This is a genomic window from Klebsiella sp. CN_Kp106 (assembly GCF_040064575.1).
GTDB lineage: Bacteria > Pseudomonadota > Gammaproteobacteria > Enterobacterales > Enterobacteriaceae > Klebsiella > Klebsiella michiganensis.
Map to the genome: position 1 here is coordinate 1 of NZ_JBEAIG010000014.1, position 230,686 is coordinate 230,686.

The 230,686-nt window shown below is 55.4% G+C and carries 214 protein-coding genes and 3 tRNA genes (1 of these 217 cut by a window edge); 109 read left to right on the plus strand and 108 right to left on the minus strand.

Going from position 1 to position 230,686, the window contains the following annotated elements; genetic code table 11:
- Positions 1–148: 148 nt before the first annotated feature.
- Both iolB and ABLU96_RS07555 read right to left on the minus strand, forming a co-directional pair.
- Positions 149–958 carry a 5-deoxy-glucuronate isomerase gene (gene iolB, locus ABLU96_RS07550; RefSeq protein ID WP_025107465.1) on the minus strand — a complete coding sequence of 270 codons (810 nt, stop codon included), beginning with the start codon at positions 956–958 and terminating at the stop codon, positions 149–151.
- A gap of 18 nt (positions 959–976) precedes the next feature.
- Complete coding sequence (locus ABLU96_RS07555) at positions 977–2,482, minus strand: CoA-acylating methylmalonate-semialdehyde dehydrogenase (protein ID WP_014837226.1); 1,506 nt, start codon at positions 2,480–2,482, stop codon at positions 977–979.
- A 361-nt stretch (positions 2,483–2,843) separates the two neighbouring features.
- Between ABLU96_RS07555 and ABLU96_RS07560 the strand changes: the two genes are divergently transcribed.
- Together ABLU96_RS07560 and ABLU96_RS07565 are read left to right on the plus strand one after the other, a co-directional pair.
- Positions 2,844–3,665: a TIM barrel protein gene (locus ABLU96_RS07560; RefSeq protein ID WP_032747679.1), complete on the plus strand. Its 822-nt coding sequence runs from the start codon at positions 2,844–2,846 to the stop codon at positions 3,663–3,665.
- An 86-nt stretch (positions 3,666–3,751) separates the two neighbouring features.
- A complete protein-coding gene (locus ABLU96_RS07565; RefSeq protein ID WP_014227677.1) occupies positions 3,752–5,254 on the plus strand; it encodes a helicase HerA-like C-terminal domain-containing protein in 1,503 nt (500 codons plus the stop codon).
- A gap of 41 nt (positions 5,255–5,295) precedes the next feature.
- Here the strand turns inward: ABLU96_RS07565 and lptG are convergent, their stop codons facing one another.
- Entirely contained in the window at positions 5,296–6,378 is a 1,083-nt protein-coding gene (gene lptG / locus ABLU96_RS07570; RefSeq protein WP_014227676.1) for an LPS export ABC transporter permease LptG, read from the minus strand.
- Positions 6,378–7,475, minus strand: coding sequence for an LPS export ABC transporter permease LptF (gene lptF / locus ABLU96_RS07575; protein ID WP_004098132.1), 1,098 nt, complete (start codon positions 7,473–7,475; stop codon positions 6,378–6,380). The genes lptG and lptF overlap by 1 nt, the downstream gene beginning before the upstream one ends.
- A gap of 393 nt (positions 7,476–7,868) precedes the next feature.
- On the opposite strand from lptF, the gene pepA reads away from it, so the two are divergent.
- The 5 genes from pepA to ABLU96_RS07600 all read left to right on the plus strand — a co-directional run bounded on the left by pepA (position 7,869) and on the right by ABLU96_RS07600 (position 14,602).
- Entirely contained in the window at positions 7,869–9,380 is a 1,512-nt protein-coding gene (pepA, locus tag ABLU96_RS07580; protein ID WP_064405948.1) for a leucyl aminopeptidase, read from the plus strand.
- A gap of 122 nt (positions 9,381–9,502) precedes the next feature.
- Positions 9,503–9,946 carry a DNA polymerase III subunit chi gene (gene holC / locus ABLU96_RS07585; protein WP_004098129.1) on the plus strand — a complete coding sequence of 148 codons (444 nt, stop codon included), beginning with the start codon at positions 9,503–9,505 and terminating at the stop codon, positions 9,944–9,946.
- Entirely contained in the window at positions 9,946–12,801 is a 2,856-nt protein-coding gene (locus ABLU96_RS07590; RefSeq protein ID WP_004098127.1) for a valine--tRNA ligase, read from the plus strand. The genes holC and ABLU96_RS07590 overlap by 1 nt, the downstream gene beginning before the upstream one ends.
- A 122-nt stretch (positions 12,802–12,923) precedes the next feature.
- Positions 12,924–13,427 (plus strand): GNAT family N-acetyltransferase, encoded by a 504-nt coding sequence (locus ABLU96_RS07595; RefSeq protein WP_004098126.1) that lies wholly within the window; start codon positions 12,924–12,926, stop codon positions 13,425–13,427.
- A gap of 152 nt (positions 13,428–13,579) precedes the next feature.
- A complete protein-coding gene (locus ABLU96_RS07600) occupies positions 13,580–14,602 on the plus strand; it encodes an alpha/beta hydrolase (RefSeq protein WP_064405950.1) in 1,023 nt (340 codons plus the stop codon).
- A 40-nt stretch (positions 14,603–14,642) separates the two neighbouring features.
- Here the strand turns inward: ABLU96_RS07600 and miaE are convergent, their stop codons facing one another.
- Both miaE and rraB read right to left on the minus strand, forming a co-directional pair.
- Complete coding sequence (gene miaE / locus ABLU96_RS07605) at positions 14,643–15,401, minus strand: tRNA isopentenyl-2-thiomethyl-A-37 hydroxylase MiaE (protein WP_014227673.1); 759 nt, start codon at positions 15,399–15,401, stop codon at positions 14,643–14,645.
- Between the two features lie 52 nt (positions 15,402–15,453).
- Positions 15,454–15,879, minus strand: a complete 426-nt coding sequence (gene rraB / locus ABLU96_RS07610) for a ribonuclease E inhibitor RraB (protein WP_004098122.1) — start codon at positions 15,877–15,879, stop codon at positions 15,454–15,456.
- A gap of 164 nt (positions 15,880–16,043) precedes the next feature.
- Between rraB and argF the strand changes: the two genes are divergently transcribed.
- Positions 16,044–17,048, plus strand: coding sequence for an ornithine carbamoyltransferase (gene argF, locus ABLU96_RS07615; RefSeq protein ID WP_014227672.1), 1,005 nt, complete (start codon positions 16,044–16,046; stop codon positions 17,046–17,048).
- 111 nt (positions 17,049–17,159) lie between these two features.
- Here the strand turns inward: argF and ABLU96_RS07620 are convergent, their stop codons facing one another.
- On the minus strand, positions 17,160–17,612 hold the full coding sequence (locus ABLU96_RS07620; RefSeq protein WP_014227671.1) for a YhcH/YjgK/YiaL family protein: 453 nt from the start codon (positions 17,610–17,612) through the stop codon (positions 17,160–17,162).
- Between the two features lie 192 nt (positions 17,613–17,804).
- Here ABLU96_RS07620 and ABLU96_RS07625 point away from each other — a divergent pair, with 192 nt between their 5' ends.
- The 5 genes from ABLU96_RS07625 (at position 17,805) to ridA (ending at position 21,631) form a co-directional block, all read left to right on the plus strand.
- Entirely contained in the window at positions 17,805–17,909 is a 105-nt protein-coding gene (locus ABLU96_RS07625; RefSeq protein WP_072351778.1) for a pyrBI operon leader peptide, read from the plus strand.
- Positions 17,910–17,945: 36 nt separating this feature from the next.
- Positions 17,946–18,881 (plus strand): aspartate carbamoyltransferase, encoded by a 936-nt coding sequence (gene pyrB / locus ABLU96_RS07630; RefSeq protein WP_014227670.1) that lies wholly within the window; start codon positions 17,946–17,948, stop codon positions 18,879–18,881.
- Positions 18,882–18,892: 11 nt separating this feature from the next.
- Positions 18,893–19,354 carry an aspartate carbamoyltransferase regulatory subunit gene (gene pyrI / locus ABLU96_RS07635; protein ID WP_004098115.1) on the plus strand — a complete coding sequence of 154 codons (462 nt, stop codon included), beginning with the start codon at positions 18,893–18,895 and terminating at the stop codon, positions 19,352–19,354.
- A 260-nt stretch (positions 19,355–19,614) separates the two neighbouring features.
- The gene (gbpA, locus tag ABLU96_RS07640) at positions 19,615–21,090 is read left to right on the plus strand and encodes an N-acetylglucosamine-binding protein GbpA (RefSeq protein WP_064405951.1); all 1,476 of its coding nucleotides are present in this window, start codon (positions 19,615–19,617) and stop codon (positions 21,088–21,090) included.
- A 154-nt stretch (positions 21,091–21,244) separates the two neighbouring features.
- Positions 21,245–21,631, plus strand: a complete 387-nt coding sequence (ridA, locus tag ABLU96_RS07645) for a 2-iminobutanoate/2-iminopropanoate deaminase (protein ID WP_009652347.1) — start codon at positions 21,245–21,247, stop codon at positions 21,629–21,631.
- Between the two features lie 67 nt (positions 21,632–21,698).
- On the opposite strand, the gene mgtA is transcribed toward ridA, so the two are convergent.
- Positions 21,699–24,407 (minus strand): magnesium-translocating P-type ATPase, encoded by a 2,709-nt coding sequence (gene mgtA / locus ABLU96_RS07650; RefSeq protein ID WP_046878192.1) that lies wholly within the window; start codon positions 24,405–24,407, stop codon positions 21,699–21,701.
- A 378-nt stretch (positions 24,408–24,785) separates the two neighbouring features.
- Between mgtA and treR the strand changes: the two genes are divergently transcribed.
- From treR to treC, 3 genes are all read left to right on the plus strand, one after another.
- On the plus strand, positions 24,786–25,733 hold the full coding sequence (gene treR / locus ABLU96_RS07655) for a trehalose operon repressor TreR (RefSeq protein ID WP_014227667.1): 948 nt from the start codon (positions 24,786–24,788) through the stop codon (positions 25,731–25,733).
- Positions 25,734–25,861: 128 nt separating this feature from the next.
- Entirely contained in the window at positions 25,862–27,280 is a 1,419-nt protein-coding gene (gene treB / locus ABLU96_RS07660; RefSeq protein WP_014227666.1) for a PTS trehalose transporter subunit IIBC, read from the plus strand.
- 54 nt (positions 27,281–27,334) lie between these two features.
- Complete coding sequence (gene treC / locus ABLU96_RS07665; RefSeq protein ID WP_046878191.1) at positions 27,335–28,990, plus strand: alpha,alpha-phosphotrehalase; 1,656 nt, start codon at positions 27,335–27,337, stop codon at positions 28,988–28,990.
- A 123-nt stretch (positions 28,991–29,113) separates the two neighbouring features.
- On the opposite strand, the gene celB is transcribed toward treC, so the two are convergent.
- From celB to ABLU96_RS07680, 3 genes are all read right to left on the minus strand, one after another.
- The gene (gene celB / locus ABLU96_RS07670) at positions 29,114–30,469 is read right to left on the minus strand and encodes a PTS cellobiose transporter subunit IIC (protein ID WP_046878190.1); all 1,356 of its coding nucleotides are present in this window, start codon (positions 30,467–30,469) and stop codon (positions 29,114–29,116) included.
- 26 nt (positions 30,470–30,495) lie between these two features.
- Entirely contained in the window at positions 30,496–31,803 is a 1,308-nt protein-coding gene (locus tag ABLU96_RS07675; RefSeq protein WP_046878189.1) for a 6-phospho-beta-glucosidase, read from the minus strand.
- Positions 31,804–31,882: 79 nt separating this feature from the next.
- Entirely contained in the window at positions 31,883–32,191 is a 309-nt protein-coding gene (locus ABLU96_RS07680) for a PTS sugar transporter subunit IIB (RefSeq protein WP_014227662.1), read from the minus strand.
- A gap of 260 nt (positions 32,192–32,451) precedes the next feature.
- On the opposite strand from ABLU96_RS07680, the gene ABLU96_RS07685 reads away from it, so the two are divergent.
- The 3 genes from ABLU96_RS07685 to nrdG all read left to right on the plus strand — a co-directional run bounded on the left by ABLU96_RS07685 (position 32,452) and on the right by nrdG (position 36,490).
- A complete protein-coding gene (locus ABLU96_RS07685; RefSeq protein ID WP_064377815.1) occupies positions 32,452–33,195 on the plus strand; it encodes a MurR/RpiR family transcriptional regulator in 744 nt (247 codons plus the stop codon).
- Positions 33,196–33,565: 370 nt separating this feature from the next.
- Complete coding sequence (gene nrdD, locus ABLU96_RS07690; RefSeq protein WP_032695170.1) at positions 33,566–35,704, plus strand: anaerobic ribonucleoside-triphosphate reductase; 2,139 nt, start codon at positions 33,566–33,568, stop codon at positions 35,702–35,704.
- Positions 35,705–36,025: 321 nt separating this feature from the next.
- Positions 36,026–36,490, plus strand: coding sequence for an anaerobic ribonucleoside-triphosphate reductase-activating protein (nrdG, locus tag ABLU96_RS07695; RefSeq protein ID WP_032718943.1), 465 nt, complete (start codon positions 36,026–36,028; stop codon positions 36,488–36,490).
- 17 nt (positions 36,491–36,507) lie between these two features.
- Here nrdG and tssI read toward each other — a convergent pair whose 3' ends face one another.
- Together tssI and ABLU96_RS07705 are read right to left on the minus strand one after the other, a co-directional pair.
- Positions 36,508–38,340 carry a type VI secretion system tip protein TssI/VgrG gene (tssI, locus tag ABLU96_RS07700; RefSeq protein WP_064405993.1) on the minus strand — a complete coding sequence of 611 codons (1,833 nt, stop codon included), beginning with the start codon at positions 38,338–38,340 and terminating at the stop codon, positions 36,508–36,510.
- Between the two features lie 190 nt (positions 38,341–38,530).
- Positions 38,531–39,016: an Hcp family type VI secretion system effector gene (locus ABLU96_RS07705; protein ID WP_064405953.1), complete on the minus strand. Its 486-nt coding sequence runs from the start codon at positions 39,014–39,016 to the stop codon at positions 38,531–38,533.
- A 577-nt stretch (positions 39,017–39,593) separates the two neighbouring features.
- Between ABLU96_RS07705 and ABLU96_RS07710 the strand changes: the two genes are divergently transcribed.
- A complete protein-coding gene (locus ABLU96_RS07710; protein WP_064405955.1) occupies positions 39,594–39,986 on the plus strand; it encodes a DUF4280 domain-containing protein in 393 nt (130 codons plus the stop codon).
- Between the two features lie 55 nt (positions 39,987–40,041).
- On the opposite strand, the gene ABLU96_RS07715 is transcribed toward ABLU96_RS07710, so the two are convergent.
- The 12 genes from ABLU96_RS07715 to pmbA all read right to left on the minus strand — a co-directional run bounded on the left by ABLU96_RS07715 (position 40,042) and on the right by pmbA (position 50,766).
- Positions 40,042–41,952, minus strand: a complete 1,911-nt coding sequence (locus tag ABLU96_RS07715) for a PRD domain-containing protein (protein WP_064405957.1) — start codon at positions 41,950–41,952, stop codon at positions 40,042–40,044.
- A 22-nt stretch (positions 41,953–41,974) separates the two neighbouring features.
- Positions 41,975–43,126 carry a lactonase family protein gene (locus ABLU96_RS07720; RefSeq protein ID WP_064405958.1) on the minus strand — a complete coding sequence of 384 codons (1,152 nt, stop codon included), beginning with the start codon at positions 43,124–43,126 and terminating at the stop codon, positions 41,975–41,977.
- Between the two features lie 88 nt (positions 43,127–43,214).
- Positions 43,215–43,955: a KDGP aldolase family protein gene (locus ABLU96_RS07725; RefSeq protein WP_064405961.1), complete on the minus strand. Its 741-nt coding sequence runs from the start codon at positions 43,953–43,955 to the stop codon at positions 43,215–43,217.
- Entirely contained in the window at positions 43,952–45,070 is a 1,119-nt protein-coding gene (locus tag ABLU96_RS07730; protein ID WP_014227652.1) for a DgaE family pyridoxal phosphate-dependent ammonia lyase, read from the minus strand. The genes ABLU96_RS07725 and ABLU96_RS07730 overlap by 4 nt, the downstream gene beginning before the upstream one ends.
- On the minus strand, positions 45,054–46,187 hold the full coding sequence (locus ABLU96_RS07735; protein ID WP_064405963.1) for an amidohydrolase/deacetylase family metallohydrolase: 1,134 nt from the start codon (positions 46,185–46,187) through the stop codon (positions 45,054–45,056). Before ABLU96_RS07735 ends, ABLU96_RS07730 begins: the two co-directional genes overlap by 17 nt.
- A 42-nt stretch (positions 46,188–46,229) precedes the next feature.
- A complete protein-coding gene (locus ABLU96_RS07740) occupies positions 46,230–46,874 on the minus strand; it encodes a DUF4310 family protein (RefSeq protein WP_004098076.1) in 645 nt (214 codons plus the stop codon).
- A gap of 12 nt (positions 46,875–46,886) precedes the next feature.
- Positions 46,887–47,663 (minus strand): DUF4311 domain-containing protein, encoded by a 777-nt coding sequence (locus tag ABLU96_RS07745; RefSeq protein ID WP_004098075.1) that lies wholly within the window; start codon positions 47,661–47,663, stop codon positions 46,887–46,889.
- 21 nt (positions 47,664–47,684) lie between these two features.
- Entirely contained in the window at positions 47,685–47,984 is a 300-nt protein-coding gene (locus ABLU96_RS07750; protein ID WP_004098073.1) for a DUF4312 family protein, read from the minus strand.
- Positions 47,985–47,986: 2 nt separating this feature from the next.
- Positions 47,987–48,349 (minus strand): SFCGS family glycine-rich protein, encoded by a 363-nt coding sequence (locus ABLU96_RS07755; RefSeq protein ID WP_004098072.1) that lies wholly within the window; start codon positions 48,347–48,349, stop codon positions 47,987–47,989.
- Positions 48,350–48,360: 11 nt separating this feature from the next.
- The gene (locus tag ABLU96_RS07760; protein ID WP_004098070.1) at positions 48,361–48,699 is read right to left on the minus strand and encodes a PRD domain-containing protein; all 339 of its coding nucleotides are present in this window, start codon (positions 48,697–48,699) and stop codon (positions 48,361–48,363) included.
- Positions 48,700–48,990: 291 nt separating this feature from the next.
- A complete protein-coding gene (gene cybC, locus ABLU96_RS07765) occupies positions 48,991–49,377 on the minus strand; it encodes a cytochrome b562 (protein WP_032695164.1) in 387 nt (128 codons plus the stop codon).
- A gap of 36 nt (positions 49,378–49,413) precedes the next feature.
- Positions 49,414–50,766 carry a metalloprotease PmbA gene (gene pmbA, locus ABLU96_RS07770; RefSeq protein WP_004098067.1) on the minus strand — a complete coding sequence of 451 codons (1,353 nt, stop codon included), beginning with the start codon at positions 50,764–50,766 and terminating at the stop codon, positions 49,414–49,416.
- A gap of 94 nt (positions 50,767–50,860) precedes the next feature.
- Between pmbA and yjgA the strand changes: the two genes are divergently transcribed.
- From yjgA to ABLU96_RS07790, 4 genes are all read left to right on the plus strand, one after another.
- On the plus strand, positions 50,861–51,412 hold the full coding sequence (gene yjgA / locus ABLU96_RS07775) for a ribosome biogenesis factor YjgA (protein ID WP_004098062.1): 552 nt from the start codon (positions 50,861–50,863) through the stop codon (positions 51,410–51,412).
- A gap of 637 nt (positions 51,413–52,049) precedes the next feature.
- Positions 52,050–53,561, plus strand: coding sequence for a CoA-acylating methylmalonate-semialdehyde dehydrogenase (locus ABLU96_RS07780; RefSeq protein ID WP_004098061.1), 1,512 nt, complete (start codon positions 52,050–52,052; stop codon positions 53,559–53,561).
- Positions 53,562–53,755: 194 nt separating this feature from the next.
- Positions 53,756–54,898: an iron-containing alcohol dehydrogenase gene (locus ABLU96_RS07785; protein WP_049079506.1), complete on the plus strand. Its 1,143-nt coding sequence runs from the start codon at positions 53,756–53,758 to the stop codon at positions 54,896–54,898.
- 326 nt (positions 54,899–55,224) lie between these two features.
- A complete protein-coding gene (locus ABLU96_RS07790; protein WP_064405969.1) occupies positions 55,225–56,433 on the plus strand; it encodes an aldose 1-epimerase family protein in 1,209 nt (402 codons plus the stop codon).
- A 170-nt stretch (positions 56,434–56,603) separates the two neighbouring features.
- Here ABLU96_RS07790 and ABLU96_RS07795 read toward each other — a convergent pair whose 3' ends face one another.
- Together ABLU96_RS07795 and mpl are read right to left on the minus strand one after the other, a co-directional pair.
- Positions 56,604–57,149 carry a GNAT family N-acetyltransferase gene (locus tag ABLU96_RS07795; protein WP_064405972.1) on the minus strand — a complete coding sequence of 182 codons (546 nt, stop codon included), beginning with the start codon at positions 57,147–57,149 and terminating at the stop codon, positions 56,604–56,606.
- Positions 57,150–57,213: 64 nt separating this feature from the next.
- On the minus strand, positions 57,214–58,587 hold the full coding sequence (gene mpl, locus ABLU96_RS07800; protein WP_004098056.1) for a UDP-N-acetylmuramate:L-alanyl-gamma-D-glutamyl-meso-diaminopimelate ligase: 1,374 nt from the start codon (positions 58,585–58,587) through the stop codon (positions 57,214–57,216).
- Positions 58,588–58,762: 175 nt separating this feature from the next.
- On the opposite strand from mpl, the gene fbp reads away from it, so the two are divergent.
- Positions 58,763–59,761: a class 1 fructose-bisphosphatase gene (gene fbp / locus ABLU96_RS07805; RefSeq protein ID WP_004098053.1), complete on the plus strand. Its 999-nt coding sequence runs from the start codon at positions 58,763–58,765 to the stop codon at positions 59,759–59,761.
- A gap of 44 nt (positions 59,762–59,805) precedes the next feature.
- Here the strand turns inward: fbp and yjfF are convergent, their stop codons facing one another.
- From yjfF to ytfQ, 4 genes are all read right to left on the minus strand, one after another.
- Entirely contained in the window at positions 59,806–60,792 is a 987-nt protein-coding gene (yjfF, locus tag ABLU96_RS07810; protein WP_064405974.1) for a galactofuranose ABC transporter, permease protein YjfF, read from the minus strand.
- The gene (ytfT, locus tag ABLU96_RS07815; protein WP_014227645.1) at positions 60,779–61,804 is read right to left on the minus strand and encodes a galactofuranose ABC transporter, ATP-binding protein YtfT; all 1,026 of its coding nucleotides are present in this window, start codon (positions 61,802–61,804) and stop codon (positions 60,779–60,781) included. Before ytfT ends, yjfF begins: the two co-directional genes overlap by 14 nt.
- Positions 61,805–61,814: 10 nt before the next feature.
- Positions 61,815–63,317: a galactofuranose ABC transporter, ATP-binding protein YtfR gene (gene ytfR / locus ABLU96_RS07820; RefSeq protein WP_348862425.1), complete on the minus strand. Its 1,503-nt coding sequence runs from the start codon at positions 63,315–63,317 to the stop codon at positions 61,815–61,817.
- A gap of 110 nt (positions 63,318–63,427) precedes the next feature.
- Positions 63,428–64,384 carry a galactofuranose ABC transporter, galactofuranose-binding protein YtfQ gene (gene ytfQ, locus ABLU96_RS07825; protein ID WP_004098043.1) on the minus strand — a complete coding sequence of 319 codons (957 nt, stop codon included), beginning with the start codon at positions 64,382–64,384 and terminating at the stop codon, positions 63,428–63,430.
- A 403-nt stretch (positions 64,385–64,787) separates the two neighbouring features.
- Here ytfQ and ppa point away from each other — a divergent pair, with 403 nt between their 5' ends.
- Positions 64,788–65,315, plus strand: a complete 528-nt coding sequence (ppa, locus tag ABLU96_RS07830; RefSeq protein WP_004098041.1) for an inorganic diphosphatase — start codon at positions 64,788–64,790, stop codon at positions 65,313–65,315.
- A gap of 150 nt (positions 65,316–65,465) precedes the next feature.
- Here the strand turns inward: ppa and ABLU96_RS07835 are convergent, their stop codons facing one another.
- From ABLU96_RS07835 to tamA, 3 genes are read right to left on the minus strand one after another with little or no spacing between them, the layout of a single operon-like run.
- On the minus strand, positions 65,466–65,810 hold the full coding sequence (locus ABLU96_RS07835; protein ID WP_004098039.1) for a gamma-glutamylcyclotransferase: 345 nt from the start codon (positions 65,808–65,810) through the stop codon (positions 65,466–65,468).
- A gap of 2 nt (positions 65,811–65,812) precedes the next feature.
- On the minus strand, positions 65,813–69,589 hold the full coding sequence (gene tamB / locus ABLU96_RS07840) for an autotransporter assembly complex protein TamB (RefSeq protein ID WP_014227643.1): 3,777 nt from the start codon (positions 69,587–69,589) through the stop codon (positions 65,813–65,815).
- Positions 69,586–71,319, minus strand: coding sequence for an autotransporter assembly complex protein TamA (tamA, locus tag ABLU96_RS07845; protein WP_014227642.1), 1,734 nt, complete (start codon positions 71,317–71,319; stop codon positions 69,586–69,588). Before tamA ends, tamB begins: the two co-directional genes overlap by 4 nt.
- 209 nt (positions 71,320–71,528) lie before the next feature.
- Here tamA and msrA point away from each other — a divergent pair, with 209 nt between their 5' ends.
- From msrA to araC, 5 genes are all read left to right on the plus strand, one after another.
- Positions 71,529–72,167, plus strand: a complete 639-nt coding sequence (msrA, locus tag ABLU96_RS07850) for a peptide-methionine (S)-S-oxide reductase MsrA (RefSeq protein WP_014227641.1) — start codon at positions 71,529–71,531, stop codon at positions 72,165–72,167.
- A gap of 184 nt (positions 72,168–72,351) precedes the next feature.
- Positions 72,352–73,695, plus strand: coding sequence for a hemolysin family protein (locus tag ABLU96_RS07855; RefSeq protein WP_025107621.1), 1,344 nt, complete (start codon positions 72,352–72,354; stop codon positions 73,693–73,695).
- A 196-nt stretch (positions 73,696–73,891) separates the two neighbouring features.
- Positions 73,892–75,124 (plus strand): oligosaccharide MFS transporter, encoded by a 1,233-nt coding sequence (locus tag ABLU96_RS07860; RefSeq protein ID WP_014837204.1) that lies wholly within the window; start codon positions 73,892–73,894, stop codon positions 75,122–75,124.
- Between the two features lie 18 nt (positions 75,125–75,142).
- On the plus strand, positions 75,143–77,152 hold the full coding sequence (locus tag ABLU96_RS07865; RefSeq protein WP_064405979.1) for a beta-galactosidase: 2,010 nt from the start codon (positions 75,143–75,145) through the stop codon (positions 77,150–77,152).
- A gap of 30 nt (positions 77,153–77,182) precedes the next feature.
- Positions 77,183–78,055, plus strand: a complete 873-nt coding sequence (araC, locus tag ABLU96_RS07870; protein WP_004098024.1) for an arabinose operon transcriptional regulator AraC — start codon at positions 77,183–77,185, stop codon at positions 78,053–78,055.
- Between the two features lie 67 nt (positions 78,056–78,122).
- Here the strand turns inward: araC and ABLU96_RS07875 are convergent, their stop codons facing one another.
- Positions 78,123–78,329 (minus strand): DUF1107 domain-containing protein, encoded by a 207-nt coding sequence (locus ABLU96_RS07875; protein WP_004098023.1) that lies wholly within the window; start codon positions 78,327–78,329, stop codon positions 78,123–78,125.
- A gap of 322 nt (positions 78,330–78,651) precedes the next feature.
- On the opposite strand from ABLU96_RS07875, the gene ABLU96_RS07880 reads away from it, so the two are divergent.
- Positions 78,652–79,209 carry a YtfJ family protein gene (locus ABLU96_RS07880; protein WP_025107624.1) on the plus strand — a complete coding sequence of 186 codons (558 nt, stop codon included), beginning with the start codon at positions 78,652–78,654 and terminating at the stop codon, positions 79,207–79,209.
- Here the strand turns inward: ABLU96_RS07880 and cysQ are convergent.
- Complete coding sequence (gene cysQ / locus ABLU96_RS07885; protein ID WP_004098019.1) at positions 79,199–79,942, minus strand: 3'(2'),5'-bisphosphate nucleotidase CysQ; 744 nt, start codon at positions 79,940–79,942, stop codon at positions 79,199–79,201. The genes ABLU96_RS07880 and cysQ overlap by 11 nt on opposite strands.
- A gap of 191 nt (positions 79,943–80,133) precedes the next feature.
- Here cysQ and ABLU96_RS07890 point away from each other — a divergent pair, with 191 nt between their 5' ends.
- The gene (locus ABLU96_RS07890) at positions 80,134–82,077 is read left to right on the plus strand and encodes a bifunctional 2',3'-cyclic-nucleotide 2'-phosphodiesterase/3'-nucleotidase (protein ID WP_049069025.1); all 1,944 of its coding nucleotides are present in this window, start codon (positions 80,134–80,136) and stop codon (positions 82,075–82,077) included.
- Positions 82,078–82,129: 52 nt separating this feature from the next.
- On the opposite strand, the gene ABLU96_RS07895 is transcribed toward ABLU96_RS07890, so the two are convergent.
- Positions 82,130–82,507, minus strand: coding sequence for a helix-turn-helix domain-containing protein (locus tag ABLU96_RS07895; protein ID WP_004098015.1), 378 nt, complete (start codon positions 82,505–82,507; stop codon positions 82,130–82,132).
- A gap of 90 nt (positions 82,508–82,597) precedes the next feature.
- On the opposite strand from ABLU96_RS07895, the gene ABLU96_RS07900 reads away from it, so the two are divergent.
- From ABLU96_RS07900 to ytfE, 4 genes are all read left to right on the plus strand, one after another.
- Positions 82,598–83,446 (plus strand): SDR family oxidoreductase, encoded by an 849-nt coding sequence (locus tag ABLU96_RS07900; RefSeq protein WP_014837199.1) that lies wholly within the window; start codon positions 82,598–82,600, stop codon positions 83,444–83,446.
- Between the two features lie 80 nt (positions 83,447–83,526).
- Complete coding sequence (locus ABLU96_RS07905) at positions 83,527–84,351, plus strand: AraC family transcriptional regulator (RefSeq protein ID WP_046876860.1); 825 nt, start codon at positions 83,527–83,529, stop codon at positions 84,349–84,351.
- A gap of 75 nt (positions 84,352–84,426) precedes the next feature.
- Positions 84,427–85,398, plus strand: a complete 972-nt coding sequence (locus ABLU96_RS07910) for a DMT family transporter (protein ID WP_064405995.1) — start codon at positions 84,427–84,429, stop codon at positions 85,396–85,398.
- Positions 85,399–85,480: 82 nt separating this feature from the next.
- Positions 85,481–86,143, plus strand: coding sequence for an iron-sulfur cluster repair protein YtfE (gene ytfE, locus ABLU96_RS07915; protein WP_014227630.1), 663 nt, complete (start codon positions 85,481–85,483; stop codon positions 86,141–86,143).
- Between the two features lie 114 nt (positions 86,144–86,257).
- Here ytfE and cycA read toward each other — a convergent pair whose 3' ends face one another.
- Positions 86,258–87,661, minus strand: a complete 1,404-nt coding sequence (cycA, locus tag ABLU96_RS07920; RefSeq protein ID WP_004128150.1) for a D-serine/D-alanine/glycine transporter — start codon at positions 87,659–87,661, stop codon at positions 86,258–86,260.
- A 306-nt stretch (positions 87,662–87,967) separates the two neighbouring features.
- Positions 87,968–88,588: an FKBP-type peptidyl-prolyl cis-trans isomerase gene (gene fklB / locus ABLU96_RS07925; protein WP_004871077.1), complete on the minus strand. Its 621-nt coding sequence runs from the start codon at positions 88,586–88,588 to the stop codon at positions 87,968–87,970.
- 268 nt (positions 88,589–88,856) lie between these two features.
- Between fklB and ABLU96_RS07930 the strand changes: the two genes are divergently transcribed.
- Positions 88,857–89,495, plus strand: coding sequence for a LysM-like peptidoglycan-binding domain-containing protein (locus tag ABLU96_RS07930; protein ID WP_348862429.1), 639 nt, complete (start codon positions 88,857–88,859; stop codon positions 89,493–89,495).
- 19 nt (positions 89,496–89,514) lie between these two features.
- Here the strand turns inward: ABLU96_RS07930 and ABLU96_RS07935 are convergent, their stop codons facing one another.
- The 5 genes from ABLU96_RS07935 to rpsF form a co-directional block, all read right to left on the minus strand.
- Positions 89,515–90,465, minus strand: a complete 951-nt coding sequence (locus tag ABLU96_RS07935; protein ID WP_009652306.1) for a DMT family transporter — start codon at positions 90,463–90,465, stop codon at positions 89,515–89,517.
- Between the two features lie 146 nt (positions 90,466–90,611).
- A complete protein-coding gene (rplI, locus tag ABLU96_RS07940; protein WP_004098003.1) occupies positions 90,612–91,061 on the minus strand; it encodes a 50S ribosomal protein L9 in 450 nt (149 codons plus the stop codon).
- 41 nt (positions 91,062–91,102) lie between these two features.
- Positions 91,103–91,330 carry a 30S ribosomal protein S18 gene (gene rpsR, locus ABLU96_RS07945; RefSeq protein WP_000135199.1) on the minus strand — a complete coding sequence of 76 codons (228 nt, stop codon included), beginning with the start codon at positions 91,328–91,330 and terminating at the stop codon, positions 91,103–91,105.
- A gap of 4 nt (positions 91,331–91,334) precedes the next feature.
- Positions 91,335–91,649 carry a primosomal replication protein N gene (gene priB, locus ABLU96_RS07950; protein ID WP_004098002.1) on the minus strand — a complete coding sequence of 105 codons (315 nt, stop codon included), beginning with the start codon at positions 91,647–91,649 and terminating at the stop codon, positions 91,335–91,337.
- Positions 91,650–91,654: 5 nt separating this feature from the next.
- Complete coding sequence (gene rpsF, locus ABLU96_RS07955; protein ID WP_004098001.1) at positions 91,655–92,050, minus strand: 30S ribosomal protein S6; 396 nt, start codon at positions 92,048–92,050, stop codon at positions 91,655–91,657.
- Positions 92,051–92,386: 336 nt separating this feature from the next.
- Between rpsF and ABLU96_RS07960 the strand changes: the two genes are divergently transcribed.
- Together ABLU96_RS07960 and ABLU96_RS07965 are read left to right on the plus strand one after the other, a co-directional pair.
- Positions 92,387–92,662, plus strand: coding sequence for a DUF1471 domain-containing protein (locus tag ABLU96_RS07960; protein ID WP_004098000.1), 276 nt, complete (start codon positions 92,387–92,389; stop codon positions 92,660–92,662).
- Between the two features lie 180 nt (positions 92,663–92,842).
- Positions 92,843–94,036, plus strand: a complete 1,194-nt coding sequence (locus ABLU96_RS07965; protein ID WP_047724774.1) for an MFS transporter — start codon at positions 92,843–92,845, stop codon at positions 94,034–94,036.
- Between the two features lie 62 nt (positions 94,037–94,098).
- On the opposite strand, the gene ABLU96_RS07970 is transcribed toward ABLU96_RS07965, so the two are convergent.
- From ABLU96_RS07970 to ulaA, 6 genes are read right to left on the minus strand one after another with little or no spacing between them, the layout of a single operon-like run.
- Positions 94,099–94,785: an L-ribulose-5-phosphate 4-epimerase gene (locus tag ABLU96_RS07970; RefSeq protein WP_064358226.1), complete on the minus strand. Its 687-nt coding sequence runs from the start codon at positions 94,783–94,785 to the stop codon at positions 94,099–94,101.
- Positions 94,785–95,639 carry an L-ribulose-5-phosphate 3-epimerase gene (locus tag ABLU96_RS07975; protein ID WP_032697160.1) on the minus strand — a complete coding sequence of 285 codons (855 nt, stop codon included), beginning with the start codon at positions 95,637–95,639 and terminating at the stop codon, positions 94,785–94,787. The genes ABLU96_RS07970 and ABLU96_RS07975 overlap by 1 nt, the downstream gene beginning before the upstream one ends.
- A gap of 9 nt (positions 95,640–95,648) precedes the next feature.
- Positions 95,649–96,299 (minus strand): 3-keto-L-gulonate-6-phosphate decarboxylase UlaD, encoded by a 651-nt coding sequence (locus ABLU96_RS07980; RefSeq protein ID WP_064358227.1) that lies wholly within the window; start codon positions 96,297–96,299, stop codon positions 95,649–95,651.
- A gap of 13 nt (positions 96,300–96,312) precedes the next feature.
- Positions 96,313–96,780 (minus strand): PTS ascorbate transporter subunit IIA, encoded by a 468-nt coding sequence (gene ulaC / locus ABLU96_RS07985; RefSeq protein WP_004097995.1) that lies wholly within the window; start codon positions 96,778–96,780, stop codon positions 96,313–96,315.
- A gap of 9 nt (positions 96,781–96,789) precedes the next feature.
- A complete protein-coding gene (gene ulaB, locus ABLU96_RS07990; protein WP_004109091.1) occupies positions 96,790–97,095 on the minus strand; it encodes a PTS ascorbate transporter subunit IIB in 306 nt (101 codons plus the stop codon).
- 12 nt (positions 97,096–97,107) lie between these two features.
- Complete coding sequence (gene ulaA / locus ABLU96_RS07995) at positions 97,108–98,508, minus strand: PTS ascorbate transporter subunit IIC (RefSeq protein ID WP_064358228.1); 1,401 nt, start codon at positions 98,506–98,508, stop codon at positions 97,108–97,110.
- 364 nt (positions 98,509–98,872) lie between these two features.
- Between ulaA and ulaG the strand changes: the two genes are divergently transcribed.
- Together ulaG and ulaR are read left to right on the plus strand one after the other, a co-directional pair.
- On the plus strand, positions 98,873–99,937 hold the full coding sequence (ulaG, locus tag ABLU96_RS08000; protein ID WP_064405984.1) for an L-ascorbate 6-phosphate lactonase: 1,065 nt from the start codon (positions 98,873–98,875) through the stop codon (positions 99,935–99,937).
- 106 nt (positions 99,938–100,043) lie between these two features.
- Positions 100,044–100,799, plus strand: a complete 756-nt coding sequence (gene ulaR / locus ABLU96_RS08005) for an HTH-type transcriptional regulator UlaR (RefSeq protein ID WP_064405986.1) — start codon at positions 100,044–100,046, stop codon at positions 100,797–100,799.
- On the opposite strand, the gene yjfP is transcribed toward ulaR, so the two are convergent.
- Complete coding sequence (gene yjfP, locus ABLU96_RS08010; RefSeq protein ID WP_004097989.1) at positions 100,796–101,512, minus strand: esterase; 717 nt, start codon at positions 101,510–101,512, stop codon at positions 100,796–100,798. The two genes, ulaR and yjfP, sit on opposite strands and share 4 nt — an antisense overlap.
- A gap of 197 nt (positions 101,513–101,709) precedes the next feature.
- Between yjfP and bsmA the strand changes: the two genes are divergently transcribed.
- The gene (bsmA, locus tag ABLU96_RS08015) at positions 101,710–102,018 is read left to right on the plus strand and encodes a biofilm peroxide resistance protein BsmA (protein WP_004097988.1); all 309 of its coding nucleotides are present in this window, start codon (positions 101,710–101,712) and stop codon (positions 102,016–102,018) included.
- A 137-nt stretch (positions 102,019–102,155) separates the two neighbouring features.
- A complete protein-coding gene (gene yjfN, locus ABLU96_RS08020; RefSeq protein WP_014227626.1) occupies positions 102,156–102,431 on the plus strand; it encodes a DUF1471 family protease activator YjfN in 276 nt (91 codons plus the stop codon).
- Here yjfN and ABLU96_RS08025 read toward each other — a convergent pair.
- Positions 102,422–104,059 carry an isovaleryl-CoA dehydrogenase gene (locus ABLU96_RS08025; protein WP_064405988.1) on the minus strand — a complete coding sequence of 546 codons (1,638 nt, stop codon included), beginning with the start codon at positions 104,057–104,059 and terminating at the stop codon, positions 102,422–102,424. The genes yjfN and ABLU96_RS08025 overlap by 10 nt on opposite strands.
- Positions 104,060–104,164: 105 nt before the next feature.
- Between ABLU96_RS08025 and ABLU96_RS08030 the strand changes: the two genes are divergently transcribed.
- Entirely contained in the window at positions 104,165–104,518 is a 354-nt protein-coding gene (locus ABLU96_RS08030; protein ID WP_064405989.1) for a hypothetical protein, read from the plus strand.
- A gap of 45 nt (positions 104,519–104,563) precedes the next feature.
- Here ABLU96_RS08030 and rlmB read toward each other — a convergent pair whose 3' ends face one another.
- From rlmB to nnr, 14 genes are all read right to left on the minus strand, one after another.
- Positions 104,564–105,295 (minus strand): 23S rRNA (guanosine(2251)-2'-O)-methyltransferase RlmB, encoded by a 732-nt coding sequence (gene rlmB / locus ABLU96_RS08035; RefSeq protein WP_004109129.1) that lies wholly within the window; start codon positions 105,293–105,295, stop codon positions 104,564–104,566.
- A gap of 86 nt (positions 105,296–105,381) precedes the next feature.
- Positions 105,382–107,832, minus strand: a complete 2,451-nt coding sequence (gene rnr, locus ABLU96_RS08040; protein ID WP_004097981.1) for a ribonuclease R — start codon at positions 107,830–107,832, stop codon at positions 105,382–105,384.
- A 37-nt stretch (positions 107,833–107,869) separates the two neighbouring features.
- Positions 107,870–108,295: a nitric oxide-sensing transcriptional repressor NsrR gene (nsrR, locus tag ABLU96_RS08045; RefSeq protein WP_004097980.1), complete on the minus strand. Its 426-nt coding sequence runs from the start codon at positions 108,293–108,295 to the stop codon at positions 107,870–107,872.
- 149 nt (positions 108,296–108,444) lie between these two features.
- Complete coding sequence (locus ABLU96_RS08050) at positions 108,445–109,743, minus strand: adenylosuccinate synthase (RefSeq protein ID WP_004097979.1); 1,299 nt, start codon at positions 109,741–109,743, stop codon at positions 108,445–108,447.
- A 102-nt stretch (positions 109,744–109,845) separates the two neighbouring features.
- Positions 109,846–110,043 (minus strand): DUF2065 domain-containing protein, encoded by a 198-nt coding sequence (locus ABLU96_RS08055; RefSeq protein WP_004097978.1) that lies wholly within the window; start codon positions 110,041–110,043, stop codon positions 109,846–109,848.
- A gap of 197 nt (positions 110,044–110,240) precedes the next feature.
- Entirely contained in the window at positions 110,241–111,245 is a 1,005-nt protein-coding gene (hflC, locus tag ABLU96_RS08060; RefSeq protein WP_032747622.1) for a protease modulator HflC, read from the minus strand.
- Positions 111,246–111,247: 2 nt separating this feature from the next.
- Positions 111,248–112,504: an FtsH protease activity modulator HflK gene (gene hflK / locus ABLU96_RS08065; protein WP_004097974.1), complete on the minus strand. Its 1,257-nt coding sequence runs from the start codon at positions 112,502–112,504 to the stop codon at positions 111,248–111,250.
- 65 nt (positions 112,505–112,569) lie between these two features.
- Positions 112,570–113,850: a ribosome rescue GTPase HflX gene (hflX, locus tag ABLU96_RS08070; RefSeq protein WP_004097973.1), complete on the minus strand. Its 1,281-nt coding sequence runs from the start codon at positions 113,848–113,850 to the stop codon at positions 112,570–112,572.
- Positions 113,851–113,925: 75 nt separating this feature from the next.
- Positions 113,926–114,234: an RNA chaperone Hfq gene (hfq, locus tag ABLU96_RS08075; RefSeq protein ID WP_004097968.1), complete on the minus strand. Its 309-nt coding sequence runs from the start codon at positions 114,232–114,234 to the stop codon at positions 113,926–113,928.
- A gap of 92 nt (positions 114,235–114,326) precedes the next feature.
- The gene (gene miaA, locus ABLU96_RS08080) at positions 114,327–115,277 is read right to left on the minus strand and encodes a tRNA (adenosine(37)-N6)-dimethylallyltransferase MiaA (RefSeq protein ID WP_032695150.1); all 951 of its coding nucleotides are present in this window, start codon (positions 115,275–115,277) and stop codon (positions 114,327–114,329) included.
- A complete protein-coding gene (gene mutL, locus ABLU96_RS08085) occupies positions 115,270–117,159 on the minus strand; it encodes a DNA mismatch repair endonuclease MutL (RefSeq protein ID WP_049103790.1) in 1,890 nt (629 codons plus the stop codon). Before mutL ends, miaA begins: the two co-directional genes overlap by 8 nt.
- 10 nt (positions 117,160–117,169) lie before the next feature.
- Entirely contained in the window at positions 117,170–118,501 is a 1,332-nt protein-coding gene (gene amiB / locus ABLU96_RS08090; protein WP_014837183.1) for an N-acetylmuramoyl-L-alanine amidase AmiB, read from the minus strand.
- A gap of 16 nt (positions 118,502–118,517) precedes the next feature.
- Positions 118,518–118,979: a tRNA (adenosine(37)-N6)-threonylcarbamoyltransferase complex ATPase subunit type 1 TsaE gene (gene tsaE / locus ABLU96_RS08095; RefSeq protein WP_014227619.1), complete on the minus strand. Its 462-nt coding sequence runs from the start codon at positions 118,977–118,979 to the stop codon at positions 118,518–118,520.
- Positions 118,972–120,483 carry a bifunctional ADP-dependent NAD(P)H-hydrate dehydratase/NAD(P)H-hydrate epimerase gene (nnr, locus tag ABLU96_RS08100; protein ID WP_163520876.1) on the minus strand — a complete coding sequence of 504 codons (1,512 nt, stop codon included), beginning with the start codon at positions 120,481–120,483 and terminating at the stop codon, positions 118,972–118,974. Before nnr ends, tsaE begins: the two co-directional genes overlap by 8 nt.
- Positions 120,484–120,496: 13 nt before the next feature.
- Here nnr and queG point away from each other — a divergent pair, with 13 nt between their 5' ends.
- Positions 120,497–121,636, plus strand: a complete 1,140-nt coding sequence (gene queG / locus ABLU96_RS08105; RefSeq protein ID WP_014227617.1) for a tRNA epoxyqueuosine(34) reductase QueG — start codon at positions 120,497–120,499, stop codon at positions 121,634–121,636.
- Between the two features lie 269 nt (positions 121,637–121,905).
- Here the strand turns inward: queG and ABLU96_RS08110 are convergent.
- Positions 121,906–121,981, minus strand: a tRNA-Gly gene (locus ABLU96_RS08110).
- 24 nt (positions 121,982–122,005) lie between these two features.
- Positions 122,006–122,081: transfer RNA gene (locus ABLU96_RS08115), tRNA-Gly, on the minus strand.
- 286 nt (positions 122,082–122,367) lie between these two features.
- On the opposite strand from ABLU96_RS08115, the gene ABLU96_RS08120 reads away from it, so the two are divergent.
- Positions 122,368–123,099: an arginine ABC transporter substrate-binding protein gene (locus ABLU96_RS08120; protein WP_025107636.1), complete on the plus strand. Its 732-nt coding sequence runs from the start codon at positions 122,368–122,370 to the stop codon at positions 123,097–123,099.
- Positions 123,100–123,139: 40 nt separating this feature from the next.
- Here ABLU96_RS08120 and orn read toward each other — a convergent pair whose 3' ends face one another.
- Complete coding sequence (gene orn / locus ABLU96_RS08125; protein ID WP_004128059.1) at positions 123,140–123,685, minus strand: oligoribonuclease; 546 nt, start codon at positions 123,683–123,685, stop codon at positions 123,140–123,142.
- Positions 123,686–123,779: 94 nt separating this feature from the next.
- Between orn and rsgA the strand changes: the two genes are divergently transcribed.
- From rsgA to mscM, 3 genes are all read left to right on the plus strand, one after another.
- On the plus strand, positions 123,780–124,841 hold the full coding sequence (gene rsgA / locus ABLU96_RS08130) for a small ribosomal subunit biogenesis GTPase RsgA (protein ID WP_004097952.1): 1,062 nt from the start codon (positions 123,780–123,782) through the stop codon (positions 124,839–124,841).
- Between the two features lie 94 nt (positions 124,842–124,935).
- Positions 124,936–125,898 carry an archaetidylserine decarboxylase gene (gene asd / locus ABLU96_RS08135; protein WP_032747612.1) on the plus strand — a complete coding sequence of 321 codons (963 nt, stop codon included), beginning with the start codon at positions 124,936–124,938 and terminating at the stop codon, positions 125,896–125,898.
- 21 nt (positions 125,899–125,919) lie between these two features.
- The gene (gene mscM, locus ABLU96_RS08140; RefSeq protein WP_064405833.1) at positions 125,920–129,246 is read left to right on the plus strand and encodes a miniconductance mechanosensitive channel MscM; all 3,327 of its coding nucleotides are present in this window, start codon (positions 125,920–125,922) and stop codon (positions 129,244–129,246) included.
- A 36-nt stretch (positions 129,247–129,282) separates the two neighbouring features.
- On the opposite strand, the gene yjeM is transcribed toward mscM, so the two are convergent.
- Together yjeM and epmA are read right to left on the minus strand one after the other, a co-directional pair.
- On the minus strand, positions 129,283–130,785 hold the full coding sequence (gene yjeM, locus ABLU96_RS08145) for a glutamate/gamma-aminobutyrate family transporter YjeM (RefSeq protein ID WP_064358232.1): 1,503 nt from the start codon (positions 130,783–130,785) through the stop codon (positions 129,283–129,285).
- Positions 130,786–130,936: 151 nt separating this feature from the next.
- Positions 130,937–131,914 carry an elongation factor P--(R)-beta-lysine ligase gene (epmA, locus tag ABLU96_RS08150; RefSeq protein WP_025107640.1) on the minus strand — a complete coding sequence of 326 codons (978 nt, stop codon included), beginning with the start codon at positions 131,912–131,914 and terminating at the stop codon, positions 130,937–130,939.
- 275 nt (positions 131,915–132,189) lie between these two features.
- Between epmA and frdA the strand changes: the two genes are divergently transcribed.
- The 5 genes from frdA (at position 132,190) to ABLU96_RS08175 (ending at position 136,154) form a co-directional block, all read left to right on the plus strand.
- A complete protein-coding gene (frdA, locus tag ABLU96_RS08155; RefSeq protein WP_025107641.1) occupies positions 132,190–133,980 on the plus strand; it encodes a fumarate reductase (quinol) flavoprotein subunit in 1,791 nt (596 codons plus the stop codon).
- Complete coding sequence (locus ABLU96_RS08160; protein ID WP_004097940.1) at positions 133,973–134,707, plus strand: succinate dehydrogenase/fumarate reductase iron-sulfur subunit; 735 nt, start codon at positions 133,973–133,975, stop codon at positions 134,705–134,707. The genes frdA and ABLU96_RS08160 overlap by 8 nt, the downstream gene beginning before the upstream one ends.
- Before the next feature lie 10 nt (positions 134,708–134,717).
- Positions 134,718–135,113 (plus strand): fumarate reductase subunit FrdC, encoded by a 396-nt coding sequence (frdC, locus tag ABLU96_RS08165; protein WP_004117355.1) that lies wholly within the window; start codon positions 134,718–134,720, stop codon positions 135,111–135,113.
- 10 nt (positions 135,114–135,123) lie between these two features.
- Positions 135,124–135,483 (plus strand): fumarate reductase subunit FrdD, encoded by a 360-nt coding sequence (gene frdD / locus ABLU96_RS08170; protein ID WP_004097938.1) that lies wholly within the window; start codon positions 135,124–135,126, stop codon positions 135,481–135,483.
- A 140-nt stretch (positions 135,484–135,623) separates the two neighbouring features.
- Positions 135,624–136,154 (plus strand): lipocalin family protein, encoded by a 531-nt coding sequence (locus tag ABLU96_RS08175; protein WP_064405835.1) that lies wholly within the window; start codon positions 135,624–135,626, stop codon positions 136,152–136,154.
- Here the strand turns inward: ABLU96_RS08175 and sugE are convergent.
- The 4 genes from sugE to efp all read right to left on the minus strand — a co-directional run bounded on the left by sugE (position 136,151) and on the right by efp (position 137,685).
- Positions 136,151–136,468 carry a quaternary ammonium compound efflux SMR transporter SugE gene (gene sugE / locus ABLU96_RS08180; RefSeq protein WP_014227609.1) on the minus strand — a complete coding sequence of 106 codons (318 nt, stop codon included), beginning with the start codon at positions 136,466–136,468 and terminating at the stop codon, positions 136,151–136,153. The two genes, ABLU96_RS08175 and sugE, sit on opposite strands and share 4 nt — an antisense overlap.
- A gap of 140 nt (positions 136,469–136,608) precedes the next feature.
- The gene (ecnB, locus tag ABLU96_RS08185; RefSeq protein ID WP_004097935.1) at positions 136,609–136,755 is read right to left on the minus strand and encodes a lipoprotein toxin entericidin B; all 147 of its coding nucleotides are present in this window, start codon (positions 136,753–136,755) and stop codon (positions 136,609–136,611) included.
- 162 nt (positions 136,756–136,917) lie between these two features.
- Positions 136,918–137,049 (minus strand): entericidin A/B family lipoprotein, encoded by a 132-nt coding sequence (locus tag ABLU96_RS08190; protein WP_064405867.1) that lies wholly within the window; start codon positions 137,047–137,049, stop codon positions 136,918–136,920.
- A 69-nt stretch (positions 137,050–137,118) separates the two neighbouring features.
- Positions 137,119–137,685: an elongation factor P gene (efp, locus tag ABLU96_RS08195; protein ID WP_004097931.1), complete on the minus strand. Its 567-nt coding sequence runs from the start codon at positions 137,683–137,685 to the stop codon at positions 137,119–137,121.
- Positions 137,686–137,727: 42 nt separating this feature from the next.
- Here efp and epmB point away from each other — a divergent pair, with 42 nt between their 5' ends.
- The gene (gene epmB / locus ABLU96_RS08200; protein ID WP_032695144.1) at positions 137,728–138,756 is read left to right on the plus strand and encodes an EF-P beta-lysylation protein EpmB; all 1,029 of its coding nucleotides are present in this window, start codon (positions 137,728–137,730) and stop codon (positions 138,754–138,756) included.
- 161 nt (positions 138,757–138,917) lie between these two features.
- Here epmB and ABLU96_RS08205 read toward each other — a convergent pair whose 3' ends face one another.
- Complete coding sequence (locus ABLU96_RS08205; RefSeq protein WP_004097927.1) at positions 138,918–139,484, minus strand: winged helix-turn-helix domain-containing protein; 567 nt, start codon at positions 139,482–139,484, stop codon at positions 138,918–138,920.
- Between the two features lie 481 nt (positions 139,485–139,965).
- Here ABLU96_RS08205 and ABLU96_RS08210 point away from each other — a divergent pair, with 481 nt between their 5' ends.
- From ABLU96_RS08210 to yjeJ, 8 genes are all read left to right on the plus strand, one after another.
- Positions 139,966–140,526, plus strand: coding sequence for a type 1 fimbrial protein (locus ABLU96_RS08210; protein WP_025107645.1), 561 nt, complete (start codon positions 139,966–139,968; stop codon positions 140,524–140,526).
- A 57-nt stretch (positions 140,527–140,583) separates the two neighbouring features.
- Positions 140,584–141,276 carry a molecular chaperone gene (locus ABLU96_RS08215; RefSeq protein WP_025107646.1) on the plus strand — a complete coding sequence of 231 codons (693 nt, stop codon included), beginning with the start codon at positions 140,584–140,586 and terminating at the stop codon, positions 141,274–141,276.
- A 50-nt stretch (positions 141,277–141,326) separates the two neighbouring features.
- The gene (locus ABLU96_RS08220) at positions 141,327–143,861 is read left to right on the plus strand and encodes a fimbria/pilus outer membrane usher protein (protein ID WP_064405869.1); all 2,535 of its coding nucleotides are present in this window, start codon (positions 141,327–141,329) and stop codon (positions 143,859–143,861) included.
- A gap of 4 nt (positions 143,862–143,865) precedes the next feature.
- The gene (locus ABLU96_RS08225) at positions 143,866–144,879 is read left to right on the plus strand and encodes a fimbrial protein (RefSeq protein WP_064405837.1); all 1,014 of its coding nucleotides are present in this window, start codon (positions 143,866–143,868) and stop codon (positions 144,877–144,879) included.
- 448 nt (positions 144,880–145,327) lie between these two features.
- On the plus strand, positions 145,328–145,690 hold the full coding sequence (locus tag ABLU96_RS08230) for a hypothetical protein (protein WP_004097919.1): 363 nt from the start codon (positions 145,328–145,330) through the stop codon (positions 145,688–145,690).
- A gap of 80 nt (positions 145,691–145,770) precedes the next feature.
- On the plus strand, positions 145,771–147,057 hold the full coding sequence (locus tag ABLU96_RS08235; RefSeq protein ID WP_064405839.1) for an HlyD family secretion protein: 1,287 nt from the start codon (positions 145,771–145,773) through the stop codon (positions 147,055–147,057).
- Positions 147,050–149,173 carry a peptidase domain-containing ABC transporter gene (locus ABLU96_RS08240; RefSeq protein WP_004097913.1) on the plus strand — a complete coding sequence of 708 codons (2,124 nt, stop codon included), beginning with the start codon at positions 147,050–147,052 and terminating at the stop codon, positions 149,171–149,173. The genes ABLU96_RS08235 and ABLU96_RS08240 overlap by 8 nt, the downstream gene beginning before the upstream one ends.
- A 22-nt stretch (positions 149,174–149,195) precedes the next feature.
- Positions 149,196–150,062, plus strand: coding sequence for a YjeJ family protein (yjeJ, locus tag ABLU96_RS08245; RefSeq protein WP_025107651.1), 867 nt, complete (start codon positions 149,196–149,198; stop codon positions 150,060–150,062).
- Positions 150,063–150,109: 47 nt separating this feature from the next.
- On the opposite strand, the gene ABLU96_RS08250 is transcribed toward yjeJ, so the two are convergent.
- The 3 genes from ABLU96_RS08250 to ABLU96_RS08260 all read right to left on the minus strand — a co-directional run bounded on the left by ABLU96_RS08250 (position 150,110) and on the right by ABLU96_RS08260 (position 152,580).
- On the minus strand, positions 150,110–150,463 hold the full coding sequence (locus tag ABLU96_RS08250) for a DUF4156 domain-containing protein (protein ID WP_004097909.1): 354 nt from the start codon (positions 150,461–150,463) through the stop codon (positions 150,110–150,112).
- A gap of 133 nt (positions 150,464–150,596) precedes the next feature.
- Positions 150,597–152,243, minus strand: coding sequence for a chaperonin GroEL (gene groL, locus ABLU96_RS08255; RefSeq protein ID WP_004097907.1), 1,647 nt, complete (start codon positions 152,241–152,243; stop codon positions 150,597–150,599).
- 43 nt (positions 152,244–152,286) lie between these two features.
- Positions 152,287–152,580, minus strand: coding sequence for a co-chaperone GroES (locus ABLU96_RS08260; protein WP_003855929.1), 294 nt, complete (start codon positions 152,578–152,580; stop codon positions 152,287–152,289).
- A gap of 234 nt (positions 152,581–152,814) precedes the next feature.
- Between ABLU96_RS08260 and yjeH the strand changes: the two genes are divergently transcribed.
- Positions 152,815–154,074 (plus strand): L-methionine/branched-chain amino acid transporter, encoded by a 1,260-nt coding sequence (gene yjeH / locus ABLU96_RS08265; RefSeq protein ID WP_014227596.1) that lies wholly within the window; start codon positions 152,815–152,817, stop codon positions 154,072–154,074.
- Positions 154,075–154,093: 19 nt separating this feature from the next.
- On the opposite strand, the gene ABLU96_RS08270 is transcribed toward yjeH, so the two are convergent.
- A complete protein-coding gene (locus ABLU96_RS08270; RefSeq protein WP_004097899.1) occupies positions 154,094–154,570 on the minus strand; it encodes an FxsA family protein in 477 nt (158 codons plus the stop codon).
- A 338-nt stretch (positions 154,571–154,908) separates the two neighbouring features.
- Between ABLU96_RS08270 and aspA the strand changes: the two genes are divergently transcribed.
- The 7 genes from aspA to ABLU96_RS08305 all read left to right on the plus strand — a co-directional run bounded on the left by aspA (position 154,909) and on the right by ABLU96_RS08305 (position 162,886).
- Positions 154,909–156,345 (plus strand): aspartate ammonia-lyase, encoded by a 1,437-nt coding sequence (gene aspA / locus ABLU96_RS08275; protein ID WP_004097898.1) that lies wholly within the window; start codon positions 154,909–154,911, stop codon positions 156,343–156,345.
- Positions 156,346–156,463: 118 nt separating this feature from the next.
- Positions 156,464–157,765: an anaerobic C4-dicarboxylate transporter gene (locus tag ABLU96_RS08280; RefSeq protein ID WP_014227594.1), complete on the plus strand. Its 1,302-nt coding sequence runs from the start codon at positions 156,464–156,466 to the stop codon at positions 157,763–157,765.
- 94 nt (positions 157,766–157,859) lie between these two features.
- Entirely contained in the window at positions 157,860–158,183 is a 324-nt protein-coding gene (gene cutA / locus ABLU96_RS08285; protein WP_004097896.1) for a divalent cation tolerance protein CutA, read from the plus strand.
- Complete coding sequence (locus ABLU96_RS08290; RefSeq protein ID WP_025107654.1) at positions 158,159–159,928, plus strand: protein-disulfide reductase DsbD; 1,770 nt, start codon at positions 158,159–158,161, stop codon at positions 159,926–159,928. Before cutA ends, ABLU96_RS08290 begins: the two co-directional genes overlap by 25 nt.
- A gap of 20 nt (positions 159,929–159,948) precedes the next feature.
- On the plus strand, positions 159,949–160,539 hold the full coding sequence (locus tag ABLU96_RS08295) for a transcriptional regulator (RefSeq protein ID WP_004097892.1): 591 nt from the start codon (positions 159,949–159,951) through the stop codon (positions 160,537–160,539).
- Between the two features lie 68 nt (positions 160,540–160,607).
- Entirely contained in the window at positions 160,608–162,695 is a 2,088-nt protein-coding gene (locus ABLU96_RS08300; protein WP_049082947.1) for a DUF1176 domain-containing protein, read from the plus strand.
- 115 nt (positions 162,696–162,810) lie between these two features.
- Positions 162,811–162,886 (plus strand) — tRNA-Phe (locus ABLU96_RS08305).
- Positions 162,887–163,245: 359 nt separating this feature from the next.
- On the opposite strand, the gene ABLU96_RS08310 is transcribed toward ABLU96_RS08305, so the two are convergent.
- Positions 163,246–165,468, minus strand: coding sequence for a glycosyltransferase (locus ABLU96_RS08310; protein WP_049083637.1), 2,223 nt, complete (start codon positions 165,466–165,468; stop codon positions 163,246–163,248).
- Positions 165,469–165,567: 99 nt separating this feature from the next.
- Here ABLU96_RS08310 and ABLU96_RS08315 point away from each other — a divergent pair, with 99 nt between their 5' ends.
- Entirely contained in the window at positions 165,568–166,377 is an 810-nt protein-coding gene (locus ABLU96_RS08315; protein WP_004097886.1) for a polysaccharide pyruvyl transferase family protein, read from the plus strand.
- Between the two features lie 35 nt (positions 166,378–166,412).
- On the opposite strand, the gene ABLU96_RS08320 is transcribed toward ABLU96_RS08315, so the two are convergent.
- Positions 166,413–167,048, minus strand: a complete 636-nt coding sequence (locus ABLU96_RS08320; RefSeq protein ID WP_223852518.1) for a hypothetical protein — start codon at positions 167,046–167,048, stop codon at positions 166,413–166,415.
- 255 nt (positions 167,049–167,303) lie between these two features.
- Positions 167,304–167,891: an NAD(P)H-dependent oxidoreductase gene (locus ABLU96_RS08325; protein ID WP_048262036.1), complete on the minus strand. Its 588-nt coding sequence runs from the start codon at positions 167,889–167,891 to the stop codon at positions 167,304–167,306.
- Positions 167,892–168,006: 115 nt separating this feature from the next.
- Between ABLU96_RS08325 and ABLU96_RS08330 the strand changes: the two genes are divergently transcribed.
- A complete protein-coding gene (locus ABLU96_RS08330; RefSeq protein WP_025107665.1) occupies positions 168,007–168,603 on the plus strand; it encodes a TetR/AcrR family transcriptional regulator in 597 nt (198 codons plus the stop codon).
- A gap of 33 nt (positions 168,604–168,636) precedes the next feature.
- Here ABLU96_RS08330 and ABLU96_RS08335 read toward each other — a convergent pair whose 3' ends face one another.
- A complete protein-coding gene (locus tag ABLU96_RS08335) occupies positions 168,637–169,419 on the minus strand; it encodes a DsbA family protein (RefSeq protein WP_025107666.1) in 783 nt (260 codons plus the stop codon).
- Between the two features lie 223 nt (positions 169,420–169,642).
- On the opposite strand from ABLU96_RS08335, the gene ABLU96_RS08340 reads away from it, so the two are divergent.
- From ABLU96_RS08340 to cbpM, 3 genes are all read left to right on the plus strand, one after another.
- Complete coding sequence (locus tag ABLU96_RS08340; RefSeq protein ID WP_004097877.1) at positions 169,643–170,323, plus strand: TerC family protein; 681 nt, start codon at positions 169,643–169,645, stop codon at positions 170,321–170,323.
- 150 nt (positions 170,324–170,473) lie between these two features.
- The gene (gene cbpA, locus ABLU96_RS08345) at positions 170,474–171,394 is read left to right on the plus strand and encodes a curved DNA-binding protein (protein ID WP_014227587.1); all 921 of its coding nucleotides are present in this window, start codon (positions 170,474–170,476) and stop codon (positions 171,392–171,394) included.
- On the plus strand, positions 171,394–171,699 hold the full coding sequence (cbpM, locus tag ABLU96_RS08350; protein ID WP_004097873.1) for a chaperone modulator CbpM: 306 nt from the start codon (positions 171,394–171,396) through the stop codon (positions 171,697–171,699). Before cbpA ends, cbpM begins: the two co-directional genes overlap by 1 nt.
- A 135-nt stretch (positions 171,700–171,834) precedes the next feature.
- Here the strand turns inward: cbpM and proP are convergent, their stop codons facing one another.
- Entirely contained in the window at positions 171,835–173,337 is a 1,503-nt protein-coding gene (gene proP, locus ABLU96_RS08355) for a glycine betaine/L-proline transporter ProP (protein WP_048262038.1), read from the minus strand.
- A 540-nt stretch (positions 173,338–173,877) separates the two neighbouring features.
- Here proP and ABLU96_RS08360 point away from each other — a divergent pair.
- The 12 genes from ABLU96_RS08360 (at position 173,878) to phnP (ending at position 182,772) form a co-directional block, all read left to right on the plus strand.
- Entirely contained in the window at positions 173,878–174,213 is a 336-nt protein-coding gene (locus ABLU96_RS08360) for a zinc ribbon domain-containing protein YjdM (RefSeq protein ID WP_004097870.1), read from the plus strand.
- Between the two features lie 136 nt (positions 174,214–174,349).
- Positions 174,350–174,784 (plus strand): VOC family metalloprotein YjdN, encoded by a 435-nt coding sequence (yjdN, locus tag ABLU96_RS08365; RefSeq protein ID WP_348862439.1) that lies wholly within the window; start codon positions 174,350–174,352, stop codon positions 174,782–174,784.
- 217 nt (positions 174,785–175,001) lie between these two features.
- Complete coding sequence (gene phnF, locus ABLU96_RS08370) at positions 175,002–175,724, plus strand: phosphonate metabolism transcriptional regulator PhnF (protein WP_049080185.1); 723 nt, start codon at positions 175,002–175,004, stop codon at positions 175,722–175,724.
- Positions 175,725–176,177 (plus strand): phosphonate C-P lyase system protein PhnG, encoded by a 453-nt coding sequence (gene phnG / locus ABLU96_RS08375; RefSeq protein WP_004097867.1) that lies wholly within the window; start codon positions 175,725–175,727, stop codon positions 176,175–176,177. It begins immediately after the preceding gene.
- Positions 176,174–176,758: a phosphonate C-P lyase system protein PhnH gene (phnH, locus tag ABLU96_RS08380; RefSeq protein WP_004097865.1), complete on the plus strand. Its 585-nt coding sequence runs from the start codon at positions 176,174–176,176 to the stop codon at positions 176,756–176,758. Before phnG ends, phnH begins: the two co-directional genes overlap by 4 nt.
- On the plus strand, positions 176,758–177,822 hold the full coding sequence (locus tag ABLU96_RS08385) for a carbon-phosphorus lyase complex subunit PhnI (RefSeq protein WP_064375655.1): 1,065 nt from the start codon (positions 176,758–176,760) through the stop codon (positions 177,820–177,822). The genes phnH and ABLU96_RS08385 overlap by 1 nt, the downstream gene beginning before the upstream one ends.
- The gene (locus ABLU96_RS08390) at positions 177,815–178,663 is read left to right on the plus strand and encodes an alpha-D-ribose 1-methylphosphonate 5-phosphate C-P-lyase PhnJ (RefSeq protein ID WP_025107671.1); all 849 of its coding nucleotides are present in this window, start codon (positions 177,815–177,817) and stop codon (positions 178,661–178,663) included. The genes ABLU96_RS08385 and ABLU96_RS08390 overlap by 8 nt, the downstream gene beginning before the upstream one ends.
- Complete coding sequence (gene phnK / locus ABLU96_RS08395) at positions 178,660–179,418, plus strand: phosphonate C-P lyase system protein PhnK (RefSeq protein ID WP_064405843.1); 759 nt, start codon at positions 178,660–178,662, stop codon at positions 179,416–179,418. Before ABLU96_RS08390 ends, phnK begins: the two co-directional genes overlap by 4 nt.
- A gap of 197 nt (positions 179,419–179,615) precedes the next feature.
- Complete coding sequence (phnL, locus tag ABLU96_RS08400) at positions 179,616–180,302, plus strand: phosphonate C-P lyase system protein PhnL (RefSeq protein WP_048262047.1); 687 nt, start codon at positions 179,616–179,618, stop codon at positions 180,300–180,302.
- Positions 180,299–181,435 (plus strand): alpha-D-ribose 1-methylphosphonate 5-triphosphate diphosphatase, encoded by a 1,137-nt coding sequence (gene phnM, locus ABLU96_RS08405; protein ID WP_048262049.1) that lies wholly within the window; start codon positions 180,299–180,301, stop codon positions 181,433–181,435. The genes phnL and phnM overlap by 4 nt, the downstream gene beginning before the upstream one ends.
- Positions 181,435–181,998, plus strand: a complete 564-nt coding sequence (gene phnN, locus ABLU96_RS08410; RefSeq protein ID WP_004097857.1) for a ribose 1,5-bisphosphokinase — start codon at positions 181,435–181,437, stop codon at positions 181,996–181,998. Before phnM ends, phnN begins: the two co-directional genes overlap by 1 nt.
- A 15-nt stretch (positions 181,999–182,013) precedes the next feature.
- Positions 182,014–182,772, plus strand: a complete 759-nt coding sequence (gene phnP, locus ABLU96_RS08415; RefSeq protein WP_064405848.1) for a phosphonate metabolism protein PhnP — start codon at positions 182,014–182,016, stop codon at positions 182,770–182,772.
- A 33-nt stretch (positions 182,773–182,805) separates the two neighbouring features.
- On the opposite strand, the gene yjdP is transcribed toward phnP, so the two are convergent.
- Positions 182,806–183,138: a DDRRRQL repeat protein YjdP gene (gene yjdP, locus ABLU96_RS08420; protein WP_348862441.1), complete on the minus strand. Its 333-nt coding sequence runs from the start codon at positions 183,136–183,138 to the stop codon at positions 182,806–182,808.
- A 69-nt stretch (positions 183,139–183,207) separates the two neighbouring features.
- Entirely contained in the window at positions 183,208–183,657 is a 450-nt protein-coding gene (gene rpiB / locus ABLU96_RS08425; RefSeq protein ID WP_004097854.1) for a bifunctional allose-6-phosphate isomerase/ribose-5-phosphate isomerase RpiB, read from the minus strand.
- Positions 183,658–184,021: 364 nt separating this feature from the next.
- Between rpiB and alsR the strand changes: the two genes are divergently transcribed.
- The 8 genes from alsR to ABLU96_RS08465 all read left to right on the plus strand — a co-directional run bounded on the left by alsR (position 184,022) and on the right by ABLU96_RS08465 (position 193,354).
- Positions 184,022–184,909, plus strand: coding sequence for a D-allose utilization transcriptional regulator AlsR (gene alsR, locus ABLU96_RS08430; RefSeq protein WP_004097852.1), 888 nt, complete (start codon positions 184,022–184,024; stop codon positions 184,907–184,909).
- Positions 184,910–184,968: 59 nt separating this feature from the next.
- Positions 184,969–185,904, plus strand: coding sequence for a D-allose transporter substrate-binding protein (alsB, locus tag ABLU96_RS08435; protein WP_047724826.1), 936 nt, complete (start codon positions 184,969–184,971; stop codon positions 185,902–185,904).
- A 65-nt stretch (positions 185,905–185,969) separates the two neighbouring features.
- Entirely contained in the window at positions 185,970–187,502 is a 1,533-nt protein-coding gene (gene alsA / locus ABLU96_RS08440; RefSeq protein ID WP_025107678.1) for a D-allose ABC transporter ATP-binding protein AlsA, read from the plus strand.
- Positions 187,481–188,461 carry a D-allose ABC transporter permease gene (gene alsC / locus ABLU96_RS08445; protein WP_014837152.1) on the plus strand — a complete coding sequence of 327 codons (981 nt, stop codon included), beginning with the start codon at positions 187,481–187,483 and terminating at the stop codon, positions 188,459–188,461. The genes alsA and alsC overlap by 22 nt, the downstream gene beginning before the upstream one ends.
- Positions 188,462–188,471: 10 nt before the next feature.
- Positions 188,472–189,167 carry a D-allulose 6-phosphate 3-epimerase gene (gene alsE, locus ABLU96_RS08450; RefSeq protein ID WP_032695089.1) on the plus strand — a complete coding sequence of 232 codons (696 nt, stop codon included), beginning with the start codon at positions 188,472–188,474 and terminating at the stop codon, positions 189,165–189,167.
- Positions 189,151–190,062 carry an allose kinase gene (alsK, locus tag ABLU96_RS08455; RefSeq protein ID WP_064405851.1) on the plus strand — a complete coding sequence of 304 codons (912 nt, stop codon included), beginning with the start codon at positions 189,151–189,153 and terminating at the stop codon, positions 190,060–190,062. The genes alsE and alsK overlap by 17 nt, the downstream gene beginning before the upstream one ends.
- Before the next feature lie 256 nt (positions 190,063–190,318).
- The gene (gene fdhF, locus ABLU96_RS08460) at positions 190,319–192,466 is read left to right on the plus strand and encodes a formate dehydrogenase subunit alpha (protein ID WP_077598876.1); all 2,148 of its coding nucleotides are present in this window, start codon (positions 190,319–190,321) and stop codon (positions 192,464–192,466) included.
- Between the two features lie 204 nt (positions 192,467–192,670).
- Entirely contained in the window at positions 192,671–193,354 is a 684-nt protein-coding gene (locus tag ABLU96_RS08465) for a tetratricopeptide repeat protein (protein ID WP_014837150.1), read from the plus strand.
- A gap of 36 nt (positions 193,355–193,390) precedes the next feature.
- Here ABLU96_RS08465 and gltP read toward each other — a convergent pair whose 3' ends face one another.
- The gene (gene gltP, locus ABLU96_RS08470; RefSeq protein ID WP_004109428.1) at positions 193,391–194,704 is read right to left on the minus strand and encodes a glutamate/aspartate:proton symporter GltP; all 1,314 of its coding nucleotides are present in this window, start codon (positions 194,702–194,704) and stop codon (positions 193,391–193,393) included.
- Between the two features lie 411 nt (positions 194,705–195,115).
- Between gltP and acs the strand changes: the two genes are divergently transcribed.
- From acs to actP, 3 genes are all read left to right on the plus strand, one after another.
- Positions 195,116–197,074 carry an acetate--CoA ligase gene (acs, locus tag ABLU96_RS08475; RefSeq protein ID WP_064375653.1) on the plus strand — a complete coding sequence of 653 codons (1,959 nt, stop codon included), beginning with the start codon at positions 195,116–195,118 and terminating at the stop codon, positions 197,072–197,074.
- Between the two features lie 180 nt (positions 197,075–197,254).
- On the plus strand, positions 197,255–197,569 hold the full coding sequence (locus ABLU96_RS08480) for a DUF485 domain-containing protein (protein ID WP_348862444.1): 315 nt from the start codon (positions 197,255–197,257) through the stop codon (positions 197,567–197,569).
- Complete coding sequence (actP, locus tag ABLU96_RS08485) at positions 197,566–199,215, plus strand: cation/acetate symporter ActP (RefSeq protein ID WP_025107684.1); 1,650 nt, start codon at positions 197,566–197,568, stop codon at positions 199,213–199,215. The genes ABLU96_RS08480 and actP overlap by 4 nt, the downstream gene beginning before the upstream one ends.
- A 38-nt stretch (positions 199,216–199,253) precedes the next feature.
- Here the strand turns inward: actP and ABLU96_RS08490 are convergent, their stop codons facing one another.
- The 7 genes from ABLU96_RS08490 to ABLU96_RS08520 form a co-directional block, all read right to left on the minus strand.
- The gene (locus tag ABLU96_RS08490; RefSeq protein ID WP_025107685.1) at positions 199,254–200,357 is read right to left on the minus strand and encodes a type 1 fimbrial protein; all 1,104 of its coding nucleotides are present in this window, start codon (positions 200,355–200,357) and stop codon (positions 199,254–199,256) included.
- Between the two features lie 23 nt (positions 200,358–200,380).
- Positions 200,381–200,995, minus strand: coding sequence for a fimbrial protein (locus tag ABLU96_RS08495; protein ID WP_077254480.1), 615 nt, complete (start codon positions 200,993–200,995; stop codon positions 200,381–200,383).
- On the minus strand, positions 200,992–203,580 hold the full coding sequence (locus ABLU96_RS08500; RefSeq protein ID WP_064405853.1) for a fimbria/pilus outer membrane usher protein: 2,589 nt from the start codon (positions 203,578–203,580) through the stop codon (positions 200,992–200,994). Before ABLU96_RS08500 ends, ABLU96_RS08495 begins: the two co-directional genes overlap by 4 nt.
- Positions 203,534–204,220 carry a fimbrial assembly chaperone gene (locus ABLU96_RS08505; RefSeq protein WP_049083118.1) on the minus strand — a complete coding sequence of 229 codons (687 nt, stop codon included), beginning with the start codon at positions 204,218–204,220 and terminating at the stop codon, positions 203,534–203,536. The genes ABLU96_RS08500 and ABLU96_RS08505 overlap by 47 nt, the downstream gene beginning before the upstream one ends.
- A 61-nt stretch (positions 204,221–204,281) precedes the next feature.
- A complete protein-coding gene (locus ABLU96_RS08510) occupies positions 204,282–204,821 on the minus strand; it encodes a fimbrial protein (protein WP_032747511.1) in 540 nt (179 codons plus the stop codon).
- Between the two features lie 597 nt (positions 204,822–205,418).
- Positions 205,419–206,108, minus strand: a complete 690-nt coding sequence (locus ABLU96_RS08515; protein ID WP_025107690.1) for an LrgB family protein — start codon at positions 206,106–206,108, stop codon at positions 205,419–205,421.
- A complete protein-coding gene (locus ABLU96_RS08520) occupies positions 206,101–206,511 on the minus strand; it encodes a CidA/LrgA family protein (RefSeq protein ID WP_004097823.1) in 411 nt (136 codons plus the stop codon). Before ABLU96_RS08520 ends, ABLU96_RS08515 begins: the two co-directional genes overlap by 8 nt.
- 103 nt (positions 206,512–206,614) lie before the next feature.
- Here ABLU96_RS08520 and ABLU96_RS08525 point away from each other — a divergent pair, with 103 nt between their 5' ends.
- Positions 206,615–207,496, plus strand: a complete 882-nt coding sequence (locus ABLU96_RS08525; protein WP_025107691.1) for a LysR family transcriptional regulator — start codon at positions 206,615–206,617, stop codon at positions 207,494–207,496.
- Between the two features lie 48 nt (positions 207,497–207,544).
- Here ABLU96_RS08525 and ABLU96_RS08530 read toward each other — a convergent pair whose 3' ends face one another.
- The 4 genes from ABLU96_RS08530 to soxR form a co-directional block, all read right to left on the minus strand.
- Positions 207,545–209,191, minus strand: coding sequence for a Na+/H+ antiporter (locus ABLU96_RS08530; protein WP_004109468.1), 1,647 nt, complete (start codon positions 209,189–209,191; stop codon positions 207,545–207,547).
- A gap of 147 nt (positions 209,192–209,338) precedes the next feature.
- Positions 209,339–210,688 carry an NCS2 family permease gene (locus ABLU96_RS08535; RefSeq protein WP_004097818.1) on the minus strand — a complete coding sequence of 450 codons (1,350 nt, stop codon included), beginning with the start codon at positions 210,686–210,688 and terminating at the stop codon, positions 209,339–209,341.
- 389 nt (positions 210,689–211,077) lie between these two features.
- Positions 211,078–211,746, minus strand: a complete 669-nt coding sequence (locus tag ABLU96_RS08540; RefSeq protein WP_064405855.1) for a glutathione S-transferase — start codon at positions 211,744–211,746, stop codon at positions 211,078–211,080.
- Between the two features lie 257 nt (positions 211,747–212,003).
- A complete protein-coding gene (gene soxR, locus ABLU96_RS08545) occupies positions 212,004–212,462 on the minus strand; it encodes a redox-sensitive transcriptional activator SoxR (protein WP_004097815.1) in 459 nt (152 codons plus the stop codon).
- 84 nt (positions 212,463–212,546) lie between these two features.
- On the opposite strand from soxR, the gene soxS reads away from it, so the two are divergent.
- The gene (soxS, locus tag ABLU96_RS08550; protein ID WP_004097813.1) at positions 212,547–212,876 is read left to right on the plus strand and encodes a superoxide response transcriptional regulator SoxS; all 330 of its coding nucleotides are present in this window, start codon (positions 212,547–212,549) and stop codon (positions 212,874–212,876) included.
- On the opposite strand, the gene ABLU96_RS08555 is transcribed toward soxS, so the two are convergent.
- Positions 212,861–214,465 carry an EAL domain-containing protein gene (locus ABLU96_RS08555; protein ID WP_025107694.1) on the minus strand — a complete coding sequence of 535 codons (1,605 nt, stop codon included), beginning with the start codon at positions 214,463–214,465 and terminating at the stop codon, positions 212,861–212,863. The two genes, soxS and ABLU96_RS08555, sit on opposite strands and share 16 nt — an antisense overlap.
- 543 nt (positions 214,466–215,008) lie before the next feature.
- Here ABLU96_RS08555 and ABLU96_RS08560 point away from each other — a divergent pair.
- The gene (locus ABLU96_RS08560) at positions 215,009–215,290 is read left to right on the plus strand and encodes a YjcB family protein (RefSeq protein ID WP_004097808.1); all 282 of its coding nucleotides are present in this window, start codon (positions 215,009–215,011) and stop codon (positions 215,288–215,290) included.
- A 156-nt stretch (positions 215,291–215,446) separates the two neighbouring features.
- Here the strand turns inward: ABLU96_RS08560 and iraM are convergent, their stop codons facing one another.
- A complete protein-coding gene (gene iraM, locus ABLU96_RS08565; protein ID WP_004097807.1) occupies positions 215,447–215,836 on the minus strand; it encodes an anti-adapter protein IraM in 390 nt (129 codons plus the stop codon).
- A gap of 319 nt (positions 215,837–216,155) precedes the next feature.
- Positions 216,156–218,579, minus strand: a complete 2,424-nt coding sequence (gene bamA / locus ABLU96_RS08570) for an outer membrane protein assembly factor BamA (RefSeq protein ID WP_025107695.1) — start codon at positions 218,577–218,579, stop codon at positions 216,156–216,158.
- A 445-nt stretch (positions 218,580–219,024) separates the two neighbouring features.
- On the opposite strand from bamA, the gene ABLU96_RS08575 reads away from it, so the two are divergent.
- On the plus strand, positions 219,025–219,375 hold the full coding sequence (locus ABLU96_RS08575) for an AraC family transcriptional regulator (RefSeq protein WP_014227551.1): 351 nt from the start codon (positions 219,025–219,027) through the stop codon (positions 219,373–219,375).
- A 269-nt stretch (positions 219,376–219,644) separates the two neighbouring features.
- On the opposite strand, the gene ABLU96_RS08580 is transcribed toward ABLU96_RS08575, so the two are convergent.
- The gene (locus ABLU96_RS08580; protein ID WP_348862448.1) at positions 219,645–221,906 is read right to left on the minus strand and encodes a TonB-dependent siderophore receptor; all 2,262 of its coding nucleotides are present in this window, start codon (positions 221,904–221,906) and stop codon (positions 219,645–219,647) included.
- A gap of 595 nt (positions 221,907–222,501) precedes the next feature.
- Here ABLU96_RS08580 and ABLU96_RS08585 point away from each other — a divergent pair.
- Positions 222,502–224,052, plus strand: coding sequence for a lytic transglycosylase F (locus ABLU96_RS08585; protein WP_064405860.1), 1,551 nt, complete (start codon positions 222,502–222,504; stop codon positions 224,050–224,052).
- 86 nt (positions 224,053–224,138) lie between these two features.
- On the opposite strand, the gene ssb1 is transcribed toward ABLU96_RS08585, so the two are convergent.
- Complete coding sequence (gene ssb1, locus ABLU96_RS08590; RefSeq protein ID WP_004097799.1) at positions 224,139–224,666, minus strand: single-stranded DNA-binding protein SSB1; 528 nt, start codon at positions 224,664–224,666, stop codon at positions 224,139–224,141.
- Positions 224,667–224,912: 246 nt separating this feature from the next.
- Here ssb1 and uvrA point away from each other — a divergent pair, with 246 nt between their 5' ends.
- The 3 genes from uvrA (at position 224,913) to ABLU96_RS08605 (ending at position 228,601) form a co-directional block, all read left to right on the plus strand.
- Positions 224,913–227,738 (plus strand): excinuclease ABC subunit UvrA, encoded by a 2,826-nt coding sequence (gene uvrA, locus ABLU96_RS08595; RefSeq protein ID WP_004097797.1) that lies wholly within the window; start codon positions 224,913–224,915, stop codon positions 227,736–227,738.
- A gap of 132 nt (positions 227,739–227,870) precedes the next feature.
- Positions 227,871–228,281, plus strand: a complete 411-nt coding sequence (locus tag ABLU96_RS08600) for a hypothetical protein (RefSeq protein ID WP_025107699.1) — start codon at positions 227,871–227,873, stop codon at positions 228,279–228,281.
- 2 nt (positions 228,282–228,283) lie between these two features.
- Positions 228,284–228,601 carry a hypothetical protein gene (locus tag ABLU96_RS08605; RefSeq protein ID WP_004097794.1) on the plus strand — a complete coding sequence of 106 codons (318 nt, stop codon included), beginning with the start codon at positions 228,284–228,286 and terminating at the stop codon, positions 228,599–228,601.
- 2 nt (positions 228,602–228,603) lie between these two features.
- Here the strand turns inward: ABLU96_RS08605 and ABLU96_RS08610 are convergent, their stop codons facing one another.
- On the minus strand, positions 228,604–228,957 hold the full coding sequence (locus tag ABLU96_RS08610) for an MmcQ/YjbR family DNA-binding protein (RefSeq protein ID WP_004097793.1): 354 nt from the start codon (positions 228,955–228,957) through the stop codon (positions 228,604–228,606).
- A 2-nt stretch (positions 228,958–228,959) separates the two neighbouring features.
- Positions 228,960–229,376 (minus strand): secondary thiamine-phosphate synthase enzyme YjbQ, encoded by a 417-nt coding sequence (locus tag ABLU96_RS08615; RefSeq protein WP_004097792.1) that lies wholly within the window; start codon positions 229,374–229,376, stop codon positions 228,960–228,962.
- Between ABLU96_RS08615 and ABLU96_RS08620 the strand changes: the two genes are divergently transcribed.
- Positions 229,368–229,505, plus strand: coding sequence for a hypothetical protein (locus tag ABLU96_RS08620; RefSeq protein ID WP_157214916.1), 138 nt, complete (start codon positions 229,368–229,370; stop codon positions 229,503–229,505). The two genes, ABLU96_RS08615 and ABLU96_RS08620, sit on opposite strands and share 9 nt — an antisense overlap.
- A 13-nt stretch (positions 229,506–229,518) precedes the next feature.
- On the opposite strand, the gene aphA is transcribed toward ABLU96_RS08620, so the two are convergent.
- On the minus strand, positions 229,519–230,232 hold the full coding sequence (gene aphA / locus ABLU96_RS08625) for an acid phosphatase AphA (protein ID WP_004097791.1): 714 nt from the start codon (positions 230,230–230,232) through the stop codon (positions 229,519–229,521).
- 194 nt (positions 230,233–230,426) lie between these two features.
- Positions 230,427–230,686: the end of an aromatic amino acid transaminase gene (gene tyrB, locus ABLU96_RS08630; protein ID WP_025107700.1), read on the minus strand. It continues 934 nt past the right edge of the window; 260 of the gene's 1,194 nt are visible here — the last part of the coding sequence; its start codon lies off the right edge, out of view; the stop codon is at positions 230,427–230,429.

A 230,686-nucleotide genomic window follows, 5' to 3' on the forward strand; every position in this document is an offset into this window, starting at 1 on the left:
TTGTCCGCAGACGACGGTAAACCCGTAGCCCGGCTAAGCGCAGCGCGAGCCGGGGATATGGCAGAATTGCGACGACGATCTTATTCGGGTAACAGGATCAAAAAGGCCGGCTAGCATGGCTAACCGGCCTTTTTATCCTCAACCGATGCTAATCGTGGCGAGGATAATCTGGGCTATTGATCCACGCGTGATCCTCTTCCCAGGTAAACATCCATTTGCGATCCGGGCCGGCCATCACGTTCAGATAGTAGCTGTCATATCCGGCAATCGCCGCCACCGGATGGTAGCCGCGCGGCACCATGACCACATCGTGGTTGTAGGGGGCCATGCAGGCATCAAGGCTGCGGTCATCGGTATAGACGCGCTGGAAGGCAAAACCCTGCGGCGGATCGAAACGGTGATAGTAGGTCTCTTCCAGCTGGGTTTCCTGGCCCGGCAGCGCCGTATCATGCTTGTGCGACGGCCATGAGCTGGTCGCCCCTTCCTCGGTGTAAACCTCCACCACCAGCAGGCAGTCCGCCTGCGCGCTATCCGGCAGAATATTGTGCACCAGCCGCTGGTTACGCCCTTTACCGCGATGCTCTACGCCCACGTCCTGCGGGGAGATAACCCGTGCAGGGAAGGTTCCTTTACCCGGGGCGCTGCATACGGCCAGCTCGAGGTCAGAATCTGCCGTCACTTCGACTTTATCCTGCGGCGGCACGTAGACTGACCAGGGCGGCGTCCGCTCAAACGGCGACATACGCTGGCCGAGGTTCGGGAAATCCGCCTGCGTGGTTTTTACCGAAGCCAGGCCGGCAACCAGCACCAGGCACAGTTCGCGATCGCCGCTTTCCAGGGTGACGGTTTGCCCTTTCTTTAACATCCAGACATCAAAACCAATGTACTTCCACCCCGCGCTCTGCGGGGTGATGTGCTGAATCTGCCCTTCTTTTTTTGCTTTAGCCAGTAAAGACATGGCGCTCTCCTTCGCCGATTAGCCTAACGTCGGCATACTGAATTCAGATACGGTTTGCTGACCCTGCGGCCAGCGGACGGTGGCGGTTTTCATACGCGTATAGAAGCGCACGCCGTCCGGGCCATGGACGTTCAGTGCGCCGAATACGGAGCGTTTCCAGCCGCCAAAGCTATGGAAGGCCATTGGAACGGGTACCGGTACGTTGACCCCAACCATTCCGGCCTGGACATCATGGACAAATTCACGCGCGGTGTGGCCGTTGCTGGTAAAGACGGCGCTACCGTTGCCGAACTCATGGCTGTTCACCAGCTCCAGCGCGCTGTGGTAATCCGCCACGCGAACAATCCCCAGCACCGGGCCAAAAATCTCTTCGCGCCAGATAGTCATCTCCGGCGTGACGTTGTCGAACAGCGTTCCGCCGACGTAGTATCCCTCTTCAAACCCGGGCACCTGCGGCTTGCGTCCGTCAACCACCAGCGTCGCCCCCTCGCTAACCCCTTTATCAATATATCCCAGCACTTTTTTCTGATGGGTATCGGAGACGACCGGCCCCATTTCGTTCTCTTCTTTTCCGCGCATACAGCCCGGCCCAACCTTCAGGGATTCCACCAGCGGCTTCAGGCGCGCAATCAGTTTATCCGCCGTTTCATCACCCACGGCAACCACCACCGGCAGCGCCATGCAGCGCTCGCCCGCCGAGCCGAACGCGCCGCCCATAATGGCATTCACGGTGGCATCAAGATCGGCATCCGGCATCACAATCGCGTGGTTTTTCGCCGCGCCAAACGCCTGTACTCGCTTGCCATAAGCGCTGGCGGTTTTATAAATATGCTCCGCCACGCCGGAAGATCCGACAAAGCTTACCGCCGCGATCCGCGGGTCCCGGTATAGCTGCTCGGCATCTTCGTTGCTGCAGTGCACGACGTTAAAGACGCCATCCGGCAGACCCGCTTGTTTCAGCAATTCCGCCAGACGCACCGCGGCAGTAGGCGCCAGCGCTGGCGGCTTCAGGACAAAGCTGTTGCCGCAGGCCAGCGCCAGCGGGAACATCCACATCGGTACCATCGCCGGGAAGTTGAACGGCGTAATGCCCGCTACCACGCCCAGCGGCTGCATCAGAGAATAGCTATCAACGCCGGTGCCGACATCCGATGAGAACTCCCCTTTGATCAGGTGCGGAATACCGCAGGCAAACTCAACGACTTCCATGCCGCGCGTCAGCTCCCCCATCGCGTCGGAAAACACTTTACCGTGTTCGCTGACGATAATCCCCGCCAGCTCTTCAGCGTGCTGTTCCAGTAACATTTTAAAATTGAACATCACGCGGGCGCGGCGCAGCGGCGTGGTGCGCGACCAGCTTTCAAAAGCATCACGCGCCACCTGAATGGCGTCAGAGACTTCCTGCGCGGTCGATAACGTGACTTCGCGGACCACTTTGCCCGTCGCGGGGTCGAAAACCGGCATTGTTTTGCTGCTGCCGCTGGTAACGGTTTTCCCGCCAATAAAGTTTCCTGTGATAGTCATGCTCTCGCCTCATCTGTATGGGGTATCGGGGGCCAACGCAGTACGGCCCATTACTGGATCTGCTGTACTGTAACCGTAGTAAAATGAAATTAATATTTCAATATTGATGACTAGTGAAATTCTATTTTGGTGATGATGGTCGCAATTTCGTGTAAGAAATTGCCGGCTTGCGGACTAAAGCACGATAAAAAGAGTTGAGATTTAGCGCCACCTGCAACCCGTGCTCTTTAAAACGCAGCAGAAAAATATTTTGCGAGTCGGCTCAAAAAATCACCATTTCATACATTGCTAATTTTGGAATAAATGTTTTGACTATGAGGCATTCGAACGAATCCGATCCCTACATTTCTGGAGAGTCAAAATGGCTATTGCATCGCAACGTTTCTGCATCAACCGCAAGATCGCCCCGTCACTCAGCATTGAGGCCTTTTTCCGGCTGGTGAACAGCCTGGGGCTGAACAAAGTCGAGCTACGTAACGACCTCCCCAGCGGAAAAGTAACCGACGACCTGAGCCACCAGCAGGTGCGGGAGCTGGCTGACCGCTACCATATTGAGATCCTCACTATCAATGCGGTCTACCCCTTCAACTGCCGCACCGCAGAGGTTCGTAGCCTGACGGAGTCATTGCTGAAAGAAGCCAAAGCCGTTGGTGCCAAATCGCTGGTGCTGTGCCCGCTGAACGATGGTACCGAGGTTCCGGCGAGCGAAACCCTTAACGCCCTGCGTGACCTGGCGCCGCTATTCGCCTTCTACGGTATTCAGGGGCTGGTGGAGCCGCTCGGTTTCCCGCAGAGCTCGCTCCGCTCCTCGGCGCAGGCGCAAACGCTGATCCACGACGCGCGGGTGCCGTTTAAGCTGCTGATAGATACCTTCCATCATCATCTTTATCCGCAGGCGGAGCAGGAGTTTAACCAGGTGGATATCGGCGAAATCGGTCTGGTCCATCTTTCCGGCGTAGAGGATACCCGCCCGCGCGAAGCCCTTACCGACAATGAGCGCATCATGCTGACCGCAAAAGACCAGCTGCAAAGCTGCGAGCAGGTCAAAAACCTGGAGGCGCGCGGCTATCAGGGCGTGTATGCGTTCGAACCCTTCGCGCCGGAATTGGCAAACTGGAGCGAAGACGATATCCGCCGCGAAATCGAACAGAGCATCGCGTTAATTCAGCGCCACTGCGCCTGACGTGAATAAGCGAAGGTGCGCGTGATTTCCCTCCTTTTGCTATCAGGTTGCCTATACTCGCAGCAGGATAAATGGAGAAATCGCTCATGAGCTCACCTCTGCTGATTGCACGCACGCTGGATAAACAGCTGCATTTACTGCCCGCTATGGCCAACCGCCACGGCTTGATTACCGGCGCCACGGGGACCGGTAAAACCGTCACTCTGCAAAAGCTGGCGGAGTCTTTCTCGGAAATCGGCGTTCCGGTATTTATGGCCGATGTGAAAGGCGACCTCACCGGTATCGCCGAGTCGGGCCAAAGTTCGGAAAAGCTGCAGGCGCGTCTGGAAAAAATCGGCGCAACGGACTGGCAGCCGCACGCCAATCCGGTGGTGTTATGGGATATTTTTGGCGAAAAAGGCCACCCGGTTCGCGCCACGGTTTCCGATCTCGGGCCGCTGCTGCTGGCTCGCCTGCTTAACCTCAATGAGGTTCAGTCCGGGGTGCTGAATATCATCTTCCGTATCGCCGACGATCGCGGGCTGCTGCTGCTCGACTTTAAAGACCTGCGCGCCATAACCCAATACATTGGCGACAACGCCAAAGCGTTTCAGAACCAGTACGGCAACATCAGCAGCGCCTCCGTTGGGGCGATTCAGCGCGGATTATTAACCCTGGAGCAGCAGGGCGCGGAGCACTTTTTCGGCGAACCTATGCTCGATATCCAGGACTGGATGCGCGTCGACGCTGAGGGTAAAGGGGTGATTAATATCCTGAGCGCCGAAAAGCTTTACCAGATGCCGAAGCTGTACGCCGCCAGCCTGCTGTGGATGCTCTCCGAGCTTTACGAACGCCTGCCGGAGGCCGGTGACCAGGAGAAGCCAAAGCTGGTCTTTTTCTTTGATGAAGCGCATCTGCTGTTTAACGATGCGCCGCAGGTGCTGCTGGATAAAATCGAGCAGGTCATCCGCCTGATTCGTTCTAAAGCCGTCGGGGTCTATTTTGTTTCACAAAACCCGGCGGACATTCCCGATGCGGTTCTCGGTCAGTTGGGTAATCGCGTGCAGCACGCCCTGCGCGCCTTCACGCCGAAAGACCAAAAAGCGGTAAAAACCGCCGCGCAGACCATGCGCGCGAATCCCGCGTTCAGTACCGAACAGGCGATCCAGGAGCTGGGCACTGGCGAGGCGCTGATCTCCTTTCTTGATGAGAAAGGCAGCCCTTCGATAGTGGAACGCGCGATGGTTATCGCCCCCTGCTCTCGTATGGGGCCGGTCACCGATGACGAACGTAACGGGCTGCTTAACCACTCGGCGCTGTACGGAAAATATGAAGAAGAGATCGACCGTGAATCGGCCTTTGAAATGCTGCAACAGGGCGTTCAGAGCACAACGGAGCAGCAGCAATCACCGCCCGCAAAAGGCCAGCAAAACGGCGATGACGACGGTCTGCTCGGCGGGCTCAAAGACATTCTGTTCGGCACCACCGGGCCGCGCGGCGGCAAACGCGACGGCATTGTGCAAACGGCGGCCAGGAGCGCGGTGCGTCAGGTCACCAACCAGATAGTCAGGGGAATGCTGGGAAGCTTACTTGGCGGGCGGAAACGCTAAAAAAAGCCCCCTTTCTGAATTCAGGAAGGGGGCGCGTGACGTCAGGTTTTACGCATCATCAGCCAGAGGCTCAGCAAGAAGAAGCTGGCGCTCGGCAACAGCGCGCCGATAATCGGCGGAATGCCGTACACCAGGGTGAGCGGGCCGAAAATCTGGTCCAGCACGTAGAAGATAAAGCCGAAGCTGATCCCGGTCACCACTCTGACGCCCATCGGTACGCTACGCAGCGGGCCGAAGATAAACGACAGCGCCATCAGCATCATCACCGCCACCGACAGCGGCTGGAAGATTTTGCTCCACATATTGAGCTGATAGCGGCCCGGATCCTGACCGCTGGACTTCAGATAGGTAACATAGTTGTGCAGGCCGCTGATGGACAGCGCGTCCGGGTCCAGCGCCACCACGCCGAGCTTGTCCGGCGTCAGGTTGGTCTTCCAGGTCCCGCTGACCGTCTGCGTTCCGGTGACCTGTTTCGGGTCAGTCAGGTTGGATTCATCCACCTGCGACAGTCGCCAGAGCTTATTCTCGGTGTCGAACTTTGCCGAAGCGGCATAGCGAACGGACTGCAAGCGGCGCTGGTCGTTAAAGGCGTAAATACTCACCCCACCCAGCTCATCGTTGCCTTTTACCCGCTCGATATACACAAAGTTATGGCCGTCTTTCGCCCATAGCCCCTGCTGAGTGGAAAGCAGCGAACCGCCGTACATCTGCTGAGCACGATAGTTACGCGCCATCTGCTCGCCCTGCGGGGCAACCCACTCGCCCATCGCCATGGTCAGCAGCACCAGCGGAATCGCGGTTTTCATCACCGACAGCGCCACCTGCAGACGGGTAAAGCCGGAAGCCTGCATCACCACCAGTTCGCTGCGCTGCGCCAGCATCCCCAGCCCCAGCAGCGCGCCGAGCAGCGCCGCCATCGGGAAGAAGATTTGGATATCTTTCGGCACGCTGAGAATCGTGTAGATTCCGGCCCCCAGCGCATCATAGTTACCCTGCCCGGCCTTTTTCAACTGGTCGACAAACTTGATGATGCCCGAGAGGGAAACCAGCATGAACAGGGTCATCATGATGGTATTGAAAATCGTCTTACCGATATAACGGTCAAGTACCCCAAACGCCTGCATCACGCCGCTCCTTTGTTAAAACGGGCACGGAAGCGGCGCATCGGCACCGTATCCCACAGGTTCAACAGCACGGCCAACGCGAAATAGAGCAGGTTTACCGCCCACATCCAGACCATCGGATCCATTTTGCCTTTACCGCCGCTCGATTTAATCGACGTTTGCAGCAGGAAGAACACCAGATAGAGCAGCATCGCCGGCAGCATCGACAGCACGCGGCCCTGGCGCGGGTTCACCACGCTGAGCGGCACCACCATCAGGGCCATGATGAACACCGTTGCCACCAGCGTGAAGCGCCAGTGCAGCTCCGCCCGGGCGCGATCGGTATCGGTATGCCACAGGGTGCGCATATCCATCTGCTCGGTATCGTTCGGGTCGGAGGCCACCGCCTGATGGCCGACTATCGCCTGATAGTTTTTGAAGTCGGTAATGCGGAAGTCGCGCAGCATCGCGGTGCCTTCAAAGCGGGTGCCCTGATTCATGGTCACCACCTGCGAGCCGTCTTTACGCAGCGAGAGCTCGCCGGTATCCGCGACCACCACCGACGGGCGCGCGTTGCCTCGCGGCCGCAGCTGAGCAAGGAAAACGTCGCTGAAGCGGTTGCCGTTGACGTTCTCAATAAACAGCACCGCGCTGCCGTCGCTGGCCTGCTGGAACTGGCCCTGAGCCAGCGCCGCCATGCCGGGGTTCGCTTTCGCTTCCGCCAGCACTTCATCCTGGTGACGAGAAGACCAGGGGCCGGCCCACATCACGTTGACCGCCGCGACGACGCCCGTAAAGAGCGCCAGGATCATGGCGGCTTTCACCAGCACGGCTTTACTCAGGCCGCAGGCGTGCATCACCGTAATTTCGCTTTCGGTATACAGTTTGCCCAGCGTCATCAGCAGCCCGAGGAATAAACTCAGGGGCAGAATAAGCTGCGCCATTTCAGGTACGCCCAGCCCTAACAGCGAGAGCACCAGATTTGTCGGGATATCGCCATCAACAGCGGCGCCGAGGATCCTGACCAGTTTCTGACAAAAGAAAATGAGCAGCAGGATGAATAGGATCGCCAACTGGCTTTTCAGCGTCTCACGAACCAGATATCTTATGATTATCACTATAAATACGCCCGTAAAAACCCGTTTTATTGCAGGAAAATTGCTTGTTTCATGGCTTAAACGTCATTTATTCTCTTTGGTCGTCGAAAACATCGCTAAGATTAAATGACTCGCTGGTTCTGCGTATCAGGATCTTTTCTGACGAACCAAGGCCGTAATAACGTTAAGATTAACACGAAGTCACCACAACAGCGGACATGAGTTACGAAAGCTTTCAATTTCTATACTCTATGGATTTCGAGTTGCAGGCAGGCGGCAAGACTGTGAAGCCCCGGAGCTTACATCAGGTAAGTGACAGGGGTGAGCAGGCGCAGCCAACGCATCTGCAACTTGAAAGACGACGAGTATATCTGTAGCCACCACTGTTGTCTTTAAGATTCAGGAGCATAGTGCATGGAGTTCAGTGTAAAAAGCGGTAGCCCGGAGAAGCAGCGGAGCGCCTGTATCGTGGTCGGCGTCTTTGAACCACGTCGCCTCTCCCCCATCGCCGAACAGCTTGATAAAATTAGCGACGGTTATATCAGCGCCCTGCTGCGTCGCGGCGAGCTGGAAGGCAAACCTGGCCAGACTTTATTGCTGCACCATGTGCCGAACATTCTGTCAGAGCGCATTCTGCTTATTGGCTGCGGCAAAGAGCGCGAGCTGGATGAACGTCAGTACAAGCAGGTCATTCAGAAAACAATCAATACGCTGAATGATACCGGCTCAATGGAAGCCGTCTGCTTCCTGACCGAGCTGCACGTCAAAGGCCGCAATAACTACTGGAAAGTGCGTCAGGCGGTCGAGACCGCCAAAGAGACGCTATACAGCTTTGACCAGTTGAAAACCAACAAAAGCGAGCCGCGTCGCCCGCTGCGTAAAATGGTCTTCAACGTCCCAACTCGTCGCGAGCTGACCAGCGGCGAACGCGCTATTCAGCACGGTCTGGCGATTGCTGCCGGCATCAAAGCGGCGAAAGATCTCGGCAATATGCCGCCAAACATCTGTAACGCCGCCTATCTGGCCTCTCAGGCGCGCCAGCTGGCCGATACCTACAGTAAGAACGTCATTACCCGCGTTATCGGCGAACAGCAGATGAAAGAGCTGGGAATGAACTCTTATCTGGCGGTCGGCAACGGTTCGCAAAATGAATCGCTGATGTCGGTTATCGAATATAAAGGCAACCCGGCGGAAGACGCGCGCCCTATCGTGCTGGTGGGTAAAGGTCTGACCTTTGACTCCGGCGGCATCTCCATCAAGCCTTCCGATGGCATGGACGAGATGAAATACGACATGTGCGGCGCGGCGGCGGTGTACGGCGTGATGCGTATGGTTGCCGAACTTCAGCTACCGCTGAACGTTGTCGGCGTGCTGGCCGGATGTGAAAACATGCCGGGCGGCCGCGCCTATCGTCCAGGCGACGTGTTGACCACGATGTCCGGGCAAACGGTGGAAGTGCTGAATACCGATGCCGAAGGGCGTCTGGTGCTGTGCGATGTGCTGACCTACGTTGAGCGCTTCGAGCCGGAAACCGTTATCGACGTGGCCACGCTGACCGGCGCCTGCGTGATTGCGCTGGGCCATCACATCACCGGTCTGATGTCGAACCACAACCCGCTGGCCCACGAGCTGATCGGCGCGTCCGAACTGGCGGGCGATCGCGCATGGCGTCTGCCGCTCGGCGACGAGTTCCAGGAGCAGCTGGAGTCTAACTTTGCGGATATGGCCAATATCGGCGGCCGTCCCGGCGGGGCGATTACCGCGGGCTGCTTCCTGGCGCGCTTTACCCGTAAGTACAACTGGGCGCACCTGGATATCGCCGGTACCGCGTGGCGTTCCGGGAAAGCCAAAGGCGCGACCGGTCGTCCGGTGGCGATGCTGTCGCAGTTCCTGCTTAATCGCGCCGGATTTACCGGCGAAGAGTAATTGCCGTCTGATGCCCGGCGGCGTTACGCTTGCCGGGCCAACGAAAAGATGCCGTTTATAGGCCGGGTCAGCGTAGCGCCGCCCGGCTTAAGCATTTAAAGTCACCACAAGAAGCCCCATATATGAAAAACGCAACGTTCTATCTTCTGGACAATGATACGCAACAAGACGGCCTGAGCGCCGTTGAACAACTGGTGTGTGACATTGCCGCAGAACGTTGGCGCAGCGGCAAGCGGGTACTCATCGCCTGTGAAGATGAGCAGCAGGCCATTCGTCTGGACGAAGCGCTCTGGGCTCGACCCGCGGAAAGTTTCGTTCCGCATAATCTGGCGGGAGAAGGTCCGCGCGGCGGCGCGCCGGTGGAGATTGCCTGGCCGCAAAAGCGCAACAGCAGCCCGCGGGATATTCTGATTAGCCTGCGGCTAAACTTTGCAGATTTTGCCACCGCTTTCACAGAAGTGATAGACTTCGTCCCTTATGAAGATTCTTTGAAACAACTGGCGCGCGAACGCTATAAAGCGTACCGCATGGCTGGTTTCAACCTGAACACGGCAACCTGGAAATAATGGAAAAGACATACAACCCCCAAGATATCGAACAGCCGCTTTACGAGCACTGGGAAAAGCAGGGCTATTTCAAACCCAATGGCGACGAAAGCCAGGAAAGTTTCTGCATCATGATCCCGCCGCCGAACGTCACCGGCAGTTTGCATATGGGTCATGCCTTCCAGCAAACCATCATGGATACCATGATTCGCTACCAGCGCATGCAGGGTAAAAACACCCTGTGGCAGGCCGGTACCGACCACGCGGGTATCGCTACCCAGATGGTGGTTGAGCGTAAGATTGCCGCCGAAGAAGGTAAAACCCGCCACGACTACGGTCGCGACGCCTTTATCGATAAAATCTGGCAGTGGAAAGCGGAATCCGGCGGCACCATTACCCGTCAGATGCGCCGCCTGGGCAACTCCGTGGACTGGGAGCGCGAGCGCTTCACCATGGACGAAGGCCTGTCCAACGCCGTAAAAGAAGTCTTTGTCCGCCTGTACAAAGAAGATCTGATCTACCGCGGTAAGCGCCTGGTCAACTGGGACCCGAAACTGCGCACCGCCATCTCCGATCTGGAAGTGGAAAACCGCGAGTCTAAAGGCTCGATGTGGCATATCCGCTATCCGCTGGCCGACGGCGCGAAAACCGCTGACGGTAAAGATTATCTGGTCGTCGCCACCACCCGTCCGGAGACGGTGCTGGGCGATACCGGCGTGGCCGTTAACCCGGAAGATCCGCGCTATAAAGACCTTATCGGCAAATTCGTGATCCTGCCGCTGGTTGACCGCCGCATTCCGATTGTGGGCGATGAACACGCCGATATGGAAAAGGGCACCGGCTGCGTGAAGATCACCCCGGCGCACGACTTTAACGACTATGAAGTGGGCAAGCGTCATGCGCTGCCGATGATCAACATCCTGACCTTTGACGGCGACATCCGCGAAACCGCGGAAGTTTACGACACCAAAGGCAACGAGTCCGATGTTTACTCAAACGCCATCCCGGCGGAGTTCCAGAAGCTGGAGCGCTTTGCCGCGCGTAAAGCGGTGGTTGCCGCTATCGACGCCCTGGGCCTGCTGGACGAGATTAAACCGCACGATCTGACCGTTCCGTACGGCGACCGCGGCGGCGTGGTAATTGAGCCGATGCTGACCGACCAGTGGTACGTCCGCGCCGACGTGCTGGCTAAACCGGCGGTTGAAGCGGTGGAGAACGGCGACATCCAGTTCGTGCCGAAGCAGTACGAAAACATGTACTTCTCCTGGATGCGCGATATTCAGGACTGGTGTATCTCCCGCCAGCTGTGGTGGGGTCACCGCATCCCGGCATGGTACGACAACGACGGCAACGTCTACGTTGGCCGCACCGAAGACGAAGTGCGTCAGGAAAATAACCTGGGCGCCGACGTGGCGCTGCGCCAGGACGAAGACGTTCTCGATACCTGGTTCTCCTCCGCGCTGTGGACCTTCTCCACCCTCGGCTGGCCGGAAAACACCGATGCCCTGCGTCAGTTCCACCCGACCAGCGTGATGGTTTCCGGCTTCGACATCATCTTCTTCTGGATTGCCCGCATGATCATGATGACCATGCACTTCATCAAAGATGAAAACGGCAAGCCGCAGGTGCCGTTTAAAACCGTCTATATGACCGGTTTGATCCGCGATGACGAAGGCCAGAAGATGTCCAAATCGAAGGGCAACGTTATCGACCCGCTGGATATGGTCGACGGCATTTCCCTGCCGGAGCTGCTGGAAAAACGCACCGGTAACATGATGCAGCCGCAGCTGGCGGAAAAAATCGCCAAACGCACCGAGAAGCAGTTCCCGAACGGCATTGAGCCGCACGGTACCGACGCCCTGCGCTTTACCCTGGCGGCGCTGGCCTCTACCGGCCGCGATATCAACTGGGATATGAAGCGTCTGGAAGGTTACCGTAACTTCTGCAACAAGCTGTGGAACGCCAGCCGCTTTGTGCTGATGAATACCGAAGATCAGGATTGCGGCTTTAACGGCGGCGAAATGACCCTGTCGCTGGCGGACCGCTGGATCCTGGCGGAATTCAACCAGACCATCAAAGCCTACCGCGAGGCGCTGGACGGCTTCCGCTTCGATATTGCCGCAGGCATTCTGTACGAGTTCACCTGGAACCAGTTCTGCGACTGGTATCTGGAGCTGACCAAGCCGGTAATGAACGGCGGTTCCGAGTCTGAGCTGCGCGGCACCCGTCACACGCTGGTGACCGTTCTGGAAGGTCTGCTGCGCCTGGCGCACCCGATTATTCCGTTCATCACCGAGACCATCTGGCAGCGCGTGAAGGTCATTTGCGGTATCACTGCCGATACCATCATGCTGCAGCCGTTCCCGCAGTACGATGCGTCTCAGGTTGACGAAGCGGCGCTGGCCGATACCGAATGGCTGAAGCAGGCGATCGTCGCCGTGCGTAACATCCGTGCGGAAATGAACATCGCCCCAGGTAAGCCGCTGGAGCTGCTGCTGCGCGGCTGCAGCGAAGCCGCGATTCGTCGCGTGAACGACAACCGCAGCTTCCTGCTGAATCTGGCGCGTCTGGAGAGCATCACCGTGCTGCCTGCCGATGATAAAGGTCCGGTTTCCGTGACCAAAATTATCGACGGCGCCGAGCTGCTGATCCCGATGGCTGGCCTCATCAATAAAGAAGATGAGCTGGCGCGCCTCGCTAAAGAGGTGACCAAAATCGAAGGCGAGATTGGCCGCATCGAAAGCAAACTCTCCAACGAAGGCTTTGTGGCGCGCGCGCCGGAAGCGGTGATCGCCAAAGAGCGTGAGAAGCTGGAAGGTTACGCGGAAGCAAAAGCGAAGCTGATTGAGCAGCAGGCGATTATCGCCGCGCTGTAATTCACTCGCCCCTTATCCATTCGGATAAGGGGCGTTTTCTGTGAAAGATCCTCGCTTGCACTCTCCCCTCCCGCAGTGTTATTAACAACATTATCCGTCATTATTTTGCAATGAGTCTTCACATGAATACGAGCGCAACCCTACCGCTAACCCTGCGCCGCATCACGGCTAATGATAATCCAGCGATTGCCGCTGTTATCCGCCAGGTCTCCGCTGAATATGGTCTGACCGCCGACAAAGGCTATACGGTAGCCGATCCGAATCTGGATGAACTCTATGAGCTTTATAGCCAGCCGGGTTCCGCCTATTGGGTCGTTGAGCAGAATGGTGAAGTGGTGGGCGGCGGCGGCGTGGCACCGCTCTCCTGCAGCGAGCCCGATATCTGCGAACTACAAAAAATGTATTTTATGACCTCCGCGCGCGGCCAGGGGCTGGCGAAAAAGCTGGCGCTGATGGCCCTTGATTACGCCCGCGAACAGGGATTCAAACGCTGCTATCTGGAAACCACCGCCTTCCTGAAAGAAGCTGTCGGTTTATATGAGCACCTCGGCTTCGAGCATATTGCTGAGCCGCTGGGCTGCACCGGCCACGTTGACTGCGAAGTCAGGATGTTGAAAGTGCTGTAGCGCCCGCAAAACGGCGACGTTGATTAATCGAAAAAATGCATGGTTTTCATGCAAAAAGAGCGTTATTCACCGCCCGTTTTCGCTAATACACTCTTCGAGCATTGGATCTTTTCGCCTGCCGTCGCGGCAGGCTTTGCTCAGGATAGAACACCATGAAAAAACTCCCCCTCCTGCTCACCGGCGGCCTGCTGCTTGCCGGCATGGCTTCCTGCGTTAACGCCGGCGAACTTGCTGGCAATACCGAAGGCGCTCAGGTCATTCGCGTGGAAAAAACCCGGGGCCGTATCGATGCGCTCAACGATATCGTTTATAGCCAGGTAAAAAGCACCGTCGCCGTTCGTCAGCTGCATATGTCTTTACTGGTACCGCGTAACGGCGATCTGAAACCGGCAATCATCTATTTCCCCGGCGGCGGTTTCACCAGCGCGACCTGGAATAAGTTTATCGAGATGCGTATGGCGCTGGCGGCGGCGGGATTCGTCGTCGCGGCGGCGGAATACCGTACGGTTCCCGACACCTTCCCAGCCCCGGTTATCGATGGTAAAGCCGCCGTACGCTATCTGCGCGAACATGCCGCGGAATACGGTATAGACCCGTCGCGTATTGGCGTGCTGGGGGATTCCGCAGGCGGCTATATGGCGCAGATGCTGGCGCTCACCAACGGCGACAAAACGTTCGATCGTGGCGATAACCTGGCGCAATCCTCGGACGTGCAGGCCGCCGCCACGCTGTACGGTATTTCGAACCTGTTGAATATCGGCGAAGGTTTTCCGCAGGCGATTCAAAAGGTGCACCAGTCGCCGGCGGTCACTGAAGCGCTGCTGGTACACGGTAGCGCCTTTCGCGACTGGCCGGGAGCGACGATTGACAGCGATCCGCAAAAAGCCCTGGCGGCCAGCCCGATGGGCCATATCAGCGGTAAAAAGCCGCCGTTTTTAATTATGCACGGCAGCGCCGACACCCTGGTTTCACCGGTACAAAGTCAACAGCTCTATCGCGCGCTGAAAAAGGAGGGCAACCCGGCCGATTACGTGTTGCTCGCGGGCGCGGAGCACGGCGATGACAGCTGGTATCAGAAGCCGGTTATTGAACGGGTGGTGAACTGGTTTAAAGCGACCCTCGGCGCGCCCAAAGCCGCCGCGACGGCAGAGAAAGACAAAAACGCCAATCTGTAATGGATCGTCAGGCCGCTGCGGTGAAGCGGCGGCCTGACGTTCAGGCGGGCACGCCGCTGTGAAAACGAAACTCCGCTTCAGGCGCGTTAATAAGCGCCGCTTCCGCTTCGCCAAGCTGGCGCACGCGTTCGCTGATATCGTCCTGGGCGATTCTCTGCGCCAGGTCCAGATAGTCCTGATAGTGGCGCGCTTCGGAACGCAGCAGCGACAGATAAAACTTCTGCAGATCGTCATCCAGCCATGGCGCCAGCGCGGCAAAACGCTCGCAGGAGCGGGCTTCAATATAGGCTCCGCAGATGAGTTTATCGATCAGCATGACCGGTTCGTGAGAACGCACTTCCCGGCGCAGCCCGCGGGCATAGTTGCTGGCGGTGATTTTGACGTACGGGATTTCGCGGGAAAGCATGATTTCCCTCACCTGCCAGAAGTGATGCAGCTCCTCTTTGATCAGCAGAATCATGCTGTCGAGTAGCTGACGTCCCCAGGGATCGTCGGTCTGCGGCATGGCGCTTTTATTTATCTGCTTATGCAGCGCGACGAAATCCGGCTCCGGGCCCCAGCGGTAGGTGAAGTCCTCATACGGCTTCAGGCAGGCCAGCAGCTCATCCGCGTCCGCTTTATCCGCGACGTATCGACGCACCAGCAGCATAGCGTTTTGCGCCGCTTTCAGCTCGCACACCATATGGTCGGTCAACAGCAGCGGGAGGTTTTCCGGTTTACGGGCTTCATCAATCCACGCCTGAGGAGTTGGGCAATGCAGAAAGCTTAAAATCGGGGCGAGTATTTGCGGGTAATCCATTAAAATTCCTTGCTATACGGCGGCATATCGCACCGCCGTATACCTCTGCTACTTAGTGGCGAACGCCGTCGTCGTCTTCATCAACCAGATCTTCGTCGTCGTCACCTTCTTCGTCTTCCCCGTTCGGATCTTCGTAGTAGGTGCCCCAGCCGTCGTACTCGACGTCGTATTTTTCCGCCAGGGTCATCAGCTGCTCAACCTGGGCGTCAATCAGCTCGGCATTCAACGCGGATTCGCTGAGAATATCGCAGCAAATCACGGTATCGCCCTCTTCGACTTCCAGCTCTTCCGGCTCAGTCACTTCGTAGCCCAGCTTGAAGGCCTCGACCGCCACTTTCTCCAGCGTTTCGAAATCATCGGCAGAGAGATGATGCTCAATGGTGTACAGCGCGTCAGGATCGCTGCCGTCTTCGAGCAGCTCTTCAATAATCAGGCGCGTTTCTTCACGCTGTTCTTCCAGTAATTCCGGGTTTGCCATGGCTCGTTCCTCATAATGTGTCGCGGATGCTTCTATTGTCACATACCGCCGTGATTGCCTCCACCTTCTGAGCGAAAGATTTATGACACGGGGTTGCAAATGAATATTCATACATATAAAGTGAATTTTAATTCAACAAATGGCTTGAGCCATGTGAGGGAACCATGTCCGCGTTTTATCAGAAGCATTTTTTAAAGTTGCTCGATTTTACCCCCGCCGAAATCACCGCTCTGCTTGAGCTGGCGGCCAGGCTTAAAGCTGATAAGAAAAACAATATTGAAATTCAGCATCTCACCGGCAAAAACATCGCGCTCATCTTCGAAAAAGACTCTACCCGCACCCGATGCTCTTTCGAAGTTGCCGCATTTGACCAGGGCGCTCGCGTCACCTGGCTCGGCCCCAGCGGCAGCCAGATTGGCCATAAAGAGTCGATTAAAGACACCGCCCGCGTGCTGGGGCGCATGTACGACGGTATTCAATATCGCGGCCACGGCCAGGAAGTGGTTGAAACCCTGGCCGAGTATGCCGGCGTTCCGGTATGGAACGGCCTGACCAACGAATTCCACCCCACCCAGCTGCTGGCGGACTTACTGACCATGCAGGAGCATCTGCCGGGCAAAGCCTTTAATCAGATGACCCTGGTCTACGCCGGCGACGCGCGGAATAATATGGGCAACTCCATGCTCGAAGCCGCCGCGTTGACCGGGCTGGATCTGCGTCTGGTCGCGCCAACCGCCTGCTGGCCGGAAGAGAAGCTGGTCGAGCAGTGCCGGGCGCTGGCGCAGAAAAACGGCGGCAATATTACGCTGACCGAAGATATTGCGGCGGGCGTGAAGGGCGCGGACTTTATCTATACCGACGTCTGGGTATCAATGGGCGAAGCCAAAGAGAAGTGGGCGGAGCGTATCGCGCTGCTGCGCGGGTATCAGGTAAATAGCGAGATGATGGCGCTGACCGGCAATCCGCAGGTGAAATTCCTCCACTGCCTGCCCGCGTTCCACGACGACCAGACCACGCTCGGCAAACAGATGGCGGCGGAGTACGGCCTGCACGGTGGTATGGAAGTGACCGACGAGGTATTTGAATCCGCGGCGAGCATCGTTTTCGACCAGGCGGAAAACCGCATGCATACCATCAAAGCGGTGATGGTGGCGACGCTGGGTAAGTAAGCGTTCTCGCGATATTCCCCCGGATTGCGCTGCGCTTATCCGGGCTACCCGCCCCCAAACCGCGCGGATCTGTAGCCCGGGCAAGGCGCCAGCCGCAGCCCGGGGTATTTTTTACGCCATCAGCATCTTCACTACCGCTTTGCGCACCTTCGCCGGCGTGCCCACGGCGCACAGCGGCTTATGCACTTCACCGGGATAGAACACCACAAAGTCGCCTTCGCTGAGGATGACGGTTTTTTCCTGCGCACCCTCCGCCAGGAAAGCGATGTCTTTCTCCGCCAGCCAGTCGATATCCGGCGCGCCGGCAGGGAGAACGCTAAAGGTCATTCCTTCCTGGCCTTTCAGTACAATCTGGATGTCCAGGTAGCGGGCGTGATACTCGGCGCGGCGGTCGGCCATCGGCTCGGTGGTATCTTCGGAAATGAGATAGAACAGGTTGTTGCCGTCAATATCATGTTTACCCAGCGGCGTCGCGTCGGTGACATGCGCTTTAACATGTTCGATAGCCTCACGCAGAGACGCCGGCAACCCGCTTTGCAGATGGTGAATATTTCCAACGATCATAATAGCCCTCAAATATAAAACAGCTTTTCATTTCGCGTTTATACCCCCCATCCGACTGCCATACCACCTCTTTTTGCGGGTTTTTTGCGTTAACGCATGATTCCCCAGGCAAACGTTTACCTGTTTGTGGATTAATCGCTTGATCCGAAATATGAGCTGCGTATAATGCCACCCGTTTTGCCGGGAGGAATTATGGTTCAGTGTGTACGACATCGCGTCTTACCGCGTCTGAAAACAGACGCTGGCCTGCCGTTTTTTCTTTCCGTTGCATCCGTATTCGTAAAGCCCCTTATTTAAGGGGCTTTTTTTTTGCCCAGGCGTCAGGAGATAAACATGGCTAACCCGCTATATCAAAAACATATCATTTCCATAAACGATCTCAGCCGCGAAGACCTTGAACTGGTACTGGCAACCGCAGCAAAACTCAAAGCCAATCCGCAGCCGGAGCTGCTCAAGCATAAAGTGATCGCCAGCTGCTTTTTTGAAGCGTCGACCCGCACCCGCCTGTCGTTTGAGACCTCCATGCACCGCCTGGGCGCCAGCGTGGTCGGTTTCTCAGACAGCAGCAACACCTCGCTGGGCAAAAAAGGCGAAACCCTGGCCGATACCATCTCGGTCATCAGCACCTATGTCGATGCCATCGTCATGCGCCACCCGCAGGAGGGCGCGGCGCGTCTGGCGACCGAGTTCTCCGGCGGTATTCCGGTACTCAACGCCGGCGACGGCGCGAACCAGCATCCGACGCAGACCCTGCTGGATCTGTTCACCATTCAGGAGACCCAGGGCCGTCTGGAAAATCTTAACGTGGCGATGGTGGGTGACCTGAAATATGGCCGCACCGTTCACTCCCTGACCCAGGCGCTGGCGAAATTTAACGGCAACCGCTTCTACTTTATCGCCCCGGACGCGCTGGCCATGCCGCAGTACATCCTCGACATGCTCGATGAAAAAGGCATTGCCTGGAGCCTGCATAGCGCCATTGAAGAGGTGATGGAAGAGGTGGACATTCTGTATATGACCCGCGTGCAGAAAGAGCGTCTCGATCCGTCGGAATATGCCAACGTGAAGGCGCAGTTCGTCCTGCGCGCCGCCGACCTGGAAGGCGCACGCGCGAATATGAAGGTGCTGCATCCGCTGCCGCGCATTGATGAAATCACCACCGACGTCGATAAAACGCCGCACGCCTGGTACTTCCAGCAGGCGGGCAACGGCATCTTCGCGCGCCAGGCGTTACTGGCGCTGGTACTGAATAGCGATCTGGCACTGTAAGGGGAAAAGAGATGACACACGACAATAAATTACAGGTAGAAGCCATCAAACGTGGCACCGTTATCGACCATATCCCGGCGCAGGTCGGCTTTAAGCTGCTGACCCTGTTCAAACTGACCGAAACGGATCAGCGCATCACCATCGGCCTGAACCTGCCGTCAGGTGAAATGGGCCGCAAAGATTTGATCAAAATTGAGAACACCTTCCTGACCGACGAGCAGGTCAACCAGCTCTCCCTGTACGCGCCGCAGGCCACGGTAAACCGCATTGATGAGTATGAAGTCGTCGGTAAATCCCGACCGAATCTGCCGGACCGTATTAACAACGTGCTGGTATGCCCGAACAGCAACTGTATTAGCCACGCCGAGCCGGTATCCTCCAGCTTTGCGGTGAAGAAACGCGAAAACGATATCGCGCTGAAGTGCAAATATTGTGAAAAAGAATTTTCACATCATGTCGTGCTGGCAAATTAAATTCGCCAGCTTTTATCCGGAGCAGCCCGATAAACGGGACTGCTCCTGAACGATAATTTAAATCATCCGCACGGCCGTCAACTCACTGACCTCGGGTCAGATAATCAACATTCATCAATTTCTCATCAACTCGTCTCATGATTAAAAATAACAAACAATGAGATTAATCATTAAATATCACTGCTATTGAACCTGAATTTTTCCCTTCATACACTCCAGTGCGTTTTCTATTTTTTTAATCAATGTTCACAGGATGAATTATGAAAGTGAAAAAAATATCGTTATATACAGCAACATTATTATTTACCTCCTCAGCATTGGCTCACGGCTATGTGGAATCGCCGCCAAGTCGGGCGTACCAATGTCATTTAGGGAAAAACACCGACTGCGGTTCGGTGCAGTGGGAACCGCAAAGCGTCGAGCAAGCGAGCGGTTTTCCTGAAGGGGCAATGCCGCCTGATGGTAAACTGGCCAGCGCGGGTAAAAGCAACTTCTCGCAGCTGGATAGCCAGAGCCCGACTCGCTGGGCGAAAACCACGATAAAGAGCGGTAAAAATAATTTCGTCTGGCACCATTCTGCGCCGCATAGAACGACTAACTGGCGTTATTACATTACCAAACAGAACTGGGATCAAAATAAGCCGCTGACGCGCAGCGATTTTGAAAGTAAGCCATTTTGTCAAATCGACGGTAATGGCGCGACGCCGGCTGTACAGGTCACGCACTCCTGTAATGTACCCGATCGCACCGGCTATCAGGTTATTTATGCCGTCTGGGAAATTGCCGATACGGCAAATAGTTTTTATCAGGCCATTGACGTTGATTTCGGCGGCGCCAGCGATGAAACGGAGAATGAATCCCTCTGGACAACGCAGCTCGCAGGCCAGCTTAGCGGAAAAGATCTGCATGCGGGAGATAAAGTCATTGCCCATTTCTTTAACGCGAGCGGTGAAGTTCATTCGCTGCAAACGGAATTGACCATCGCCAGCGAAGCGCAAGGAAAAAGCAGCCAGTGGTCTTACGATCTGGCTGAAACTATTAATACCGCGCATCAGGGCAAGCTGCGCGCCGGGGTAAAAGGGAGTGATGGCAACATTACCCCCCTCCACGGCGTTAACCAGGTGTATGTGCCAAAAGACAGCACCGTTCAAAGCGTTACGCTGACCTACGCCGAGTCGCAGTCAGACGATATCGTGGAAGAATCCCTGAGCGTCGCCAACGTTAACGCAACCAAAATCGCCAACGGGAAAGCGACGGTGACGTTCAACGCCACGGCCAGGGGCAAAATGCATCTCACCGCCACCGTCAACGACCATGCGGGCACGCAGAAAGGGAGCATTCAGCAGACGATAGATAATCGCTCCCTGACGGTATCTATTCCGCTGACCAACGTTCAGGCAGGCCATCATATGCTGCGCTACTCTGCCAGCAATGCGCAGGGCGCCACCCTCAGCCAGGGGGTCATTGACCTGATGCTGGAAGAGAGTACGGTTCAGCCGGATCCGACCCCGACGCCTGCGCCTGCGCCTGCGGGAAACTACGACTATACCTTCCCGGATAACCTGAAAAGCTATAAGGCGGGAACGAAAGTCATGCAGCCTAAAAACGGCAAAGTGTACCAATGTCGCCCGTTCCCCTACAGCGGCTACTGCGTGCAGTGGAGCCAGTACGCCACTCAGTTCGAACCGGGTACAGGTTCTGACTGGGCCATGGCATGGACGGAAGTCACCCACTAACTTCATCCTTCAGGCTCACGCCTTATGCGGATAGCGCGCTGCGTTATCCGCTTTTCTCCTTCGCAAAATGCGGCCTGCTTAATGATAAAGCAGCCAGCACTCTTTATAATGACCCACGCCAGTCAGATTACATTCACATATTTCAGGAGAACTCATGTCTAAAACTATCGCGACGGAAAATGCGCCAGCAGCCATCGGCCCGTACGTTCAGGGCGTTGATCTGGGTAACATGATCATCACTTCCGGCCAGATCCCGGTAGACCCGAAAACCGGTAGCGTGCCGGAAGACGTCGCCGCGCAGGCGCGTCAGTCTCTGGAGAACGTGAAAGCTATCGTCGAAGCCGCGGGCCTGAAAGTGGGCGATATCGTTAAAACCACCGTTTTCGTCAAAGACCTCAACGATTTCGCCACCGTTAACGCCACCTATGAAGCCTTCTTCACCGAGCACAACGCCACCTTCCCGGCGCGCTCCTGCGTGGAAGTGGCGCGTCTGCCGAAAGACGTAAAAATTGAGATCGAAGCGATCGCCATTCGTCGCTAATCGTAGACAGTATGAACAAAGGCAGCCCGTGGCTGCCTTTGTTGTTTCTGCACGTAAAGCGCCTCGCTCACTGCCAGCCGTAGCGGCGGCTGTAGAAGCCTTTGACCATCTGGGTTAGCGTCATATAGCCCGCAAGGATCGCAATCAGCCATGGGAAATAGCTGAGCGGCAGCGCCTGAAGCTGCAGGTAGCCCGCCAGCGGCGAGAACGGCAGCGCAATCCCCACCACCATCACCAGCAGCGTCATCACGATCAGCGGCCAGGCCGCGCGGCTCTGGATAAACGGGATCCGCCGCGTACGGATCATATGCACAATCAGCGTCTGCGACAGCAGGCCAACCACGAACCAGCCGGACTGGAACAGGGTCTGATGTTCCGGCGTGTTGGCGTGGAACACCCACCACATCAGGCAGAACGTCAGAATATCGAATATGGAACTAATTGGCCCAAAGAAGACCATAAAGCGGCCGAGATCCGCCGGGTTCCAGCGCTGCGGTTTACGGATCTGCTCATCGTCCACGTTATCAAACGGAATGGCGACCTGGGAGACATCGTACAGCAGGTTCTGGATCAGCAGATGCAGCGGCAGCATCGGCAGGAACGGCAGGAAGGCGCTGGCGACCAGCACGCTGAAGACGTTACCGAAGTTGGAGCTGGCGGTCATTTTGATGTACTTGAGCATATTGGCGAAGGTCCGGCGGCCTTCAATAACCCCCTCTTCCAGCACCATCAGGCTCTTCTCCAGCAGGATGATATCCGCCGCCTCGCGGGCGATATCCACCGCGCCGTCGACGGAAATACCGATATCCGCCGCGCGCAGCGCCGGAGCGTCGTTAATGCCGTCGCCCATAAAACCCACCACGTGTCCTTCGCGTTTCAGCAGGGTCACGATACGCTCTTTGTGCAGCGGCGCCAGGCGAGCAAACAGGGTGGTACGTTTTGCCAGCTCGGCCAGTTCATCATCGCTCAGCGCTTCAACCTGGCTACCGATCACCACGTCACCCGCGTCCAGCCCGACTTCATGACAGACTTTCGCCGCCACCAGCTCGCTGTCGCCGGTCAGGATTTTGACCGTAATACCGCTGGCCTTCAGCGCTTTCAGCGCCGGGGCTGTGGTCTCTTTAGGCGGATCGAGGAAGGCGATATAGCCTTCGAGGATCAGGTCTGACTCATCCGCGCGCTGGTAGTCGCCTTCGCGGGCGGGCAGGTACTTCGTCGCCACCGCCACCACGCGCAGTCCCTGACGGTTGAGGGTGTCGGTTACGCGACGGATGCGCCGCAGCATGGTGTCGTCCAGCGGTACGATGTCGCCGTTATAGCGCACCTGGGTCGAGACGTTGAGGATCTCCTGCAGCGCCCCCTTGCAGATTAGCTGATGGACGTTGTCCTGCTCCTGCACCACCACCGACATGCGGCGACGCTCAAAATCGAACGGGATCTCATCGACTTTCTGCCAGCGTTCCGCCAGCCCGCGCGCTGGCTCCAGCTCGACGCCCTCCAGCACCGCGGTATCGAGCAGATTCTTCAGCCCGGTCTGATAGTGGCTGTTCAGCCAGGCCGTATGCAGCACGCGTTCGCTCACCTTGCCGGAGACATCGGTGTGGTTCTCCAGCACGATTTTATCCTGCGTCAGGGTGCCGGTTTTATCGGTGCACAGGATGTCCATCGCGCCAAAGTTCTGTATCGCGTCCAGGTGCTTGACGATCACTTTCTGTTTCGACAGCTTCACCGCCCCGCGCGCCAGGGTCGAGGTGACGATCATCGGCAGCATTTCCGGGGTCAGGCCCACCGCGACGGAGAGCGCGAACAGCGCCGCCTCCCACCAGTCGCCTTTGGTGTAGCCGTTAATCAGCAGCACGATCGGGGTCATCACCAGCATAAAGCGGATCAGCAGCATGCTGACCCGGCTGATGCCTTTCTGAAAGGCGTTCGGCTCGCTTTCCTGCTCGCTGACGCGGCCAGCCAGCTGGCCAAACCAGGTGCCGCCGCCGGTAGCGAAAACAATCGCCTGCGCCGAACCGCTGACCACGTTGGTGCCCATAAAGCACAGGGTGTCGCACTCCAGCGGGTTTGCCTGCAGCGGGTCGCGGGTGCGGGCCACTTTTTCGACCGGCAGCGATTCACCGGTCAGCGAGGCCTGAGCGACAAACAGGTCGCGCGCCTGAATGACGCGCAGGTCTGCCGGGATCATGTCTCCCGCCGATAGCTTGACGATATCCCCCGGCACCAGCTGGTCGATGGGCAGCTCGCACCAGCGGCTCTCGCCCTGCTCGTTCACCACCCGCAGGACCGTCGCGGTGTTGCTGACCATCGCCTTCAGGGCGTCCGCCGCTTTAGTTGAACGCGCTTCCTGAATAAAGTTCAGCAGCGTGGAGATCCCCACCATCAGGGCGATAACCGCGGCGGCAAACAGATCTTCCGTTGAGTAGGAGACGATACCCAGAACGGTCAGCAGCAGGTTGAAGGGGTTGCGATAGCAGCTCCAAAGATGCACCCACCACGGCGACGGCTTCTGCGCCGGGATCTGATTTTCGCCATACTGCGCGATTTTCTGCGCCACTTCGCCCGCATTTAGCCCTTCCGGATGGCTGGCGAAGGCGCGCCAGATTTCATTCTCATCCATTGCCGCCACGTCCAGGCACTGCTTGCCGAGGGAGTCCGGGATCGGCGCGCTCGCCAGATTGCGGGCATCGGGTAGCGGATCGCGTTGTACTAAACGACGCGGTAAATGACGACCAAGCTGGGCAAACAGCTGGCGGGTAAAATTTTTAAACATAAACAGTCCCTCCGCGCTCGCGCGAGCGAACGCAGGCTACCGACAGGCACGAGTCAACCTTACCTGTCAGGCATGTTATTTTTATGGCAGGGACGTCAAAGACATCGCTGCTTTACGCTTCCGGTAAAGCAGCGCTACGCAGATTTACCGGAAAAAAAGGGGGCTCCATCGAGGATGAGGAGTGGGATCGGGGTCCATAAAATCTCCGGTAAATGAATACAAACGGCGCGAATTATACCGTCGCCGATAATCTATTTGTGGCTATTATGGCGATAATACCCCCGGGCAACTAAACCAGACGTAAACCAGACTTTGCTCATTGTGGTTTCGTTGAGTAGCATTAGGCTCACTTTAAGCGGACCACAACGAGAACTCTGCATGCAAAACCGGCTGACCATCAAAGATATCGCACGCTTAAGCGGCGTCGGGAAATCGACGGTATCGCGCGTGCTTAACAACGAAAGCGGCGTCAGCGAACGCACGCGTGAGCGCGTTGAAGCGGTGATGCAGCAGCACGGGTTTTCGCCCTCACGTTCCGCCAGGGCGATGCGCGGCCAGAGCGATAAAGTGGTGGCAATCATCGTTACCCGTCTGGATTCGCTGTCGGAAAACCTCGCCGTACAGACCATGCTTCCCGCCTTTTACGCTCAGGGCTACGATCCGATTATGATGGAGAGCCAGTTTTCCCCGGCGCTGGTCGAGGAGCATCTCGGCATGCTCGCCCGGCGCAATATCGACGGCGTGGTGCTGTTTGGTTTCACCGGCATCCATGAAGAGATGCTCACCCCGTGGCGAGAGACGCTGGTGCTGCTGGCCCGCGACGCACCGGGCATCGCCTCCGTCTGCTATGACGATGAAGGTTCGATCAGGATGCTGATGCAGCGCCTGTACGATCGCGGGCATCGCCACATCAGTTTCCTCGGCGTGCCGCACAGCGACATCACCACCGGGCAGCGCCGCCACCAGGCCTACCTCGATTTCTGCCAGAAAAAACACCTCACGCCCCTCGCCGCGCTGCCGGGCCTGGGCATGAAGCAGGGCTACGAAAACGTTGCCGGCGTGCTGTCGGCTGAAACCAGCGCGCTGGTCTGCGCCACCGATACCCTCGCGCTGGGAGCCAGCAAATATCTCCAGCAGCAGGGAATCGATCGTCTCCAGCTCGCCAGCGTCGGCAGCACGCCGCTGATGAAGTTTCTCCACCCGGAGATCCTGACGGTCGATCCCGGCTACGCCGAGTCCGGACGCCAGGCGGCGCAGCAGCTGATCGAGCAGATCGCCGGAAACCGTGAACCCCGTCAAATCGTGATTCCCGCCGTACTGAATTAAGCCTGTCTTAACGATTTATGTGATCTTCGCTGGGTTTCGGGAACGTTCCCATTTTGCAATTCAAACGGAGCGAGTAGGATCCAATGCAAGTTAAATGCAACCTCTCCCCTCGGTCATGAGGCCTCATCATGAGTAAAGTGAATCAGCAGGACATCGATAAACTTATCGAACTGGTGGGCGGGCGCGACAATATCGCCACCGTCAGCCACTGTATTACCCGTCTGCGCTTTGTGCTGAATAATCCAGCCATTGCCAAACCGAAAGAAATTGAACAGCTCCGCATGGTGAAGGGCTGCTTTACCAACGCCGGGCAGTTCCAGGTGGTGATCGGTACCGAGGTTGGCGACTACTATAAAGCGCTGCTGGCGACCACCGGCCAGGCCAGCGCCGATAAAGAACAAGCCAAGAAAGCCGCGCGGCAGAATATGAAGTGGCATGAACAGCTCATTTCACACTTCGCGGAGATCTTCTTCCCGCTGCTGCCTGCGCTGATCAGCGGCGGCCTGATCTTAGGCTTCCGCAACGTGATCGGCGATCTGCCGATGAGCAACGGCCAGACGCTGGCGCAGATGCACCCGTCGCTGAAAACCCTTTATGACTTCCTGTGGCTGATTGGCGAGGCGATCTTCTTCTACCTGCCGGTGGGTATCTGCTGGTCCGCGGTAAAGAAAATGGGCGGCACGCCAATCCTCGGCATCGTGCTGGGCGTTACGTTAGTTTCTCCGCAGCTGATGAATGCCTACCTGCTGGGCCAGCAGGTGCCGGAAGTATGGAACTTCGGCCTGTTCACCATTGAGAAAGTCGGCTACCAGGCGCAGGTGATCCCGGCCTTGATGGCGGGGCTGGCGCTCGGCTTTATCGAAACGCGGCTGAAACGCATCGTGCCTGACTACCTCTATCTGGTGATCGTGCCGGTCTGTTCGCTGATCCTGGCGGTCTTTCTCGCCCACGCTTTTATCGGCCCGGTTGGCCGCATGATTGGCGACGGCGTGGCCTGGGCCGTGCGTCATCTGTTAACCGGCAGCTTCGCGCCGATTGGCGCCGCGCTATTCGGCTTCCTGTACGCGCCGCTGGTGATTACCGGTGTCCATCAGACCACGCTCGCCATCGATATGCAGATGATTCAAAGCATGGGCGGTACGCCGGTCTGGCCGCTGATCGCGCTGTCCAACATCGCCCAGGCATCGGCGGTGGTGGGAATCATCATCGCCAGCCGCAAGCAGAACGAACGCGAAATCTCCGTTCCGGCGGCCATTTCCGCCTACCTCGGCGTGACGGAACCAGCCATGTACGGCATCAACCTGAAATACCGCTTCCCGATGCTCTGCGCGATGGTCGGCTCCGGTCTTGCCGGGCTGCTGTGCGGACTGAACGGCGTGATGGCCAACGGCATCGGCGTCGGCGGCCTGCCGGGTATCCTCTCCATTCAACCAACCTACTGGCAGGTTTACGCGCTGGCGATGGCTATCGCCGTGGTCGTGCCGATTGTCCTGACAACGGTTGTTTACCAGCGCAAATTCCGCCAGGGCACCTTACAGATTGTCTGACGTCTTATTTTCGGGGCGCGCTGTCGCCCCCCTTTTTTGTAGCAGGAACGCAATATGAATACCCTTCCCCTCTGGTGGCAAAACGGCGTTATTTATCAAATCTATCCAAAGAGTTTCCAGGACACCACCGGGACCGGCACCGGCGATTTGCGCGGCGTGACCTCCCGCCTCGACTATCTGCAAAAACTCGGCGTTGACGCTATCTGGCTGACGCCGTTTTACGTCTCGCCGCAGGTGGATAACGGCTACGATGTGGCCAACTATACCGCTATCGATCCCGCCTACGGCACGCTCGACGATTTCGACGAGCTGGTGGCCCAGGCGAAGGCGCGAGGAATTCGTATCGTGCTGGATATGGTGCTGAACCACACGTCGACCGAGCACGCCTGGTTCCGCGAAGCGCTCAACAAAGAGAGCCCGTATCGTCAGTTCTATATCTGGCGCGACGGCGAACCGACCACGCCGCCGAACAACTGGCAATCTAAGTTTGGCGGCAACGCCTGGCAGTGGCACGCCGAAAGCGAGCAGTACTATCTGCATCTGTACGCCGTCGAGCAGGCGGATCTGAACTGGGAAAATCCGGCGGTGCGCGCGGAGCTGAAAAAAGTCTGCGAATTCTGGGCCGATCGCGGCGTCGATGGCCTGCGCCTCGACGTGATCAATGTTATCTCCAAAGACCAGACCTTCCCGTCCGATACCGCGGGCGACGGCCGCCGCTTCTATACCGATGGTCCGCGAGCGCACGAATTTTTGCAGGAGATGAGCCGCGATGTCTTTACCCCGCGCAACCTGATGACGGTGGGCGAAATGTCCTCCACCACGCTTGAGCATTGCCAGAAGTACGCGGCGCTCGACGGCAGCGAGCTATCGATGACCTTTAACTTCCACCATCTGAAGGTGGACTATCCCGGCGGCGAGAAGTGGACGCTGGCGCGCCCGGATTTTGTAGCCTTGAAATCGCTGTTCAGGCACTGGCAGCAGGGGATGCACAATCGCGCGTGGAACGCGCTGTTCTGGTGTAATCACGACCAGCCGCGCATCGTCTCCCGCTTCGGCGACGAGGGGGAGTACCGCGTCCCGGCGGCGAAAATGCTGGCGATGGTGCTGCACGGCATGCAGGGCACGCCCTATATCTATCAGGGCGAAGAGATTGGCATGACCAACCCGCACTTTACGCGCATCACCGATTATCGCGACGTTGAAAGCCACAACATGTTTATCGAACGCGCGGCGCAGGGCCGGGATGCGGATGAACTGTTGGCGATTCTGGCCAGCAAATCGCGCGATAACAGCCGCACGCCCATGCAGTGGAACAGCGGTGAGGGCGGCGGATTCACCGCCGGCGAGCCGTGGATTGCGCTGTGCGATAACTATCGCGAGATTAACGCCGAGGCGGCGCTGGCGGACCCGGAATCGGTGTTTTATGCCTATCAGCGGCTGATTACGCTGCGCAAGAGCACGCCGGTGCTGACCTGGGGCGACTATCAGGATCTGCTGCCGGAACATCCGTCGCTGTGGTGCTATCGCCGTCAGTGGCAGGGGCAAACCCTGGTGGTCGTGGCGAACCTGAGCCGCGAGTTCCAGCGCTGGCAGCCGGAAGCGATGAGCGGCGACTGGCGGATGCTGATGAGCAACTACGCGGAAGCGGCGAACCGCCCTGCCGATATGACCCTGCGTCCGTTTGAAGCGGTATGGTGGCTGCAGGAGTAACCCCTACCCGACTTGCGCTGAGAGTCCCGGGTCGCGCTGCGCTTACCCGGGCTACAGGTTCACCCTCTTCTGCGAGCCGGTAGCCCGGACAGGCGCGTCACGCGCCGCCTCCGGGAATATGCTTTAAATACGATCGGCCGCAGACAGCGTCGCGCTGGCTTCCGGCTGCGCGGACGCCTGCTCTTCTTTCGCCTTCAGGCGATCCCATACCCGGAAGAAGGGATAATAGATCACCAGCGAGATCGCCAGGTTCACCACCTGCAGCACCGCGCCGGAAATATGCCCTCCCGTCGCCAGATAGCCGCTCATAAAAATAGGCGTGGTAAACGGCAGCGCAATCCCCGCCGGCTTCATCACCAGCCCGGTGGCCATCGCAGTATACGAGACAATCACCAGCAGGACCGGCGTCAAAATAAACGGCAGGAAGAAGTACGGGTTCATCACCAGCGGAATGCCGAATACCATCGGCTCGCTGATATTGAACAGCGCTCCCGGCGCGGCAATTTTCCCCAGCTGTTTCATCTGCTGGCTACGGCTGCGCAGCAGCATAAAAATCACCAGCCCCAGCAGCGCTCCGGTACCGCCGGGCGCAATCCACAGGTCATAAAACTGCTGGGTGATGATATGCGGGATCGGCAGCCCATTCTGAAACGCTTCCAGGTTTTCCGACATATTCGACAGCCAGACCGGGCGAATAAACACCAGCACAATGGTGTCGCCGTGCAGCCCCAGGGTCCACAGGATACCAATCAGGATCACCGAGATAATCATCCCCGGCAGCGAACCGCCGACGTGCGACATGGGAATACCGATAAGGGTGGTAATCATGCTATTGATATCGCCGAACGGCGAAGCTTCAACGATCAGGCGCAGCGCCAGCACCACGGCCAGCACGCAGAAGCCGGGGATCAGGGCGAGAAAAGATTTCGCCACCGCGGGCGGTACGCCCTCCGGCATGCGGATCACCAGATTACGGCTGGCCACCAGGCGGTAGATCTCCGTGGAAAGCAGCGAAATCACAATCGCCACAAACAGCCCCTGGCTGCCAATCATCCCCACCGGCAGCACGCCTTTGACAAGCTGCGCCGCCGAACCGTCTGCCGGCGTAAAGAGCGTCACCTGGGGGATCGTCATCACAAACGCCACCAGCGACATCGCCCCGGCGCTGAGCGGGTCCAGGGTGCGATATTTTTCCGCCAGGCGGTAGGCAATGCCGAACGCGGAGAGCAGCGCCATGATGTCATAGGTCGCTTTGACCGGGTACAGCATCTTATCGCGCCAGGCATCGCCAAACACGCTGGTCATCATCTCACCGTAGCCGGGAATCGGCAGGTAGGCGAATATCAGGAAAAACGAGCCAATCAGCATAAACGGCATATTGAGAATAATGCCGTCGCGTACCGACAGGACATGCTTCTGACCGCCGATTTTCAGCGCGGCGGGCATGACAGAGCGTTCAATAAATGAAGTACGAGACATAGTGGTATCCCCGAAGGCGGAAAAGTTTAGTTAAACTGCGTTAACCAGGGGCGGTTGATGGTTAACACCTCATCAAGCAGCGCCCGGGCATCGGTCACATTCCCGACCAGCGGGTTACTCACCAGCGCCAGCAGCGCGCTATCCCGGCAGCCGTGGACCGCGGCCTCAATCGTCAAGCGCTCGAAGGCTTTCACCTGTTGCGTCAGCCCGTTCATGATCGGCGGCAGCGCGCCAAAGGCCAGCGGTCGTGCGCCCTGCGCGTCAATAATGCTGTTAATTTCCACCACCGCATCATCATCGAAGCCGTGAATCGCGCCGTTGTTGCGGGTGTTGACGACCATCTCTTTGCCAAGATTGTTGTAGATGGCGTTAATCAGCTCCACCGCCACTTCGGAATAGTACGCCCCGCCGCGGAAGCTCAGCTGTTCGGGCTTTTCATCCAGCTCGGGCCGGGCATAGATATCAAACAGCTCCTGTTCCACCTTCATCACCTGTTCCGCGCGGGTGCCTTTGGTTTTGGCCGACTCAATCTCTTCCGCCAGCATCGCCGGCGTCAGCCAGAAATAGCGATGATAGGGACAGGGGATGGCCTTCAGGGCCCGCAGAAACTCCGCCGGCCACGGCAGCGATTGAATATTGTTCATCGAGAGCGATTGACCGTCACACAGCATGTCGATGACCTTACTGGTCACCTCTTCCCGCCCCTGCATCACCTTGTGTACCCAGACCATATGATTCAGCCCGGCGAAGCTCAGCCGGACCTCCTCTTCTTTTGCGTCCAGCATTCCGGCAATCATGTGCTGCATATTGATGGGCACGTTGCACAGGCCGATGATTTTCGCGCTGCTGTAGCGGCTCACCGCCTCCGTCACGATCCCTGCCGGATTGGTAAAATTAAGGATAAAGGCGTCGGGCGCCAGCGCTTCCACCTTGCGGGCAACCTGTAAAATCACCGGAATAGTGCGCAGCGCTTTGGCAAAGCCGCCGACGCCGGTGGTTTCCTGACCCAGCAGATGGTACTTCAGCCCCAACCGCTCATCCGCCGCCCGCGCCGCCAGCTGCCCAACCCGCAGCTGGGTCAGCACGAATTGAGCGCCGCGAATGGCCTCATCGAGGCCGAAATGCACGCTGACCTTCACCTGTTCGAGGCCATGGCGCTTTAGCATACGCTGGGTCAGCGCGGCGATAATCGCCACTTTCTCGCGCCCGGCTTCGACATCCACCAGCGCCAGTTCCGTGACCGGAATCTGCTGATGGCGAAGGATAATGCCTTCGACAAGTTCCGGCGTATAACTGCTGCCGCCGCCGATGACGGCAATTTTCAATGTTTGCATAGTGGCCTCATTTTTGGCGTACAGATCCCCGCGCAAGGCCGCAGCGGCGTTGCGAAATGAACGCGTTGATGGGTAAGGGTTAGGAGTTCAGCAGAGCGAGCGCTTTATCGAGGACGGCGGCCCCGCGCATCATGCCGTAATCCGCCATATCGATCACCGCCACGGCTTTCCCGTGCGGTGCAGCAAGCTCCGTCAATCGGGCCGCTTCATACTTCACCTGAGGCCCCAGTAAGATCACGTCGGCATTGGGCAACTCGCGCTCAAACTCGGCGACGGGTACGGCGTAAATCTCCAGCCCCAGCGCGCGCTGCTGCGCCTCGGCCTTCATTTTGTTAACCAGCATGCTGGTGGACATTCCGGCAGCGCAGCACAGGACGATACGTGGCATAATTCCTCCCAATGGATTTGGCGTAAGCGAGCGCTAAACAGACACCATCGACTATAAGACGAGGTGCCGGTATGGGTGAAGGCTATATGAAAATTTTTTTCACGTACGTGATCGGAGCGTTATTTTTCACCTCTTTACTCCGGCATAAAAGCGAAAGCGGCAATAATCTCAGGCATTGTGCGTGATTGCGTGGTATAAAAAGCCCTCATTATTTGAAAAATATTTTCAATCAGGCGGTGGCGGAGAAAGAGGCTGAAAGCATGGATATCGTAGGACAGTTACAGGAAGGCATGACTCGCTTTAGCGCTCAGGAATCAAGAGTCGCGGCATTTATTCTGCAGAATTTAAGTTTTACCGCCAGCGCTTCGATTGATGAACTGGCGGTGCGCGCTGGCGTGAGCGCAGCCACAATTACCCGCTTTGCCCGCTCCGTCGGCTGCGAGGATATTCGTGATTTGCGAAAGCAGCTGGCGCAGGCTTGCGAACGTCGTACCAGCTGGCTTAACGAGGAGAGCGCCGCGCTGCCCGCCGCGTGGCGCGACAAATTAAGCCTGATTAGCACATATCTTGAGCAGCAGCTGGTGAGCACGCCCGAATCAACGCTGCAAAAGCTGCGCACGCGCCTGCAAAATGCCCGCGCCGTACACTGTTTCGCCCTCGGCGCACAGGACATCGCGCTGGCGACGCTGCTTCAGCACCAGCTGCTCTCCATCGGGATCGTGATGAATCTCTGCCAGGACAGCGCCCTGATGCGGATGATCGCCAGTACCCTCAGCGACGATCATCTCCTGCTGGTGCTGGCAACCGGCGAGGCCGACGCGATTTTGCAGGGCGCGACTCTGCTGGCCCGGGTACAGGAAGCGACAATTTTCGCCCTCACCCCCGCCAACCACGCGTTGAGCAATATGGCCTCCGCGCTGTTGCCCCTGCCTGAGAATGCGCAGGCCGCGCGTTACGCCCTGCTGCTGCTGGTTGACCTGCTTAACGACGCGCTGCTCGCCTGACGTTATCCCTTTCGGGCCTGAATTTCCTGCGTTCAGGCCCCATTTTTGCTTATTTTATAAGCGGATAAATTTACATTAAGCGCAAGCGCCCATCATTCCTGCTCTCCTCTTTTTACTTTGTTCTGCATCAATAAAATTGCAAACATCTTTGATGCAAAGCACTACATATAGAACTTAAAATGCGTCCCGGCCCCACATATTGTATTAATAGTCTATTATGTCACCACACCCATCGTACTCAGGCGGTGATGGGATGTGGATAAAAAGGGCCGGGATCGGAGGGAAACGGCGGCAGCTACAGCGCCCCGGGACTTCGGTTGACCTTCCGCCTCTGTGGATAACCTGTTCTGTAAAAAATTATGGAGTGATCATGACACCGCATGTGATGAAACGCGATGGCTGTAAAGTGCCGTTCAAGTCAGAGCGCATTAATGAAGCAATTCTACGTGCAGCTAAAGCAGCGGGAGTCGATGACGCAGACTATTGCGCCACCGTCGCAGAAGTCGTTAGCCAGCAAATGCAGGGCCGCGCCCAGGTGGATATCAGCGAGATCCAGACCGCCGTTGAGAACCAGCTGATGTCCGGTCCCTACAAGCAGCTGGCGCGCGCCTACATTGAATATCGCCACGACCGCGATAGCCAACGTGAAAAGCGCGGTCGTCTGAACCAGGAAATTCGCGGCCTGGTTGAGCAGACCAACTCGGCGTTACTCAACGAGAACGCCAACAAAGACAGCAAAGTCATCCCTACCCAGCGCGATCTGCTGGCGGGCATCGTCGCCAAGCACTACGCGCGCCAGCACCTGCTGCCGCATGACGTGGTCATGGCCCACGAGCGCGGCGTGATCCACTATCACGATCTCGACTACTCCCCGTTCTTCCCGATGTTCAACTGTATGCTGATCGATCTTAAAGGCATGCTGACCCAGGGTTTTAAAATGGGCAACGCCGAGATTGAGCCGCCGAAGTCTATCTCTACCGCTACCGCGGTGACGGCGCAGATTATCGCTCAGGTCGCCAGCCATATTTATGGCGGTACGACCATCAACCGCATCGATGAAGTACTGGCGCCGTTTGTTACCGAAAGCTTCAATAAGCACCGTAAAATTGCCGAAGAGTGGCACATTCCCGACGCCGAAGGCTACGCCCGTTCCCGCACCGAGAAAGAGTGCTACGACGCCTTCCAGTCGCTGGAATATGAAGTGAACACCCTGCATACCGCCAACGGTCAAACGCCGTTTGTGACCTTCGGTTTCGGCCTCGGCACCAGTTGGGAATCGCGTCTGATTCAGCAGTCCATTCTGCGCAACCGCATTGCGGGACTCGGTAAAAACCGTAAAACGGCGGTATTCCCGAAGCTGGTCTTCGCCATTCGCGACGGCCTGAACCACAAGTTTGGCGATGCGAACTACGATATTAAGCAGCTGGCGCTGGAGTGCGCGAGCAAGCGCATGTATCCGGATATCCTCAACTACGATCAGGTCGTGAAGGTGACCGGCTCGTTCAAAACCCCGATGGGCTGCCGCAGCTTCCTCGGCGTGTGGGAAAACGAGGACGGCGAACAGGTGCACGATGGCCGCAACAACCTCGGCGTTATCAGCCTCAACCTGCCGCGCATCGCGCTGGAAGCCCGTGGCGACGAGACTGAGTTCTGGAAACTTCTCGACGAACGCCTGCAGCTGGCGCGTAAAGCGCTGATGACCCGAATCGCCCGTCTGGAAGGGGTGAAGGCTCGCGTGGCGCCGATTCTGTATATGGAAGGCGCCTGCGGCGTGCGTCTGAAAGCGGACGACGACGTCTCTGAGATTTTCAAAAACGGCCGCGCGTCGATTTCGCTGGGCTATATCGGCATTCATGAAACCATCAACGCGCTGTTCGGCAACAAGCATATGTACGATAGCGAAGCGCTGCGTGAGAAAGGCGTCGCCATCGTTCAGCGCCTGCGCGAAGCGGTAGACCAGTGGAAAGACGAGACGGGCTACGGCTTTAGCCTGTACAGCACGCCGAGCGAAAACCTCTGCGACCGCTTCTGCCGTCTGGATACCGCTGAGTTCGGCGTGATCGAAGGCGTAACCGATAAAGGGTATTACACCAACAGCTTCCACCTTGACGTAGAGAAGAAGGTGAACCCGTACGATAAAATCGATTTTGAAGCGCCTTATCCGCCGCTGGCTAACGGGGGCTTTATTTGCTACGGCGAGTACCCGAATATTCAGCACAACCTGAGAGCGCTGGAAGACGTGTGGGATTACAGCTATCAGCACGTGCCCTATTACGGAACCAATACGCCGATCGACGAATGCTACGAGTGCGGCTTTACCGGTGAGTTCGAATGCACCAGCAAAGGCTTCACCTGCCCGAAATGCGGCAACCATGATGCCTCCCGCGTGTCGGTAACCCGCCGCGTGTGCGGCTATCTCGGGAGCCCGGACGCCCGTCCGTTCAACGCCGGCAAGCAGGAAGAAGTGAAGCGTCGCGTGAAGCATCTGGGCAACGGGCAGATCGGTTAATTCCGGGTGGTTTAGCCCCTCCCCCTAATCCTCTGCCCTGCCGGGATAGGGGACCGGCCGGCCACTCGAGCCGTTCCCGGATCGCGGCGCAAAGCGCCTTATCCGGGCTACAACCGCGTATGCGGCTCTTCGTAGCCCGGCCGAGCGCAGCGACGCCGGGAGCCGTTCCCTTTACAAATGCAAAGCCCCTCCGTTTTCGCAAAGCAATTCGCGTCAGAGCAAGGCGGCAAACGAGGGAATCCCCGGGAGCGTACATTAAGTACGTGACTGGGGTGAGCGAGCGCAGCCAACGCGGCTATGGCGTTAATTGAGAAGCGAAAAATGAATTACCATCAGTACTACCCGGTAGATATCGTTAACGGTCCGGGCACTCGCTGCACCCTGTTCGTTTCCGGCTGCGTTCACGAGTGCCCCGGCTGCTATAACAAGAGCACCTGGCGGCTAAACTCCGGCATGCCGTTCACCGCCGAGATAGCCGACCGCATTATTGCTGACCTCAACGATACCCGCGTTAAGCGCCAGGGGATCACGCTTTCCGGCGGCGACCCGCTGCACCCGCAGAACGTCCCGGAGATCCTTAAGCTGGTGCAGCGCGTTCGCGCCGAGTGCCCCGGCAAAGATATCTGGGTGTGGACCGGCTACAAGCTGGACGAACTTAACGCCGCGCAGATGCAGGTGGTGGATCTCATCAACGTGCTGGTTGATGGCAAATTTGTGCAGGACTTAAAAGACCCGGCGCTGATCTGGCGCGGCAGCAGCAACCAGGTTGTACATCATTTGCGTTAATACCAGCATGGCGTTCATCAGTTAATTTTCACCAGACCACCTTTAATCACCAGCATCCCGCCGCCGTCAACGGTCTGGGTGGCACTGGCTTTGCTGGTCAGAGTAGCCTTAGCTTCCTGGCTAATGGTTGCCGCTTTCTGGGTCAGTGAGGATTTGGCTTCACTGGCGATGCAGGCGGCATCCAGCTTCATGCTGCCTGACGCGCTGGCGTTAAGACCCGCCCCACTCTTTATGTCCAGGGTTTTGCCGCTCTCCAGGGTGAGCGTGCCGCTGACCTTAATCGTCAGATTACCGTCAACATTGAGCGTGTAGTTGCCTTTTACCTTATGCGTCTCATTACCGTCGATGGCGTGTTCCTGATCGCCCTTCACCGTTACGCTGCGTTTCTCTTTCACCTCCAGCATGTCGCTGCCCTTGTCAATTTTCACCGTGCGACTGCCCTTTTTCAGGGTGACGGTTTCGTTGCCCTCTTCGATGGTGCGGGTGCGATCGTTTTTGACGCTGTGAATTTCATCGTGGCTAATCGTGGTGTGACTGTCGTTCAGTATGTTGAGCTGGAAGTCCTTTTGCGCCTGCATCGCCAGCAGCTCGGCATCTTTTTTGTCGTCGAAGCGCAGTTCGTTGAAGCCTTTTTCGCTGCGGGTTTTAATACCGGACTGGGTTTGATTCGCCGGTAGCGCATACGGCAGGGCATTCGCGCCGTTGTACACACAGCCGGTAATGAGCGGCTTATCCGGGTCTCCGTCGATAAAGCTCACCACCACTTCCTGGCCGATACGCGGGATAAACTGCGCGCCAAAACCATTGCCGCTCCAGGCGGTAGCGACCCGAAGCCAGCAGGAGCTGGTCTCATCGTTTTTGCCTTCCCGATCCCACGGAAACTGCACCTTTACCCGTCCGAGCTTGTCGGTCCAGTTTTCTTCTCCGTTTTTGCCAACCACCGTTGCGGTTTGCGTATGCATAAACGGCTTTGGCGTGGCGTACTGTGGTTGATACGGCGTGGCTTTCGGGATAGCGGTAAAGCGGTTGCGATAGCGTTCACCGTCATATTCATGGCTGACGGCGGTGATGAGCCAGTCGATATTTAATGCTTTGTCGTCATGTTCGGCGAGGGTAAACCAGTACCCTGCCATCAGCGCTGCGCAGTCGCTTTCGGCGATCAGCTGTTTCGGCTGCTCAGATTTATCATTGCCGGGATGTGACCCCTGCGCGATGGCCTGTAAACGCAGCTCTACCTGGCGAATCATCCCGGTTTCCCGGGCGCCGCTTGATGTTGCCTGATACTTCACCTTTTTGCCGCCAGAAATGGCCGGGAAGGCGCTATTATCATCCGCCAGCACCAGCGTGTGCTTGCCTTCTTTATGGGTGAAGAACCAGAAGATCCCCTCCTGCTCCAGCAGCCGTGAGACAAAATTGAAGTCGCTTTCGTTATATTGCAGGCAGTATTCGCGTTTTTGGGGTTGGGTTTTGAGCTGGAATGTGTAGTCGCTAAATCCGGCATCCTTAAACACTTTCGCGACGATTTCCTGCGCGCTGAGGTTCTGGAAAACGCGGTTGTTGTTGGCGAGCGTCAGCCACCACAGCCACGGGCGCAGCACAAACTGATAGCGGACAGCGTTGCCGTTTGCCGGAAGCAGGCGCGCTTCGGCGATCAGCCCGTCGTAGTCAGCGCTGTTTATGGCGGCGGTAAGGTGGGCCGCCAGCGCGGTATTAAGGGTTAATGGCGCAGAGGCGGTAGCGGCGATGGTCGCGGTGGTCAGGCCGTTAAGTTGCGATTCGGTGCGCGCGGTCGCGGCGGTGAGGCCGGTTAAGGTTGGAGCGGTGAGTTTTATTATGGTGGTTTCGGGCATAGGAAACTCCTTTTCAGCAGCAGCGCTAACGCCGGTCAGCCTGATGATAAACATCATCACCATCGCACCGACCTACGGCGATCGCAGGAACGATAACCTCCTCATCCCCGACCTGATACCCGGCGCTACGTAGCTTGATTTTATAGCGGTATAATTTACCGGAAAGGCAGGCGGTGCGAAGCTTCCACCCTCAGCTACCTTTTTTATTCGTCGCCATATCCCAAACGGAAGAGACGTTGCATTCTTTCTGACTATCCGATTTCTGAGCGGTGATTTCCCATTTAATTTTGGTAAAGTTCAGCGACATCGTTTCGACCGGCTTGCCGCCGGAACCGCCGCTAACGCTCAGATGTGAGATAACGACATTCGTCAGGGTATATATGATGAATGGCAGCATTTTACCGTTATCATTACGGCACAACGTCAGCACAGCTTCTTTAATCATTTTCCCGCTACAGCAGTACTCATTGAGCTTTGGCGTCGCGAGATCGACAAACTTGGTCAACGATATTTCACCGACATACGCCCGCCCTGAGGTGCGTTCATTATTATTGACATCGTTGGTGACCGGCATCGCCACGTTATGGCTGAAGGTCATGATCTCAAGCTGTTTTTCAAATCCTTTGGCCTGACTTTCACCTTCGATATTGTCGAGCTTTAAAAAAAGCGCTTCCATGGTTTACTCCTTATCAATCAGACGGTAACCGGTAGCGGCAATTCCGCCATCAGCCGAATCGCACCGTTTTTTTTCACATTCCCGTTATTTTTACGCACATTGAACTAATACAATGACTTTAATGCTAAGCGTCTTCGCCTATATTCACCCTTTCTTATTACGAGAATATTCGTAGCGCTACTTATGTCGCCATACTATTCAAATGGTATTTTTCACGGCAACTATAAGAAATATAAAAGACACAACCACAAATAAATATCAATCAAATTATTCGTTGCCAATCACCGAGTGAAAATTGATAAAAATCAAATTAAAACAATTAATTAATCAAAATCAATTAGATGTAAAGCAACCAATAAAAAATATACATCGATGAAAACCGCTCGCTGATATTAACGCTTTAACAGGTTAAGTTATAAATAGTGATGTGAATCAAAAAACGCATCTACTTTATTTATTACTTTGGTTATGTAGTATCTGTTCAAACTAATAAACGGGCACTTAATGTTATAAAGGCGCATCAGTTTATTCCGCGAGTCATCGTCCGCCGACTATGGCGGCAACTGGGGGTATAACCATGAGCTGTCCCGGAGTTTGTACCGGCGCATTATTGCAGTGTTCATTTGGCATCGCGCCTGGCACGCTGAACATACTGCCCGCCAACCGTACCATCGTCAGTAACATGCCGATGGCGAATATTATGGATAACAAACCGTTTGTGAACATTATGCCGTTCGGGATGTGCAGCAGTATTACCAATCCGACGGTTGCCGCCGCCACCGCCGCGGCGCTCGGTGTGCTGACGCCGATGCCCTGTATTCCGACAACGCCCGCCCCATGGATGCCCGGTTCGCCAACGGTGCTGGTAGGAAATATGCCCGCCCTCACCGCCCAGTCGAAGTTAATCTGCATATGGGGCGGGGTAATTCAAATTAGTTTTCCGGGACAGGTGACGACGGTCGTGGCATGATTTTGTGAACGGTGACAGATGCATAAAACGTGGCGAAGGGCCGTACGGTAAAAAATCAAAACCGGCTAACGCACTCCATGGCCACCGTTTTAAACTCAGCAAAACTGCGGGTGGCGGCAAGGCGGGCCATTGCCCGTTCGCGCAGGAAGGTGACGAAAATATCGTAGATCGCCATCGCCTCTTCATACTCGCTTTTGCTGATGGCGAGCAGGAAGATGATATGCGCGGTTTCATCGCCCCAGGCGATACCGTGCGGGGCGATGACCGTATAGACCACGGTCTTTTTCGCCAGCAGGCCGAGGGCGTGAGGCAGCGCGATCCCGTCGCCGAGCATGGTGCTGACGATAGCCTCACGCTCCACCACCGACCCATGAAACTCCGCTCCGACAAACCCCTCCTGCTGCAGCTGCTGGCACAGCGTGGCAAACAGCGCCTGCTGATCCATCGGGGTATCTATCACCTGGAAGTGGGCCTCATCAAAATACTTATTCAGCATCCAGGGACGCGTGCGGTCCACCAGCACCAGCTTGCCGATTTGGTCGAGCTGGTAGTCGGTAGGAAACGGCGCAATGGTGACCACCGGCTTCTCTTTCTCGCTGATACGCACGGTGGAAATGACAAAATCTTCCGCGATCTCTCCCCGCTGTTCATATTCGCGTTGCGAAAGGGTGGCGGCAATTTCCAGCTGCGGATACTTACGCTGCAGGATGGCTTCAATCATCCGCACCATCGCGTTGCTGGTATCGCAGACCAGCAGCACCTGCGGCTGACGCTGATAGCCGATATTGTAATGGCGCTCCAGCCCGACGCCGATATGCAGCACCAGAAAGCCGATCTCGTTTTCGCTGATGGCGTAGGGAGTATATTTCCCCCAGCTCGATACCGCCGCCAGGGTCATGTCCCACGCCATGGGGTAATGCTGTTTGATATTTTCCAGAAGCGGGTTGGGGATCATTATCTGGTAGCGCACGCGGGTGATCATGGTCTTAATATGGGTCAGTAAATCCGCATGCAGCTGGGCATCGTCCAGCAGATTGTAGTTATATTGCTGATTGATATAGCGCAGGATGTAGTTCACCAGCGCTTCATCGTCGTCGGCGCTGATGGTGCCCGGATCGACGTCCTGCACCTGGCGGGCGGCAAGGTGGACGCACAGCCACTCCTCTTCCGCCGGAGCAAGCAGTTTGCCCGCCAGCTGCTGCATCGTGTTTGCCAGCTCGCGTGCGGCGTCGCGTACGTTTTGCCCCACATCCTCGGCGCTAAAATCCGCCAGCGGATACCCTTCGCTCACGCGGCGCACGGCAACCGCGCCGTACAGGCAGATAAAGCGCTCCCCCGCGTCCGTCAGCCGCACGTGATGGCGGGTTAACGTCTCCTGCAGCACGCCGGCCAGCAGCGTCGGTACGCTGGCGTCAAACGCCTCTTCGCCAATAAGCGGGTTCAGCGGCCCCGGCTGGCTCAGCTCCCACAGCAGATCGGTCAGGCAGGCGCGAATGGAGACCTCGCTGCCGAACAGCTTCATGCCGTGGCGCGGCCGGGTCTCAAGGGTGAGCTGATAACGCTGAAAACGCTCGCGTACGTCAACCATATCGCCCTGTAAGGTGGCGCGGCTGACGAACCACGTATCGGCCAGATCCTCCAGCTTGATAGAAAACGCGGAAGTTAAAAAGCGCACCAGCAAAAAGTGGATGCGATCCGCCGCAGTTCGCGGGATATGCTGCGCTTTCGGCGCGCTCTCTTCCAGCGTCTGATAGCGCGTCGGATCGTGAATCACCAGCTGATAGCCGCTGCCGCGGGTGAGGATAAACTGCGCGCCGTAGTGCAGCAGCAGCGCGTTCAGCGCGGTGATGTCCGCGCGTACCGTGCGAGTAGAAACCGACAGCCGCTGCGCCAGCTCCTCCTGCGGCAGCGTTTCGTTTTGCAACAGAGTAAACAGCTGCGCTAAACGTTGATGGGGAAATCGCATGTCAGTTCCTTTTTCTTACGGCTCAGGGTTGAGCGGATATCACCATCTGCGACGGGCTGCCAACCGGGGTGTAGTCCGGAGAGAACGTCAGCCTGCCATCCTTCGGCGCGACGCGAAAGCGGGTGATGTTGTCGCTACGCTGGTTCATGACGTACAGCCACTGCCCCTGACTGTCCAGCGTCAGCGTGCGCGGATAGTCGCCGCGGGTCCAGATATCGTCCTGGTGGCTCAGGCTGCCGTCAGCCAGCACCGTAAAGTGGGCGATACTGTTATGCAGTCGGTTGGCGACGTACAGCTGCTTGCCGTCGCGGCTCAGGACCAGGCCGGCGGCAAAGCTGGTGCCCTTATACTCTGCAGGCAGCGCCGAGACCGTTTTCCCCTCGCGCAGCAGGCCGCTTTGCTTATCGAGATGATAAAAAGTGAGCGTCGACGCCTCTTCGTTAATCAACCATAGTCCGTCGCCCTGCGGCGTAAACACAAAGTGGCGCGGTCCGGCGCCGGGAGATGAGGCCGCGATAAACGGCGGATCGTTCGGCGTCAGCTTCCCTGTGGCGCTATCCAGCCGGTACTGATAGATCCGGTCCAGGCCGAGATCGGTGGAGTAAACGAATTTACCGCTGGGATCGGCGGCGATCATATGGGCGTGGGGGCCGTTATGATCGCTGATGGCAAAACTGCCTTCGACGGCTGCCGCCGGACGTTCCGCGCCCGCAGGCCCTTGATCCTGACGCACATCCACCGCATCGCCCAGGTTACCATCTTCTTTCACCGGCAGCACGGCGATACTGCCGCTGACGTAGTTTGCCACCAGCAGATGACGTCCATCGGGGGTCAGGGAGAGATAAACCGGCCCGGCGCCGCCGGAAGCGACCTGATTCAGCTCGCTCAGTTCACCGTTGCTGCCGATGCGCCACGCCTGCACCACTCCCTTTTCCACTTCGCTGGCGCCGTACAGGGTTTTGCCATCCGCCGAGACGGTAAGCTGGGCCAGGTCAGGCAGCGTCCCGACCAGCGTTTTATCGCGCAGCGCCCCGGTCTGGCTATCGACGGTAAAGCGATACAGCCCTTCGCCATTGGGGTTGTAGGTGCCGACCCAGGCGTACTGGGTTTGCGCAGCGGCGCCGGCGGCGAGCAGAGAGAGTGAAGCAACAAGCAGGTGACGAGCGGTTGGCATGGTGACTCCTTGATGGTTCGGTGGCGGTTTCCCTTCGCCCTAACCCTCTCCCCGTTGGGGAGAGGGCCGGGGTGAGGGACAATCGGCGCTATTTTACTAACTGTTTGGTGATCGAAAGCAGCTGACGCACGTCCGCCGGGCGGGTGTGACCGCTGGCTTTATCAATAATCGAACTGTAGATATGCGGGATAATTTTACTCACCCCTGCGTCCAGCGCGATCTGCAGGATCTCGCCGTAGTTTTCCAGATCGATCCCGCCGGTGGGCTCCAGCCAGAAATCATGATGGGCGCAGGCCTCGGCCACCGCAATAAACTCGTCGCGATGCTTCAGCCCGCCCATCGGGAAATATTTAATCGAACTGCCGCCCATATCTTTCAGCAGCGCAATCGCCGTTTCCAGCGGTACGATGCCGTCCGGCGCGCCGCTGCTGAGCGGGCCGGTGGAGATCTTCACCATTCCCGGCGTACCGGTTGGCGACACCAGGCCGTTAACCACGGTTTCGTTCTGCCCCAGCAGCGCGCGGCTGGTCGCCACGCCGGTAAATACCTGGTTGACGTGCTGCGGCTGCACCTGACGCGAAATTACGCTGACCATCGCCGACTGGTTCGGGTCGCCCGCGCCCAGTCCCACGGAGAGCGCGTTATCAATCCGCTGCGCGTATTCACGCATATCGGCAACCGCGCTGGCGACGTCCGGGTAATTTTTGGAGAGCACGCCCACCAGTACATGACCTTCCGCCGCCTCATAAATCTCGCTGGCGTTCTCTTTGCTCCCCGCCAGCACGTTCAGGCAGACGCGGTCACGATAAAAATTAGGGGTCAGTTTCATGCGTTTTTCTCCTTGTTCAAAACTTCTGCGATGCGACGGGAGACAATCTCCAGCTGCTGCGCGTTCACGCTGCGGACATCGGCTTCAATAATGCCTTCATTTGCTTTATAGCCACGGAAGTAGATGGCGTATTCGCCCTGCTTCAGCGCATTGACCAGATCGCCGGTATCGACGCCGGTCACCGCTTCATCAAACTTGATCTCCGCCCGCGCGATATCGCGGCCGGCGCTGTCCCAGACCACGCGCGCGGTGACGCCATCGAGCGTATTGAGCTGCTGAATAAACGGCGTCATCTTCGCCACCATCTCTTCACCGCTCTCTTTGCGCGCCGTCAGATAGTGCTCAATGGCGCAGGTCAGGCCGAGGATCCCCTCTTTGCCCACCTTCATCGCCCGGCCAATGCCGTTCGACTGGCGTTTAACCCACTCAACGTATTGGGTTTTGCCAATCACCAGCCCGCTGGTCGGCCCTTCGATCGCCTTCGCGCCGCTATAAATCACCAGATCCGCGCCGGCGCGATAGTAGGCCTGGAGGTCTTCCTCCGCCGCCGCGTCGACAATCAGCGGCAGATTATGGCTCTGCGCCACCGCTGCCGCCTGCGCCACGTTGAGCATGCTTTTCTGCACGCAGTGGTGGGATTTGATATACAGAATGGCCGCGGTGCGCGGGGTAATGGCCGCCGCCAGCTGCCCGGCGGAACATTCATTGGCGTAGCCCGCTTCCACCAGCCTGCCGCCGCCCAGCGCCACCATGGTGCCCACCGGCGCGCCAAAATTGACGTTATGACCCTTAGGCAGCACGATTTCGTTGTTTTCAATCGGCGTCACGTGCAGGTTTTCCAGCAGCCAGTCGCTGTCTTTTACCAGCACCGCCGCCACCGACTGGGCGATGCCCGCCGAGGCGCAGGAGACGACGGTCGCCCCTTCCACGTCCAGCAGCTTCGCAATATACGCGCCGGTTTTATTGACCAGATCTTTCATCTCGAAGTACTGGTTCATCCCCGCCATCGCGGCGTCCACCACTTCCGGCCGCGGCGTGGAGACGCCGAGAATGGTCATACGACCGGAGGTATTAATCACCTGTTTTAAATCATATTTCTCAAAAATCGAAGGCATTTTCCGCGCTCCCTTGTTCGGTCAGATAGCCCTTGCCCGCGCGAACGGCGGCAAGCGGCAGCAGAATCTTGTCGGTCTGAAGGCTCTCTTTTTCCGCATCCACCAGCACCGTTGGCGTCTGCGCGAGGGTAAACAGCGTCAGGTCGGCGTCGTAACCCACTTCCAGCCGCCCTTTGTGGCTAAGACGCAGGCCTTCAGCGGCGTTAGCGGTCACGCAGTCAATGACCTGCGGCAGCGACATGCCAATGGCGAGGAATTTCGACATCACCAGCGCCAGCGATCGCACCGGGCCGTCGATACGGTTGCGGCAGTAAATATCGGAGCTGATGGTGTGCGGCAGAATGCCCATAGCAATCGCCCGCCGCGCCACCTCGAAGCTGAAGCTGGCGGTGCCGTGGCCGATATCAAGGCGCACGCCGCGCTGTAGCGCGCGGGAAATCGAGCTTTTCAGCTCGCCGGACGGCGTCAGGATACGATTGGGTTTACCGTTGTAGCAGTGGGTAATGATGTCGCCGGAGGTCAGCAGGTCGGCGATCTCATCCAGGTCGGGCGGATTGTTGCCAATATGCACCATCAGCGGCAGGCCGCCGTTTTCCTGCTGAATCGCCTTTGCGCGCGCCAGCGGCGTAATGCCGTTTTCCCCCACCACGCTGCTGCTCATCCGCGCCTTCAGACCGACGATAAAGTTCGGGTAGCGGTTGACCGCCTGCTTCACCGCCTCCGCGTCGATATTCGCCATATTGGCCAGTTCATTCTGGGCAATCAGCCCGACGCGGGAGATATTAAGCAGGGCGTAAACTTCGGTCGCGGCTTTGCGGGTCAGCTGGTAGAAATCATCCACATCGTCCGCGCCGGTGCTGCCCGCGTCAATCACGGTGGTCACGCCGGTAGCAACCCCCACGCTGTCCGGCTCATCATGGTAAATCGGCGAGTTCGGATAGCAGTGAACGTGAGAGTCAATCCAGCCTGCGCTGATGTAATAGCGACCGTCCAGCTCAAGGGTTTTGCGCGCAGGCGCGCTAATCTCGCCAAGCGCCGCGATTTTACCGTCCCGGATGGCGATATCGGTCAGGGTATCGTCGACGAGGCGCGCACGGCGCAGGAGTAAATCAAACATATCTCTCTCCTGTTAACGCGGGCGCCGAGGCGCCCGCAGGACTTAACTAATCGCCACCGGGAAGATTGACCCAAGAAGCATGGCGCCAAGGATCGCGCCGCCGGTGATAGGCTTCTGCCAGATGTAAAACAGCAGCGCGCCCGCCAGGGAACCGATGCCGATAGGAATAGAAGCGGTCATGGCGCTGAGGATAATCAACGGTCCGAGGAAACGGCCTGAGGCGTTACCGGCCCCCATCATGACGTCCGCACCGTAGGTGGAATCGCTCTGGTTGATGGTGAATTTACGCGCCAGGATGATGATGTAGCCAATCGCGAGGCCCAGCACCAGGCCGGTGACCAGCGAGGCGGCAAAGTTGGCGACCGGGAAAACAAAGCCCGCGCCGAGCAGCAGCGCCGGAACGCCTAAGCCGACGCCGGTCTGAATCGCCCCGCCGATATCCAGAATCCCCACCAGCGAGCCTTCGATAATACGCGCGAACAGGAAGCTGGCGCCGAACGCCGCTACCGCGCCGTAGGCCCCGGTATCAATTCCCGCTTTCAGCATCGCCACGAAGGCGACTTCGTTAAACGCGCCGATGCCGTAGAGGTAGTACATATGCGTCCCGGCAAAGACGCCGGCGGAGAGCAGGCCAACAAAGATCGGGAACGACCAGTCGGCATACCAAAAACCTTTATTTTGTTCCATGAGAGGCTCCTGTTATTTACCGCTGAGCGAGTTGTGGATCAGTTCCAGCCAGTTCGGCACGGTCAGATGGAAGGATTCAATCATCTTCATGTCGAAACCGCGGAAGAAGCCGCTCAGAACGAACAGCGCGACGATCGCCACCATCATCACCTTGGTGACGCGGTGCCAGCCGCTCTCTTCAACGCCTTTCCCGATCAGGATGCCCAGCACCAGGCCCGGAACGGCGTTGCCCATAATCAGCTGCGCCGCGCCGCCAAAAATCGTCGCCCAGAAGCCTGATTTTTTACCGGCATCAATCGCCGCCAGCCAGAAGATGACCGGCATCACCGTATTCACCAGCAGGTTTGCCGCCGGAACCAGCACTTTAACCGCCGTCACCTGCAGCGCTTCCGGTACAGAAGAGGCGGTGAGGTTGAGGAAAGCGACCACGATCATGCCGATAATGCCGCACGCGATGGCCATCTTTTTCGGATCGTGCAGCGTCTCGCCGACGTTGCGGTTTTTAATCATCAGCGCTGCCGCCCCCCAGTTGGGGATAATGCGGTGGTCAACGTCCTGAGTGAAGGAGCCTGCCGCGACGGAAGAGGCCCAGGCGTTGAAGAAGAAGCCCAGGCCAAATGAGAAGTGGGAAGCCGGATCGCCTTCACATGAATTCAGCTCGCCCAAGGTACGAAACGCCCCCATCCCCTGCGTGGTGGGCGCATGAAACATGCGTGCCGCTCCGGCGCCTACGCCGACGCCAACCAGGCCGCCGATGATGAGCGATTTTATTAAAATTATCAGGAACATAGTCTGACCCTTTGGTGAAAATCAGGTTTGCGTGACGAAATCCACTTTATCGAGATTAATGGCGGTCACGGTGACGGTGACCTTCAGCTCCACGCTGTAGGTTCGTCGCTCACGGCGCAAAAAGAAGAATAAAAAGGCCTCTTTCCGTACCGCTTCACGCGCATGAACAACCTCCACGTCCTGTGGTTCAATACGCAGTAAGATGTGCGGCGACGTTTTCATCACCGCCGCCTGGACATGGTTCAGGGCATCGGCAAAAGCGCGCGTTTTGCTCTCGCCTTTGCCGGTAACGCTCACCGTGGTGGTGAATTGCTCTTTCATGCTCACGCGCCGTACTTCTTCTTCCAGGCCTCAACCAGGCGTTCACCCAGCTCTTCTTTATCCATAAAGCCGAAGCCCAGTACGTTGTAGCCTTCGTTGATCGCGGTGACGCCTTCATCAACGGAACGCATGCCATATTTCGCCTTGTAGCCGTGCTTATTCTGCGCGGTGATAGCCCCTGCGCCGCCGCTGCCGCAGAAAGAGATACCGAAGGTGGCGTTTTCCGCCTTCATCATGTCGCCCAGCTTCATATCCGCGGCAACGCCCGGCACGACCACGGCGCGAGCGCCGGCTTTTTCCGCACCTGCGGCAACTTTTTGTCCTTTACCCAGGCGATCGCCAATAACAACGGTGATTTGTTCCATTTGTGTGCTCCTTACAGGTTATCTTTCGCGACCTCGAAGTGGACGGACAGCAGCCAGGCTTCTTCATCTGGCAGATTGCCGAACTGCGCGACCACTTCGCGGGCCAGCATCATTGAATCTTCTGAGATCTCTTCGAACAGGCTGGCATCCACTTCCGGCAGCGGCTCGCCGCTGATTGACCGATGGGCCATCGCCCGAACGTGGGAAGTCAGCATTTGCTCCTGAACGTCGTTGGGGACGATGTTGCGGCGGCTTAATAGTGCGAAAACCTGCTGCAGCATCTTGTCGGCCAGCTGTTCGGTTAGCGTGGCCTGCTCCTCTGGGACGTGTGTTACCGCTCCGTTATTCACTTGAATTACCCCGTTGATGTCTCTGGGGATAACACTAATGCCGGGGGCAAAGAGTTTGTAGCGAGTTGTTTTCCACTTCGAAGTGGAAAGGAAGAAGGCAGGCGTGATCTATTTCACATAGTTATTGTGAATGTATTCGCCTCAACCAATTCTCGTGATGAACATCACAAGATCATCGGTGTCACGGTGGCGAAAACCGGCATGCAGGAAAAGCGAAAAATGTGACGGTGATGGAGTTTTGAATTAACAGAATGTGGGAGGCATCGGCTGACGCCTCCCCACAAAGAGAAATTAACGGTACTTCTTATGGTATGTATTGCGGGTGGTTTTAAACTCTTCCGCTGCGGCCTGGGCTTCTTTGACTTTGCCTTCATCAGCCAGCTTCAGCGCGCCGTCAATCTGGCCGATCAGCACATCGAAACCGTGACGATAGTCTTTCATTTCCGCGCTGTCCGCCGCTTTACCTTCCAGCTTCGGCGGCGTCTCTTTCTGGGCGTCAGCCGCCGCTGTGCGCATCTTATTCAGCGCCGCTTTCAGCTCGCCGGCATCTGAAGTTTTCTGCACCACTTGCAGGTTCTCAGCAAGGGTATCCATGTCTTCGCCCAGATCGGCGAAAGCCGATGCCGAACCAAGCGCAAAAGCCGATACGGCCAGCATCGCTAACAGTTTTTTACGCATTGCTCACTTCCTTTTTTATTATTAAGCACACAGGTGTTATTGCCCGGCGATCTTCATCTCCGGCAGCAGTACGGAACCGCACTGAATGTTGCTGCGCGTTTCGATATCGTCGCCGATGGTCACGATATTACGCCACATATCTTTCAGATTTCCTGCAATGGTTATCTCACTGACCGGATACTGAATTTCGCCGTTTTCTACCCAGAAGCCGGACGCGCCGCGTGAGTAGTCGCCGGTGACGCCGCTTACACCCTGCCCCATCAGTTCCGTTACGACAAGACCGGTCCCCATCTCTTTAAGCAACTTTGCAAAACTCAGGCCGCGGCCGTTGATCCGCCAGTTGTGAATACCGCCCGCGTGGCCGGTGCTCTTCAGCCCCAGCTTACGCGCCGAGTAGTTGGTCAGCAGCCACTGGGTCAGTACGCCGTCTTTAATGATATCCCGGCGTTCCGTACGGACGCCTTCGCTATCAAACGGCGTCGAAGCCAGACCTTTCAGCAGGTGAGGATGCTCTTCAATGGTCAGCCAGTCCGGCAGGATCTGGCTACCCAGCGCATCAAGCAGGAAGGTGGATTTACGGTAAACCGAACCGCCGGCGATCGCCCCGACCAGATGGCCAAACAGACCGGTAGCGACTTCGTTGGCGAAAATCACCGGCGCTTTCATCGTCGATAGCTTACGCGGGGCCAGGCGCGACAGGGTGCGACGGGCGCACTCTTCGCCAACCCACTCCGGCGACTGCAGGTCGTCTATCGCCCGTCCGATGGTGTAAGCGTAATCGCGCTCCATATCGCCATTCTCTTCGGCAATCACGCAGCTGGAGAGCGAGTGGCGGGTAGAGCAGTAGCTCTGCAGCATGCCGTGGCTGTTGCCGAACACTTTAATGCCGTAGTGGCTGTTAAAGCTGCCGCCTTCGGTATTGCTGATGCGTTTATCGGCTTTTAGCGCCGCCTGTTCAGCGCGGGAGGCCAGCTCGATGGCTTCATCCGGGGAAACTTCCGCCGGATGGAACAGGTCAAGATCCGGGGCTTCAAAAGCCAGCAGTTCTTTATCCGCCACGCCCGCGCACGGGTCCGGCGAGGTATAGCGGGCGATATCCAGCGCCGCCTGCACCGTGCGGGCAATAGCCTGCGGGCTGAGATCGGTCGAAGACGCGCTGCCTTTGCGATTCTGGTGATAAACGGTGATGCCGAGAGCACCATCGCTGTTGAATTCTACGTTCTCCACTTCGCCGTAGCGGGTGCTCACGCCGATACCGGTAGTTTTACTGACGGAGACTTCCGCGCCGTCGGATTTGCCTGCCGCCAGTTCCAGCGCCGTGGTCACGGCCTCTTCCAGCGTCTTACGCTGTTGTGCAACTTGAGAGATGACTTTCATCGCTAATGCCATAATGTAAGAAGGAGTTAACTGAAGTCTAACAGAGAACCGTTTTTCAGTGCGCGCCTTAACTGGTAACATTAGTCTCTTTTTTAAGGAGCCTGAGATGACAAAGCAGCCCGAAGACTGGCTCGACGACGTCCCTGGTGATGACGTCGAAGATGAAGACGATGAAATTATCTGGGTCAGTAAAAGTGAAATTAAGCGTGACGCCGAAGAACTGAAGCGTCTTGGCGCGGAAATGGTCGAGCTGGGTAAAAACGCGCTCGATAAAATCCCGCTGGATACCGACCTGCGCGACGCGATTGAACTCGCCCAGCGTATCAAGAAAGAAGGCCGCCGCCGCCAGATGCAGCTGATTGGTAAAATGCTGCGCAGCCGCGACGTCGAGCCGATTCGTCAGGCGCTGGACAAGCTGAAGAACCGCCACAACCAGCAGGTTGCGCTGTTCCATAAGCTTGAGCAGATCCGCGATCGTCTGATTGATAATGGTGATGATGCCGTGGCTGAAGTGCTGAACCTGTGGCCAGATGCCGATCGTCAGCAGCTGCGTTCGCTGATCCGCAACGCCAAAAAAGAGAAAGAAGGCAACAAGCCGCCGAAGTCCGCGCGTCTTATCTTCCAGTACCTGCGCGAACTGGCCGAAAGCGAAGGCTAATTCTGTATGACTCCCCCGGATTACGGCTATTGCCCGATCCGGGCGACCCACTCCCTCGAACGCAATGCCATGGACAATGGTCAATTCGAATTTCCCCTGCATTTAAATCGGTTTTAATTTTTCATTTTCATTCGATTTCGCGCTTATATTTAACTTTTATTTCACAAGAAAGCCGTTCCATTGCAATCCGACTGGCAATCTCCCCTCGCCATCAACGCCAATGCCACCAACACAACCTGTTAAGTTTATTAAATAAAAGAATATAACCCTGCCTTTAGGGCGCTGACTTTATCAGCAGTTTGCTTATCTTTGATCCACCTCTCAAAACGGTTTTGATATTTCATACATCATAATAATGAAAAATAAATTTCATTAGAGTACGAGAACCGAAACGGTGCGTGCGCGTATTTTTGGCCAGTGAGTTCTGTTCATTAAAACCTGGCGTCTGCAGGCTTTCCTCAGCAGAAAGTCGACAAAATCATCCGCACCGCCGCAGGTGAATCGCCCAGCGGAGGCCATCGTCCGGCAAGAAGCAGGAATTCACTTTTCACGAAAGGGGCTAACCCGGCGGTCGGTTATTTGCCGCCGACCGGAGCCAGATTTTAGAGAGTCGACAGCTATCATCATGGAGAAAAATATGACTACTGTACCAAGGCTGAAATATTTCGTTGATGGTCAATGGCGCGTATCGCAGACCGAACGCTATATGGACGTCTATAACCCAAGTACCGGGGAAGTCATGGCTCAGGCCCCCTGCTGCACCGAGCAAGAAGTGCTGGATGCCGTTGCCGCGGCGCGCAAAGCCTTTCCGGCGTGGTCAGATACGCCGGCCATTAAACGCTCGCAAATTATGTTCCGCGTTCGCGAATTATTAATCCAGCATCAGGACCGCTTAACCGAGCTGGTGGCAAAAGAAAACGGTAAAGCCTGGGGCGACGCCCAGGGCGATGTATTAAAAGCGAAAGAAGGTACCGAGCTTGCCTGCTCGATTCCCACTCTCATGGCCGGTGAAAACCTGATGGACGCCTCTGCCGGGATCGACACCAACCTTTATCGTGAGCCAATTGGCGTGTTCGCCGGTATTGTGCCGTTTAACTTCCCGGCAATGATCCCGATGGGATGGATGGCGCCATTATGCGTCGCCTCCGGTAATACCATGGTGATTAAAGCGGCCAGTATGACGCCGATGACCTGTATGGAAATCACCAAACTCTATCAGGAAGCAGGGGTGCCGGATGGGGTGATTAACGTCGTGACCTGCTCACGCAATGAAGCCGATATCTTGCTGACCCACCCGGACGTCAACGGCGTCTCCTTCGTCGGCTCAACCTCCGTGGGCCTGCACGTTTACTCCAAAGCCGCCGCTCACGGCAAGCGCGTTCAGGCGCTGTGCGAAGCGAAAAACCATGCCCTGGTGCTGGCCGATGCGCCAATTAACCGTACCGCAGCGGGGATTATCAACGCCGCGTTTGGCTGCGCGGGCGAACGCTGCATGGCGCTGCCGGTTGTCGTGGTGCAGGAAGAGATCGCTGATAAGCTGATTGCCGCCGTCGTCGAGAAAGCCAAACAGCTGAAAATCGGCCCCGGCTATCTGCGCGACACCGATATGGGTCCGGTGATTTCTAAAGATCATAAGCAATCGGTCATCAACTGGATTAATAAAGGCATTGAGGAGGGGGCAAAGCTGGTGCTCGATGGTCGCGCTATTCAGGTGCCGGGCCAGGAAAATGGCTTCTACGTCGGGCCAACCATCCTGGATCGCGTAACCGAAGAGATGAGCGTCGGCACGCAGGAAATTTTCGGGCCGGTGCTGTGCTTTAAGCGGGTCAAAACCTTCGAAGAAGGTCTGCAACTTATGAACAATAACCCGTTTGCCAACGGCTCGGTTATTTTCACCCAAAGCGGCTACTACGCCCGCGAATTCCAGAAACGCACCCACGGCGGCATGGTCGGTATCAACGTCGGTATCCCGGTGCCGGTCGGCGTATTCCCGTTCTCAGGCCATAAGCAGTCCTTCTTCGGCGACCTGCACTGCCTGGGCAAAGACGGCGTCCGTTTCTACACCGAATCAAAATGCGTGACCTCGCGCTGGTTTGATGAAGAGGAAGCGAAACGCGAAAAAGTCGACTCCTGGGACGGTACGATTTAAACGCCGCTAATACCCCAAATAATTCAAGTTGCAGTCAACACACCAGCCGCTCGAAGTATGACGGTCAACTCCCTCCAGATATTGCTTCAGCAATATCTGGAGCATTAATTCGATTTTTTTACTCTGCACGTGTCGCTGAATCGTAAATGACGAATGCACACTAAAAAAATCCTTAATATTAAATGGAGTTTCCTATGACCCAGGCCTTCTCAATTCCTCGCAGTATTATTTATGGCGAAAATGCTTTAGAACATCTTTCCACCCTGAGCGGCAAAAAAGCCGCGTTAGTCACTGGCGGAAGTTCCATGAAGCGTTTTGGCTTTCTGGATAAAGCCGTCAGCGAACTTAATAAAGCGGGTATGGAGTGCATTATTATCGATAATGTCGAACCCAATCCGTCCATTAAAACCGTCTGGCGCGGCGCAAAAGCGATGCAGGCTTTTGGACCGGACTGGATAGTGGCGATTGGCGGCGGCTCCGCGCTTGATGCCGCAAAAGTAATGTGGTGTTTCTACGAGCATCCGCAGCTGAAGTTCGAGGATATTCTTCCGGTCGGTTCCATGCCGGCGCTACGCAATAAAGCCCGATTTGTGGCGATCCCTTCCACCAGCGGCAGCGCCTCTGAGATCACCGCATTTTCAGTGATCACCGACACGGCAAATCATATCAAATACCCGATTGTTGCCGCCGATCTGGTACCGGATATCGCCATTCTCGACCCCACCATTCCGGCAAAAATGCCGCCGCACGTTACCGTTCATACCGGAATGGACGTTCTGACCCACGCCATTGAAGCCTATGTGTCCACCGCGGCCAACTCGTTTACTGACCCCTATGCGGTAGAAGCGATTCGGCTGGTGTTTACGTATCTGGAAATCGCCTGGCGCTCACCTGATGATTTAAACGCCCGCATGCATATGCACAATGCTTCTGCGCTGGCGGGAATCGCCTTCACCAACGCCTCGCTGGGGTTAGTTCATTCAATGGCGCACAAGATTGGCGGCGAGTTTGGTATTACCCACGGTCTGGCAAACGCGATTATGCTGCCTTATATCATTCAATATAATGCGAAGTTCACCAAAAAATATCGTCAGCTGGAAGCGGCGTTAGGCATCAAAAACCTGATTGAAGCGATCAACGCGCTGAATCAACGTCTGGGCGTGCCGAAAACGCTAAGCCAGTGCGGCGAAGTTGAAATCAATGAAATCACCTTTGTGAACGTCCTCGACAGAATGAGTCACCATGCCGTTGACGATCCCTGCACATTAACGAATCCTAACTATCCGTCCGTTCAGGATGTCAAAGGGCTCTATACCAAAGCGTTCTACGGCGCTTGATAATCTCCCCGCTGCGTTTTTTTACACGGTAAAACCGCTTCAACCAGGGCCGCCTGGGCCACCAAAGCCCGGCGGCCCTGTCGTTTCTAAAGGCTTCATCATAGCCGTAGCCAGCAATAGCTGAATCGTTAAAGCTAAAATCATCTTGATTCACATTTTTTTAGCAACAACTTTTATAATTACTTAAAAAAAGCGATTTAAATCTCATTTAAAAATATAAAAACGGCCGTTTTCTCACCAGGTGAGACACTTCACATTTTCATAATCCACTTACAACTAAATTCCCTGCATCAGCAACACAATCGATTCAGCAAAAGGGTTAAAAAATGAAAAAAATATTAGCTTTAACAGCAATCGCCATGCTTGTTTCTGGGCCTGTAGTCGCGAAAACATGGGTGCTGACAAGCGCTGAAAGCGGTATGGATAAAGGAAACTGGCAGATAACCAGCGACCAGCTGAAGATAAAAGATCATAACTTCAGCATTGAGCAAAAAGTCCTTCACGGCGGGAAACAGGAAGGCAGCAAAATCCTCGTGATCCACAGCAAAGACGGCCTGAGGATTACCCTGAGCCCGACTCGCGGCATGAATCTACTGAAAATCGAAGGTTTTGGTTCACGGATGGGCTGGGACTCACCGGTAAAAGAGGTGGTCAACCCGGCCTTTATTAACCTCGAAAGCCGCAACGGGCTGGGCTGGCTGGAAGGCTTCAATGAAATGATGGTGCGCTGCGGCTATGAATGGACCGGCCACCCGGTAACCGCAGACGGGCAGATTTATACCCTGCACGGTAAAGTCGGCAACACGCCGGCTTCACAGGTGGAAGTGGAAGTCGCGGACACCGCGCCGTATGAAATTCGCGTTCGCGGGCTGGTGAAGGAGAGCACGTTTAAGAAAGCGGATCTGCAGACCATGACCGAGCTGCGCTATGTACCCGGCAGCAACAACTTCAGCCTGCACGATATCTTAACCAACCATGCTGACTATCCGCATGACTATCAGATTATCTATCACAGCAACTTTGGCAAGCCGATCCTCGAAGAGGGGGCCCGCTTTATGGCGCCGATCGCCAGCATCAGCCCGTTCAATGACTACGCCAAAGCCGGCTTAAAAACCTGGCAAACCTACGCCGGTCCAACCAAAGGTTTCGATGAAATGGTGTTTAACATGCAGCCGCTGGCGGACGAAAATCATCAAACGCTAGCCGCCGTGGTCAACAAAGCCGGCGACAAAGGGGCATCGATTCAGTTTGATACCCGCCAGCTGCCGGTGCTGACGCTGTGGAAAAACACCGATACCGAGAAACAGGGTTACGTGACCGGTATTGAGCCGGGTACCAGCTACGCCTATCCGGTAACCATCGAGCGCGAGCAAAAACGCGTTAAGCAGCTTCAGCCCGGGGCAAGCACCCAGTTTGATCTGACCTATACGCTGCTGCACAGCAGCGAGCAGGTTGCCGACGTGGAGAAGAAAATCGCGGCCATTCAGGGCGATACCAAAGTGGCGGAAAACGAAACGCCTATCGCGAAGGAGTAGCGTAAGCTTTGAGCCCGTCCCGGGTTGCGGCGTAACGCCTGACCCGGGCTACCGGCCCGCAGACGGCGCTGAACCCGTAGCCCGGCTAAGCGCAGCGCGAGCCGGGAGAAAAGCGGAGATGACATTGCGCGCTGCCTCCCGGAGGCGGCGCTTGACGCGCCTTGTCCGGGCTACAAAACCTTGACCGCGCCAGCCTGCTCCATGACCACCAAACGCAAATCCTGCGCAAAGCGCTGGTACTGCGCCTCATTAATCGGCTGCGGATAGCTCAACACGATCAGTTCATGATCGGCGATGCCCTGATGATAGGTCGGATGGCGATGCGCCCAGGGGTTCGCGCAAAATCCCATGGTTTCATAAAAGCGCAGGCGCTTATGGGCAACTTCGCTGGTCAGCGGATCGATTTCCAGAACGGTCAGCGGCGCGCGCTGAAGTATTTCAGCTAACAGCCGCTTGCCGTAGCCGCGCGATCGCAAGGTATCGTCGATGGCCAGATGTTCAACGTAGCGATAGTCAGCAAACCGCCAGCAGCCGCTCAGGCCAATAAACTGGCCATCATCGAACCAGGCTTCCAGTTCATAATGCGGATTATCAAGCGCCTGCTGCTTAGCCTCGGCTTCACGCTGCTCGTGCCACGGAAAGGCCCTGCCGTACAGTGCGTCAAGCGGGGGAAAATGCGAGGAATCGGTAGAGGTCACTCTTTCTGAATTCAACATGAACCCTCCTGGCCACAAAAACTATCCGCCCTCACGCGGAGGGCGGATAAACGAGGAGAATAGCCTACTCGGCCGCCTCGGCTTTTTTCGCCAGCTTATCGAGCAGCTTCTGATGAATGCCGCCAAATCCACCGTTGCTCATCACCAGAATGTGGTCGCCAGGATGGGCGGTTTTAACAATCATATCCACCAGCGCATCGACATCGGCGCTCCAGTGCGCAGGCTGTACGCAAGCGTCAGCCACTTCAGCAACCTGCCACGGAATATGCTGCGGCTGCAGCAGGAAGACCTCGTCCGCGCGACCGAGAGACGGCGCCAGGTCGTCTTTGCAAATGCCCATTTTCATGGTGTTAGAACGGGGTTCAAGCACGGCAAGAATACGCGCGGTACCGCCAACTTTGCCGCGTAGCGCCTGCAGGGTCGCCAGAATCGCCGTCGGGTGGTGGGCGAAATCATCGTATACGGTCACGCCGTTGGCTTCGCCGCGCAGCTCCAGACGGCGGCGGGCGTTGATAAAGCTGCCCAGCGCGTTGGCCGCATCGGCAGGCAGCACGCCGACATGCCGGGCGGCGGCGATGGCCATCAGGCCGTTATGCATATTATGCTCGCCGACCAGCGCCCACTTCACTTCGCCGACTTTCTCGCCGTCCAGCCACACTTCCCAGGAGGAAGCATCGGTGGTGAGCTTTTTCGCCTGCCAGTGCCCCTGTTCGCCAACCAGCTCCTGCTCGCTCCAGCAGCCCATCGCCATCGTCTGCTTCAGATTGATGTCGTTCTCCGGCAGGATAATCTTGCCTTTGCCCGGCACAATACGCACCAGATGATGAAATTGCTTCTGGATAGCTTTTAGATCGTCAAAGATGTCCGCGTGGTCGAATTCAAGGTTATTGAGAATCAACGTGCGCGGGCAGTAATGAACAAATTTGGAACGTTTATCGAAGAAAGCGCAGTCGTATTCATCGGCTTCAATCACGAAGAACGGGCTGTCGCCGAGGCGCGCGGAAACATCGAAGTTGCCCGGAACGCCGCCGATAACAAAGCCCGGCTTGTAGCCGCAGGCTTCGAGGATCCAGGTCGCCATGCCGGCAGTGGTGGTTTTTCCGTGCGTTCCGGCAACCGCCAGCACCCAGCGATCGCGCAGCACGAAATCGTGCAGCCACTGGGGACCGGACATGTAAGGGATATTATTTTCCAGCACCGCTTCCACGCACGGGTTTCCGCGCGTCATTGCGTTACCGATGATCACCAGGTCAGGCTGCGGATCCAGCTGGCTGGCATCATATCCTTGAATTAACTCAATTCCCTGGTTTTCCAGCAGGGTACTCATTGGCGGATAGACGTTCGCATCCGACCCCGTTACCTCATGACCGAGGGAACGCGCCAGCATCGCCAGCCCCCCCATAAACGTGCCACAGATTCCTAAAATATGAATGCGCATTCGTCATTTCCTTCTCTTATCTGAAGCACAGTTTACCGGGATGTTGGGGGGGAAAGAAATGCATTTCAGGCGAATCCGTATTTTGCTGGCGCGATTCACCAGTGCGAACTTTTTTTATTCTTTGTTAAGATTGTTATGTTCGTTTTACTTCACATAAACATGCAGGGAACGGGTTATGAAAACGTTAGGTGAATTTATTGTCGAAAAGCAGCACGAGTTCTCTCACGCAACCGGCGAGCTTACTGCTTTGTTGTCGGCGATAAAGTTAGGCGCCAAGATCATCCACCGCGATATCAACAAGGCCGGCCTGGTCGATATCCTGGGTGCCAGCGGTGCTGAAAACGTTCAGGGCGAGGTTCAGCAAAAACTCGACCTGTTTGCCAATGAAAAGTTGAAAGCCGCACTGCGAGCACGCGATATTGTTGCCGGGATCGCCTCTGAAGAAGAAGATGAGATCGTCGTCTTTGAAGGATGCGAACACGCCAAATACGTGGTGCTGATGGACCCGCTGGATGGATCTTCTAACATCGACGTTAACGTCTCTGTTGGCACGATCTTCTCTATTTACCGCCGCGTCACGCCGGTGGGCACCCCCGTTACCGAAGAAGATTTCCTGCAACCGGGCAACCGACAGGTCGCCGCGGGCTATGTGGTGTATGGCTCCTCGACGATGCTGGTTTACACCACCGGCTGCGGCGTCCACGCCTTTACCTATGACCCCTCCCTTGGCGTCTTCTGCCTGTGCCAGGAGCGCATGCGCTTCCCGGAAAAAGGCAACACCTACTCGATTAACGAAGGTAACTACATTAAGTTCCCGATGGGCGTGAAGAAGTACATTAAGCACTGCCAGGAAGAAGATAAAGAGACCCAGCGCCCGTATACCTCACGCTACATCGGCTCTCTGGTGGCGGATTTCCACCGCAACCTGCTTAAAGGCGGCATCTATCTCTATCCGAGCACCGCCAGCCACCCGGACGGTAAACTGCGCCTGCTGTACGAATGCAACCCGATGGCGTTCCTTGCGGAACAGGCGGGCGGTAAGGCCAGCGATGGTAAAGAGCGTATTCTGGATATCATCCCGGAAAGCCTGCATCAGCGCCGTTCTTTCTTCGTCGGCAACAACCATATGGTTGAAGACGTCGAAAACTTTATTAAAGAGTTCCCGGACGCGTAACCCGCCTCTTCCCCTCCCGCCTTACGGGAGGGGAAAACCTTCCGTCAGTGCCCCACCCTTGTCACCGGCGAACTCTGCCGATTCTCCCACAGCACCGTCAGGCCGCGCTGCAGCGCGATAAAGATGAACAGCAGGATACCGATAGCGATCTTGGTCCACCATGAACTCAGCGTACCGTCGAAGTTGATGTAGGTTTGAATCAGCCCCTGAATGGCGACGCCAAACAGCGTGCCGAGAACCGTCCCCACCCCACCGCTCAACAGCGTACCGCCGATAACCACCGATGCAATCGCGTCCAGTTCAACGCCAACGCCCGCCAGCGCATAGCCCGCCTGGGTATAGATGGAGAAGACGATCCCCGCCAGCGTCGCCAGCCCGGTAGAGAGCATATAAATGCGGATCGTCGTGCTCCGCGTGGAAATCCCCATCAGGTTCGCCGACGTCGCGTTGCCGCCGATGGCATAAACCTGATTGCCGAAGCGGGTGCGGTGGGCCATAAAAATTCCGCCGATCACCACCAGCAGCATCAGCAGCCCCATCGCGCTCAGACGCCCGCCGCCGGGGATGGTCCATGCCAGTCCTGATAGCGCGTCATACACCGGATGATTAATGGGAATCGACTCTTCCGAGACCAGGTAGCTGACGCCGCGCAGAAAAAACATCCCGGCGAGGGTGATGATAAACGCCGGGATCTTCAGCGCATCAATAAGCAGGCCCATAAACGCGCCAAAGGCGCAGCCCATCACCAGCACCAGCGGAAACGCCACCAGCGGCGAAATCCCCCAGAAACCGATCGCTTTAGCGAGAAATACGCCGGTAAAGGCGATCACCGACCCGACCGACAGATCGATCCCGCCGGAGAGGATCACGAAGGTCATGCCGACGGCGATGATCCCAAGAAAGGCATTGTCGGTCAGGATATTGCAGATCACCCGCGTCGAGGCAAAGCCGGGAAACTGGGTCAGGCAGTAAAGGTATCCCAGTACGAAGACCGCGATGGTAATCATTAACGGTAAATTACGTTTTATCATGGCCGCGCATCCCCTTCAGTATGCTGATAAAGCGCGGCGACTGGACGATCAGTACGCACAGCACCACCACCGCTTTGACTACCTGATTAAGCTCCGGCGGGAATCCTGACAGCAGGATCCCGGTATTCATCCCCTGGATAATCAGCGCCCCGACGACCGAGAGCAGCAGGTTAAAGCGCCCGCCCATCAGCGAGCCGCCGCCGATAACCACCGCCAGGATGGCGTCCAGCTCCAGCCATAGCCCGGCATTATTGGCATCCGCGCCGCGAATATCCGCCGCAACGATAATGCCGGCAATCGCCGCGCAAACGCCGCTCAGCACGTAGGCCAACATCACGACGATGCGGGTATTTACCCCGGCGTTTTTTGCCGCGCGAATGTTAATCCCCACCGCTTCGATAAACATCCCCAGCGCGGTTTTGCGGGTAAACAGCCAGAACAGCACCAGCGTCACGATGGCGATAATCACCGGCGTCGGGAACAGCAGTAGCGATCCGCTGCCGAGCCACGCCAGATGCGGAGAGTCAAAGGTCACGATCTGCCCGGAGGTGATCAGCTGCGCCACGCCGCGTCCGGCGACCATCAGGATCAGCGTGGCGACGAATGGCTGGATCTTCAGCACCGCCACCAGAATGCCGTTCCACAGACCGGCCAGCGCGCCTGCCCCCAGCGATGCGAGCAGCACAACCGTCAGGCTGTGCCCCGCCACGGTCATTGACGCCGCCGTTGCGCCGGCAATCGCCATCACCGCCCCGACGGAGAGATCAATCCCGCCGGTGGCGATAACCAGCGTCATGCCAATCGCCAGCAGCGCCACCGGTGCGGCGCGGTTCAAAATATCTATCGGGCTGCCGAACAGTCGCCCGTCCTGGAGCACGATCTGGTAGAAATGCGGGGCGACCAGGCTGTCAACGACCAGCACCAGCAGCAGCGCAATAATTTGCGGCATCCCTTTTGGCCAGTTAAAGCGCCGTTTCGGCTGGCCGGTTTTCGGAACAGATTGAGGCATCATCGGTTACTCCTTATGCCGCAATAGCGTTCATGATCGCCGGCACGGAGAGCTCGCTCAGAGCCAGCTCCGCCACCTGCTGGCGATCGCGCATGATAATCACCCGATCGGCGTAACCCACCAGCTCTTCCAGCTCTGAAGAAATGACCAGCAGCGCCAGACCATCGGCGCACAGGGTTTCAATCAGGCGGATGATTTCGGCGTGGGCGCCAACGTCAATACCGCGAGTCGGTTCATCAAGGATCAAGAACTGCGGCTTCGTCAGCAGCCACCGGGAGAGCAGCACCTTCTGCTGATTACCGCCGGAGAGAAATTCAATCGGCTGTTCAGCGCTGGGGGTACGAATACCCAGTTGGCGAATGAAACGTTCAGCAATCTCATTTTGTTCGCGCCGACCAATCGGCCGCAGCCAGCCGCGCTGCGCCTGTAGCGCCAGAACGATATTTTCCCGCACCGAGGCGGCGGCGATAATGCCGTCGGTTTTACGATCTTCCGGACAGAAGCCGATCCCGAGGCAGGATGCCTGATGCGGCGAGCGCAGGGTTTGCGGCTTGCCTTTGATCAACGCTTTGCCGCTGTCGGCGGGTTTAATGCCAAAGATCACCTCCGCCGTTTCCGTACGTCCCGAGCCTAACAGCCCCGCCAGGCCGACGATTTCACCGGGACGGACCTGCAGACTAAACGGTGCGATGGTGCCTTTTTTGCCAAAATCTTCGAAGGCGGCCACCGGCTTATCGCTCAGCAGGGTGCGGCCCGCGCGCTGCAGGGCGTTATGCTCCAGCTCACGGCCCAGCATCATCTTCACCAGTTCAATTTGCGGCAGCTCGCGGGTTTCCCGGCAGCCGACAAAACCGCCGTTACGCAGCACGGTGATGCGATCGCTGACGGCATACACCTGGTCGAGGAAGTGGGTGACGAAAATCAGGCTGACCCCGCTATCGCGCAGCTGGCGCATCAGGGTAAAGAGCATCTCCACCCCCTGGGTATCCAGGCTGGCGGTCGGTTCATCAAGAATTAACACTTTTGCTGACAGGTCGATCGCCCGGCAGATCGCGACAATCTGCTGCATCGCCACCGAAAAGCGGTTCAGCGGTTCACGGACATCAAGAGAAAAACCGTAGGACGCCATCAGCGCGGTGGCGCGCTTTTCCATCTCTTTACGCCGCAGCAGGCCAAAGCGTCTGGGCTCGCGGCCGATAAACAGATTGTCCGCCACCGACATATTAGGCAGCAGGTTCACTTCCTGATAGACGGTGCCGATCCCCAGCTGCTGGGCGTGAGCGGTATTTTTCGGCGCGATCTCCCGCCCTTCCAGCCAGATGGACCCGCGATCGGCATGATAGACGCCGGTCAGCGCTTTGATCAGGGTGGATTTACCCGCGCCGTTTTCGCCTAACAGAGCCATGATTTCGCCCCGGCGCAGGCTAAAATTAACGTTATCCAGCGCCTTCACGCCGGGGAAAAATTTGCTAAGCCCTTCAGTACGAAGGATTTCCTGATGTAATTCGCCGTTCATGCTCTCCCCCCTCACCTTTGCCCTCTCCCCGATGGGAGGAGAGGGAAATCAGCCGCGCTTTAGCGACCGGGGACATCCCGGAGGCGGCGGTGAACCTGTGATTCGGCTACTCAGTAGCCCATATTTTTCTTCTTCTCTAACTCTTCTTTCGCCGTATCCGGCAGGTAGAGGGTCGATTTGGTGATGGTGACTTTTTCAGGCAGGGTGCCGTCTTTTTTGTATTTCTCCAGCGCATCGAACGCCGGACCGGCCATATTCGGCGTCAGCTCGACGCTGGCATTGGCCTCGCCGGCCATCATCGCTTTATAGATATCCGGCACGCCGTCGATAGAGCCGGTGAGGATATCTTTGCCCGGCTTCAGCCCGGCCTCTTTAATCGCCTGAATGGCGCCAATCACCATATCGTCGTTATGGGCGTAAACCATGCAGATGTTCTTGCCGTTGTTTTCCGCTTTGATAAAGCTCTCCATGACTTCTTTGCCCTTGCTGCGGGTAAAGTCGCCGGACTGGGAGCGGATAATTTTGATATTAGAGGCTTTAGAAATGGCCTCAGCGAAGCCTTTCTTGCGGTCAATCGCCACGCTGGCCCCCACGGTGCCCTGCAGTTCAACAACGTTACACGGCTTACCGTCAACGGTTTTGACCAGCCACTCGCCGATCAGCTGGCCTTCCAGCACGTTGTTCGCGGTAACGGTGGTCATGTAGAGATCTTTGTCTTTAACATCAATTGAGCGGTCGAGCAGGAATACCGGGATTTTGGCCTCTTTCGCTTCTTTCAGTACCGGCTCCCAGCCGGTCGCTACGACCGGCGCGATGAAGATGGCATCGACGCCCTGAGCGATAAAGGAGCGTACGGCTTTAATCTGGTTTTCCTGTTTTTGTTGCGCGTCGGCAATCTTCAGAGTGATGCCGCGCTTCGCGGCCTCCTCTTTCGCGACGTTAGTTTCGGCCGCGCGCCAGCCGGATTCAGAACCGACCTGCGAAAAACCTACGGTAAGAGGGGCAGCCATGACCATAGACGACATAGCTGCGGAAACTGCTGTGACAAGAAGTAAGCGCTTCCACATAAGAGGATCCTCGTAGGGTTATTGTTGGTTAAAGCCTCACCTGCGGACAAACTATAGACAATCGGAGATGTAACTGAATGCGTTACATCACACTTCAAAAAAGTTAATTAGATGTTAATCAGCGGGCATCTCACCAGCGGAGAGCCGGTGAGGCTTCGCGAGCCGCGCGAGCTTCGCCGTTTATGACGAAATTTTGCACACTTTGAGATATCAAGCATATGCAATGAAAACGGTTACATAATTTTATTCAGTATGCGGCTATGTTTATGGATTTTCAGGCTGTCTTACGCTGAAAAATTCAGACTCCACCCACCCGTTCTGGGGAAAAAGAAGCGAAGACATTCGATGTGAGTTGGCTATAATACCGGGCACTTGTTTGCCATACATTTTAAAGGAAACAGACATGAGCTTACTCAACGTACCTGCGGGCAAAGATCTGCCGGAAGACATCTACGTCGTGATCGAGATCCCGGCGAACGCAGATCCTATCAAATACGAAGTCGACAAAGAGAGCGGTGCACTGTTCGTTGACCGTTTCATGTCCACGGCGATGTTCTATCCGTGCAACTACGGCTACATCAACCACACCCTGTCCCTGGACGGCGACCCGGTTGACGTTCTGGTCCCGACGCCGTACCCGCTGGAGCCAGGTTCAGTCATCCGCTGCCGTCCGGTTGGCGTGCTGAAAATGACCGACGAATCCGGTGAAGATGCGAAACTGGTTGCGGTACCGCACACCAAGCTGAGCAAAGAGTACGATCACATTAAAGATGTGAACGACCTGCCGGAACTGCTGAAAGCACAGATCACCCACTTCTTCGAGCACTATAAAGACCTCGAAGCGGGCAAATGGGTTAAGGTTGACGGCTGGGACAACGCTGAAGCGGCGAAAGCTGAAATCGTGGCTTCCTTCGAGCGCGCTAAGAAGTAATTCTGCCGCACTCAGGTTCGCAAAAACACCGCCTCCGGGCGGTGTTTTTTTTGGCCGTTGATCCATGCCCGAGCGGCGGCTGACGCCTTAGCCGGCGACAGCACCTAACGCCACAAAAAACAACGCCACCCGAAGGTGGCGTTATCGTTATTAATACTGGTCTTTATCCAACCAGTTGCCGCTTTCTATCAGCGTGAAGCCCTCAACGGGGCGCTGATAGACATACATCCAGGCGCTACCGTAGGGCGTCTGGATCAGGTGACGAGCATACTCGCCGCCTTTGGTACGCAGCGCATCCAATTCAGCCAGCGTCGATGCGTCAATACGATAGACCTCACCATGTACCGTGCCATCGCCGGGCACCGCGCCTGGATAGTGGCCCAGGCTGTACAGTTGATAATCATTGACACTATGATCGCCCAGCCACTGAGCGTTGGTCATCCAGTGGCTGTTGCCTTGTTTGCGTCGTAAACTGCCGTAAACAAATATTCGCATTGCTAAAACTCAAACTGATAGAGCAAATCGAGAGCCTGGTCTACGCCAGACACAGCTTCCATATATAGCTTAGGCATCAGGCGATAGCGTAACGTCAACGTCGCCAGGGAGTCAAAGATCCCTACCCCATATTTTACCTGCAGACCCGGCAGTACATAGCCGCTGACCACCACCTGGGAGGAGTCGCCCACTCCCTCGGTATCCAGCGCCAGATTGCTTACGCCAAACGTCTCGCCGATTTTACCCACAACCTGACCACTTTGTGCAACCCCCATACCAATAAGCATTGAAGTCATGGCTGCGCTATCGCTCTGTCCGCTGCCTAAACCCTGCCCGCGTAGCAGGTAAGAGAGCGCTTCCTGCTGCGACATCGCCGGATCGGAGAAAATCTCCGCTTTCGGCTGATCGGCCGAGCCGGTCACGCGAACGCCGGCGATAACGTCGTCCTCGGTGGCGTCCGGATTACGAATGGCTTCGATATTCAGCAGCGGCTGATCCGGCGGACCGGAGAACAGCAGCTCGCCTTTACGCACGATCAGATCCTGGCCGTAGGCATGGAAGCGCCCTTCCGGAATGTTGATCTGCCCGTTGAGCCCCAGCCCCTGTTTGTCCTGCGCCACTTTCAAATCGCCGGTCAGACGCGCTTTCAGACCAAAGGCGTCGAGACGAACGTTGTTGCCCACGTGAATCGTCAGGTTGCTGTTGATAGGGATACCGGCGCTCTGCTGCTTAATCGGCTGCAGATTTTTATCCAGCATCACTTCGTCAGATGAGACCCCAACGGCGCTTTCCGGCACTTCGTTGACGACGATACGCGCCCAGGGTACGTCAACGCTGCCATCCAGGTTAAACAGGCTTGGCGTGGCGGTAAAGACCACGTCCGGCGACACATCCAGGCGCACCATCGGCGGCACGGTTATCCGCACCCGGCTGCCCTTCGCCGCAATCTGCGCGCGCCAGTTGTCAATCTGCGTCCAGTCGGCGTTGCCGCTGAGCGCAATCTGTCCCTGGCGAGTGTTCACCGTCCCCTGCAGGGTCGAACGGGTACCGGTAAAATTCATCGCCAGCTGGCTCGGCTGCATATCAAACGGCATAAAGTTACCGTCAATATCCACGCCGTTCAGCTGCATCTGACCGAAAAGCTGCGGGCTCTGGACGTTACCGCCCAGCGTCAGACGCGCGTTCAGTCTCCCTTCCGCCTTTTCACCGCGCGAGAAGATAGGGTTGATCATCGCCAGCGAGAAGTTGCTGATATTGACGTTACCGCCCAGATTGCGTCGGCCCTGGGGATCGGTGACCTGCACCTGTCCGTCCAGCTGGCCATTGTTGGTCAGGCGAATCAGCCAGCCCAGCTGGGCGCGGTTATTGTGCAGATCGGCCGTGAGGTTCAGGGTATCGAAAGCCACCGGCAGCGGCGCGTCGTTGACCGTCTGCGTCACCTTCACGTTACGCCCGCTCAGGGTGACCTTACCCTGCGGCAGCCCCTCTTTGGTGGTGTCCCAGCTCACATCGGCATTACCGCTAAACACGCCGCTGGCCTGGGTCGCTTCCGGCATAAAGGGCTTGAGCATCGCGAGATCGAAACGGTTGAGGTTCACCACCGCGCGCCCGCTCGCGCCGGCGTCGATGGTCTGCGGTACGCACAGCTCGGCGTTCGGGTTAGTCCAGCAGTGCGGGCCGATGCTGATTTTCTGCTCAAGGTTGCGGTAATCCAGCGCGATATCACGCGTCAGCGCCACCGGCCCCACCGGGGTCTGGAAACGGGTATTGCTCAGCGTGCCTTTCCAGCGCTCCGCTTTGCGGTCAAAGCTCCCCGCCAGCGAGAGCTGCCCGGAGACCGGATCGCCCTGCACCCGCAGCTGCAGGTCGTGCTGCTTCTCATTGCCCTTCGCATTGAGCTGCACCAGGCTGATATTCACGCCCGGCTGGCTAATACGGTCTACGCGTACGTCAAGGTTACCGCCAATCTGGTCGGTGGATTTCACATCACCCTTCACGTTCACCTGAGCCACCGACAGCTCCTGCCAGCGCAGCGCCCGGGCGGTGATATCCGCCAGCAGCTGCGGCGCGTCGACGGTGCCACGAACCTTCACCAGCCCTTTCGCCGTCCCGCCCAGGCCCGGCAGGGCGTTATCGAGATGCGGCGCATCAATGGTGGCGTCGAGGTTTAGGTCTTTGACCCCCAGCTCGCCTTTCACGTCGGCGCTGTTAGGGCCTAAAGCCAGATGCAGGCCGGGGATTTTCCACTGCATATAGCTGTTGCCCTGCAGCGATCCGCTTACATCGACTTTGTTTTGCTTCACGTTACCGGTAATTTTCAGCTCCGGCACCGACATCTGCCAGCTGCCGCCGTACAGGCTGCCCTGGGTCTTAATCAGACCGTTGAGCTTCGACGGCCAGTCCGGGACCTCTTTAGCGGTGTTGATACCGTCAAGCGTCAGTTCGCCGCGCCAGCTGATCGCCTGCTGCCAGTCGAGCAGCGCCTTCAGTTCGGTTTTCCCTTCGAGGGCGGCGACGGTGAGCTTATCGAGATTTACCTGCTGCTCGTTGCCCTTCGCGTTCAGGTTAATCTTCGCTGGCGGCAGCGACTGCCCTTTCACCGCGGTGCTAAAGGCCAGGGTGTAGTCGGTCATCTTGCCGTTAAATTTCAGCAGAAGATCGTCAGCCTGATACGCTTTCTCGCCGGTAAACGGCCAGTAGAGCTGCTTGCTTTTCACCTCCATATCCAGCGGCAGGCCGGCCTCCGCCAGCTGCGTTTCGGCGCGCAGCGTCATCGCGACTGGACCATTCAGATCGACGCCGACCGTGAGCTTTTTACGCACTTCGCCGCCCACTTTTAGCTGCACTTTCTCGCCCTTCAGGGGGTCAATATTCAGCGTACCGTTGAGGGTGATATCGACCGGCCAGTTATCCTGCAGCTGCGCGTTACCGGAAGCCGTGACTTTCCCCTGGTCGGAGTCCACGTCCAGCGCGTCCAGCTTCATCTGCCCATCGATGCTGCTGACTTTAAGCAGCAGATTGTAGATGGTTATATCGGTATCGCCGGTGAGACGCAGCTGCTCGCCGCGGAACGCCTGAATATTAAGATTCAACGGCAGATGGACGTCGGTCATTTCCGGCAGCACCGGTTTCGAGAACAGCTCTTTCATCGTCTCGCCGAGCGGCTTTTCTTCCGGCTGCGGGTTGTCAATTTTCGGCTCGACAACCTGCTCCTGGGCCACCTTCGCCACCTTCGGCAGCGCGATGAGCAACCCCTGCAGCGAGGTCGGCGTCAGGGTGAGATTTTTCTCCTGCCAGTTAAGCCCCGTGGAAAAGTCGCGCACCGAGACGGCGGTATCGTCAATTTTTACGTTGACGTTATGCAGCGCCACCCGGCTCAGGGTAACGGGATAAGGCGTGGAGAGATTCAGCGGCCCGCTCTCTTCTTCTTCAACCGGCGCCGCTGGCGGCATCTTGCTGGTATCGATCGCCACATAGATATCGCGCAGAGAGATATCGTTGACGCACAGGCTGCTGTCCCACAGGCAGCGTAGCTTAACGCCCAGATGGAACTGGCCGGCGGTGACCGCCACGCCCGGCTGCTCAAAGCGCACGTTCTCCAGCGTCAGATCGCGCCAGCCGCCGGTGGCTTTACCGATTTCCAGCCCCGGGACCCAGCGATCGGCGGCTTTGATAACCAGATGCAGACCGGTCGTCGTCCCCACCAGGAATCCTACCGTCCCCAGCAGCAGCAGCAGAAAAATCAGTACGCCGAGGCTTATCTTCTTCCATAAACTCATAATTCAGGCCCCAGACCGATGTAAAACTGTAAACCGTGCTCTTCTTTGTCGCCGATCGGTCTGGCGATATCCAGCTTGATTGGCCCGACCGGAGACTGCCAGCGCACGCCGAGGCCGGCGCCGGTTTTAAAGTTGCTTTCGCGGATATCGCTTACCGCTTCGCCGCTATCGACGAACACCGCGCCCCACCATTTGCCGCTCACGTTGTACTGATACTCCAGCGAGCCGGTAGCCAGCTTCGAGGCCCCCATCAGTTTGCCGTCGTCATCTTTTGGCGAGATAGATTTGTATTTATAACCGCGAATGCTGCGGTCGCCGCCGGCGAAGAAACGCAGATCCGGCGGGACTTTGCTGAAGTTATCCGCCTCAATCCAGCCGAGGTTGCCGCGCACCACGAAGCGGTGGCGGTCATAAAGAGTGCGGATCCAGACGTCCTGCGCCTGCATCACAATAAAGTTAATATCCGAGCCCCACATGGTGTTGGAGTAGTCCACCGAATAGCGCTGCGAATCGCCCCATGTCGGCATCAGGCCGCCGCGCGAACGGGTACGGTTCACCGACACGCCGGGATAGATCAGCATGGTGGTGTTGGTGACGTTGGCCTGGGTAAAGTGGTCAAGGCTCCAGCGCAGGTTCAGCGCGCGCTGCCAGCCGCTCGACATCTCCCAGTAGCGCGAAACGGCCAGGGTAGTGGAGTCAGATTTGGTATCGTTGAGATCCGTACGTTTAAAGCCGCCCTGCATCAGGTAGTACTGCTCCAGGGGGCTTTTTAACAGCGGTACCTTGTAGCTGAAATCAAGCTGCTGTTCAGGGGCGGAAAGGCTGAGGCTGGAAGTGAGGCTGTGGCCGTAGGAGTTCATCCACGGCTTTCTCCAGGTGCCTTTGACGCGCGGCCCGACGTCGGTTGAGTAGCCAACCCCGGTTTCCACGGTGTTCTCTTTACGCGGAGAGACCACGCCCTGCAAAGGCAGCACTTTCGTCTGGCGGGACTTGTCAAACTGCGGCGCCACCACGACGGAGCTAAACCAGCCGGTTGCCGCCAGGCGGCGGTTAAGTTCGGCTAAATCCTGCGAGGTGTAGTAGTCGCCCTGCTTAAACGGCACCAGGTTTTGCAGATATTCGTCGCGAATTTGCGAGCCTTCAAAAGTGACCGGGCCAAAGCGGTAGCGCTCGCCGCTGTTGTAGTCGATATCCCAGAAGGCCTGATGCCGGTCGAGGGAAACGCCAAGCTGGCTTTTATTAAACTCGCTGTCAAAGTAGCCCTTACGCAGCGCAACCCGGGTCAGAGAGCTTTTAAAGCTGTCATAATCACCGTGATTGAGGACCGTGCCGATCGCCGGGCGCGTGTTTAGCAAATCCAGATAGTCGCGATCGGTTCGGGCGCCGCCGCGTAAAATCACGTCAGTGCCGCCAATGCGCACCGGTTCGCCGGGCGTGACTTTGGCGATCAGCACCTGACGCCCCCTCGCCGGCGGCGGACGTAAATCAAAATCAATCGTGGGTTCGTAGTAGCCCAGCGCTTTCAGTCCTTCGCGGATAGCATCATCAACGCGCGCGCGAAAGCGCCGGTCCGGCGTGACTTCATCGCTCTGGATCGTAGAGAGTTGGGCGCGGACGTTTTTTTCCAGTTCCCCGGATAGTCCCTCAACCTGCAAACGCACGCTCGCTGCGCTGGCGACCCCGCTGACCAGCAAAACGCTGGCGATACATAACTGGCGGATTTGTAGCACTTTTTCTCCTGAATATCCTTGTTTCCCCCCGAAGGAAACGAAAGTGCCGCTCCACGGCTTAACAAAACCCTAACAACTAAGGGTTGAAAAATAGACGTTATCCCAAATAATTCTTATGTTTAAATCTAGACGTATTAAGCGCGTTTATTGTGTTCAAAGACACGCTTGGTTACAACCTTAACCACATTTTCTGTTTTGAGAGGCCCACCGTGAGTCTATTTGATAAAACGCATCTTGTCGCCCAAGCGGACGCGCTGCCGGGACGCAACACGCCGATGCCGGTGGCTACGCTCCACGCCGTCAATGGTCACTCGATGACCAACGTTCCCGCAGGAATGGAAGTCGCTCTGTTTGCTATGGGCTGCTTCTGGGGCGTTGAACGCCTGTTCTGGCAGCTGCCCGGCGTTTATAGCACCGCCGCCGGCTATACCGGCGGCTATACGCCCAACCCGACCTACCGCGAAGTCTGCAGCGGCGAGACCGGCCATGCTGAAGCCGTGCGCGTGGTCTACGATCCGCAGGTTATCAGCTATGAGCAGCTGCTCCAGGTATTCTGGGAAAATCACGACCCGGCGCAGGGCATGCAGCAGGGTAACGACCGCGGAACGCAGTATCGCTCCGCGATTTATCCGCTAACGCCTGAGCAGAGCGAGGCGGCGAAGGCCAGCCTGGCGCGTTTCCAGGCGGCAATGAATGAAGCCAACGACCCGCGCACTATCACCACCGAGATCGCGACGGCGAAGCCGTTCTACTATGCGGAAGACGATCATCAGCAGTATCTGCATAAAAATCCGTACGGATACTGCGGCATTGGCGGAATTGGGGTTTGTTTGCCGCCGCAGGCCTGATGCGGCTGCACCGTAGGGCAGGCCGCCGGATTGAATAATTTACGCTCTGGCGGCTTTACAGTACCTTACGCTATACTACGCCGTGCTATCGCCGGTCCAGAGCCTTCGGACCGGCTTTTTGTGAATTCCACTTAGCGTTATCCACTTCCCTTCCGAGGATCTGATCTCAACGGTCAGATAAGATATGTTAAACAGTATTTTAGTAATACTTTGTCTGATAGCCGTCAGTGCGTTCTTTTCGATATCGGAAATCTCGCTGGCCGCATCACGTAAAATCAAACTCAAGCTGCTGGCCGATGACGGCAACATCAACGCTCAACGCGTGCTGAAGATGCAGGAAAACCCCGGGATGTTCTTTACCGTGGTGCAAATCGGCCTCAACGCGGTAGCGATTCTCGGCGGTATCGTCGGCGATGCGGCATTTTCGCCGGCGTTTAACAGCCTCTTTAGCCGCTATATGTCCCCGGAGCTCTCCGAGCAGCTGAGCTTTATTATCTCCTTTACCCTGGTCACCAGCCTGTTCATTCTGTTTGCTGACCTGACTCCGAAACGCATCGGTATGATCGCGCCTGAAGCCGTCGCTTTACGCATCATCAACCCGATGCGCTTCTGCCTGTTTCTCTTCCGCCCGCTGGTGTGGTTGTTTAACGGCATGGCCAACAATATCTTCCGCCTGTTCAAAATTCCGATGGTGCGTAAAGACGACATTACCTCCGATGATATTTACGCCGTGGTGGAAGCCGGCGCGCTGGCAGGGGTGCTGCGTAAGCAGGAGCATGAGCTGATTGAGAACGTGTTCGAACTGGAATCGCGCACCGTGCCTTCATCGATGACCTCGCGTGAAAACGTCATCTGGTTCGATCTTCACGAAGATGAACAGAGCCTGAAGAATAAGGTCGCGGAGCATCCGCACTCTAAGTTCCTGGTCTGTAATGAAGATATCGACCACATCATCGGCTACGTTGACTCCAAAGACCTGCTGAACCGCGTGCTGGCAAACCAGAGTCTGGTGCTGACCGGCGGCGTGCAGATTCGCAATACGCTGATTGTCCCGGATACCCTGACGCTGTCTGAAGCGCTGGAAAGCTTTAAAACCGCCGGTGAAGACTTCGCCGTGATCATGAACGAATATGCGCTGGTGGTCGGGATTATCACCCTGAACGACGTGATGACCACCCTGATGGGCGACCTCGTCGGCCAGGGGCTGGAAGAGCAGATCGTCGCGCGCGATGAAAACTCCTGGCTCATTGACGGCGGAACGCCGATCGACGACGTGATGCGGGTGCTGGATATCGATGATTTCCCGCAGTCCGGCAATTACGAGACCATCGGCGGCTTTATGATGTTTATGCTGCGTAAAATTCCCAAGCGCACCGACGCGGTGAAATTCTCCGGCTATAAGTTCGAAGTGGTGGATATCGACAACTACCGCATCGATCAGCTGCTGGTGACCCGTATCGACAATAAGCCGACGGTGCTGGTGCCCAAGCTGCCGGATGCGGCCAACAGCGATAAAGAGTCAGCGTAAAACCGTTGACGAACCGACAAGGCGGATGAAAATCCGCCTTTTTTATTGTCCGAATGTGAGGCTGCTCACGCCCCTCGGGCAATAGCAGATTTTTACTGCTCCACAGCGAAACGTTCATGACTCCCCTCTGCGCAAAAAGGTAACTTTGCTCGCGTCTACACGATCATATTCCTGAATAAAGGAAGCGAGGGTTACCATGATAGAATCAAATAAAAACTACTATATAAGCTGTCTGTTCTTCCTGTTCTTCTTTATTGGCTGGGGATGCTGCTATCCTTATTTATCATTGTGGTTAACGGAAACCATCGGCATTAATTACACTGACGTCGGTCTGGTTTATTCCTTTACCGCGATTATTGCCGTTTGCGTTCAACCACTATTCGGTTTTATATCCGACAGGCTGGTCTATCGTAAAAATCTGATGTGGCTGCTGGCCATCATTATTACCCTCTTTGCCCCCTACTGGATCTACGTCTTTGCGCCATTATTAAAAGTTAACGTTTTTCTCGGGGCGCTGGCGGGCGGCATCTATATTGGCATGGCCTACGGCGCAGGCTGCGGTATTTGCGAAGCTTACATTGATAAAGTCAGCCGCGCTTCCGGTTTTGAGTTTGGTCGCGCCAGAATGTTTGGCGGCATTGGCGCGGCTATCGGCACCTTCGCGGCAGGCAAGCTCTACGGGATCGACCAGAACATGATTTTCTGGCTGGCCAGCGGTGCCGGCGTATGCCTGCTGGTCATTGTCTGGAAAATGCAGATTAGCGCGAATAAACAAGGCGCGATACACAGTAGTAAAGCCTCGCCGGTCACCCTGAGCGACGCCACCTCGCTGCTGAAAATGAAGAAATTCTGGTTCTTCGCGATCTACACGATCGGCGTCGGCGCGGTATATGAAACCTACGACCAGCAGTTCGCCATCTATTACAGCCACTTCTTTGAGAGCAAAGCGCGCGGCGCGGAAGTCTTCGGCTATTTAACCACAGGTCAGATTTTCCTTGATGCGGTCGTGATGTTTTTCGCCCCATGGTTCGTGAATAAAATCGGCCCGAAAAATGCTCTGCTGTACTGCGGAATGATCATGAGTCTGCGCATTATCGGCTCGGCCTGGGCTATGGGTCCGGTGTCCATTAGCCTGATTAAACTGCTGCACGGTTTTGAGAGCTCGGTATTACTCGTCGCCGCGCTGAAATATATTACTGCCAACTTCAACCCGCTGCTTTCGGCCACGGTTTATTTAATCGGCTTCCAGTTTTCGAAAAGCTTTAGCTCTATTTTCCTTTCTACCGGCATCGGTCATATGTACCAGAGCATGGGCTTTACCAGCAGCTATATCGTGCTCGGCGGTATCGCCCTGTGCTTTACCCTGATTTCATTTATTACGCTGGACAAAGCGCGCGCTTTTGCCCCGCAGCCGGCGCCCGCGCATTAATTTAAGGAGGTAACCTGTATGTCTGATTTATTTTATGGCGTGGCCTATTACGATGAATATATGCCGGAAGATCGGCTGGCGAAAGATATCGCCTTAATGCAGGAAACGGGCATTAACGTGGTGCGGATTGCCGAATCGACCTGGAGTACGCTGGAGCCCCGGGAGGGCGAATATAACTTCTACCATATCGACCGGGTGCTGAATGCCATGCATAAAGCGGGGATCGCGGTGATTATCGGCACGCCAACCTACGCCGTCCCGGCCTGGCTGGCGGCGAAGCACCCGGATATTCTGGTCACTACCGTCAACGGGCAGCAAAAATATGGCCCGCGCCAGATTATGGATATCGTCAACCCGACCTTTCGCCGCTATGCCGAAAAGATTATCCGTACGCTAATGGCGCACGTGCAGCACCATCCGGCGATTATTGGCTGGCAGCTGGATAACGAAACCAAGCATTACGATAATATCGGCCGCCATATGCAGGAGGGTTTTGTACGCAGCCTGCGGGAAAAATACCCCGATCTTGACCGGTTGAATAACGATTTTGGTCTGGACTACTGGAGCAACCGCATCGATAGCTGGCAGGATTTTCCGCCGGTCGAAAACACTATCAACGCCAGCCTCGCCTGCGCGTTCTCCCGCTACCAGCGCCAGCAGGTGACGGAGTATCTCGCCTGGCAGGCGGAGATCGTGCGCGAATATGCCCAGCCGCATCAGTTCGTCACCCACAACTTCGATTTTGAATGGCGCGGCTACTCCTACGGCGTGCAGCCGCGAGTTGACCATTTTGCGGCGGCACAGACGCTGGATATTGCCGGTGTCGATATCTATCACCCGAGCCAGAAACACCTGACCGGGCGAGAAATCGCGTTTGGCGGCGCCATTACGCGTTCGCTAAAGCAGGGTAAGAATTACTTCGTGCTGGAAACCCAGGCGCAGGGCTTTGCCCAGTGGACACCTTATCCGGGCCAGCTGCGCCTGCAGGCTTTTAGCCACGTGGCATCGGGGGCGGCAATGGTCTCTTACTGGCACTGGCATTCGATTCATAACGCGTTCGAGACCTACTGGAAGGGGCTGTTAAGCCACGACTTCTCGCGCAACGCGACCTGGCAGGAGGCCACCACTATCGGGGCTGACTTTGCCCGCCTGTCGCCGCAGCTGGCGGAGCTGAAGGCAGAAAACGACGTCGCGCTGCTGATAAGCAATGAGGCGATGGACGCCCTTAACCAGTTCCGTCCCGGCGACGCGCAGGGCAATATTTATAACGATATTTTCCGCCGCTTCCACGATGCGCTATACGACCACAATATCAGCCTCGATATTATCCACGACGTTAACGAGGAAACCGCGCGCTACCGCGCGCTGATCGTACCCGGACTCTACGCCGCCGATGATGGCCTGCTGACGCGCATCAACCGCTATATCGAGCAGGGCGGCAGAGCGCTGATCGGCTTTAAATCAGGCTTTAGCGATGAAAACGTGAAGGTGCGCAGCGGCGCGCAGCCGGGAATTTTGCGCGAGAGCTGCGGCGTGAGCTACAGTCAATTCACCCTGCCGGAAGAAACCACGGTAAGCGCCTGCAGCGCGGACATTGATTGCCGTCAAGACAATCAGGCCGAGCTGTGGATGGAGCTGCTGACGCCGGACGCCGGTACCCGTACGCTACTGCGCTATCAGCATCCGGCATGGGGCGACTATGCCGCCGCCACCGAGGCGGATTACGCTCAGGGTCGGGCGATTTACGTTGGCTTCCTGCCGCAGAAAACGCTGATTAGCCAGCTGTTCGATCGGCTGACCGCAGGACTGGATCTGCGTTCACGTACATCGGCCTACCGCTATCCGCTGGTGGTCAAAAAGATGCGCAACCGAAACGGCAACAGCATCCACTTCCTGTTCAACTACTCCGGCGAACCGCAGGCGTTTATCAGCGAGACATCGGGCAACGCGCTGTTGAGCGGGGAAAAAGTTAGCTGCGGTCAGCCGTTGCGCCTCAAAGCATGGGAATTTACTATCATCGAAAGTTAAGCGGGCGGCGGCGCTCGGGCGGGAGAAACGATGGAACTGGATATCAATGAGCTACTGAACTTCTCGCCATTGATGAAGACCTTTACCTTCAACGCCTGGGTCGTCGCCGGCTTTACCCCCATCACCCGCGGCTCAAAGCTGGACTACTACATAAACCGCCCGCAGGGGATGAAAGGTTACATCATCAATCTGACGCTGCGCGGCCAGGCGCGCGCGAAAGCGGGAGACGGCTCCCTTCTGTGTCGTGAAAACGATCTGCTGCTCTTCCCACCCGGCGTTCCGCACCATTACGGACGGGACGAACACAGCGAATACTGGGATCATTTATGGATCTACTTCATCCCCCGGCCCTACTGGATAGACTGGCTAAAATGGGATCAAACGACCCACGGCATTGGTAAAACTACGGTCAACGATCCTGAGCAGTTGCAGAGTCTGCGCGATCTGTTCTATGAAGTTATCCGCCACCACTCCGCCTCCGCCCCGCTGTCGGAGGCGCTGGCGATGAATGCGCTGGAGCGCCTGATCCTGAACTGCTTTCAGCGACAGCCGATCAGCAACCGCCACGCCCACGACCCGCGGATTAACGCGGTGTGCGACTATCTTAACGAACATATTGCCCAGGAGATGAAGATCGAGACCCTGGCGGCGATGGTTTTTCTCTCCCCTTCGCGGCTGGCGCATTTGTTCAAAAATGAGCTGGGGCAAACGGTTTACGCCTGGCGCGAGGCGCAGCGCATCAACCGCGCGAGGTGGCTGATCCAGAGCACCTCCCTGCCGCTTAACAAAATCGCCCTGTCGGTAGGTTACGGAGACCCGGTCTATTTCACGCGCATTTTCCGTAAACATAACGGCATTCCCCCGGGCGAGTACCGTAAACGCTATGCGGAAATGAAGGGATAGGTCCAGAAACATCAACGGCTCCCTTAGGGAGCCGCCTTTTTACCGTGTAGTCATACCTCTTTTCAGGTTATGCCATCTCTGTTTGCAGACGGCTCACCTGGCGGTTGACTTCAGACATCACTGACAAATGCAGCTTGTCCTTAACCTTCGGGATAAGGATTTTGCCCTTATCAAACTCAAAAGCGCCAACGTCCTTGATATACAAACGTCCACGGAACAGGATCTTCACGTACTTCGCTACTTGTAGCGGGTTGTAGCGTTGGAAAATTTTCATTGTTGTCTCCTGCCAGGGTTACGCTCCTGTGGTGCCACAGTTAGCCCACGTACCGGAATCGCAAATTTTAATGCCCTGAAACTATAGTCCAGAATCTGAGTGATACCCAGTTTGTATAAGTTTATTTACCTTATGATGACAATAATTCAGAGTTTTCGTTTCAGGCATCCGATGAAGGTAGTATAAGTCGCCGATTTTAGACGGAATTGTGCGTCAACACGCAAACTGGCACCATCATTGCGGGTAATGCCCATAAATCGCACTTATGATTAAAGCAGACCAAGTGGTCGGATCACCTGCACAGATAATAAAAGGAAACACCATGACCCTACGTAGATTACTGGCCGTTTCATGTCTCCTGTTCCCGCTGATGGCGTCGGCGCATAACTTTGTCGATGGCCAGCGCGTTGCGCCGGTCGGCGTCGCGGATCGGGGGGAGCTGGTACTGAGCAACGATAAGTTTAGCTATAAAAGCTGGAATAGCGCGCAGCTGGTGGGGAAAGTGCGCGTCGTGCAGCATATTGCCGGGCGCTCGTCGGCAAAAGAAAAAAACGCGACCCTGATTGAAGCGATTAAAAGCGCGAAGCTCCCGCACGATCGCTATCAAACCACCACAATCGTCAATACCGATGACGCTATCCCGGGTTCAGGCATGTTTGTCCGCAGCAGTATTGAGAGCAACAAGCAGCTCTACCCCTGGTCGCAGTTTATCGTCGACAGCAACGGTGTGGTCCGCAAAGCGTGGCAGCTTAATGAAGAGAGTTCGGCCATCGTGGTGCTGGATAAAGATGGCCGCGTACAGTGGGCTAAAGACGGCGCGCTTAGCCAGGAAGAGGTGCAGCAGGTGGTTGCCCTGCTGCACAAGCTGCTCAATAAATAGAGACCCGGAAGCCGGGGTTGAGGAACGATTCACGCGGCGTGTAATCAAGGGTACGCCCCTGCCAGTCGTGAACGTGCGCCCCGGCGGCGCTGGCGACCGCATGACCGGCCGCGGTGTCCCAGGTGGAGGTCGGCCCGAAGCGCGGATAAAGCTGGGCCTGCCCTTCGGCGACCAGACAGAACTTCAGCGATGAACCGATTGAGGTGGTCTGGTGTTCGCCAAGCTGCTCCAGATACTCCTGCAGCTCCGGGTCATTGCCGTGGGAGCGGCTAATCACCACCAGCGGCGGACGCGCATCGCGGACCTGAATCTGCTTGCGAACGCCGCACTCCTCTTTCCACGCTTTGCCCTTTTCCGCGCTGTACATCACCTTCATCACCGGCGCGTAGACCACGCCAAGGATCGGCTTCCCGTTTTCAATCAAGGCGATATTGACGGTAAACTCGCCGTTGCGCTTGATAAACTCTTTGGTGCCGTCCAGCGGGTCCACCAGCCAGTAGCGCTGCCAGTGCTGGCGCACCTCCCAGGCCGGCGGGTCCTCTTCCGACAGAACCGGAATATCGGGCGTCAGCGCCAGCAGGCCGCTGATAATCACCTTGTGCGCCGCAATATCCGCGGCCGTGACCGGAGAATCGTCCTTCTTGCTGGCAACGTCCATCGGCTGTTTTCCATCGTAAACTTCCATGATGGCATCGCCTGCGTTCCGTGCTAGCTGACATACTTGTTCTAACATTCTCCACCTCGTCTGGTTACAGTGGCGTTAACTCGTTGTTTTATTTATATCGCATCATTGTGAGTTCCGCTATCTGTGATAACGATGGCGGTTTCCTTCACCGCTTTTCTGGCATGATTCACATTTCTGTAAGCAACAGAATGTAAATACATTTTCTTCTGTGCCATTGCTCATAAAAAAGGACGCCACTGATGATTAAGTTTAGCGCAACGCTGCTGGCCACGCTGATCGCCGCCAGCGTAAATGCGGCGACGGTCGATTTGCGGATCATGGAAACCACCGATCTGCACAGTAATATGATGGACTTTGACTATTACAAAGACAGCGCCACGGAAAAATTTGGCCTGGTGCGCACCGCAACCCTGATTGAGAAAGCGCGCCAGGAAGCCAAAAACAGCGTGCTGGTCGATAACGGCGACGTTATTCAGGGCAGCCCGCTGGGCGACTATATGGCGGCGAAGGGACTGAAAGAAGGTGATGTTCACCCGGTCTACAAGGCGATGAATACCCTGGATTATGTCGTAGGTAACCTCGGCAACCACGAGTTTAACTACGGGCTCGACTTCCTGCACAAAGCGCTGGCCGGGGCAAAATTCCCCTACGTGAACGCCAATATTATTGACGCCAAAACCGGCCAACCGATGTTTACGCCTTATCTGATTCAGGATACCCAGGTACAGGATAGCGACGGCAAAACGCAGACCCTGCGCATTGGCTATATCGGCTTCGTACCGCCGCAGATTATGACCTGGGATAAAGCTAATCTCAGCGGCAAAGTCACCGTCAACGACATTACCGCCACCGCACGCAAGTTTGTCCCGGAAATGCGTGAGAAAGGCGCGGACGTGGTGGTGGTCATTGCCCACTCCGGCCTTTCCGCCGACCCGTATCAGGCCATGGCGGAGAACTCCGTTTACTATTTAAGCCAGGTGCCTGGGGTTGATGCCATTATGTTCGGCCACGCGCACGCCGTCTTCCCGAGCAAAGATTTTGCCGGTATCAAAGGCGCGGATATCGCGAAAGGTACGCTGAACGGAGTACCGGCAGTGATGCCGGGCATGTGGGGCGATCACCTTGGGGTGGTCGATCTGGTTCTGAACAACGACAGCGGTAAATGGCAGGTCAGCGCAGCGAAAGCCGAAGCGCGACCGATCTACGACTCGGTGGCGAAGAAATCGCTGGCGGCAGAAGACAGCAACATGGTGGCGGTACTAAAAGCCGACCATGACGCCACCCGCGAGTTTGTCGGCAAACCGATTGGTCAATCCTCGGACAATATGTACAGCTATCTGGCGCTGGTGCAGGACGATCCGACCGTGCAGGTGGTCAATATGGCCCAGAAGGCCTACGTTGAGCACTATATTCAGGGCGACCCGGATCTGGCGAAACTACCGGTACTCTCCGCCGCCGCGCCGTTTAAAGTCGGCGGACGCAAAAATGACCCCGCCAGCTTTGTTGAAGTGGAAAAAGGGCAGCTCACCTTCCGCAACGCCGCCGACCTCTACCTGTATCCCAACACCCTGGTGGTGATGAAAGTCAGCGGTAAAGAGGTTAAAGAGTGGCTGGAGTGCTCCGCCGGGCAGTTCAATCAGATTGACCCCGGCAGCAGCAAGCCGCAGTCGCTGATTAACTGGGACGGCTTTCGCACCTACAACTTCGATGTCATCGATGGCGTGAACTACCAGATCGATATCACCCAGCCGGCGCGCTATGACGGCGAATGTCAGCCCGTTAATCCGCAGGCCGAGCGAATTAAAAACCTGACCTTTAACGGCAAGCCAATCGATCCGAACGCCACTTTCCTCGTCGCCACCAATAACTACCGCGCTTACGGCGGTAAATTCCAGGGCACCGGCGAGGATCATATCGCGTTCGCCTCGCCGGATGAAAACCGCTCGGTGCTGGCGGCGTGGATTGGCGCGGAGTCGAAGAAAAACGGCGAGATCCATCCGGCCGCGGATAACAACTGGCGCCTGGCGCCGATCCACAGCACCGTACCGCTGGATATTCGCTTTGAAACCTCACCGGGCGATAAGGCCGCGGCGTTTATCAAAGAGAAAGCGCAATACCCGATGCGCCAGGTGGCTACCGACGATATCGGCTTTGCCATTTATCAGCTGGATTTGAGTAAATAATTGCCGGTTCCCCGGTTGTGCTGCGCTTACCGGGGCTATCCTGACATCACCCTCAGGCTACCTGTTCGTGGTTCGCCAGAACCGCGGGCAGGTTCAGCTCAATCCAGTCCGCCAGCGCCGCCACCTTCTCGCTCACCTGCTCACCGAGCGGAGTCAGACTATATTCAACGTGCGGCGGTACCACCGGGTACGACACGCGGTTAAGAAAGCCATCCTGCTCCAGCGCCTGGAGCGACTGGGCCAGCATCTTTTCGCTGACGCCGCCGATCTTACGCCGCAGATCGCTAAACCGATGGGTGCCATCGCGCAGGGACACCAAAATCAGTACGCCCCAGCGGCTGGTCACGTGCTTGAGCACTTCCCGCGAGGGGCACTGTTCGGCAAACAGGTTGCCGTTGCGTAGCTGCTCGCTTAGCGTCAGATTCGCCATATTCATACTTACCTTTTTGTACGTACTTACTAAAAGTTAGTTAAGGTGTTAGCTTACCACAACTGCCAATGAACACGAAGGAGAAGACCTATGATCGCAATTACCGGCGCAACCGGCCAGCTTGGCCAGCACGTCCTGGAAAATCTGTTAACTACCGTCCCCGCAGGCCAGGTTGTGGCTATCGTGCGCAACCCGGCGAAGGCTGAATCGCTGAGCCAAAAGGGCGTAGTGGTTCGTCAGGCCGACTACAGCGATGAAGCCGCGCTGACCGCCGCCCTGCAGGGCGTGGACAAACTGCTGCTGATCTCGTCCAGCGAAGTTGGCCAGCGCGCCGTCCAGCACCGCAACGTGATTAACGCGGCGAAAGCCGCCGGCGTGAAATTTATCGCCTACACCAGCCTGCTGCACGCCGATACCTCCCCGCTGGGGCTGGCGGATGAGCATATCGCCACCGAGAAAATGCTCGCCGACTCCGGCATTGCGTATGCCCTGCTGCGCAACGGCTGGTACACCGAAAACTACCTTGCCAGCGCGCCGCCGTCGATTGAGCATGGCGTATTTATCGGCGCGGCCGGTAACGGCAAAATCGCCTCCGCCACCCGCGCGGACTACGCCGCCGCCGCCGCTCGCGTTATCGCCGAAGAGGGCCATGCCGGAAAAGTGTACGAGCTGGCGGGCGATGAAGCGTGGACCCTCAGCGAACTTGCCGCTGAGCTGAGCAAACAAAGCGGTAAAAACGTGGTGTATCAAAACCTCAGCGAAGCCGACTTCGCCGCCGCGCTGAAGGGCGTAGGCCTGCCCGCTGGCCTGGCTGACATGCTGGCGGATTCTGATACCGGCGCGTCCAAAGGCGGTCTGTTCGACGATAGCCGCACCCTGAGCGCGCTGATTGGCCGCCCGACCACCACCCTCGCTGATAGCATCAAAGGCATCCTGTAAAAGTTACAGGCTGGTTAATTTTTGTAGCATCCCGGCGGGCCATCCTCAATAATGCACGGATGTCCGTCGGGAGTTATCGCATGCAAGGCGTACCAGAACAGTTCAGTGATGAAAGAGACAGCGCGCGCTTTCGCCATCTGGCGCAGCTGCCCGGCGTTGAGCTGTACCATGCCCATATCTCCCGCTACGCCTTTGAACCGCACACCCATGAAGCCTTTGGTATCGGCGCGATCGAGCTCGGCGCCGAGCGTTTTCGCTATCGCGGCAGCCAGCACGTGGCTTCGGTTAACTCGATCGTCACCATGAACCCCGATGAGCTGCACACCGGCGAGGCGGAGACCACCGACGGCTGGCGCTATCGGATGATTTATCTCGACCCGGATACGCTGGAAGAGGTGACCGGCGAACGCCACTGGTGGTTCAGCGAGGTGGTTCGCCAGGATCCGCTGCGCTCCCGGCAAATCGGCAATCTTATCTATGGCCTGTGGCATACCGACGATCCGCTGGCGCAGCAGGGCCTGCTGCTGGATCTCATCGATACCTTCCGTCCGTTTGCCCATCACGCCGCTGCGCTGCCCGAGGCCCGCCACCGCTTCGAGCGGGTACGCGACTATCTGCACGACAACTATATGCGTACGGTCACCCTCGATGAGCTGGCGCAGGTGGCGGCGCTGAGCCCATACCATTTTCAACGCCAGTTCAAAGCGCACTTTCACGTCACGCCGCACCAGATGCTGATGGCGATTCGCCTGTGGCGCGCCAAAGCGTTTCTCACCCACGGCATGCCCGCCGCCGACGTCGCTCTCGCCGCCGGGCTGACCGACCAGTCGCACCTGACCCGCGCGTTCACCCGCCGCTACGGCATTACGCCGGTGCGTTATCAAAAGCAGGTTCTCCCGCGCTAATGCGCAACCTCATACAATATTCCCGCTTTTGCCTCGCCTACACTGTCGCCAACGAAAAGAGTAATGGAAGGCGTGATGATTAGTGGTGTGCTGTACGCCCTGCTGGCAGGGCTGATGTGGGGATTGATATTCGTGGGTCCTTTACTGGTGCCGGAATACCCGGCGGTTTTACAGTCGATGGGGCGCTATCTGGCGCTGGGGCTGATCGCCCTGCCGCTGGCCTGGCTGGGCCGCGCGCGGCTGCGCCAGCTCACCGGGAAAGACTGGTGGACGGCGCTGGGGCTGACCATGATGGGCAACTTAATCTATTACGTCTGCCTGGCCAGCGCGATTCAGCGTACCGGCGCGCCGGTATCGACGATGATCATCGGCACCCTGCCGGTCGTGCTGCCGGTTTTCGCCAACCTGCTCTATAGCCAGCGCGACGGCAAGCTGCCGTGGCGACGCCTGTTCCCGGCGCTGGTCTGTATTGCCCTCGGCCTGGCGTGCGTCAATATCGCCGAGCTGCATCAGGGCTTACCCGATTTCAGCCCGTGGCGCTACGGCTCCGGTATCGCGCTGGCGCTGATCTCGGTGGTATGCTGGGCCTGGTACGCGCTGCGCAACGCCCGCTGGCTGCGGGAAAATCCGGATAAACCGCCGATGATGTGGGCCACCGCGCAGGCGCTGGTGACCCTGCCGGTATCCCTGGCCGGATACCTTATCGCCTGCGGGTGGCTGCACGGCCAGCACGCGGACTTTCCGCTCCCCTTCGGCCCGCGTCCGGCGATGTTTGTCACCCTGATGCTGGCGATCGCTATCTTCTGTTCATGGGTCGGCGCGTGGTGCTGGAACGTTGCCAGCCAGCGTCTGCCAACGGTGATCCTCGGGCCGCTGATCGTCTTCGAAACCCTTGCCGGACTGCTGTATACCTTTATTCTGCGCCAGAGCCTGCCCCCGCTTCTCACCTTCAGCGGTATCCTGCTGCTGGTGCTCGGCGTGGTGTCCGCCGTGCGTGCCCGCCCGGAAAAGCCCGCGCTGCAGGAGCTGGTCAGCGAGAAAAAATAGCCTGGTATCCTAAAGGGGTATTCCCAGGAACATAAGATGCATTTAAAATACAACTTATATTCTTGATGACGAGGTAACTGCTATGGCTTTCCGTGACCAACCTTTAGGCGAGCTGGCGCTGACGATTCCGCGCGCCTCCGCGCTGTTCCGTCAATACGATATGGACTACTGCTGCGGCGGCAAACAGACGCTGGAGCGCGCGGCGTCGCGCAAAGAGCTGGACGTCGCGGTGATTGAAGCCGAGCTGGCCAAACTGGCGGAAGAGCCGGTAGAGCGCGACTGGCGGGCTGCGCCCTATGCGGAAATCATCGATCACATTATCGTTCGCTATCACGACCGGCATCGCGAGCAGCTGCCGGAGCTGATTTTACAGGCCACTAAAGTCGAGCGCGTTCACGCCGACAAACCCAACGTTCCGAAAGGCTTAACCAAGTATCTGACCATGCTGCACCAGGAGCTTTCCAGCCATATGATGAAAGAGGAGCAGATTCTGTTCCCGATGATCAAACAGGGCATGGGAACGCAGGCCGGCGGTCCTATCAGCGTCATGGAAAGCGAGCATGATGAAGCGGGCGAGCTGCTGGAGGTGATTAAGCACATCACGCAGAACGTGACGCCGCCGGCGGAAGCCTGCACTACCTGGAAAGCGATGTACAACGGCATCAACGAGCTGATTGATGACCTGATGGAGCACATCAGCCTTGAAAATAACGTACTGTTCCCGCGTGCCCTCGCCGGAAAGTAAATAAAAAGGCGCCCGCAGGCGCCCTCGACATTGTCAGTCTTATTGGCCACCCCGGGTGGCCTTTTTTATGACGGACCGTTGCAAGCAACGTTAAAAACCGCTGCCGAAGATTTTTTATTTCGCCAGGCGCTTCTTGCCGGCAAACAGCCAGCCCGCGCCGAGCAGCACAAACCACAGCGGGGTCACCATCAGCGCTTCGCGGGTATCGGCTTCCAGCGTCAGCAGGACCAGCACAAAGACGAAGAATGCCATGCACACCCAGCACATCAGTTTGCCCAGCGGCATCTTATATTTGGACTGCTCATGCAGCTGCGGACGCTTTCTGCGATAGGCCAGATACGAGCACAGGATAATCGTCCAGACGAACATAAACAGGATCGCCGACACCGTGGTAATCATGGTAAACGCCGCGATCACGCTTGGATTGACCATCAGCATGACCACGCCGCCCAGCAGACACATACAGGAGAAGGTCAGGCCTTTCGCCGGTACCGCGCGCTTCGACAGCTTGGCGAACATTTTCGGCGCCTGTCCGTCCTGCGCCAGACCGAACAGCATACGGCTGGTGGAAAACACGCCGCTGTTAGCGGAAGAGGCCGCCGAGGTCAGCACCACGAAGTTGATCAGGCTTGCCGCCGCCGGCAGCCCGACCAGCACAAACAGCTCAACGAACGGGCTCTTTGACGGCACGACGGAGCTCCACGGCGTCACTGACATAATCACGATCAGCGCAAAGACGTAGAACATAATGATGCGGATTGGAATTGAGTTAATCGCCCGCGGCAGGGATTTCTCAGGATCTTTGGTTTCCGCCGCCGTGGTTCCCACCAGTTCGATGCCCACAAAGGCGAAGACCGCTATCTGGAAGCCGGCAAAGAATCCGCTGATGCCTTTCGGGAACCAGCCGCCGTCATTCCACAGATGGGCGAAAGAGGCTTCTACGCCGGTCGGTGACTGGAAGTGCATCATCACCATCACCAGGCCGACGACAATCAGCGCCACGATAGCGACGATTTTGATCATCGCAAACCAGAACTCCATCTCGCCGAACATCTTCACGGTGGCGAGGTTAAGGCCCAGCAGCAGCAGGATGACCGCCAGCGAGGCGACCCAGTCGGAGAGTCCCGGGAACCAGAACTGCGCGTAGGCGGTGATCGCCACCACGTCCGCCATCCCGGTTACCACCCAGCAGAACCAGTAGGTCCAGCCGGTAAAATAGCCTGCCCAGGGGCCCAGCAGGTCGGCGGCAAAATCGCTGAACGACTTGTATTCGAGATTCGACAGCAGCAGTTCGCCCATGGCGCGCATGACGAAAAACAGCATAAAGCCGATGATCATATAAACAAAAATAATTGACGGCCCGGCAAGGCTGATGGTTTTGCCTGAGCCCATAAACAGCCCGGTGCCAATCGCACCACCGATAGCAATAAGCTGAATATGCCGGTTAGTGAGATTTCGCCGCAGCGATTGTTCAGTCGGAGCCTGTTCGTCGGCAGCGACTTTGACCTGATCTACCATGTGATTTTTTCCTGTTGTACCTGTCTGTGTTGTTCGGGCTCTACTGGCCCTTCATTCGTATTAACCCCGGAACGAGGGTTTATCGATATTAGGTAAGAATCGGAGGGATGAATACTATGATTTAGATATAATGTTAATTTTATGTTTAAAGTGAGTGTTATATCACTCCGGTTACGCGAAACAGCTCACAAAAATACACCCATTAAGCAGATATGCAATATAAAGCTCCACCAAACGCTCAACTTAAGGGTTTTACACTATTTAAAGCGGCTCCCTCCCCCGTACGGGAGAGGAAGCACCTGCTGTTTAGATAATATCCAGCAGTTCAACTTCAAAAATCAGGGTGCTGAACGGAGGAATGGATGCGCCCGCGCCGCGCTCGCCGTAGGCCAGGCTGTGCGGAATCGTCAGTTCCCATTTGGAACCCACCGGCATCAGAGTCAGCGCTTCAATCCAGCCGCCGATCACCCCGGTCACCGGGAATTCAGCCGGTTCGCCGCGCGCAACGGAGCTATCGAAGACGGTGCCGTCGATCAGCTTGCCGGTGTAGTGAACGCGAACGCGATCAGTACGCGCCGGGATCGGGCCTTCGCCCTGGGTCAGAACGCGGAACTGCAGGCCAGACTCGGTGCTGTTCACGCCTTCGCGCTCGCGGTTTTCTTCCAGGTATTTCTCGCCATCCGCGGCCATTTCCTGGAAACGCTCGCGACGCACGGCGTCAGCGCGTTCGTGGATTTCGCGCAGCGCGCGGTGAACGGCTTCCACCGGCACCTGCGGCTGTTGACCTTCCAGCGCGTCAGCAATACCCGCGACCAGCGCTTCCGGCAGCAGCCCCTGCAGGCCAGATTCGCTCAGCTGTTGTCCAACCTGCAAGCCGATACCGTAACTTGCCTGTGCTTCGATCGTGTCAAAAGTTGGGGTTGCCATCTTTGTTCCTTTTTTGGTGGGGATTCTCATGCTCCCGGGCCTTCAAATTGCGAAAGGCGGCGAGCGGAGAAAAGAGGTGGGAAGCATATCAGCCATAGCACGACGGGTAAAACTTTGTCGCCTGGATGATGACAAATCTAAGGGAAACAGAAACAATAGAGAGATAAGGTTAACCTCACGAAACATAGCTTTGTCTCGTCCTTCAGGAAGTTAGCCATCTATACTCTAGAGAGAGCAGGATAAAAATATGCGGAGCAGGAGGAAAGCCATGCCCGGGCGCTTTGAACTGACATCTACCCTGGCGAAGATCTGGCACGCCCCGGATCATTTTCGCCTCATGGATCCGCTACCGCCGATGCACCGCCGCGGCATCATTGCCGGGGCGCTGCTGGTAATTATCGGCGTTCTGCTCCCTTCCGAGGATAACAGCAGCCCGGTTCAGGCCAGCCGCGAGGCGAATCTCAATCTGCAATCCCAGTCGCAGCCCTCTTCCGGCAATCAGGCGGTCCCGCTGCCGCCCATCACCAACACGCCGCCGGTCAACGATGCCGATCAGGTGGCGCCGGTCGCACCGGAGCCGGATCAGCCGCAGCAGACCGCATCTCAGCCTTATCAGGAGCCGCAGTCGACTCCCGGCATCGAGCAGCAGTGGCGGACCTACCGTATTGAATCGGGGAAAACTCTCGCGCAGCTGTTCCGCGACCACAACCTGCCGCCGACCGACGTTTACGCCATGGCCCAGGTGGAAGGCGCCGGTAAACCGCTAAGCTCACTGCAGACCGGGCAGACGGTCCAGATCCGTCAGAACGCCAGCGGCGTGGTCACCGGGCTGACTATCGATACCGGCGGCGGCCAGCAGGTGCTATTTACCCGCCAGTCGAACGGCAGCTTTATTCGCGTCCGTTAAGGCCTCACGGCCGGGTAGCTTACCCGGCCTGCTGTGGCGATTTCCCGGATGTTGTCCCCGGCTTATTCACCCACCAGATCCCGGCGCACACCAGCGCCAGCGCAACCGCATATTTCAGTTCAAGAATATTCTCGCCGAGGAAGATGGCCGACAGTACGGTGCCGGCGACCGGGACCACAAAGTTGAACGGCGCAATCATGCTCACCCGGTTATGCTTGAGCAGCACGCTCCATAGCGCAAAGGCGATGGAAGAGAGCAGCGTCAAATAAGCCAGAACCAGCGCAGCAGCGGCGCTGTGAACCTCAAGGGTGCCGCCGGTCAGATAGCCGCCGCCGACCAGTACCAGGCCGCCAAACGCCAGCTGCCAGCCGGTCATCACCGTCGGGTCAACCGTCTGCGAAATGCGCTTCCCGTACAGCGTCGCCGCCGACAGGATAAACGCCGCCAGCACCACAAAGCCGTCACCCTGCCAGACAAAGCTAAAATCGCTCAATGAACGATTAACATTCACCAGCATTACGCCGGCAAAGCCGACAATACAGCCGATGGCTTTGTTGTAGCTCAGCCTGTCATTCTGATAGATAAAGTGCGCCAGCAGAACGCTGAAGAAGGTACCGGTGGCGTTCATAATCGATCCCTTCACACCGGTGGTAAACGCCAGGCCAACGTAGAAGAAAACGTACTGGATAGAGGTTTGCGTGACGCCCAGTATCGCCAACTGCCCGCACTGACGGGGATTCAAGCGGGCAATCGGCTTACGCTGCGCCAGCGCGAAGAGCAGCAGCAGCGCGCCGGCAAACAGAAAGCGATAGCCAGCAAAGACGATTTTAGACGGCACATCATCAGTGGCAATCTGAAACAGTTCATAGCCGCTTTTAATCGCCGGATAGGAGCTTCCCCACAGCAGACAGCAGAGGGTTGCGCAGGCATAAGCCACTTTCTTGCGGGAAAAAATCGAGGGTGCGTCCATTCACTTCACCAGAAATAAAATAGTGTTTTATTTTATTATCCAGAAAGTTGCTAAGAATAGCCACCATACCAGGAAAAGATTCGACAAAGACAGAAAAGCAAAACGCCGGCACAAGGCCGGCGTCTCGACGTGAGTTGAGTAAAAAATTACTCAGCTACAACGTTAACAACCAGTTTAGCGAAAACTTCGCTGTGAACCTGGAAGTCCACTTCGTGCTCACCGGTGGTGCGCAGAACGCCGTTCGGCAGACGAACTTCGCTCTTAGCAACGGCAACGCCAGCTGCAGTTACAGCGTCAGCGATGTCGCGAGTACCGATGGAACCGAACAGTTTACCTTCGTCGCCAGATTTAGACGCGATGGTAACGGTGCCCAGTGCGTTGATTGCTTCAGCACGTGCGTTAGCAGCGCCCAGAACTTCAGCCAGTTTGGCTTCCAGTTCAGCACGGCGTGCTTCGAAGAATTCAACGTTTTTCTTGGTAGCAGGAACAGCTTTACCCTGTGGTACCAGGAAGTTACGAGCATAGCCCGCTTTAACGTTAACCTGATCACCCAGGCTACCCAGGTTTGCTACTTTATCAAGCAGAATAACTTGCATTACCTTATCCTCTCAAAGTCGTATTAATGGACCGTGACCGATTACTGATGACGATCAGTGTACGGCAGCAGGGACAGGTAGCGAGCGCGTTTGATAGCGCGTGCCAGCTGACGCTGATATTTTGCACGGGTACCGGTGATACGGCTCGGGACAATCTTACCGCTTTCGGTGATGTAGTTTTTCAGCGTAGCGATATCTTTATAGTCGATCTCTTGAACGCCTTCCGCGGTGAAACGGCAGAACTTGCGACGACGGAAATAACGTGCCATATGGCTAGTCTCCAGAATCTATCAATTCAATCTGCTCGGCATGCAGAACCATTTTGCTCAAGCCGTTCTTTGCCTTGTGGCAAGAGATGAACCCTCGAACGATTACTGCGCTACCGACCGTTATACTGTGAGTAATGGCCTGGTTCTGGTGTCCGCTAATTATCACGGGCATCTGGCACCATGCCTGCCGGTGAAAACCGGCTTCCTCCTGCACTGAACGATGCTCAAGCACGAACTGGCAGTGTGGAATTCCTGACGGGCTGACCTTACGAAGCGGAGTCCTGCATACAATGCCGGACAGCTCCAGACGGTTGGTCATCAGGATTACTCTTCAGAATCCCCAGCTTCAGAATCATCTGCGGTTTCGTTGGCGAAATCTTCGCGACGCTCACGGCGCTCGTCTTTCGCTTTAACCATCGGAGATGCTTCGGTAACAGCGTGCTTAGTACGCATTACCATGCTGCGGATAACGGCGTCGTTGAAGCGGAAGTTAGTTTCCAGCTCATCGATCGCTTCCTGCGGCGCTTCAACGTTCAGCAGAACGTAGTGAGCTTTGTGCAGTTTGTTGATCGGATAAGCCAGCTGACGGCGGCCCCAGTCTTCCAGACGGTGGATCGTACCTTCTGCTGCAGTGATTGCACCAGTGTAACGTTCGATCATGCCCGGAACCTGTTCGCTCTGGTCAGGATGGACCATAAAAACGATTTCGTAATGACGCATCGAATTGCTCCTTACGGATTATTCAGCCTCCTGTCTGGGTCAGCCGCGGCCCATGGAGGCAAGGAACGTGTTAAAGGGCGGCTGAAAAATTGACGCGTCATAATACGGGCGAGCGGGGTTTAAGACAAGTGAATTGTGCAAATAATTCGCACTAAGCGCGAAGTGACCTTAAGCCAGTGATTTAAAATTAATCAACGACGGAAGCGACAATTTTTTGAACAACTGCATCAGAAATGGTCGCGATACGCCAGACAGGCAGAGATTACACTTAGATCAGAAGCAATCCATACCCCAGGGAAGCGGGTGAACGTCAGGAGCGTCATAAGGAGGTAGGTGATGAAATACATCCTCATAACCATGATGGCAGCGCTTTTGTTGAGCGCCAACGCGCTGGCTGCTATTAAAATCGATGCCCGCCAGGCCCGCAACATGGACGATGTGCAGAGCCTCGGCGTTATCTATATCAACCACAACATCGCCACCGAGCAGGAAGCCGACCAGGCGCTTAGCCAGCAGAGCGATGCTCAGGGAGCGAAGTACTTCCAGCCGATCCTCATTCATGAACCGGGAAGCGACGGCGCCATTCACGCCAGTGCCGCCATTTACCGCTAGTTTTCCCGGATCGTTGGCTTCTTCCCGTTGCAGGGGGAAGCCAACGATGGCATTGCCCGGCGGTCATACCCACACAATCGCGCCTTAATGCAATTGAGAATTATTTTTTCTCGTGACTTATCAGCGCCAGCGTAACCTGATTTAATCACTCTTTAACCGCATGATTATCCGGAGTGCTTCATGGTTCCGCGTTTTGCCACGCTAAGCCGTATCCCAAAAGGGGTTTGGGTTCTTGGCGGCGTTAGCCTGCTGATGGATGTTTCCTCGGAAATGATCCACAGCCTGCTCCCTCTATTTATGGCCACCACGCTGGGAGCCAGCGTCATTATTATCGGCATTATCGAAGGCGTCGCGGAAGCCACCGCGCTGATACTGAAGGTGTTTTCCGGCGTCATCAGCGATTATGTCGGCAAGCGTAAAGGGCTGGCGCTGCTCGGCTATGGCCTGGGTGCGCTGAGCAAGCCTCTTTTCGCCATCGCGCCCACCTCAGGCGTGGTGTTTAGCGCCCGGATGATCGACCGCGTGGGCAAAGGGATACGCGGCGCGCCGCGGGATGCGCTGGTCGCCGACGTCACCCCGCCGGAAATTCGCGGAGCCGCCTACGGGCTGCGCCAGTCGCTGGATACCATCGGCGCTTTTCTGGGGCCGCTGCTTGCCGTCGCGCTGATGTTTGTCTGGGATAACGATTTCCAGTCTATTTTTTGGGTCGCGGCGATCCCCGCCGTTCTCTCTATCGCTTTACTGGGCTTTGGATTAAAAGAGCCCAGGACGGCGGTCGTCCAGAAACGCACTAACCCCCTGCGCCGCGAGAATCTCAAGAAGCTTTCCGCCGCCTACTGGTGGGTGGTGGCTATCGGCTCGATTTTTACCCTTGCCCGCTTCAGCGAAGCCTTTCTGGTCCTGCGCGCCCAGCAGATGGCGATCCCGCTGTTCGCTATTCCGCTGGTGATGGTCGCCATGAATCTGGTTTACAGCCTGACCGCCTATCCATTCGGGAAACTATCGGACAGCATGAGCCACAGCAAAATGCTGCAGTGGGGCCTGCTGGTGCTGATCGCCGCCGATATCGTGCTGGCGCTCAGCAGCCACTGGAGCACGCTTTTAGCCGGCGTCGCGCTGTGGGGTATTCATATGGGCATGACGCAGGGTCTGCTGGCGGCGATGGTGGCGCACACCGCCCCGCCTGAACTGCGCGGAACAGCGTTCGGGATGTTCAACCTGATGAGCGGCATCGCCCTGCTGCTGGCCAGCGCCGGTGCGGGCGTGCTGTGGGAAGTTCTGGGCGCCGCCTCGACGTTTTACGCCGGCGCGATAATCTGCGTTGTGACGCTGGTTGGCATGCGCTGCATGCCGTCGGCTTATCAGCAAAACTAAAAATGGCTCCGGAGCAGACCGGTTGATTCATCATAAAGATGAAATGCTCCGGAGCACCTGTTTCACTTTTGCCCGTAATAGGCATCTGGCCCGTGCTTGCGCATAAAATGCTTGCCCATCAGCCAGCTATCGATGGGCTTCAGCTGCGGGTTGATCGCGCGAGCAATCCACGCCATCCGCGCCACCTCTTCCATCACCACCGCGTTATGCACCGCATCGTGCGCATCCTTGCCCCAGGCAAAAGGCCCGTGCTGATAGACCACGATGCCCGGCGTATGCAGCGGCTCAACGTCACCCAGCGTTTCGATAATCACGTGGCCCGTGTTCAGCTCATAAGCCTCCGCCACTTCCTGCGCGCTTAACGCCCGGGTGCAGGGAATGTCGCCAAAGAAGTAGTCCGCGTGGGTCGTCCCCAGAGCGGGAATAGCCAGACCCGCCTGCGCCCAGGCCGTCGCGTGCGTCGAGTGGGTATGCACCACGCCGCCAAGGCTCGGATAGCGGCGATACAGCGCCAGATGCGTGGCGGTATCGGAAGAAGGACGATAGCGTCCTTCCACCACGTTCCCTTCGAGATCCACGACCACCATATCGTCCGCTTTCATGGTCTCGTAGGCGACGCCGCTGGGCTTAATCGCCACCAGCCCGCGTTCGCGGTCGATAGCGCTGACGTTACCCCAGGTAAAAGTGACCAGGCCGTAGCGCGGTAAATCCATATTGGCGTCGAAAACCTGCCGTTTCAGCGTTTGCATTATGCCACCTCCAGCAGACCGGCGCTGGCCATCCGAGCCTTCACCCAATCGCGCGCTTTCGCGACCTCGGCGGCGGGATCGTCGGTCGTTTCGCTCCACATTTCAATTAGATACGGGCCGCAGTAGCCCGTCTGCTTGAGCGTTTCGAAACAACGTTCAAAATCGACGACGCCTTCACCGAACGGCACGTTTTTAAATACGCCGGGTTTCGTGTCTTTTATATGCACCGCCACGATATGCCCCATCCCGGCCTGAAGCTCCATCTGTACGTCGTTATCCCAGGCGGAAAGGTTGCCGATGTCCGGATAGAGCTGGAACCACGGATTATTCAGGTAGTGGGCGTAGCCCAGCGCCTTGCTGATCGAGTTCATCAGCGGGTAGTCCATAATTTCCATCGCCAGCGTTACCTGCGCGCGGCTGGCCATTTCAACGCTCTCTTTTAGCCCATCGCGGAAACGACGGCGCGTCTCGTTATTGGCTTCCTGGTAGTAGACGTCGTAGCCCGCCAGCTGGATTACGCGAATCCCCACGTCCTGCGCCAGCCGAATCGCTTTGCGCATAATCTCCAGGCCCTGCGCCCGTACCGCGTCGTCTTCGCTACCGAGCGGGAAGCGCCGATGGGCGCTCAGGCACATTGAGGGCACGCGCACCCCGGTTTCCGCAATCGCGTTAACCAGCGCGAAGCGCTGCTCCCGGCTCCAGTCGAGCCGGGCCAGGCGGGCGTCAGTTTCATCGACCGACATTTCGACGAAATCAAAACCGAGCGCCTTAGCCAGCCGCAGACGTTCCAGCCAGCACTCCCCGGCGGGGAGCGCTTTTTCATAGATGCCGAGCGGAATAGGTTTCGACAGCATAGCCGCTCCTTAGCCCCACAGCTGGGCGATCGAACGTTTGAACTGCCGCGCGGCTTCCACCGGGGAAGCGGCGTCGCGAATGCTGCGACCGGCGATAAAGACGTGGATCGGAATCCCCTGGAACAGCGGCAAATCCTCCAGCGCCAGGCCGCCGGTGACGGTGACTTTAAAGCCCATCCCGGACAGGCGTTTGATCGCGCTGATATCCGCCTCGCCCCACGCTACGCCGGCGGCCTGGGCATCGCGGCTGCGGTGATAAACCACCTGCTGAACGCCCGCTTCACGCCACTCCTGCGCCTGCTCCCAGCTCCAGTAGCCGGTCAGTTCGATCTGGACGTCGCCGTTGAACTCTTTCGCTACGTCCAGCGCGCCTTTGGTGGTGTTGATGTCCGCGCAGCAGATCACGGTGACCCAGTCGGCGTTGGCTTCAAAGCACATGCGGGAGAGAATTTTACCGGCATCGGCGATTTTGGCGTCCGCCAGCACGATTTTGTTGGGATAGAGCGCCTTCAGGTCGCGAACGGCGCGTACGCCCTCAGCCACGCAGAGAATGGTACCGACTTCAATAATGTCCACTTCATCGGCAATCAGGCGCGTCGTTTCATACGCGGAAGACATAGATTGGTTATCGAGCGCAACCTGCAACATAGGTAATGACATTTTGGTGTTCCTTTTAAACGGCCGCTGCCGTAGCGTTATCAATTAATTCCAGAACTTCCTGCGCGGAGCGGCAGGCGCGTAAACGGTCAAAATTGGCTTCATCTTCAAACAGGTTGACGATCTGCATGATGCCGACTTCCTGATGGGTATTGGCATCCACGGCCGCCATGGTGATCAGGATGTCGACCGGGTCGTTATCCTCATGATTGAAAACCAGCGGCGTTTTCAGCGTAACCAGCGCAAAGCCCGTTTTCTTCACCCCCTCTTCCGGCCGACCGTGCGGCATCGCCAGACCGGGAGCAATCACAAAATAAGGGCCGTGCTGAGCAACGCCATCCAGAATGGCCTGGTAGTAGCGCGGCTCCACGACATCCGCCTTCACCAGTAAATCAACGCTCAGCTTGACGGCTTCCTGCCAGGTGCTGGCGTCAGCCTGTAAAAGGATGGAGTTGTTCTCCACCAGCGAATCACGTAATTTCATTTGGCGTCCTTACTTCACATCCTGCGGGAAGTGCGCTTTGATCACCTCCAGCAGTTTTGGGCCAAAATCCGCAGGCGAGAGCATGTTGCGCACGCCAACCACGTATTTGTTGCCGGAGACGCTAATCTCACCGGCGATATGGGTGGAGGCGATGATAATGTCCGCGCCGTTGAGTTCACTTTTGTATTCCCCCACCGCGCAGCTGTTTACCGTGTGATCGATATTTGACTGGGTCAAAAACTGGTCCACCTTCATCTTCATGATCATGGAACTGCCTTGCCCGTTGCCACATACAGCCAGAATACGTACGGTCATAGTCAAAACTCCTTATTGAGCAGAAGCATCTGCCAGTTGTTTTTCCGCGTCCTCTTCAGCGCGCAGCGAGCGCCCTGCGAAGAACATATAAGCCAGTGCGATAATGATAATGACGGCCATAAACGCGATACCGATGGAGGCGAAGCCCTGCATCATCGGCGGCGCCAGAATTGACCAGTCCGCCATGCCCATCCAGGCGCTCATGCCGGTCAGCTTCACCGCCCAGACGCAGCCAAAGATTTCGATCATGCCCATCACCAGACAAATCTTGAGCGCCGCGCGCCAGCCGCCAAAGTGGTTAGCAAAGACGCCGATGGTGGCGTTCGAGAAAAACATCGGGATAAAGCCCGGAATAATCAGAATGGAAGAGCCGAAGCCGACCAGAATACCGACTGCGATCAGCTGACCGATGGTGCCCCACATAAAGCCCCAGACAACGGCGTTTGGCGCAAAGCTATAGATCGCCGCACAGTCAATGGCCAGTACGGCGCCGGGAATCAGGCGCTGGGAGATACCGTTGAACGCCTCGGAAAGTTCGGCGACGAACATGCGCACGCCCTGGGTGATAATGAAAATAGCGACGGCGAACGAGAAGCCCGTTTGCAGGATATAGACCGTCCAGTGGGTGTTACCCGCCATCGCCTGTACGGTGTCGATGCCGAAGGAGAGCAGAATCGCGCCGAAGAAAATGGTCATCACGATGGCCGTGGAGACGATGTTGTCGTGAAAGATGTTCAGCCAGCCCGGCAGCTTAAGATCCTCAACGCTCTCCTCTTTTTTGCCCAGATACGGGGCGACCTTGTAAGCAATCCATGAAGCGAACTGCTGCTGGTGTCCGATGGAGAAGCCGCAGCCGTCGGTCACTTCCTGAGTCGGCTTATACATCATGTTCGAGGTAATGCCCCAATAGAGCGACACCAGTACCGCCGTACAGATGATGGTCGTCCACATCGGGTAGCCGAAGATGTAAAAAGAGACGGCAATCAGCCCCGCCTGCTGGAACATGATGTGCCCGGTCAGCATGATGGTGCGAATACCGGTAATACGCCGCAGCAGGACATAACAGATATTCAGCGCCAGGGCTAACAGTACGGCATAGCCCACCCAGCTGTAGGCGTCGCCCATGCGTTCGATCGTGGCCATCATTGACGCGTAGGTATCGGAGATAGCGCCGTTAATGCCGTAAACCTCAGACATTTTCGCCACGACCGGCTTAAACGTGCTGGTCAGAATGCCGGAGCCGGCCTGCAGCAGCATAAAACCGATAATGGTTTTAATCGTCCCTTTAACAATAACGCTGGCGCTTTTGCGCAGCAGGATATAGCCCAGGCAGGTCACAATACCCAGCAGCAGCGGGGCGTTGGTCATAACCTGGTTAAAGAACACGGTAAAGATGTGGTAGAGAATCTCCATAACACACTCCAGAAGGTGGACGCTCTGAACGCACGCTACGCCCAGGTTGGTTGTTGCGATCACTCTAATAATCAAAAATAATCACAACAAGATTATATTTGATTAAATGTGACGCACGCCGCAAATAATCACACAATCCGCCATCGTATTAATTCTCATTTCTACAAAATGTAAAATAGTATATTTAAATCAATGAAATAAAACCTAACTCATGTCATAACGTCAGCCTGCCCCTCTTTTTACTCTCCACGATTCCCCTCATGAAGGGCAAATTTCAGGATTGCAATCCTGAACAAACGGTGCCAGTATTCGTCAAAACAAATCACATTGTGATTACTTTTGATAATATGTGAGGGAAAAACAAATGAGTAAAGTACAAACCATCACCCGCGAATCATGGATCCTGAACACTTTTCCGGAGTGGGGTAGCTGGCTGAACGAAGAAATTGAACAAGAGCAGGTTGCGCCGGGCACCTTTGCCATGTGGTGGTTGGGTTGTACGGGCATCTGGCTGAAATCCGAAGGCGGAGCCAATATCTGCGTCGATTTCTGGTGCGGTACCGGCAAGCAAAGCCACGGGAATCCGCTGATGAAAACGGGCCACCAGATGCAGCGTATGGCCGGCGTGAAGAAGCTCCAGCCAAACCTGCGCACCACTCCGTTTGTTCTCGATCCGTTCGCTATTCGCCAGATCGACGCCGTACTGTCCACTCACGATCATAACGATCATATTGATGTGAACGTGGCCGCCGCGGTCATGCAGAACTGCGCCGAGGACGTGCCGTTCATCGGCCCGCAAACCTGCGTCGACCTGTGGATAGGCTGGGGCGTTCCAAAAGAGCGCTGTATCGTGATGAAACCAGGGGATGTGGTTAAAATAAAGGATGTTGAAATCCACGCGCTTGACGCTTTTGACCGTACGGCCCTCATCACCTTACCCGCGGATCAAAAAGCCGCAGGCGTCCTGCCGGACGGAATGGATCAGCGCGCGGTGAACTATTTGTTCAAAACGCCGGGCGGCAACCTGTATCACAGCGGCGATTCCCACTACTCCAACTACTACGCGAAGCACGGTAACGAACACCAGATCGACGTGGCGCTGGGCTCCTATGGCGAGAACCCGCGCGGTATCACCGACAAAATGACCAACGCCGATATCCTGCGCATGGCCGAGTCGCTGAATGCTAAAGTGGTAATCCCGTTCCATCACGATATCTGGTCAAACTTCCAGGCCGATCCGCAGGAAATCCGCGTTTTGTGGGAGATGAAAAAAGATCGTCTGCAGTATGGCTTTAAGCCTTTCATCTGGCAGGTGGGCGGAAAATTCACCTGGCCGCTGGATAAAGACAACTTCGAATACCATTATCCGCGCGGATTCGACGATTGCTTCACGATGGAACCGGACCTGCCCTTTAAGTCGTTCCTGTAAGGCTTCTCCGGCGGGACCGCCCGCCGGAAATTATCCCCGTCAGCATTAGTATTTTCACCTGATTTCAAATATCATCTTTGCTTATCACTTTTAATCGGATTTGCTCATGACGGAAGCGCAAAGACATCAAATTTTACTGGATTTGCTGGCACAAACGGGATTTGTCACCGTGGAGCAGGTGATTTCCCGGCTGGGAATTTCTCCGGCGACGGCACGACGCGATATCAACAAACTCGACGAAAGCGGCAGGCTGAAAAAAGTCCGCAACGGTGCGGAAGCCATCAGCGAGCAGCGCCCGCGCTGGTCGCCAATGAATATTCACCAGGCGCAAAACCACGATGAGAAGGTACGGATTGCGCGTGCGGCTTCGCAGCTGGTCAACCCTGGCGAAAGCATCGTCATTAACTGCGGCTCTACCGCATTCCTGCTTGGGCAGGAGCTGTGCGGCAAACCGGTACAGATCATCACCAACTATTTGCCGCTGGCCAACTATCTGATCGATCAGGAACACGACAGCGTCATCATTATGGGCGGGCAGTATAACCGCAGCCACTCTATCACCCTGAGCCCGCAGGGCAGCGAAAACAGCCTGTATGCCGGGCACTGGATGTTCACCAGCGGCAAAGGGTTGACCGCCGAAGGGCTGTATAAAACCGATATGCTGACGGCGATGGCGGAGCAAAAAATGCTTAACGTCGTCGGCAAACTCGCGGTCCTGGTCGACAGCAGCAAAGTCGGCGAACGCGCCGGAATGCTCTTTAGCCAGGCCGGGCAAATCGACCTGGTGATTACCGGTAAACAGGCGGATGAGGCGATCCTCAAGCAGCTTGAGGATCAGGACGTACAGGTGATTCGCGTTTAAAGGTGACGTTGAAAAAAGTCCACCGTCGCGGCTAACGCTTCCGGCGTAATGCGGTGGCGGACGCCTTTCTGCCAGAGGCAGGTTAAATTGTCGGCCAGCGCGTTTTGCTGCAGCGCCTGCTGCAGGCGGAAGGTTTCCCCCGGCGGCACGACATCATCTTCATCGCCGTGCCAGAGCAGCAGCGGACGGCTGGCCAGGGTCGCCAGCTGCTGGCTGACGTCCCACGCCACCAGCTGTTCTGCATCGAACGAAGGCGAAGGGAAAAGCGCCTGCGAGAGCGAACTGAAATAGCCTGACCCCATCAGGCAGGCTACGCTTTTCAGCTCCGGGTGGTGGGTCATAATCCCTAATGCCGTCATTCCGCCCATCGATGCGCCTGCCACCGCCAGCCTGTCGTCAGCAAGCCATCCCCGATCCCGAATCGCCTCCTGTAGTGCCGGAAATTCAATAAAATTGTTCATCAGAATCGGCCAGAAGCGCTGCATCCGCCCCTGTTCGTCTCCCCGGTAGCGCGCGCCGTGTTCCGCTGCATCAGGCATAATCACCCGAAACCCCGCCTCTGCAAGCGCAACGGCAAAATAGCTGTAGACCAGCTTAGAAGAGGTAAAACCATGATAAAAGACAATGCAAGGCAGCGCCGTATCCGCGGCGCCCTGCGGGTACGCATGGAGAACCTCCCCACCCGCAAGGTTACGCATTTCTAGTGCAATCATTTACCGTCTCCTTTCTCTCAAGTGATGTTATGTTATTACTCAAGTCGCTCGTTCGCACATGATTCATAATCTTGAGAACCAGATTACGCTTTCACGATATTTTCATTCGAAAATCGCGTACGGGATAACAATTTGGGAACATTCCCCGGAAATGACATTCAGGCTACCACTACACTATGACTAACAGGAAACGAGATATGGTTATGCGTAGGTTTGCACCGTGGTTAATGGCAATCGCTTTAACCGGCTGTAGCGCCCTACAGGGGACGCCAAAGGCGCCGCCGCCGGCAACCGACCATCCACAAGAGATCCAGCGTAATCAGACTGCGGGTCTGCAGAAGATGGGGACGGTGAGCGTATTAATGTACGGCTCACCGATGGATGTCGAGGCTGCGCTAAAGGTCAAAGCTGAGGCGGCTAAAGCGGATTACTACGTCATCATAATGATTGATGACACCATGGTTCCGGGCCAGTGGTATTCGCAGGCAATTTTGTACCGTAAATAGCGGTCAACCTTTAAGCCAGCTTTACACTGCTTTGCATCCATTCACGTTCTTCTGTGCATAATAACGTTCGGCCAGCTGTAACCAGGCAGAACGTTAGCAACGGACTGCCCTCAGGACTATGTGAAATGGAGCTGACGATGAAACGAACTTTTACCCTACCCAGCCTGATGTTGACCACCGTCACGGCCAATACTTCCGCGCAGTCAGCGGAGTTTGCCAGCGCTGACTGCGTAACGGGCCTGAACGAAATTGGCCTGATTTGCGTTAACAACATCTCGGGCAGCCAGCAGGATGTTGAACACGCTATCGCCGTGCAGGCCGATGAGCAGGGCGCCTCCTGGTATCGCATCGTCCAGATGTACGAGGAGCAGCAGCCGGACAACTGGCGGGTACAGGCCATTCTTTATGCCTGAGGCGCCTGTCGTCCACGCCCCGTTGCCCGTAACAGTAAGTCATCCAGCGTCTGCTCATCCAGCCGCATGCCGCCGCGCGCGTCGAGCATCATACGGCACCAGGCCTCTGCCAGCGGCGGTGACGCGAAGCGTAATAGCTGCGCCCCAACGCCCAGCATATAGACCAGCCGGGTAATCTCCCGCCCCTGCTCTTCCAGAGGCCGCCGTAGCCACTGCTGCAGCTGCCGCCACGTCCGATCGAAATGACGATTTTGCCCTTTCACTTCCGCGCACTCCGCCGCCAGAAGTTCGAGCGCCGCCGGCTGCTTCATCAGAACCCGCATCACGTCCAGACACATAATATTACCGGAACCTTCCCAGATGCTGTTTACCGGCATTTCACGGTACAAACGCGGTAATTCACTCTCTTCACAATAGCCTGAGCCGCCCAGTACCTCCATCGCCTCGGCGACGAACGCGATCCCGGATTTGCAGACAGCAAATTTCGCGGCGGGCGTGAACAGCCTTGCCCATAGCGCTTCCTGCACATCGTCGCGCCTGTCCCAGGCCCTCGCCAGGCGGAACAGAAAGGCGGTTTGTCCTTCCAGCCGCAGCGCCATCTGCCCCAGAACCTGACGCATTATCGGCTGATCGACCAGATTTTTACCAAATGCCTGACGCTGCAGAGCATGGTATAAGGCTACCGAATAGGCCCGGCGCATCAGCGCATGGCTACCCAGCGCGCAGTCAAAACGGGTCAGGCCGCCCATTTTGAGAATTTGCCGGACGCCATCGCCCTCTTCCCCGACCAGCCAGCCGCAGGCATTAAAAAACTCGACTTCGCTGCTGGCGTTCGCGCGGTTACCTAATTTATCTTTCAGCCTTTCCAGATGTACGCCGTTACGCTGGCCATCCGGCAACAGGCGCGGAACAAAAAAGCAGGAGAGGCCCACCGGCGCCTGAGCCAGCACCAGATGAGCATCGCTCTGCGGTACCGAGAAAAACCATTTATGTCCGATCAGATGATAAAAGCCTTCTGCGCTTTTCTCCGCTCGCGTCGTGTTGCTCAGGACATCGGACCCGCCCTGCTTTTCCGTCATCCCCATCCCGATAAGCAGCCCGCGTTTCTGATTACCCGGCACAAGGTGCGGATCGTAGCGATCGCTTAATAGCGGCGATAGCCAGTCGCTAAAAGTCTCGGGTAAGGAGCGCTGCAGCAATGGAATAGCGGCAAAGGTCATGGTGGTGGGACACAGGGTGCCCGCCTCGACCTGCGCATGCAGCATAAAGCGGGCAGCGCGGGCAACGAAGGCGCCTTCACGAGCCTCTTCCTGCCAGGCAAGATTATGTACCCGGTTAGCGCACAGCCCCTGCATCAGTAAATGCCAGGCGGGATGGAAACGAACATCGTCAAGACGCGATCCCGTTGCGTCATAGCGCAGCAGTTCCGGCGGATTGCTGTTGGCCAGGCGCCCCAGCTCCAGCGATTCGGCCGTCCCCAGCTGTTGGCCAATGCTCGCCAGCAGATCGCTATCCCAGCCCGCGCCTTCGCGGACGACGGCTTCACGCAGGGCGGTATCGGACAGGAATAAGTTACTGTTACATAGCGGCGAGGGTTGATTAAATACGGTATGAGTTTGCCAGTGCATTATGTTTCCCTCCTTCAATGGCTCTATCCATAAGTATGGACAACGGCGCACTTTCCGTCAGAGAACTCTGTTATAAAGTTCTCTCACAATCAGAAAGGGAATTTCATGATTCATTTAATTATTGAAGATCGGGAAAATGCGCCGAACTATATTCCGCTTATCCACCGCCATCTTCCTCATCTCGCGATGAGCGCTATCAAACAGAACCTGAACGCTTCCGGTTACGTCACCTCATTTGATGAAAACAAAATCTGCGATGACATTCTGGAAGAGCAGAATCCTATTGGAAGTTTTCTTAATCTCATCAAAGTATTAAAGAATCGAGGCGCGCAGCTTAAATTCCTCGAGCAAACGGGAGATGAACCGGGAGAGGAATTACCCTTGAGCCAGGTCCTGAACTATGTTGAAAGAGGTCTCGACATTGCCCGTCGGATAGAGCGAGAAGGCGGTCAGAACTGAAGAAGATAAGCCATTCCAGAGAATGGCTTATTTGGAAAGAAGAGATTAGCTGCGCTGGCGTACCGCTTCAAACAGGCAAATACCGGTGGCGACCGATACGTTCAGCGACGACACGCTACCGGCCATCGGGATGCTGATCAACTCGTCGCAGTGCTCCCGGGTCAGGCGGCGCATGCCTTCGCCTTCCGCCCCCATGACCAGCGCCAGCGATCCGGTCATTTTGCTCTGGAACAGCGTATGATCGGCCTCGCCGGCGGTACCGACGATCCAGACGTTCTCTTCCTGCAGCAGACGCATGGTACGCGCCAGGTTGGTGACGCGGATCAGCGGGACGTTTTCCGCCGCGCCGCAGGCCACTTTTTTCGCCGTGGCATTCAGCTGCGCAGAACGGTCTTTGGGGACAATCACCGCATGCACGCCAGCGGCGTCAGCGCTACGTAAACAGGCGCCGAGGTTGTGCGGATCGGTCACGCCGTCAAGGATCAAAAAGAACGGCTGATCGAGAGAGGCGATCAGATCCGGCAGATCGTTCTCCTGATACTGACGTCCGGGCTTCACGCGGGCAATAATTCCCTGATGAACGGCGCCTTCGCTTTTCTCATCCAGAAACTGGCGGCTGGCGACCTGAATCACCACGCCCTGCGCTTCCAGGGCATGGATCAGCGGCATAAGGCGCTTATCCTCACGGCCTTTCAGAATAAAGACTTCCTGAAAACGTTCAGGAGCGCGCTCCAGCAGTGCCTGCACCGCGTGGATGCCGTAAATCATTTCACTCATTTATCTACTCGTTTAGGTTCTGTTATCCGTTCCCTTCCCCCCGCCCCGCCACGATGTCGGGAGGCGCGGGGGGAAAGGGAATCGCACTACTCAGCGATATTCTTTTTCTTCGCCGCGCGCTTGGCTTTGGTCGCTGCGGCTATCTTCTGGGTTTTCTCCGACGGCTTCTTCGCTTTCTTCTCGCCTTTTGGCTGAGCGGCTTTCGGCTGAGACTGACCTTTCTGTTTGCGGAATGCGCTATCCGGCTCGAAGTTTACCTGCTTGCCCGCCTGACGGCGACGTCCGGAAGATTTACCTGCGCCGCCCTTCTTCGCTTTTTCACGCTCGGTCTTACCGACGTTGCGCGGCGCGCGCTCGCTGGAGATAAGCGAGAAGTCAATTTTACGCTCGTCCATGTTGACCGCTTCAACGCGCACTTCCACGCGATCGCCCAGTCGATAGGTCTGGCCGCCGGATTCACCAATCAGACGCTGTCCGACCTGATCGAAGCGGTAGTAGTCGTTATCGAGGGAAGAGACGTGCACCAGACCATCAATAAACAGCTCATCCAGACGGACGAAGAAACCAAAGCCGGTCACGCTGGCAATCACGCCCTTAAAGACGTTACCCACCTGATCCAGCATGAAATCACACTTCAGCCAGTCCGAAACATCGCGCGTCGCTTCATCAGCACGACGCTCGGTCATTGAACAGTGCGCCCCCAGCTGCAGCATCTCGTCCATGCTGTAGTGCCAGCCGCCGGTCTCGGTGCTATTGCCTTTATGTCCCTGCTCTTTCGCCAGTAAATACTTGATCGCGCGATGCAGCGAAAGGTCAGGATAGCGGCGAATCGGCGAGGTGAAGTGGGCATAGGATTGCAGCGCCAGACCAAAGTGGCCGCGGTTTTCCGGGTCGTATATCGCCTGTTTCATCGACCGCAGCAGCATGGTTTGCAGCATCTCTGCATCCGGACGATCGGCGATAGAGGTCAGTAATTCCGCATAGTCGCGCGGCTCCGGCTTGTTGCCGCCAGGCAGTTCAAGCCCCAGCTCCGCGAGCACCGAACGGAATGCGGTAATCGCTTCCGTACTCGGTTTGTCATGGATACGGAACAGCGCCGGTTCCTCGGCCTTCTCAACGAAGCGCGCAGCGGAGATGTTCGCCAGGATCATGCACTCTTCAATCAGCTTGTGCGCATCGTTACGCTGAGTCTGCTCAATACGTTCAATGCGGCGTTCAGCATTAAAGATGAATTTAGCTTCTTCACTCTCAAATGAGATACCGCCGCGCTCTTCACGCGCGCCGTCCAGCACTTTGTAGAGGTTATGCAGCTCTTCAATATGCTTAACCAGCGGCGCGTACTGCTCACGCAGATCCTGGTCGCCCTGCAGCATATGCCAGACTTTGGTATAGGTCAGACGGGCATGGGAGCTCATCACCGCTTCGTAGAATTTGAAGCCGGTCAGACGCCCCTTGGCCGAAATCGTCATTTCACAAACCATACAGAGCCTGTCGACCTGAGGATTCAGTGAACACAGGCCGTTAGAGAGCACTTCAGGCAGCATCGGAACCACCTGAGACGGGAAGTAGACCGACGTGCCGCGGCTGCGCGCTTCGCCATCCAGCGGCGTACCCGGGCGCACGTAGTAGCTCACATCGGCGATCGCCACCCACAGACGCCAGCCACCGCCGCGTTTCTTCTCGCAGTACACGGCATCATCAAAGTCACGGGCGTCTTCGCCATCAATGGTGACCAGCGGCAGGCTGCGTAAATCAACGCGCCCTTGTTTCGCCTCTTCCGGTACCTGTTCTTTCAGGCCGGCGACCTGTTTTTCGACCGCTGGCGGCCAGACGTAGGGAATTTCATGGGTGCGCAGGGCCATATCGACCGCCATGCCGGTACCCATATTGTCGCCGAGGACCTCAACGATCTTGCCGACCGCTTTGGTGCGGCGGGTTGGGCGCTGGGTCAGCTCAACCACCACCACAAACCCCATCCGCGCGCCCATGATCTGTTCCGGGGGGATCAGGATATCGAAGCTCAGGCGGCTGTCATCCGGCACCACGAAGCCAACGCCCGCATCGGTAAAGTAGCGGCCCACAATCTGGCCCGTTTTTGGCACCAGTACGCGGACAATACGCGCTTCGCGACGGCCTTTACGGTCGGCGCCCAGCGGCTGCGCCAGCACCTGATCGCCGTGAATACAGGTTTTCATCTGCTCGGACGACAGATACAGGTCATCTTTACGGCCTTCAACGCGCAGGAAGCCATAACCATCGCGATGACCGATAACGGTCCCTTTCAGCAGGTCAAGACGTTCCGGCAGCGCATAGCACTGACGACGCGTAAAGACCAGCTGACCATCGCGTTCCATTGCGCGCAGTCTGCGGCGCAATGCTTCTTGTTGTTCTTCGCCTTCAATATTCAGCTCTATTGCCAGCTCATCTCGGCTAGCCGGTTTTTCGCGTTTTGCTAAATGATCGAGGATAAATTCCCGGCTCGGGATTGGATTAGCGTATTTTTCAGATTCGCGGTCCAGGAAAGGATCTTGTGACATGTCGGTTCCTCCGTTGTCATCTCCAGTGAAGTTTACGTCACTCCACCAGTAATAATTTATAAAGCGGTTGATTCTTTTCAACCAAATCGGCCAGCGTGTAGTTATCCAGTTCCTTGAGAAAACTTTGCGCGGCTTCAGCAAGCGCCTGTTTCAGACGACAGGCGGGCGTAATATGGCAAAATTCGCTGCTGCAGTTGACCAACGAGAGCGGCTCCAGATCGCGAACAACATCACCCACGCGAATCATATTTGCCGGTTTCCCCAGACGAATTCCCCCGTTTTTTCCCCGTACCGCCGTCACGTACCCCACGCGACTTAGTTGATTGATTATTTTAACCATATGATTACGGGAAACGCCGTAAACCTCCGTCACTTCGGAGATGCTGGTCATTCTTCCATCCGGTAGCGACGCCATATAAATCAGCGCGCGTAATCCGTAATCAGTGAAACTCGTTAACTGCACAATCAACCTCAGGGAAAAGAAAAACAGAGTGCGTCGGTAGACAATTACTATTGATGATAAACCAGCCAGCGCTCAGGCCGCTAATTTATTTAAATGGGGCGGGCGAACAGCAAAAACAAGAGGCGCCTTAACGGCGCCCCTGGAGATCGTTATGCGTCGAACGGATCGCGCAAAATCATCGTCTCGGTACGGTCAGGACCGGTAGAGATAATATCAACCGGTACGCCGGTCAGCTCTTCAATGCGTGCGATGTAGTTCAGCGCTGCCTGCGGCAGACCGCTGCGCTCTTTCACGCCAAAGGTGGTTTCAGACCAGCCCGGCATGGTTTCGTAAATCGGCTCGATGCCTTCCCAGTTGTCAGCAGCCAGCGGAGTGGTCGTCACTTCGCGGCCATCCGGCATCCGGTAGGCTACGCAGATTTTAACTTCTTTCAGGCCGTCCAGGACGTCCAGCTTAGTCAGGCAGAAACCGGACAGGGAGTTAATCTGCACCGCGCGGCGCACCGCTACGGCATCCAACCAGCCGGTACGACGACGACGGCCGGTGGTAGCGCCAAACTCGTTACCCTGCTTGCACAGGAACTCGCCGGTTTCATCAAACAGCTCAGTCGGGAACGGACCCGCACCTACGCGAGTGGAGTACGCTTTGATGATACCCAGAACGTAGTCTACATAACGCGGACCCAGACCGGAGCCGGTCGCCACGCCACCTGCGGTGGTGTTGGAAGAGGTTACGTACGGATAGGTACCGTGGTCGATATCGAGCAGCGTACCCTGTGCGCCTTCAAACATGACGAAATCGCCACGCTTGCGCGCCTGGTCAAGCAGATCGGAAACGTCAACAACCATCGCGGTCAGGATGTCGGCAATCGCCATGACGTCATCGAGAACTTTCTGGTAATCAACCGCTTCAGCTTTGTAGAAATTCACCAGCTGGAAGTTGTGATATTCCATCACTTCTTTCAGTTTCTCAGCGAAGGTGGCTTTATCAAACAGATCGCCAACGCGCAGACCGCGGCGAGCCACTTTATCTTCGTAAGCCGGGCCGATACCGCGACCGGTCGTACCGATAGCTTTCGCGCCGCGCGCTTTTTCACGCGCGACATCCAGCGCAACGTGATATTCGAGGATAAGCGGGCACGCTTCAGAAAGCAGCAGACGCTCGCGGACAGGGATACCACGGTCTTCCAGACCTTTCATCTCTTTCATCAGCGCAGCCGGAGAAAGCACGACACCGTTACCGATGATGCTGGTGACATTCTCGCGAAGAATACCTGATGGAATGAGATGGAGGACGGTTTTTTCACCGTTGATTACGAGAGTATGGCCGGCGTTGTGACCGCCCTGATAGCGCACAACATATTTAGCCCGTTCAGTCAGGAGATCGACGATCTTCCCTTTACCTTCGTCACCCCATTGGGTGCCCAGTACGACGACGTTGTTACCCATTTTTCAAAATCACCGTTTGCTTAAAAATGGATTCTACCATCGCTTTTTCAGAGTTACAGCACTTTTTGCACTCAAAAGGCGGGAAATTAGTCTACTTTACGCTCAGCCAATCGTTTTCCTCAACATGTAGTAGATGACGATACCGGCAACCACAAGACCTCCGCCAAACCGGCGTAATAAATTATCCGGTAATTGGCTCATCGTGGCGACCATTCGACGCCACGCGCGCGGATAAAGCAGCGGCCCAAGCCCTTCAAGTACTAAAACCAGCGCCAGTGCCAGCCAGATTGTAGAGTTCATTATTCACCTTTATGTAAGTACAGCCACCGTCGCTCACCCCTGTGAGTCGTTGCTCAATTCATATTCTCCGGTATTTCATCATTGTTATGAACCGGCTTTATGAAACAAAATACATAACCCATTGGCGAACCCAAATCCGCTGCGAACATTGTAAAAAAGGCGCCTCAACGGGCGCCTTTTTGCTTACTCATTGCTTATCAGCGGGTCGCTGACGCGGGTGATTTCATATAGCGGAAGAAATCGCTGTCCGGGCTGAGAACCATCACATCCTGATTGCTCTGGAAGCTGTTCTCATACGCACGCAGGCTACGGATAAAGGCATAGAAGCCTGGATCCTGGCTGAATGCATCAGCAAACAGTTTCGCCGATTCAGCATCGCCTTCACCGCGCAGAATACGCCCCTGACGCTCGGCTTCCGCCAGCGTTTTGGTCACTTCATAATCCGCGGTCGCGCGCAGTTTTTCAGCTTCTTCCTGACCCTGTGAACGGTGACGACGCGCTACCGCTTCACGCTCGGCGCGCATACGGTTGTAGATCGCTTCAGACACTTCGGCAGGCAGGTTGATCTGTTTAATACGCACGTCGACGACTTCAATACCCAGCGCCGCCATACTGTTCGGGTTGATCACCTGAACCTTACCGTTCGTTTCTGCTTCAACACGCTCCGCCGCTTTAGCAATCGCGTCATCGGCAGCCGGCGTACTGACTTCATCTTCTGTGCCCGCAGAACCTGAGTTCAGCGCATCGCGGACTTCCAGGGTCAGACGGCCGCGGGAGTCGGTCACGATGTCTTTCACATCCAGACGGCCAATTTCAGAACGTAGACGGTCAGAGAATTTACGCTTCAGCAGCACCTCGGCCTGGGAAACGTCACCGCCGCCGGTTGCCAGGTAGTAACGGCTAAAGTCGCTGATGCGCCACTTGATGTAAGAGTCAACAATCAGGTCCTTCTTCTCTTTGGTAACAAAGCGGTCGGCCTGGTTGTCCATCGTCTGGATACGCGCATCAAGCATCTTCACGGATTCAATAAAAGGAATCTTGAAGTGAAGGCCAGGCGCGTACACCAGCGGTTTATTTTCATCGTCGCGCAGAACTTTACCAAAACGCAGCGTGATGCCGCGCTCGCCCTCTTTGACCACAAAGATGGACATGTAGAGCACCACCAGCACGATGACAATTATCGCGATAACAGATTTACGCATCGTTATTCCCCCTGACGCTGGTAGTCGTTACGCTGCGCGTTGGCGCGGCGTTGGTCCATAATGGTGCCTCCCGTAGAGGTAGAAGCGTTACTGGCGCTGTTTGAGCTGGATGCAGGCGGCAGACGCAGCAGATCGCTTGCGCCACTGCTATCGCTCTTTGCCGCCGGCGCGCCGGCGCCTTTCAGCATCTGATCCAGAGGCAGAACCATCAGGTTGCTCCCCTTATCGTTAACCAGCACTTTGCGCGTATGGCTCAGCACTTTTTCCATGGTTTCGATATACAGACGCTCGCGGGTAATTTCCGGAGCCGCTTTATACTCAGGCAGAATTTTTGCAAAACGAGCCACTTCACCCTGCGCTTCAAGAACGGTCTGGGTCTTATAGGCGCGAGCCTCTTCAAGGATACGCTGCGCCTGACCGTTAGCCCGCGGCTGGACTTCGTTGGTGTAAGCTTCCGCTTCACGAATGTACTGCTGTTCGTTTTCACGCGCGGCAATCGCATCATCAAACGCGGCTTTTACTTCCTCCGGCGGACGCGCCGTCTGGAAGTTGACGTCGAGCAGGGTGATACCCATGTTGTACGGACGAATGGTCTCTTCCAGCTCGCGCTGGGTATCGCTACGAATGACGGTACGTCCTTCGGTCAGGATACGGTCCATGGTGTATTTACCGATCACGCCACGCAGGGCGCTGTCGGTGGCCTGACGCAGGCTGTCGTCCGCGCTGGTGACGCTAAACAGATAGCGTTCCGGATCGGTCACGCGGTACTGCACGTTCATCTCAACGCGCACGACGTTTTCGTCAGACGTCAGCATGACGCCGGAAGCCGCCAGTTCGCGAACCGACTCAACGTTAACCGCCTGAACGTTATCAATGAAAGTAGGTTTCCAGTTAAGGCCAGGCTCAACCAGATGGCTAAATTTACCAAAGCGAGTGACGACGCCACGTTCAGCTTCTTTAATGGTATAGAAACCGCTGGCTGCCCAGATAATAACCGCAGCGGCAGCAACGATGCCGACGATACGTCCGCCCATTGGCCCGCGAGGTCCCTGAGAGCCGCTACCGCCGCCCAGTCCACCTTTTCCGCCACCCAAGCCGCCAAGTTTTTTACTTAGCTTACGGAAGATATCATCCAGATCGGGAGGTCCCTGCTCGCGACCGCCTTTGTTGCCATTTCCCCCAGAGTTGCCGCCTTGGTTATTGCTGCTTCCCCACGGGTCGCGGTCCTGTCCGTTATTACCGGGCTGATTCCACGCCATGTATATGCTCCATATTTGTTTTTGATATCCCCACAGGGGTCAATATCTTCAGGCAAGCTGCAAGGTCAAATCACGTATTCAACCAGCGCTGGCTCTTGTTTACAGAGGCGACGCCAGTCAACGATCGGCATGCGCACCTGCAGACCAACGCTACCGTCATCCTCCATCCACTCTTTCTCTATCGCCTGAAGCTGATAGAACCGGCTTCTCAACCGACCTTCCTGCGGTGGCAGGCGCAGCGTGTGCTGGGCCACTTCACCAGAAAGCCGTTCCGTCAAAGCCTGAAAAAGCAGCGGTACGCCAACCCCGGTCTGGGCGGAAAGCCAGACCCGAATCGGTTTATTTTCTTCATCCCGATCGATACGCGGCTCAAAATCATCCAGCATGTCGATTTTATTCATGACCAGCAGCGCCGGGATCTCATCAGCTTCGATTTCCGCGAGCACCGTATTCACTGCGTCAATATTTTCCTGCACGCGCACATCGGCAGCATCAATGATATGCAGCAACAGCGTCGCCTGGCGCGTCTCCTGGAGCGTCGCTTTAAACGCGGCCACCAGATCGTGCGGCAGGTGGCGAATAAAGCCTACGGTATCCGCCAGGACGGTTTCGCCGACATCAGGGACATCAATCCGGCGCAGCGTTGGGTCCAGAGTGGCGAACAGCTGGTTCGCAGCATAGACCTCGGCTTCGGTTATCTGGTTGAACAACGTGGATTTACCGGCGTTGGTATAACCGACCAGCGACACGGTTGGAATATCGGCTTTGGCGCGTGACCGCCGTCCCTGCTCACGCTGTTTTTCAACTTTTTCCAGTCGCGCCAGGATCTGCATAATACGGTTACGCAGCAAGCGGCGGTCAGTTTCGAGCTGGGTTTCCCCCGGGCCGCGCAAACCAATCCCGCCTTTCTGTCTTTCAAGGTGGGTCCAGCCGCGAACGAGGCGAGTCGCCATGTGGCGCAGCTGCGCCAGCTCGACCTGCAGTTTCCCTTCGTGGGTACGCGCTCGCTGGGCAAAAATATCTAAAATCAGGCCGGTACGATCGATAACCCGACATTCGCATAAGCGCTCCAGGTTTCGTTCCTGTGCCGGACTCAGGGCATGATCGAAGAGCACGACCGATGCACCGGTCGCTTTTACGGCTTCCGCAATTTCGACTGCTTTACCTTCACCAACAAAATACTTCGGGTGCGGTGCTTTACGGCTACCGGTAATCACCTGCATTGCTTCGACACCGGCGGAAGAGGCCAGAGTTTCAAACTCCTGGAGATCTTCCATATCTTTGTCTTGCGAAAAATAGATGTGTACCAGTACCGCCTGCTCACCGGCGTCATAACGGTCAAACAAGCGTAAACCCCTTATAAAATACCAGCGGGGAACGCAGAAAACCTGGCTCCCCGACGTGGAAAAACAGCATCTGCCTTATTCGGCGTCTTCGCTGTCTTGCTGCGGCGCAGAAGAACCCTGCGCACCACCACCGTGGTGATAGTTGTTTGTACCGCCGCCAGCATTGTTGCTGTGGTGTGACACCGGGCGAGACGGGACAACAGTAGAAATTGCGTGCTTATAGACCATCTGGCTGACCGTGTTTTTCAACAGGATCACGAACTGATCGAAAGACTCAATTTGCCCTTGCAGCTTAATACCATTCACCAAATAAATAGAAACCGGAACACGTTCCCGACGCAAAGCGTTCAGGAACGGATCTTGTAAAGATTGCCCCTTAGCCATTCTCTCTTTTCCTTATATGTATGCTTGTTTTGTACTCAGAACCTTACGATTCTTAAAAAAATTACGCACGATACCCGTTCAATTGTACACGTTCAGTCCAGGCTAGCACCAACAACCTGTAATACTTTGTTGAACGCTTGTTCAGGTTGTTCACTGTCTAACCAGTGGATACCTTCCCAACCGCGCAGCCAGGTCACCTGACGTTTAGCTAACTGTCTCGTGGCGCAAACACCTCGATAAACCATTTCATCATACGGGATCTCGCCATTAAGGTAAGACCACATCTGGCGATATCCGACACAACGAATGGAAGGCATATCCGTATGCAAATCTCCCCGGGCAAAAAGCGCCCGCACTTCTGCTTCAAAACCTGAAGCCAACATCTGATGAAAACGCTGTTCTATGCGCTGATGGAGCAGTTCACGGCTCGCCGGGGCGATGGCGAACTGGTGCACCTTATACGGCAGAGCATCACCTGACGTTTGCGTCAGCTCCGTTAAAGTTTTACCCGAAATGAAAAAAACTTCCAGTGCTCGGGAAAGTCTTTGCGGATCATTTGGATGAATACGCGCGGCGGCAACCGGATCAATTTCCTGTAGCTGCTGGTGTAACGCGTTCCATCCCTGCTCTGCGGCCTGTTGCTCGATCCTGGCTCTGACCTCAGGGTCAGCCGAGGGTAGAGGCGACAATCCTTCCAACAACGCCTTGAAATACAACATCGTTCCGCCAACCAGTAGCGGAATACGCCCGGCAGCGACGATATCGGCCATCTCTGCCAGCGCATCGCGGCGGAAATCCGCCGCGGAATAAGCTTCGGCCGGGTCAAGAATATCCAGCAGACGATGCGGCGCAGCGCTCAGCTCCGCGGCATCGGGCTTGGCCGTGCCTATGTCCATTCCTCGATAGATGAGGGCTGAATCAACGCTAATCAACTCTACTGGCAAAACTTTACGTAAGGCGATAGCCAATGCGGTTTTACCAGAGGCCGTCGGGCCCATTAAAAATATTGCCTTAGGCAGGCTTGCCTCAGTTACATCACTCATCTTTCAGGGCATTCATCGCCGAATGTAAATCAACAGGTTGTAACAGACCACCCGGCGGCGCTTTAACCAGCTGCGGGCATAAGCGTTCTATATCCGCCAGGACGGCAATCGCCTGCGCCATGTTCCACTGCGCATGTTCGCTCGCCAGATTACGCGCCATCCACTGAGCAATATTGCCGACGTCGACGGTTTTTTGCTGCGCCAGGTAGCCTATCAGTTCAGGAATCAAGATTTGTAAATTTTGTTGTCTTAAGGGTAAAGGCACTGCGCGCACCGTCACGTGGTGCGCATCGGACTGGAGTTCAATCCCGACCTCAGCCAGCGCCGACTGCGCCTGCTTGAGCGCGTCTTTTTCCTCGTCGGACACTTTTATCCGCAGCGGGATAAGCAGCGGTTGGGCGCAAACCGCCTCTGCGCCCGGCGTTAGCTGCGCCTGGCGCAGCCAGCGCTCAGCAACCGGCAGAGCCAGCAGCGCTAACTTACCGCCGCGCTCCAGCAGCGCGCAGTCGCTATCGATAATCGTCAGTACGCGGCCAAAGCTTTGGCTATGGCCCGACAGGCCTTCCGCTGCCGGTGCGGGAGCCAGGGGTTTACGCTCCGTGGCCGGCGTATCCAGCAGTTGGCGATAAAGCGCACCCTGCTGTTTTTGATAGCCTGGCTGCGCGTGCGGCCAGGCGGCTCCGCCAGATGAACCCGAGGCGGCGGACTCTCGCGAACCTCCGGTATTAAAACGCGGCGCGGCGGGCTCATCCCGGTAACGGGGAGCGGCGCTTTCACGCGCGACCGCCGGCTGGGCAAAATGATTGCCGCCCGCCGCAATGCGGTTTTCCGGCACCTGCCGCGGCGCGGGCTCATCGCCCTCTTCCGCCAACGGCACCTCCAGCTGCTGCTGCAGGACGCTCAGCACGCCCTGATAGATAAAGTCATGCACCAGGCGCGACTGATGAAAACGCACTTCATGTTTGGCCGGATGGACGTTCACATCCACCTGATGCGGATCTATCTTCAGATACAGCACAAAGGCAGGCTGCTGGTCGGCGCCCAGTTTGTCTTCACAGGCCTGGCGAATCGCGTGATTAATCAGGCGATCGCGCATCATCCGCCCATTGACGTAGCAATACTGAATCTCCGCCAGCGTCGGATTGGTATGTAGCGGATCGGCCACCCAGCCGCTGAGGGTCAGGTCGCCGTGCTGCCACTCAATCGCCAGCGCGTGTTCGAGAAATGGCAAACCGCAGATTGCGCCCAGACGCCGCTCGCGCTGGCCGTCCTGCGATACCGCCCGGTACTGGCGCACGGCCTTGCCGTTGTGGCTGAGGTTGATGGTCACGTCGAAGCGCGCCAGCGCAATGCGCCGCACGATCTCGTCGATATGGCCAAACTCGGTTTTCTCGGTGCGCATAAATTTGCGCCGGGCGGGGGTGTTATAAAACAGATCCAGCACTTCCAGCGTTGTTCCCACCGGATGCGCCGCCGGCTTCACGGTGACCGCCTGATCGCGCCCTTCGGCATAGGCCTGCCAGGCCTCCTGCTGATCTTCGGTACGCGAGGTCAACGTCAGGCGCGCCACTGAGCTAATACTGGCCAGAGCTTCGCCGCGAAAGCCGAGGCTAATGATCGCCTCAAGGTCATCCAGCGAAGCAATTTTACTGGTGGCGTGACGAGCCAGCGCCAGCGCCAGCTCGTCTTTTTTGATGCCGCAGCCGTTATCGCGAATGCGGATTAACTTCGCCCCGCCGCGCTCAATATCAATGTCGATACGCGTCGCCCCGGCATCGAGGCTATTTTCCACCAGCTCTTTGACCACCGACGCCGGACGTTCCACCACTTCACCTGCGGCAATCTGGTTGGCGAGCTGCGGCGGTAGAACCTGAATCGGCATGGCCGTCTCCTTAATTTAACAACGTCCCGTCTGACGAACCTGCGCTGGCAGTCTGCGCGGCTGCCCCGCGCGGCGCGGATTGCAGAGGATGCTGCATAAAGTAGTTACGCAGGCCGTTATAAATCGCCTCTGCGACCTGCTGCTGATAAGCATCGCTACCCAGCAGCCGCTCTTCGCCGGTATTACTGATAAAACCCGTTTCCACCAGGATCGACGGGATATCCGGCGAACGCAGCACGCCGAGGCTGGCATGCTCAGGGCGACGCTTATGTAAATCGCCGATCCGCTGCAGCTGGCTCAGCACATTGGTCGCCACATCATACCCGACGCGCTGGGAATGGCCGAACTGTAAATCCAGCACCGCCTGGCTCAGGTAAGGGTCCGACTGGCTGTTGGCCAGTACATCGCCCGCGCCGCCCAGCAGTTCTGACTGTTTCTCATGCTGCTCGAGCCAGCCGGCCATTTCGCTGTTCGCGCGACGGTTGGAAAGCACCCAAACCGAGGCCCCGGTAGCATCGCGATTCGGCGCAGCGTCGGCGTGAATCGAGACAAGGAAATTGGCGTTTTGCTTACGTGCGACGTCAGAACGCCCCATGACGGAAATGAAATAATCGCCGTCGCGCGTTAGCACGGGCCTGAACTGCGGATCGGCATTCAGCAGCGCGCGGAGCTTACGCGCAATCGCTATGGTCACATTCTTTTCTTTCGTGCCGTTCGGACCAATGGCTCCCGGATCCTGGCCGCCGTGGCCGGCGTCAATGGCGATAATCACTTTATCGTCGCCGGAAACGGTACGCGCCGCAGGACGCGTTACGCTACTGGTGCTGGTCACCGCGGTAAGCCGGTCGTTATCGGCTTTAAACGGGTTGCGCGCGGGTTCGCTCGGACGCACGGGCTGCGCCACGGGCCTTTCCGCCTGTCTAACCACCACTGGCTGAGGTGGAGGCGGAGGCGGCGCGTCGGCGTTAATCGTAAACACCACGGTGTAGTTAGAGCCGTTCTGCTGTTTCACCGCGCGGGTTTTGCCATCGGCGGTGAGATCCACCAGCAGGCGCAGCGACTGCGTATCCTGCGGCGTCCCGGAACGAATGCTTTTTACCAGATTATTGCCGCTAAACTGCAGCGGTAGCCCCTGGAGTACGCCAGTCTGTTTAATATCCAGCGCCACGATGCGTTTGCCCTGGGGGCTAAACGAATATTCAGGTTCGCCGATAAAGCTAATGGTAATGCGGGCCTGCCGATCGCCATTTGAGACCTGGATATCGGATAAACTTGCCGCAGTGGCCTGAATGCTGAACAGCATCAGTGCGGCGGCCAGCCAACTGGTTAAGCGATACATCATCCCGTCGTCCTTCAGGCTAATTAGCCAAACGCGCCAATAAAGACTCACCCAATGAGGAGACCGCAGTTACGCGCGCCTCACGCCCTTGTGCCTGATACTCAAGGTGAATTTCAACATCCGGGTCCGGCAGTACTCCCGTGCCCTGCTGAGGCCATTCCACCAGGCAGATAGCATCGTCAGTAAAATAATCGCGGATCCCCATAAACTCGAGTTCCTCAGGATCCGCCAGGCGATAAAGATCGAAGTGATAGACCATCAAATTATCGAGACTGTATGGCTCGACGAGGGTGTAGGTTGGGCTTTTAACGTTGCCACGGTGACCGAGAGCCTGAAGGAAACCGCGGCTAAAGGTGGTCTTACCCGCCCCTAAATCGCCATACAAATAGATGACCGTCGCGCCAGCGCATGCCTGCGCGACGCGGTTGCCAAGGCTTAAAGTCGCCTGCTCATCGGGTAAAGGAATCACTCGGTTAATCATGGTCTACGTCAATCACATCCGGGTTAACAACACGCCTGAGCGTGAAAAAAAGATCGGTCGCCAGCATTCCGCGGGTGCCGTGTCTCGCCGCCAGCCGATCGGCGGCTTCGCCATGAGCAACGCATCCGGCGCAGGCAGCATCATACGGCGTCAGGCGCTGGCCTAACAACGCAGCGATAATACCGGTCAGCACATCGCCCATCCCGCCGCTGGCCATCCCAGCGTTACCGGCGTCGATAATAGCCATTTCGCCCGTTTCGCTCGCCACGATCGTACCTGCACCTTTCAGCACCACGATGCCACCATAACGTTTTACCAGACGTTGTGCAGAATGTAAGCGATCGTTTTCAATTTCTGCCACACTCACGTTCAGCAGGCGGGCGGCTTCGCCGGGATGCGGCGTCAGCACGCGATTGTGACGTTTATCGGGATTGATTGCCAGCAGGTTCAGCGCATCCGCATCCCAGACCATCGGTTTGCGAAAATTCTCCGCCTGGCGTAGCGCATTTTTACCCCACTCGCCCTGCCCCAGACCCGGCCCAATCGCAATGACATCCGCCCAGTGCAGACTCTCTTCGAGAGAACGGGACGTCAGCTCATGGACCATCAGCTCCGGTCTGGCGGTCAGAATGGGGGCAATGTTGTCCCGGTGAGTCAGTACTCGCACCAGCCCGGCGCCCGCGCGCAGCGCCGCTTCACCGCTCATTCGTATGGCGCCCGCCGTCCCCGGTTCGCCGCCAATAATCACCAGCTTACCGTGGTCGCCTTTGTGCGAGGTTGGACGCCGCGGCGGCAGCCAGCCGGGGAGCTGCGAGGCATCGAAGCGACTGAGCGCCGTCGTTTGGCCTGCCAGCCAACCCTCAAGCCCCAGGGCGTGGTGATGCAAACGGCCAACGACATCGCGGGCTTTTCCGGTCAGCAGCCCCGGCTTAAGCGCGATAAAGGTGATGGTATGAGCGGCATGGATAACCGCGCCCGGCGTCGTCCCCGTTTGCGCATTCAGGCCGGAGGGGATATCCAGCGCCACAACCGCAGCCGGATGGGCATTTGCCCGCGCGATCAGCGCCGCAACGTTTTCCCGGGGCGCGCTCTGTAACCCGGTACCGAGCAGGCCGTCAATAATCAGCGTGATATCTTCCGGCCAGGGAATGCTGGCAGCATGAATCGTGCCGCCGGCGTTGAGCCACTCCTCACGCGCGAGGCTGGCCTCTTCCGGCAGCGGCTTCTCGCTCTCCAGCGCCAGCAGCGTGACCTGAATGCCTCGCGACTGTGCCAGGCGAGCCACCACGTAGCCGTCGCCGCCGTTATTACCGTGGCCGCAGAGAATCAGCCAGTGCTGGCTTTCAGGATACTGGACGCGCGCAAGCTCAAAAGCCGCTTCGCCCGCACGACGCATCAGTTCATACAACGTCAGCCCAAGGGCATCCGCCGCCTCTTTTTCCGCTCGCCGTAGCGCCTCCGCCGACCAGATGATATGTGGTATACTCCCGGTGTTTTTCGTCATCGTATGGTCCATCATGTCACAGCCCCTCGATCTCAATCAGTTAGCGCAGCAAATCAAACAATGGGGCACAGAGTTGGGGTTCCAGCAGGTCGGTATTACTGATACCGATCTCAGCGCCAGCGAACCTAAACTGCAGGCGTGGCTGGATAAACAATACCACGGCGAAATGGCGTGGATGGCGCGTCATGGCATGATGCGCGCGCGCCCCCATGAGCTCCAGCCCGGTACCCTGCGCGTAATTAGCGTGAGAATGAACTATCTGCCCGCTAATGCCGCTTTCGCCCGCACCCTGAAAGACCCCGCGGTGGGTTACGTTAGCCGTTACGCCCTCGGACGGGACTATCACAAGCTATTACGTCATCGCCTGAAAAAATTAGGTGAGATGATTCAGGGACAGTGTGCTTCGCTCAATTTTAGACCTTTTGTCGATTCCGCGCCGATTCTTGAACGCCCTTTAGCCGAAAAAGCGGGGCTGGGATGGACAGGTAAGCACTCGCTCATCCTTAGCCGCGATGCCGGCTCGTTCTTTTTCCTCGGTGAACTGCTTATCGATCTCCCTCTTCCCATTGACCAGCCCGTCAAGGAAGAGTGCGGCCGCTGCGTTGCCTGCATGACCATCTGCCCGACCGGCGCCATCGTCGAGCCCTATACCGTCGATGCCCGGCGCTGTATTTCCTATCTGACTATCGAACTGGAAGGCGCTATTCCGGAAGAGTTTCGTCCGCTGATCGGCAACCGCATATACGGCTGCGATGACTGCCAGCTGATTTGCCCGTGGAACCGCTTCGCGCAGCTCACCGATGAAGAGGATTTCAGCCCGCGCAAGGCGCTACACGCCCCGGCGCTTATTGAGCTGTTCGCCTGGAGCGAACCCTGGTTTTTAAAAGTGACGGAAGGTTCGGCCATTCGCCGTATTGGTCATCTGCGCTGGCTGCGTAATATCGCCGTCGCGTTGGGCAACGCGCCCTGGGATGAAGCGAACCTGAAGGCGCTGGAAAGCCGCAGGGGTGAGCACCCGCTTCTCGACGAACATATCGAGTGGGCGATGGCGCAGCAAATTGAAAAGAGAAATGCCAATGTGGTTGAAGTGCAGTTACCCAAAAAGCTGCGTCTGGTCAGGGTGGTTGAAAAAGGGCTACCGCGCGACGCCTGATTCATTCACAGGGTGTGAATAAAAATAAAAACACATTGCGTTTCAAGGGGCAGACGTTCGTCAAGTGATCGGATTAACACTTTGAAATGAAATTTAACTGTTACATTTCAATTAGATATAAGAATACTATTTACATGGTGAAGTAATTTTCTGAGAGAGGACGAAAGGTTAACCTGTGGATAACTCTGTTCACAGTATTTTCAGGACCGCACGAAAATCATCACCGGCGCGTGCTTGCGCTGTGGATAAACTGGGTATGAGAAGATATTTGGAGCGGGAAACGAGACTCGAACTCGCGACCCCGACCTTGGCAAGGTCGTGCTCTACCAACTGAGCTATTCCCGCTTGGGTGTGGTAACTTTCAAATTTTGGAGCGGGAAACGAGACTCGAACTCGCGACCCCGACCTTGGCAAGGTCGTGCTCTACCAACTGAGCTATTCCCGCATACTTCTGGCCATATTTCTATGGCGTCGTGATTTGCATTTCTGCTTCGTCACGGGAGGCGCATTATACGAGAATTCGATTTACCTGCAACCCCCCTGAGCGCAATTTTTTTCGTTTTTGGTTTAAGTGACCACTTTATCACCACACACCGGCCTGAATTGTCTAAATAACCAGCAAATGCGGCAAAATCACTTTTTCCGGGCCCGCTAAAGGCGCAAAATCGCTCAAGTTTATAGGCGGATATCGCCCGCTGACGGTCAACAACGATGACAACCAGGGAAATAAAATGAAAAAAGCGCTTACCGTCCTGCTGCTGGCCACGCTTGCCACAGGAACAGCATCGGCAACAACGCTACATTTTGGGACAACGACGGCCAATCCGCCGTATGAAACCGTCAATGGTAAAAATCAGCCCACGGGTTTTGATATCGACCTGGCCAACGCGCTGTGCAGGCAGATGCAGGTCGAATGCAAATTCACTCCCCAGGGGTTCGATACCCTCATCCCGGCGCTGCGCTTTAAGAAATTCGACGCCGTGATTGCCGGTATCGAAGTGATTCCGATGCGAGAAAAGCAGGTTGCGTTCAGCCATCCCTATCGTCAGGCGCTGTCCGGCGTAGTTGTCACAGCGAAAGACGCCGCCCATACCTTTGCCGATCTGAAGGATAAAAAAATCGGCGTCGTGAAAGGCACCCTTCATCAGCACTATCTGCGGGACAAACAAAAAGCCGTGCATGCGGTGCCTTACGACAGCGACGAAAGCGCCCTGAGCGCGCTGAAAGAAGGCGTGATTAGCGGCGTGATGGGCGATCAGGAGACGTTAACGAAATGGCTCCAGGATAACCCCGACTACGCCATGATGGACGAACGCGCCACGGATCCCGGCTACTACGGTAAGCAGTACGCCATTGCGGTACGTAAAGACGATCCTGAGCTGCTGAATAACATCAATGCCGCTCTGGATGTCGTAAAAGCCTCGCCGGAGTTCCAGGCCATGGAACAGAAGTGGTTTAAATAGTCGATGGTATGACCGGGGCGTGTTGGCCCCGGCACGGGCGTTAAAGCTTAATAAAGTGTTCGCGATAGTAGGCCAGTTCCGCGACCGATTCGCGAATATCGTCCATCGCCTGATGGGTTCCTTGTTTCTTAAAGCCGTCGAGAATTTCCGGCTTCCAGCGACGAGCCAGCTCTTTCAGCGTGCTGACGTCCAGATAACGGTAGTGGAAATACGCTTCCAGCTCAGGCATATATTTAAACAAGAAGCGGCGATCCTGGCCGATGCTATTGCCGCAGATCGGCGACTTACCCGCCGGTACCCACTTTTTGAGGAATTCGATAGTCGCCAGTTCGGCTTCACGATCGCCCTGGGTACTCGCCTTCACCCGCTCCACCAGCCCGCTGCCGGTATGGGTACGCACGTTCCACTCGTCCATCAGCGCCAGCTGCTCGTCTGACTGGTGCACCGCAATGGTCGGCCCTTCCGCCAGAATGTTCAGATTCGCGTCGGTCACCAGGGTGGCGATTTCGATGATGCGATCGCGCTCCGGATCCAGCCCCGTCATTTCAAGATCGATCCAAATCAGGTTGTTTTCATCTGCACTCATGTTATTTTCCACCCTTCTTACGTCACTATATTCATCTAAAATAGCGTGTATCATAGAGGTTTTGCCCGTACAGGGCGACCAGGAGCCAGTTCGATTGAGTAAAAATAAACTCTCCAAAGGCCAACAGCGCCGCGTGAAGGCCAACCACCAGCGCCGCCTGAAAACGACTTCGGAGAAGGCCGATTTTGATGACAACCTGTTCGGTGAGAAATCCGAAGGGACCGTCATTAGCCGCTTTGGCATGCATGCCGATGTCGAATCCGCCGACGGTAGCGTCCACCGTTGCAACATACGCCGCACTATCCGTTCGCTGGTCACCGGCGATCGCGTGGTCTGGCGGCCTGGCAAAAGCGAAGCTGACGGCGTCAACGTCAAGGGCATCGTCGAGGCCGTCCATGAACGGACCTCCGTACTGACGCGTCCGGATTTCTACGACGGCGTCAAACCCATCGCCGCCAATATCAATCAGATTGTTATTGTTTCCGCGATCTTGCCTGAGCTTTCTCCGAATATTATCGACCGCTACCTCGTAGCCTGCGAAACGCTGAACGTTGAGCCGCTGATCGTGCTCAATAAGATCGACCTGCTGGACCAGGCGAGCATGGACTTCGTCAACGAGCAAATGGACATTTATCGCCATATTGGTTACCGCGTACTGATGGTCTCCAGCCGCACGCAGGATGGCCTGAAGCCGCTTGAAGAGGCGCTCACCGATCGTATCAGTATCTTTGCCGGGCAGTCAGGGGTAGGCAAATCCAGCCTGCTGAACGCGCTGCTGGGCCTGCATGATGACCAAATCCTCACCAATGACGTTTCGGATGTCTCCGGACTGGGGCAGCACACCACCACGGCCGCGCGCCTGTACCACTTCCCGCACGGCGGCGATGTGATTGACTCGCCGGGCGTACGCGAGTTCGGCCTGTGGCATCTCGACGCGGAACAAATCACCCACGGCTTTGTCGAATTCCATGATTATTTAGGCCGCTGCAAATACCGCGACTGCAAACACGACAATGACCCGGGCTGCGCCATTCGCGAAGCGGTGGAGAAAGGCGAAATCGCCGAAAGCCGGTTTGAAAACTACCATCGCATTCTGGAAAGCATGGCGCAGGTACAGGTAAAAACGCGTAAAAGCTTTTCATCAACCGATGACTGACATTTAAGCTGAGCATCGTTAGAATCGTCCCCCTTTTTTCAGGCTCCGCTGCTACGCGGGGCCAGGAACGACAAATAATGGCCTGGAGGCTACCTTGTTAAACGATCTTAAACTTTCACTGCAATACATTCTGCCTAAACTGTGGCTCACCCGCCTCGCAGGCTGGGGTGCACGCAAACGAGCAGGCTGGCTGACAAAACTGGTCATCGATCTGTTCGTGAAATATTACAAGGTCGATATGAAAGAGGCGCAAAAGCCTGACACCGCCAGCTACCGTACCTTTAACGACTTCTTCGTTCGCCCGCTGCGCGACGACGTCCGTCCGCTAAACACAGACCCGAGCGTGCTGGTAATGCCCGCCGACGGCGTCATCAGCCAACTGGGCGCCATTGAAGACGACAAAATTTTGCAGGCTAAAGGCCATAACTACAGCCTGGAAGCGCTGCTGGCCGGTAACTACCAGATGGCTGACCTGTTCCGTAACGGTAGCTTCGTTACCACCTATCTTTCGCCGCGCGATTACCACCGCGTGCATATGCCGTGCAACGGTATTCTGCGCGAAATGATCTACGTGCCGGGGGATCTGTTTTCCGTAAACCATCTGACCGCGCAAAACGTGCCGAATCTTTTTGCCCGCAACGAGCGCGTCATCTGCCTGTTCGATACTGAGTTTGGCCCTATGGTGCAAATCCTCGTCGGCGCCACCATCGTCGGCAGCATCGAAACCGTGTGGTCCGGTACCGTCACGCCGCCGCGCGAAGGCATCATTAAGCGCTGGACCTGGCCTGCTGGCGATAGCGAAGGCTCCGTCGCCCTGCTGAAAGGCCAGGAGATGGGCCGCTTTAAGCTGGGCTCCACGGTGATTAACCTGTTTGCTCCGGGCCAGGTGAAGCTGGTTGAGCAGTTACAAAGCCTGTCGGTGACCAAAATAGGCCAGCCGCTGGCGATCGCGCCTGAAGCCACAGCGCCGGTAGAGCCCGCGCCGCTGGCGGAAGAAGAAGTCCGCGCTGAACACGCAGCCAGCCCGCTGGTTGACGATAAACAAGACGAAGGTTAATTCCTGAAAAAAGGTTACGCCGTGCGCCTGATATACACTTTCCTGTTGGCCTGGTGCCTCAGTTTTGGGGCGTACGCAGCGACAGCCCCGGATGCTAAACAGATAGCCCAGGAGCTGGAACAGGCGAAGGCGGCAAAGCCCGCCCAGCCTGAAACCGTTGAAGTCCTGCAATCTGCCCTGAACGCCCTTGAGGAGCGAAATGCTTCCCTTGAGCGCGCCCGTCAGTACCAGGACGTTATCGATAACTTCCCCAAACTGTCGCAAAACCTGCGCGCGCAGCTCAATAATCTCAGCGATGAGCCGCGCCAGGTCTCCACTACCCTCTCCTCCGATGCCCTGAACCAGGAGATTCTCCAGGTCAGCAGCCAGCTGCTGGAAGCCAGTCGTAAAGCTCAGCAGGAGCAGGATCGCGCCCGCGACATCGCCGACTCCCTCAACCAGCTGCCGCAGCAGCAGAGCGATGCCCGCCGCCAGCTGAATGACGTTGAACGCCGGGTCGGCGCGCAAAGCAGCAATACCCCGCTGGCACAGGCGCAAAATCTTGGTCTGCAGGCGGAGTCCGCGCGGCTGAAAGCGCTGGTCGATGAGCTGGATCTGGCGCAGCTTTCCGCCAATAACCGCCAGGAGCTCTCACGGTTGCGATCCGAGCTGGCGCAGAAAGAGAGCGAGCAGCTCGACGCCTGGCTACAGGCGCTGAGAAATCAGCTCAATAACCAACGGCAGCGCGAGGCGGAGAAAGCGCTGGAAAGCACCGAACTGCTGGCGGAAAACAGCGAAAATCTGCCGCCGGATATCGTGGCGCAGTTTAAAGTTAACCGCGAGCTGTCGCAGGCGCTCAACCAGCAGGCGCAGCGGATGGATTTGATCGCCTCGCAGCAGCGCCAGGCGACCAATCAGACCCTCCAGGTGCGTCAGGCGTTAAACACCCTGCGCGAGCAGTCCCAGTGGCTGGGCTCTTCCAATCTGCTTGGCGAAGCCCTGCGCGCGCAGGTGGCGCGGCTGCCGGAAATCCCGCGGCCGCAGCAGTTGGATACCGAAATGGCGCAGCTGCGCGTGCAGCGTTTACGCTATGAAGATCAGCTCGGCAAACAGCCTCAGCTAAGACAAATTCGTCAGGCCAGCGGTGAACCGCTCACCGCGGAACAGAACCGTATTCTGCAGGCCCAGATGCGCACGCAGACCGAGCTGCTCAACTCCCTGCTGCGCGGCGGCGATACGCTTATGCTCGAACTGACCAAGCTGAAGGTCGCCAACGGTCAGCTAGAGGATGCGCTTAAAGAGATCAACGAAGCGACCCACCGCTATCTGTTCTGGACCTCGGACGTCAGCCCAATCGGCTTCTCATGGCCGCTGGAGATCGTTCAGGATCTCCGCCGCCTGATCTCGCTCGATACCATGAGCCAGCTCGGTAAGGCCAGCATGATGATGCTGACCAGTAAAGAGACCCTGCTGCCGCTCTTCGTCGCGCTCATTCTGGTGGGGTTCAGTATTAGCTCACGCCGCCATTTCACCAGCTTCCTTGAGCGCTCCAGCGCGCGCGTCGGTAAGGTTACGCAGGATCACTTCTGGCTCACCCTGCGCACGGTGTTCTGGTCCATACTGGTGGCCTCGCCGCTGCCGGTGCTGTGGATGACGCTGGGCTACGGGCTGCAGGCCGCCTGGCCTTTCCCGCTGGCCGTGGCGATTGGCGATAGCGTCACCGCCACGGTACCGCTGCTGTGGGTCGTGATGATTTGCGCCACGTTCGCTCGCCCTAACGGCCTGTTTATCGCCCACTTTGGCTGGCCGCGCAGCCGCGTCAGCAAAGCGATGCGCTACTACCTGATGAGCATCGGGCTGATCGTGCCGCTGATTATGGCGCTGATTACTTTCGATAACCTCAACGATCGCGAGTTCTCCGCCTCGCTGGGCCGCCTCTGCTTTATGCTGATTTGCGGCGCGCTGGCGATGGTGACCCTGAGCCTGAAACGCGCCGGCATTCCGCTGTATCTCGACAAAGAAGGCAGCGGCGACAATATGCTGAACCGGCTGCTGTGGAATATGCTGCTCGGCGCGCCGCTGATAGCAATGCTGGCGGCGGCGATCGGCTATCTCGCCACGTCGCAGGCGCTGCTCGCCAGGCTTGAAACCTCGGTCGCCATCTGGTTCCTGCTGCTGGTGGTTTATCACATCATACGCCGCTGGATGCTGATCCAGCGGCGCCGCCTGGCGTTCGATCGCGCGAAGCACCGTCGGGCGGAGATCCTCGCCCAGCGCGCCCGCGGCGAAGAGGAAGTCCAGCATACCAGCAGCCCGGAAGGTTCGATGGAAGCTGAGGTCAGCGAGGTCGATCTTGATGCCATCAGTACCCAGTCGTTGCGTCTGGTGCGCTCCCTGCTGATGCTGATCGCGCTGGTGTCGGTTATCGTGCTGTGGTCAGAAATCCACTCCGCGTTTGGCTTCCTGGAGAATATCTCGCTGTGGGACGTCACCTCCACGGTACAGGGCGTTGAGAGCCTGGAGCCGATTACCCTCGGCGCGGTGCTGATAGCCATCCTGGTGCTGATTATTACTACCCAGCTGGTGCGCAACCTGCCCGCGCTGCTGGAGCTGGCTATCCTCCAGCATCTGGAACTGACGCCGGGCACCGGCTACGCCATCACCACCATCACTAAGTATCTGCTGATGCTGATCGGCGGTCTGGTCGGCTTCTCGATGATTGGGATTGAGTGGTCCAAGCTGCAGTGGCTTATTGCCGCGCTCGGTGTGGGTCTCGGTTTTGGCCTGCAGGAGATCTTCGCCAACTTTATCTCGGGCCTGATTATCCTGTTTGAGAAACCGATCCGCATTGGCGATACGGTCACCATTCGCGATCTCACCGGCAGCGTGACGCGTATTAATACCCGCGCCACCACCATCAGCGACTGGGACCGTAAAGAGATTATCGTACCGAACAAGGCGTTCATCACCGAACAGTTCATCAACTGGTCGCTGTCGGATTCCGTGACCCGCGTGGTGCTAACGGTGCCTGCTCCGGTAGATGCCGATACCGAAGAGGTGGCGCAGATCCTGTTAAATGCCGCGCACCGCTGTTCATTGGTTATCGATACCCCGGCGCCGGAAGCGTTCCTCGTTGATCTGCAGCAGGGGATCCAGATTTTCGAGCTGCGTATCTACGCCGCCGAAATGGGTCACCGGATGCCGCTGCGCCACGAGATGCACCAGCTGATTCTGGCCGGATTCCGCGAGCACGGTATCGATATGCCGTTCCCGCCGTTCCAGATGCGCCTGGAGAGCATCGATGGCAGAAAAAGCAGCAGGGCGCTGACCTCGGCAGGGAAAACCAGCCGCACGCCCGGCAGCCTGTAAGAACGGCCTTGCCTGAACGCAGGCAAGGCCAGCGTTTTAGCTCTCCTCGACCATCAGCTGCACCGCCGTACGCCGGCGGTAATTCTCATAGATCCCCAGCGCCAGCAGCGAAAAGAAAGCCGGTCCGCCGACCATCCACAGCGCGCTGCTCCAGTCACCCGCTTCCATCACCGGCTCAATCACGGTAAAGATATTGGCAAATGCCACCACCAGTACCACAACGGCGGTCGCCAGCAGCGTCGAGCCGCGGTGTTTAAAAATCACAAAGGGGCGATCGAGATCCTGCTTCGCCTTAAAAAAAGGAAATGCCAGCGTTAAAAACAGATACGGCAGCGTCATAGAGACATTCGCCATCAGCGTCAGTTTGTTATAAAACGCCGACGCGGTATCGCCCCCAAAGGAAACCAGCAGAATAAACACGCTCACCAGCAGGCACTGCCACCACATGGCGTTCGCCGGCATACCGTTAGCGTTAATTCGCGTCATTGCTAAAGGCCAGAGCGCTTTTGGCGTGCCCTGAATAATCGCCTTTAACGGCGAGTAGCTCAGGGTAAAGAAAGCGCCGGTATAAGCGAGGAACATGGCGAGTCCGGTGATTCTGGCAAACCATAATCCGCTCAGGGCGGCGACGGCGGGCGGCAGATGCATCGCATTAGCCAGGGTGGCGCCAAGGTGGGTCATCAGCACGTAGGTGATATTACCGAGGTTCGTGGAAGGGTTGCTCAATACCTGCTGCCAGTTGGCGCTCACGCCCCACAGAACAATCGCCAGCGAATAGCCAACAGAAATGACGACCGCCGCGATAACAATGCCTTTGGCAAAATTCTTTTCCGGCTGCTCGGTTTTATCCACCAGACCGCCAACCGCTTCGATTCCGCCGTAGGCAAAGATGGCAAAAACCACGAACGATAGCATCGCCAGACCGGACTGATAGTCTGGATTAGGCGAGGCCGTGAAATCCAATGGTTGGGCAAAATGGCCGCCGTTGAGCAGTAAAATCACCAGGCTCACCAGCAGCAGGACCAGATTAAGGCCCATGACCGCGATCCCGCCGACGGCGGTAATTTTGGCGATTTTGTGCATGCCTTTTACCGCGACAAAGGTCACCAGCAGCATCCAGAACGCGGCAAGAATACCGACCGTTTGCGTGGAGGTCAGTCCGGCCAGCGCCCAGGATTGCGTTTTATCCGCGCCGAATAAGAATGTGGAAAACGGCACCCAAATTTTAGCCGCCGTGCTGACCATCCAGACCACATAGGATGAAAACCACATAAAGGCCCCCATAAACGCAAAGCGCGGGCCGACGCTATGATTCATCCATGAATAGATCCCGCCCTCCTCCTTACGATAGGCCGCTCCCATCTCCGCCATCATTAGCGCAAAAGGGATAAAGAAAAACAGAGCGGAGAAGAGATAAAACGGCATCGCGCTGTAACCCATCAGGTAGAACGCTGAGGGGCTGTTTGCAAAACCAAATACCGAGGTGAAGATCATTAATATCAGCCCAATCAGGCTCATCTTCTTTATTTGCTGGTGCATAAATCTATCCAAACGCGGTATCGCGGCAGAGGATGCCGGATAGCCCAAAAAAATGAGCGCGGATAGTAGCAAAAAACCAAACGGTTCTTGTGGGTATTAGGGCTAAAAGGCGGGCTTCCCTTCCATCATCGAAAGGGAAGCTGAGAGAGGATCAGGCGCGGTCGACGGTGAAAGAGAGAACCTCACCGATGCTTTCTGCCCCCAGGGCCAGCATCACGACGCGGTCAACGCCCAGCGCCACGCCGGAACAATCCGGCAGCCCGGCTTCGAGAGCGGCCAGCAGATGACGATCGATTGGCTGCTGCGGCAGGCCGCGAGCGGCGCGCTTGCGGTTATCCTGCTCAAAACGCTGCTGCTGTTCGCGCGCGTCGGTCAGCTCATGAAAACCGTTCGCCAGCTCAATGCCTTTGTAATAGACCTCAAAACGTTCCGCCACGCGGTGATCTTCGGTGCTGATTTGCGCCAGCGACGCCTGGCTTGCCGGGAAGTGATAAATAAACGTCGGACGATCTTTACCGATGTGCGGCTCGACGCCCATGGTAAAAAGTAGCTGAAGCAGCGTATCCCGGTCCTCTTCCGTATCGGCGATATTGCTCAGATCCAGCTTCGCCGCCACTTCGCGCAGCTGCGTTTTATCCGCCGACAGCGGATCGATTTCCAGATGACGCTGGAAGGCTTGCTGATAGGAGAGGCTTTCGGCTGGCTGGCAGTCGAGGACCTGCTGGAGCAGATCGTCCACTTCATTGATCAGCCGGTACATGTCATAGCACGGACGATACCACTCCAGCATGGTGAATTCCGGGTTATGGTGGCGCCCCATCTCTTCATTGCGGAAGCTACGGCACAGCTGAAACACCGGGCCGCAGCCGGCCGCCAGCAGGCGCTTCATGTGATACTCCGGGCTGGTCATCAGGTACAGATTCAGCCCCTGAGAATGACCAGGACCGACGAAACGCGTCTCAAACGGGACCATATGAATATCCGTCACCGTCGCCTGACTCATGCAGGGCGTCTCCACCTCCAGCACGCCGCGGTCGGTAAAGAAACGGCGAATTTCCGCCATGACCGCTGCACGTTTTAATAGATTTGGAATGGATGCGCTCGGCTGCCAGGTTGCCGTTTCGCTCATGGTACGTTCTCCGATTTGAAACAAGGGCACGAAGTCTACTCGTAACTGGCGGATGAAACAAATTTTGTGCGAATACGTAAACGCGTTACATACACTTAATTTATTGATAACCCAAAAACATAAAGCAATGAGATAAACGACCGCACAGAACGATAAAAAAATCGAACACGTCAATTTTCCCTCATAACCCTACGGCTATACTCCTTACCTATAAAGGAGCAGTGATACGTTTTCGCCAGCCCGGCGGCGAAATAAACAAAAACTGGAGGAATGTCGTGCAAACTTTTCAAGCCGATCTTGCCGTAATAGGCGCAGGCGGAGCAGGTCTTCGCGCCGCAATAGCCGCCGCGCAAGCTAATCCAAATGCAAAAATAGCTCTAATTTCAAAAGTCTATCCTATGCGCAGCCATACCGTTGCTGCTGAAGGGGGTTCCGCTGCCGTCGCGCAGGATCATGATAGCTTCGAGTACCATTTTCACGACACCGTTGCCGGCGGCGACTGGCTATGTGAGCAGGACGTCGTTGACTACTTCGTTCATCACTGCCCGACGGAAATGACCCAGCTCGAACAGTGGGGATGCCCGTGGAGCCGCCGCCCGGACGGCAGCGTCAACGTCCGGCGATTCGGCGGTATGAAGATCGAACGAACCTGGTTCGCTGCCGATAAAACCGGCTTTCATATGCTGCACACCCTGTTCCAGACCTCGCTTCAATTCCCGCAAATCCAACGCTTCGACGAACATTTTGTTCTGGATATTCTGGTCGATGATGGGCAGGCTCGAGGTCTGGTCGCAATGAATATGATGGAAGGTACGCTGGTGCAGATCCGCGCCAACGCGGTAGTTCTGGCTACCGGCGGCGCTGGACGCGTGTATCGCTACAATACCAACGGCGGTATCGTCACCGGCGACGGGATGGGTATGGCGCTCAGCCACGGCGTACCGCTGCGCGATATGGAGTTCGTGCAGTATCACCCCACCGGCCTGCCGGGCTCCGGTATTCTGATGACGGAAGGCTGCCGCGGCGAAGGCGGTATTCTGGTCAACAAGAACGGCTACCGCTACCTGCAGGATTACGGCATGGGTCCGGAAACCCCGCTGGGCGAACCGAAAAATAAATATATGGAGCTGGGTCCGCGCGATAAAGTCTCCCAGGCTTTCTGGCACGAATGGCGCAAGGGCAACACGATCCCTACGCCGCGAGGCGATGTGGTCTATCTCGATCTGCGCCATTTGGGTGAGAAAAAGCTGCTTGAACGTCTGCCGTTTATCTGTGAACTCTCGAAAGCCTACGTTGGCGTCGATCCGGTAAAAGAGCCGATTCCGGTGCGTCCAACCGCACACTACACCATGGGCGGGATCGAAACCGACCAGCAGTGTGAAACCCGTATCAAAGGGCTGTTTGCCGTTGGCGAGTGTTCTTCTGTGGGTCTGCACGGCGCCAACCGCCTTGGCTCCAACTCCCTGGCGGAGCTGGTGGTCTTTGGTCGTCTGGCCGGTGAGCAGGCCATGCAGCGCGCAACCGAAGCGGGCGAAGCCAATAGCGCCGCGCTGGACGCGCAGGTCGTCGATATCGAGAAGCGCCTGAAAGATCTGGTTAATCAGGAAGGTAACGAGAACTGGGCGAAGATTCGCGACGAAATGGGTCTGTCGATGGAAGAAGGCTGCGGCATCTACCGTACGCCGGAGCTCATGCAGAAAACGGTCGATAAGCTCGCCGAGCTGCAGGAGCGCTTCAAGCGCGTGCGGATCACCGACACGTCCAGCGTGTTCAATACCGACCTGCTGTACACCATCGAACTGGGCCATGGTCTGAACGTCGCCGAATGTATGGCGCATTCCGCCCTCGCGCGTAAAGAGTCCCGCGGCGCGCATCAGCGCCTGGATGAAGGCTGCACCGAGCGCGACGACGTCAACTTCCTCAAGCATACCCTCGCCTTCCGCGATGCCGATGGCCACACCAGTCTGGAGTACAGTGATGTGAAAATCACCACTCTGCCGCCGGCAAAACGCGTGTACGGTGCGGAAGCGGAAGCAGCCGAGAAGAAGGAGACGACGAATGGCTGAGATGAAAAACATGAAAGTCGAAGTGGTGCGCTATAACCCGGAAGTGGACATCGCACCGCACAGCGCTTTCTATGAAGTTCCCTATGATGAGCAAACCTCGCTGCTTGATGCGCTGGGCTATATCAAAGACAACCTCGCGCCGGACCTCAGCTACCGCTGGTCCTGCCGCATGGCGATTTGCGGTTCCTGCGGCATGATGGTGAACAAGGTGCCAAAACTGGCCTGCAAAACCTTCCTGCGCGAATACACCAAAGGCATTAAAGTCGAGGCGCTGGCTAACTTCCCGATTGAGCGCGATCTGGTGGTCGATATGACCCACTTTATTGAAAGCCTGGAAGCGATTAAGCCGTACATCATTGGCAACCCGCGCACGCCCGATCAGGGGCCTAACACCCAGACCCCGGCGCAAATGGCCAAGTATCACCAGTTCTCCGGCTGCATTAACTGCGGCCTGTGCTACGCGGCCTGCCCGCAGTTTGGTCTTAATCCGGAGTTTATCGGCCCGGCGGCGATCACCCTCGCCCATCGCTATAACGAAGACAGCCGCGACCACGGTAAAAAGGAACGTATGGCGCAGCTTAACGGCCAGAATGGCGTCTGGACATGTACTTTCGTGGGCTACTGCTCCGAAGTCTGCCCGAAACACGTCGACCCGGCGGCCGCGATCCAGCAGGGCAAGGTAGAAAGCTCGAAAGACTTTCTTATCGCCACCCTGAAACCACGCTAAGGAGTGCAGTATGACGACTAAACGCAAACCCTACGTGCGGCCGATGCCGTCCACCTGGTGGAAAAAACTGCCGTTTTATCGCTTCTATATGCTGCGTGAGGGGACAGCGGTACCCACGGTCTGGTTCAGCATCGTGCTGATTTACGGATTGTTCGCACTGAAGCACGGCGCGGAGAGCTGGGCCGGGTATATCGGTTTTCTGCAAAATCCGATTGTCGTGATCCTGAACCTGATCACGCTTGCAGCCGCGCTGCTGCATACCAAAACCTGGTTTGAGCTGGCACCGAAAGCTGCCAATATTATCCTTAAAGGCGAGAAAATGGGGCCAGAGCCGGTTATTAAGGGGCTTTGGATCGTCACTGCGGTCGTCACCGTGGTGATCCTGTTTGTCGCGCTGTTCTGGTAAGGAGGCTGGAATGATTAATCCCAAACCAAAACGTTCTGATGAACCGGTATTCTGGGGGCTGTTTGGCGCTGGCGGCATGTGGGGAGCGATTGTCGCCCCCGTCATCGTGCTGCTGGTGGGTATTATGCTGCCGCTCGGACTAGCGCCCGCGGACGCCTTCAGCTACGAACGCGTGCTGGCTTTCGCCCATAGCTTTATTGGCCGCGCATTCATTTTCCTGATGATTGTGCTACCGCTATGGTGTGGACTTCACCGTATTCACCATGCGATGCATGATTTGAAAATTCACGTACCCAACGGTAAGTGGGTCTTCTACGGCCTCGCGGCGATTCTGACCGTCGTCACTCTGGTCGGCATATTGTTCATCTAAAGCGCTCGCCGGAGGCCGCTTTTACCTCCTCGGCGATAAGCCCGGTAGCATTATGTTACCGGGCTCGCTTCTCAAGAAAATTCTGCCGCATTTTTCCTGCCTGAATCTACACTTAGCTTAAAACTGGCAAGGAAAACATTATGCGTCTGCTACCCGTTATTGCGGTTGTTGCCGCTTCATTTCTGCTTGTAGCCTGCAGCGCGCCGACGCCACCTCCTGGCGTAACCGTGGTCAGTCCGTTCAACCCCCAACGCTATCTTGGCACCTGGTATGAGATTGCCCGCTTCGATCACCATTTTGAGAGCGGTTTAGAAAAAGTTACCGCAACCTATAGCCTGCGCGACGATGGCGGGCTGAACGTGGTCAATAAGGGATACAACCCCGACCGGGGGATGTGGCAGAAAACCGACGGCGTGGCTTACTTTACCGGGGAGCCCACGCGAGCCGCGCTGAAAGTGTCGTTTTTCGGCCCCTTCTATGGCGGCTATAACGTGATTGCGCTGGACAAGGATTATCGCTACGCGCTGGTTTGCGGACCTGATCGGGATTATCTCTGGCTACTGGCGCGCGCGCCGAAAATCCCGCCAGAAGTGAAGCAGCAGATGCTGGATATCGCTACCCGGCAGGGATTCGACGTCAGCAAACTGCTGTGGGTCAATCAGCAGTATTAATGCGCGCTCATTTTCAGGCCAATGATACCAATCACAATACACGCCAGGCTGGCAATGCGCATCGGGCTGGCGGATTCGCCTAGCAGGATAATCCCCGTCACGGCTGCGCCGACCGCGCCAATTCCGGTCCAAACGGCGTAAGCCGTCCCCACGGGTAGCGTTTTCATCGCCCATGACAGCAGCGCCATGCTGATGACCATGGCGGCAATCGTTATCACGCTTGGCACCAGGCGGCTAAACCCATGGGTATATTTCAGGCCGACAGCCCAGACGACTTCCAGCAGACCCGCGATAAACAGAATAAACCAGGACATATGGCTCCTTTGATGGGGCCGTCCCCAGATGTGAAACGCTTACAGGCCGTCCCGTAAGGTAGATGATATTCCACAGGAATTATACACGACGTGGCAAGGGTGAGGAAGAACGGTACGACCAACGGCCGTACCGCCATGGTCTATTGCTGAGCTTTGGTCGCGGCGCCCGAAATCGCGCTGCCGCCTTCTGAAATATCCTGACCTACACCGCGCGTGGTGTTACATGCGGTCAGTACAGAGGAAAGTGCCAAAACCGTAAAGAACGCTGCAATCGCTTTTTTTACCATAATGTCATCCTTATTAACCAGTTTTAGTTATCGTGCTCTATAAGCATAGACAAACTGGTCCAGGATGAGGGAAGCGAGACGATTTTTAAGAGAAAAAGAAGTGAAGAAAGGGAATCAGACAGAGCGTGAGTATATGAATAAGAATTGCCTGATGAAATAAGATTAGCTGACCGCGTGAGAAATAGCATGACCCAGGCTCTGGATATCCTCGCCCACGCCGCGAGCCGTATTGCATCCAGTCAACAGCGAACCGCTCAACAATAACAGTAGCAAAAGTTTCAGTGTGGGATTCATCTTCCTTGCCTGCGGTTTCAACCTGTAGAGGCGCAGCATGGCGCTGCGCCAACTCTTTCGCCGCCTGAATTACTTCACGCGGGAGACGTATTCGCCAGAACGAGTATCGACTTTGATGACTTCGCCAATCTGTACGAACAGAGGAACTTTAACCACTGCGCCAGTGGACAGCGTTGCAGGCTTGCCGCCGGTACCCGCGGTATCGCCTTTCAGGCCTGGATCGGTTTCAACGATTTCCAGCTCAACAAAGTTTGGCGGGGTGACGGAAATAGGCTGACCGTTCCACAGGGTCACGATGCATTCAGCCTGATCCAGCAGCCATTTAGCGTTATCGCCAACGGCTTTAGCATCAGCGGCCAGCTGTTCGAAGGTAGAGTTGTTCATAAAGTGCCAGAACTCACCGTCGTTATACAGGTAAGTCAGGTTCATATCGACAACGTCCGCACCTTCAGCAGAATCGGTAGACTTGAAGGTTTTCTCAACGCGAGTACCGGTCAACAGGCGGCGCAGCTTAACGCGCGCGAAAGCCTGGCCTTTGCCGGGTTTAACGAATTCACTGGCTTCAACGGCATAAGGTTCGCCGTCCATCATGATTTTAAGACCGGCACGAAAATCGTTGCTATAGTAAGTCGCCATAAGGCCCTCTGAAATTTTGTTAATTGGTAGCTAAGCCACAAAATGGCGCATATTGTAACCCTAAATACCCCATCCAGAGAAGATTGGTTAACGCAACTTGCCGATGTTGTGACCAGTCCTGATGAACTGCTGCATCTTTTAAATGTAGACGCAGATGCGAATCTATTGGCAGGACGTGATGCTAAGCGCCTGTTCGCACTGCGTGTTCCGCGGGCGTTTATTGCCCGTATGGAGCCAGGCAATCCCAACGATCCTCTTCTACGTCAGGTACTTACCTCCCAGGAAGAGTTTATTAATGCCCCAGGATTCTCTACCGATCCGCTGGAAGAACAGCATAGCGTGGTACCCGGTCTGCTGCATAAATACAGCAACCGTGCGCTACTGCTGGTGAAAGGCGGCTGCGCGGTAAATTGTCGTTATTGCTTCCGTCGTCACTTCCCCTATGCTGAAAACCAGGGCAATAAGCGTAACTGGCAGCAGGCCCTGGAGTACATTTCGGCACATCCACAGCTGGATGAGATCATTTTTTCCGGCGGCGATCCGCTTATGGCCAAGGATCATGAACTCGACTGGCTATTGACGCAGCTGGAATCTATTCCGCACATCAAGCGCCTGCGTATTCACAGCCGGCTGCCCATTGTGATTCCTGCGCGTATAACTGATACGCTGGTTGCCCGTATTGCTGCATCATCGTTACAGGTACTGCTGGTAAACCACGTTAACCACGCCAACGAGATTGATGCGGCGTTTCGTGCGTCCATGAAAAAACTGCGTATGGCTGGCGTGACCTTATTGAATCAAAGCGTGCTGCTGCGCGGCGTAAATGATAACGCCAACACGCTTGCCGACCTGAGCAACGCGCTATTCGACGCCGGCGTCATGCCTTATTATCTGCACGTGTTAGACAAAGTGCAGGGAGCGGCGCATTTTATGGTCAGTGACGAAGAGGCCAGAGCGATCGTGCGCGAATTGCTGACGCTGGTGTCCGGCTATTTAGTACCAAAACTTGCGCGGGAAATCGGCGGGGAACCCAGCAAGACGCCCCTCGACTTGGGGTTAAAGCAGCAATAGTCAATCCGTCTGCCGGGCATGGCCAGGCAGACTGCCTATTTGCTATTACTCACTGGTATATAACTACTACTGCTTAATCATTTTCGTAAAACCAGTCGTTATCCTTTCTGAAAGAAAGTAAAAGCAAATATAAAAGCAAGCTGTAGACCCATTCATTAAAGCTACAAGAAAAGAGAAAGAATGTTTGCTGCGGTCATAACCAATAGCAGGGGTAAAATCCACTTGGGTAATTTGAACTCTGTTGCTTTATTGTCATTGAAACTTTTTTGCGCATCTTCCTGAATGGCTAAATTATGAGTCACATTGTTCTCAACCGGAGGCGAAGATGTGCTCGCGGTGATCTGCACATTTTCAGGATTTTCTGGCTCTTTTTCGTCCGTTCGGAAGAATGACGCGATATTTGATCCTGCGGCGAGAACAAATCCCCGCTGCCTTACTGTGACAATAATATCTTGCGATAATCCTGCTTTCAGTAATGATTTTCTTAGCAAGGAAATGTTCTGATAGAACGTATTCTGAGAAACAACAATCCCTCTATTTTTCCACACTATATCCAGAAACTCCTCCCTGGATATAATCTTCCCGTTGCTTTCGAGCAAAAGTTGCAGGCAGCGTGCCGTTGGCACATTGAGGGTCACGCTGTCCCCATTCTCTCCTACAGGCTGTAGCTCATTCATATTTACATTAAAAATAACTTCATTATTAATGATATATTCATTGAATATCATAATCCCAATCCTCTCTCACCATTCCATATGAAACAAAGATGAATTAAATTCAAATTCACCTTTAGCAAACACAACACATCCCTTTTAGCCTGCCAGATTAGATAATTTCAAGGATAAATTCCCGCTCCTCCCAGAGCAAAGATAATATTATCATGATATTTGAACCAAATGGAAGACTGATTTACAACTATACGTTCCAGATACGCTCATTATTATCTACGAAGTCTACTTGTGAATTTGCAACCTTCAATAAACAAGCTTTAAATTCAAGCAGAATTCACATGCATTTTATCTACCCTGCACTTAGATTTGTTACCGCTCCGGCACAATACGCGCTGATTTGTACAATAGTGGCGGCAGGAGAAAGATAACGATAGCGCTCAGGCAGCATAGCGGAATGCTAGTTATTACTATTCATACTAATTAACATCCACGCCATGACGCTATTCAGGACTTTAGTATCTCTATATGGATTAAATAAATGAAAAAAACAATTGTAGCTGTAATGGTCGCTGCTTCAGCAGTTCTGAGTGCCCAGGCTTTTGCGGCAGGGAACAGTTCTAACCTGACTATTCTGGGCAACGTAACCGACACCGGCGAATCCTGTAACGTAACGCCGTCCGCGATGATTTCAGGCGGATCTTTAACGCTGGATGATGTAAAAGCATCCGTGCTGGAGGCCCTGGCTGTCAACGCACCGTATATGTCTACAGCAAAAGATATTGAGTACAAAATCGAAGACTGCCAGAAAGGCGCTAAAGACTTTAGTGGCAATATCAACGTCACCGTAACAGGCGACTATATCAGCGGCCAGGATGACGTGCTGACCAACTCCGCGGCCAGCCCGGCGACTAACGCTGCGGTTACCGTGGTTAATACCGATGGAACCCGCGTAAGCTTCACCGGCACTACGCCTAAGGTTATTGCATATACTGCGGGTACGCCTTCTTATCTGCGTTATAAAGCCGCATACGTTAAAACCGCAAATGGCGTTACCGATGGTGCAGTTAAGGGTGTAGCAACCTTTACTATTAGCTACTAATAAGCATGCCGGGGTTTACCTGAGGTAAACCCCATTCTTATATTCAGGGAATGAATTATGCTGAAGTCATTATTAAGGCTAACTACACTTTCTTTTATTACCATCAGCTTTGTAGCCCACAGCGGAGTCGTGGTGGATTCAACCCGTCATCTTTATAAAGAAGGCGCGCGAGAAATCAGCGCAAACATTGAAAATAAAGATGATACGCCATATCTTATTAAATCCTGGGTAGAAGCACCTGAAGGAACGAAAGACAGCTTTTTTATGGTGACGCCTCCGCTTTTCCGTCTGGAGGGAAAGCAAACGAATACGGTGCGTGTTTTTCCTAATGCGTATATATCCAAAGCACCGCAGGATCGTGAAACCGTCTACTTCTTTAACGTTATGTCTATCCCGCCAACCAGCGATAGTGAAGCCGATAAAAACAAGCTGCAGCTCGCCGTTCGCCACAGAATGCGCCTCATCTATCGTCCACGCGCTATTCAGGATATGAATATTACTACTGAGGCCAAAAATCTGCAGTGGCGTAAGTCCGGTAATAAAATAACGTTAAAAAACCCGACCCCATTCTTTATTTATTTTAAAACAATAACAATAAACGGCAGGGATATTACTAGTTCAGTTAATAACATTGATGCTTTTTCCAGCAAAGAATTTACTTTGCCTGCAGGTATAAATGGTTCAGAGATCGTATGGAAGGTGGCTACGGATAATGGGGGCTCGGGCCCAGCTAACACCTCATCGATTTAAATTCTTTTTCATTGGCCAGGGTGAAAAGTATGTCTATTTCAATAAAAAAGATGGGAGGGGCGCTATCCGGAACCTACCACACATTTTTCGTTCTCGTTCCGGCGCTCGCTCTCGGTTTAAGCGCTAATGCCCTGGCACGTGATTTTTTTGATCCCGCTTTTATAAAATCAGTAAATCAGGGCGATCCATCCTCAATACCGGACCTGTCCCTGTATTCAACCAGGGATGCACAGGCACCAGGGGTGTACCGCATTGACGTTATTTTAAATAATAGTCTGCAAGAAACGGCCGATATTCGCTTTGTTGACAAAAAAGATCCGGCGACTGATGCCTTAAAACTCGCGCCATGTTTAAGCATTGCTAAATTAACCACCTATGGTTTACGTTCAGATGCATTTCCAACATTAAAAGAGGATGCTAACGGCTGTGCTGATACGAGCATCATCCCGGATTTCACCACCGATTTTAACTTTAATACTCAACAGCTGCTGATATCCATACCGCAGGCAGCCCTGTCGACGATAGCTCAGGGATTTGTTTCTCCCGATGAGTTTGATGACGGTATTAACGCCTTGCTGACCAACTATCAGTTTAGTTCGGGCAAAGACTATGAAGCGGACAATGAGTATTACAATCTTAACCTACAATCCGGCCTGAACATTGGGCCGTGGCGCCTGCGCAACCTTAGTACCTGGAATAAATCAGCAGGCACGAAGAGTGACTGGGATTCCGTCTATCTCTATGCGCAGCGAAGCATTGTATCGTTGAAAAGCACCTTAGTCATGGGTGAAAGCACCTCTCTCTCCAGCATTTTTGACAGCGTGCCCTTCACGGGGATTCAGCTGGCAACCGATACGGACATGATTCCTGAAAGCCTGCGCGGCTTCGCGCCTGTTGTTCGTGGTATTGCCAGGACCAACGCTCGCATCGTCATTAAACAGAATGGCTATCAAATCTACCAGGCCTTTGTCGCTCCGGGCGCTTTCGAAATCACCGATCTTTACTCGACCGGCGGCAACGGTGACCTTTACGTCACCGTCGAGGAGTCCGATGGTTCCCAACAGAACTTCGTCGTGCCTTACGCCTCTCTGCCATTAATGCTCAGAGAAGGCCAGATGGAGTATGAGATCACGAGCGGTAAATATCGCCCATATGACGGCAATATAGATGAAAAACCGTTTACGCAGGCTACGATCGGCTACGGTGTCTTAAGCAACACCACTTTCTATACCGGTTTGCAGGCGGCATCCAACTATCAGGCGCTCGCTTTCGGAGTCGGGCAAAACCTTGGCGATATTGGCGCGGTTTCCGCAGACGTCACGACAGCCTGGTCCCACAAGAAAGATGAAGATAAAACGTCCGGCCAATCCTGGCGTATCCGCTATGGTAAAAATATTCTTGAGACCGGCACCAATATTACCGTAGCCGGCTACCGCTATTCGACCTCCGGGTACAATACGCTAAGCGATGTGATGAACACCTATAGCAACAGATACGGCGGCTATACTCCACGCTCTCTGCGTAACAGAACCAATATTACCGTCAGCCAAAGCCTGGGGGCCGGGTTAGGTAGCCTTTCTGTATCCGGTATATTCGAGGATTACTGGGACAGCAAGCGCCACAATAACTCGCTGAATATTGGTTACAACGGCGGGTTCCGCCGCTTTAACTATTATGCCGGCTATAGCTATAGCCGCTACAGCTGGGGAAATAGTGGCTCCGGCCGTTATGTAGAGGATGACCATGTCGTTTCATTTAATATCTCTATTCCTTTAAGCGAGTGGTTGCCTAATGCTTATGCGACCTACAACGTCACCAACAGCAGCCCGGGCTCGACCGATCAGTATGTTTCTCTGAGCGGGGTGGCGCTGGAAAATCATAACCTCGACTGGAACGTACAGCAGGGCTACAGCAATCGGGAGGATGCCAGCGGCGGCGTCTACGGCAACTATCGTGGTTCAACGGGTTCAGTTAACGCCGGCTACAGTTATGCCAAACATAGCCAGTTGATTAACTATGGTCTGAGCGGCGGCGTATTAATGCATGCCGACGGTATTACCCTGGGTCAGGAAATGTCTGAAACCGCCGTACTGGTTAAAGCACCCGGGCTGAAAAATGTACGCCTGGAAAACGACGCGACTATCGAAACGGACTCCCGCGGCTACGCGATTATTCCGTACGTTACGCCATACCATCGGACCAACGTAACCTTAGATAGCACGACTCTGGGGAATAATATGGAATTGCCAAATACGACGCAAAAAGTCGTGCCTACACGTGCAGCCGTGGTACGGGCGAACTTCGCGGGTAATATTGGCCGCCGCGCATTCCTTATCCTTAAGAGAGCATCAGGCGAAAACGTGCCGTATGGCGCAACGGTAACGTCAACTACCGATAAAAATGCCCAGGCCAGTATCGTGTCTGATGGTGGGATGGTCTACATGTCCGGTCTAAAAGATAACGGTGAAGTCTATGCCCAGTGGGGTTCAAAGACTGGCCAGCAGTGTAAAGCGGCTTATAGTCTGGCCAGGGAAATCGAAGGCATCGCGCAGACGACTGCGGTTTGCCACCAACAGGGAAAGTAATACTATGAAATGTCTTTTTTTTATTATTAGTTTACTCAGCATAAGCTTACAGGCGGTGGCTACCTGCTCATATAGTAAAACGGGTGGCGGTGCGATTACCGTTAGTTTTAACGGTTCTGTCATCGCGGATTCCACATTACCTAACGGTAGCATATTAGCGTCGGCAAGACGTGGAAGTGTAAATCCCAAAACATTTTCATCGTGTAGTTCCAGCGATGTTTATGTCGTCAGAACCGTACCTGTCGTAAGCCCATCTAATATTACTAAAATTGGTGGAAAAATAGTTTATGAGACAGGTATCCCCGGTATTGGGTTTCAGATTTCTGATATTACCTTACCATCAGTTAACTATTTTTCCCCTGCAGAAATAGATCAACCAGAAATAGCCAGCAATCATTATTTTTCTAAAGCGTCTGGACAGGTCATGGTCTGGTTAGTGAAAACCGGCCCCATAACGAAACAAAAGGGAAACAAAACGGCGGTTTATTTTATGGCTGGCCCGCCAAATCAGACCAACACGGGTGCATCGAATACCGCTGAATTATTCAGAATCAATGTGGATTTGACTAACATTACTTTTAAGGAAACTACCTGCGAAATCTCGCCGCGCAATGGAGGTATCGTAAAACTATCAACCATTGATATTTCAGATTTAAATTCCGTAGCTGTCGGTAGTGCCGCAGGCAAGTCCAAAAATATCACCCTCGATATTAACTGCCCGGATTCAGAAATCAATAAAAAATATGTTTACTGGTTTAGCCCTATATCTGTAGCATCAACAAGCGTAAATGGACTATTACTAAATTCATTACCAGACGGCGCTCAAAACATAGGTATCATTCTTAAAAAAAATGGTTCTGCGATAAAATTTAACGATCTGAGTGCCTACCCCTTCGTCAGTACTAAGAGTCAGGATTTAACGCTCACTGCTGACTATTTTAAAATCGCTAAAAATGTCTCTGCAGGCATCACTGGGGAGATAAAAACAGATTTAGAGGTCATCCTGCAGGAGGAATAATTCCCCTGTGAGCAAGGATATAAGCATATACCAGCAAGTTTTACATAGACTTAATGATGAATAAAAGCAAAAACGTTATAAATCCAAAATTATTCGAGTGGTGAGTGAGAGAATACCTGGCAGTTTACTGCATTAAGTGGCTGGGCTGAGCGCGCTCAGCCAACGCTCAGGCAGCCTGAAGTGTGGTGGTTAAAATGCCTGTCGTTATCAATCCGTTCTCTCACACACAATCACGCCATCAATATTAATTCACTAAAGCTGATACATGAACCGCTAAAAATTCACTAATCAATCATCAACACGGACATTGAAAAATAACAGTCACATATTAGAATCAGCCTCGAAATACCACCTTGCACCTTCGTGTATTTCATTTTCTAAAAATGTCAAAATAGATTTTGACTTGTTGTTGTTTTCTTAAAGCACTCATATATTAAAGGAATATATAATGAAACAACTCACTGTATTTGAAATGGAAGAGATTTCTGGTGGCTACTCCTGGGACTTCTCATCGATAACTGGAGCCTTAACCAGTATTGTTTTTAATAGCGCTGAAGCTATCGGAGCATCCATTTTAGGCGCCACAGCTGGCGCACTTGCCGGTTCTGCTATGGGCGGCATCTTCGGCGGTAACGGTGGCGGCATTTTGGGTATCGGGTCAATTGGCCAGGCGGTGGGGATGATTTACGGTCTGTGCGTTGGCGGCGTTGGTGGCGCTATTGCTGGTGCCATGGTTGGCTGGGATATCACTCTCGATAAATGTATCGAGATGTTTGATGGATTTGTTGATGGTACGCTAGCCTACTGGTAAGAAAGTTTTCAGACCATAACTTTATGAAGGCTCTGACGAGCCTTCTTTTATCTTAATTCTCTATCTCAAAGCTGATAACAATGTTAAAAAATATCTATCGCAAGGAAGCGATTGAGTACAAAAAAATTCACTGGAAAGGGAAAGCATTATTGTTAGCAGGCATCCCGGCATGGTTGGTTACCTTGTTAGCATCACTTTTTCTTATTGCTCTTGTATTATCTCTCATATTTTGTACCTTCACTCAGCGCATTGATGTGCGTGGCGAAGTCATTACGCTCCCCCACTCCGTGAACGTCTTCGCACCACAGCAAGGTTTTGTTGTTAATCAGCACGTAAAAGTGGGTGATATCGTAAACAAAGGCCAACCGCTTTATGAGCTTGACGTTTCGCGTAATACCATTAATGGGAATGTGAGCGCAGCCCAAATTGAAGTGATTAATGAAAAAATTGCTAATGCGGAAGATATTATAAGCAAACTGACGCGCAATAAAGCTGAAACATTAACCGCCCTTGATAAACAGCTTAAAACTACCAGCGCCTCACTGGCTGAAACTAATCGCATGCTGGCGACGACTCAGGTAGGCTTAAACAAAATGCATACCAACTTATCCAGCTATGATAAATACCTCAAGGATGGTCTGATCACTAAAGACCAGTATAACTATCAGCATTCTTTATATTTTCAACAGCAAAGCGCCTATCAATCCCTGGTTACCCAAAAAATGCAGCTGGAATCTCAGCTCACGCAAACCAATAGCGATAAAATAACCAAAGCAGCAGACTTTGATAATCAGATCTCCAGCCAGCACAATCAAATCAATGATTACAAAAATCAGCTGGTAGAATCCAACGCGAATGGTAATCTCATTATTAAAGCAACGACCAATGGAAAGATTGAGTCGCTGGCCGTGACTAAGGGGCAGATGGTTGAGAACGGCAGCAGCCTCGCACAGATCAAACCCACAGGGGATATTGAGTATTATCTCATCCTATGGTTACCCAATAATACTATCCCTTATGTGAAGCCAGGCGACACGATTAATATTCGCTATGATGCTTTTCCTGCGGATAAATTTGGGCAATTTCCAGGAAAGGTTATTTCTATCTCCTCGGTTCCAGCATCACGCCAGGAGATGGCTGAATATACCAACGTTAATAACGGCACTAGCCAGCAGGAGTTGGCGCTCTATAAAGCCATTATAAAAATTAAAGACAAGACTTTTAACTACAACGGAAAAACGCTCACGCTCTCTAACGGCCTGAAGGCTCAGGCGGTAGTTTTTCTTGAAGAGCGTCCGCTTTATATGTGGATGTTTACCCCTTTCTATAAGATGACGCAAAGCGTGAGTGGCCCGATCGATGCATAAAGAACTGTTTAAAACGATTACCGATAAGCTAAATTTTTCGCTCCGCCATAAAACGCCGGTGATATTACAGTCGGAGGCTGCCGAATGCGGTATCGCCTGTCTGGCGATGGTTTGCGGCTTCTACGGGCTCAATATCGACCTGTTCAACTTCCGCCATCGCTACGGCAGTCCTTCTCAGGGCGTTACGCTCATGTCGTTGAGCAAAACGGCGGAACATGCCGGGTTGAAAAGCCGCGCGCTATCCCTCGACCTGGATGAAATCAAGCAGCTAAAGCTGCCCTGCGTCATCCACTGGGGTTTGAATCATTACGTGGTGCTCACTAAAGTGCGTAAAAGCAGCTTTATTGTTCACGACCCGGCGCTGGGTAAACGGGTTATTGGCATCCAGGAAATGTCCAATAACTTTACCGGCGTTGCGCTGGAGCTATGGCCGGACCAAAACTTTCAGCAGGAACAGGCGAAATCTCGTCTACGCCTGCTGGACCTGATGCGTAATATTGTTGGGCTGAAATCCGTCCTGCTCAAGATCTTTGCCTTTTCGGTAGTGGTTGAGGCTATCGGCCTGTTGTTACCCATCGGCACGCAGCTGGTTACCGACCACGTCATCATGGCGCACGATCAGAGCCTGCTTTCGGTTATCTGTATTGGTCTGGTCTTCTTCACGCTCTTCCGTACATTTATTAGTATGCTGCGGGCCTGGATTTCATTAACGTTAAATACGCTGACCAATATTCAGTGGAAGACAACGCTGTTCGATCATCTGGCGAGCCTGCCGTTATCCTTTTTTGAGAAGCGCCATCTGGGCGATATTCAGTCTCGTTTCTCCTCGCTGGATACTATCCGCTCAACCTTCACCAATAGCATTGTTACCGGCATTATCGATTCGATTATGACCGTTGGCCTGCTGATTATGCTAACGCTTTATGGCGGCTGGCTGGTTTGGGTCGTGGTGGGCTTTACTTTATGCTACGTCATCATGCGTTTTGCGACCTACAGCTTCTACCGCCGCGTTGCCGAAGAGCAGGTTATCAAGGGCGCCCGTTCCAGCTCGCACTTTATGGAGTCGCTCTACGGTATTTCAACCATTAAGGCGTTGAACTTAAAAGAACGCCGTTCGCAGCACTGGTTAAATATCAACATCGACGCCTGTAATGCCGGCATCAAACAGACTCGGTTCGATATGATGTTTGGCGGTATTAATACCTTTATTACTTCTATCGACCAGGTTGCGGTTCTCTGGCTGGGGGCAATTATGGTTATTGATAACAATATGACCCTTGGCATGTTTATGGCCTTTAATGCCTATCGCGGTCAGTTCTCGCAGCGCGCCTCAAGTTTGATCGATCTGATTATGCAGCTGCGTATGCTGTCGTTACATAATGAGCGTCTTTCAGAGATCGTCTTTAGCGAGCCGGAAAAAGAACTGCCTTCACGACGCGTTTTTGCAGAAAACACGGGCGTTAAACTGGAAGTGAAGAATCTCAGCTACCAGTACGATCCGTTCTCGCAGCCTATTTTTTCTAATTTAAATATTACCGTTGAACCGGGCGAATCCATCGCGCTGGTCGGCCCTTCCGGCGTCGGTAAGACCACGCTACTGAAAGTCATGTGCGGCCTGCTGTCCCCAACCAGCGGCGATGTGATAGCGGATAACCTCGATATTCAGAAAATCGGCATTAACAACTTCCGTCATGGAACGGCCTGCGTTCTGCAGGAAGACAGACTCTTTTCGGGTTCCCTGATCGATAATATCAGCGGCTTTGAAGATAACGCCGATATGGACTTTATCGTTGAATGCGCACGCAGATGTAATATCCATGATGAAATCATGAAAATGCCGATGGGGTACGAAACCATTGTCGGCGAGCTCGGTTTAGGCATCTCTGGCGGGCAAAAACAGCGGCTCTTAATCGCTCGCGCCCTCTATCGAAAACCCAGCATTCTGTTTATGGATGAAGCCACCAGTCATCTCGATCTTAAAAATGAGTCGGTGATTAACCAGTCTATCTCTGGGCTAAGCATTACCCGAATCATCGTCGCCCATCGGCCATCCACCATTGCCTCGGCCGATCGCATCATTGATTTATCACAGCTACGCACGCTGGCACCAGCGTAACCCTCAGGAAAAGGAGATCCGAATGCAAGGCACGTTTATTGGTTTTAATACCGCATCAATTAAATATGAAGACAAATTTTTAGCTTTAATGCTCAAAGTAAAGCTGAGTAATCAACTTTGCCAGTCTTACTATCTTCAGGCCCAGGCGCTTACCGACCTCCTGTTAGTTTTACAACACAGGATGGCCATCGTATTACAGCGCTTAAACGCTGAAGGTGAAAGTTATAAGAGCGAACTGGTCGCTTTTAATGAGCAGCTCATAGAAAACACCCCGGTTATAGATATGCCGGAAGTCCAGCAGCCCAATTCGGAAAGGCGAGTCATATCGATTACGTTAAAACCAGGAGATACCTGGTCAACGCTCATTCTGGTGCTGCAAAACGAGCAAATTGCTACGCTGCGCATTGATGATATGCAGGTTGAAGCGCTGCTGGTTGGAGTTCAGCAATCTCTTAAAAACGCCGGTGATAACGAACTGATTAAAAATTTAACGTCATCACTGGAAAGCCTGATGCTATATGCCCTGGATTTAACGAATAACAAGAATGTTGATTATCAACAGTACATCCAGGATGAGTGGAAGCTCAATCTGTTTTCCCATTATCTGGGCGTGCTGTACTGCTGTGATACGGAGGCAGGACGAAAAATCATCTCCGGCGCGGTGATTAAAACCAACGCCGCCCATCCGTCAGAGCAGGAGAATAGCGTAGTGATGCGCTTAATTGAGAAGAGCCCAAAACTGAAAGAAGTGCACGCAAAGCATCAGCCCTGCCAGATTTTTAGCCAAATTATTCCTTCTCAGCCGGGAAGAATGCTGTCGCTGGAGGAGTGCCTGCGGCCTTTACATGCGTTCTACATGGCGACACAGGCCAAAATCAACGCGCGCTAAAAAATATGCCAGGTGCCTCTATTGGCTCAAAAGAGGCACCTGTTAAATCAATTCGGGCACTTATAAACCTGGCCGTTCATTTGGCTATCTGTCGGGACAAAGCTGGACAACAGATTCTGCGTCGGGCTGCTGACGCCGTAAATCACGTTGCCTCCCATTTCTGCCGCATGGTTACGCAGAGCGTTTGCCGCACCGCGCATAGAGCCGCCTTCATCACCATTCTGCCCGGACAGCCAGTTGCTCTGCGTACCGGTCGCAGTGCCTAACAGCTGGCATTCGGAACCCGGTTTATCCTCAACAAAGCGTACGTTCTGGCCACCAGAGGTCAATTCGTTGCTGGAGCTGCAACCTGCTAACAACAATGCTGCGCCGACAATCCCTGCTAAATATTTTACCTGCATGTTATTCCCCACGATCAATGAGCTGGACGCACTGGCCCGGATGTACAACCTTATACTAAAAAGACGACAAAAAGAAAAACCCCCGAGCATTTCTGCCCGAGGGTTCTTTATTTCTAAGGGGTATAGCGCACGATTACATCATGCCGCCCATACCGCCCATGCCACCCATACCGCCAGCAGCACCTAAGTCAGGCGCGTCGCTTTTCGGCAGGTCAGTAACCATGCACTCGGTGGTGATCATCAGACCAGCAACGGATGCTGCGTACTGCAGAGCAGAACGCGTCACTTTGGTTGGGTCCAGGATACCGAAGTCGATCATGTTGCCGTATTCTTCAGTTGCGGCGTTGTAACCGTAGTTACCCTCACCGGCTTTCACGTTGTTAGCAACAACTGACGGCTCTTCACCGGCGTTGGATACGATCTGACGCAGCGGAGCTTCCATTGCGCGCAGCGCAACTTTGATACCGACGTTCTGATCTTCGTTCTGAGCGGTCAGGCCAGCCAGTTTAGCCGCAACGCGAACCAGCGCTACGCCACCACCGGCAACCACGCCTTCTTCAACCGCAGCACGGGTCGCGTGCAGGGCATCGTCAACGCGTGCTTTCTTCTCTTTCATTTCAACTTCGGTCGCTGCGCCAACTTTGATTACCGCAACGCCGCCTGCCAGTTTCGCAACGCGCTCCTGCAGTTTTTCACGGTCGTAGTCAGAAGTCGCTTCTTCGATCTGCTTACGGATCTGAGTAACGCGGCCCTGAATCGCAGCTTCTTCACCCACGCCATCGATGATGGTGGTGGTGTCTTTGTTGATAACAACGCGTTTCGCCTGACCCAGGTCTTCCAGAGTCGCTTTTTCCAGCTCCATACCGATCTCTTCAGAGATAACGGTACCGCCGGTCAGGGTTGCGATGTCCTGCAGCATAGCTTTACGACGGTCGCCGAAGCCCGGAGCTTTAACCGCAGCCACTTTAACGATGCCGCGCATGGTGTTCACCACCAGGGTCGCCAGCGCTTCGCCTTCTACGTCTTCGGCGATGATAACCAGCGGTTTGCCAGCTTTCGCTACGGCTTCCAGAACCGGCAGCATTTCGCGGATGTTGGAGATTTTTTTGTCAGCCAGCAGGATGAACGGGCTTTCCAGCTCAACAGCACCGGTTTCCGGCTTGTTGATGAAGTACGGGGACAGGTAGCCGCGGTCAAACTGCATACCTTCAACCACGTCCAGTTCGTCTTCCAGACCGGTACCGTCCTCAACGGTGATAACGCCTTCTTTACCGACTTTGTCCATCGCTTCCGCGATCAGTTTACCTACGGTTTCGTCGGAGTTAGCGGAGATGGTACCTACCTGAGCAATGGCTTTAGAGTCAGAGCACGGTACGGACAGCGCTTTCAGTTCTTCAACGGCGGCAACGACAGCTTTGTCGATACCACGTTTCAGGTCCATCGGGTTCATACCCGCAGCAACGGCTTTCAGGCCTTCAGCGATGATAGCCTGAGCCAGTACGGTTGCGGTGGTGGTACCGTCGCCTGCAGCGTCGTTCGCTTTAGAGGCAACTTCTTTCACCATCTGCGCGCCCATGTTTTCGAACTTGTCTTCCAGCTCGATTTCACGCGCTACGGAAACGCCGTCTTTAGTGATGGTCGGCGCACCGAAGGATTTGTCCAGAACCACGTTACGGCCTTTCGGGCCCAGGGTTACTTTAACTGCGTCTGCCAGTACGTTTACGCCGCGCAGCATTTTCACACGAGCGTCGTTACCGAATTTTACGTCTTTAGCTGCCATTTTATCTTTCCCTTAAATTCGTATGTTCAGTGTCGTTCGCGGATTACGCTTCAACAATTGCCAGAATGTCGCTTTCGGACATGATCAACACTTCTTCATTGTCGATCTTCTCGGACTTCACGCCATAGCCATCGTTGAAAATGACGATGTCACCAACTTTAACGTCCAGAGGCTGCACGGTTCCGTTTTCCAGGATGCGGCCCTTACCGACAGCGATGATTTCGCCACGAGTTGATTTTGCTGCCGCAGAACCGGTCAGAACGATGCCGCCAGCAGACTTCGTTTCAACTTCTTTACGTTTGACGATCACACGATCATGTAACGGACGAATACTCATTTTGATAGCTCTCCTTTGAGAAAGTCATTATCAGTTATGGATGACGCCGGTCCGCACACGGTTTTCCGGCTAGTGCCCTGAGAGATGGGGATGGGGTTTTACCGCTTCAAGGGGAAACGCAAAAAAAAATTTGTCCTCGTGCTCGGACGCACATAAATTTGCCGTCCTCGCCTGACGTCATAAGCAAAAGCGATTGTGATACCATCTTTTTTTTGCCGGGCGCAAGGTTGAATCATGAGTGGTTTAAAACAGGAGTTAGGGCTGGCTCAAGGCGTGGGATTACTCTCCACGTCATTACTGGGAACCGGGGTCTTCGCCGTTCCGGCACTGGCCGCGCTGGTGGCCGGCGATAACAGCCTCTGGGCCTGGCCGGCGCTGATTTTACTGGTGTTTCCCATCGCTATCGTCTTTGCGACGCTGGGCCGCCACTTTCCCAGCGCCGGCGGCGTGGCGCATTTTGTGAATATGGCCTTTGGCCCGCGTCTGGCGCGCGTCACCGGCTGGCTCTTTTTATCGGTGATCCCGGTGGGATTACCTGCGGCCCTGCACATCGCCACCGGCTTTGGTCAGGCGCTTTTTGGCTGGCACGACAGCCAACTGCTGCTGGCCGAGCTGGGAACGCTGGCGATTATCTGGTGGGTCGGTTCCCGCGGAGCCAGCTCCAGCGCCAATCTACAGACGCTGGTTGCCGTGCTGATTGTCGCCCTGATCGTCGCCATCTGGTGGCGCGGCGCGATCAATCCCGCGCAGATCCCCTTCCCGGCGCCCGCTGAAATCGATAGTTCGCAGCTTTTCTCCGCGCTTTCCGTGATGTTCTGGTGCTTTGTCGGGCTGGAGGCTTTTGCACACCTGGCCTCTGAGTTTAAGCAGCCGGAACGCGATTTCCCCCGCGCGCTGATGATTGGCTTATTACTGGCGGGTTCCGTCTACTGGGCCTGTACCGTGCTGGTCCTGCATTTTCATGCCTTTGGCGAGGAGATGGCAGCCGCCGCGTCGCTGCCCAATATCGTGGTGCGCCTGTTTGGCGTGCAGGCGCTGTGGATTGCCTGCGTTATCGGCTATCTCGCCTGCTTCGCCAGCCTCAATATCTATATTCAGAGTTTTGCTCGCCTGGTCTGGTCGCAGGCGCAGTACAAGCCCGAGAGCTATCTGGCCCGGCTGTCGCCGCGACAGATTCCGCGCAACGCGCTGAACGCGGTGCTCGGCTGCTGCGTCATTAGCGCGTTATGCATTTATGCGCTCAATATCAATCTTGATGCGCTGATCGTCTACGCCAACGGCATTTTTATTATGATCTATCTGCTGTGCATGCTGGCGGGCTGCCGTTTGCTTGAGGGACGTTATCGCGCGTTAGCGGCGTTTGGCAGCCTGCTGTGCCTGCTGCTGCTGGCGATGGTGGGCTGGAAGAGCCTTTACGCGTTTATCATGCTGGCGGTACTGTGGCTGTTTTTACCGAAGCGCAGGCTGGCGGAGGGGTATTCCAGGCCGGAGTAACCGGCCCGGGCAATGCATGTTAGTCGCGGCGATCGTCTTTATGATCGAGACGGTCGCGTTCGTCGTCTTTACGCTGGTATTCGCCTTCAAAGGTATCGCCGCCGCCCGTTCCGGCGCTAAACCCGCCGCCCGGCATCCGGCTAAAGCGCAGATGCGGCATCAGTTTTAAGGTCAGATGCTTCTGTACCGGAGGTAACAGCAGCAGCAGCCCCAGGAAATCGGTAAAGAACCCCGGCAGAAGCAACAGCAAACCGGCGATAATCAGCGACACGCTTTTGATCATCTCTGCGGCCGGGCTCTCCCCCGCCGCCATCTTCTGCTGCATCAGCATGAGGTTTTTAAAGCCCTGGTTTTTCACCAGAGATATCCCCACCACCGAGCTGAAGATCACCAGAATCAGCGTCAGCAGAACGCCAAGCACATGAGCGACCTGGATAAAGATCGAGATTTCAATGTAAACGTATAAAAAAACGGCAATTAACGGAATCCAACGCACCGGCGTCTCCTTCATTAACAGACGCCAGCATCGGCGCCCGTAGTCATAGATGTGCTATTCGCATCAGCAAGATGTTGGGCCAAAACGTCACTTTTCAATCGTAAAAAAAGCTTATTTTTTTCAAAATTAGAAAACCGGTGACTCATTTCACAGATTAATAATTCTTATAAGATTCACTACATAATAAGTGATCAGGGCGGCTGATATTCGCTATCATCAGCATATGATCGTGGGCACCGGGCCGATTAAGGAAATAATCTGCGGCCAGAAAATGCGCTAGATCCCATTAATTCTGCGTATTTGGTGAATTCATAGGCAGCTTGAAAGAGAAGGTTCACATGTTAAACAACATTCGTATCGAAGAAGACCTGTTGGGTACAAGGGAAGTTCCAGCTGACGCTTACTACGGCGTCCATACTCTGAGAGCGATTGAAAACTTCTACATCAGCAACAACAAAATCAGCGATATCCCTGAATTTGTCCGCGGAATGGTGATGGTGAAGAAGGCCGCTGCGCAGGCTAACAAAGAGCTGCAAACTATCCCCAAAAGCGTCGCCAATGCCATTATCGCCGCCTGCGATGAAGTCCTGAATAACGGTAAATGCATGGACCAGTTCCCGGTCGATGTGTTCCAGGGCGGCGCGGGCACTTCCGTTAACATGAACACCAACGAAGTACTGGCGAACATCGGCCTTGAGCTGATGGGCCATCAGAAAGGCGAATATCAGTATCTCAACCCGAACGACCACGTTAACAAATGCCAGTCCACCAACGATGCCTACCCGACCGGTTTCCGCATCGCGGTCTACGCCTCCATCCTCAAACTGATCGATGCGATTAATCAGCTGGGCGAAGGCTTCCAGCAGAAGGCCGTGGAGTTCCAGGACATTCTGAAAATGGGCCGTACTCAGCTACAGGATGCGGTACCGATGACCCTCGGTCAGGAGTTCCACGCGTTTAATGTTCTGCTTAACGAAGAGACCAAATGCATTCTGCGCACCGCGGAACTGCTGCTGGAAGTGAACCTTGGCGCGACCGCTATCGGCACCCGTCTGAACACCCCGGATGGCTATCAGCAGCTGGCGGTACAAAAACTGGCGGAAGTCAGCAACCTGCCGGTTGTCCCCGCGGAAGATCTGATCGAAGCGACCTCCGACTGCGGTGCCTACGTGATGGTCCACAGCTCTCTGAAGCGCCTGGCGGTAAAACTGTCCAAAATCTGTAACGACCTGCGCCTGCTCTCTTCCGGCCCGCGCGCTGGCCTGAACGAAATCAACCTGCCTGAACTGCAGGCGGGCTCTTCCATCATGCCCGCCAAGGTTAACCCGGTGGTCCCGGAAGTCGTCAACCAGGTATGCTTCAAAGTAATCGGTAACGACACCACCGTCACCATGGCTTCCGAAGCGGGCCAGCTGCAGCTGAACGTGATGGAACCGGTGATTGGCCAGGCGATGTTTGAATCTATCCATATTCTGACCAACGCCTGCTACAACCTGCTGGAAAAATGCGTCAGCGGCATCACCGCCAACAAAGCGGTATGTGAAAGCTACGTCTACAACTCGATTGGCATCGTCACCTACCTCAACCCGTATATCGGCCACCACAATGGCGATATCGTCGGCAAAATCTGCGCTGAAACGGGCAAAAGCGTGCGGGATGTGGTGCTTGAACGCGGCCTGCTGACCGCGGCGGAGCTGGATGATATCTTCTCTGCGCAAAACCTGATGCATCCGGCCTATAAAGCGAAGCGTTATACCGATGAAAGCGAACAGTAGGTTTTCCGATTAAACTAACCACGGGCATGTCAGCAATGACATGCCCTTTTTGTTCTTATTGATTTACTAAATTACAACAACCCAATATCAACTTGTTAATAAAACAAGGAAGGAAAATATGTTTGGTGCAGAACTCGTTATTGTCCTGCTGGCGATTTATCTGGGAGCCAGGCTCGGGGGAATCGGCATCGGTTTCGCCGGTGGCCTGGGCGTCCTCGTCCTGACCCTCGTGTTTCAAATTAAACCTGGCGCGATCCCCTTCGACGTCATCGAAATCATTATGGCGGTTATCGCCGCTATCGCCGCCATGCAGGTCGCCGGAGGGATGGATTACCTGGTCAGCCTTGCCGAACGAATGCTCCGGCGTCATCCCAAATACATCACCTTTCTCGCGCCGCTGGTCACCTGGTTTATGACCGTGCTTGCCGGAACCGGACATACGGCGTTCTCAACCTTACCGGTTATCACCGAAGTGGCAAAAGAACAGGGCATCCGCCCCTCACGCCCGCTCTCCATTGCGGTGGTCGCTTCGCAGATTGCCATTACCGCCTCGCCGATTTCCGCAGCGGTGGTCTTCTTTGCCGGTATTCTCGAGCCCCTGGGCGTCAGCTACCTGACGCTACTGGCGATCTGTATTCCGGTTACCCTGATTGCCGTCATGCTTACCGCCATCGTCTGTAACTTCCTCGGCTGTGAGCTGAAAGACGACCCGATTTATCAGGAGCGACTGGCAAAAGGGGAAGTCAAACTGCGCGGCAGCCAGGTTTTTGAACTGAAGCCGCACGCCAGACGCTCGGTATTACTGTTTCTGATCGGTATCGTCGCGGTGATGTTCTACGCCACCGCCATCAGCGATACCGTAGGGCTGATCCAGGATCCTGTCCTGCCGCGTAACGAAGCGATTGTGGTGTTTATGCTGACTATCGCGACGCTGATAAGCATCACCTGCAAAATCGACACCGGTGAAGTGCTCAACGCCAGCACCTTTAAATCCGGCATGAGCGCCTGCGTCTGCGTTCTCGGCGTCGCATGGCTGGGGGATACTTTCGTGAAAGCCCACATCAGCGATATCCAGACCGTGGCGGGCGACCTGCTGCACAACTACCCGTGGCTGCTGGCGGTAGTGCTGTTCTTCGCCGCGACCCTGCTATATTCCCAGGCCGCGACCACTAAGGCGCTGATGCCCGCCGCGCTGATGCTGGGCGTGAGCCCGCTTACCGCCATCGCCTCATTTGCCGCCGTCTCCGCCCTTTTCGTTTTGCCGACCTACCCCACCCTGCTGGCGGCGGTCGAAATGGATGACACCGGCTCCACCCGCATCGGTAAATATGTCTTTAACCACGCCTTCCTGATCCCCGGCGTCATCGCCATTACGCTATGCGTGATCCTCGGGTTTATTTTCGGCGGCATCATGCTGTAAATCTCTTCAAATTCGGGCCAGATCCTGGCCCGTTTCGTTAATCCTCCCTATCTTGCATGCTATAGTGCCTCTTTTCGCTGATACGAGGTTCACGATGACGATGCCTGATGCTGTTGTTGTACTCTGTACCGCGCCGGATGAAGCGACCGCCCAGGACCTGGCGGCCAAAGCGCTGGCGGAAAAACTCGCCGCCTGCGCCACTCTCCTGCCGGGAGCGACATCGCTCTACTACTGGGAAGGAAAACTGGAGCAGGAGTATGAAGTGCAAATGCTGCTGAAAACCGACCTTGCCCATCAGCAGGCGCTGCTGGACTGCCTGAAGTCCCATCACCCGTATCAAACCCCTGAACTTCTGGTTCTGCCCGTTATTCACGGAGACAACGATTACCTCTCATGGCTCAACGCATCATTACGCTGATCCTGCTGCTTTGCAGCACATCGGCCATTGCCGGCCTGTTCGACGCCCCTGGCCGCTCGAACTTTGTTCCTGCTGACCAGGCTTTTGCCTTCGATTTTCAGCAGAATCAACACGATCTTAATCTGACCTGGCAAATCAAGGATGGTTACTATCTTTACCGTAAACAGATAAAGCTGACGTCCGCCGATGCGGCGTTTACCGACCCCTCGCTGCCTGCAGGCGAATGGCATGAGGACGAGTTTTACGGTAAAAGCGAAATTTACCGCCAGCGCCTGACCGTGCCGGTCACTCTGACTCACGCCGCCGCCGGCGCGACTCTTACCGTGACTTATCAGGGATGCGCGGATGCCGGTTTCTGCTATCCGCCGGAAACCAAAATCGTGCCGCTCGGCAACGCGCTCGCGCGCTCCAGCAGCGATACCGCCGTCGGGCAACCCGGGCTGACCCCGCCTCTGCCGCTGGAAACGCGCCCGGCGCTGCCGGTAGAGTCGCCGTCCGACCTTCCGCCCCCCGCTGTGGACAATAAAGATGCCGCTCTCCCCTTTAGCGCGCTGTGGGCGCTCTTGATTGGTATCGGCATCGCGTTTACCCCATGCGTGCTGCCGATGTATCCGCTGATTTCCGGCATCGTGCTGGGCGGGCAAAAACGCCTCTCCACCGCCCGCGCGCTGCTGCTGGCCTTTATCTACGTCCAGGGCATGGCCCTAACCTACACCGCCCTGGGGCTGGTCGTTGCCGCTGCGGGCCTGCAGTTCCAGGCGGCGCTACAGCACCCTTATGTGCTGATCGGCCTGTCGGTGCTGTTTATCCTGCTGGCGCTGTCGATGTTTGGTCTGTTTACGCTCCAGCTGCCTTCGTCGCTGCAAACGCGCCTGACGCTGATGAGCAATAAACGCCAGGGCGGTTCACCTGGCGGCGTATTCGCCATGGGGGCGATTGCCGGATTAATCTGCTCGCCCTGTACCACCGCGCCGCTGAGCGCCATTCTGCTCTATATCGCCCAGAGCGGTAATCTGTGGCTGGGCGGCGGTACCCTGTACCTCTACGCGCTCGGTATGGGGCTGCCGCTGATCCTGGTGACCGTATTCGGTAACCGTCTGCTGCCGAAAAGCGGCCCGTGGATGGCCCACGTCAAAACCGCCTTTGGCTTTGTGATCCTGGCGCTGCCGGTATTTTTACTCGAGCGTGTCGTGGGCGAACCGTGGGGCCTGCGGCTTTGGTCGCTGCTTGGCGTCGCCTTTTTTAGCTGGGCGTTTATTACCTCGCTGGGCGGCACGCGCCCCTGGCTGCGTATTGTGCAAATAGTGATGCTCGGCGCCGCGCTGGTCAGCGCCCGTCCGCTGCAGGACTGGGCTTTCGATGCGCCGGTCGCGCAACGGCAGTCCCATCTCCAGTTTACCCGTATCCATAGCGTCGATGAGCTCAACCAGGCGCTGGCGCAGGCGAAAGGTAAACCGGTGATGCTCGACCTGTACGCCGACTGGTGCGTGGCCTGCAAAGAGTTCGAGAAATACACCTTTACCTCACCTGAGGTTCAACAGGCCCTGAAAGAGACCGTTCTGCTGCAGGTTGATGTCACCAAAAATAGCGCGCGGGACGCGGCGCTGCTGAAGCACCTCCAGGTGCTCGGCTTGCCCACCATTCTGTTTTTCAATGAACAGGGCGAGGAGCAGCCCGCGCAGCGCGTCACCGGCTTTATGGATGCCGCGGCATTCAGCGCCCATTTGCGCGATCGACAACCGTGAGCGACACTGTAGGAGGAATAATGGAGGAAAAGACCGTGCAACGTGAAGATGTCCTGGGTGAAGCCATCCAAATCCTCGAAATCGAGGGTATCGCTAACACCACGCTGGAAATGGTCGCCGAGCGCGTGGCTTACCCGCTCAATGACCTCAAACGTTTCTGGCCTGACCAGGAAGCGCTGCTGTACGACGCGCTTCGCTATCTCAGCCATCAGGTCGATGCCTGGCGCCGCCAGCTTTTACTGGACGAGTCGCTCAGCGCGGAGCAGAAGCTGCTGGCCCGCTACGCCGCGCTGACCACCTGCGTAAGCAACCATCGTTATCCCGGCTGCCTGTTTATTGCCGCCTGTACTTTTTATCCGGACCCTCAGCATCCGATCCATCAGTTGGCCGAGCAGCAAAAGCAGGCTTCGCTGGCCTATACCCATGAACTGCTTAGCCAGCTCGAAGTTGACGATCCGGCAATGGTCGCAAAGCAGATGGAGCTGATCGTTGAAGGCTGCCTGAGCCGACTGCTGATCAAGCGCAGCCAGACGGATGTCGATACCGCGCGTCGCCTGGCAGAAGACATTTTGCGTTTTGCCCAGTGCCGTATGGGCGGCGCCCTGACCTGATTCCGATATCTTAACCAATTCATCGCGCATATAATCCCCTCCTCATCGATATGCTGACAGGGTTTGATATGCGCTCTCTTCTTTGGGTTGCCATCATGGGGCTGTGTTCGACACCGCTCCTGGCAGCTTCTCCGCAAGGCTTTTCTTTCGCGCACAAAGACTGGGAGCTCGCCTGCGACAACACCGGGACCTGCCGAGCCGCCGGCTATGGCGCCACCATGGGCGAAGTCAGCGTTCTGCTGACCCGCAATGCGGGCGCGGCGCAGCACGTCATCGCTGTGGCGACTTTCGCGCAAACCGAACGCGATATCCCCCCTGACGCAACGGTAAATCTGTTCATTGACGATCGGGATAACGGCCCACTTGAGGCCGCCGACGTGAGCCACTTTCGCTTTGATGACACCCAAACGGCGGCCCTGATTCAGGCCCTGGAGCACAACGGCAAAATTGAGCTTGCCCTTAACGGCGAGCGTAAGACGCTCTCCGACGCGGGCAGCAGCGCCGTATTCCTGAAAATGGATGAGTTTCAGCAGCGCCTGGGCACTGCCGATGCGCTGTTACGCCAGGGCGACGCCGGTGATGACAATATTTTATCAGCCGCGCCCGCACCGGAAATTATCGCCGCACCGGTCATCCACAATGCCGCCACCGTAGCGCTGACGGCAAAGCAGCGGCAGAAACTCCGTCCCCAGCTCGTCCCTCTGCTAAATAGCCATTGCGACGACTGGCAAAACGCGGATATCCCGGCATCTGAGCGCCAGATCACCGCAACGCCGTTGGATAAAAGCCACACGCTGATTCAGGCGCTGTGCTGGCGCGCTGCCTACAACGACGGCTATGCAACGTGGGTGGTCGACAAGGCGTTTATGACCCAGCCTCAGCTGGTCACCACCGACGCCTCCAGCTATGCCGACGGCGTGCTCACCTTTTTCAATAAAGGCCGCGGTATCGCCGACTGCATCAGCGGTGAAGAGCGCGTCTGGGATGGCAAAACGTTTGTCCAGAGCCTGAAATACTCCACCGGCGACTGCCGGGAGATCGCCCCCGGCGGCGCGTGGATGCTGCCCACCTTTGTGAGCCAGGTTATCCCGAAGCAGCAGAAAGATGCCGATAACAACGCGCTGAAAGCGCTGTATAACGCCGTATTAAAGGAGCAGAAGGCCAATCCTGAACTGGATCTGAATAATATCGCCGAGCAGTTCCCCCTCAGCGGGAACGTCAGCCATTTTACGCTGACCTACGCGGACGACTCTCTGGTATCAACGACGAAGCCGTCCGCCGATATCAGCGATGATGAGTGGCAGGCGTTTCTCCAGTCCGATATCAGCGCCGACTCCGAAAACGGTAAAGTGAGCTTTACGCTGGTCGACCTCGACGGAGACGGTAAACGCGATTTAATTATCGACAGCTACGTTGGCGGCACCGGACTCTTTAGCTATACCGGGATACTAAAACGCAGCGACGACGCTTTTGCTGCGGTTAACAGCGATGATAGCGGCAATGGCGATGATTTTGACGCAGGCGTTCCGGGCGCGCTCTATTCTCTCAACGGCCGCGGCGCCAACCAGTGGAGTCACTGGGTGCGCATTAACGGCCAGGTTTATGCGCTCTGGTACAACGGCCAGTTTGGCGAAGACAATCTCTATCTGTTGCGCCCGTTTGGCCCCTCAGGCAGTACGCCGGCAGTGACAATCCGCTATCGCTACACCCTTAACGACATTCGCTCGCCGGAAAAAGACCAGCCTCTGACGCCCGCGCTGAATGAGCGGGAAAAGTCAGACCTGCTGAAGTCGCTGGAAGTGATGCAGAGCAACCTGCTCAAGGATAAGCCACAGAGCGACAATGACGCGCCAATTTGCCCTATTCCTCCGGGCACATCATCCGACGACGCGGAAAACTACTATAGCGGGGTAGCGTCGAACTATATCTATGAAACCGTGGCATATATCCCGGTCTGGCTGAACGATAAATGTTTTATCGGCACCATCTTTAGCCACCACGGCGCCTATCGTCACGGCGTCGATGCGGAAATCACGATCAGCTCGCCGCGCGATGACGAAGACATTGTTGGCGACTACGCGATTTCTGGATTACGCCGCGCTATCTCGGTGACCAGCGGCTGGAAAATCCGTGAAGGCGACAACGGGATGATGTAATTTTCAGCAAAAAAGCGTATTCAGGCGCAGAATTGCCGCAAACTTAAGCAACTGGTAGATAAATCGAGAAATTTGATTGACGCCGCGTACGGATTACGGTTTAATGCGCCCCGTTGCCCGGATAGCTCAGTCGGTAGAGCAGGGGATTGAAAATCCCCGTGTCCTTGGTTCGATTCCGAGTCCGGGCACCACTATTCAGAGAACCCAGCCTATGGCTGGGTTTTTGCTTTTCTGCGGCCGGACTCTCCATCGAACTGCATTTGCCGAAGTTAGGCCCCTCACAACGTTAAATTCCGTAAGGCGTGTCGGCCCGCTTAGGGACGTACCAGACGATGCAGCAAAGCCGGAATTCCGCAATTACGGTAGATGAGGAGCAAACTTCGTTGGAGATTGTCGTCGTAGGGGGCTGCCCTCCCATAGATGCTAATCCAAAAGCAGCCTAATCGCGGAATAAGCTGAAGTTGGTATCCGGGGTGAGCTGAGTGCGTCGAACAATTAAACTTCATTAAAACTCTTTTTTGCGGAGCCCTTTCGAGCTCCGCGGACGCTGCTATTTCAACAGGGATTTAACTTTCCCCCCCACCCGACGAACCAGACTTCTGCCTCTGTTGGCGCCCTGAACATGAATGGCTTCATAAAGGGCATTAAAGCGGTCATGGGCCCAGCCATCTCTTTGCTGGGAAATAAGACCATCAATCTTATGATTTAAAAGCTGCAGTTCATTGCTGACAGAGTGGCCGCCATTGATGCTACGCAGTCGGCTCACCTCGCTCTCAAGCTCATGAATTTTTTCGAGATAAGCAGGAATCAACCCCATCGCATAGTTATATTTCACATTTTCATCCATAAATGGACGGAAACTACGATAGTTATTTTTGCTCTTATTTCCGCTTAACAACATTCCGGAGTTTGCTACTCTGTACCAAAATAGCGGTTCAGGAACGAGCTGCAGTTTATAGCCTTGTAAGGAGACTTTCGCAAAAAACTCCCAATCTTCATGGCCTAAACCATAATCTTCAGTAAAACCACCGATATTGTCGAAAGCGTCTTTGCGAATAAGGGCATTAGCATCGCCAAAGCAGTTGCTAAAGCTGGCGATATTTAAATCCGGGCCTAACGGCAGCCAGCAGTGCGTCATTTTACGGAACGGAGAAGGGAACTCTTCACCAAAAATAAGATCGCTTGGGGTGGTTAACACATCGGCCCCGGAGTTTAATGCTGCCGTGACAAATGTCTCAACCTCAAAAGGTTTAGCGACATTATCATCGTCCATAAACATCAGATATTCACCGGAGGCGTGTCGCGCAGCCAAATTTCGCGCTGCGCCCAGGTAGTTATTAGAACTACGGATGATTTTCCAGCCTCGAGCGTTAAAATCGTTCTCGATAAGGTTCAAATAACGATGAGATTCTTCTTTTGTACTTCCATCATCAACTAAAATGACTTCAATATTTTGATACGTCTGCGTTTTAATTGAGGCAATTGCCTGCTGGAGCAAATGGTGACGATCGAAATGAGTGATACACACGCTAACTAACGGGCGATTCGATTCATCTATTTTCTTGAAAACGCAGTTATCTTTTCGCTCAATAGCGGCAAACCACGCTGCCTGGATATTTTCCTGTGACTCAACCAGCCCAGGCTTGATATTTATATTTTTTAAGCGATAGTGGATTTTACCGTACAAATCAACCGGCGTTGGGGTAAACAGAACCTCAGCATGATGCTCTTGCGGAATCAGTTCTGGAATTCCTCCGACGTTTGAGGCGAGGAAGTTAACGTTATTAACCAGGCACTCATAAACTGTATACGGAGAGTTTTCAACGAGCGATGGGATGATGACTAGTACATTTTTTCTTTTTATATATTCATTAGCATTAGTACGATCGTAATCGCTGATGATATTGACTGCCAGCCCCAGATTTTTGGTCTGGTTCATGATATAGGTAAAGGAATCAATTTTACCCAGCGTGACATTCTTCCCGAGGAAGGTCACACCAGAGATCGTCTCTTTGTCTTCGTCAGAGAGTTTTCTTAATGCGCGCAGGAAGATATCGAGCCCTTTACGGGTTTCAAGCCGGCCGAAAAATACAAGCTCAACGCCTGAAGTGGGTGTTTCATTTGTTTTTACGACAACATCACTTCTCGTCTCAAACCCTTGAAATGGCTCACAATTTAAAATAACATGGCGTTCTTCAGGAACATTCCAGTGTTTACTCAACATCCAGTCAATTAAATACTGAGAAGGACTAACGACTTCATCAGCCATCTCAACAACCATTTTCTCCATATAATAGAGTTCAAGATGATTCTGATCATATGGGAGCTGGTAATTACCTTCATCAGCCCATAATGTTGAGCTATGAGTATTGACAATGAATTTTGTATTCTCAAAATCAGTGCCATTCTTTTTACTTAATAAAGCGTAATACAGATCTGCCTGCCATTCACAAGAAATAATAGTGTCGTAGACATTATTTTCTTTCAGCCAGAGCAGAATTGAGTAACTTTTTCTTCTAAAATAAGGCGCATCAATATTAATCTCTTTTACCAGACCGGTACTTAGCAGATTAATACCAAAGGTGCTATAAATACGTGACCAATCGCTAAAAGTTGATGCAGAAGACTCCGAATAGTCACCACATGTATACAATACATCGACATCATAACCCTTTTTTGCCAAAGTAGTGGCAAGGGCAGTGAAAGCAGTACCAATGCCGCCGTTACGGACAGGCCCCTCTATGTCCGGCGTCATTATAAGAACTTTTTTCATTGTGATCTTTCCTTAGTAACCTAGACTTTTCTATAATAATGAGTGAGTTGAAGTAATATTAAGATAGCAATCAATAGCTTCTGTTAAACAGGATAAAAAATGACCAGTGCAGAGTTAAAATTTGATTTATTTCTAAAATCCTATCATCCATCTCATCGATTTGTCTATAAGGCAAACCCCGGTAACGCGGGTGATGGCGTGATTGCATCGGCAACGTACGATTTTTTCGAACGAAATGCGCTTACCTATGTTCCTTACAGGGCCGATGAGCGCTACAGCGCTGATACTGATATTTTAATTTTTGGTGGCGGAGGAAACCTCATAGAAGGACTGTACGCTGAGGGCCGCGATTTTATTCAAAGTAATATTCACAAATTTCACAAAACGATCATTATGCCTTCGACCATCAGAGGGTATAGCGATTTATTCACTAATAATATAGATAAGCTAGTTGTCTTTTGCCGTGAAAATACCACTTTCGATTATATAAAATCTCTCAGCTATGAGCCAAATAAGAACGTATTCATTGCTGATGACATGGCATTTTATCTCGATCTTAGCCAGTACCTGTCTCTTAAACCTGCCTATAAACAACAGGCAAACTGTTTCAGAACAGATTCAGAGTCTCTGACAGGAGAACATAAAGAAAACAATCATGATATTTCGCTCACGTGGAATGGCGACTATTGGGATAATGAATTTCTGGCACGAAACTCTACCCGCTGCATGATCAACTTTCTTGAAGAGTATAAAGTTGTAAATACCGATAGACTTCACGTGGCAATTTTAGCCTCCCTGCTGGGAAAAGAAGTCAATTTCTACCCTAACTCATACTACAAGAATGAAGCCGTTTATAATTACTCGCTGTTAAATCATTACCCAAAAACGTGCTTTATTACTACCAGCTAAAAAATGCAGCGTATATTAATACGCTGCAAAAAAATTCACATAACCTTTACAGCATTATCAATTATTGCCTGCCAGCCTTCACGCGAGTATTCATTTGCCCGGCTATAGTCGGCAAATCTATCGATTGCGCCAATAAAAAGATTATCAGTCACTTTCTTGATTTCACCTGGAGCTGAACTTTCCACGTTACTTTTCACGTAAAGTATTTTACTGTTACCGTGCTTCTTAAACTCTTTTGCTAAAGCGAATACTATATCATCAAGATTATTGCCATTGCTTTTTACGACAAAAATTTTATTGTCATCAACAAGGCTTTTCTTAAATTTGCTTATCAGGTAATTAATCTTCTCTACTTCTTTTTTATAAATAAGATCATTTTCCTGTTCAGAATAACGCCAGACCCAGCCATCATTTTTATTATCGCTATACATTTCAGTATGAAAACAAATATCATACTGCTGATCAAGCACCATATCCTGCCAGGATGGGGTCAGGTTTTCATAGACATACAAACCAGCAAAATCAGATTCTATTAGTTTTAGAAGAGCATGATAGTTTTTTATTAAAGTCCAACGAAACAAGCTGCCTTCATCATAACCTGACTCTCTGAGAAAGAAAGCAAACTCACAATTATCACCGAGACTTTCGAAACGCTGTAATTTATTCATCATTGTTTTCCAGAAGGGGAACCGGAGGATTATACAATAAGGTACCTCTGGCTAACACCAAAAATGTCGTCAGATGCCGTCCGCGCAGGGCAACATAACGCGGTGAAAACATGGCATATTAGCATGACGCCCCCTCGTGAGATTATCGCGCGTTCTGTCCCGATATGACGCATATAACCCATTGATAATATATTTTTTTCAGGCCGGGCCCGGATAAAGCCGCCCGGCGGAAACCCAGGCTCGGGAGCGAAGCGAGCCTCAGGCAAACATCTTTCTTCCCAGCTGGCGCCCCGCCTCCAGATGCGCCTCCGCCGTTTTCAGGTCCGGCAACAGCAGCATCTGCGAACTGGCTACCGTCGCCCCGCAGTAATCAAAAATCCCGTGGACAATCTGCGCATTAAAAGCATCGGTAAATCCGTGCTTGTCATACGTTTGTTGACTCGCTGCGCCTAATGCCACCAGATGCACCCGCAGGCGGCCCAGCTTCTTCACGACATCGCCGTCGGCGGTCTCCTCATAGGCCCAGCCGTTTGAAAACACGCGGTCAACCCAGCCCTTTAACAGCCCAGGCATCGACCACCAGTAAACGGGAAAAACCAGCACCAGCGCGTCGGCGTTATCAATTCTGGCCTGCTCGGCCATCACGTCGGGCGGCGTGTCGCCGGTTTGCAGAAATGCGGCGATATCCGGCTCGGCAAATACCGGGTTAAAGCCTTCCTGCGTTAAATCCGCTATGTCAGCCGTATGCTGCGAGGCGGATTCGGCAATTCCTTGCGCAATCGCCGTTGCTACGCTGTGAGTCAGCGACGTCTTGAGAGGATGAGAAACCACGATTAATGCATGCATGACGGATACCCCAGTTGCGCTATAACGATATTGGACGTAGTCTTATATACCAACAGTAACCTACCATTAGTAAGTTACCTTTAGTATATTAATATGTCAACGGGAGAATGTTTCCATGTCTGAACCACTCGTACGTCAGCGTTTAACGCGAGAAGAGCGGCGCAAGCAGCTGATTGATGTCGCCTGGCATATTATTCGGCAAGAAGGGACCGATGCTCTGACGTTGGGTTATCTGGCGACGCAGGCGGGCGTGACTAAACCCGTGGTTTACGATCACTTTGACAGCCGTTCAGGGCTTTTCGCGACGCTTTATCGCGAATACGACCAACGCCAGACGGCGCGAATGGATGAGATACTGCGCAATACCGAACCGAATGCGGAGAAGCTGGCCTCGGCGATCGCCAACGCCTATATCGAGTGCGTGCTGCTTCAGGGGCGCGAGATGCCCAGCGTCATGGCCGCGCTGGCCGGGACGCCAGAGCTGGAGAAGATCAAACAAGAGTGCATCGCCGCCTTTACCGGAAAATGTCGGGACTATTTTTCGCCGCTTTGCGAGAGTGAGAATCTCAGCGAGGCGGCCATTCTCGCCATGCTCGGCTCCGCCGACGGGCTATCGGCCGCGGTAGTGAACGGCGTCATCACGGAGCAGCAGGCTAAAGATGAGCTCTTTCAGGTGATTATGTCGATGCTGCAGCGCTGCTGTCATCGCTAAATCGCGCCCGCCGTCCGGCGGACGCGTTGATTATCAGCCGCCCGCTTTCTTGATCGCCGCATCCAGCGAGGCTTTATCCGCCAGCCCCGGGAATACGGTGATCGTCGCTTCCGTAGCGCCGGTAGTCGGCATCACGATAACGCCCGGCGTCCCGCTCAGGCCAATTTCCTGCGCCAGCTGATTGGTGCTTTCCAGTACCGGCTCAACGTCCGCCGCTTTCTTCGCGTCGAAATTCACTTTCTTCGCCTGCTGCTGGATGTCGGCAGCCGTCAGCTTGCCTTCGTTATGTCCGGTGGAATAGATCCCGTTATGGTAGGTCAGATAAGCCTCTGCGCCCTTCTGCTGATAAATCTGCAGGCCGGTTTTGGCCGCTTCAAGCGAGGTTTCCCAACGGCTGCCAAAAATCGGCCACTCTTTAAAGGCAAAGCGGGTCTGCGGGTGCTCTTTAATCACCTGCTCCATTACCGGCGCCAGACGACTGCAGTAAACGCACTGATAATCAAAGAATTCAATGACGGTGACTTTGCCCTCTTTCGGGCCGTAGGTTGGCGTATTTTTATCCTGGGTCAGCGCAGCCGCATTCTTCAGTACCGCCTGGGTCGCGGCGCTGGCCTGCTGCTGTTGCTGAATTTGCTGTAGCTTCTGGCTGGCCTGCAGCAGCACTTCCGGATGCGCGACTAAGTAATCCGCGGCGATTTTGCCAATACGGGCCTCTTGTTCAGGCGTAAAAGTCGGCGCATCAGCAGCGGTCGCCATAAGCGGAAACAGGGTAGCGCCGATAAAGGCAAATGTGAGTAAATTCTTATGGCCGGGCATGTAGTTAGTCCTTGCGATAGGTGAACGGCAGATGTATTTCTACGAACAAAATATCATCCTTTGCCTGCGAATCATTGCCGGACCATGCAATGATTGGTAACGATATTTTTCAATCACTCGCTGCGCGCGGTCTCTCGGTAAGGTGGCCAGAGTGCCCTAACGAGAGTACGCTTCGCCCCTGCGTTTTTCCGTAGGTTCTCTTTTTTGGTTCGATGAGTTGGGTATGAATGCGTTTTTCAGTCAGTGGGACGTGGCGGTTATTCTGCTGCAAATTATTGCTATCGATCTGTTATTGGGTGGCGACAACGCGGTGGTGATCGCGATGGCCTGCCGTAAACTGCCGCCTCAGCAGCGTACCAAAGCGATTATCATCGGCACCGTCGGCGCAATAGCGGCGCGCGTGCTGCTTTTAGCTATCGCGATCTATTTACTCTCATTGCCGTGGCTTAAAGTGGTCGGCGCGCTGATGCTACTGTGGATTGGCATCAAGCTGGTGACCAATCAGGAAGAAGAGAATGATGTCAGCAGCTCCAGCAGCCTGTGGCGTACCGCGGTCACCATTACCGTTGCCGATGTCATAATGTCGCTGGATAACGTGCTGGCGGTGGCCGCCGCCGGAAAAGGCCATCTGCTGCTGGTCGCGCTGGGCGTATTGATCAGCATTCCGATTATCGTCCTCGGCAGCAAGCTGGTGCTGGCTATCCTCAACCGCTTCCCGTCCGTGGTGATGCTGGGCGGGGCGCTCATCGGCTGGATAGCCGGTTCCATGATGGTGACCGATGTGACCATCGTTCATCTGTTCCCCAACGCGCCCGCCGCGCTCCCCGTGATGGGCGGAGCCATTGGCGCCGCCCTTGTGCTGCTGGAAGGGTTGCGCAGAAACCGCCGGCGCTCCAGCGAATAGCTGGCGTTCACGCTTGGCCGCCGTCAATCCCGACGGCGTCAAGTTTGCGCCATTTTTCCCCCACATCCGCCCTCATTTGCCCTACGCTTAGTAAAGACACCTGATCCAGGGATCTGTAACCATAATATTGCGCATAAATGAGATAAAACCATGGAATTAAAGGATTATTATGCCATTTTAGGGGTTCAGCCAACGGACGATCTGAAAACCATTAAGACCGCCTATCGCCGTCTGGCACGTAAATACCACCCCGATGTCAGCAAAGAAAACGATGCCGAAGCCAAATTCAAAGATCTCGCCGAAGCCTGGGAAGTGCTTAAAGATGACCAGCGCCGCGCCGAATACGACCAGCTCTGGCAGCACCGTAACGATCCGCAGTTTGGCCGTCAGCAGCAGCATTCCCACGAGCAGAGCTATAGCCAGCAGGACTTCGACGACATCTTCTCCTCCATGTTTGGCCAGCAGGCGCACCATAGCCGCCGCCAGCACGGCGTCCGCGGTCATGACTTAGAGATAGAAGTCGCGGTATTCCTTGAGGAGACCCTGGCCGAGCAGACGCGCACCATCAGCTATAAGCTGCCGGTTTATAACGTCTTTGGCATGGTCGAAAGCGAAACGCCGAAAACCCTGAACGTGAAAATTCCCGCGGGCGTCGTCGACGGCCAGCGGATCCGCCTGAAAGGCCAGGGCACCCCTGGCGAAAATGGCGGCCCTAACGGCGACCTGTGGCTGGTGATTCATATCGCCCCGCATCCGCTGTTTGATATCGTCGGACACAACCTTGAAATCGTCCTGCCGCTGGCGCCGTGGGAAGCAGCGCTAGGCACCAGGGTCACTATCCCGACGCTGAAAGAGAGCATCCTGCTGACCATTCCGCCGGGCAGCCAGGCCGGTCAGCGGCTGCGGGTGAAGGGCAAAGGGCTGACCAGCAAAACCACCACCGGCGACCTGTATGCGGTGATCAAAATCGTCATGCCGCCAAAACCAGATGAGAAGAGCCGTGAGCTCTGGCAGCAGCTGGCGGATGCACAATCCAGCTTCGAGCCGCGTAAGACATGGGGGAAAGCCTGATGGCTAAGATAACAGTGACGTTCACGATTACCGAGTTTTGTCTCCACACCGGCCTTTCCGAAGAGGAGCTTAACGAGATTGTCGGCCTCGGCATGATCGAGCCGCGCCAGCCGCAGCGGGAAAACTGGCTGTTTGACGATAGCGCGGTGACCATCGTTCACCGCGCCGTACGCCTGCGCAAAGAGCTGGAGCTGGACTGGCCGGGCATCGCTGTGGCCTTAACGCTGCTGGACGAGAACGCGCGCCTGAGCCGCGAAAATCAAATTCTGCAGCAGCGGCTGGCGCGCTTTCTGACCCATAGCTAAGCCGTAGCCCGCCCGCTTCCTTTAGCACCGCCCGGTCCTTACCGGGCCCGGGCGGTCCGCGAATGACCTCAGCTCAGGACATAAAAAATGCCGCCGGGGGAAGCCCGCGGCGGCATGAGTTACCAGCAAAACGATTTAGTCGTTGATGCGCGGATGCTGCTGCACCAGACGAGAACGTTTTTCCTGCAGGTCGGCGATTTCCTGATCGATATCTTCGATTTTATGTTCGATGTTATCGTAGTGCTCGCCGAGAATTTCTTTCGCTTCCTGAATATCCGAAGCCGCTGGCGTTGCCCCTTTCAGCGGACGATTGGCGGTCTCTTTCATCGACAGGCCGGTAATCAGACCAATCAACGCCACCACCATCAGATAGTAAGCCGGCATCATCAGGTTCTGCGTGCTTTCCACCAGCCACGCCGCCAGAGTCGGCGTCAGACCGGCAATCAGCACCGAGATGTTAAAGGCGCTGGCCAGGGCGCTAAAGCGGATGTGGGTCGGAAACATCGCCGGCAGCGACGAGGCCATCACCCCGATAAAGCAGTTCAGCACCACCGCCAGCAACAGCAGACCGGCGAAAATCAGGCCAAGGACGTTACTGTTAATCATGATAAAGGCCGGAATCGACAGCGCGAACAGCGCCACGCTACCAATCAGGATGAACGGACGACGGCCAAAACGGTCGCTGAGCATACCGATAACCGGCTGAACGAACAGCATCCCGACCATGATGGCGATGATGATCAGCACCCCGTGGTCTTCAGAATAGTGCAGGTTATGCGACAGGTAGCTCGGCATGTAGGTCAGCAACATGTAGTAGGTCACGTTGGTGGAAATCACCAGACCGATACAGGTCAGCAGGCTACGCCAGTGTTTGGTCGCAATCTCTTTGAAAGAGACTTTCGGCCCATCCTGCAGGCCCTCGCGGTCGCCCTGCTCCATTTTATCAACGTGCTGCTGGAACGCCGGCGTCTCTTCCAGCGCATGACGCAGATAAAGACCGATAATCCCTAACGGCAGCGCCAGGAAGAACGGAATACGCCAGCCCCAGTCGAGGAAGTTCTCTTCGCCCACCACGCTGGAAATCAGCACGACTACGCCCGCGCCCATGACAAAACCGGCTATCGAACCGAAGTCCAGCCAGCTGCCCATAAAGCCGCGTTTACGGTCAGGCGAGTACTCTGCAACAAAGATAGAGGCACCGGTATATTCGCCGCCCACCGAGAAGCCCTGCGCCATTTTACACAGCAGCAGCAGGATCGGCGCCCAGATACCAATCGTGGCATACGACGGAATAAGGCCGATACAGAATGTACTTATCGACATGATAACGATGGTTATCGCCAGAATCTTTTGTCGACCGTATTTATCGCCCAGCATCCCGAAGAACAGGCCGCCTAATGGACGAATTAAGAAGGGAACCGAGAAAGTACCGAGCGCGGCAATCATCTGCACGCTGGGGTTGGCATCGGGGAAAAAGACCTTACCAAGCGCATATGCAACAAAACCATATACCCCAAAATCGAACCATTCCATCGCGTTACCCAGCGACGCTGCGGTAATCGCTTTCTTCAGTTTGCTATCATCAATGATGGTCACATCCCGAAGCGTGATGGGTTTTACTTTTTTCCTTTTAAGCATAATTATCCTCTTTTGCTCTCGCCTTGAGCGCACGAATCTCCGCCGAATGACAAGGTCATTCGCGTCATGCGTTGGGAGCGGCGAATTGCTGTGCTCCACATTTCAAGCGTAGCAGGTTTGCCTGCACTGTCTGCTGACAGTCCGTACAACCGAACCTGTTGACGCCTGCTCTGGCCATAATCAAATAAGCGGTACCGCTAATAAGTGTAGTGAATTTGCGTTCTCGCCTTTTTACCCTAACAGCGTTTAAATTTGGGATCAACTTCACAAAAATTTACCTACCCTTAAACAGAGTCATCCAAAAGCAATAAGTTCAATGAATATTGGAACTTAGCGATACATTTCCGGAAATATCCTGCGCTTTTTATGAAAATAAGCCCGCCAGGCCTCACGATATATATCCTCTTTCTCCGCTGCGATAAGTCATAAAAAAGGCCCGACAAAAGTGCGGGATTGCGCTATAATCAGCATTACTTTCGGCTATCAGCCGCCATTTAAAGGACCAACGTCCTGTTTTACCCAGTAATCGTGAGGAACGTCATGCAACTGCCACACTGCCCAAAATGCCATTCTGAATACACTTATGAAGACGGCGGCATGTTTATCTGCCCGGAATGCGCCCACGAATGGAACAATGCCGAGCCTGCGGACGATAACGACGCGCTGGTGGTCAAAGACGCCAACGGTAATTTACTCGCCGACGGCGACAGCGTCACCGTGGTAAAAGATCTGAAGGTTAAAGGCAGCTCTTCGATGCTAAAAATCGGCACTAAAGTGAAGAATATCCGCCTGGTTGAAGGCGATCATAATATTGACTGTAAAATAGATGGTTTTGGCCCGATGAAGCTAAAATCCGAATTTGTTAAAAAGAACTGATTTTATTCCCCCGACGCCCGTTGTCAGGGGGAAATATATTTTCCCGTGGCCTCCCGGAATCCCTCGCTGCCGCCTGGCTTAATTCTGCAATCCCCTTCTACGCTTAATGGAATATTCGTTACCTGAGGTAATGGTTATGCCCTTAAGTCCCTATATCGCTTTTAGCGGCAACTGCGCTGCCGCCATCGCTTTCTACCAGCAGGCGCTGGGCGAGGAGCTCATCCACAAAATCACCTGGGGTGAAATGCCGCAGAATACGCAGGACGCCGAAGATGGCTGCCCTTCCGGCCAGCATCTGGCTGCCGACGGTATCGCGCACGCCAGCCTGCGCATTGCCGATAGTATCCTGATGCTCAGCGACAGCCCCTCCAGCAACATGGAGCGCTACGCCGGATTTACCGTCGTGCTGGACTCGCAGGATATTATTGAGGGTAAACGCTGGTTTGACGGCCTCGCCGACGGCGGGCAGATTGAGATGGCCTGGCAGGAAACCTTCTGGGCGCACGGCTTCGGTAAAGTTATCGACCGCTTTGGCGTCCCGTGGATGGTCAACGTGGTGAAAGAGCCTTAACGCTGGCCTTTTCCCCTCACCCTGTGCTCCCCCCGAAAGGGAGAGAGGGCGGAGTGAGGGCATCTGTGCATTCACTCCCCCTTACCCTGTCATTCCACCGGCATCAACTCTTCATCCCCCGGTCATCATGAGTTAACCGAAATGTAACAAAAAACCGTCAGGATCGGCCCACGCTCAGAGGGAAATACTTCCTTGTCCTTAGTGAGGCTCGATTGACATGTACTTATCCAGACATCCGACCAGTTATCCAACGCGATATCAGGAAATTGCCGCCAAACTGGAGCAAGAGCTTCGCCATTACCACTGCGGCGACTATCTGCCCGCCGAGCAGCAGCTGGCGTCCCGCTTTGAGGTTAACCGCCACACCCTGCGCCGGGCCATCGATCAGCTCGTCGAACGCGGCTGGGTCCAGCGCCGTCAGGGCGTCGGCGTGCTGGTGCTGATGCGCCCGATAGATTATCCGCTCAACGCCCAGGCGCGCTTTAGCCAGAATCTTCTCGAACAGGGCAGCCACCCGACCAGCGAGAAGCTGCTGTCGGTGGTGCGTCCGGCCAGCAGCCACGTTGCCGAGGCGTTTGCTATCAGTGAAGGCGATAACGTCATTCACCTGCGCACCCTGCGCCGCGTGAACGGCGTCGCCCTGTGTCTGATCGACCACTACTTTACCGACCTGCAGTTGTGGCCGGTTCTGCAAACCTTTACCCACGGCTCTCTCCATGACCTGCTGCGCGATCGGCTGGATATCGAACTGACCCGCGTGCGCACCAAAATCAGCGCCCGACGCGCGCAGGCCAAAGAGAGCAATATTCTCGGCATTCCCAACATGGCGCCGCTGCTGTGCGTGCGCACCCTGAATCATCGCCAGGGCGAGCAGAGCGCGACGGAGTACTCCGTCAGCCTGACCCGCGCCGACATGATTGAATTCACCATGGAGCACTGAATGCACTTTGATACCGCAACCCGCCAGCGCTGGATGTCCGTGCTGGCCCACAGTGAACCACAAGAACTGGCGGCGCGGATGCAGACGCTGCAGCTCGCGCCGCAGTATGAGCTGATTCGCGCCCCGGAGACCGGGCTGGTGCAGCTGCAGGCGCGTATGGGCGGCATCGGCGACCGATTCTTCGCCGGAGACGCCACCTTAACCCGCGCCGCTATTCGCCTGGCCGACGGCACCCTCGGCTATAGCTGGATTCTGGGCCGCGACCGCCCGCACGCTGAACGCTGCGCGGCCATTGATGCCCTGATGCAGTCACCACACCATTTTCACACCCTGATGGAAACCCTGATAACCCCGCTGGAAGAACAACGCAGCGCGCGCATTGAAGCCCGACGCGCCGAAGTCAACGCCAGCCGGGTCGACTTCTTTACTCTGGTTCGCGGAGATAACGCATGACATTACAACCCGCCTTTACCCTGGCTGTGCAGGATGCCCAGCACAGTTTCCGCCGCCTGCTGAAGGCGATGAGCGAGCCGGGAGTGATTGTCTCCCTGCAGCAGCTTCAGCACGGCTGGCAGCCGCTGAACGTCGCCTCCACCAGCCTGCTGCTGACGCTGGTGGATCACGATACGCCGGTCTGGCTCGCTCCCGCGCTGCATAACGATCTTGTCGGCCAGAATCTGCGCTTCCATACCGGCGCGCCGCTGGTTGAGCAGCCGCAGCAGGCGACCTTCGCCGTCGCCAGCGACAGCATCAGCGCCGAGCAGCTGAACGTGCTTTCCGCCGGTACCGTCGTCGCCCCGGAAACCGGCGTCACGCTGGTGGTTCAGCTTGCCAGCCTGAGCGGCGGCCGGATGCTGCGGCTGACCGGCGCGGGGATCGCCGAAGAGCGGATGATCGCCCCGCAGCTGCCGGAATGCATTATTGAAGAATTGACCGAGCGTCCGCATCCGTTCCCGCTGGGAATCGATCTGATCCTCACCTGCGGCGAACGCCTGCTGGCGATTCCGCGCACCACTCACGTCGAGGTCTGCTAATGTACGTAGCCGTCAAAGGCGGCGAGAAGGCGATCGTCGCCGCTCACGCCCTACAGGAACAGAAACGCCGAGGCGAGGGACGGCTTCCTGAAATCAGCGTTGATCAGATTAGCCAACAGCTTAATCTGGCGGTGGACCGGGTCATGACCGAAGGCGGCATCGCCGACCGGGAGCTGGCGGCGCTGGCGCTGAAGCAGGCCAGCGGCGACAGCGTCGAAGCGATTTTTCTGCTGCGCGCTTATCGCACCACCCTGCAAAGGCTGGCGGTCAGCGAGCCTGTCGACACCGCCGGTATGCGCCTTGAGCGCCGTATCTCGGCGGTCTATAAAGATATCCCCGGCGGCCAGATGCTCGGCCCGACCTACGATTACACCCACCGTCTGCTCGATTTTACCCTGCTGGCCAACGGCGAAACGCCGCCGCTGGCGACCGATAGCGCACCGCAGGAAGCGACGCCGCACGTCTTTAATCTGCTCGTCCAGCAGGGGCTGGCGAAGGCGGAGCGGGATACCGACGCGCAGCCCGACGATATCACCCGCCATCCGCCGGTTTATCCCTGTTCGCGCTCTTCGCGCCTGCAGCAGCTGACGCGCGGCGACGAGGGCTACCTGCTGGCGCTGGCCTACTCCACCCAGCGCGGCTACGGACGCAACCATCCGTTTGCCGGTGAAATTCGCAGCGGCTACGTCGCGGTGGAGATCGCTCCCGAAGAGCTGGGCTTCACCGTCACTATCGGCGAACTGCTGATGACCGAATGCGAGATGGTCAACGGCTTTGTCGACCCTCAGGATGAACCGCCGCACTTTACCCGCGGCTACGGCCTGACGTTCGGCATGAGCGAGCGCAAAGCGATGGCGATGGCGCTGGTTGACCGCGCGCTCCAGGCGCCGGAGTACGGCGAAGAGGTGGCGGGCCCTGCCCAGGATGAAGAGTTTGTGCTGGCCCATGCCGATAACGTCGAGGCCGCCGGTTTCGTTTCGCACCTTAAACTTCCCCACTATGTCGATTTCCAGGCCGAACTGGCGCTGCTTAAACGCCTGCAACGGGAGAATCAACGTGGCTAACGCACTGACCGGCTATAACTTTGCTTATCTCGACGAGCAAACCAAACGCATGATCCGCCGCGCCATCCTGAAAGCGGTGGCCATCCCCGGCTACCAGGTGCCCTTCGGCGGTCGCGAGATGCCGATGCCCTACGGCTGGGGAACCGGCGGTATCCAGCTTACCGCCAGCGTCATCGGGGAAAATGACGTGCTGAAGGTGATCGATCAGGGCGCCGACGACACCACCAACGCGGTATCGATTCGTCAGTTTTTCAAACGCGTGACCGGCGTCGCGACCACCGAGCGCACCGAAGACGCCACGCTGATCCAGACCCGCCACCGGATCCCGGAAACGCCGCTGACTGACGATCAGATCCTGATCTTCCAGGTGCCGATCCCGGAGCCGCTGCGCTTTATCGAGCCGCGCGAAACCGAAACCCGCACCATGCACGCGCTGGAGGAGTACGGCGTGATGCAGGTGAAGCTGTACGAAGATATTGCCCGCTTCGGCCATATCGCCACCACCTACGCCTACCCGGTGAAGGTCAACGGCCGCTACGTGATGGATCCGTCGCCGATTCCAAAATTCGATAATCCGAAGATGCATATGATGCCTGCGCTACAGCTGTTCGGCGCCGGACGCGAAAAACGCATCTACGCGGTACCGCCGTATACCTCGGTTGAGAGCCTCGATTTCGACGATCATCCGTTTACCGTTCAGGAGTGGGATGAACCCTGCGCCATCTGCGGATCTCGCCATAGCTATCTTGATGAAGTGGTGCTCGACGACAGCGGCAAACGGATGTTTGTCTGCTCCGATACCGACTATTGCCGCCAACAGAGCGAGGAGCAGAAAAAATGAGTTATCCGTTACTGGCGGTGAACAACCTGACCCACCTCTACGCGCCGGGCAAAGGCTTCAGCGACGTCTCGTTTGAGCTGTGGCCGGGGGAAGTGCTGGGTATCGTCGGCGAATCCGGCTCCGGAAAAACCACGCTGCTGAAAGCGATCTCCGCCCGCCTGGCCCCGCAGCAGGGAGAAGTGCTGTATCAACAGCGCTCGCTATACGCCATGAGCGAAGCGGAGCGCCGACGTCTGCTGCGCACCGAATGGGGCGTGGTGCATCAGCATCCGATGGACGGCCTGCGCCGCCAGGTCTCGGCCGGCGGCAATATCGGCGAACGCCTGATGGCCACCGGGTCCCGTCACTACGGCAATATTCGCGCCACCGCCGGACAGTGGCTGCAGGAGGTGGAGATCCCGCCTTCGCGCATTGACGACCTGCCCACCACCTTTTCCGGCGGGATGCAGCAGCGCCTGCAAATCGCCCGCAATCTGGTGACGCAGCCGAGGCTGGTGTTTATGGATGAGCCCACCGGCGGGCTGGACGTATCGGTGCAGGCGCGCCTGCTCGATCTGCTGCGCGGCCTGGTCGTGGAGCTGAACCTGGCGGTGGTGATTGTGACCCACGACCTCGGCGTCGCCCGCCTGCTGGCTAACCGTCTGCTGGTGATGAAGCAGGGCCAGGTAGTCGAAAGCGGCTTAACCGACCGGGTGCTCGACGATCCCCATCACCCCTATACCCAGCTGCTGGTGTCGTCGGTGTTGCAGAACTGAGTGAATGTCCACTCCCCGGTGGCGCTGCGCTTACCGGGGCTACGGATCCCGAGCCGTCTACGAGCCCGTAGCCCGGACAGGCGCAACGCGCCGCCTCCGGGACTCCCCGGTCGCGCTTCGTGAGTTAATGCATCAGGTAGCCCGGATAAGGCGTTCACGCCGCGATCCGGGGAAATTCAGGCACGATGAGGCTAAAAATGAACGCCATCCGCGTTGAAAACATCCATAAAACCTTTGTTCTGCACCAGCAGCACGGCGTCCGTCTGCCGGTACTCGCCGACGCCTCGCTGACCGTGAATGCCGGTGAATGCGTGGTGCTGCACGGCCATTCCGGTAGCGGAAAATCGACCCTGCTGCGTTCGCTGTACGCCAACTATCTCCCCGATAGCGGCCACATTCATATTCGCCACGGCGATGAATGGGTGGACCTGGTCACCGCCACGCCGCGTAAAGTGCTGGAAGTGCGCAAAACCACCATTGGCTGGGTCAGCCAGTTTCTGCGGGTGATCCCGCGCATTTCCGCCCTCGACGTAGTGATGCAGCCGCTGCTCGAACTGGGCATCCCGCGCGAAGAGAGCGCCGCGAAAGCCGCCCGCCTGCTAACGCGGCTGAACGTACCCGAACGCCTGTGGCACCTCGCCCCCTCGACCTTTTCCGGCGGCGAACAGCAGCGGGTTAACATCGCCCGCGGCTTCGCGGTCGACTACCCGATTTTGCTTCTCGACGAACCCACCGCCTCGCTGGACGGCAAAAATAGCGCCGCGGTGGTGGAACTGATCCATGAAGCCAAAGCCCGCGGCGCGGCGATCGTCGGTATTTTTCACGACGAGGCCACGCGCAACCAGGTCGCCGACCGTCTGCACCCGATGGGGATTCCAGCATGATTATCAATAATGTAAAGCTGATCCTCGAAGACGAGGTGATTAACGGCTCGCTGGAAGTTCAGGACGGCAGAATTTCGGCCTTTGCCGAAAGCCAGAGCCGACTGGCGGAGGCCATCGACGGTGAGGGCGGCTGGCTGCTGCCGGGGCTTATCGAGCTGCATACCGACAACCTGGACAAGTTTTTCACCCCGCGACCGAAAGTGGACTGGCCCGCCCACTCGGCGATGAGCAGCCACGACGCGCTGATGGTCGCCAGCGGCATCACCACCGTGCTGGATGCCGTGGCTATTGGCGATGTGCGCGACGGCGGCGATCGCCTGGAAAATCTCGAAAAAATGATCAACGCCGTGGAAGAGACGCAGAAGCGCGGCCTCAACCGCGCTGAACATCGGCTGCATCTGCGCTGCGAACTGCCGCATCACACCACCCTGCCGCTGTTTGAGAAGCTGGTTGGCCGCGAGCCGGTGAGCATGGTCTCCCTGATGGATCACTCACCTGGCCAGCGCCAGTATGCCGACCGCAGCAAATACCGCGACTACTATCAGGGCAAATATCACCTGACCAACGAAGAGATGGACAAATTCGAAGAGGAGCAGATGGCGCTGGCGGCGGCCTGGTCTCAGCCTAACCGGCAGCGCATCGCCGCCATCTGTCGCGAGCGAAATATCGCGCTGGCCAGCCACGATGACGCCACCTGCGAACATGTGCTCGAATCGCGCCAGCTTGGCAGCGTCATCGCCGAATTTCCCACCACGATCGCCGCAGCGCAGGCGTCGCGCCAGCACGGGATGAACATTCTGATGGGCGCGCCGAATATCGTACGCGGCGGCTCGCACTCGGGGAACGTCGCCGCCCACCATCTGGCGGCCAGCGGCCTGCTGGACATTCTCTCCTCCGACTATTATCCCGCCAGCCTGCTGGATGCCGCTTTTCGCATCGCCGACGACGAGGGCAACGCCTTTACCCTCGCGCAGGCCATTCGTCTGGTGAGCAAAAACCCGGCCCAGGCGCTGGGGCTGCACGACCGCGGGGCGATTGCCGAAGGTAAGCGGGCGGACCTGGTGCTGGCGCGCCGTCACGGCGAGCATATCCATATTGATCACGTCTGGCGGCAAGGCAAGAGGGTCTTCTGATGACAGGGAAACTGATTTGGCTGGTCGGCCCCTCCGGCTCCGGCAAAGACAGCCTGCTGGCGGCGCTGCGCCAGCGGGAGCATCCGCAGCTGCTGGTGGCGCACCGCTACATAACCCGTCCACACAACGCGGGCTGTGAAAACCATATCGCCCTCAGCGAGCATGAGTTTTTTACCCGCGCCGAACAGCATCTGTTTGCTCTTAGCTGGCATGCTAACAACAATTACTATGGCATTGGCATCGAGATTGACCTGTGGCTGCACGCCGGGTTCGACGTGGTCGCTAACGGTTCACGCGCCCATCTGCCGCAGGCGCAGGCGCGCTATGCCGACGCGCTGCTGCCCATCTGTCTGCAGGTTTCTCCGGCGGTGCTGCGACAGCGCCTGGAGCAGCGCGGACGGGAGAACGAGACGGAAATCGCCCAGCGCCTGGCGCGCGCGGCGCGCTATACGCCGAATGAGTGTCTGATGCTGAATAACGATGGCCGACTTAGCCAGTCGGTGGATGCCCTGGTTTCGCTGATTCGTATTCACGGCAACCGTCGCGAACAGCAGACTGCCTGAACGCGAGGAGAAGAGATGAGCCTGACTATCCGCTTAACCGGCACCGGCGGCGCGCAGCTGGTACCGGTTTTCGGCTGCGATTGCCCCGCCTGTCGCCGCGCCCGCGTCGACGAAGCGCATCGTCGCCGTCCCTGTAGCGCGGTCGTCAAATTCAACAACGCGGTGACCCTGCTCGATGCCGGGCTACCGGACCTGATGACCCAGTGGCCCGCCGGCAGCTTTCAGCAGTTTCTGCTCACCCATTATCATATGGATCACGTTCAAGGCCTGTTCCCGCTGCGCTGGGGCGTGGGCGAACCTATTGCGGTATACGGCCCCCCGGATGAACAGGGCTGCGATGATCTGTTTAAGCATCCTGGCCTGCTGGATTTCAGCCATACCGTCGAACCCTTTGTAAGATTTGAACTTCAGGGATTGCGCGTTACGCCGCTGCCGCTGAACCACTCAAGGCTCACGTTTGGCTATCTGCTGGAGTCGGCCCACAGCCGGGTCGCCTGGCTATCCGACACCGCCGCGCTGCCGGAGAAAACGCTGAAGTTCCTGCTGAATAACCAGCCGCAGCTTATCATTATCGACTGTAGCCACGAGCCGCGCCCGCAGCCGCCGCGCAACCACTGCGACCTGAACACCGTGCGGGCCATTAACCATATCATCGGCTGCCCGCGGGTGATCCTCACCCATATCAGCCACCGCTTCGATGCATGGATGATGGAAAATGCTCTACCGGCGGGATTTGAAGCGGGATTTGACGGCATGGAGATAGCGCTGGATTAAGCGGGCGCGGCGAAGGCCGCGAGTCGTGCCGCATCAATAATCATCATCCAGCCTGCGCTGGTCGCTTTCCAACTGACGGCGGTCCCGATCAAGCTGGCGCTGGCGCTCGTCAAGTTCGCGTCGGCGATCCTCAAGCTGTCGCCGCCGGTCGTCATACTGCTGCTGGCGATCGGCGCTCTGCTGGCGGCTGTCCTGATAGCGCCCATCATCATAGTCATCATCGTCAGACCGGCTATCGCCCGGATGGTAAGCATCATTAATGGCCTGCTGAATATTGCCGATCGCGTCATCAATCATATCGGCGTGCGCCAGCTGGCCGGCGAGGGACAAGGTGCAGATAAGCAAAGCGGTAGAGTAACGTTTCATAAAGCCAGTCTCATCGGGGGGCTGGCTCTACGTTAATCAAGGGCTATCGCCGGGAGTAGCGGAGGAATCTCAAATCCGCTGCTGTTCAATCGCGCCGATGGCGTCCACTCGCCCCTGATGTCGCCCGCCCTCAAATTCGGCAGCCAGCCAGGCATCGACGATCATTTTCGCCAGTTCAAGGCCGATCACCCGCGCGCCAAAGGCCAGAATATTGGTGTCGTTATGCTGTCGTGAAAGCTGCGCCGAGTAGGGCTCGCTGCACACCACCGCACGAATACCCGGGTGCTTATTGGCGGCGATAGAGATGCCGACGCCGGTGCCGCAGATCAGGATCCCTCCGTCGACCTCGCCGGCGGCAACGGCCTGAGCGACAGCGCTGGCATAGCGCGGATAGTCGGTACGTTCCGTGGACCATGCGCCTTTATCTACGACGTCAATGCCGCGCTGGCGCAGATGCGCAAGAATATCGTCTTTCAGGATAATCCCGACGTGATCGCAGCCAAATGCAATCCTTTTCATACTTAGCCTCGCCTGTTGTTAACTTTACAAGGATGACTGGCGTTGTGATTTAAACGCCTAGAAATGCCCCAGGAAACGCTGAAAACAGCATCGTCAGGCTCCTTTCTACACGGGCAAATTTTACAAATCAAGACGAAAGCGTTATTTACGCCTGATTTTCACCTTGCAAAAAAAGAACTGAAACAAACAATAATGCACTGATTTATAATGAATTTATAAGAAATTAAGGTAAAATCAACATTAACAAAACTTCACGATAAACATAACTTTATAAAAAATATAATTTTGTGAAGTTGGTAGTATCTTTTTTGTTTCGCCTGTGGTGATATAGTGTCGTCTTCATTTTATGGACAATGAGAAAGCGATGAGTCAGACAGAATCCAGTTCGCTCCCTAACGGCATCGGCCTTGCCCCCTGGCTTCGCATGAAGCAGGAAGGGATGACCGAAAACGAGAGCCGTATCGTCGAATGGTTGCTTACCCCCGGCAATCTCAGCGATGCGCCGGCAATCAAGGACGTCGCGGAAGCGCTGTCGGTATCAGAAGCCATGATCGTTAAGGTTTCTAAGCTGCTGGGATTTAGCGGTTTTCGTAACCTGCGCAGCGCGCTGGAGGCCTACTTTTCGCAGTCTGAACAGGTGTTACCGACCGAACTCTCCTTTGATGATGCGCCGCAGGATGTGGTGAATAAGGTGTTCAACATCACCCTGCGCACCATTATGGAAGGCCAGTCGATCGTGAACGTCGACGAAATTCACCGCGCGGCGCGCTTTTTTGCCCAGGCCAACCAGCGCGACCTGTACGGCGCGGGCGGCTCCAACGCCATCTGCGCCGACGTGCAGCATAAGTTTTTACGCATCGGCGTGCGCTGCCAGGCCTACCCGGACGCGCATATCATGATGATGTCCGCCTCGCTGCTGAAGGAAGGCGATGTCGTGCTGGTGGTCTCGCACTCCGGGCGCACCAGCGATATCAAATCAGCGGTAGAGCTGGCGAAAAAGAACGGGGCGAAAATTATCTGTATCACCCATAGCTATCATTCGCCGATTGCCAAGTTAGCTGATTTTATTATTTGTTCGCCAGCACCAGAGACGCCTTTATTAGGGCGTAACGCCTCAGCGCGTATATTACAACTCACATTATTAGATGCGTTTTTTGTTTCCGTTGCACAGCTCAACATTGAGCAAGCGAATTTAAATATGCAAAAAACTGGCGCGATTGTTAATTTCTTTTCACCCGGCGCGCTTAAATAAAAAACCGATCCCACACTGGTGGGATCAATATAACTGTATCCTACACTGAGAATACTGCCATGAATAAATATCTGAAACTTTTCAGCGGCACGCTCATGGGCGTAATGTTATCCACCAGCGCCTTTGCCGCCGCCGATTATGCTGTGGTATTAAAAACCTTATCCAATCCATTTTGGGTGGATATGAAAAAGGGTATTGAGGACGAAGCCAAAACGCTGGGCGTAAGCGTCGATATTTTTGCCTCGCCTTCCGAAGGGGATTTTCAGTCGCAGCTGCAGCTGTTTGAAGACCTGAGCAACAAAAACTACAAAGGTATCGCCTTTGCGCCGCTCTCCTCGGTAAACCTGGTCATGCCGGTAGCCAAAGCGTGGAAAAAGGGCATCTTTCTGGTCAACCTCGATGAAAAAATCGATATGGATAACCTGAAGAAAGCCGGCGGCAACGTAGAAGGTTTTGTCACCACCGATAACGTGGCGGTGGGGGCGAAAGGCGCGGCTTTTATTATCGACAAGCTCGGCGCGGAAGGCGGCGAAGTCGCTATTATCGAAGGCAAAGCCGGTAACGCCTCAGGCGAAGCTCGCCGCAGCGGCGCCACCGAAGCCTTCAAAAAAGCGAGCCAGATCAAGCTGGTGGCCAGCCAGCCTGCCGACTGGGACCGCATCAAAGCGCTGGACGTCGCCACGAACGTGCTGCAGCGTAACCCGAACGTTAAAGCGATTTACTGCGCCAACGACACCATGGCAATGGGCGTCGCCCAGGCCGTCGCGAACGCCGGCAAAACCGGCAAGGTGCTGGTGGTGGGTACCGACGGTATTCCGGAAGCGCGCAAAATGGTCGAAGCCGGGCAAATGACCGCCACTATCGCGCAGAACCCGGCGGATATTGGCGCTACGGGTCTTAAGCTGATGGTCGACGCCGAGAAGAGCGGCAAAGTCATCCCGCTGGATAAAGCCCCGCAGTTTACGCTGGTGGATTCCATTCTGGTGACGAAATAGGTCTGTGCATCCCCTCTTTCTTTGGAAGAGGGGAAATCACGCAGCGGTAATAAAGGAAATTTTCTATGCTCACGCCATATATTTCAATGGCGGGGATCGGCAAATCCTTTGGCCCGGTTCACGCATTAAAATCGGTTGATTTAACTATTTACCCCCATGAAATACATGCGTTACTAGGGGAAAACGGTGCCGGTAAATCAACGCTGATGAAAGTATTGTCGGGAATACATGAACCGACCAAAGGCACCATTACGATTAATAACGTTAACTACCACAAGCTTGACCATAAATTAGCAGCCCAGCTCGGCATTGGTATTATTTACCAGGAGCTCAGCGTCATTGATGAATTAACGGTGCTGGAGAATTTATATATTGGCCGCCATCTGACGAAAAAAGTCTGCGGCGTCAACGTTATCGACTGGAAGGAAATGCGCGTACGGGCGGCGATGATGCTGCTGCGCGTCGGGCTGAAGATCGATTTAGACGAAAAGGTGGCGAATCTCTCCATCAGCCACAAGCAGATGCTGGAGATCGCCAAGACGCTGATGCTCGACGCTAAAGTGCTGATCATGGATGAACCGACCTCCTCGCTGACCAATAAAGAGGTGGACTATCTGTTCCTGATCATGAACCAGCTGCGTAAAGAGGGCACCGCCATTGTTTATATCTCGCACAAGCTGGCGGAAATACGCCGCATCTGCGACCGCTACACGGTGATGAAAGACGGCAGCAGCGTCTGCAGCGGGAAGGTCAGCGAAGTGAATAACGACGACATCGTACGCCTGATGGTCGGCCGCGAGCTGCAAAACCGCTTCAACGCCATGAAAGAGAGCACCGGCAACATCGCCCGCGAGACGGTGTTCGAAGTGAAAAACGTCACCAGCCATGACAAGAAAAAGGTACGCGATATCTCATTTAGCGTGAATCGCGGCGAAATTCTCGGTTTTGCCGGGCTGGTCGGCTCCGGGCGCACCGAGCTGATGGACTGCCTGTTTGGAGTCGATAAGCGTAGCAGCGGTGAAATATACCTCAACGGCAACGCGATCTCGCCCCGCTCGCCGCTCGACGCCTTAAAGAAAGGCATGGGGTATATCACCGAAAGCCGCCGGGAAAACGGCTTTTTCCCCAATTTTTCCATCGCCCAGAATATGGCGGTCAGCCAGAGCCTGAAGCGCGGCGGCTACAAAGGGGCCATGGGGCTGTTCCGCGAAGGCGACGAACGCAGAACGGCGGAGGAGCAGCGCAAGCTGCTGGCGCTGAAGTGCCATTCGGTCGATCAAAACATCACCGAGCTCTCCGGCGGCAACCAGCAGAAGGTACTGATTTCCAAATGGCTATGCTGCAGCCCCGAAGTGATCATTTTTGACGAGCCGACGCGCGGTATCGACGTGGGCGCAAAAGCCGAAATTTATAAAGTGATGCGCCAGCTGGCCGATGACGGAAAAGTCATCCTGATGGTGTCGTCCGAACTACCTGAAATTATCGCCGTCTGCGACCGCATTGCCGTGTTCTGCGAAGGGCGACTGACGCAAATCCTGACCAATCGCGACGACATGAGCGAAGAGGAGATTATGGCATGGGCACTACCACAAGAGTGAAAGGCGAAATGGGCGAGAAAAAACCGTTTAACTTCGCGCTGTTCTGGGATAAATACGGCACCTTTTTTATTCTCGCCATCATCGTCGCCATCTTCGGCACCCTGTCGTCAGAGTACTTCCTGACGACCAACAATATTACGCAGATCTTCGTCCAGAGCTCGGTCACCGTCCTGATCGGCATGGGCGAGTTCTTCGCGATCCTCGTCGCCGGGATCGACCTGTCGGTCGGGGCGATCCTCGCGCTCTCCGGGATGGTCACCGCGAAGCTGATGCTGGCGGGCGTCGACCCGTTCCTCGCGGCGCTGATTGGCGGCGTGCTGGTCGGCGGCGCGCTGGGGGCCATCAACGGCTGCCTGGTCAACTGGACCGGCCTGCATCCGTTCATTATTACCCTCGGCACCAACGCCATCTTCCGCGGTATTACGCTGGTGATCTCTGATGCCAACTCGGTGTACGGGTTTTCTTTTGATTTCGTTAACTTTTTCGCCGCCACGCCGCTGGGCATTCCGGTTCCGGTGATCTTCTCGCTGATTGTGGCGGTGATCCTGTGGTTCCTGACCACCCGTATGCGCGTGGGCCGCAACATCTACGCGCTGGGCGGTAACAAGCACTCCGCTTTCTACTCCGGCATCGACGTCAAGTTCCACATGCTGCTGGTGTTCATCATTTCCGGCGTTTGCGCCGGGCTGGCCGGCGTGGTCTCCACCGCCCGCCTCGGGGCGGCGGAACCGCTGGCCGGCATGGGCTTTGAAACCTACGCCATCGCCAGCGCCATCATCGGCGGCACCAGCTTCTTCGGCGGTAAAGGACGCATCTTCTCGGTGGTCATCGGCGGCCTGATTATCGGCACTATCAACAACGGACTGAACATCCTGCAAGTACAAACCTACTACCAGCTGGTGGTAATGGGCGGATTAATCATCGCGGCTGTCGCCCTCGACCGTCTTATCAGTAAGTAAGGAATTTATCATGAAAATTGCTCCCTCTTTAATGTGTATGGATCTGCTGAAATTCAAAGAACAGATCGAGTTTATCGACCAGCACGCAGACTATTTTCACATCGACATTATGGACGGTCATTTTGTACCAAACCTGACCCTGTCGCCGTTTTTCGTCAGCCAGGTCAAAAAGCTGGCCAGCAAACCACTGGACTGCCATCTGATGGTCACCCGCCCGCAGGACTACATTAGCCAGCTGGCGCAGGCGGGGGCGGATTTTATCACCCTGCATCCGGAAACGATTAACGGCCAGGCCTTCCGCCTGATCGAAGAGATCCGTCGCCACGGCATGAAGGTCGGACTGATCCTTAACCCGGAAACCCCGGTTGAGACCATGAAGTACTACATTCATAAAGCCGACAAAATCACGGTGATGACCGTCGATCCGGGCTTCGCCGGGCAGCCGTTCATCCCGGAGATGCTGGAAAAAATCGCCGAACTGAAAGCCTGGCGCGAGCGAGAGGGGCTGAGCTACGAGATCGAAATCGACGGCTCCTGCAATAAAGCCACCTATCAAAAACTGATGGCGGCGGGCGCGGACGTCTTTATCGTCGGCACATCAGGCCTCTTCAATCACGCCGATAAGATAGAAGACGCGTGGCAGATCATGGCAGAGCAGATCCTGACGGCAAAACGCGAGGTACTGCCTCATGCAAAAACAGCGTAACGTCGTCGCGGGCGTGGATATGGGCGCGACCCATATCCGGCTTTGCCTGCAAACGGCGCAGGGCGAAGCGCTGCACTGCGAAAAGCGGCGCACCGTCGACGTGATTAGCGCCGACGGCCTGGTCAACGGTATTAAAAACCTGCTGCAGCAGCAGCTGACCCAGCACGACGCCCACTGCTGCGGGCTGGTGATGGGATTTCCGGCGCTGGTGGCAAAAGACAAGCGGACGATTATCTCAACGCCCAATCTGCCGCTGGCCGCCGACGACCTGTATAACCTGGCCGACCGGCTGGAAGCGGCGCTGGGCTGCCCGGTGGAGTTTTCCCGCGATGTGAATCTGCAGCTCTCTTTTGATGTGCAGCAGAACGGCCTGCAGGAGCAGGAGGTGCTGGCGGCCTATCTTGGCACCGGAATGGGCTTCGCGGTCTGGCTGAACGGCGGGCCGTGGACCGGCGCCCACGGCGTGGCGGGCGAGCTGGGGCATATTCCGCAGGGCGATGACGCCCTCACCTGCGCCTGCGGCAACCCCGCCTGTCTGGAAACCGTCTGCTCCGGGATTGCGCTAAAGCGCTGGTATGAACAGCAGCCGCGCGCCTATGAACTGGGCGAGCTGTTCGTTCACGCCGCGCGGGAGCCGTTTGTGCAGCAGCTGCTAAACCACGCCGCCCGCGCCATCGCCACCAGCATCAACCTGTTCGACCCCGATGCGGTGATCCTCGGCGGCGGCGTGATGGATATGCCTGCCTTCCCGCGTGAAGCCGTCATCGCCATGATCAAAACCTACGTCCGCCGTCCGCTGCCGTATCAGGCCGTACGCTTTATCGCCGCCTCCTCTTCCGCGTTTAACGGCGCTCAGGGCGCGGCGGCGCTGGCGAGAAGCCGGTATTTAAGCTAGCCGAGGTAACGCCAATAGCCCGGACCTGCCTCTTCCCCCCCGGCGGCGGTGCTGCGCACCTGGCCGGGCTACCCGGCCGCGTCACAGGCGCCCGCGTCGACACGTCAAAACTGACGATAGCCTGTTTTTCGTCAGCATTTCGCCCAAAAAAACGACGTATCATCAGTCAATACCCACAGTGAAAACATGGCATAGAAGATGCATAGTGACGGCGCGATAGCGCGTATGCGCCAATTGATTAACTGGAGCAAGACCGATGAAAAAAGTCGTCACGGTTTGCCCGTATTGCGCATCAGGTTGCAAAATCAACCTGGTGGTCGATAACGGCAAAATCGTTCGGGCGGAGGCGGCACAGGGGAAAACCAACCAGGGAACCCTGTGTCTGAAAGGCTATTATGGCTGGGACTTCATTAACGATACCCAGATCCTTACCCCGCGCCTGAAAACCCCGATGATCCGTCGCCAGCGCGGCGGCAAGCTGGAATCCGTCTCCTGGGATGAGGCGCTCGATTACGTCGCCACTCGCCTCAGCGCCATTAAAGAGAAGTATGGCCCGGACGCGATTCAGACTACCGGTTCGTCCCGCGGGACGGGTAACGAAACCAACTATGTGATGCAAAAATTCGCGCGCGCCGTTATTGGTACCAATAACGTCGACTGCTGCGCTCGCGTCTGACACGGCCCATCGGTTGCAGGTCTGCACCAATCGGTCGGTAACGGCGCTATGAGTAATGCCATCACCGAGATCGACAACACCGATCTCGTGTTTATCTTCGGGTATAACCCGGCAGATTCACACCCTATTGTGGCGAATCACGTGATTAACGCCAAACGCAATGGGGCGAAAATCATCGTCTGCGATCCGCGTAAAATCGAAACCGCGCGCATCGCCGATATGCACATTGCGCTGAAGAACGGCTCGAATATCGCGCTGCTCAACGCTATCGGACACGTGATCATCGAAGAGGATCTCTACGATAAATCCTTCGTCGCCAGCCGTTCCGAAGGCTTCGAAGAGTATCGCAAAATCGTCGAAGGCTATACGCCGGAGTCGGTGGAAGAGATTACCGGCGTGAGTGCCCAGGAGATCCGCGCCTGCGCCCGCATGTACGCCAGCGCGAAATCCGCCGCCATCCTGTGGGGCATGGGCGTCACCCAGTTCTACCAGGGCGTGGAGACCGTACGTTCGCTGACCAGCCTGGCGATCCTCACCGGCAACCTCGGCAAGCCGAGCGTCGGCGTCAACCCGGTGCGCGGCCAGAACAACGTTCAGGGCGCCTGCGACATGGGCGCGCTGCCGGATACCTATCCGGGCTATCAGTACGTTAAGTTCCCGGAAAACCGCGAGAAGTTCGCCAAAGCCTGGGGCGTCGACAGCCTGCCGGCGCATACCGGCTACCGCATCAGCGAGCTGCCGCACCGCGCGGCGCATGGCGAAGTGCGGGCGGCGTACATCATGGGGGAAGATCCGCTCCAGACCGACGCCGAGCTGTCCGCCGTGCGTAAGGCTTTCGACGATCTGGAACTGGTTATCGTCCAGGATATTTTCATGACCAAAACCGCCTCAGCGGCCGACGTTATCCTGCCCTCCACCTCGTGGGGCGAGCACGAAGGCGTTTATACCGCAGCGGACCGCGGCTTCCAGCGCTTCTTTAAAGCGGTAGAGCCGAAGTGGGACCTGAAAACCGACTGGCAGATCATCAGCGAAATCGCCACCCGGATGGGTTACAAGATGCACTACAACAACACTCAGGAAATCTGGGACGAGTTGCGTCATCTGTGCCCGGATTTCTACGGCGCCACCTACGAGAAAATGGGCGAGCTGGGCTACGTCATGTGGCCGTGCCGCGATGAGTCCGACGCCGACCAGGGGACCTCTTATCTGTTTAAAGAGAAGTTCGATACCCCGAACGGTCTGGCGCAGTTCTTCACCTGCGACTGGGTCGCGCCGATTGACAAGCTCACCGACGAATACCCGATGGTGCTGTCGACGGTGCGCGAAGTCGGCCACTACTCGTGCCGTTCGATGACCGGCAACTGTGCGGCGCTGGCCGCGCTGGCGGATGAACCGGGCTATGCGCAGATCAATACCGCCGATGCCGAACGTCTGGGCATTGAGGATGAGGCGCTGGTGTGGGTGAACTCGCGTAAGGGCCGTATTATCACCCGCGCGCAGGTCAGCGATCGTCCGAATAAAGGGGCGGTCTATATGACCTACCAGTGGTGGATTGGCGCCTGTAACGAGCTGGTTTCCGAGAACCTGAGCCCGATAACCAAAACGCCGGAGTACAAGTACTGCGCCGTCAACGTTGAGCCGATTGCCGACCAGCGGGCCGCCGAGCAGTACGTAATTGACGAGTACAATAAGCTGAAAACCCGCCTGCGCGAAAGCGCGATGGGCTAATCAGGCCGCCTCCCCGGAGGCGATGCTTCGCACCTGTCCGGGCTACACAATCCGTAGCCCGGGTCAGGCTTTTACGCCGCAACCCGGGAAACAGACGGCACGATGGTTCGAGTAAAACGTTCATATCCCCCACTCGTTCCCGTCGTTTTCTTCTCCTTCACCTGCCTTTATACTGCTCGCTATGTCCTCTACCGATAATAAAAAATGAAATACCTCTATTTACTGCTGGTGATGGCAAGCGTCGCCGCAGGCGCCATGGAACCCGGCAGCCAGTACAAACCGCTGGCCGAAGCGGGCGACCCGCGCGCGCAGTACTACCTGGCCGACACTTACGTCAGCTTCGGCGATTTTCCGCAGGCTGAATACTGGGCGCAGAAAGCGGCAGACAAGGGCGACGGCGATGCGCTGGCGCTGCTGGCTCAGCTCAAAATCCGCAATCCGCAGCAGGCCGACTACCGCCAGGCGAAAGCGCTGGCGGAAAAGTCGGTGCAGACCGGCAGTAGGGCGGGAGAAATTGTCCTCGCCCGGGTGCTGGTGAACCAGCAGGCCGGTACGCCGAACTATCCGCACGCCATCTCCCTGTTACAGCATGCCGCCCAGGATCCGGAAAGCGATTCAGCCGTCGACGCCCAGATGCTGCTGGGGCTGATCTACGCCAGCGGCGTTCATCCCCCGGAAGATGACGTAAAGGCGACGCAGTATTTTAAAGAGAGCTCTGCCCTCTCCCGCACCGGCTACGCTGAATACTGGGCCGGGATGCTTTTCCAGCAGGGGGAAAAAGGCTTTATCGAACCCAACAAGCAGAAAGCGCTGCACTGGCTCAACGTCAGCTGTCAGGAGGGGTTTGATACCGGCTGTGAAGAGTTCGACAGGATCAGTAAAAGATAAGAAAAAGCCCGGTGCGATGTCACCGGGCTTTCTGTTTTATTGCGCCGTTTTATCAAATTTTCCCAGCACTTCACGCTCGTACGCCAGCGCTTTTTTGCGGTCAAACTTGTGTTCCCATTTGGCGATAACCAGCACCGCCAGCGCGTTGCCCACCACGTTCAGCGCGGTACGCGCCATATCGAGGATACGGTCAACGCCGGCGATAAACGCCAGACCTTCCAGCGGAATGCCCACGCTGCCCAGCGTCGCCAGCAGCACCACGAAGGAGACGCCCGGTACGCCGGCAATCCCTTTCGACGTCACCATCAGCGTCAGCACAAGGGTAATTTCCTGCCAGATGGAGAGGTCGATACCGTACAGCTGGGCAATAAAGATCGCCGCAATGCTCTGATACAGCGTTGAGCCATCAAGGTTAAAGGAGTAGCCGGTCGGCACCACGAAGCTGGTGATTGACGCCGGCGCGCCATAGGCTTCCATCTTCTCAATAATCCGCGGCAGCACGCTCTCGGAGCTGGCGGTAGAGTAGGCCAGAATTAGCTCATCCTTCAGAATGCGGATCAGGGTCCAGATGCTCAGTCCGCACACCCGCGCCACGATGCCTAATACCACCAGCGCAAAGAACAGAATGGCGAAATAAACCAGAATCACCAGCTTCGCCAGCGGCCACAGCGAGGCGAAGCCGAAGGTCGCCACGGTCACCGAAATCAGCGCGAACACGCCCACCGGCGCATAGCGCATGACCATGTGCGTCACTTTGAACATGGTTTCAGAGATAGAGCGGAACACCGTTACCAGCGGTTCGCGATGGGTGGCGGGCAGCGAGGAGAGGCCCAGACCAAACAGCACCGAGAAGAAGATGATCGGCAGCATATCGCCTTTCGCCATCGAGGCCACGATATTGGTCGGGACCAGCGAGAGGATCGTGCCCATCAGGCCATGCGCGTGGCTCTGCACTTCCGCCGTGGTGTTTTGATATTTCGAAATATCCACCGCCGCCAGCTGCGACATATCGATTCCGCTCCCCGGCTGGAAGACGTTAGCCAGAGTAATCCCCAGCACGATCGCCACCGTGGTGATCACTTCAAAATAGATAATGGTCTTCGCGCCGATACGGCCCAGCTGCTTCGCATCGCCCACGCCCGCAATACCGACCACCAGGGTCGAGATGACGATCGGTACGACGATCATTTTAATCAGATGGATAAAGATATCGCCTGCCGGGGTCAGCAGGTTTGAGATTAACCAGTCACGGCTTTCGGCATGGTAATGCAGGTAACTGCCCAGAAGTATGCCCAGCACCAGAGCCAGCAAAATTTGCCAGGCCAGGCTGACTTTTGTTTTTTTCTTCACTACAGACTTCCTCGATGAAAAGCGCCATTCCGGGAGGTAATGGCACCCACTGAAAGGGGTATGAATTGTGTTGCGTTGCTTTATAGGGTTATTTAACGCGCAATATCAGTATCATTTGCACGGCATGCTGCGCAAGTCTTTAAGAACAGCGGTTTACTCTGGTTTTATGCATAAACCCGCTAATATCCCCACCTTATGTTGCATAAGTATTTGTTATAAAAAATATTTAATATATTCATTTTCTATAAATCCACTTCAGAAATTATTTCATATCAAAGTTTCATTTGATTGCTTTTCATTCAATTTAATTATTGCGTGATCTGCCCCCCAAATAGCAAACAAAGCCGCCAAAGCCCCTACTATTAACGTTTATTTGACATATATTTAACAACCTACAGGAGAAAAAAAGCCATGAGCCAAATACATAAACACTCTATTCCCGCTAATATTGCGGAGCGTTGCCTGATTAACCCGGAACAGTACCAGGCGCAGTATCAGCAGTCCGTCACCGAACCTGACGCCTTCTGGGGCGAGCAGGGCAAAATCCTTGACTGGATAAAACCCTATACGCGCGTGAAAAACACCTCGTTCGCGCCGGGCAATATTTCCATTAAGTGGTATGAAGACGGTACGCTGAACCTCGCCGCTAACTGCCTCGATCGCCATCTGGCGGAGCGCGGCGACCAGACGGCCATCATCTGGGAAGGCGACGATGCCAGCCAGAGCAAAAACATCACTTATCGCGAGCTACATCGCGATGTCTGCCGCTTTGCCAACGTCCTGCTCGAGCTGGGCATTAAAAAGGGCGATGTCGTGGCTATCTATATGCCGATGGTGCCGGAAGCGGCGGTGGCCATGCTGGCCTGCGCGCGCATCGGCGCTATCCATTCGGTCATTTTCGGCGGCTTCTCGCCGGAGGCGGTCGCCGGCCGTATCATCGATTCCAACTCTCGCCTGGTGATCACCTCGGATGAAGGGCTGCGCGCCGGCCGCGCGATCCCGCTGAAGAAGAACGTCGACGACGCGCTAAAAAATCCGAACGTGAAGAGCATCGAAAACGTGGTGGTGTTCAAACGTACCGGCGGCAAAATCGACTGGCAGGAAGGCCGCGATCTGTGGTGGAGCGATCTGATCGAGAAAGCCAGCGCGGAACACCAGCCCGAAGAGATGAACGCCGAAGATCCGCTGTTTATCCTTTATACTTCCGGTTCGACCGGTAAGCCAAAAGGCGTGCTGCACACCACCGGCGGCTACCTGGTCTATGCGGCGTCAACCTTTAAATACGTGTTCGACTATCATCCGGGCGACATCTACTGGTGCACCGCCGACGTCGGTTGGGTCACCGGCCATAGCTACCTGCTCTACGGCCCGCTGGCCTGCGGCGCGACGACGCTGATGTTCGAAGGCGTACCGAACTGGCCGACCCCGGCGCGTATGTGCCAGGTGGTCGATAAGCATCAGGTCAACATTCTTTATACCGCCCCTACGGCGATCCGCGCGCTGATGGCGGAGGGCGATAAGGCCATCGAAGGCACCGACCGCTCTTCCCTGCGCATTCTCGGCTCCGTCGGCGAACCGATTAACCCGGAAGCCTGGGAGTGGTACTGGAAGAAGATCGGCAACGAGAAGTGCCCGGTGATGGACACCTGGTGGCAGACCGAAACCGGCGGCTTTATGATCACCCCGCTGCCCGGCGCTATCGAGCTGAAGGCCGGTTCCGCCACGCGTCCCTTCTTCGGCGTCCAGCCGGTGCTGGTGGATAACGAAGGCGCGCCGCTGGAAGGCGCGACCGAGGGGAACCTGGCGATCGCCGATTCCTGGCCGGGCCAGGCGCGCACGCTGTTTGGCGACCACGAACGCTTCGAACAAACCTACTTCTCCACCTTTAAAAATATGTACTTCAGCGGCGACGGCGCGCGCCGTGACGAAGATGGCTACTACTGGATCACCGGCCGCGTCGATGACGTGCTGAACGTTTCCGGCCACCGTCTGGGTACCGCCGAAATTGAATCGGCGCTGGTGTCGCATCCGAAAATCGCCGAAGCGGCGGTGGTCGGCATTCCGCATAACATCAAAGGCCAGGCCATCTACGCCTACGTGACCCTCAACCATGGCGAAGAGCCGACGCCGGAGCTGTACGCCGAGGTGCGCAACTGGGTACGTAAAGAGATTGGCCCGCTGGCGACGCCGGACGTGCTGCACTGGACCGATTCGTTACCAAAAACCCGTTCGGGCAAAATCATGCGCCGCATTCTGCGCAAAATTGCCGCGGGCGATACCAGTAACCTCGGCGATACCTCAACGCTTGCCGATCCTGGCGTGGTGGAAAAACTGCTCGAAGAGAAGCAGGCCATCGCTATGCCATCGTAAACCAACGATCCCCTACACCCTCTCCCCACCAGGGGAGAGGATATAATTACGACTCCCCAAGGATTTCAGGTAGCAGGAAAGCGGTAAACAGGCTGATTCCCGACAGTTAACTGCCGGGCGGATGAGTGTTGCCGACGACCGGCGCGTGAATGACGAAAGGGAACCTCTGGAGACGCTACGATGAACGAACAGATTTGTCAGCGGATAGAAAATAGTGCGCATTTTAAGGAGCTTGTTGCAGCCCGGCAAAGGTTTGCCGCCATCCTGTCACTGATTATGCTGGTGATTTATGTGGGCTTTATTCTGCTTATCGCCTTCGCCACCGGCTGGCTGGGCACGCCGCTGCATGCGGGAACCAGCGTCACCCGGGGTATTCCGATTGGTATCGGCGTGATCGTTATCTCTTTCGTCTTAACCGGAATATACGTCTGGCGGGCAAATGGTGAATTTGATCGGCTGACGAAAAGCGTTCTCAGCGAGGTAAAAGCATCATGAAGAAAGTCCTGACGGCGCTCGCCGCCACGCTCCCGTTGACCGTCAATGCCGCGGATGCTCTCACCGGCGCGGTACAGCGCCAGCCGACCAACTGGCAGGCGATTATCATGTTCCTGATTTTCGTCGCCCTGACGCTCTATATCACCTGGTGGGCCTCAAAACGCGTACGTTCGCGCAGCGATTACTACACCGCGGGCGGCAATATCACCGGTTTCCAGAACGGGCTGGCGATTGCCGGCGATTTTATGTCGGCGGCCTCGTTCCTCGGCATTTCCGCGCTGGTTTACACCTCCGGCTACGATGGGCTGATCTACTCGCTCGGTTTCCTCGTCGGCTGGCCAATTATTCTGTTTCTTATCGCCGAACGCCTGCGTAACCTCGGCCGCTACACGTTTGCCGACGTAGCGTCCTATCGTCTTAAGCAGGGGCCGATCCGCACCCTCTCCGCCTGCGGTTCGCTGGTAGTGGTGGCGCTCTATTTGATAGCCCAGATGGTCGGCGCGGGTAAGCTTATCCAGCTGCTGTTCGGCCTCAACTACCACATTGCGGTGGTGCTGGTCGGCGTGCTGATGGTGCTTTACGTCCTCTTTGGCGGCATGCTCGCCACCACCTGGGTGCAGATTATCAAAGCCGTCCTGCTGCTGTTCGGCGCCAGCTTTATGGCCTTTATGGTGATGAAGCACGTCGGCTTCAGCTTCAATAATCTGTTCACCGAAGCGATGGCGGTCCACCCGAAAGGCTCGGCGATTATGAGCCCCGGCGGACTGGTGAAAGACCCGATATCGGCGCTATCGCTAGGCCTCGGGCTGATGTTCGGCACCGCGGGTCTGCCGCATATTCTGATGCGCTTCTTCACCGTGAGCGACGCCAAAGAAGCGCGTAAGAGCGTGTTCTACGCCACCGGCTTTATGGGCTACTTCTATATTCTGACCTTTATCATCGGCTTCGGCGCCATCATGCTGGTGGGGGCGAATCCGGCGTTCAAAGACGCGGCCGGTCAGCTTATCGGCGGTAACAATATGGCGGCGGTGCATCTGGCGGACGCGGTCGGCGGTAACCTGTTCCTCGGCTTTATCTCCGCCGTGGCCTTCGCCACTATTCTGGCGGTGGTCGCTGGCTTGACGCTGGCTGGCGCGTCGGCGGTCTCTCACGACCTGTATGCGAACGTGTTCCGTAAAGGGGCGACCGAGCGTCAGGAGCTGAAGGTGTCGAAGATTACCGTGCTGATCCTCGGCGTGGTGGCGATTCTGCTGGGCATCCTGTTCGAGAATCAGAACATCGCCTTTATGGTCGGCCTCGCGTTCTCCATCGCCGCCAGCTGTAACTTCCCGATTATCCTGCTGTCGATGTACTGGTCGAAGCTGACCACCCGCGGGGCGATGATTGGCGGCTGGCTGGGTCTGCTGACCGCGGTGATTCTGATGATCCTCGGCCCGACCATCTGGGTGCAGATCCTCGGTCACGAAAAGGCGATATTCCCGTATGAATATCCGGCGCTGTTCTCTATCGCCGTGGCCTTTATCGGTATCTGGTTCTTCTCCGCCACCGATAGCTCAGCGGAAGGCGCGCGCGAGCGCGAGCTGTTCCGCGCTCAGTTTATCCGTTCGCAGACCGGTATCGGCATCGAGAAAGGCCAGGCGCATTAATCATTGCCCGTTCCCCGGCCTGCCGGTCGGGGAATATTTTATTGGTAGATAAAGGTTATCGTTCCGCTCGCATTCGCGGTGCCTGGCGTCACGTTAGATCCGGTTTTGTAATAGTTCGCGGTAAACGTCAGGACGTTCGATGCCGCCGCCCCGCCGGGATTATCAGGATCGGTGAATATTGTATAGCTGGCCTCCGAGCCGGGGTTGGTCACAGTCGTTCTTTTCGATTCTGAAAATACCCTGTAGATTGCATTATTCACGATTAATGGTGTGTTATAAAGATTCAGCTGTACTCCAACGCCGGTCGCTACGTTTTCGCCGGACGTTAACGCAATAACGGTATGATCGGAATTATCACCCTCCGCTTCTGGCGCCGTAACGCGCATCGCCACGAATGTTCCCGGCTCACAGGTTAGGGTCAGCGTTTGCTGAGCTGAGCCAGCTTTGTTAGAAAGATTAAACTCACTTGTTTTCACTGAGCCCATTTGGAAATTCAGCGCGGTCGAATCAACCGAACACCCCATCGGGGTCAGCTGGATTTTTGTCGAGCCCGTCACGTGCAGCTGGGAAATAGCCATCGTTCCGTCAAGATCCAGAATAGAAACCGTGGAAATCGGATCGGCCAGCGTCAGCGTGCTGTTACTGGCAATAGCTCCCCCCGTTGCCACAAGCTGGACCTGGTACGTTGGCGCATAATATGTGCTTGCCTTGTCATCAAAAGATCCATTAGGTTTTCCCAGATACAAGTCTGCATCACCGATATGATGAACGCTGTAGTCAGCATTAAAATCATCGTTATCACCACCATATTCACCCGTGATATTGAGCCAGAATTTGACGCGAATACCGATACCCTGCACGGAGGTCGAGTAGATGTTATCCCCCACTAAGGTGCCCGCATTCCCCGAGCTCCATCCGAACAGTGCATATAACCAACCCCGACAATCCGTAATGGAGGTGGTTGGATGCGTTATCTGCCCTGAATCATAAAGGATGGTCCCCGCCGAGTAGCTACCGGCATTAACCAGTATCTGTGGAGGTAAATTAGTTAAAGCGATATCGCCCGAGTTTGCACCCGTTTGGCATGCCCAACTGTAAGCCGGTAATAAGCAGGCCAGCAGCAATAAAATTAACGTCTTCATAGTTCTTCCCTGGCGAAAATAGATCATTTATAGGCAACATTGAACGTGACCGTATAGGAGACACTGCCCGCCGTCACCCGACCATTCGGCGTATACATTCTTGCGATCATATTAAAAACATGTTCAGCGCCATCAGTGAAAAAATAGGTATAGCTATCACCTGGTCCCAGGTTTTTCTGGTCCACCGCGCTTTGCAACTGTAGCCACACGTCCTGAGCACCAGAAAAAAGCTCATTCATATATACATTGATATCGTTGCCAACAAATACAATACCGCTAAACATTAGCGTCACTGACGCCGTACCCTTTGAGCAATTATCAAAGGCGATTGAAACTATCTTAGCCGCGCTACTCGCGCCCGGTTTACCGCTCAAACTTTGATAGGAAACCGTTCCTAAATCGATAGCGCTGGAGGGTTTTACCGATACCTCACATACGGGCTCTTCAATCTTACCGGTGATATTGAAATTAACAGTACTATTGGCGTCATAAGCCCAGGCTGGCCTTACAAACATCAACGCAAGTCCGATAGTGATAATAAATACCTCGAACGATTTCATTAATCGCCCGCCATTATTTACCCTCATTAATTCCATTCTTAATTTATGTATCAAGGCAATCATCCAGTTATTCATCATCGGCAATCCGCTGCATAAAAAACGATATCATCAACCGATTTATTGGTGGATAAATCATAGTTAACATAGCATTGGCTATTTTTGCTATCACCCCACTTCACAAATAACCGGCCTTTTTCAGATAGCCCGGTCAGATAGGCCTGTCCGGAATCCCCTACGATAGTGCTGCGTTTTTCTTGAGGTTGCTGGCTTGCATCATCTAATGTAATAACGGCGCCAAAAGGGACCTCTTTATTATTAAAACGCAAAGTCATCATCGCCTTATAGCCAATCCAGGTATTATATTTAACTTTTACAATCGCATTGCGCGTCGGGACCACCGTTTTGGCAATATTATCGATTTCCGCTCCCGAGACCTGCTGTTCATCAAGAGAGAGATTATTTTCATGGTAGGGCCGTACGAAGGGTACAACGGCGTATCCGGCAGAGTCGGTCATCACGTTAGTCTGCCCGCGCACCGCAATATTGCTGACGCCAGGCGCTTCAACCAGCGCAACGCTTTCGCCCAGATAGCGTGACAGCGTTATTCCACTGGAATGGGCCAGCATCCCACCGCGTAGCGAGTAATTATAGTGGGCGCTATAGCTGTCATACCCGTATCCCGCGGTGACTTCACCTTTTGAACCCTGATAGTTGAGATTGACGTTGCCGGAAGTCCTTTTAGCGCTGGCATTGTAACCCTCCTGCATATTCCAGTTCAGAGAACGGTCCGCAAAAGCCGAACCGCTTAAACCCAGGCTATGGGTCGTGTCGCCCATCCGGCTGCTGTTCATATTGTAGCTGGCCGAGATATCCGCACCAAAAGGCACGCTCACCGTGAGTGAAATAAGGTTATCGCTGATCTGAGAACTATCGCTATTCTGGCCTGAACTCTGGACATTTCGACTATAGGAATAGTTAATGAAATAGGAAATGCGGCCAATGGTATTGCTGTAGCTCACGCCCAACGACTCCATGCGTGAATTATCCCAATAAGATTCACTGACCAAAGAGAAGGAGAGTGAACCATACCCTGAGAGAGTCTGAGAGGCTGAAGCGTCAAAACGATCTTTAGTCCGCCCCGTTGATGAACAGCACCCGCTATGCGCATTCGACCTATCAATAAAATTCTGCAGAGAATAATAGCCATGGGTTGAATAACGATACCCGGCAACGGAGAAGTTGGTTCCCGTCTGCGGAATATCTTTGCTAAAGCGCACGCGATAAGATTGCCCTTCGCTGGATGACGTGTGATTCGACGTTGGCGTCTCTTTTATATCCGCCCGGGACTGGGACGCATCGAGGGAGAGCGCGCCGATCGTGCCCAAGTTAAGCCCGGCGCCCAGGATAACATTACTGTATTTGTTCTCCAGCTGCTGAAAACCGCTATACAGCGTGACGTTGCTCGATGCTCCCCAGGCAATGTTAGATTGCAGGAAGCTATATTCTTTTCCGCCGGAACTCCCCGAACGCGTTTTACCGCTGCTCAGGGCGTAATCTATCTGGCCCTCGCGCTGCAAAATCGCCAGCGAAGCAAAAGGCACCACAAAGCTCTGTTCACTGCCATCGGACTCTTTTACCGTCACATTCAGATCGCCCGCGCTCCCGGTTGGGTAAAGATCGTTTATTTCAAACGCGCCAGGGGGAACCGTTGTTTTATAAATGCTGTATCCGTTCTGATAGACCGTCACGTCGGCGGTGGTGCGGGCGATACCTTTAATGACCGGCGCAAAACCATTCATGCTATCCGGCAGCATCTCTTTATCTGAGTTCAGCTGTAGCCCGGTGAAGCTAATACTGTCGAACACGCTTGATGACGTATAGGTCTGACCCAGGATCAGCTGGCCTTTCAGGGCCTGGATATCACGTGAAATATAGCTGTAGACCGAGTCCCACTGGTTGCCGTCATCATTATGGTTGAGAGTACTGTAGTTCCGTAAACGCCACGGCCCGACGTTTAAACCCGGCTGCAGGCTCACAAACTGGCTGGACGTCGCTTCGCCGCCGTGCCGCGGATCGGTCTTTTGCCCGGAGAGATTATAGTTAAGTAGCCCCGCGGTAATACCCTGTTGCCACCGGCTTTCAGGGACATATCCCCGCGGATGATGCATCACCGCGACCTGAGGCACGTTAAAATCAACGCGCTGTTGTGAAAGTAATACCGTGGTTCCCCATCCAGGGATTGCGGATAGTCGGGCACAGCGGGAACCCGCGACCGTGAGCTCGGGATAATTTTCCGTTTTGATTGACCACGCTTTCAGATGCGCGACGCTGATACAGGGTGAAGAAGCGTCACGATCTTCACTCTGTTGCGTGAAGCTGATTGATTCGGAAGCAATAAATTCGTCGTTAATATAAACATCAAGGTTATATTCGCCCGGCGGGACGGTTTCCTGGGAAATATAGCTCAGGTCGACGGCCGTTGTACCGGTTTCATTGACCTCCAGCAGGTGAGGATTGAAATACTCACCTGCGATAACGGGTAACGGAATAGTGATAAAGCAGGAAATAATGGCAACGTAGCCACGTTTCAACAGGAATGTAAAATTCTGTCCAACGTTATTGAATGATGGCGGTATATTTTGGTCCCGGCATTCCATAGTCATTGATCACGCTCCATGTGATTTTCTTTTTCCCTGGTGAAGATGTGTTTGCTACCGGTATTTTTATGGTTGAAAAAGGCGCAACAAACCATGCTTCAGGAACTGACTTACCATTAACCGTAATATCAGAAAAGTTCATATATAATGGCGAGGGGTTTTTAACTTTAATATCTCTGCCTTCAGCAGACCACTGCAGTTTTTCGGCAAACTTTTCCGGTATGGCATTTTTTAATGCCGCTGGTCGAAAAATAAGTTTAATCCGCGAGTTAATGGCAAACTGCACCATGTTTTTGTCCGGCGCGCTATCCATAGCGGGAATACCTTTAATATTCAGCCAAAACATCGACTCTCGCTCTTCGGGCAGCGGTTTACCTGAGCGGAGGATTCGGACAAACCCTTGTTCGCCGGCCTTCAGGCGAAACAGCGGAGGGGTGGTAATAAAGGAATCTTTTGCTGGTGATGCCTCATCCACAATCGCGATCCAGGACTGTACGATATTTGTCACGTTATCCTTATTTTGCACAGAGACCGTCGCCGCCTTTTGGGTACCATCGAATATGACTCGCGTGCCCCCCACCACCACGCTGGCCTGTGCGACAGACATGCAGGAAAAAAAACAGATTAAGTAAGCTAATTTTTTCATGGTAGAGTCCAGGAAGGGAAAGCGGCGAGCTTTCCCTTTTGTCGGTTTATATGACGCTAAATTAATAGTAGGTAACGTTGTAAGTCACGGTTGTCTGCACCGCCCCTTTGGTGGGAGCATCCGCGCCAGATTTAGCCAGTTTGACGGTAAAAGGAATGGTCGCGGTGCCGGAGGTAATATCGACGTCAGCACCTTCCGTATTGTTCTTCAGCAGGGCACCCTTGTTGTCAAAAATCGCCACCGCAACGCCGGTAGCGGGTGAGTCTGTCGCCTGGTTCCTGAAGTAATCGCTATTCGTCGTGTCCGCTTCGCCACCAAACGTCACTTTGGCCACACTGGTACCGCCGTCTGTAGTCTTAGGGCATCCGGTTAAAGTGAAAGAAAAACTCTTCGCCGCACCGTAGATATTCGCATCCAGATCGGCTACCGATGAGGTCCCCATATCAATGGACGAAACGCCATTATCGATAGTGGCTGTACAGGTAGTGTCGGAGACCTTACCCTTAAAAGTAATGGTATTCGCGGCCTGAGACAGATTAACCAGAGCGCAGCCGGCAGATAAGGCTAATATTTTGGCAAGAGTTTTGGTACTGAAGTTCATTGGTATTCCCCTTTTTATTAAGATTAACAATCAATCCATCAATTGTTTTATGGCGTCTATTAGAGAATGAAGCCAGACATCAGCTAAAACTATAAGCCGATAATGTGCATGGGGAGTGAGTAACCTGCATTTAATATTACTAACCTATAAATACAAGAGCTTTAGTTCCACATGAATCCATTCAATAATAAAAGCTCACGTCAATAAGGTATCTAAAATCGAGACTATTCTCAATAACCATATGTGAATCATCTCAAATGAATAATAACTTTGAACCAATCAATACAAAATATATATTATAAATAACCAAATAAAATCATAGCGTTAAACATTAAACTTATTCATAAAAAATATCATTTCACATATTCATATTCTTCATTAATATCAAAAAAACCTCAAATTGAAATATTTAATTACAATTTAAGAGGGGGACAAATAAGGATAAAACCTATGATATCATCGGATTATCTTACAAATACGAATATTTAATTAACCGTTCATCTCGATAAGATGAAATGACTATTCATGTGAGTATAAATAGTCGTGAGATATGGAAAAGTACCTTAGCGAGTATGCGTTGATTAATTAAAAAGGGGGTCAGAACATGGCCCATCTCACCAGCGGCGCGGCCAGCACCATCACCACTCCGGATAGCATCATCACCAGGCTGGCGACCACGCCCTCCTGAGGGCCAAGCTCGTAGGATCGTGCGGTACCGGCGCCGTGCGATGCGGCACCCAATCCGGCCCCTTTTGCCATACCTTCGCGAATAGAAAGACGCAGAAACAGTACATCCCCTACCGCCATCCCGAATACCCCGGTGACCACGACAAACAGAGCGACTAAATCTGGCTGGCCGCCCAGCGGTTTGGCTGCCGCCAGCGCAAAGGGGGTGGTAACGGAGCGTACCGCCAGGCTGCGCTGGATCTCATCAGGCAAGGTAAATAATCGCGCCAGCCACACCGAACTGGTCACCGCGACAACCGAGGCGGTAGTGACGCCAGCCGTCAGCGACATCCAGTGGCGCTTAATAATCGCCATGTTGTCGTATACCGGCACGGCAAAGGCGATCGTCGCCGGGCCCAGCAGCCACAGCAGCCAGTGCGTCTCCCCCATATAGCGTTGATAAGAGATATGGCCGAATACCAGCATCATGACCAACAGGATCGGGGTGAAAACCAGCGGCATCAGCGGCAGTTTATGGAAGCGGCGATAAAGCCGCTTGTTGGCAAAATAGAGTCCCAGCGTGACAAGAAGGCACAGGAGGCTCAGCTGAAAATCACTCATGTTTCATCCTGCTGACTTCATAGCGATACACTTTATCAACCACCCATGCCGTGGCGCCCAACACCATCGTAGTGCTCAAGCCAATCACCAGAAAGATACGCCAGCCATCAACCATCAGCAGCTGCGCGTAGTTGACGACCGCCACCACCGCCGGTACGAAAAACAGCAGCATCTCCGCCAGCAGCCAGCGGGCTCCGGCGCGTACCCAGTTTAAAGGAATCACCCGGCAGACGATCAGCGCCAGCATCATCAGCATGCCCACCAGATTCGCCGGAAGCGGCAGGTGCAGCCAGTTAACTAAATATTCAGCGCAGACGAACAGTCCGGCGTAGATCAGGACCTGAACCGGTACCTGAAGACGTTGCATAACGAAGGGCGTCACGCGAGCTGGCGCAAAGGCCATGAGCGGTATTCCTGAAAAAGAAGACAGGCGTGCAGTATAGAGAGCCGCCCGGCGCGGCAGAAATGAATTAAAATCATCACAGGTATAGTCTCAGGGAATAATTATGGATATCCGAACGCTGCGTTATTTTGTCGAAGTGGTTCGCCAGCAAAGCTTTACCCGCGCGGCGGAGAAACTGTTCGTCACGCAGCCCACCATCAGCAAGATGCTTAAAAACCTTGAAGATGAGCTGAACTGCACGCTGCTGATCCGCGACGGTCGCCGGCTGCTGCTGACCGATACCGGACGCGTGGTTTTCGAGCGCGGGCAGGCCATCCTTGGCGAATTTCACCAGCTGGAGTCGGAGCTGAGCGATATTAATCATCTGCACAAAGGCGTACTGCGTCTCGGGATCCCGCCGATGGTCGGCATGTTGATGGCCGAGCCGATTAGCCGCTTTCGCCAGCGCTATGCGGGTATCGAGTTGAAAATCTCCGAGTTTGGCGGATTGACCGTGCAGCAGGCGGTCAGCAACGGCGAACTGGATTTAGCCATGACGGCGCTTCCGGTTGATGAGGCCAGCGGCCTGACGACGCTATCTCTGTTCAGCCATCCGCTCTGCGTATTGACGCCGAGAACGGCACAATGGGAGGGCCTCAGGTCATTGTCGCCGCAGGCGCTCGCCGCGCATCCGCTGGTGATTTACAACGAGGATTTCGCCCTCAGCCAGCAGCTGATGCGGCTGTTTGCTCAGCATGATGTTAAGCCGCGCATCGCCGTGCGCAGCGGACAGTGGGATTTTCTGGCCGCCATGGTCCAGGCGGGGATTGGCATCGCGATTTTGCCGGAGCCGATTTGCCAGCGCCTCGACCCGCAGAGCTTTTGCTGGATGCCGTTGCAGAGCGATCTGCGCTGGGAGCTGGGGATGATTTGGCGGGAAGGCGTTTATCTGTCGCACAGCGCACGAGCGTGGCTGGAGTGCAGTAAGGCGTTCTGGCTGAAGTAAGTCCCCGGGTCGCGGCGTCAACGCCTGACCCGGGGAACAGGTACGGTGTTACTGATCTTCGATAAGCAGCGCTTCCAGCAGATCGAGGTCGTGCAGCAGCTTCTGCAGCGTCTCGTTGCTGATCTGCCGGGTGGCGCGCAGGTGGTACAGCTCACCGCGTTCGGAACGCAGCGCCGCCAGGCGGAACCGGCGTTCGAGGCTCTCCTCCAGCATCGACGTTTCAACATCGTTGCGGCCATCGACGCGACGACGCAGGTTACCAATCACCCGCGAACTGACCTCGGTCAGCAGCTGATTATCAATATTCTCTTTGGTATCCGCAGCCAGACGCTCTTCCATTTTCTGAATCGCGACAATCGCCACATCCGCCGTAGCGGCCCGCGCCAGACGCTCCTCTTTGCGCTGCTGGACATGGTCGGTCGACTCGATATGGCGCAGCAGAATCGGCAGCACAATCACGCCGACGAACAGTGAGAACAGAATCACCCCGGCGGCGAGGAACACCAGCTCATAGCGCGCCGGGAAGACGTTGCCGTCCGGTAGCAGCAGAGGAATAGACAGTACGCCGGCAAGGGTAATCGCCCCGCGAACGCCGGCGACGGAGGAGATCAGCAGCTCGCGCGTGGTCCAGGAGCCGAACTCCATCGGTTTCTTTTTCAGGAAACGCTGGCTCAGTTTGCGCATCGTCCACAGCCAGCCAAAACGCACCAGCATCAGGGCGGCATAAATCAGAATGATATCGGTAAACAGCATCCAGGTTTCGACGTTGGGATCCGCTTCTGCGGCCACCAGCGAGCTGGAAAGAATGTCCGGCAGCTGCAGGCCCAACAGCAGGAAGACCATGCCGTTAAACACGAACTCCAGCATCGCCCAGGTGCTGTTGGCGCGCAGGCGCATCGCCAGCGGCGCGCTGCGCATCACCCCGGAACGCGTAATGGTCATCCCCGCGGCGACCGCCGCCAGGATCCCGGAAAAGCCGATATGCTCCGCGATCAGATAAGAGGCGAACGGCAGCAGGAACAGCAGCACAATTTGCGTTGCCGGTTCATCGCCGCCCCAGCGGCTGAGGAAGCGCATCGAGCGCCCGTACAGCCAGCTGACCACAAAGCCCGCGAGAATACCGCCGACCGCCACCTTGAAGAACTCCACCGTCGCGCCGCCGACGGTAAAGACCATGGTGCCCATCGCCACCGCAACGGCGAACTTCAGGGAGACCAGGCCGGAGGCATCGTTCATCAGCGCTTCGCCCTGCAAAATGCCCATTATTTTTTTCGGAATGCGCCCTTCGCCGACAATTCCCGACAGCGCCACGGCATCCGTTGGCGACAGAACCGCCGCCAGAGCAAAAGCCGGAATCAGCGGAATACCCGGCACGATCCAGTAGATGAGGTAGCCAATACCGACCACCGTTACCACCACCAGCGCCAGCGCCAGACCGAAAATTTCCCGTCCATGCTCTATGAACTCACGGGTTGGCGTCTTCCAGCCATCGGCAAAAAGCAGCGGCGGAATGAACAGAACCAGAAAGAGTTCGGGGTCGAATTCAACGTGCAATCCGAAGGTAGGCCAGGCCAACAGCGCGCCGATGGCAATTTGGATTAAGGGGAGTGGAACCTGAAAGGGCAGTACGCGTGTAACCACCCCTGAGAGAGAGACCACGAGGGTCATGATGAGTATGGTAAAGAATATTTCCATGTGTTCCCTGTTTGCTGCGTGTCTTTTTTTTACATCTGAGGCGTCATGTCTCGGCATAATACGCTACTCAGATTAACGCAAAAGGAAACAGGATGTGGCTTAAAAATTAAACGGGCGGCCAAAGCCGCCCGTTGTTAGCAGGAAAAGTTAAATCGCCCAACCGCCGGCGTAGAAGATAACCAGCGCCGCGGCGATGATCACCGTACCCAGGTTTAGCTTACGCCATTCGCCGGACACCAGACGACCGATCACCAGCGACGCAAAGCCGATCATGATGCCGGTCACGATGTTGCAGGTCAGCACGATAAAGACCGCGGTAATCAGGCCCGCCATCGCGTCGACGAAATCGTTGAAATCGATTTTCGCCACGTTGCTCAGCATCAGCAGGCCGACGTACATCAGCGCCGGCGCGGTGGCATAAGCCGGCACCAGATACGAGAGCGGAGAGAGGAACAGGATCAGCAGGAACAGCACGCCGACGGTCACTGCCGTCAGGCCCGTTTTGCCGCCCGCCGCAGTACCGGCAGCGGATTCGATATACACCGCCGCCGGCGCCGCCCCGACCAGGCCGGAGAAGACGCTGCTCAGGGAGTCGGTGGTCAGCGCTTTGCCGCCGTTAATAATCTGCCCGTCTTTATCCAGCAGGTTCGCCTGGCCGGCCACCGCGCGGATGGTTCCGGTGGCGTCAAACACCGCGGTCATCACCAGCGCAAGCACGCTTGGCAGCACCACCGGGTTCAGCGCGCCCACGATATCCAGGCTACCGATCAGCGAGTTGCCTTTATCGTCGCTCAGCGACGGCATGGCGAAGATACCGGAGAAGTGAACGTTAGGATCGAAGATCAGGCCGATAATCGAGACGCCGATAATCGTCAGCAGGATACCGCCCGGCACTTTCAGTTTTTCGAGGCCGATAATCACCGCCAGCCCGACCAGCGACATAATCACCGGGAAGCTATCAAAATTACCCAGCGCCACCGGCAGACCATCCAGCGGATTTTTGATAACCAGGCCCACGCCGTTGGCGGCAATCAGCAGCAGGAACAGACCGATACCAATCCCCGTACCGTGCGCCACGCCCTGCGGCAGGTTACGCAGGATCCAGCTACGAATGCCGGTCGCGGAGATCACGGTGAACAGGACACCCATCAGGAACACCGCGCCCAGCGCGACCGGAATGCTGATCTGTTGACCCAGTACCAGGCTAAAGGCGGTAAACGCGGTCAGCGAGATGGCGCAGCCAATCGCCAGCGGCAGGTTCGCCCACAGCCCCATCACCAGCGAGCCGACGCCGGCAACCAGACAGGTGGAAACAAATACCGCAGCCGGTGGAAAACCCGCTTTGCCGAGCATACCCGGCACCACGATGACGGAGTAAACCATCGCCAGGAAGGTGGTAAGACCGGCAACGATTTCCTGACGCACGGTGCTGCCGCGAGCAGAAATTTTAAACCAGGCGTCCAATGAACCGCCGGTACGCGCTGAAGGCGTAGACATAGAAAACTTCCCCTGAGAATTTTTATCGTTCGTCCGAATGCGTGGTGGACCATCCACTGCCAGCTAAACGCGATCTCCTTGTGCTACATCGCAGCGCCAGGGGCCGCGAAAAAGCAAACGTTTAACTCCGCGCATACAGTACGGTGTGAAGAATGACTTTGCTCCCCTCTGTCAGCAGAGGAAATGATGAGCAAAATAAAAAGGCAAACGATTATCCAGCCTTTAGACGGGCCTTTTCAACTGAAGTTTGTCGTATTTCGCTAAATTTCGCTTATGACGTTCAGGAAATAACCAGCCGATGCGCAAACGTTATCGTCCATGCGCAATCCGGTAACATTTTTGTATTGCGCTGATAGCAATTTTCCCCGGTCATCGGCTTTAGTAATAGTTTATTCGCCGGGTAAGGTGAACGGCCCCCCGCGCTCAACCGCTTTTTGCCAGGCCGGGCGCTGCTCCACGCGCTGAACCCACTGCGTCAGATGGGGTAAATTCTCCACGCCGCCGCGCGCCAGCAGCGCCATCGCGGGAAAGCTCATCTGAATATCGGCCATACTCAGCTCAGCGCCGGCAAACCAGCGCTGGCGGGAAAGGTGCGCTTCAATAAAGCGGGCATGGGTGTCCACCTGGCGGTTAAGCCAGGCCTTCTGTACCCCCTTGCCCAACGCATTACCCAGCGTGCGCATACCAAACGGCACCGGCGGTTTGCCCAGGCTGGCAAACACCAGCTTCATCAGCAGCAGGGGCATCAGCGACCCCTCGGCGTAGTGCAGCCAAAAGCGATATTGCAGCTTATCTTCCACCGACTCAGGTTTTAAGCGCCGGGCGCTATCATAGGTTTCCCGTAAATATTCCAGAATGGCGCCGGACTCCGCCAGAATGTGGCCGTTATCCTCAACCACCGGCGATTTACCCAGCGGATGAACGCTTTTTAATTCCGCCGGTGCGAGCATATCCTTGCCACGCTGATAAGAGACAACCTGATAAGGCAGCTGCAGCTCTTCCAGCGCCCATAACACGCGCTGCGATCGTGACTGATTGAGATGATGTACCGTTAACATGGGCCTCTCCCGCTGTTTGTTCAAATTAACTATAGGAACAGGCGGCGGATGCCGGGAATTTTTCGGCAAACTGAAGAGGCAAATTCAGAGAAAAGAGCCACACTTAAATTGTCGGCGCAAACCGGAACCTCCATCAAAGATTGCGCAATACTGAGGTGAGCCGACGTCGGGGGAAACCCTCCTGCGTACCAGCGGGATAGTGCGAAAGACCAAGACCGGAAAACAACTAAAGCGCCCTGTTGTGGCGCTTTAGTTTTTTAGTCATCCTCCAGCAATCGCGCGCCGGTCCCCTCTTCACCCAGCTTATCGCCCGGGTTGCGTAACGGGCAGTCGCGACGCGACAGACAGCCGCAGCCGATACAGCCATCGAGCTGATCGCGCAGCGCGGTCAGGGTATGAATGCGCCGGTCCAGCTCCTCCCGCCACTGGGACGACAGCATCTTCCACTCTTTGGCGCTGAGGTTATGCCCTTCCGGCAATACGCCGAACGCGTCGCCGATGGTCGCCAGCGGAATACCAATGCGTTGCGCAATCTTAATGATCGCCACCGCGCGCAGGACGTCGCGCCGGTAGCGCCGCTGATTGCCCGCGTTGCGCTGGCTGTGGATCAGCCCTTTACTTTCATAAAAGTGCAGCGCGGAGACGGCCACGCCGGTTCGTTTTGCCACTTCGCCGGGCGTCAGCAGCATTTTGATGCGGGGTGATTTCTTTTCCATAAAGCGCTTTACCTCAAGTTAACTTGAGGAATTATACTCGCCCGCAGACAAAACGACGAATCGAGAATTGAGAGAGGCCGCTTTATGTCCCATCAGGATATTATCCAAACGCTTATTGAATGGATTGATGAACATATCGATCAACCACTTAACATTGATATAGTCGCCAGAAAATCGGGATACTCGAAATGGTATCTGCAGCGGATGTTCCGCGCCGTGATGCATCAAACGCTGGGCGATTACATTCGCCAGCGCCGCCTGCTGCTCGCCGCGGAAGCGCTAAGAACCACCCAGCGCCCTATTTTTGATATCGCGATGGATCTCGGCTACGTGTCGCAGCAAACCTTCTCGCGGGTGTTCCGTCGCGAATTTGACCGAACGCCGACCGCCTATCGCCATCAAATTTCTGCCTGATAGTGCGGCTGATAGGGGCTGAGGCAGGTGCGCTCATTCGCCAGCCACAGCATGAACTCCTGCGGCGGCATCGCTTTCGCAAAGTGCCACCCCTGACAGTACTGCACGCCGCGTTGCTGGAGCCAGGCTACCTGCTCTGCCGTTTCGACGCCTTCAGCCACGATTTTTAAATGCAGGCTGTTTGCCATCTGGATAATATGCTCGGCAATCAGGTGGCTGGTGGTATTGCTCGTCAGCATGTCGACAAAAGATTTATCAATCTTCAGAACGTCGACGTTGAGCGCATGAAGATTGTGCAGGTTGGAGTAGCCGGTGCCGAAATCATCGATGGCGATTTCATATCCCGCATCGCGGAACGCCTGGATCACCGGCGTCGTTTTCGCCACGTCGATAAACCCGCGTTCGGTCACTTCGATTTTGATTTGTTCCGCCTTGACCGCGTAGCGCTGGATCTTCTCGTTGATGTGCTCAATCAAGCGTGCGGAATGGAAATCGGAAGCGGAGAGGTTAATCGCCACGTACAGATGCGGCTGCCGCGCCAGAAACTCGCCCAGGTCGGAAAATACCTCATCGATGACATAGTCGGTGACCTGGGCGATCATCCCTTCATTTTCCGCCATCGGAATGAACTCCGCCGGACTCATCACCGGCCCATCAAAGCCTGGCCAGCGCAATAATGCTTCGGTACCGACGCAGCGGTTATTTTTAATATCGATAACCGGTTGATAGTGAAGGCACAGCTGACGACGGTTTAACGCGCGCTGCAGCATCTTCCGCGGAGAGTGGTACTGCTGACGGGTGCGCGACCACACCAGCAGGAGCAATACGCTGCAAATCAGCCCCAGCGGTAGCGTCAGGGTCACCTGATTATAAAAATTCTGATAATAGCTGACGCGCGAAGTGGACATAATGACGGCTATCGGGCGAACGGTGGAATGGGCGATGGTATAAACGCGGCCATCCTGGTGAAATAAAGACGCTTCAGCGCGAATCAGGCGATGCAGCTCATCGGGGTCGGCATTCTTGCTGACGGAAAAAAACTGGTGGGTTTTGGTATCAAAAACGCCCCAGGCGAGGTCGCGGTCGCTGGTGATCAACGCGCTGTATGAGAGCGGATTAACCACCACCACATAGTTGCCGCGCTGCATATAGTTCATCGCATAGCCAGGGTAGAAAGGGGTCTCGCGGTAGTAGTAAATCGCGACATCCGGCTTTTTGGTATAGGTTGCGGCCGGAATTTGCCACCCCGTCTGGCGGCGAACCGAAGTGGAGCAGAAGAAATGGGTGCCGTTGGCGTAGATTAAATCGTCGATATAGAGCAGGCCGCGAACAATACCGAGCAAATATTGCTGATGCTGTGGTGAACATATCGCTCCCTGATACAAGCGGGCTTTATCGCGCGCTTCGTCGGCTTCACGAATCACCATCTCCGTTTTTTGCAGCGCCAGTCGAGAAAAAAGCCTCAGCTGATCGGCGGTTTCCGCTTTGGCGCGAATTTGCGCAAACCACAACGCCAGCAGCACCGGCAGCAGAATGACCAGCACGATGCCAAATATTCTCAACGCCTTATGCGGCGCGCTATGATTCATTTCCGCTTTTTATCCATGCGATACGCCTTAATCAAGGTGAACAGCCCCGATGACTCTGCTTACTGTGATATGAACGGAGCATCTCAGCAACCCACGCTTTGACGTAAAAACCTCATGACGATGAATTATGAATAATACTGGCTTATAGGACCACTGGAGAAACATTCTCAACATAATGAGATTAGCCCCACTATGTCATTCGGTTTATCCGTATAATTAGCCAGAATAAGTAATAAAATCCGCAGAACATAAACCTTATTAAAAAACCAAAACCGCCGATAATCCCTTATAATCAGCCTTCACATTGCAAGAAAGCCCCGCGCCCTCCTTATTAACCCTGCTATTTACATGGCTAATAAGCGCAAGAAAACACCATTTTTGGCTGGTGAATAAAAGAACAAGTGTGATATAGTTCACATTAGTTGATGAAACAAAAACATTGTTTCATTACGATCTTGTTTGCCTGAAGATAGCCAGAGCGCCGTTCCATCGTCAGTCTCATCCGGTTGTCAAAGGCTCCCAAATTTCGTTGAGGATAGGTTGATGGCTTCCATTACTACCAGTGTCGTGCTTTTGCGCTGGCCACTCGTGAGCGCAGTGCTGATGTTTCTGGCCAGCTCGTTGAACATTCAGCTACGTAAAAGCGATTATGCCGGTTTAGCGGTGATTTGTAGCTGTATGGGCCTGGCCGCAGCCTGCTGGTTCGCCACCGGTCTGTTAGGCATTACGCTGCTGGACGTGGCGAAAATCTGGGGCAATATCAAGGACGTGATGATTGAAGTCATGAGCCAGACTCCGCCCGAATGGCCGATGATGATGACCTGATGTCGGCCCACCTTATCCGGGCGCCGATGTCGCTAACCGGACCACCAGACGGCGGTGAACCGGTTGCCCGGACAGGTGCACAGCACCGCCACCCGCGATTTCCCCCTCTGCGACAGCCTAACCCCATCACCGATATAAACCGCAGCGATGACACCATTATGGTCTGGTTATAACGCTTCCGCTGGCCGACGGACGACTGCCCAATAGCCCGCGTGGAAAGTTGTTCGGGCAGCGTTTTATTGCGCAGTGCGCCTGGTAAGAACAGGCGTTTGCCGTCGTGGCAGTAGATTGATACGGACAAGAAGGCCGCTCCCGCAATTTCTCCCACTGGGCTTCATCGTATCGCGTGATGTTATAAACCTTTACCGCATGATATTGCTCGTTAATTAACACGCTGGACGAGTAGAGCTTCATCGACTCTCCCGGCAGTAATAAAATGTCGGCTTCATACCAAAGAATAAACTTTAAAAACCGCAGGCTGGAAATCGAAGAAAAAGCCACGCCGGAATACGGGCAGACAAGCGTATTATGAATAGTCCATTTCATTTTTTATCCTTGCTGGCATTGCTGATAAATGACTCTATATAGTGATAGCATCCATGATAGCTAACCGCAAGGTTATCGATTAATAATGTGATATCAGACAATACTCAATACCACCCGTACTCAATAAGGCTTACCTTAAATATAGTGTTCTAATAATGAATGGTTAACCATAATAGCCAGAAGCGCGCCCCGCAGGAATATACATAAATAAGAATATACTGACAATTAATTACAGGCTACCCACAGCGGTAGCCTGCGGTACTATTTTTAGCATTTACCACAAAGAACCGAGCTCTCCTTCAAATAATAAGCAGCAGGATTACCAGGTTTTACCAATATTAAACTGGAACTGCTCGGCTTTATCACCATCGTATTTTTTAAAGGGTTCGGCCCAGGAGAACACCAGCGGGCCCAGTGGCGACATCCACTGCACCGCAATCCCGGCAGACATCCGGATATGCGACGGATCGCCATAGTCCGGGATCCCGGCCGCCAGCGTCTGGCCGGTATTTTGCCAGGAGGTGCTCCATACCGTACCGGCGTCGAGGAATAGCGACGTTCGCAGGCTGTCGGCATATTTGTCATTCACAAACGGCGTCGGCACAATAAACTCGCTGTTCAGCACCGCCATCGCGTTACCGCCAACCGCATCGGATGATGAGTCCAGCGGACAGGTGCTGTAGCTGCTTTCAGAACCATTACAACGATAATAAGCCGCTTTTGGGCCAATCGTATTCGACGAAAAACCGCGAACCGACGACGATCCGCCGGCATAAAAGTTATCGTAAAACGGCACCGATTTGCCGTTCAGCCCATCGGCATAGCCCGCGCGCAGGTGCTCCATCCATACCCAGCTTTTGCTCTCGGCCAGCGGCATATATTGGGTGGTATCGAAAGTCACTTTGTAATAGCTGTTATCCGAACCGGGTACGGTAACCTTGGCGGTCAGGCTGCTTTTATTCCCAGCCCGCGGGAAGAAACCGCGATCGAGGTTGTTATAGCTCCAGCCAACGCTGGCAAAATAGTCATTGGCGCTATAGGTCGCACCGCTGTCGCCGTCTTTGGTGACGACGTCAGGATAGATGCCACGTGAGTTAAGATAGCTCCAGGTGGTGAGCTCCGGCTCCATATTGGTCAGGCGGTTATGGACATAGTCCAGGCCAAGGTTGAGGGCGTTATTCTCGCTAATCGGGAATCCCAGCGTACTGCCAACGCCGTAGCTTTGCTGGTTGTAGCTTCCGGAATCGGCATCCGAGGCGTCGTAGCTGTTGTAGAAAATTTTGCCGCCGAGGCTGACGCCATCCACGGTGAAGTAAGGGTTCGTCGCTCCCAGCTCAATATAGGACTGGTAGCTGTTGCGCGTGCCGTTGAAGCTGACGCTATTGCCGGTCCCCAGCCAGTTATCCTGAGTGACGCCGAGCTGGTAGCTCACGCCGCTGTCGGTACCAAAGCCCAGACCAACGTTAAAGGAGCCGGTATTGCGCTCCTTCACCTTATAGACCACGTCCACCTGATCCTGGCTACCGCTTACCGGAACGATCTGCTTGTCGACGGTTTCAAAAAATCCGGTACGATCCAGCCGCGTTTTTCCCTGCTCGACTTTCTCGTCATTCAGCCACGCGCCTTCCATCTGACGCATTTCGCGACGCAGCACCGCATCGCGGGAAGTATCGTTACCCTCAAAGCGAATCTGACGAACCGAATAACGGCGTCCGGCATTGACGTTAATATGCAAAACGACGCTTTTTTTCGTCTCATCAATATCCGGCGCGGTATTAACCTGCGGCCAGGCATAGCCGTATTTTCCCAGCAGCGTCTTAATGCTGTTCTCAGCCGCCGTGATTTCCGCGCCGCTGTACCATTTCCCCGCTAAAGGCTTCACCAGCGCTTCAATTTCCTGGTTATGCTGCGCCATATCGCCGGTCACGACCGTACTGGCCACGTTATAACGATCGCCTTCGGTAAGATTGATCGTGATATACAGCGATTTTTTATCCGGAGTAATACTGACCTGACTGGAGTTAATGGTAAAACGCGCGTAGCCGCGATCGAGATAATAGCTACGGATGGTCTCAAGATCCGCCGCCATTTTTTGCTTTTGGTATTTCTTATCGCCAATCACGTTCCACCACGGAACGCTGTCGCGAAGCTGCAGCTGGTCCAGCAATGTTTCTGCGCTAAAGGCCTGGTTGCCAATAATATTAATTTGCGCAATTTTTGCCGATACCCCCTCCTGAAAGACAAAGGTTAAATCAACGCGATTACGCGGTAGCGGCGTGACGACAGCATGGACCTGAGCGCTATATTTCCCGACGCTGTAATAGAAATCCTGGAGCCCCTTTTCTATTTCCGTGAGCGCATTGCGATCCAGCGCGCTGCCTTCTTCAATACCGCTGGCGGCCAGATTCTCCTTGAGGGCATCATCCTTAACGGATTTATTCCCGGAAAAGCTGATTTTAGCGATGGTTGGCCGCTCTGTGACCTGCACCACCAGCGTGCTGCCATCGCGCAGGATCTGCACGTTCTCAAAGTTGCCGCTGGCGTACAGGGCGCGGACCGAATCACTGATATCCTCGTTAGAAACCTCTTCTCCCGTATGAACAGGCATGCTCAGTAGCGCAGCGCCAACGGTAACGCGCTGTAGCCCTTCGAAACGAATGTCATCTACCGTATAGGCGGTTGATGCGTAAAGCGTTAAAGGGGAAATCAATAGACCGGCGATGAGACTCGTTTTTTTTAGCATGGAGGTGTCGTCTAAAAGATATTTGGCAATAGCAGATACCTGCTGGGAATAATGCAGTTCATTGCGCCAGACAGATTCTGACGCCGTTTTAAATAACCTGAACGAGGCGCAGAATTGCACGCAATTATGACGAGAAAATGGAGAAAAAATGGATATATGAGAATGGTGAAAAAATTATTTTTTAATGGAACTTTCCTTCTCCCACCCAGTCAGATAAGCATTTCCTGACAACATTAAAATTCAACATCTTTTGTTTTTTAATTAAAAAAACAAAAAGCCCCCTTTCTCATTGGTTGAAAGGGGGAAAAAGATCTTGTTAGGAATGATGCTCTCTGGGATAAACCAGGAACAGCCACAAACTAACCTATAACCCCGTAGATAAAATGAAGAGATAGTGAATAAATTATGCAGCCAGATTGCCATTATAATGAAATGAGTAGATATCATGCCACGAAATGAAATTCAGCGCTCAGTGCTTAGCGAGCTGGTGCAATGGATAAAAAACAATCTTGAAAAGAGGCTCACCATGCGGGCGCTGAGCCTCTTTTCCGGCTATTCTGAATGGCATCTTTTTCGCCTGTTTCGTCACTATTTTAACATGTCGCCAATGGCCTATATTCGCCAACAGCGGATGCAATTAGCCCTTGATTTATTAAAGGTTAAACCGGCTTTTCGCATCGTTGATATTTGTATTATGGCGGGCTATGAAGATATCAGCGCCTTTAACCGTACCTTTAAAAGATACTATGCGATTACGCCTGGCCAGTTTCGCAAAATCCTGTGTATCTCCGGATAGGGGATCCCCCTCCTCCGCATTGCTGCGGTTGGGAATGGAAGGGGGAAGAGGAACACAACGTTAGAATGGAAATGGCAGGATGCCACCGTTAATCGTTTCCGGGATCAAGCAGACCCGATCAACAGGAAACAGTGTAAGCTGCTAAGTTGAGTTAATTGTGTAGAAGCCGTGGAGATTTTGTCATCATTTATATCACTGGCCTTTTTCCCCGACATAAAAAATAAAAAGCCGGAATAGTTCACTATCCCGGCGGGTGTTTGAGTAGATAATCAGAAGTGCGTATTCACGCTGACATAAAACGTCCGACCCGATTCATTATAGGTCTCCGCGCCCGCGCCATACAGATAGGCGCCGGTCGTCGAATTCCCCGTGGTCTGCGCGTTACCGGCGCGGTAGTGGCGAATATCGAACAGGTTATCCACGCCGCTGGTCAGGCTCAGGTTTTTATTTACATCCCAGGTCGCGCTGAGCCCGACGATGCTGTACGGGCTCACTTCATTCAGCTCGCTGCCGGATACCGCCTCGCCCTTATAGTTGAAGCGCTTAGGTTTTTGCCGACCATACCAGGTGAAAGTACTCTGCAGCGAAAGATCGTCGCGTACCTGCCAGTTGACGGTCGAATTAAGGGTGAACTGCGGGATCACCGACAGGCGATCGCCGGTGGTCTTGTTCTTACTCTGCAGCATCCACGTCAGGTTGTTGCTCCAGTTGACCGTTTCGCTTACCGGCAGGTTTAATGAGCCTTCCAGCCCTTCAACCAGCGCCTTCGGTACGTTTTCCCATTGATAAATATTGGTCGTGCCGTTGCTGGCCGTTCCCACCGCCGAGTAGCCCGATTCAATCTTGTTATGATAGTCGTTACGGAACCAGGTCAGCCCCGCCTGATAGCCGTTGTGCTTATACTCAAGGCCAATCTCTTTATTAACGCTGGTTTCCTCCTTCAGATCGCTGTTCCCCATCAGGTAACAGGCTGAGCTGCTGGCATAGCAGCCCTGGCCGTTGCTGTAGAGAATATAGTTCGGGTTGAGCTGATAAAGGTTTGGCGCTTTATAGGCGCGGGCGATGCCCAGCTTCAGCGTCCAGTCATCCGACAGCCCCTGCGAGAGGTTCAGCGATGGGCTCCAGTTATTGCCAACGATGCTGTGATGGTCGAAGCGCAGAGCCGGCGTCAGCATAGTGCTCTCGGTCAGCGCGATATTATCTTCGGTAAACAGCGAGAAAATCTCGGCGCTGGAATAGGGGCTACGCCCGGTTGCCGAGATACCGTCAATGGAGCCATAAGAGAGCGACTGGGTGGTCGATACGCCATCTTTCATCCGCTGCTGGTTCCACTCGGTACCCAGCGTCAGATTCTGCTCGAATCCCAGGGTAAACGGAATATTCACCTCGCTGTGCAGCAGCACATCCGACAGGTCGATATCGGAGAATTCGCTGCTGGAGAAGATCCCCTCCGTTCCCCCCGCCAGACCCTCGTTCATACGCGAGTTACGGGTGTGCTCATACTGCGCGTAAGTATTGCTGGTCACGCCGTTATCCCAGCCGCCGGTCCACGTGACGCCATAAGTCTGACGATAGAGGCGGTTGGTCTCTTTACCGTACATACTTTTCACCAGCGTGCTGGTATTGGTATTCTGGGTATCGCCTGCATACAGGTTGCCCTGGCGGCTGTAGCCGGTTTCAAACTCCAGCGCCTGCATCGGCGCAAATTCCCAGCGCAGCTTACCGTGGATATCTTTATTCACTACGCCTTCGCGTCCAGCCGGATACGATCCCGCATAGCTACCGGTTCGCGCCGCTTCGTGACCGGAATTAATATCCTGGGCATCGGCCTGCGTTTTGCTCAGATTTCCCCATAAATTAAAGCTGACCTCATCCGATAGCGGGCCATTGAGGCTGAAGTTTGTCCGCTTCGTCGCGCCCTCTTTACGGTGCTGAGGTGCGTTCATATAGGTATTCCACGATCCATGCCATTCGCTGGTGGCCGGTTTGGTGACGATATTTACCACCCCGCCCATCGCGCCATTACCGTAGCGGGCCGCCGCAGGGCCGCGAATCACGTCGATATGGTCGATCATTTCCGCCGGTACCCAGCTGGTATCACCTCGCGTATCTCGATCGCCGCGCCAGCCATAGCGCACGGAATTACGGCTGGTCACCGGTTTACCATCCACCAGAATCAGGGTGTTCTCCGGCCCCATGCCGCGAATATCGACCTGACGGTTATTACCGCGCTGGCCGCTGGTGGAGTTGCCGGTGAGGTTGACGCCGGGCTGGGTACGAATCAGCTCAGAGACATCGCGCGCGGGCGGATGTTTACGGATCTCCTCAGCGGTGATGGTCGATACGCCGGGCGCTTGCAGCGTCTGCGCCGCCGCGGTGACCACCATGGTTTCGTCATCATTTGCCGTAGCCGTTTCTGATTTCTTCGTATCGTCTGGCGTGTTGCTGTCAGCGGCCTGCGCCGGCAGCATCCCTCCCCAGATGGCCATCGGGATCAGCACGGCCAGCGAGTAGTGTGAATCGTATTTCATGGAATATGCCCTGTTTTTCTTTTTAGCCGTCGGGGCACGCCTTCTTCATCCGCCAGATAAACACCGGCCATGTCTTCCATGCCTGGCGTAACATCTCTTTTTTTGGCGTAGTCAGGCCCTCCCGTTTAAATAGGGATAGCAATAAATAATGAGCGACCAAAATAGATTTATTACTCTGGCAAAAATGAAGAAATAAACGCACCGCGCTATTCTTTGATAGCATTCGCCGAACAGCAGTAATAGGAGTATTGTGCCACACAACGTTATTAGAAATGAGATTTATTATCAAGTGGATAATTATGCATCACAGCAATAATTTTAAATAATTCAATAAAAACAAAAAGATGAAATAATTACTTACGTTTACTCCTTATTTGCACTTTAAATAATCAAAATATATCCACACTAAAAAAACACAATCTGAGCATATTCTCTCCATAATTACCGATATTTATTTCTTTATTATTTCACTATAAATACTGAGCCTGTTAATTAATAAAATAGCTGATTAACCGACCGACATTCTCGATCGCCGGGCATGCTAACGGCCAGAAATTGACTAAAATAAAGAAATCCTCCTGCGGAGCACCGCGCCATGAATACGTCGTCGTTCTATCGATACCTTGTCGGCGGACTTGCATGCCTTGCCGCCCTGCTATGCTTCACATCCGTTTACGCCGCCACAGAGAATAAACTGTCAGAGCCCGAGGAGCGCGAGGCCCTGGAAGTCAACGTTGACGATATGCTGCAGCCATGGAAGGGAGATTTACCGGGTATGCTCGACCGGCGAACCATTCGCGTATTAACCACCTTCAGCAAAACCTTTTTCTTTATTAACAAAGGGACGCAGCGCGGCGCCACTCACGATATTTTTATGGAGTTTGAGCGAAGCCTCAATCAAAGCCTGACGAAGGAGAAAAAGCTCAAACATCGTCATCTTAAGGTCCGTATCATCTTTGTTCCGGTTGCCCGCGACCAGCTCATCAGCGCGCTTAACTCTGGTAAGGGGGATATTATCGCCGCCAACCTGACGATTACCCCCGCTCGCCAGCAGGAGATGACCTTTACCGCGCCAATCTACTCTCACGTTCAGGAGCTGCTTCTTTCCGGCCCCGGCTCGCCCAAAGTGGAAAATCTGCAGCAGCTTTCCGGTAAAACGGTCTTTGTGCGTACCTCATCGAGCTATTACGAGAGCCTGGTCGCGCTCAACGCGCGTTTTGCCCAGCAATCGCTGCCCCCCATCACCATCGAACCGGCGCCCGAAGCGCTGGAGGATGAAGATCTGATAGAGATGCTTAACGCGGGCCTGATTCCATTGACCGTCGTCGACCGCCACAAGGCTCTGTTCTGGAAACAGGTTTTCCCCAACATTCAGGTTCATCAGAACATCATTCTGCGCAAGGAAGGCAATATCGGCTGGGCGGTACGCAACAATAGCCCGCAGCTGCTGGCCTTGCTTAATGAATTCATCAACAAGAATCGTCAGGGCAGCAAGCTGGGTAATACGATTCTGCTGCGCTACCTGAAGGATGCCAGGTACGTTAAAAACGCGGCGGCGCAAAAAGAGCGGCGTAAATTTCTGACCATGGTGGAGATCTTCCGCAAATATGGCGATCGCTACGATGTTGACTGGCTGCTGATGGCCGCGCAGGGCTATCAGGAGTCGCGGCTAAATCAGTCGGTGCGTAGCCACGTCGGCGCAATTGGCGTTATGCAGGTAATGCCGAGCACCGGCAAGGAGCTGAAGGTCGGCGATATTAAGCAGCTCGACCCCAACATTCATGCCGGGGTGAAATATATGCGCTGGATGATAGACCGCTACTATGGCGATGAACCGATGACCCAGCTTGATAAGGCGCTATTCTCATTCGCTTCTTATAACGCGGGCCCCGCGCGCATCGCCCGGCTGCGGGCGGATACCAAAAAGCGCGGTTTTGATCCGAACGTCTGGTTTGGCAACGTGGAGTATCTGGCCGCCGAGAAGATCGGCTCCGAGACCGTAAGCTATGTCAGCAATATCTATAAGTATTACATCGCTTACCGGCTGATCGTGGATGAAATAGCGCGTAAACAGCAGGCGACGACGGCCTCCAAAAATCAGGTCGTGCCGACAGTGGGGATGCCTGCCGCACCTGCCACGCAGTGAAATAGCGCAGATGGCCTGGGTGACAAAATAGAAAAAGCCCCGAACAGGGGCTTTTTCAGAGATGACTTTACGACGCTAACGCTTCGTTAGAACGGAATATCGTCATCAAAGTCCATCGGCGGCTCATTGGAAGGGGCAGCTGGCGCCTGCTGCTGCGGACGAGACTGCGCGCCGCCGCTGAACTGGTTTCCGCCCTGCGGCTGCTGAGGCTGGCCCCAACCGCCCTGCTGCTGACCACCGCCTGCCGGGGCGCCCGCGCCCTGCTGACGACCGCCGAGCATTTGCATCGTGCCGCCAACGTTAACGACAACCTCGGTGGTGTATTTTTCCTGACCGGATTGGTCAGTCCATTTACGGGTACGCAGCTGGCCTTCAATATAGACCTGAGAACCTTTACGCAGATACTCGCCGGCCACTTCCGCCAGTTTGCCGAACAGCACAACGCGGTGCCATTCGGTCTGCTCTTTCATCTCACCGGTCGCTTTATCACGCCAGGATTCGGAAGTAGCCAGCGTAATGTTGGCAACTGCGCCACCACTCGGCATGTAGCGTACTTCCGGGTCCTGGCCCAGATTACCGACGAGAATCACCTTGTTTACGCCTCTGCTGGCCATGTTTGTGTCTCCTGAATGCGTTTCTTAATAGTGTAAACGCGCGAGTGTACCATTTCCAGGTACTATGTTGATAGCTGGGAAGTAGGTTCCAGATAACTCTCGCGGTGCGACATTTTTACACATCCCACCGGAAAATGCATTCCAATACTGTATATTCAAACAGGTTAAATTGTGTCATAATTAGCCGTTTCTGCCGTTTGTCCTTCTAACAAACCAGGCAATCCGCGTATCTACCGGGAAAGGTGAATGGATAAGATCGAAGTTCGGGGCGCCCGCACCCACAATCTCAAAAATATCAACCTCGTCATCCCGCGCGACAAACTCATTGTCGTCACCGGGCTTTCGGGTTCAGGCAAATCCTCACTGGCTTTCGACACGTTGTATGCCGAAGGGCAGCGTCGCTACGTTGAGTCGCTCTCCGCCTACGCGCGGCAGTTCCTGTCGCTGATGGAGAAGCCCGACGTCGACCATATTGAAGGGCTGTCGCCGGCGATTTCCATTGAACAGAAATCAACGTCCCACAACCCCCGTTCAACGGTAGGCACCATTACCGAAATTCACGACTACCTGCGTCTGCTGTACGCGCGCGTCGGCGAGCCGCGCTGCCCGGATCACGACGTTCCGCTGGCGGCGCAAACCGTGAGCCAGATGGTCGATAACGTGCTCTCCCAGCCAGAAGGCCAGCGCCTGATGCTGCTGGCGCCGATCATTAAAGAGCGCAAAGGCGAGCATAACAAAACGCTGGAAAACCTCGCCGGGCAGGGCTACATCCGCGCGAGGATCGACGGCGAGGTCTGCGATCTCTCCGATCCGCCGAAGCTGGAGCTGCAGAAGAAACACACCATTGAAGTGGTGATTGACCGCTTTAAGGTGCGCGACGATCTCAGCACGCGCCTGGCCGAGTCTTTTGAAACCGCGCTGGAGCTGTCGGGCGGCACCGCCATCGTCGCCAATATGGACGATCCGAAAGCCGAAGAGCTGCTGTTTTCCGCCAACTTCGCCTGCCCGATTTGCGGCTACAGCATGCGCGAACTGGAACCGCGCCTGTTCTCCTTCAACAACCCGGCTGGCGCTTGCCCGACCTGCGATGGTCTCGGCGTCCAGCAGTATTTCGATCCGGAACGCGTCATTCAGAACCCAGAGCTGTCGCTGGCTGGCGGGGCGATTCGCGGCTGGGATCGGCGCAATTTTTACTACTTCCAGATGCTGAAGTCGCTGGCGGAACATTATGAATTCGATGTGGAAGCGCCCTGGGGCACGCTGAATAGCAGCGTACAAAAAGTGGTTCTGTACGGCTCAGGCAAAGAGAATATTGAATTCAAATATATGAACGATCGCGGCGATACCTCGGTGCGCCGCCATCCGTTCGAAGGCGTGCTGCATAATATGGAGCGCCGTTATAAAGAGACGGAATCCAGCGCAGTACGTGAAGAGTTAGCGAAATTCATCAGCAACCGTCCCTGCACCAGCTGTGAAGGGACCCGCCTGAAGCGCGAAGCGCGGCACGTGTTTGTGGAGAATACCCCGCTGCCGACCATCTCGGATATGAGCATCGGCCACGCGATGGACTTCTTCAACAACCTGAAGCTCTCCGGCCAGCGTGCGCAAATTGCTGAAAAAGTACTGAAAGAGATTGGCGATCGCCTGAAATTCCTCGTCAACGTCGGTCTGAACTACCTGACGCTCTCCCGTTCGGCGGAAACCCTCTCCGGCGGCGAAGCGCAGCGTATCCGCCTCGCCAGCCAGATCGGCGCAGGCCTGGTCGGCGTCATGTACGTACTGGATGAGCCCTCTATCGGCCTGCACCAGCGCGATAACGAACGCCTGCTGGGCACGCTGATCCACCTGCGAAACCTCGGCAACACCGTGATTGTCGTTGAGCACGATGAAGACGCCATTCGCGCCGCCGACCACGTTATCGATATCGGTCCAGGGGCTGGGGTACACGGCGGTCAGGTCGTGGCTGAAGGCAAGCTGGAAGATATTATGGCGGTGCCGGAATCGCTGACCGGCCAGTTCATGAGCGGCAAGCGTAAAATCGAAGTGCCGAAACAGCGCGTACCCGCCAATCCGGAGAAAGTGCTGAAGCTGTCCGGCGCGCGCGGCAACAACCTGAAAGACGTGACGCTGACGCTGCCGGTGGGCCTCTTCACCTGTATCACCGGCGTTTCCGGGTCGGGTAAATCCACGCTGATCAACGACACGCTGTTCCCGATTGCCCAGCGTCAGCTCAACGGCGCCACCATCGCGGAACCGGCACCTTACCGCGACGTGCAGGGGCTGGAACATTTCGACAAAGTGATCGATATCGACCAGAGCCCCATCGGCCGTACGCCGCGTTCTAACCCCGCAACCTACACCGGCGTCTTTACGCCGGTCCGTGAACTGTTTGCCGGCGTACCTGAATCACGTTCGCGTGGCTACACGCCCGGCCGCTTCAGTTTTAACGTACGCGGCGGCCGCTGTGAAGCCTGCCAGGGCGATGGCGTGATCAAAGTCGAGATGCACTTCCTGCCGGATATCTACGTACCGTGCGACCAGTGCAAAGGCAAACGCTATAACCGCGAAACGCTGGAGATTAAGTACAAAGGCAAAACGATTCATGAAGTGCTGGATATGACCATTGAAGAAGCGCGTGAGTTCTTCGATGCGGTTCCGGCGCTGGCGCGTAAGCTGCAAACGCTGATGGACGTCGGTCTGACCTATATTCGCCTTGGTCAGTCGGCTACCACGCTTTCCGGCGGCGAGGCCCAGCGCGTCAAGCTGGCGCGCGAGCTGTCCAAACGCGGTACCGGGCAAACGCTGTATATCCTTGATGAACCGACCACCGGTCTGCACTTTGCCGATATTCAGCAGCTGCTGGAGGTTCTGCACCAGCTGCGCGACCAGGGGAATACCATCGTGGTGATTGAGCACAACCTGGATGTCATCAAGACGGCTGACTGGATCGTTGACCTTGGGCCGGAAGGCGGAAGCGGCGGCGGAGAGATTCTCGTTTCCGGTACGCCGGAAACGGTCGCCGAGTGCGAGGCCTCCTATACGGCTCGCTTCCTCAAGCCCATGCTGAAGTAATCTCATCTGCCTCTTCCCGTCCCGGGAAGAGGCCTCATTTCCTCTCATTTTCTCCCGCTGATATTTTGTGATTTGCGGCCGGACGGCATCTGTCATCAGATAGCACCACCGCCATAAATTGCAGGATGCATCATGTACTTAAAGCACGGACTTTATCGATTTACGCTCGTCGCGGCGTTATTCGCGCTGACCGCCTGCAGCTGGATAGACGGCTACAGCAGCACGGCTCATCAGCAGTTGCTGATGCTGGAACAGCTTCATCTGCAGTTCATCAGCGACGCGGCGGCAGCGCCACTCGACCAACGCTTGCTCAGTTACGAGGATCGCCAGATTCGCCCGCTATTCAGCCTGGCGTTAAGCAATAGCGATGCGCTACGGCAGAGTAATCTTCACGTACTGGAGAAAAATTATCAGCGGCTGTACCGGCGCGTCGTCCCCCAGGAGAGAGCGCTGACGCCTTTCGAGGCCGGAATTCTGGCGCAACAGACGGAAAAACTTTACCAGCAGGCCATCAACGGCGAACAACAGCGTTCAGGGAGATAAGCATGTCCACCATAGAAGAGTTAAGCGCCCAGCTGGCCGGCGCCGGCGTGAATACGGCAGAGTGGTTGCAGCTTATGCACGCGATTGTAAATGATGAAGACAGCGACATTCGCGACGCCGGGATGCTCACGCTACAGGCGTTACAGGAGAAAGCGCGCGGCTGGTTAAGTCAGGACGACCTCATTCTGCTCCTGCAAGGGCAGCGCGATATTGCCAGCATTCGCGCCAACAACGAACAGATCGCCATGCAGGCGCATCTGCAGTCCACGCTGCTTCGTCTGTTTGATGTGACCCTGCTGGCGCTGCTGGGCAGAATTTAGCGCTATGGCAACAGCTTACGCTTAGCCTCGGAAAGCGAATCAAGCGCCTGCTGGTAGGAAGCATCCACCAGATAATAAATTTGTGAATCAGGCAGGGAGCCGTCAAGAAACACCGTACTCCAGTGGGCTTTATTGAGATGTTTGCTGGGGCGAACATCGCGATGCTGCTGCCTCAACAGTTCCGCAAGCTCAGGGCTGGTCTTTAACGATACCGCAGGCCGGTTGTCCTCAACCTCTTTTACCATCGCAAACAGGACGTCCGCCGCTTTGATCTGCGTCGCTTTCCAGTCGCTATGTACGCTTTGTTCGGCGCCCGGCTTTGCCATGCAGTACTGCAATAAATCCGAAATTGTCATTTTTATTCCCCCATCAGCGTCGCGATGATATGGCGCGATCCGCCATGAATACGATGCTCCCCGAGCCAGATCCCCTGCCAGGTCCCCAGCCTGACGCTGCCATCCCGTACGGGCAGCATCAGCGATACGCCCAGCATCGACGACTTAATGTGCGAGGGCATGTCATCAGGACCTTCATAATCGTGTTCATACGGCGCGTTATCCGGTACGGCGTGCAGAAAATGCTGCTCCATATCGAAGCGAACGGTCGGATCGCAGTTTTCGTTTAGCGTCAGGGAAGCAGATGTATGCTGGAGCAGCAAATGCAGCAGGCCAGTTTTCACCCGCGATATTTCGCGGATTTGCCCGAGAATTTCATCAGTGACCAGATGGAAGCCCCGTGCTTTCGGGCCTAACGTCAGGGTTTGCTGATGCCACATAAACCACTCCTTTTACTAATGAACCTTCCTAAGTGTGCAGCAATAAGCGAAAAGGTAAAACCTTTGGCACGCTATTTTGCACAAAAAAACGGCAGCGTGCCGGCTGCCGTTTTAGCGATTGATGATTAAGCCGGCGGGCAGCTTAATATTCTGAATTCACAATGACCTCTTCACCCTGAGCGCCCGCCATCGGCAGCGGCTTATAGGAAGAGTTTGAGGCCCGCAAGATACGGATCCCACGAGCACCCACCTCGCGGGCAGCGGAGATATCGTTATCCGAATCGCCGTAGAAAACTTTGATCCCTTTCTCCTGCAGCCACTGCGTTTTGGTGTTCTGGCCAGGTTTATCGCCGGCAAAAATAACCGGGTTCATATTCGCCGCCGGGATGAGAAAATCATCCTGCAGGGTTTTTGATACCGTTTCGGTTTTGGTCTGGCTACGGCCGGTAACGAAATAGATGCTATCGCCGCGCTTTACGTGCATCGCAATCAGCTGGCGCGCCACCTCTTTCGGCATGCTGAATTCATCCCAGCCGTTGTTCATTTTTTCCCAGAACTCCGGATTTTTCAGGTAATCATCGCTGCCGGGGGAATAGGTTTTCTGCCCGCGCCAGAAGCCCGGGCTGGAGAACAGGACGGTATCATCAATATCAAAACCGACGGCCATCGGCTGGCGTCCCAGCAGGCTATTTTCAATCTGGGCGACGGAAACCCAATGGATCGGCGCCTGTTCGGCGAGTTTCGCCATATTGGTGCCCGTCCACAGCGGCTGCGGTGTGGAGGCGCGAGCAACGACGGAGCTATTTAGCGTGAACAGTAAGCAGACGGCCCCAAAGGCCAGGGTGATCTTGCGCATATTTTTCCCTAAATAATCGAATCGTTATAATTTTCAATAATGTGTACGCTTATTAATGCACCCAGACCTTACCCCCCGCGAAGGCGGATAGGAAGGTTTTTCTGCTCTGATGTCATATAAAAAGAGAATGATCACACTTCGGGAAGCGAATTGCCCGCGTCATGATTTGGCGCGGGCAAAAGGTCAGGAAGAACTTATATTACCGCAGCAAACGCCTGCGCTACGCGGCGCACGTTTCCTGCATTCAGCCCCGCGACGCACATGCGGCCGCTGGCAATCAGGTAGACGCCAAACTCATCGCGCAGGCGGTCAACCTGGGCCGCGCTGAAACCGGTATAGCTAAACATGCCGCGCTGCTTGAGCAGATAGTCAAAATCACCGCCCGGAACCGTCTCTTTCAGCACATCAACCAGCTCCTGACGCATGGCCAGAATACGGGTACGCATCCCTTCCA

Excerpts from the sequence above, each read along its gene's own strand:
- iolB (WP_025107465.1), bottom strand. The coding sequence starts at position 958 with ATGTCTTTACTGGCTAAAGCAAAAAAAGAAGGGCAGATTCAGCACATC.
- ABLU96_RS07555 (WP_014837226.1), bottom strand. The coding sequence starts at position 2,482 with ATGACTATCACAGGAAACTTTATTGGCGGGAAAACCGTTACCAGCGGC.
- ABLU96_RS07560 (WP_032747679.1), top strand. The coding sequence starts at position 2,844 with ATGGCTATTGCATCGCAACGTTTCTGCATCAACCGCAAGATCGCCCCG.
- ABLU96_RS07565 (WP_014227677.1), top strand. The coding sequence starts at position 3,752 with ATGAGCTCACCTCTGCTGATTGCACGCACGCTGGATAAACAGCTGCAT.
- lptG (WP_014227676.1), bottom strand. The coding sequence starts at position 6,378 with ATGCAGGCGTTTGGGGTACTTGACCGTTATATCGGTAAGACGATTTTC.
- pepA (WP_064405948.1), top strand. The coding sequence starts at position 7,869 with ATGGAGTTCAGTGTAAAAAGCGGTAGCCCGGAGAAGCAGCGGAGCGCC.
- holC (WP_004098129.1), top strand. The coding sequence starts at position 9,503 with ATGAAAAACGCAACGTTCTATCTTCTGGACAATGATACGCAACAAGAC.
- ABLU96_RS07590 (WP_004098127.1), top strand. The coding sequence starts at position 9,946 with ATGGAAAAGACATACAACCCCCAAGATATCGAACAGCCGCTTTACGAG.
- ABLU96_RS07595 (WP_004098126.1), top strand. The coding sequence starts at position 12,924 with ATGAATACGAGCGCAACCCTACCGCTAACCCTGCGCCGCATCACGGCT.
- ABLU96_RS07600 (WP_064405950.1), top strand. The coding sequence starts at position 13,580 with ATGAAAAAACTCCCCCTCCTGCTCACCGGCGGCCTGCTGCTTGCCGGC.
- miaE (WP_014227673.1), bottom strand. The coding sequence starts at position 15,401 with ATGGATTACCCGCAAATACTCGCCCCGATTTTAAGCTTTCTGCATTGC.
- rraB (WP_004098122.1), bottom strand. The coding sequence starts at position 15,879 with ATGGCAAACCCGGAATTACTGGAAGAACAGCGTGAAGAAACGCGCCTG.
- argF (WP_014227672.1), top strand. The coding sequence starts at position 16,044 with ATGTCCGCGTTTTATCAGAAGCATTTTTTAAAGTTGCTCGATTTTACC.
- ABLU96_RS07620 (WP_014227671.1), bottom strand. The coding sequence starts at position 17,612 with ATGATCGTTGGAAATATTCACCATCTGCAAAGCGGGTTGCCGGCGTCT.
- ABLU96_RS07625 (WP_072351778.1), top strand. The coding sequence starts at position 17,805 with ATGGTTCAGTGTGTACGACATCGCGTCTTACCGCGTCTGAAAACAGAC.
- pyrB (WP_014227670.1), top strand. The coding sequence starts at position 17,946 with ATGGCTAACCCGCTATATCAAAAACATATCATTTCCATAAACGATCTC.
- pyrI (WP_004098115.1), top strand. The coding sequence starts at position 18,893 with ATGACACACGACAATAAATTACAGGTAGAAGCCATCAAACGTGGCACC.
- gbpA (WP_064405951.1), top strand. The coding sequence starts at position 19,615 with ATGAAAGTGAAAAAAATATCGTTATATACAGCAACATTATTATTTACC.
- ridA (WP_009652347.1), top strand. The coding sequence starts at position 21,245 with ATGTCTAAAACTATCGCGACGGAAAATGCGCCAGCAGCCATCGGCCCG.
- mgtA (WP_046878192.1), bottom strand. The coding sequence starts at position 24,407 with ATGTTTAAAAATTTTACCCGCCAGCTGTTTGCCCAGCTTGGTCGTCAT.
- treR (WP_014227667.1), top strand. The coding sequence starts at position 24,786 with ATGCAAAACCGGCTGACCATCAAAGATATCGCACGCTTAAGCGGCGTC.
- treB (WP_014227666.1), top strand. The coding sequence starts at position 25,862 with ATGAGTAAAGTGAATCAGCAGGACATCGATAAACTTATCGAACTGGTG.
- treC (WP_046878191.1), top strand. The coding sequence starts at position 27,335 with ATGAATACCCTTCCCCTCTGGTGGCAAAACGGCGTTATTTATCAAATC.
- celB (WP_046878190.1), bottom strand. The coding sequence starts at position 30,469 with ATGTCTCGTACTTCATTTATTGAACGCTCTGTCATGCCCGCCGCGCTG.
- ABLU96_RS07675 (WP_046878189.1), bottom strand. The coding sequence starts at position 31,803 with ATGCAAACATTGAAAATTGCCGTCATCGGCGGCGGCAGCAGTTATACG.
- ABLU96_RS07680 (WP_014227662.1), bottom strand. The coding sequence starts at position 32,191 with ATGCCACGTATCGTCCTGTGCTGCGCTGCCGGAATGTCCACCAGCATG.
- ABLU96_RS07685 (WP_064377815.1), top strand. The coding sequence starts at position 32,452 with ATGGATATCGTAGGACAGTTACAGGAAGGCATGACTCGCTTTAGCGCT.
- nrdD (WP_032695170.1), top strand. The coding sequence starts at position 33,566 with ATGACACCGCATGTGATGAAACGCGATGGCTGTAAAGTGCCGTTCAAG.
- nrdG (WP_032718943.1), top strand. The coding sequence starts at position 36,026 with ATGAATTACCATCAGTACTACCCGGTAGATATCGTTAACGGTCCGGGC.
- tssI (WP_064405993.1), bottom strand. The coding sequence starts at position 38,340 with ATGCCCGAAACCACCATAATAAAACTCACCGCTCCAACCTTAACCGGC.
- ABLU96_RS07705 (WP_064405953.1), bottom strand. The coding sequence starts at position 39,016 with ATGGAAGCGCTTTTTTTAAAGCTCGACAATATCGAAGGTGAAAGTCAG.
- ABLU96_RS07710 (WP_064405955.1), top strand. The coding sequence starts at position 39,594 with ATGAGCTGTCCCGGAGTTTGTACCGGCGCATTATTGCAGTGTTCATTT.
- ABLU96_RS07715 (WP_064405957.1), bottom strand. The coding sequence starts at position 41,952 with ATGCGATTTCCCCATCAACGTTTAGCGCAGCTGTTTACTCTGTTGCAA.
- ABLU96_RS07720 (WP_064405958.1), bottom strand. The coding sequence starts at position 43,126 with ATGCCAACCGCTCGTCACCTGCTTGTTGCTTCACTCTCTCTGCTCGCC.
- ABLU96_RS07725 (WP_064405961.1), bottom strand. The coding sequence starts at position 43,955 with ATGAAACTGACCCCTAATTTTTATCGTGACCGCGTCTGCCTGAACGTG.
- ABLU96_RS07730 (WP_014227652.1), bottom strand. The coding sequence starts at position 45,070 with ATGCCTTCGATTTTTGAGAAATATGATTTAAAACAGGTGATTAATACC.
- ABLU96_RS07735 (WP_064405963.1), bottom strand. The coding sequence starts at position 46,187 with ATGTTTGATTTACTCCTGCGCCGTGCGCGCCTCGTCGACGATACCCTG.
- ABLU96_RS07740 (WP_004098076.1), bottom strand. The coding sequence starts at position 46,874 with ATGGAACAAAATAAAGGTTTTTGGTATGCCGACTGGTCGTTCCCGATC.
- ABLU96_RS07745 (WP_004098075.1), bottom strand. The coding sequence starts at position 47,663 with ATGTTCCTGATAATTTTAATAAAATCGCTCATCATCGGCGGCCTGGTT.
- ABLU96_RS07750 (WP_004098073.1), bottom strand. The coding sequence starts at position 47,984 with ATGAAAGAGCAATTCACCACCACGGTGAGCGTTACCGGCAAAGGCGAG.
- ABLU96_RS07755 (WP_004098072.1), bottom strand. The coding sequence starts at position 48,349 with ATGGAACAAATCACCGTTGTTATTGGCGATCGCCTGGGTAAAGGACAA.
- cybC (WP_032695164.1), bottom strand. The coding sequence starts at position 49,377 with ATGCGTAAAAAACTGTTAGCGATGCTGGCCGTATCGGCTTTTGCGCTT.
- pmbA (WP_004098067.1), bottom strand. The coding sequence starts at position 50,766 with ATGGCATTAGCGATGAAAGTCATCTCTCAAGTTGCACAACAGCGTAAG.
- yjgA (WP_004098062.1), top strand. The coding sequence starts at position 50,861 with ATGACAAAGCAGCCCGAAGACTGGCTCGACGACGTCCCTGGTGATGAC.
- ABLU96_RS07780 (WP_004098061.1), top strand. The coding sequence starts at position 52,050 with ATGACTACTGTACCAAGGCTGAAATATTTCGTTGATGGTCAATGGCGC.
- ABLU96_RS07785 (WP_049079506.1), top strand. The coding sequence starts at position 53,756 with ATGACCCAGGCCTTCTCAATTCCTCGCAGTATTATTTATGGCGAAAAT.
- ABLU96_RS07790 (WP_064405969.1), top strand. The coding sequence starts at position 55,225 with ATGAAAAAAATATTAGCTTTAACAGCAATCGCCATGCTTGTTTCTGGG.
- ABLU96_RS07795 (WP_064405972.1), bottom strand. The coding sequence starts at position 57,149 with ATGTTGAATTCAGAAAGAGTGACCTCTACCGATTCCTCGCATTTTCCC.
- mpl (WP_004098056.1), bottom strand. The coding sequence starts at position 58,587 with ATGCGCATTCATATTTTAGGAATCTGTGGCACGTTTATGGGGGGGCTG.
- fbp (WP_004098053.1), top strand. The coding sequence starts at position 58,763 with ATGAAAACGTTAGGTGAATTTATTGTCGAAAAGCAGCACGAGTTCTCT.
- yjfF (WP_064405974.1), bottom strand. The coding sequence starts at position 60,792 with ATGATAAAACGTAATTTACCGTTAATGATTACCATCGCGGTCTTCGTA.
- ytfT (WP_014227645.1), bottom strand. The coding sequence starts at position 61,804 with ATGATGCCTCAATCTGTTCCGAAAACCGGCCAGCCGAAACGGCGCTTT.
- ytfR (WP_348862425.1), bottom strand. The coding sequence starts at position 63,317 with ATGAACGGCGAATTACATCAGGAAATCCTTCGTACTGAAGGGCTTAGC.
- ytfQ (WP_004098043.1), bottom strand. The coding sequence starts at position 64,384 with ATGTGGAAGCGCTTACTTCTTGTCACAGCAGTTTCCGCAGCTATGTCG.
- ppa (WP_004098041.1), top strand. The coding sequence starts at position 64,788 with ATGAGCTTACTCAACGTACCTGCGGGCAAAGATCTGCCGGAAGACATC.
- ABLU96_RS07835 (WP_004098039.1), bottom strand. The coding sequence starts at position 65,810 with ATGCGAATATTTGTTTACGGCAGTTTACGACGCAAACAAGGCAACAGC.
- tamB (WP_014227643.1), bottom strand. The coding sequence starts at position 69,589 with ATGAGTTTATGGAAGAAGATAAGCCTCGGCGTACTGATTTTTCTGCTG.
- ABLU96_RS07855 (WP_025107621.1), top strand. The coding sequence starts at position 72,352 with ATGTTAAACAGTATTTTAGTAATACTTTGTCTGATAGCCGTCAGTGCG.
- ABLU96_RS07860 (WP_014837204.1), top strand. The coding sequence starts at position 73,892 with ATGATAGAATCAAATAAAAACTACTATATAAGCTGTCTGTTCTTCCTG.
- ABLU96_RS07865 (WP_064405979.1), top strand. The coding sequence starts at position 75,143 with ATGTCTGATTTATTTTATGGCGTGGCCTATTACGATGAATATATGCCG.
- araC (WP_004098024.1), top strand. The coding sequence starts at position 77,183 with ATGGAACTGGATATCAATGAGCTACTGAACTTCTCGCCATTGATGAAG.
- ABLU96_RS07875 (WP_004098023.1), bottom strand. The coding sequence starts at position 78,329 with ATGAAAATTTTCCAACGCTACAACCCGCTACAAGTAGCGAAGTACGTG.
- ABLU96_RS07880 (WP_025107624.1), top strand. The coding sequence starts at position 78,652 with ATGACCCTACGTAGATTACTGGCCGTTTCATGTCTCCTGTTCCCGCTG.
- cysQ (WP_004098019.1), bottom strand. The coding sequence starts at position 79,942 with ATGTTAGAACAAGTATGTCAGCTAGCACGGAACGCAGGCGATGCCATC.
- ABLU96_RS07890 (WP_049069025.1), top strand. The coding sequence starts at position 80,134 with ATGATTAAGTTTAGCGCAACGCTGCTGGCCACGCTGATCGCCGCCAGC.
- ABLU96_RS07895 (WP_004098015.1), bottom strand. The coding sequence starts at position 82,507 with ATGGCGAATCTGACGCTAAGCGAGCAGCTACGCAACGGCAACCTGTTT.
- ABLU96_RS07900 (WP_014837199.1), top strand. The coding sequence starts at position 82,598 with ATGATCGCAATTACCGGCGCAACCGGCCAGCTTGGCCAGCACGTCCTG.
- ABLU96_RS07905 (WP_046876860.1), top strand. The coding sequence starts at position 83,527 with ATGCAAGGCGTACCAGAACAGTTCAGTGATGAAAGAGACAGCGCGCGC.
- ABLU96_RS07910 (WP_064405995.1), top strand. The coding sequence starts at position 84,427 with ATGATTAGTGGTGTGCTGTACGCCCTGCTGGCAGGGCTGATGTGGGGA.
- ytfE (WP_014227630.1), top strand. The coding sequence starts at position 85,481 with ATGGCTTTCCGTGACCAACCTTTAGGCGAGCTGGCGCTGACGATTCCG.
- cycA (WP_004128150.1), bottom strand. The coding sequence starts at position 87,661 with ATGGTAGATCAGGTCAAAGTCGCTGCCGACGAACAGGCTCCGACTGAA.
- fklB (WP_004871077.1), bottom strand. The coding sequence starts at position 88,588 with ATGGCAACCCCAACTTTTGACACGATCGAAGCACAGGCAAGTTACGGT.
- ABLU96_RS07930 (WP_348862429.1), top strand. The coding sequence starts at position 88,857 with ATGCCCGGGCGCTTTGAACTGACATCTACCCTGGCGAAGATCTGGCAC.
- ABLU96_RS07935 (WP_009652306.1), bottom strand. The coding sequence starts at position 90,465 with ATGGACGCACCCTCGATTTTTTCCCGCAAGAAAGTGGCTTATGCCTGC.
- rplI (WP_004098003.1), bottom strand. The coding sequence starts at position 91,061 with ATGCAAGTTATTCTGCTTGATAAAGTAGCAAACCTGGGTAGCCTGGGT.
- rpsR (WP_000135199.1), bottom strand. The coding sequence starts at position 91,330 with ATGGCACGTTATTTCCGTCGTCGCAAGTTCTGCCGTTTCACCGCGGAA.
- priB (WP_004098002.1), bottom strand. The coding sequence starts at position 91,649 with ATGACCAACCGTCTGGAGCTGTCCGGCATTGTATGCAGGACTCCGCTT.
- rpsF (WP_004098001.1), bottom strand. The coding sequence starts at position 92,050 with ATGCGTCATTACGAAATCGTTTTTATGGTCCATCCTGACCAGAGCGAA.
- ABLU96_RS07960 (WP_004098000.1), top strand. The coding sequence starts at position 92,387 with ATGAAATACATCCTCATAACCATGATGGCAGCGCTTTTGTTGAGCGCC.
- ABLU96_RS07965 (WP_047724774.1), top strand. The coding sequence starts at position 92,843 with ATGGTTCCGCGTTTTGCCACGCTAAGCCGTATCCCAAAAGGGGTTTGG.
- ABLU96_RS07970 (WP_064358226.1), bottom strand. The coding sequence starts at position 94,785 with ATGCAAACGCTGAAACGGCAGGTTTTCGACGCCAATATGGATTTACCG.
- ABLU96_RS07975 (WP_032697160.1), bottom strand. The coding sequence starts at position 95,639 with ATGCTGTCGAAACCTATTCCGCTCGGCATCTATGAAAAAGCGCTCCCC.
- ABLU96_RS07980 (WP_064358227.1), bottom strand. The coding sequence starts at position 96,299 with ATGTCATTACCTATGTTGCAGGTTGCGCTCGATAACCAATCTATGTCT.
- ulaC (WP_004097995.1), bottom strand. The coding sequence starts at position 96,780 with ATGAAATTACGTGATTCGCTGGTGGAGAACAACTCCATCCTTTTACAG.
- ulaB (WP_004109091.1), bottom strand. The coding sequence starts at position 97,095 with ATGACCGTACGTATTCTGGCTGTATGTGGCAACGGGCAAGGCAGTTCC.
- ulaA (WP_064358228.1), bottom strand. The coding sequence starts at position 98,508 with ATGGAGATTCTCTACCACATCTTTACCGTGTTCTTTAACCAGGTTATG.
- ulaG (WP_064405984.1), top strand. The coding sequence starts at position 98,873 with ATGAGTAAAGTACAAACCATCACCCGCGAATCATGGATCCTGAACACT.
- ulaR (WP_064405986.1), top strand. The coding sequence starts at position 100,044 with ATGACGGAAGCGCAAAGACATCAAATTTTACTGGATTTGCTGGCACAA.
- yjfP (WP_004097989.1), bottom strand. The coding sequence starts at position 101,512 with ATGATTGCACTAGAAATGCGTAACCTTGCGGGTGGGGAGGTTCTCCAT.
- bsmA (WP_004097988.1), top strand. The coding sequence starts at position 101,710 with ATGGTTATGCGTAGGTTTGCACCGTGGTTAATGGCAATCGCTTTAACC.
- yjfN (WP_014227626.1), top strand. The coding sequence starts at position 102,156 with ATGAAACGAACTTTTACCCTACCCAGCCTGATGTTGACCACCGTCACG.
- ABLU96_RS08025 (WP_064405988.1), bottom strand. The coding sequence starts at position 104,059 with ATGCACTGGCAAACTCATACCGTATTTAATCAACCCTCGCCGCTATGT.
- ABLU96_RS08030 (WP_064405989.1), top strand. The coding sequence starts at position 104,165 with ATGATTCATTTAATTATTGAAGATCGGGAAAATGCGCCGAACTATATT.
- rlmB (WP_004109129.1), bottom strand. The coding sequence starts at position 105,295 with ATGAGTGAAATGATTTACGGCATCCACGCGGTGCAGGCACTGCTGGAG.
- rnr (WP_004097981.1), bottom strand. The coding sequence starts at position 107,832 with ATGTCACAAGATCCTTTCCTGGACCGCGAATCTGAAAAATACGCTAAT.
- ABLU96_RS08050 (WP_004097979.1), bottom strand. The coding sequence starts at position 109,743 with ATGGGTAACAACGTCGTCGTACTGGGCACCCAATGGGGTGACGAAGGT.
- ABLU96_RS08055 (WP_004097978.1), bottom strand. The coding sequence starts at position 110,043 with ATGAACTCTACAATCTGGCTGGCACTGGCGCTGGTTTTAGTACTTGAA.
- hflC (WP_032747622.1), bottom strand. The coding sequence starts at position 111,245 with ATGCGTAAATCTGTTATCGCGATAATTGTCATCGTGCTGGTGGTGCTC.
- hflK (WP_004097974.1), bottom strand. The coding sequence starts at position 112,504 with ATGGCGTGGAATCAGCCCGGTAATAACGGACAGGACCGCGACCCGTGG.
- hfq (WP_004097968.1), bottom strand. The coding sequence starts at position 114,234 with ATGGCTAAGGGGCAATCTTTACAAGATCCGTTCCTGAACGCTTTGCGT.
- miaA (WP_032695150.1), bottom strand. The coding sequence starts at position 115,277 with ATGAGTGATGTAACTGAGGCAAGCCTGCCTAAGGCAATATTTTTAATG.
- mutL (WP_049103790.1), bottom strand. The coding sequence starts at position 117,159 with ATGCCGATTCAGGTTCTACCGCCGCAGCTCGCCAACCAGATTGCCGCA.
- amiB (WP_014837183.1), bottom strand. The coding sequence starts at position 118,501 with ATGATGTATCGCTTAACCAGTTGGCTGGCCGCCGCACTGATGCTGTTC.
- tsaE (WP_014227619.1), bottom strand. The coding sequence starts at position 118,979 with ATGATTAACCGAGTGATTCCTTTACCCGATGAGCAGGCGACTTTAAGC.
- nnr (WP_163520876.1), bottom strand. The coding sequence starts at position 120,483 with ATGACGAAAAACACCGGGAGTATACCACATATCATCTGGTCGGCGGAG.
- queG (WP_014227617.1), top strand. The coding sequence starts at position 120,497 with ATGTCACAGCCCCTCGATCTCAATCAGTTAGCGCAGCAAATCAAACAA.
- ABLU96_RS08120 (WP_025107636.1), top strand. The coding sequence starts at position 122,368 with ATGAAAAAAGCGCTTACCGTCCTGCTGCTGGCCACGCTTGCCACAGGA.
- orn (WP_004128059.1), bottom strand. The coding sequence starts at position 123,685 with ATGAGTGCAGATGAAAACAACCTGATTTGGATCGATCTTGAAATGACG.
- yjeM (WP_064358232.1), bottom strand. The coding sequence starts at position 130,785 with ATGCACCAGCAAATAAAGAAGATGAGCCTGATTGGGCTGATATTAATG.
- epmA (WP_025107640.1), bottom strand. The coding sequence starts at position 131,914 with ATGAGCGAAACGGCAACCTGGCAGCCGAGCGCATCCATTCCAAATCTA.
- ABLU96_RS08160 (WP_004097940.1), top strand. The coding sequence starts at position 133,973 with ATGGCTGAGATGAAAAACATGAAAGTCGAAGTGGTGCGCTATAACCCG.
- frdC (WP_004117355.1), top strand. The coding sequence starts at position 134,718 with ATGACGACTAAACGCAAACCCTACGTGCGGCCGATGCCGTCCACCTGG.
- frdD (WP_004097938.1), top strand. The coding sequence starts at position 135,124 with ATGATTAATCCCAAACCAAAACGTTCTGATGAACCGGTATTCTGGGGG.
- ABLU96_RS08175 (WP_064405835.1), top strand. The coding sequence starts at position 135,624 with ATGCGTCTGCTACCCGTTATTGCGGTTGTTGCCGCTTCATTTCTGCTT.
- sugE (WP_014227609.1), bottom strand. The coding sequence starts at position 136,468 with ATGTCCTGGTTTATTCTGTTTATCGCGGGTCTGCTGGAAGTCGTCTGG.
- ecnB (WP_004097935.1), bottom strand. The coding sequence starts at position 136,755 with ATGGTAAAAAAAGCGATTGCAGCGTTCTTTACGGTTTTGGCACTTTCC.
- ABLU96_RS08190 (WP_064405867.1), bottom strand. The coding sequence starts at position 137,049 with ATGAATCCCACACTGAAACTTTTGCTACTGTTATTGTTGAGCGGTTCG.
- efp (WP_004097931.1), bottom strand. The coding sequence starts at position 137,685 with ATGGCGACTTACTATAGCAACGATTTTCGTGCCGGTCTTAAAATCATG.
- epmB (WP_032695144.1), top strand. The coding sequence starts at position 137,728 with ATGGCGCATATTGTAACCCTAAATACCCCATCCAGAGAAGATTGGTTA.
- ABLU96_RS08205 (WP_004097927.1), bottom strand. The coding sequence starts at position 139,484 with ATGATATTCAATGAATATATCATTAATAATGAAGTTATTTTTAATGTA.
- ABLU96_RS08210 (WP_025107645.1), top strand. The coding sequence starts at position 139,966 with ATGAAAAAAACAATTGTAGCTGTAATGGTCGCTGCTTCAGCAGTTCTG.
- ABLU96_RS08215 (WP_025107646.1), top strand. The coding sequence starts at position 140,584 with ATGCTGAAGTCATTATTAAGGCTAACTACACTTTCTTTTATTACCATC.
- ABLU96_RS08220 (WP_064405869.1), top strand. The coding sequence starts at position 141,327 with ATGGGAGGGGCGCTATCCGGAACCTACCACACATTTTTCGTTCTCGTT.
- ABLU96_RS08225 (WP_064405837.1), top strand. The coding sequence starts at position 143,866 with ATGAAATGTCTTTTTTTTATTATTAGTTTACTCAGCATAAGCTTACAG.
- ABLU96_RS08230 (WP_004097919.1), top strand. The coding sequence starts at position 145,328 with ATGAAACAACTCACTGTATTTGAAATGGAAGAGATTTCTGGTGGCTAC.
- ABLU96_RS08235 (WP_064405839.1), top strand. The coding sequence starts at position 145,771 with ATGTTAAAAAATATCTATCGCAAGGAAGCGATTGAGTACAAAAAAATT.
- ABLU96_RS08240 (WP_004097913.1), top strand. The coding sequence starts at position 147,050 with ATGCATAAAGAACTGTTTAAAACGATTACCGATAAGCTAAATTTTTCG.
- yjeJ (WP_025107651.1), top strand. The coding sequence starts at position 149,196 with ATGCAAGGCACGTTTATTGGTTTTAATACCGCATCAATTAAATATGAA.
- ABLU96_RS08250 (WP_004097909.1), bottom strand. The coding sequence starts at position 150,463 with ATGCAGGTAAAATATTTAGCAGGGATTGTCGGCGCAGCATTGTTGTTA.
- groL (WP_004097907.1), bottom strand. The coding sequence starts at position 152,243 with ATGGCAGCTAAAGACGTAAAATTCGGTAACGACGCTCGTGTGAAAATG.
- ABLU96_RS08260 (WP_003855929.1), bottom strand. The coding sequence starts at position 152,580 with ATGAGTATTCGTCCGTTACATGATCGTGTGATCGTCAAACGTAAAGAA.
- yjeH (WP_014227596.1), top strand. The coding sequence starts at position 152,815 with ATGAGTGGTTTAAAACAGGAGTTAGGGCTGGCTCAAGGCGTGGGATTA.
- aspA (WP_004097898.1), top strand. The coding sequence starts at position 154,909 with ATGTTAAACAACATTCGTATCGAAGAAGACCTGTTGGGTACAAGGGAA.
- ABLU96_RS08280 (WP_014227594.1), top strand. The coding sequence starts at position 156,464 with ATGTTTGGTGCAGAACTCGTTATTGTCCTGCTGGCGATTTATCTGGGA.
- cutA (WP_004097896.1), top strand. The coding sequence starts at position 157,860 with ATGACGATGCCTGATGCTGTTGTTGTACTCTGTACCGCGCCGGATGAA.
- ABLU96_RS08290 (WP_025107654.1), top strand. The coding sequence starts at position 158,159 with ATGGCTCAACGCATCATTACGCTGATCCTGCTGCTTTGCAGCACATCG.
- ABLU96_RS08295 (WP_004097892.1), top strand. The coding sequence starts at position 159,949 with ATGGAGGAAAAGACCGTGCAACGTGAAGATGTCCTGGGTGAAGCCATC.
- ABLU96_RS08300 (WP_049082947.1), top strand. The coding sequence starts at position 160,608 with ATGCGCTCTCTTCTTTGGGTTGCCATCATGGGGCTGTGTTCGACACCG.
- ABLU96_RS08310 (WP_049083637.1), bottom strand. The coding sequence starts at position 165,468 with ATGAAAAAAGTTCTTATAATGACGCCGGACATAGAGGGGCCTGTCCGT.
- ABLU96_RS08315 (WP_004097886.1), top strand. The coding sequence starts at position 165,568 with ATGACCAGTGCAGAGTTAAAATTTGATTTATTTCTAAAATCCTATCAT.
- ABLU96_RS08320 (WP_223852518.1), bottom strand. The coding sequence starts at position 167,048 with ATGATGAATAAATTACAGCGTTTCGAAAGTCTCGGTGATAATTGTGAG.
- ABLU96_RS08325 (WP_048262036.1), bottom strand. The coding sequence starts at position 167,891 with ATGCATGCATTAATCGTGGTTTCTCATCCTCTCAAGACGTCGCTGACT.
- ABLU96_RS08330 (WP_025107665.1), top strand. The coding sequence starts at position 168,007 with ATGTCTGAACCACTCGTACGTCAGCGTTTAACGCGAGAAGAGCGGCGC.
- ABLU96_RS08335 (WP_025107666.1), bottom strand. The coding sequence starts at position 169,419 with ATGCCCGGCCATAAGAATTTACTCACATTTGCCTTTATCGGCGCTACC.
- ABLU96_RS08340 (WP_004097877.1), top strand. The coding sequence starts at position 169,643 with ATGAATGCGTTTTTCAGTCAGTGGGACGTGGCGGTTATTCTGCTGCAA.
- cbpA (WP_014227587.1), top strand. The coding sequence starts at position 170,474 with ATGGAATTAAAGGATTATTATGCCATTTTAGGGGTTCAGCCAACGGAC.
- cbpM (WP_004097873.1), top strand. The coding sequence starts at position 171,394 with ATGGCTAAGATAACAGTGACGTTCACGATTACCGAGTTTTGTCTCCAC.
- proP (WP_048262038.1), bottom strand. The coding sequence starts at position 173,337 with ATGCTTAAAAGGAAAAAAGTAAAACCCATCACGCTTCGGGATGTGACC.
- ABLU96_RS08360 (WP_004097870.1), top strand. The coding sequence starts at position 173,878 with ATGCAACTGCCACACTGCCCAAAATGCCATTCTGAATACACTTATGAA.
- yjdN (WP_348862439.1), top strand. The coding sequence starts at position 174,350 with ATGCCCTTAAGTCCCTATATCGCTTTTAGCGGCAACTGCGCTGCCGCC.
- phnF (WP_049080185.1), top strand. The coding sequence starts at position 175,002 with ATGTACTTATCCAGACATCCGACCAGTTATCCAACGCGATATCAGGAA.
- phnG (WP_004097867.1), top strand. The coding sequence starts at position 175,725 with ATGCACTTTGATACCGCAACCCGCCAGCGCTGGATGTCCGTGCTGGCC.
- phnH (WP_004097865.1), top strand. The coding sequence starts at position 176,174 with ATGACATTACAACCCGCCTTTACCCTGGCTGTGCAGGATGCCCAGCAC.
- ABLU96_RS08385 (WP_064375655.1), top strand. The coding sequence starts at position 176,758 with ATGTACGTAGCCGTCAAAGGCGGCGAGAAGGCGATCGTCGCCGCTCAC.
- phnK (WP_064405843.1), top strand. The coding sequence starts at position 178,660 with ATGAGTTATCCGTTACTGGCGGTGAACAACCTGACCCACCTCTACGCG.
- phnL (WP_048262047.1), top strand. The coding sequence starts at position 179,616 with ATGAACGCCATCCGCGTTGAAAACATCCATAAAACCTTTGTTCTGCAC.
- phnM (WP_048262049.1), top strand. The coding sequence starts at position 180,299 with ATGATTATCAATAATGTAAAGCTGATCCTCGAAGACGAGGTGATTAAC.
- phnN (WP_004097857.1), top strand. The coding sequence starts at position 181,435 with ATGACAGGGAAACTGATTTGGCTGGTCGGCCCCTCCGGCTCCGGCAAA.
- phnP (WP_064405848.1), top strand. The coding sequence starts at position 182,014 with ATGAGCCTGACTATCCGCTTAACCGGCACCGGCGGCGCGCAGCTGGTA.
- yjdP (WP_348862441.1), bottom strand. The coding sequence starts at position 183,138 with ATGAAACGTTACTCTACCGCTTTGCTTATCTGCACCTTGTCCCTCGCC.
- rpiB (WP_004097854.1), bottom strand. The coding sequence starts at position 183,657 with ATGAAAAGGATTGCATTTGGCTGCGATCACGTCGGGATTATCCTGAAA.
- alsR (WP_004097852.1), top strand. The coding sequence starts at position 184,022 with ATGAGTCAGACAGAATCCAGTTCGCTCCCTAACGGCATCGGCCTTGCC.
- alsB (WP_047724826.1), top strand. The coding sequence starts at position 184,969 with ATGAATAAATATCTGAAACTTTTCAGCGGCACGCTCATGGGCGTAATG.
- alsA (WP_025107678.1), top strand. The coding sequence starts at position 185,970 with ATGCTCACGCCATATATTTCAATGGCGGGGATCGGCAAATCCTTTGGC.
- alsC (WP_014837152.1), top strand. The coding sequence starts at position 187,481 with ATGGGCACTACCACAAGAGTGAAAGGCGAAATGGGCGAGAAAAAACCG.
- alsE (WP_032695089.1), top strand. The coding sequence starts at position 188,472 with ATGAAAATTGCTCCCTCTTTAATGTGTATGGATCTGCTGAAATTCAAA.
- alsK (WP_064405851.1), top strand. The coding sequence starts at position 189,151 with ATGCAAAAACAGCGTAACGTCGTCGCGGGCGTGGATATGGGCGCGACC.
- ABLU96_RS08465 (WP_014837150.1), top strand. The coding sequence starts at position 192,671 with ATGAAATACCTCTATTTACTGCTGGTGATGGCAAGCGTCGCCGCAGGC.
- acs (WP_064375653.1), top strand. The coding sequence starts at position 195,116 with ATGAGCCAAATACATAAACACTCTATTCCCGCTAATATTGCGGAGCGT.
- ABLU96_RS08480 (WP_348862444.1), top strand. The coding sequence starts at position 197,255 with ATGAACGAACAGATTTGTCAGCGGATAGAAAATAGTGCGCATTTTAAG.
- actP (WP_025107684.1), top strand. The coding sequence starts at position 197,566 with ATGAAGAAAGTCCTGACGGCGCTCGCCGCCACGCTCCCGTTGACCGTC.
- ABLU96_RS08490 (WP_025107685.1), bottom strand. The coding sequence starts at position 200,357 with ATGAAGACGTTAATTTTATTGCTGCTGGCCTGCTTATTACCGGCTTAC.
- ABLU96_RS08495 (WP_077254480.1), bottom strand. The coding sequence starts at position 200,995 with ATGATGAATAACTGGATGATTGCCTTGATACATAAATTAAGAATGGAA.
- ABLU96_RS08500 (WP_064405853.1), bottom strand. The coding sequence starts at position 203,580 with ATGACTATGGAATGCCGGGACCAAAATATACCGCCATCATTCAATAAC.
- ABLU96_RS08505 (WP_049083118.1), bottom strand. The coding sequence starts at position 204,220 with ATGAAAAAATTAGCTTACTTAATCTGTTTTTTTTCCTGCATGTCTGTC.
- ABLU96_RS08510 (WP_032747511.1), bottom strand. The coding sequence starts at position 204,821 with ATGAACTTCAGTACCAAAACTCTTGCCAAAATATTAGCCTTATCTGCC.
- ABLU96_RS08515 (WP_025107690.1), bottom strand. The coding sequence starts at position 206,108 with ATGAGTGATTTTCAGCTGAGCCTCCTGTGCCTTCTTGTCACGCTGGGA.
- ABLU96_RS08520 (WP_004097823.1), bottom strand. The coding sequence starts at position 206,511 with ATGGCCTTTGCGCCAGCTCGCGTGACGCCCTTCGTTATGCAACGTCTT.
- ABLU96_RS08525 (WP_025107691.1), top strand. The coding sequence starts at position 206,615 with ATGGATATCCGAACGCTGCGTTATTTTGTCGAAGTGGTTCGCCAGCAA.
- ABLU96_RS08530 (WP_004109468.1), bottom strand. The coding sequence starts at position 209,191 with ATGGAAATATTCTTTACCATACTCATCATGACCCTCGTGGTCTCTCTC.
- ABLU96_RS08535 (WP_004097818.1), bottom strand. The coding sequence starts at position 210,688 with ATGTCTACGCCTTCAGCGCGTACCGGCGGTTCATTGGACGCCTGGTTT.
- ABLU96_RS08540 (WP_064405855.1), bottom strand. The coding sequence starts at position 211,746 with ATGTTAACGGTACATCATCTCAATCAGTCACGATCGCAGCGCGTGTTA.
- soxR (WP_004097815.1), bottom strand. The coding sequence starts at position 212,462 with ATGGAAAAGAAATCACCCCGCATCAAAATGCTGCTGACGCCCGGCGAA.
- soxS (WP_004097813.1), top strand. The coding sequence starts at position 212,547 with ATGTCCCATCAGGATATTATCCAAACGCTTATTGAATGGATTGATGAA.
- ABLU96_RS08555 (WP_025107694.1), bottom strand. The coding sequence starts at position 214,465 with ATGAATCATAGCGCGCCGCATAAGGCGTTGAGAATATTTGGCATCGTG.
- ABLU96_RS08560 (WP_004097808.1), top strand. The coding sequence starts at position 215,009 with ATGGCTTCCATTACTACCAGTGTCGTGCTTTTGCGCTGGCCACTCGTG.
- iraM (WP_004097807.1), bottom strand. The coding sequence starts at position 215,836 with ATGAAATGGACTATTCATAATACGCTTGTCTGCCCGTATTCCGGCGTG.
- bamA (WP_025107695.1), bottom strand. The coding sequence starts at position 218,579 with ATGCTAAAAAAAACGAGTCTCATCGCCGGTCTATTGATTTCCCCTTTA.
- ABLU96_RS08575 (WP_014227551.1), top strand. The coding sequence starts at position 219,025 with ATGCCACGAAATGAAATTCAGCGCTCAGTGCTTAGCGAGCTGGTGCAA.
- ABLU96_RS08580 (WP_348862448.1), bottom strand. The coding sequence starts at position 221,906 with ATGAAATACGATTCACACTACTCGCTGGCCGTGCTGATCCCGATGGCC.
- ABLU96_RS08585 (WP_064405860.1), top strand. The coding sequence starts at position 222,502 with ATGAATACGTCGTCGTTCTATCGATACCTTGTCGGCGGACTTGCATGC.
- ssb1 (WP_004097799.1), bottom strand. The coding sequence starts at position 224,666 with ATGGCCAGCAGAGGCGTAAACAAGGTGATTCTCGTCGGTAATCTGGGC.
- uvrA (WP_004097797.1), top strand. The coding sequence starts at position 224,913 with ATGGATAAGATCGAAGTTCGGGGCGCCCGCACCCACAATCTCAAAAAT.
- ABLU96_RS08600 (WP_025107699.1), top strand. The coding sequence starts at position 227,871 with ATGTACTTAAAGCACGGACTTTATCGATTTACGCTCGTCGCGGCGTTA.
- ABLU96_RS08605 (WP_004097794.1), top strand. The coding sequence starts at position 228,284 with ATGTCCACCATAGAAGAGTTAAGCGCCCAGCTGGCCGGCGCCGGCGTG.
- ABLU96_RS08610 (WP_004097793.1), bottom strand. The coding sequence starts at position 228,957 with ATGACAATTTCGGATTTATTGCAGTACTGCATGGCAAAGCCGGGCGCC.
- ABLU96_RS08620 (WP_157214916.1), top strand. The coding sequence starts at position 229,368 with ATGCCACATAAACCACTCCTTTTACTAATGAACCTTCCTAAGTGTGCA.
- ABLU96_RS08615 (WP_004097792.1), bottom strand. The coding sequence starts at position 229,376 with ATGTGGCATCAGCAAACCCTGACGTTAGGCCCGAAAGCACGGGGCTTC.
- aphA (WP_004097791.1), bottom strand. The coding sequence starts at position 230,232 with ATGCGCAAGATCACCCTGGCCTTTGGGGCCGTCTGCTTACTGTTCACG.